At 54.1% G+C, this 230,686-nt stretch carries 194 protein-coding genes, 1 tRNA gene and 1 riboswitch (3 of these 196 only partly in view); of the genes, 88 read left to right on the top strand and 107 right to left on the bottom strand.

Annotated features, from left to right (window positions below; translation table 11 throughout):
- Positions 1 to 447, bottom strand: the 5' end (the start) of a protein-coding gene (locus AMM48_RS13140; RefSeq protein ID WP_102784400.1) for a hypothetical protein. The gene continues 1,596 nt to the left of window position 1, outside the view; the window shows 447 of its 2,043 coding nt (coding positions 1-447); it begins with the start codon at positions 445 to 447; the stop codon falls past the left edge of the window.
- Between the two features lie 26 nt (positions 448 to 473).
- On the opposite strand from AMM48_RS13140, the gene AMM48_RS22195 reads away from it, so the two are divergent.
- Positions 474 to 617 carry a hypothetical protein gene (locus AMM48_RS22195; RefSeq protein ID WP_158246470.1) on the top strand — a complete coding sequence of 48 codons (144 nt, stop codon included), beginning with the start codon at positions 474 to 476 and terminating at the stop codon, positions 615 to 617.
- A 26-nt stretch (positions 618 to 643) separates the two neighbouring features.
- Here AMM48_RS22195 and leuB read toward each other — a convergent pair whose 3' ends face one another.
- From leuB to ccoN, 20 genes are all read right to left on the bottom strand, one after another.
- On the bottom strand, positions 644 to 1,747 hold the full coding sequence (gene leuB, locus AMM48_RS13135; protein ID WP_022731658.1) for a 3-isopropylmalate dehydrogenase: 1,104 nt from the start codon (positions 1,745 to 1,747) through the stop codon (positions 644 to 646).
- 91 nt (positions 1,748 to 1,838) lie between these two features.
- The gene (gene leuD / locus AMM48_RS13130) at positions 1,839 to 2,450 is read right to left on the bottom strand and encodes a 3-isopropylmalate dehydratase small subunit (protein ID WP_101303118.1); all 612 of its coding nucleotides are present in this window, start codon (positions 2,448 to 2,450) and stop codon (positions 1,839 to 1,841) included.
- 4 nt (positions 2,451 to 2,454) lie between these two features.
- A complete protein-coding gene (locus tag AMM48_RS13125) occupies positions 2,455 to 2,643 on the bottom strand; it encodes a hypothetical protein (protein WP_101303116.1) in 189 nt (62 codons plus the stop codon).
- 12 nt (positions 2,644 to 2,655) lie between these two features.
- The gene (leuC, locus tag AMM48_RS13120) at positions 2,656 to 4,062 is read right to left on the bottom strand and encodes a 3-isopropylmalate dehydratase large subunit (protein ID WP_102784399.1); all 1,407 of its coding nucleotides are present in this window, start codon (positions 4,060 to 4,062) and stop codon (positions 2,656 to 2,658) included.
- 626 nt (positions 4,063 to 4,688) lie between these two features.
- Positions 4,689 to 5,099 (bottom strand): 50S ribosomal protein L19, encoded by a 411-nt coding sequence (rplS, locus tag AMM48_RS13115; protein WP_102784398.1) that lies wholly within the window; start codon positions 5,097 to 5,099, stop codon positions 4,689 to 4,691.
- A 3-nt stretch (positions 5,100 to 5,102) separates the two neighbouring features.
- Positions 5,103 to 5,819: a tRNA (guanosine(37)-N1)-methyltransferase TrmD gene (gene trmD / locus AMM48_RS13110; RefSeq protein ID WP_102784397.1), complete on the bottom strand. Its 717-nt coding sequence runs from the start codon at positions 5,817 to 5,819 to the stop codon at positions 5,103 to 5,105.
- A gap of 3 nt (positions 5,820 to 5,822) precedes the next feature.
- Entirely contained in the window at positions 5,823 to 6,497 is a 675-nt protein-coding gene (gene rimM, locus AMM48_RS13105) for a ribosome maturation factor RimM (protein WP_102784396.1), read from the bottom strand.
- 47 nt (positions 6,498 to 6,544) lie between these two features.
- Positions 6,545 to 6,955, bottom strand: coding sequence for a 30S ribosomal protein S16 (rpsP, locus tag AMM48_RS13100; protein WP_022731651.1), 411 nt, complete (start codon positions 6,953 to 6,955; stop codon positions 6,545 to 6,547).
- Positions 6,956 to 7,117: 162 nt separating this feature from the next.
- Positions 7,118 to 8,605, bottom strand: coding sequence for a signal recognition particle protein (gene ffh, locus AMM48_RS13095; RefSeq protein ID WP_101303110.1), 1,488 nt, complete (start codon positions 8,603 to 8,605; stop codon positions 7,118 to 7,120).
- A 232-nt stretch (positions 8,606 to 8,837) separates the two neighbouring features.
- Positions 8,838 to 9,707, bottom strand: coding sequence for a pantoate--beta-alanine ligase (panC, locus tag AMM48_RS13090; protein WP_102784395.1), 870 nt, complete (start codon positions 9,705 to 9,707; stop codon positions 8,838 to 8,840).
- Between the two features lie 60 nt (positions 9,708 to 9,767).
- Positions 9,768 to 10,613, bottom strand: coding sequence for a 3-methyl-2-oxobutanoate hydroxymethyltransferase (gene panB / locus AMM48_RS13085; protein ID WP_022731648.1), 846 nt, complete (start codon positions 10,611 to 10,613; stop codon positions 9,768 to 9,770).
- Between the two features lie 214 nt (positions 10,614 to 10,827).
- Positions 10,828 to 11,526 (bottom strand): cyclic nucleotide-binding domain-containing protein, encoded by a 699-nt coding sequence (locus tag AMM48_RS13080; protein ID WP_102784394.1) that lies wholly within the window; start codon positions 11,524 to 11,526, stop codon positions 10,828 to 10,830.
- A gap of 79 nt (positions 11,527 to 11,605) precedes the next feature.
- Positions 11,606 to 11,797 (bottom strand): cbb3-type cytochrome oxidase assembly protein CcoS, encoded by a 192-nt coding sequence (ccoS, locus tag AMM48_RS13075; protein WP_102784393.1) that lies wholly within the window; start codon positions 11,795 to 11,797, stop codon positions 11,606 to 11,608.
- Positions 11,794 to 14,223 carry a heavy metal translocating P-type ATPase metal-binding domain-containing protein gene (locus AMM48_RS13070; RefSeq protein ID WP_102784392.1) on the bottom strand — a complete coding sequence of 810 codons (2,430 nt, stop codon included), beginning with the start codon at positions 14,221 to 14,223 and terminating at the stop codon, positions 11,794 to 11,796. Before AMM48_RS13070 ends, ccoS begins: the two co-directional genes overlap by 4 nt.
- Complete coding sequence (locus AMM48_RS13065; RefSeq protein ID WP_022731644.1) at positions 14,220 to 14,738, bottom strand: FixH family protein; 519 nt, start codon at positions 14,736 to 14,738, stop codon at positions 14,220 to 14,222. Before AMM48_RS13065 ends, AMM48_RS13070 begins: the two co-directional genes overlap by 4 nt.
- Positions 14,739 to 14,774: 36 nt before the next feature.
- Positions 14,775 to 16,268, bottom strand: coding sequence for a cytochrome c oxidase accessory protein CcoG (gene ccoG, locus AMM48_RS13060; RefSeq protein WP_102784391.1), 1,494 nt, complete (start codon positions 16,266 to 16,268; stop codon positions 14,775 to 14,777).
- Positions 16,269 to 16,510: 242 nt separating this feature from the next.
- Positions 16,511 to 17,383, bottom strand: a complete 873-nt coding sequence (ccoP, locus tag AMM48_RS13055; protein ID WP_101303099.1) for a cytochrome-c oxidase, cbb3-type subunit III — start codon at positions 17,381 to 17,383, stop codon at positions 16,511 to 16,513.
- 15 nt (positions 17,384 to 17,398) lie between these two features.
- Positions 17,399 to 17,560 (bottom strand): cbb3-type cytochrome c oxidase subunit 3, encoded by a 162-nt coding sequence (locus tag AMM48_RS13050; protein ID WP_022731641.1) that lies wholly within the window; start codon positions 17,558 to 17,560, stop codon positions 17,399 to 17,401.
- Positions 17,561 to 17,574: 14 nt separating this feature from the next.
- Positions 17,575 to 18,306 (bottom strand): cytochrome-c oxidase, cbb3-type subunit II, encoded by a 732-nt coding sequence (ccoO, locus tag AMM48_RS13045; protein ID WP_022731640.1) that lies wholly within the window; start codon positions 18,304 to 18,306, stop codon positions 17,575 to 17,577.
- Between the two features lie 12 nt (positions 18,307 to 18,318).
- A complete protein-coding gene (ccoN, locus tag AMM48_RS13040; protein ID WP_022731639.1) occupies positions 18,319 to 19,776 on the bottom strand; it encodes a cytochrome-c oxidase, cbb3-type subunit I in 1,458 nt (485 codons plus the stop codon).
- 419 nt (positions 19,777 to 20,195) lie between these two features.
- Between ccoN and AMM48_RS13035 the strand changes: the two genes are divergently transcribed.
- The 3 genes from AMM48_RS13035 to AMM48_RS13025 all read left to right on the top strand — a co-directional run bounded on the left by AMM48_RS13035 (position 20,196) and on the right by AMM48_RS13025 (position 23,010).
- Positions 20,196 to 20,705, top strand: coding sequence for a hypothetical protein (locus AMM48_RS13035; RefSeq protein ID WP_244271225.1), 510 nt, complete (start codon positions 20,196 to 20,198; stop codon positions 20,703 to 20,705).
- 75 nt (positions 20,706 to 20,780) lie between these two features.
- Positions 20,781 to 21,626 carry a diaminopimelate epimerase gene (gene dapF, locus AMM48_RS13030; RefSeq protein WP_102784390.1) on the top strand — a complete coding sequence of 282 codons (846 nt, stop codon included), beginning with the start codon at positions 20,781 to 20,783 and terminating at the stop codon, positions 21,624 to 21,626.
- A 190-nt stretch (positions 21,627 to 21,816) separates the two neighbouring features.
- Positions 21,817 to 23,010, top strand: coding sequence for a phosphoglycerate kinase (locus tag AMM48_RS13025; RefSeq protein WP_102784389.1), 1,194 nt, complete (start codon positions 21,817 to 21,819; stop codon positions 23,008 to 23,010).
- 148 nt (positions 23,011 to 23,158) lie between these two features.
- On the opposite strand, the gene AMM48_RS13020 is transcribed toward AMM48_RS13025, so the two are convergent.
- The 11 genes from AMM48_RS13020 to gpmI form a co-directional block, all read right to left on the bottom strand.
- Complete coding sequence (locus AMM48_RS13020) at positions 23,159 to 23,404, bottom strand: hypothetical protein (protein WP_101303089.1); 246 nt, start codon at positions 23,402 to 23,404, stop codon at positions 23,159 to 23,161.
- A 210-nt stretch (positions 23,405 to 23,614) separates the two neighbouring features.
- On the bottom strand, positions 23,615 to 24,601 hold the full coding sequence (locus AMM48_RS13015; protein ID WP_102784388.1) for a squalene/phytoene synthase family protein: 987 nt from the start codon (positions 24,599 to 24,601) through the stop codon (positions 23,615 to 23,617).
- A gap of 110 nt (positions 24,602 to 24,711) precedes the next feature.
- Positions 24,712 to 25,386 (bottom strand): hypothetical protein, encoded by a 675-nt coding sequence (locus AMM48_RS13010; protein ID WP_102784387.1) that lies wholly within the window; start codon positions 25,384 to 25,386, stop codon positions 24,712 to 24,714.
- Positions 25,387 to 25,604: 218 nt separating this feature from the next.
- Positions 25,605 to 26,450 (bottom strand): alpha/beta hydrolase, encoded by an 846-nt coding sequence (locus tag AMM48_RS13005; RefSeq protein ID WP_101303084.1) that lies wholly within the window; start codon positions 26,448 to 26,450, stop codon positions 25,605 to 25,607.
- Positions 26,451 to 26,489: 39 nt separating this feature from the next.
- On the bottom strand, positions 26,490 to 27,296 hold the full coding sequence (locus AMM48_RS13000; protein ID WP_102784386.1) for a methyltransferase domain-containing protein: 807 nt from the start codon (positions 27,294 to 27,296) through the stop codon (positions 26,490 to 26,492).
- A 64-nt stretch (positions 27,297 to 27,360) separates the two neighbouring features.
- A complete protein-coding gene (locus AMM48_RS12995) occupies positions 27,361 to 27,552 on the bottom strand; it encodes a hypothetical protein (RefSeq protein ID WP_022731629.1) in 192 nt (63 codons plus the stop codon).
- A gap of 84 nt (positions 27,553 to 27,636) precedes the next feature.
- Positions 27,637 to 28,158, bottom strand: a complete 522-nt coding sequence (locus AMM48_RS12990) for an RNA pyrophosphohydrolase (protein ID WP_102784513.1) — start codon at positions 28,156 to 28,158, stop codon at positions 27,637 to 27,639.
- A gap of 88 nt (positions 28,159 to 28,246) precedes the next feature.
- On the bottom strand, positions 28,247 to 29,821 hold the full coding sequence (locus AMM48_RS12985) for a divergent polysaccharide deacetylase family protein (protein ID WP_244271224.1): 1,575 nt from the start codon (positions 29,819 to 29,821) through the stop codon (positions 28,247 to 28,249).
- Between the two features lie 34 nt (positions 29,822 to 29,855).
- Positions 29,856 to 31,115 (bottom strand): S41 family peptidase, encoded by a 1,260-nt coding sequence (locus AMM48_RS12980; RefSeq protein WP_244271233.1) that lies wholly within the window; start codon positions 31,113 to 31,115, stop codon positions 29,856 to 29,858.
- A 38-nt stretch (positions 31,116 to 31,153) separates the two neighbouring features.
- Positions 31,154 to 32,491 carry a peptidoglycan DD-metalloendopeptidase family protein gene (locus AMM48_RS12975; protein ID WP_244271223.1) on the bottom strand — a complete coding sequence of 446 codons (1,338 nt, stop codon included), beginning with the start codon at positions 32,489 to 32,491 and terminating at the stop codon, positions 31,154 to 31,156.
- Between the two features lie 13 nt (positions 32,492 to 32,504).
- Positions 32,505 to 34,097, bottom strand: a complete 1,593-nt coding sequence (gene gpmI, locus AMM48_RS12970) for a 2,3-bisphosphoglycerate-independent phosphoglycerate mutase (protein ID WP_102784512.1) — start codon at positions 34,095 to 34,097, stop codon at positions 32,505 to 32,507.
- 286 nt (positions 34,098 to 34,383) lie between these two features.
- A riboswitch (glycine riboswitch) is annotated at positions 34,384 to 34,478 on the top strand.
- Positions 34,479 to 34,681: 203 nt separating this feature from the next.
- Between gpmI and AMM48_RS12965 the strand changes: the two genes are divergently transcribed.
- On the top strand, positions 34,682 to 36,124 hold the full coding sequence (locus tag AMM48_RS12965) for an L-serine ammonia-lyase (protein ID WP_102784382.1): 1,443 nt from the start codon (positions 34,682 to 34,684) through the stop codon (positions 36,122 to 36,124).
- Positions 36,125 to 36,285: 161 nt separating this feature from the next.
- A complete protein-coding gene (locus AMM48_RS12960; RefSeq protein WP_101303353.1) occupies positions 36,286 to 36,819 on the top strand; it encodes a dihydrofolate reductase family protein in 534 nt (177 codons plus the stop codon).
- 141 nt (positions 36,820 to 36,960) lie between these two features.
- Here AMM48_RS12960 and rlmH read toward each other — a convergent pair whose 3' ends face one another.
- The 5 genes from rlmH to AMM48_RS12935 all read right to left on the bottom strand — a co-directional run bounded on the left by rlmH (position 36,961) and on the right by AMM48_RS12935 (position 40,193).
- Positions 36,961 to 37,419: a 23S rRNA (pseudouridine(1915)-N(3))-methyltransferase RlmH gene (rlmH, locus tag AMM48_RS12955; RefSeq protein WP_022731621.1), complete on the bottom strand. Its 459-nt coding sequence runs from the start codon at positions 37,417 to 37,419 to the stop codon at positions 36,961 to 36,963.
- Positions 37,420 to 37,557: 138 nt separating this feature from the next.
- Positions 37,558 to 37,947 carry a ribosome silencing factor gene (rsfS, locus tag AMM48_RS12950; RefSeq protein WP_022731620.1) on the bottom strand — a complete coding sequence of 130 codons (390 nt, stop codon included), beginning with the start codon at positions 37,945 to 37,947 and terminating at the stop codon, positions 37,558 to 37,560.
- A gap of 57 nt (positions 37,948 to 38,004) precedes the next feature.
- Positions 38,005 to 38,613 (bottom strand): nicotinate-nucleotide adenylyltransferase, encoded by a 609-nt coding sequence (locus AMM48_RS12945; RefSeq protein WP_102784381.1) that lies wholly within the window; start codon positions 38,611 to 38,613, stop codon positions 38,005 to 38,007.
- Positions 38,610 to 39,896, bottom strand: a complete 1,287-nt coding sequence (locus tag AMM48_RS12940; RefSeq protein WP_102784380.1) for a glutamate-5-semialdehyde dehydrogenase — start codon at positions 39,894 to 39,896, stop codon at positions 38,610 to 38,612. The genes AMM48_RS12945 and AMM48_RS12940 overlap by 4 nt, the downstream gene beginning before the upstream one ends.
- An 18-nt stretch (positions 39,897 to 39,914) precedes the next feature.
- Positions 39,915 to 40,193: a hypothetical protein gene (locus AMM48_RS12935; protein ID WP_102784379.1), complete on the bottom strand. Its 279-nt coding sequence runs from the start codon at positions 40,191 to 40,193 to the stop codon at positions 39,915 to 39,917.
- A 23-nt stretch (positions 40,194 to 40,216) separates the two neighbouring features.
- On the opposite strand from AMM48_RS12935, the gene AMM48_RS12930 reads away from it, so the two are divergent.
- Both AMM48_RS12930 and AMM48_RS12925 read left to right on the top strand, forming a co-directional pair.
- Entirely contained in the window at positions 40,217 to 42,079 is a 1,863-nt protein-coding gene (locus tag AMM48_RS12930) for an ABC transporter ATP-binding protein/permease (protein ID WP_102784378.1), read from the top strand.
- Between the two features lie 75 nt (positions 42,080 to 42,154).
- Entirely contained in the window at positions 42,155 to 43,264 is a 1,110-nt protein-coding gene (locus AMM48_RS12925; protein WP_146030409.1) for a YHYH protein, read from the top strand.
- A gap of 64 nt (positions 43,265 to 43,328) precedes the next feature.
- Here AMM48_RS12925 and AMM48_RS12920 read toward each other — a convergent pair whose 3' ends face one another.
- Positions 43,329 to 44,285, bottom strand: coding sequence for an AEC family transporter (locus tag AMM48_RS12920; RefSeq protein ID WP_102784376.1), 957 nt, complete (start codon positions 44,283 to 44,285; stop codon positions 43,329 to 43,331).
- A gap of 138 nt (positions 44,286 to 44,423) precedes the next feature.
- On the opposite strand from AMM48_RS12920, the gene AMM48_RS12915 reads away from it, so the two are divergent.
- Positions 44,424 to 45,077 (top strand): DUF4269 domain-containing protein, encoded by a 654-nt coding sequence (locus tag AMM48_RS12915; RefSeq protein WP_102784375.1) that lies wholly within the window; start codon positions 44,424 to 44,426, stop codon positions 45,075 to 45,077.
- A 1-nt stretch (position 45,078) separates the two neighbouring features.
- Here AMM48_RS12915 and AMM48_RS12910 read toward each other — a convergent pair whose 3' ends face one another.
- The 4 genes from AMM48_RS12910 to nadB form a co-directional block, all read right to left on the bottom strand.
- A complete protein-coding gene (locus AMM48_RS12910) occupies positions 45,079 to 46,143 on the bottom strand; it encodes a sensor domain-containing diguanylate cyclase (protein WP_102784374.1) in 1,065 nt (354 codons plus the stop codon).
- A gap of 147 nt (positions 46,144 to 46,290) precedes the next feature.
- A complete protein-coding gene (locus AMM48_RS12905) occupies positions 46,291 to 47,373 on the bottom strand; it encodes a sensor domain-containing diguanylate cyclase (RefSeq protein ID WP_102784373.1) in 1,083 nt (360 codons plus the stop codon).
- A gap of 235 nt (positions 47,374 to 47,608) precedes the next feature.
- Positions 47,609 to 48,067, bottom strand: a complete 459-nt coding sequence (locus AMM48_RS12900) for an MOSC domain-containing protein (protein WP_102784372.1) — start codon at positions 48,065 to 48,067, stop codon at positions 47,609 to 47,611.
- Positions 48,068 to 48,102: 35 nt separating this feature from the next.
- Positions 48,103 to 49,749 (bottom strand): L-aspartate oxidase, encoded by a 1,647-nt coding sequence (nadB, locus tag AMM48_RS12895; RefSeq protein ID WP_102784371.1) that lies wholly within the window; start codon positions 49,747 to 49,749, stop codon positions 48,103 to 48,105.
- A gap of 237 nt (positions 49,750 to 49,986) precedes the next feature.
- Here nadB and AMM48_RS12890 point away from each other — a divergent pair, with 237 nt between their 5' ends.
- Entirely contained in the window at positions 49,987 to 50,397 is a 411-nt protein-coding gene (locus AMM48_RS12890) for a GFA family protein (RefSeq protein ID WP_102784511.1), read from the top strand.
- Between the two features lie 40 nt (positions 50,398 to 50,437).
- On the opposite strand, the gene AMM48_RS12885 is transcribed toward AMM48_RS12890, so the two are convergent.
- The 8 genes from AMM48_RS12885 to AMM48_RS12850 all read right to left on the bottom strand — a co-directional run bounded on the left by AMM48_RS12885 (position 50,438) and on the right by AMM48_RS12850 (position 59,773).
- On the bottom strand, positions 50,438 to 51,409 hold the full coding sequence (locus tag AMM48_RS12885; protein ID WP_244271222.1) for an SAM-dependent methyltransferase: 972 nt from the start codon (positions 51,407 to 51,409) through the stop codon (positions 50,438 to 50,440).
- Between the two features lie 98 nt (positions 51,410 to 51,507).
- On the bottom strand, positions 51,508 to 52,809 hold the full coding sequence (locus tag AMM48_RS12880) for an esterase-like activity of phytase family protein (RefSeq protein WP_102784370.1): 1,302 nt from the start codon (positions 52,807 to 52,809) through the stop codon (positions 51,508 to 51,510).
- Between the two features lie 165 nt (positions 52,810 to 52,974).
- Positions 52,975 to 53,580, bottom strand: a complete 606-nt coding sequence (locus tag AMM48_RS12875) for a flavin reductase family protein (RefSeq protein WP_102784369.1) — start codon at positions 53,578 to 53,580, stop codon at positions 52,975 to 52,977.
- A gap of 86 nt (positions 53,581 to 53,666) precedes the next feature.
- Positions 53,667 to 54,956, bottom strand: coding sequence for an amidohydrolase family protein (locus AMM48_RS12870; protein WP_102784368.1), 1,290 nt, complete (start codon positions 54,954 to 54,956; stop codon positions 53,667 to 53,669).
- Positions 54,957 to 55,009: 53 nt separating this feature from the next.
- Positions 55,010 to 55,951, bottom strand: coding sequence for an ABC transporter permease (locus tag AMM48_RS12865; protein WP_022731603.1), 942 nt, complete (start codon positions 55,949 to 55,951; stop codon positions 55,010 to 55,012).
- An 11-nt stretch (positions 55,952 to 55,962) separates the two neighbouring features.
- On the bottom strand, positions 55,963 to 57,033 hold the full coding sequence (locus tag AMM48_RS12860) for an ABC transporter permease (protein WP_102784367.1): 1,071 nt from the start codon (positions 57,031 to 57,033) through the stop codon (positions 55,963 to 55,965).
- Complete coding sequence (locus AMM48_RS12855; RefSeq protein ID WP_102784366.1) at positions 57,030 to 58,640, bottom strand: ABC transporter ATP-binding protein; 1,611 nt, start codon at positions 58,638 to 58,640, stop codon at positions 57,030 to 57,032. The genes AMM48_RS12860 and AMM48_RS12855 overlap by 4 nt, the downstream gene beginning before the upstream one ends.
- 125 nt (positions 58,641 to 58,765) lie before the next feature.
- Positions 58,766 to 59,773, bottom strand: coding sequence for a BMP family protein (locus AMM48_RS12850; protein WP_102784365.1), 1,008 nt, complete (start codon positions 59,771 to 59,773; stop codon positions 58,766 to 58,768).
- A 477-nt stretch (positions 59,774 to 60,250) separates the two neighbouring features.
- On the opposite strand from AMM48_RS12850, the gene AMM48_RS12845 reads away from it, so the two are divergent.
- Together AMM48_RS12845 and AMM48_RS12840 are read left to right on the top strand one after the other, a co-directional pair.
- Positions 60,251 to 61,351 carry a site-specific DNA-methyltransferase gene (locus AMM48_RS12845; RefSeq protein ID WP_022731599.1) on the top strand — a complete coding sequence of 367 codons (1,101 nt, stop codon included), beginning with the start codon at positions 60,251 to 60,253 and terminating at the stop codon, positions 61,349 to 61,351.
- Between the two features lie 140 nt (positions 61,352 to 61,491).
- Positions 61,492 to 61,701: a hypothetical protein gene (locus AMM48_RS12840; RefSeq protein ID WP_244271221.1), complete on the top strand. Its 210-nt coding sequence runs from the start codon at positions 61,492 to 61,494 to the stop codon at positions 61,699 to 61,701.
- Between the two features lie 94 nt (positions 61,702 to 61,795).
- Here the strand turns inward: AMM48_RS12840 and mutY are convergent, their stop codons facing one another.
- Positions 61,796 to 62,869, bottom strand: coding sequence for an A/G-specific adenine glycosylase (gene mutY / locus AMM48_RS12835; RefSeq protein WP_102784363.1), 1,074 nt, complete (start codon positions 62,867 to 62,869; stop codon positions 61,796 to 61,798).
- A 69-nt stretch (positions 62,870 to 62,938) separates the two neighbouring features.
- Here mutY and AMM48_RS12830 point away from each other — a divergent pair, with 69 nt between their 5' ends.
- The 9 genes from AMM48_RS12830 (at position 62,939) to AMM48_RS12790 (ending at position 72,329) form a co-directional block, all read left to right on the top strand.
- A complete protein-coding gene (locus tag AMM48_RS12830) occupies positions 62,939 to 63,562 on the top strand; it encodes a DciA family protein (protein ID WP_102784362.1) in 624 nt (207 codons plus the stop codon).
- Between the two features lie 233 nt (positions 63,563 to 63,795).
- Entirely contained in the window at positions 63,796 to 64,392 is a 597-nt protein-coding gene (locus AMM48_RS12825) for a thioredoxin domain-containing protein (protein WP_102784361.1), read from the top strand.
- 76 nt (positions 64,393 to 64,468) lie between these two features.
- Positions 64,469 to 68,002 (top strand): chromosome segregation protein SMC, encoded by a 3,534-nt coding sequence (smc, locus tag AMM48_RS12820; protein WP_102784360.1) that lies wholly within the window; start codon positions 64,469 to 64,471, stop codon positions 68,000 to 68,002.
- A gap of 65 nt (positions 68,003 to 68,067) precedes the next feature.
- The gene (locus AMM48_RS12815) at positions 68,068 to 69,417 is read left to right on the top strand and encodes a class I SAM-dependent methyltransferase (RefSeq protein ID WP_102784359.1); all 1,350 of its coding nucleotides are present in this window, start codon (positions 68,068 to 68,070) and stop codon (positions 69,415 to 69,417) included.
- A 445-nt stretch (positions 69,418 to 69,862) separates the two neighbouring features.
- Positions 69,863 to 70,219 (top strand): AtpZ/AtpI family protein, encoded by a 357-nt coding sequence (locus AMM48_RS22395; RefSeq protein WP_028791436.1) that lies wholly within the window; start codon positions 69,863 to 69,865, stop codon positions 70,217 to 70,219.
- 34 nt (positions 70,220 to 70,253) lie between these two features.
- A complete protein-coding gene (locus AMM48_RS12805; RefSeq protein WP_022731591.1) occupies positions 70,254 to 70,976 on the top strand; it encodes a F0F1 ATP synthase subunit A in 723 nt (240 codons plus the stop codon).
- A gap of 60 nt (positions 70,977 to 71,036) precedes the next feature.
- Entirely contained in the window at positions 71,037 to 71,261 is a 225-nt protein-coding gene (locus AMM48_RS12800) for a F0F1 ATP synthase subunit C (RefSeq protein WP_022731590.1), read from the top strand.
- 74 nt (positions 71,262 to 71,335) lie between these two features.
- Entirely contained in the window at positions 71,336 to 71,821 is a 486-nt protein-coding gene (locus AMM48_RS12795) for an ATP synthase subunit B' (protein ID WP_022731589.1), read from the top strand.
- A 4-nt stretch (positions 71,822 to 71,825) separates the two neighbouring features.
- Complete coding sequence (locus tag AMM48_RS12790) at positions 71,826 to 72,329, top strand: F0F1 ATP synthase subunit B (RefSeq protein ID WP_022731588.1); 504 nt, start codon at positions 71,826 to 71,828, stop codon at positions 72,327 to 72,329.
- A gap of 94 nt (positions 72,330 to 72,423) precedes the next feature.
- Here the strand turns inward: AMM48_RS12790 and AMM48_RS12785 are convergent, their stop codons facing one another.
- Positions 72,424 to 73,389: a glutathione S-transferase family protein gene (locus AMM48_RS12785; RefSeq protein ID WP_102784358.1), complete on the bottom strand. Its 966-nt coding sequence runs from the start codon at positions 73,387 to 73,389 to the stop codon at positions 72,424 to 72,426.
- Between the two features lie 156 nt (positions 73,390 to 73,545).
- Here AMM48_RS12785 and AMM48_RS12780 point away from each other — a divergent pair, with 156 nt between their 5' ends.
- Complete coding sequence (locus tag AMM48_RS12780) at positions 73,546 to 74,508, top strand: LysR family transcriptional regulator (RefSeq protein WP_102784357.1); 963 nt, start codon at positions 73,546 to 73,548, stop codon at positions 74,506 to 74,508.
- A gap of 28 nt (positions 74,509 to 74,536) precedes the next feature.
- On the opposite strand, the gene AMM48_RS12775 is transcribed toward AMM48_RS12780, so the two are convergent.
- From AMM48_RS12775 to AMM48_RS12760, 4 genes are read right to left on the bottom strand one after another with little or no spacing between them, the layout of a single operon-like run.
- Positions 74,537 to 76,612 (bottom strand): hypothetical protein, encoded by a 2,076-nt coding sequence (locus AMM48_RS12775; protein WP_102784356.1) that lies wholly within the window; start codon positions 76,610 to 76,612, stop codon positions 74,537 to 74,539.
- Complete coding sequence (locus AMM48_RS12770) at positions 76,609 to 79,326, bottom strand: DUF4159 domain-containing protein (protein ID WP_102784355.1); 2,718 nt, start codon at positions 79,324 to 79,326, stop codon at positions 76,609 to 76,611. The genes AMM48_RS12775 and AMM48_RS12770 overlap by 4 nt, the downstream gene beginning before the upstream one ends.
- Positions 79,323 to 80,291, bottom strand: a complete 969-nt coding sequence (locus tag AMM48_RS12765; protein WP_102784354.1) for a DUF58 domain-containing protein — start codon at positions 80,289 to 80,291, stop codon at positions 79,323 to 79,325. Before AMM48_RS12765 ends, AMM48_RS12770 begins: the two co-directional genes overlap by 4 nt.
- Before the next feature lie 3 nt (positions 80,292 to 80,294).
- Positions 80,295 to 81,332 (bottom strand): AAA family ATPase, encoded by a 1,038-nt coding sequence (locus tag AMM48_RS12760; RefSeq protein WP_102784509.1) that lies wholly within the window; start codon positions 81,330 to 81,332, stop codon positions 80,295 to 80,297.
- Between the two features lie 115 nt (positions 81,333 to 81,447).
- On the opposite strand from AMM48_RS12760, the gene AMM48_RS12755 reads away from it, so the two are divergent.
- From AMM48_RS12755 to AMM48_RS12735, 5 genes are all read left to right on the top strand, one after another.
- Positions 81,448 to 82,026: a DUF1285 domain-containing protein gene (locus tag AMM48_RS12755; protein ID WP_102784353.1), complete on the top strand. Its 579-nt coding sequence runs from the start codon at positions 81,448 to 81,450 to the stop codon at positions 82,024 to 82,026.
- The gene (locus AMM48_RS12750; protein ID WP_102784352.1) at positions 82,026 to 82,670 is read left to right on the top strand and encodes a CoA pyrophosphatase; all 645 of its coding nucleotides are present in this window, start codon (positions 82,026 to 82,028) and stop codon (positions 82,668 to 82,670) included. The genes AMM48_RS12755 and AMM48_RS12750 overlap by 1 nt, the downstream gene beginning before the upstream one ends.
- Before the next feature lie 23 nt (positions 82,671 to 82,693).
- Positions 82,694 to 82,981 carry a hypothetical protein gene (locus tag AMM48_RS12745; RefSeq protein WP_102784351.1) on the top strand — a complete coding sequence of 96 codons (288 nt, stop codon included), beginning with the start codon at positions 82,694 to 82,696 and terminating at the stop codon, positions 82,979 to 82,981.
- Between the two features lie 62 nt (positions 82,982 to 83,043).
- Entirely contained in the window at positions 83,044 to 84,357 is a 1,314-nt protein-coding gene (locus AMM48_RS12740; protein ID WP_102784350.1) for a CCA tRNA nucleotidyltransferase, read from the top strand.
- The gene (locus tag AMM48_RS12735; RefSeq protein WP_102784349.1) at positions 84,357 to 85,007 is read left to right on the top strand and encodes a GDSL-type esterase/lipase family protein; all 651 of its coding nucleotides are present in this window, start codon (positions 84,357 to 84,359) and stop codon (positions 85,005 to 85,007) included. Before AMM48_RS12740 ends, AMM48_RS12735 begins: the two co-directional genes overlap by 1 nt.
- A 45-nt stretch (positions 85,008 to 85,052) precedes the next feature.
- Here AMM48_RS12735 and AMM48_RS12730 read toward each other — a convergent pair whose 3' ends face one another.
- The 4 genes from AMM48_RS12730 to AMM48_RS12715 all read right to left on the bottom strand — a co-directional run bounded on the left by AMM48_RS12730 (position 85,053) and on the right by AMM48_RS12715 (position 90,577).
- Positions 85,053 to 85,403 carry a hypothetical protein gene (locus AMM48_RS12730; protein ID WP_102784348.1) on the bottom strand — a complete coding sequence of 117 codons (351 nt, stop codon included), beginning with the start codon at positions 85,401 to 85,403 and terminating at the stop codon, positions 85,053 to 85,055.
- Between the two features lie 162 nt (positions 85,404 to 85,565).
- A complete protein-coding gene (locus AMM48_RS12725; protein ID WP_244271220.1) occupies positions 85,566 to 87,386 on the bottom strand; it encodes a GGDEF domain-containing protein in 1,821 nt (606 codons plus the stop codon).
- Between the two features lie 237 nt (positions 87,387 to 87,623).
- Positions 87,624 to 88,577, bottom strand: coding sequence for a site-specific tyrosine recombinase XerD (locus AMM48_RS12720; RefSeq protein ID WP_102784346.1), 954 nt, complete (start codon positions 88,575 to 88,577; stop codon positions 87,624 to 87,626).
- Between the two features lie 11 nt (positions 88,578 to 88,588).
- Complete coding sequence (locus tag AMM48_RS12715) at positions 88,589 to 90,577, bottom strand: antifreeze glycopeptide (RefSeq protein WP_102784345.1); 1,989 nt, start codon at positions 90,575 to 90,577, stop codon at positions 88,589 to 88,591.
- Positions 90,578 to 91,138: 561 nt separating this feature from the next.
- Between AMM48_RS12715 and AMM48_RS12710 the strand changes: the two genes are divergently transcribed.
- From AMM48_RS12710 to AMM48_RS12685, 6 genes are all read left to right on the top strand, one after another.
- The gene (locus tag AMM48_RS12710) at positions 91,139 to 91,750 is read left to right on the top strand and encodes a shikimate kinase (protein ID WP_102784344.1); all 612 of its coding nucleotides are present in this window, start codon (positions 91,139 to 91,141) and stop codon (positions 91,748 to 91,750) included.
- A gap of 4 nt (positions 91,751 to 91,754) precedes the next feature.
- Complete coding sequence (gene aroB / locus AMM48_RS12705) at positions 91,755 to 92,870, top strand: 3-dehydroquinate synthase (RefSeq protein ID WP_102784343.1); 1,116 nt, start codon at positions 91,755 to 91,757, stop codon at positions 92,868 to 92,870.
- Between the two features lie 150 nt (positions 92,871 to 93,020).
- Positions 93,021 to 94,295: an HlyC/CorC family transporter gene (locus AMM48_RS12700; protein WP_022731569.1), complete on the top strand. Its 1,275-nt coding sequence runs from the start codon at positions 93,021 to 93,023 to the stop codon at positions 94,293 to 94,295.
- A 220-nt stretch (positions 94,296 to 94,515) separates the two neighbouring features.
- On the top strand, positions 94,516 to 94,965 hold the full coding sequence (locus AMM48_RS12695; RefSeq protein WP_022731568.1) for a CBS domain-containing protein: 450 nt from the start codon (positions 94,516 to 94,518) through the stop codon (positions 94,963 to 94,965).
- A gap of 164 nt (positions 94,966 to 95,129) precedes the next feature.
- Positions 95,130 to 95,765: a DUF2889 domain-containing protein gene (locus tag AMM48_RS12690; RefSeq protein ID WP_102784342.1), complete on the top strand. Its 636-nt coding sequence runs from the start codon at positions 95,130 to 95,132 to the stop codon at positions 95,763 to 95,765.
- A 154-nt stretch (positions 95,766 to 95,919) separates the two neighbouring features.
- Positions 95,920 to 97,263: a hypothetical protein gene (locus AMM48_RS12685; protein ID WP_146030408.1), complete on the top strand. Its 1,344-nt coding sequence runs from the start codon at positions 95,920 to 95,922 to the stop codon at positions 97,261 to 97,263.
- 31 nt (positions 97,264 to 97,294) lie between these two features.
- On the opposite strand, the gene AMM48_RS12680 is transcribed toward AMM48_RS12685, so the two are convergent.
- From AMM48_RS12680 to AMM48_RS12670, 3 genes are all read right to left on the bottom strand, one after another.
- Positions 97,295 to 97,921, bottom strand: a complete 627-nt coding sequence (locus AMM48_RS12680) for a c-type cytochrome (RefSeq protein WP_102784340.1) — start codon at positions 97,919 to 97,921, stop codon at positions 97,295 to 97,297.
- Positions 97,921 to 99,174 (bottom strand): PQQ-dependent sugar dehydrogenase, encoded by a 1,254-nt coding sequence (locus AMM48_RS12675; protein ID WP_102784339.1) that lies wholly within the window; start codon positions 99,172 to 99,174, stop codon positions 97,921 to 97,923. Before AMM48_RS12675 ends, AMM48_RS12680 begins: the two co-directional genes overlap by 1 nt.
- A 142-nt stretch (positions 99,175 to 99,316) precedes the next feature.
- On the bottom strand, positions 99,317 to 99,613 hold the full coding sequence (locus AMM48_RS12670; RefSeq protein WP_102784338.1) for a BolA family protein: 297 nt from the start codon (positions 99,611 to 99,613) through the stop codon (positions 99,317 to 99,319).
- A gap of 160 nt (positions 99,614 to 99,773) precedes the next feature.
- Between AMM48_RS12670 and AMM48_RS12665 the strand changes: the two genes are divergently transcribed.
- From AMM48_RS12665 to gluQRS, 4 genes are all read left to right on the top strand, one after another.
- A complete protein-coding gene (locus tag AMM48_RS12665) occupies positions 99,774 to 100,424 on the top strand; it encodes a DnaJ domain-containing protein (protein WP_022731561.1) in 651 nt (216 codons plus the stop codon).
- A 193-nt stretch (positions 100,425 to 100,617) separates the two neighbouring features.
- Positions 100,618 to 101,625 (top strand): cobaltochelatase subunit CobS, encoded by a 1,008-nt coding sequence (gene cobS / locus AMM48_RS12660; RefSeq protein ID WP_102784337.1) that lies wholly within the window; start codon positions 100,618 to 100,620, stop codon positions 101,623 to 101,625.
- A gap of 11 nt (positions 101,626 to 101,636) precedes the next feature.
- Positions 101,637 to 103,613 carry a cobaltochelatase subunit CobT gene (gene cobT / locus AMM48_RS12655; RefSeq protein ID WP_347876285.1) on the top strand — a complete coding sequence of 659 codons (1,977 nt, stop codon included), beginning with the start codon at positions 101,637 to 101,639 and terminating at the stop codon, positions 103,611 to 103,613.
- Between the two features lie 26 nt (positions 103,614 to 103,639).
- Entirely contained in the window at positions 103,640 to 104,479 is an 840-nt protein-coding gene (gluQRS, locus tag AMM48_RS12650; protein ID WP_102784336.1) for a tRNA glutamyl-Q(34) synthetase GluQRS, read from the top strand.
- Between the two features lie 12 nt (positions 104,480 to 104,491).
- Here gluQRS and AMM48_RS12645 read toward each other — a convergent pair whose 3' ends face one another.
- Entirely contained in the window at positions 104,492 to 105,418 is a 927-nt protein-coding gene (locus AMM48_RS12645; protein WP_102784335.1) for a LysR family transcriptional regulator, read from the bottom strand.
- A gap of 103 nt (positions 105,419 to 105,521) precedes the next feature.
- Here AMM48_RS12645 and AMM48_RS12640 point away from each other — a divergent pair, with 103 nt between their 5' ends.
- Both AMM48_RS12640 and AMM48_RS12635 read left to right on the top strand, forming a co-directional pair.
- Positions 105,522 to 106,121 carry a short chain dehydrogenase gene (locus AMM48_RS12640; protein WP_102784334.1) on the top strand — a complete coding sequence of 200 codons (600 nt, stop codon included), beginning with the start codon at positions 105,522 to 105,524 and terminating at the stop codon, positions 106,119 to 106,121.
- Between the two features lie 222 nt (positions 106,122 to 106,343).
- The gene (locus AMM48_RS12635) at positions 106,344 to 108,410 is read left to right on the top strand and encodes a bifunctional diguanylate cyclase/phosphodiesterase (protein WP_102784333.1); all 2,067 of its coding nucleotides are present in this window, start codon (positions 106,344 to 106,346) and stop codon (positions 108,408 to 108,410) included.
- A 94-nt stretch (positions 108,411 to 108,504) separates the two neighbouring features.
- Here the strand turns inward: AMM48_RS12635 and AMM48_RS12630 are convergent, their stop codons facing one another.
- Positions 108,505 to 108,675 (bottom strand): hypothetical protein, encoded by a 171-nt coding sequence (locus AMM48_RS12630; protein ID WP_244271219.1) that lies wholly within the window; start codon positions 108,673 to 108,675, stop codon positions 108,505 to 108,507.
- A 457-nt stretch (positions 108,676 to 109,132) separates the two neighbouring features.
- Between AMM48_RS12630 and rpmB the strand changes: the two genes are divergently transcribed.
- Both rpmB and AMM48_RS12620 read left to right on the top strand, forming a co-directional pair.
- The gene (gene rpmB, locus AMM48_RS12625) at positions 109,133 to 109,426 is read left to right on the top strand and encodes a 50S ribosomal protein L28 (RefSeq protein ID WP_022731553.1); all 294 of its coding nucleotides are present in this window, start codon (positions 109,133 to 109,135) and stop codon (positions 109,424 to 109,426) included.
- Between the two features lie 376 nt (positions 109,427 to 109,802).
- Entirely contained in the window at positions 109,803 to 110,369 is a 567-nt protein-coding gene (locus AMM48_RS12620; protein WP_102784332.1) for an HNH endonuclease, read from the top strand.
- Between the two features lie 87 nt (positions 110,370 to 110,456).
- On the opposite strand, the gene AMM48_RS12615 is transcribed toward AMM48_RS12620, so the two are convergent.
- From AMM48_RS12615 to AMM48_RS12600, 4 genes are all read right to left on the bottom strand, one after another.
- The gene (locus tag AMM48_RS12615; protein ID WP_102784331.1) at positions 110,457 to 112,631 is read right to left on the bottom strand and encodes a TonB-dependent siderophore receptor; all 2,175 of its coding nucleotides are present in this window, start codon (positions 112,629 to 112,631) and stop codon (positions 110,457 to 110,459) included.
- 149 nt (positions 112,632 to 112,780) lie between these two features.
- Positions 112,781 to 113,650 (bottom strand): AraC family transcriptional regulator, encoded by an 870-nt coding sequence (locus AMM48_RS12610; protein WP_102784330.1) that lies wholly within the window; start codon positions 113,648 to 113,650, stop codon positions 112,781 to 112,783.
- Positions 113,651 to 113,922: 272 nt separating this feature from the next.
- Positions 113,923 to 114,426, bottom strand: coding sequence for a disulfide bond formation protein B (locus tag AMM48_RS12605; protein WP_102784329.1), 504 nt, complete (start codon positions 114,424 to 114,426; stop codon positions 113,923 to 113,925).
- Positions 114,427 to 114,474: 48 nt separating this feature from the next.
- Positions 114,475 to 115,062: a YqaA family protein gene (locus AMM48_RS12600; RefSeq protein ID WP_102784328.1), complete on the bottom strand. Its 588-nt coding sequence runs from the start codon at positions 115,060 to 115,062 to the stop codon at positions 114,475 to 114,477.
- Between the two features lie 237 nt (positions 115,063 to 115,299).
- On the opposite strand from AMM48_RS12600, the gene AMM48_RS12595 reads away from it, so the two are divergent.
- Positions 115,300 to 115,385: transfer RNA gene (locus AMM48_RS12595), tRNA-Leu, on the top strand.
- Positions 115,386 to 115,494: 109 nt separating this feature from the next.
- On the opposite strand, the gene tkt is transcribed toward AMM48_RS12595, so the two are convergent.
- Positions 115,495 to 117,501, bottom strand: coding sequence for a transketolase (gene tkt / locus AMM48_RS12590; protein ID WP_102784327.1), 2,007 nt, complete (start codon positions 117,499 to 117,501; stop codon positions 115,495 to 115,497).
- A 135-nt stretch (positions 117,502 to 117,636) separates the two neighbouring features.
- On the opposite strand from tkt, the gene AMM48_RS12585 reads away from it, so the two are divergent.
- The 4 genes from AMM48_RS12585 to fba all read left to right on the top strand — a co-directional run bounded on the left by AMM48_RS12585 (position 117,637) and on the right by fba (position 120,947).
- Entirely contained in the window at positions 117,637 to 118,422 is a 786-nt protein-coding gene (locus tag AMM48_RS12585; protein ID WP_102784326.1) for a triose-phosphate isomerase, read from the top strand.
- Positions 118,419 to 118,880, top strand: a complete 462-nt coding sequence (locus AMM48_RS12580) for an RpiB/LacA/LacB family sugar-phosphate isomerase (protein WP_022731545.1) — start codon at positions 118,419 to 118,421, stop codon at positions 118,878 to 118,880. The genes AMM48_RS12585 and AMM48_RS12580 overlap by 4 nt, the downstream gene beginning before the upstream one ends.
- Positions 118,881 to 118,943: 63 nt before the next feature.
- Positions 118,944 to 119,912: a class 1 fructose-bisphosphatase gene (locus AMM48_RS12575; RefSeq protein ID WP_102784325.1), complete on the top strand. Its 969-nt coding sequence runs from the start codon at positions 118,944 to 118,946 to the stop codon at positions 119,910 to 119,912.
- 3 nt (positions 119,913 to 119,915) lie between these two features.
- On the top strand, positions 119,916 to 120,947 hold the full coding sequence (gene fba / locus AMM48_RS12570) for a class II fructose-bisphosphate aldolase (protein WP_102784324.1): 1,032 nt from the start codon (positions 119,916 to 119,918) through the stop codon (positions 120,945 to 120,947).
- Positions 120,948 to 121,210: 263 nt separating this feature from the next.
- Here fba and AMM48_RS12565 read toward each other — a convergent pair whose 3' ends face one another.
- The 4 genes from AMM48_RS12565 to AMM48_RS12550 all read right to left on the bottom strand — a co-directional run bounded on the left by AMM48_RS12565 (position 121,211) and on the right by AMM48_RS12550 (position 125,492).
- Entirely contained in the window at positions 121,211 to 122,161 is a 951-nt protein-coding gene (locus AMM48_RS12565) for a D-ribose ABC transporter substrate-binding protein (protein WP_102784323.1), read from the bottom strand.
- A 90-nt stretch (positions 122,162 to 122,251) separates the two neighbouring features.
- Complete coding sequence (locus AMM48_RS12560; RefSeq protein ID WP_102784322.1) at positions 122,252 to 123,286, bottom strand: ABC transporter permease; 1,035 nt, start codon at positions 123,284 to 123,286, stop codon at positions 122,252 to 122,254.
- Positions 123,287 to 123,297: 11 nt separating this feature from the next.
- Positions 123,298 to 124,845, bottom strand: a complete 1,548-nt coding sequence (locus AMM48_RS12555; RefSeq protein ID WP_102784321.1) for a sugar ABC transporter ATP-binding protein — start codon at positions 124,843 to 124,845, stop codon at positions 123,298 to 123,300.
- A complete protein-coding gene (locus AMM48_RS12550; RefSeq protein WP_102784320.1) occupies positions 124,842 to 125,492 on the bottom strand; it encodes a DUF2291 family protein in 651 nt (216 codons plus the stop codon). The genes AMM48_RS12555 and AMM48_RS12550 overlap by 4 nt, the downstream gene beginning before the upstream one ends.
- 531 nt (positions 125,493 to 126,023) lie before the next feature.
- Between AMM48_RS12550 and AMM48_RS12545 the strand changes: the two genes are divergently transcribed.
- The 5 genes from AMM48_RS12545 (at position 126,024) to AMM48_RS12525 (ending at position 131,883) form a co-directional block, all read left to right on the top strand.
- Positions 126,024 to 127,625 (top strand): FGGY-family carbohydrate kinase, encoded by a 1,602-nt coding sequence (locus tag AMM48_RS12545; RefSeq protein ID WP_102784319.1) that lies wholly within the window; start codon positions 126,024 to 126,026, stop codon positions 127,623 to 127,625.
- 1 nt (position 127,626) lies between these two features.
- Positions 127,627 to 129,135 (top strand): glycerol-3-phosphate dehydrogenase, encoded by a 1,509-nt coding sequence (locus tag AMM48_RS12540; RefSeq protein WP_102784318.1) that lies wholly within the window; start codon positions 127,627 to 127,629, stop codon positions 129,133 to 129,135.
- Positions 129,135 to 130,067 (top strand): TIM barrel protein, encoded by a 933-nt coding sequence (locus tag AMM48_RS12535; protein WP_102784317.1) that lies wholly within the window; start codon positions 129,135 to 129,137, stop codon positions 130,065 to 130,067. The genes AMM48_RS12540 and AMM48_RS12535 overlap by 1 nt, the downstream gene beginning before the upstream one ends.
- A gap of 95 nt (positions 130,068 to 130,162) precedes the next feature.
- Positions 130,163 to 131,098 (top strand): sugar-binding transcriptional regulator, encoded by a 936-nt coding sequence (locus tag AMM48_RS12530; protein WP_102784316.1) that lies wholly within the window; start codon positions 130,163 to 130,165, stop codon positions 131,096 to 131,098.
- Between the two features lie 23 nt (positions 131,099 to 131,121).
- Positions 131,122 to 131,883, top strand: coding sequence for a DeoR/GlpR family DNA-binding transcription regulator (locus tag AMM48_RS12525; RefSeq protein WP_102784315.1), 762 nt, complete (start codon positions 131,122 to 131,124; stop codon positions 131,881 to 131,883).
- 808 nt (positions 131,884 to 132,691) lie between these two features.
- Here the strand turns inward: AMM48_RS12525 and AMM48_RS12520 are convergent.
- The gene (locus AMM48_RS12520) at positions 132,692 to 133,387 is read right to left on the bottom strand and encodes a GntR family transcriptional regulator (RefSeq protein WP_102784314.1); all 696 of its coding nucleotides are present in this window, start codon (positions 133,385 to 133,387) and stop codon (positions 132,692 to 132,694) included.
- Between the two features lie 177 nt (positions 133,388 to 133,564).
- Here AMM48_RS12520 and AMM48_RS12515 point away from each other — a divergent pair, with 177 nt between their 5' ends.
- From AMM48_RS12515 to AMM48_RS12445, 15 genes are all read left to right on the top strand, one after another.
- Entirely contained in the window at positions 133,565 to 134,602 is a 1,038-nt protein-coding gene (locus AMM48_RS12515; RefSeq protein ID WP_102784313.1) for a C-terminal binding protein, read from the top strand.
- Between the two features lie 86 nt (positions 134,603 to 134,688).
- The gene (locus AMM48_RS12510; RefSeq protein ID WP_102784312.1) at positions 134,689 to 135,705 is read left to right on the top strand and encodes a TRAP transporter substrate-binding protein; all 1,017 of its coding nucleotides are present in this window, start codon (positions 134,689 to 134,691) and stop codon (positions 135,703 to 135,705) included.
- A gap of 76 nt (positions 135,706 to 135,781) precedes the next feature.
- Positions 135,782 to 136,381 (top strand): TRAP transporter small permease subunit, encoded by a 600-nt coding sequence (locus tag AMM48_RS12505; RefSeq protein WP_102784311.1) that lies wholly within the window; start codon positions 135,782 to 135,784, stop codon positions 136,379 to 136,381.
- On the top strand, positions 136,374 to 137,702 hold the full coding sequence (locus AMM48_RS12500) for a TRAP transporter large permease subunit (protein ID WP_102784310.1): 1,329 nt from the start codon (positions 136,374 to 136,376) through the stop codon (positions 137,700 to 137,702). The genes AMM48_RS12505 and AMM48_RS12500 overlap by 8 nt, the downstream gene beginning before the upstream one ends.
- Positions 137,703 to 137,717: 15 nt before the next feature.
- Complete coding sequence (locus AMM48_RS12495) at positions 137,718 to 139,325, top strand: GMC family oxidoreductase N-terminal domain-containing protein (RefSeq protein WP_102784309.1); 1,608 nt, start codon at positions 137,718 to 137,720, stop codon at positions 139,323 to 139,325.
- 37 nt (positions 139,326 to 139,362) lie between these two features.
- The gene (locus AMM48_RS12490; protein ID WP_102784308.1) at positions 139,363 to 140,211 is read left to right on the top strand and encodes a fumarylacetoacetate hydrolase family protein; all 849 of its coding nucleotides are present in this window, start codon (positions 139,363 to 139,365) and stop codon (positions 140,209 to 140,211) included.
- Positions 140,212 to 140,831: 620 nt separating this feature from the next.
- On the top strand, positions 140,832 to 141,869 hold the full coding sequence (locus AMM48_RS12485) for a substrate-binding domain-containing protein (RefSeq protein ID WP_102784307.1): 1,038 nt from the start codon (positions 140,832 to 140,834) through the stop codon (positions 141,867 to 141,869).
- Between the two features lie 120 nt (positions 141,870 to 141,989).
- On the top strand, positions 141,990 to 143,546 hold the full coding sequence (locus tag AMM48_RS12480; RefSeq protein WP_102784306.1) for a sugar ABC transporter ATP-binding protein: 1,557 nt from the start codon (positions 141,990 to 141,992) through the stop codon (positions 143,544 to 143,546).
- A complete protein-coding gene (locus AMM48_RS12475; protein WP_102784305.1) occupies positions 143,543 to 144,592 on the top strand; it encodes an ABC transporter permease in 1,050 nt (349 codons plus the stop codon). The genes AMM48_RS12480 and AMM48_RS12475 overlap by 4 nt, the downstream gene beginning before the upstream one ends.
- 20 nt (positions 144,593 to 144,612) lie before the next feature.
- The gene (locus AMM48_RS12470; RefSeq protein WP_158246469.1) at positions 144,613 to 145,575 is read left to right on the top strand and encodes a sugar-binding transcriptional regulator; all 963 of its coding nucleotides are present in this window, start codon (positions 144,613 to 144,615) and stop codon (positions 145,573 to 145,575) included.
- The gene (locus AMM48_RS12465) at positions 145,575 to 146,570 is read left to right on the top strand and encodes an aldo/keto reductase (RefSeq protein WP_102784303.1); all 996 of its coding nucleotides are present in this window, start codon (positions 145,575 to 145,577) and stop codon (positions 146,568 to 146,570) included. The genes AMM48_RS12470 and AMM48_RS12465 overlap by 1 nt, the downstream gene beginning before the upstream one ends.
- An 11-nt stretch (positions 146,571 to 146,581) precedes the next feature.
- Positions 146,582 to 148,276 carry a glycerol-3-phosphate dehydrogenase/oxidase gene (locus tag AMM48_RS12460; protein ID WP_102784302.1) on the top strand — a complete coding sequence of 565 codons (1,695 nt, stop codon included), beginning with the start codon at positions 146,582 to 146,584 and terminating at the stop codon, positions 148,274 to 148,276.
- Positions 148,277 to 148,313: 37 nt separating this feature from the next.
- Positions 148,314 to 149,162 (top strand): aldolase, encoded by an 849-nt coding sequence (locus tag AMM48_RS12455; RefSeq protein ID WP_102784301.1) that lies wholly within the window; start codon positions 148,314 to 148,316, stop codon positions 149,160 to 149,162.
- Positions 149,163 to 149,167: 5 nt separating this feature from the next.
- Positions 149,168 to 150,694 carry an FGGY-family carbohydrate kinase gene (locus AMM48_RS12450; protein WP_102784300.1) on the top strand — a complete coding sequence of 509 codons (1,527 nt, stop codon included), beginning with the start codon at positions 149,168 to 149,170 and terminating at the stop codon, positions 150,692 to 150,694.
- Between the two features lie 122 nt (positions 150,695 to 150,816).
- Positions 150,817 to 152,427, top strand: coding sequence for a GMC family oxidoreductase N-terminal domain-containing protein (locus AMM48_RS12445; protein WP_102784299.1), 1,611 nt, complete (start codon positions 150,817 to 150,819; stop codon positions 152,425 to 152,427).
- 54 nt (positions 152,428 to 152,481) lie between these two features.
- Here AMM48_RS12445 and AMM48_RS12440 read toward each other — a convergent pair whose 3' ends face one another.
- Positions 152,482 to 153,504 carry a LacI family DNA-binding transcriptional regulator gene (locus AMM48_RS12440; protein WP_102784298.1) on the bottom strand — a complete coding sequence of 341 codons (1,023 nt, stop codon included), beginning with the start codon at positions 153,502 to 153,504 and terminating at the stop codon, positions 152,482 to 152,484.
- Between the two features lie 186 nt (positions 153,505 to 153,690).
- Here AMM48_RS12440 and AMM48_RS12435 point away from each other — a divergent pair, with 186 nt between their 5' ends.
- From AMM48_RS12435 to AMM48_RS12405, 7 genes are all read left to right on the top strand, one after another.
- A complete protein-coding gene (locus AMM48_RS12435) occupies positions 153,691 to 155,013 on the top strand; it encodes an ABC transporter substrate-binding protein (RefSeq protein ID WP_102784297.1) in 1,323 nt (440 codons plus the stop codon).
- Between the two features lie 128 nt (positions 155,014 to 155,141).
- Positions 155,142 to 156,089 carry a sugar ABC transporter permease gene (locus tag AMM48_RS12430; RefSeq protein ID WP_102784296.1) on the top strand — a complete coding sequence of 316 codons (948 nt, stop codon included), beginning with the start codon at positions 155,142 to 155,144 and terminating at the stop codon, positions 156,087 to 156,089.
- Entirely contained in the window at positions 156,086 to 157,024 is a 939-nt protein-coding gene (locus AMM48_RS12425; RefSeq protein ID WP_102784295.1) for a carbohydrate ABC transporter permease, read from the top strand. The genes AMM48_RS12430 and AMM48_RS12425 overlap by 4 nt, the downstream gene beginning before the upstream one ends.
- Positions 157,021 to 157,209: a hypothetical protein gene (locus tag AMM48_RS12420; protein ID WP_022734278.1), complete on the top strand. Its 189-nt coding sequence runs from the start codon at positions 157,021 to 157,023 to the stop codon at positions 157,207 to 157,209. Before AMM48_RS12425 ends, AMM48_RS12420 begins: the two co-directional genes overlap by 4 nt.
- 3 nt (positions 157,210 to 157,212) lie before the next feature.
- Positions 157,213 to 158,310, top strand: a complete 1,098-nt coding sequence (locus AMM48_RS12415; RefSeq protein ID WP_102784294.1) for an ABC transporter ATP-binding protein — start codon at positions 157,213 to 157,215, stop codon at positions 158,308 to 158,310.
- Complete coding sequence (locus AMM48_RS12410; protein WP_102784293.1) at positions 158,303 to 159,298, top strand: ABC transporter ATP-binding protein; 996 nt, start codon at positions 158,303 to 158,305, stop codon at positions 159,296 to 159,298. Before AMM48_RS12415 ends, AMM48_RS12410 begins: the two co-directional genes overlap by 8 nt.
- Before the next feature lie 11 nt (positions 159,299 to 159,309).
- The gene (locus AMM48_RS12405) at positions 159,310 to 160,932 is read left to right on the top strand and encodes a dihydroxyacetone kinase subunit DhaK (protein ID WP_101302912.1); all 1,623 of its coding nucleotides are present in this window, start codon (positions 159,310 to 159,312) and stop codon (positions 160,930 to 160,932) included.
- Between the two features lie 183 nt (positions 160,933 to 161,115).
- On the opposite strand, the gene AMM48_RS12400 is transcribed toward AMM48_RS12405, so the two are convergent.
- The 13 genes from AMM48_RS12400 to AMM48_RS12340 form a co-directional block, all read right to left on the bottom strand.
- Positions 161,116 to 162,270 (bottom strand): iron-containing alcohol dehydrogenase, encoded by a 1,155-nt coding sequence (locus AMM48_RS12400; RefSeq protein ID WP_102784292.1) that lies wholly within the window; start codon positions 162,268 to 162,270, stop codon positions 161,116 to 161,118.
- A 22-nt stretch (positions 162,271 to 162,292) separates the two neighbouring features.
- Positions 162,293 to 163,765: an NAD-dependent succinate-semialdehyde dehydrogenase gene (locus tag AMM48_RS12395; protein WP_102784291.1), complete on the bottom strand. Its 1,473-nt coding sequence runs from the start codon at positions 163,763 to 163,765 to the stop codon at positions 162,293 to 162,295.
- 15 nt (positions 163,766 to 163,780) lie between these two features.
- Entirely contained in the window at positions 163,781 to 164,935 is a 1,155-nt protein-coding gene (locus tag AMM48_RS12390; RefSeq protein WP_102784290.1) for an iron-containing alcohol dehydrogenase, read from the bottom strand.
- Between the two features lie 26 nt (positions 164,936 to 164,961).
- The gene (locus tag AMM48_RS12385; protein WP_102784289.1) at positions 164,962 to 165,624 is read right to left on the bottom strand and encodes an ATP-binding cassette domain-containing protein; all 663 of its coding nucleotides are present in this window, start codon (positions 165,622 to 165,624) and stop codon (positions 164,962 to 164,964) included.
- The gene (locus AMM48_RS12380; protein WP_022731517.1) at positions 165,621 to 166,397 is read right to left on the bottom strand and encodes an ABC transporter ATP-binding protein; all 777 of its coding nucleotides are present in this window, start codon (positions 166,395 to 166,397) and stop codon (positions 165,621 to 165,623) included. The genes AMM48_RS12385 and AMM48_RS12380 overlap by 4 nt, the downstream gene beginning before the upstream one ends.
- A complete protein-coding gene (locus AMM48_RS12375; protein WP_102784288.1) occupies positions 166,394 to 167,341 on the bottom strand; it encodes a branched-chain amino acid ABC transporter permease in 948 nt (315 codons plus the stop codon). Before AMM48_RS12375 ends, AMM48_RS12380 begins: the two co-directional genes overlap by 4 nt.
- Before the next feature lies 1 nt (position 167,342).
- Positions 167,343 to 168,242, bottom strand: a complete 900-nt coding sequence (locus AMM48_RS12370) for a branched-chain amino acid ABC transporter permease (protein ID WP_022731515.1) — start codon at positions 168,240 to 168,242, stop codon at positions 167,343 to 167,345.
- Between the two features lie 75 nt (positions 168,243 to 168,317).
- A complete protein-coding gene (locus AMM48_RS12365) occupies positions 168,318 to 169,631 on the bottom strand; it encodes an ABC transporter substrate-binding protein (RefSeq protein WP_102784287.1) in 1,314 nt (437 codons plus the stop codon).
- A 21-nt stretch (positions 169,632 to 169,652) separates the two neighbouring features.
- The gene (locus AMM48_RS12360) at positions 169,653 to 170,990 is read right to left on the bottom strand and encodes an ABC transporter substrate-binding protein (RefSeq protein ID WP_102784286.1); all 1,338 of its coding nucleotides are present in this window, start codon (positions 170,988 to 170,990) and stop codon (positions 169,653 to 169,655) included.
- Between the two features lie 242 nt (positions 170,991 to 171,232).
- Complete coding sequence (locus AMM48_RS12355) at positions 171,233 to 172,612, bottom strand: sigma-54 dependent transcriptional regulator (protein WP_102784285.1); 1,380 nt, start codon at positions 172,610 to 172,612, stop codon at positions 171,233 to 171,235.
- A complete protein-coding gene (locus AMM48_RS12350; protein WP_244271218.1) occupies positions 172,575 to 174,341 on the bottom strand; it encodes a HAMP domain-containing sensor histidine kinase in 1,767 nt (588 codons plus the stop codon). The genes AMM48_RS12355 and AMM48_RS12350 overlap by 38 nt, the downstream gene beginning before the upstream one ends.
- Before the next feature lie 188 nt (positions 174,342 to 174,529).
- A complete protein-coding gene (locus AMM48_RS12345; RefSeq protein WP_102784507.1) occupies positions 174,530 to 175,300 on the bottom strand; it encodes a GntR family transcriptional regulator in 771 nt (256 codons plus the stop codon).
- Between the two features lie 86 nt (positions 175,301 to 175,386).
- The gene (locus AMM48_RS12340) at positions 175,387 to 176,751 is read right to left on the bottom strand and encodes a formimidoylglutamate deiminase (protein WP_102784283.1); all 1,365 of its coding nucleotides are present in this window, start codon (positions 176,749 to 176,751) and stop codon (positions 175,387 to 175,389) included.
- Positions 176,752 to 176,901: 150 nt separating this feature from the next.
- Between AMM48_RS12340 and hutI the strand changes: the two genes are divergently transcribed.
- From hutI to AMM48_RS12300, 8 genes are all read left to right on the top strand, one after another.
- Positions 176,902 to 178,068, top strand: a complete 1,167-nt coding sequence (hutI, locus tag AMM48_RS12335) for an imidazolonepropionase (protein WP_244271217.1) — start codon at positions 176,902 to 176,904, stop codon at positions 178,066 to 178,068.
- A 123-nt stretch (positions 178,069 to 178,191) separates the two neighbouring features.
- Complete coding sequence (gene hutH, locus AMM48_RS12330) at positions 178,192 to 179,727, top strand: histidine ammonia-lyase (RefSeq protein ID WP_198413536.1); 1,536 nt, start codon at positions 178,192 to 178,194, stop codon at positions 179,725 to 179,727.
- A gap of 2 nt (positions 179,728 to 179,729) precedes the next feature.
- Positions 179,730 to 180,533, top strand: coding sequence for an N-formylglutamate deformylase (gene hutG, locus AMM48_RS12325; protein ID WP_102784281.1), 804 nt, complete (start codon positions 179,730 to 179,732; stop codon positions 180,531 to 180,533).
- On the top strand, positions 180,530 to 182,215 hold the full coding sequence (gene hutU / locus AMM48_RS12320) for a urocanate hydratase (protein ID WP_102784280.1): 1,686 nt from the start codon (positions 180,530 to 180,532) through the stop codon (positions 182,213 to 182,215). Before hutG ends, hutU begins: the two co-directional genes overlap by 4 nt.
- Before the next feature lie 71 nt (positions 182,216 to 182,286).
- Entirely contained in the window at positions 182,287 to 183,384 is a 1,098-nt protein-coding gene (locus AMM48_RS12315) for a TRAP transporter substrate-binding protein (protein ID WP_022731500.1), read from the top strand.
- A 62-nt stretch (positions 183,385 to 183,446) separates the two neighbouring features.
- On the top strand, positions 183,447 to 183,968 hold the full coding sequence (locus tag AMM48_RS12310; protein WP_102784279.1) for a TRAP transporter small permease subunit: 522 nt from the start codon (positions 183,447 to 183,449) through the stop codon (positions 183,966 to 183,968).
- A complete protein-coding gene (locus tag AMM48_RS12305; protein WP_102784278.1) occupies positions 183,968 to 185,515 on the top strand; it encodes a TRAP transporter large permease subunit in 1,548 nt (515 codons plus the stop codon). Before AMM48_RS12310 ends, AMM48_RS12305 begins: the two co-directional genes overlap by 1 nt.
- A 162-nt stretch (positions 185,516 to 185,677) precedes the next feature.
- Positions 185,678 to 186,427 carry an alpha/beta fold hydrolase gene (locus AMM48_RS12300; RefSeq protein WP_102784277.1) on the top strand — a complete coding sequence of 250 codons (750 nt, stop codon included), beginning with the start codon at positions 185,678 to 185,680 and terminating at the stop codon, positions 186,425 to 186,427.
- Positions 186,428 to 186,440: 13 nt separating this feature from the next.
- On the opposite strand, the gene AMM48_RS12295 is transcribed toward AMM48_RS12300, so the two are convergent.
- The 3 genes from AMM48_RS12295 to AMM48_RS12285 all read right to left on the bottom strand — a co-directional run bounded on the left by AMM48_RS12295 (position 186,441) and on the right by AMM48_RS12285 (position 190,929).
- Positions 186,441 to 188,081 carry a cyclic peptide export ABC transporter gene (locus tag AMM48_RS12295; protein ID WP_158246468.1) on the bottom strand — a complete coding sequence of 547 codons (1,641 nt, stop codon included), beginning with the start codon at positions 188,079 to 188,081 and terminating at the stop codon, positions 186,441 to 186,443.
- A 1-nt stretch (position 188,082) separates the two neighbouring features.
- Positions 188,083 to 189,732, bottom strand: coding sequence for a cyclic peptide export ABC transporter (locus AMM48_RS12290; RefSeq protein WP_102784275.1), 1,650 nt, complete (start codon positions 189,730 to 189,732; stop codon positions 188,083 to 188,085).
- Positions 189,733 to 189,843: 111 nt separating this feature from the next.
- Positions 189,844 to 190,929: a pyridoxal-phosphate dependent enzyme gene (locus AMM48_RS12285; protein WP_102784274.1), complete on the bottom strand. Its 1,086-nt coding sequence runs from the start codon at positions 190,927 to 190,929 to the stop codon at positions 189,844 to 189,846.
- Positions 190,930 to 191,210: 281 nt separating this feature from the next.
- Here AMM48_RS12285 and AMM48_RS12280 point away from each other — a divergent pair, with 281 nt between their 5' ends.
- Entirely contained in the window at positions 191,211 to 192,422 is a 1,212-nt protein-coding gene (locus AMM48_RS12280) for a TAXI family TRAP transporter solute-binding subunit (RefSeq protein WP_102784273.1), read from the top strand.
- A gap of 6 nt (positions 192,423 to 192,428) precedes the next feature.
- Here the strand turns inward: AMM48_RS12280 and AMM48_RS12275 are convergent, their stop codons facing one another.
- Genes AMM48_RS12275 through AMM48_RS12260 form a run of 4 tightly spaced genes read right to left on the bottom strand, consistent with a single transcriptional unit; the run spans position 192,429 to position 196,907 of the window.
- A complete protein-coding gene (locus AMM48_RS12275) occupies positions 192,429 to 193,094 on the bottom strand; it encodes a hypothetical protein (protein WP_102784272.1) in 666 nt (221 codons plus the stop codon).
- Positions 193,091 to 194,104 (bottom strand): ABC transporter substrate-binding protein, encoded by a 1,014-nt coding sequence (locus AMM48_RS12270; protein WP_102784271.1) that lies wholly within the window; start codon positions 194,102 to 194,104, stop codon positions 193,091 to 193,093. The genes AMM48_RS12275 and AMM48_RS12270 overlap by 4 nt, the downstream gene beginning before the upstream one ends.
- On the bottom strand, positions 194,101 to 196,125 hold the full coding sequence (locus tag AMM48_RS12265; RefSeq protein ID WP_102784270.1) for an MFS transporter: 2,025 nt from the start codon (positions 196,123 to 196,125) through the stop codon (positions 194,101 to 194,103). Before AMM48_RS12265 ends, AMM48_RS12270 begins: the two co-directional genes overlap by 4 nt.
- Positions 196,122 to 196,907, bottom strand: a complete 786-nt coding sequence (locus tag AMM48_RS12260) for a hypothetical protein (protein WP_102784269.1) — start codon at positions 196,905 to 196,907, stop codon at positions 196,122 to 196,124. The genes AMM48_RS12265 and AMM48_RS12260 overlap by 4 nt, the downstream gene beginning before the upstream one ends.
- Before the next feature lie 191 nt (positions 196,908 to 197,098).
- On the opposite strand from AMM48_RS12260, the gene AMM48_RS12255 reads away from it, so the two are divergent.
- From AMM48_RS12255 to AMM48_RS12235, 5 genes are all read left to right on the top strand, one after another.
- A complete protein-coding gene (locus tag AMM48_RS12255) occupies positions 197,099 to 197,605 on the top strand; it encodes a DUF697 domain-containing protein (RefSeq protein ID WP_102784268.1) in 507 nt (168 codons plus the stop codon).
- Between the two features lie 50 nt (positions 197,606 to 197,655).
- The gene (locus AMM48_RS12250) at positions 197,656 to 197,844 is read left to right on the top strand and encodes a hypothetical protein (protein ID WP_240626434.1); all 189 of its coding nucleotides are present in this window, start codon (positions 197,656 to 197,658) and stop codon (positions 197,842 to 197,844) included.
- A 47-nt stretch (positions 197,845 to 197,891) separates the two neighbouring features.
- Complete coding sequence (locus AMM48_RS12245; RefSeq protein ID WP_244271216.1) at positions 197,892 to 199,250, top strand: SPFH domain-containing protein; 1,359 nt, start codon at positions 197,892 to 197,894, stop codon at positions 199,248 to 199,250.
- A gap of 106 nt (positions 199,251 to 199,356) precedes the next feature.
- On the top strand, positions 199,357 to 199,920 hold the full coding sequence (locus tag AMM48_RS12240) for a DUF697 domain-containing protein (protein ID WP_158246467.1): 564 nt from the start codon (positions 199,357 to 199,359) through the stop codon (positions 199,918 to 199,920).
- Positions 199,921 to 200,047: 127 nt separating this feature from the next.
- A complete protein-coding gene (locus AMM48_RS12235; RefSeq protein ID WP_102784266.1) occupies positions 200,048 to 200,824 on the top strand; it encodes a hypothetical protein in 777 nt (258 codons plus the stop codon).
- A 75-nt stretch (positions 200,825 to 200,899) separates the two neighbouring features.
- Here AMM48_RS12235 and AMM48_RS12230 read toward each other — a convergent pair whose 3' ends face one another.
- The gene (locus tag AMM48_RS12230; RefSeq protein WP_102784265.1) at positions 200,900 to 204,403 is read right to left on the bottom strand and encodes an AMP-binding protein; all 3,504 of its coding nucleotides are present in this window, start codon (positions 204,401 to 204,403) and stop codon (positions 200,900 to 200,902) included.
- Positions 204,404 to 221,590, bottom strand: coding sequence for a hybrid non-ribosomal peptide synthetase/type I polyketide synthase (locus AMM48_RS12225; protein ID WP_102784264.1), 17,187 nt, complete (start codon positions 221,588 to 221,590; stop codon positions 204,404 to 204,406). It lies immediately after the preceding gene.
- A gap of 429 nt (positions 221,591 to 222,019) precedes the next feature.
- On the opposite strand from AMM48_RS12225, the gene AMM48_RS12220 reads away from it, so the two are divergent.
- Positions 222,020 to 222,964 (top strand): cyclase family protein, encoded by a 945-nt coding sequence (locus tag AMM48_RS12220; protein ID WP_102784263.1) that lies wholly within the window; start codon positions 222,020 to 222,022, stop codon positions 222,962 to 222,964.
- 73 nt (positions 222,965 to 223,037) lie between these two features.
- On the opposite strand, the gene yghX is transcribed toward AMM48_RS12220, so the two are convergent.
- The gene (yghX, locus tag AMM48_RS12215; protein ID WP_102784262.1) at positions 223,038 to 223,925 is read right to left on the bottom strand and encodes a YghX family hydrolase; all 888 of its coding nucleotides are present in this window, start codon (positions 223,923 to 223,925) and stop codon (positions 223,038 to 223,040) included.
- Positions 223,926 to 224,156: 231 nt separating this feature from the next.
- Complete coding sequence (locus AMM48_RS12210; RefSeq protein ID WP_102784261.1) at positions 224,157 to 225,110, bottom strand: D-2-hydroxyacid dehydrogenase family protein; 954 nt, start codon at positions 225,108 to 225,110, stop codon at positions 224,157 to 224,159.
- Positions 225,111 to 225,151: 41 nt separating this feature from the next.
- Positions 225,152 to 226,381: a beta-ketoacyl-ACP synthase gene (locus tag AMM48_RS12205; RefSeq protein ID WP_102784260.1), complete on the bottom strand. Its 1,230-nt coding sequence runs from the start codon at positions 226,379 to 226,381 to the stop codon at positions 225,152 to 225,154.
- Positions 226,378 to 227,103: a 3-oxoacyl-ACP reductase FabG gene (gene fabG / locus AMM48_RS12200; RefSeq protein ID WP_102784259.1), complete on the bottom strand. Its 726-nt coding sequence runs from the start codon at positions 227,101 to 227,103 to the stop codon at positions 226,378 to 226,380. Before fabG ends, AMM48_RS12205 begins: the two co-directional genes overlap by 4 nt.
- Positions 227,100 to 227,606, bottom strand: a complete 507-nt coding sequence (locus AMM48_RS12195; protein WP_102784258.1) for a 3-hydroxydecanoyl-ACP dehydratase — start codon at positions 227,604 to 227,606, stop codon at positions 227,100 to 227,102. Before AMM48_RS12195 ends, fabG begins: the two co-directional genes overlap by 4 nt.
- On the bottom strand, positions 227,603 to 228,826 hold the full coding sequence (locus AMM48_RS12190; protein ID WP_198413531.1) for a beta-ketoacyl-[acyl-carrier-protein] synthase family protein: 1,224 nt from the start codon (positions 228,824 to 228,826) through the stop codon (positions 227,603 to 227,605). Before AMM48_RS12190 ends, AMM48_RS12195 begins: the two co-directional genes overlap by 4 nt.
- Positions 228,826 to 229,425, bottom strand: a complete 600-nt coding sequence (locus AMM48_RS12185) for a DUF3261 domain-containing protein (protein WP_158246466.1) — start codon at positions 229,423 to 229,425, stop codon at positions 228,826 to 228,828. Before AMM48_RS12185 ends, AMM48_RS12190 begins: the two co-directional genes overlap by 1 nt.
- A gap of 8 nt (positions 229,426 to 229,433) precedes the next feature.
- A protein-coding gene (locus AMM48_RS12180) for an NAD(P)/FAD-dependent oxidoreductase (protein WP_102784256.1) crosses the window boundary here: on the bottom strand, positions 229,434 to 230,686 show its 3' portion. The gene runs 7 nt beyond the window's last position; 1,253 of the gene's 1,260 nt are visible here — the last part of the coding sequence; the start codon falls outside the window, past its right edge; its stop codon occupies positions 229,434 to 229,436.
- Position 230,686 carries a 1-nt sliver of a hypothetical protein gene (locus tag AMM48_RS12175; RefSeq protein ID WP_102784255.1) on the bottom strand. Its footprint extends 2,312 nt past the window's final position, so just 1 of its 2,313 coding nucleotides falls inside the window; its start codon lies off the right edge, out of view; the stop codon is cut by the window's right edge — 1 of its three bases falls inside, at position 230,686. The genes AMM48_RS12180 and AMM48_RS12175 overlap by 8 nt, the downstream gene beginning before the upstream one ends.

Here is a 230,686-nt window from a genome sequence, read left to right as displayed (position 1 = left end):
AATTCCGGGCAGTTCGGCAGCCTTGGCGGCGTAGTGAATGGCGCCATCCTTCTGGATAATGCGAAGATCAATTAAGGATGGTGCCGGGGAGGATAGACGCCCGTCTTTGTCTTCGATCTGTCCGTTGTCCACGGTGACCGATCCCGCCAGAGTATCGCCAAACGGATTGGCATTCAGCAGCGTCAGCCAATTGACCTGTTCGAACTTTACGGCATCTCCGGTGATGGTGGCGCCGTCGGCGGTGCGCAGCGACACATCGGTCGCCGACATGGTGCCGCCAAACAGCGAGAGTGCGAAGTTATCGAATTCGCCGTGCAGCTCTGATTTGGGATTGGTCAGATAGCTGCGGAACTGATTTTCAAAGAAAGAAGGGGCGGCAAAATGCGCAGCGGTGGCCGCGATTGCAACGACAGCAACGCCGCCAATAATGATTTTAGTTTTGCTCATGTGGCCCTGCCTGGGTGCGTTTGAAGATGCATTATTTGGATGATTGTATTTCAACACCTTCTGGCGTGCGCGATGCGGTGTCAACCCACCCTAAGGAACAGGAAAGCAAACAGGCCGGGCTACAAAGTAGCCCGGCCCGTGGGTATCATCGTGGCAATTTGATCGGTTGATCAGGCCATTTTGTCGAGTTCGTTGATCAGGCCATTTTGTCGAGCTCGTTGATCAGGGCTTCGCCCATCACTGTGGTCGAAACTTTGGCCATGCCAGGCTGCATGATGTCGGCGGTGCGCAGACCACCTTTCAGTACGTTCTGAACAGCGGTTTCGATCATGGTTGCGTCATCACCCATGTCAAACGAGTAACGCAGCATCATGGCAAACGACAGGATGGTTGCCAGCGGGTTGGCGATGTCCTGCCCGGCGATGTCCGGGGCGGAACCGTGTACCGGCTCGTAAAGGGCTTTGCGCGCGCCGGTGTCATCGGCCGCACCAAGGGACGCGGACGGCAGCATACCGAGCGACCCGGTCAGCATGGCAGCACAATCAGACAGGATATCACCAAACATGTTGGTGGTGACCATCACGTCAAACTGTTTTGGATTGCGGACCAGCTGCATGGCGGCGTTATCGACATACATGTGGCTGACCTCGACTTCCGGGAAGTCTTTGGCAACGCGTTCGACAACTTCACGCCACAGAACGGTTGATTCGAGAACGTTGGCCTTATCAACAGAACACATGCGCTTGTTGCGTTTCATCGCCATGTCAAAGGCAACGCGGGCAATGCGTTCGACTTCGGGTTCGGAATAGACCAGCGTGTTAAAGCCAAAGCGAACGCCATCGCGTTCTTCGATGCCGCGTGGCTGACCGAAATAGATGCCGCCGGTCAGTTCGCGCAGGATCATGATATCAAGACCCTTAACGATGTCTTCCTTAAGGGTTGATGCCCCGACAAGCGCATCAAACACAAGGGCGGGACGCAGGTTGGCAAACAGGCCCATTTCCTTGCGGATTTTCAAAAGCCCGCGTTCCGGTTTGATATCAAACGGAATATCATCCCATTTCGGACCACCAACAGCACCAAGCAGAACGGCGTCTGCGGCCATGGCTTTGGCAAGCGTTTCGTCGGTCAGCGGATTGTTATGCGCATCAATCGAAGCACCGCCGATCAGGCCTTCGGTGGTTTCGAAATTCACATCGCGCTTTTTCGCCATCCAGTCCATGACGCGCTGAACCTGACGCATGACTTCCGGGCCGATACCGTCGCCCGGCAGCATCAATACTTTTTTGGTGATGGTCATAAATGAATCCTTCCCAGAATATATCGGGGCCATTCACCCCGTAGAGATAAAAAAGGGGCGGCAAACATCGGGCTTGCCACCCCTTTTTGAATTACAGCGACAGCCAGGGCTGGCTTGCAGCACGCTTGGCTTCGAATGCGTTGATGGCGTCGCCCTTTTGCAAGGTCAATCCAATGTCATCAAGGCCATTGAGCAGGCAATGCTTGCGGAAGGCTTCGACTTCGAACTTGATGCAGCCGCCGTCCGGACCAGTGATTTCCTGTTTTTCAAGGTCAATGGTTACGGTGGCGTTGGAACCGCGTTCGGCATCGGACATCAGCTTGTCGACATCTTCGTGCGGCAGACGGATCGGAAGGATGCCGTTCTTAAAGCAGTTGTTATAGAAGATGTCGGCAAAGCTTGGCGCGATCACGCAGCGAATGCCAAAATCAAGCAGCGACCACGGGGCGTGTTCACGCGAAGAGCCACAGCCAAAGTTGTCACCCGATACCAGAATCTGTGCGTTGCGATAGGCTGGCTTATTCAGAACGAAATCAGGGATTTCATTGCCATTGTCATCGAAGCGCATTTCATCAAACAGGTTCTTGCCAAGGCCGGACCGTTTGATGGTTTTGAGAAACTGTTTGGGAATGATCATGTCGGTATCGACATTGATCATCGGCAGCGGAGCGGCGACGCCGGTCAGTGTGGTGAATTTATCCATTGTCTTATCCCTTGCTTCCGGTTTCCCACGCGAGACCAAGTGCCTCGATCAATTCTTCGGTTGCGTCAATTTCCTGTGCGACAAAATCGGGCAGGTTAATGCCCGTTAGTTGCGGCAACAGATGTTCGAGCACCGGGGCGCGTCCCAGTCGGGGGGCGCTTTCACGAAAATTGATGAGGGCCTGTTCTGCCATGGGAACCTGTTCTTAACCGAGTTTACGAATGTCAGTCAGATGACCGGTGATCGCAGCCGCTGCTGCCATCGCCGGGCTGACCAGATGGGTACGACCCCCACGGCCCTGACGGCCTTCGAAGTTACGGTTCGAGGTCGATGCGCAACGCTCACCCGGTTCCAGACGGTCCGGGTTCATTGCCAGACACATCGAACAACCCGGTTCACGCCAGTCAAAACCAGCCTCGATAAAGATTTCATGCAGGCCTTCGGCCTCGGCCTGTTCTTTGACCAGACCAGAACCCGGGACGATCATGGCGTTGACGGTTTCGCAAACCTTACGGCCCTTGGCGACAACGGCAACAGCACGCAGATCTTCGATACGACCATTGGTGCAAGAACCGATAAAGACACGGTCAATCTTGATGTCTTCGATCGGCGTTCCGGCGGTCAGACCCATGTATTCCAGCGAACGGGCAATGGCTTTTTGTTTGCCAGCATCTTTGCCGTCGGTTGGGAACGGTACTTTGCCGGTGACCGGAACGACGTCTTCCGGGCTGGTGCCCCAGGTGACCTGCGGGACGATATCGCCCGCATCAAGTTCGACAATCTTGTCGTAATGCGCACCTTCGTCAGACGGCAGGGTCTTCCAATATTCGACAGCCTGCTCAAAGGCCGCACCCTTTGGCGCCATCGGACGGCCTTTGATATATTCAAAGGTTTTTTCATCCGGTGCGATCAGGCCGGCGCGTGCGCCACCTTCGATCGACATGTTGCAAACCGTCATGCGGCCTTCGACCGACAGGGCGCGAATGGCTGAACCGGCATATTCGATGACATAACCGGTGCCGCCAGCGGTACCGATGCGACCGATGATGGCAAGGGTGATGTCCTTGGCAGTCACACCGGGATGCAGATCACCTTCGACCTTGACCAGCATGTTCTTTGCCGGTTTTTGAACCAGCGTCTGGGTGGCGAGAACATGTTCGACTTCGGACGTGCCGATGCCAAAGGCCAGTGCGCCGAATGCACCGTGGGTGGAGGTGTGCGAGTCACCGCAAACCATCGTCACACCAGGAAGGGTGAAGCCTTCTTCGGGGCCGACAATATGGACAATGCCCTGACGCAAGTCAGACATCGGGAAATAATGAATGCCCGTATCCGCAGCGTTTTTATCAAGGGTTTCAACCTGAATGCGGCTGTCTTCTTCCTTGATGCCTTCGGAGCGATCAGACGTCGGAACGTTGTGATCGGGCACGGCAAGGGTCAATTCAGGATGGCGCACTTTGCGACCGGTATTGCGAAGGCCTTCAAAGGCCTGCGGGCTGGTCACTTCATGGACAAGATGACGGTCAATATAAATCAGGCAGGTTCCATCATCCTGCGTGTCGACCACATGGCTTTCCCAAATCTTGTCAAAAAGGGTTTTAGGCGCACCCATCTCGACCTCCTCTTAAAATCGATCTCATATGCAGCGACGATCAGACTTTGGTGCGCAGATCGGACATTAAACCGGGGATTTCGACCGAATGACACCCGTGGGGTGCAATGCGGTTTGGCGCGCTTGGTCGCCTGTTCCTCCGGGCATCCGGGTTTATCCCGGCTTGCGAAATATTATTATCCAGAACCGCGCGGGTTTGATCGTTTTTGCCGCGGGAGTGCCTTTATACACCTCGGTCCTTAAATCGCAAGCCGCCGGGCGGGTGTTTTTCCGTGCGGCACACCCTTAAATAGAGTCACGGGAAAAACAGCATCCCATAGTAGCTAAATACCCTGAAATCCAAATAAACAAGAGATATCTGATATAATGAAAGCTGATGAATGTATCCTATGGTTTCTGCGGGCATTGGGGAATCGGGTGGAAATCATGCGATTCGGTATAATGCACGTATAGGATGTATTTTTCCGTGTTTGATCACTTGCGTGACCTGTCTGTGCCTCTTTGACTCTGAGGTCATCGCGTCAACACTTCATCAGGTCGGGTTTTCCCCATGAGTCGGACAAAATAAAACGGGCCCACCCGAAGGTGAGCCCGCTTATTCTTCCGACACATCGGAACGCCAAGAATTACTTCTTGTTTTTGGTGCGTTCTGCGGCGGTCAGTTTGCCTTTGTGGCCGGTGGTCTGCTCGGCGATACGTGCAGATTTACCGGTACGACCACGAAGGTAGTAAAGTTTTGCGCGACGAACGTCACCGCGGCGAACGACTTCGATTTTGTCGATGGCCGGGGAGTAGCTCTGGAATACGCGTTCAACACCTTCGCCCGATGCGATTTTACGCACGGTGAAGGAAGAGTTCAGGCCGCGGTTCTTACGCGCAATGCATACGCCTTCGAACATCTGGATACGCTCGCGGGTACCTTCAATGACTTTCAGGTGTACACGAATGGTATCACCTGCGTCGAATTCCGGGACTTCGCGCTTTGCAGCGATTTTGTCGAGCTGCTCGGTCTCGAGCTGCTGGATGATATTGGTCATGGTTTAACCCTCTTTGATGTGCCCGTTTGCAACATACGCGTCCCAAAGGTCGGGTCGCCGCTCACGGGTAATTTCTTCTGCCTGAGCATGCCGCCAGGCTTGTACCTTGGCATGATGACCGGAAAGCAAAATCTCCGGCACGTCACGCCCGTTCCAATTGGCCGGGCGCGTGTAATGCGGATATTCAAGCAACCCGGTTTCAAAGCTTTCCTCATCAACGGAGGCGGTCGTATTGACCGTTCCCTCGATCAGGCGAATGCACGATTCAATCAGGACCATGGCCGGCAGTTCGCCGCCCATGAGGATGTAATCACCGATGCTGACCTCTTCGGCCTGATGTGCATCTAAAACCCGTTGGTCGATACCTTCGTAACGACCGCAAAGCAGGATGGCACCTGGACCCATTGCCAATTCACGGCAACGTTTCTGGTTCAGCACTTTTCCCCGCGGGCTGAGGTAAATCAGCGGTAACTGCGGTGCAGATGCACGCAATTCCGACAGGGCGGCGTCGACAATATCCGGGCGCATGACCATACCGGCCCCGCCCCCAAAAGGATTGTCGTCTACAGTGCGGTGGCGGTCGGTCGCATGATCGCGGATGTCTTTGACATCAAGCGACCAGATCCCGTTTTCGAGCGCCCGGCCAGCCAAGGACTGACCCAGAACGCCCGGAAACATTTCCGGGAACAATGTTGCAACTTTTGCCTGCCACACAGACATCGATCAGGCCTCCTTCCCGCTGCCGGTCGCGTTTTCCGCGCCTACTGCATCAGCAGAGACGGCATCAGAATCGCGGTCGGCCTGAGAGTCTTTGCGAGATTTGTTCGGACGACGTGCGCGATTGCCCGGTCCTTCCTCATCTTGCAGTAGCCCCTCGGGCGGATTTACCACCAGCTTGCTTTCCGACAGAACCACCTCTGGCACAGCTTCCTTGGTAAACGGAAGAACGACCACCTTGCCCCGGACTTCTTCAAGCGCGACTTCGATAACGTCGCCCGCGCCAAAATCAGCCACACCCCGTACGGTGCCAAACAGCGAACCATCAATGTGGTAAGCGGTCAGACCAACAAGGTCAGCAAGATAAAATTCGTCTTCGTCTATCGTTTCAGGCAGTGCCGTCCGCGGTACATGTAGCTTGGTTCCCCGCAGCCGTTCGGCGGCGTCCCGGTCGTCCACACCTTCGATCTTTGCGATCAACTGGTCGCGGACATGTCCGACAGGGGACAGCTTGTATTTCAAGCGGCCCTTGGCATCGAACAACGGGCCGTAACCGACAAGGTTATCCGGGTCGACGGTATAGCTTTTGACGCGGACAGCACCACGCACCCCGTGTGGAGCGGTGATCATGCCAACGCAGACATAAGCGTCGTCGTTTTTGGATTTGCGGGTATCAGCCATTTCGGTTCACAAGTTTCCGGTATCTGATCAAAGCGTACGTTCAGCGATTACTCGCCAGCAGCTTCTTCAGCAGGTGCTGCTGCTTCGGCAGCGGCTTCCGCAGCAGCGGCAGCAGCAGCTTCAACTTTTTCAGCTTTTTCGCGAAGACGTTCCTGAGCTTTCGCTTTCGGAGCAGACTTCTGCGGCTGTTCGGTCGGTTTGAACGCTTCGGCCAGGCCAGCTTTGCCCAGGAAACGTGCAACGCGTTCGGTCGGCTGTGCGCCAACTGAAAGCCAATATTTGATGCGTTCTTCTTTGAAGGTTACGCGGGTGTCAGAATCCTTCGGGAGCATCGGGTCGTAAGTACCGACACGCTCGATGAAGCTGCCGTCACGCGGGGCACGAACGTCAGCAACTACGATACGGTAGTACGGACGCTTTTTGGCACCGCCACGGGAAAGACGAATCTTAACAGCCATTCGGATAAGTTCCTTTCAGCTTGGGTTTGTAGTCTTCTACATCATGGCCCCGAGGGGCCTATTCATTTAGTCTATGTGGGCCGGCTTTATGGGCCGGTTTGGTTCCTGAGCAGAATTCGGTACGAACACTTTCAGGAACACGTTCGAGTATCTGGGGTTTGGCTATTTCTTCTTGCCGAACCCCGGAAATCCAGGAGGCATGCCACCGCCGCCCCCTAATCCCGGGAAGCCGGGCGGTAAACCGCCGCCGCTACCGGTTAATCCTTTTGGCAAATTATTCAGGTCGGGCATGTCCCCGCCTTCAAGCATTGCCGGGTCCATTTTCGGCATGCCGCCAAACAGACCCTTTTTACCCATCTTGCCCATCTTTTTGATCATGGTGGACATGGTCTGGTATTGTTTCAGAAGCTTGTTCACATCCTGAACTGAAAGTCCGCAACCCGCGGCAATACGCTTTTTGCGCGATGCCTTGATCAGGGCCGGGTTTTCGCGTTCCTTGGGCGTCATCGACAGGATGATGGCTTCCTGATGTGTCAGAAGTTTCGGATCGAGCTTGGTCTGCGACATCTGTTTTTTCAGCGCGCCCATGCCCGGCAACATTCCCATGATGCCCGAAAGATCACCCATGTTCTGAAGCTGTTTGAGTTGGGACAGAAGATCGTTGAGGTCAAACTGACCTTTACGAAGCTTCTTGGCCATTTTCTCGGCGTCTTCGGCCTTGATGTTTTCAGCGGCTTTTTCAACAAGACTGACCACATCGCCCATGCCGAGAATGCGGTTGGCAATACGATCAGGATGGAAGGCTTCCATCTCGTCGATTTTTTCACCAACACCGAGCATCTTGATCGGGCAGCCAGTAATCTGACGCATCGAAAGTGCTGCACCACCACGTGCATCGCCGTCAACACGGGTCAGAACGATACCGGTGATGCCGACTTTTTCTGCAAATTCCTTGGCGACATTGACCGAGTCTTGACCGGTCATTGCATCGGTGACGAGCAGTGTCTCAACCGGGTTGACCGCATCACGGACCTGGGCGACTTCGCTCATCAGTTCCATGTCGATATGCAGACGACCAGCGGTATCAAGGATGACCGCGTCGTAGCCTTCTTTGCGGCCCATATCCATGGCGCGCTTGGCAATCGAGACTGGCTTTTCACCCATGACGATCGGCAGAATGCCAAGACCGTTATCGTCGGCCAGAACCTTCAGCTGCTGCTGGGCGGCCGGACGGTAAATATCGAGCGATGCCAGAAGGACTTTCTTGTTGCGCTTTTTGGTCAGGTGCAGCGCGATCTTGGCGGAACTGGTGGTTTTGCCCGAGCCCTGCAGACCGACCATCAAGATTGGAACGGGCGGGGTGGAGGCAAGATTGATTTCTTCGCCTTCGCCGAGCATGTTTTTAAGTTCGTCATGGACGATCTTAACAACCATCTGACCCGGTGTTACCGAGCGCAGAACATCCGCGCCAATCGCACGTTCGGTTGCATTGGAGATGAAGGTTTTAACGACCGGCAGCGCCACGTCAGCCTCAAGCAAGGCGACGCGTACTTCGCGCATGGCTTCCTTGACGTCGGATTCCTTGAGCGCGCCACGTTTACGCAGCTTATCAAGAACCCCGCCAAGGCGATCGCTTAGTCCTTCAAACATTCCAAATCCCGTCTGTGTTGCTGGTGTTTCCACCGTGTGCGCACAAAAAACTAAAACCCAGTGCTCGAAAACTCGAGGACTGGGGGAGTCACCTCTGGGGCGACCTTTGGTAGGCAGGGTTTATGGGATCGGCTGTCGGGAGTCAAGCGCTATTGGGCGCAAAAGCGCAGAACATCGCGCTTTTTGAGTCAATTACGCCCCAATCAGTGATTCTGCCAGCCCAACCGGGTGTTTAACCCGCAGTATGAGAAGGCTCAATCGCGTGATTGTCAATCAAACGGGCCTTGCCAAGACGGGCGGCAACGAAGACTCGCGCCGGTTTGGTGACGGTTTGCGTGACAAGGTCAAGTGTCTGCGCATCGCGGATTTCAAGATAGTCAATCGGATCAAAACCCGCCGACAGAATATCTTCGCGTCCCTTGGCCAAAAGCGGGCCAATGTCGGCGCCGGAGGCCGCCGCATCGGTGATAGAGGCAAGAACCCGGTTCAGTGTCGGGGCAATCGCGCGTTCATCGGGTGTCAGGTATCGGTTGCGCGATGACATGGCCAAGCCGTCTTTTTCGCGCAGGATTTTTGCACCTATGATCTCGACCGGGATGTTGAGGTCGGCGCTAAACCGGCGAATGACCATCAGTTGCTGATAGTCCTTCTGGCCGAAAATTGCGCAATCAGGCAAGGCTTGCAGCAAAAGCTTGGTGACGATCTGGGCAACCCCGTCAAAGTGGCCCGGACGTGCCGCACCACATAAAACGTTGGTCATGCCACCATCGACATGGACCTTGGTGGCAAAGCCGTCAGGGTACATTTCATCAACCGAGGGCGCAAAACACAAGGCGACCCCGGCTCCATCAAGCAATTTCTGATCGTCAGGAAGAGTGCGTGGATAGGCACCGAAATCCTCGTCCGGGGAAAACTGGGTTGGATTGACAAAGATGCTGACGATCACGCGGTCAGCGTGTTCAAGGGCCAGTTTCGTCAGGCTGATATGGCCGTCATGAAGCGCGCCCATGGTCGGGACCAAGGCAACACGAAGACCTTCGGCGCGCCAACTGGCGACAGTCGCGCGCAGATCAGCGACAGTGTGAACAGTCGTAAGGGACATCTTTATCGTCGAACCGAAAATTTCCAGAAATTGCGGCGGTCATATGAGCAGGTTTAACCCTTAAACCGCGCGCAAGTTACCTTTTTTCGCAATGCCAAAGCAATGTTCATCCGACGGGAATTTCCGGGTGCGGACTTCCTCGGCATATTTGCCAACCGCCTCGGACACGGAATCCCCAAGGTTGGCATAGCGTTTGACGAATTTCGGGGTGAAATCGGAAAACAGGCCAAGGATATCTTCGGTCACCAAAACCTGACCGTCACAGGCAACGGATGCCCCAATGCCGATGGTCGGGATATCGATGGTTTCGGTGATCTGGCGTGCGACGCCTTCGACCGTGCCTTCGACGACGACGCAAAAGGCACCGGCCTTGGCAACAGCCTTGGCGTCGGTGATCATTTTCTGGGCGGCATCGTCGCCGCGTCCCTGGCTTTTAAACCCGCCCATGGTGTTGACCTGTTGGGGCATCAGGCCGATATGGGCCATGACAGGAACGCCGCGCGCATTAAGAAACTCGATGGTTTCAGCCATTTCAGCCCCACCTTCAAGCTTCACCGCAGCACAGCCGGTTTCGGCCAGAATATGGGATGCGGTCTGGAACGCCTGTTCCTTGGAACCCTGATAGCTGCCAAAGGGCAGATCAACAACAACGCAGGCGTTTTGTGATCCGCGCATAACGGCTTTGCCATGGTTGACCATCATGTCGACGGTGACGGCAAGCGTACTTTCCATGCCATAAACAACCATGCCCAGTGAATCGCCAACCAAAAGCAGGTCGCAATGTTCATCAAGGCGTTGAGCCATCGGTGTTGTATAGGCCGTCAGGCAGACAATCGGTTCAAGGCCCTTGCGGGCACGGAGTTGTGGAACGGAAACCCGCCCCGTCTTTTTGCTGGTGGCACTCATGACGTTTCTCCCCCGGTCCTACCGGAATTTGCTGCCCGATCTATGTCAGGCGAGGGGTCATGTTTACAATATGATGACCATTTGCGGGAAATGTTTTTTCGCAATCGCGAAATAAGCAATTCGGCCAATAGCTTGCAATTAAGCGATGTTTGTTCGTGCTTTCCGAAGGTTATTGACCGATTTGGACAAATTGCGTTGCAAGCGCACAGTAAAATTACAGACCTTCGGCAAGATCTTCGAGCATCTCGCGACCGACGGCTTCAATATGGCGGTTGTCTTTTAGTGAAATCGTGGCTTCCTTGCGCAGCTGGGTCAGGGTGCGCGACACGGTTTCAATGGTCAGGCCAAGATAATCGGCAATGTCTGAACGGCTCATGGGGACGCTGATCATGTCGCTGTCTTCGCCGCGATGTTCCTGACGGCGTGCCAGCATCAACAGGAAGGATGCCACTTTTTCCTTGGCGGTTTTACGGCCGAGCAAAAGCATCTGGTCCTGTGCGGCCGCAAGTTCATCGACAGCCATTCCCAGCATGCGTTTTTCAAGTTGCGGGAAGTTATCAAACAGTTTTTCAAGCTTTTGACGCGGAAAACGGCACGCGGTTACCGGCTCAACCGCCTCAGCGGTGTATCGGTAATTTGTATTGAGAGCCAGACCCAGAAAATCACCGGCGAACAGAAAGCCGGTGATCTGACGGCGGCCATCGCCAAGAAGCTTGTACAGTTTTACCGAACCCGACGTGATGTTGAACACATAGTCGGCGTCTTCGGCTTCGTGGAAGATAGTGTTATGTCCGTCAAACTGAACATGGGTCAGAATTTGGCGCAAATGGTCGTGCTCAGCACCATGTAATGACGAGCAGAACGTCAGGTCCTTAATAGAACAGGCTTCGCAAAGTTGGGGGCGGACTGCCATCGCAAACTCCGTTGCTCGTAATGCATGACGTTCAGGCTATGACAATCTATGCGATTAGGCAGGTATGTTTCAAGCTATTCTAACTATCATCTTGTGTGAATTGATCACGGTTCTTTTTGGGTGGGGTTTCATCGTCATCATCAAAGAGGATGCGATTGGCGGCCCCTTCCATATCGTCGAACTGCCCGGATTTAAGCGCCCATAGAAACGCCCCCAAGCCAAGCAAGCCAAGAAACAGTGCAATCGGGATCAGCAGTAAAAGGTTGCTCATGTGATTGGGGCTCCGGCGTGTTGAGGGGCAGGCGAGGTTTGCGGGTAAGACGGATTGAGGGTTTGTTTGCCATTTGCGTGCAGGCGCAAGGCATTGGCAATCACCACCAACGAAGACGACGACATGGCAATTGCCGCAATCAACGGTGTGACCAATCCCGATACCGCAAGCGGGATGGTGATCAGGTTATAGGTAAAGGAGATGGCGAAATTTTGCCGGACAAGCCGGTCGGCCTTACGCGCGATATCATGGGCTTCGATCACTGCGCTAAGACGGTCGCCCTGAAAAACAATGTCGGCTGCATTCTGACTAATTTCGGCCGCACTGGCGGGAGACATTGATGCGTGGGCTGCCGCCAAGGCCGGGGCATCATTGATGCCGTCACCGACCATCAGATCAAACATACCCTCATCCCGTCGTTTTTGAATATGGGCGGCCTTGTCGGTTGGTGTCAGGCGGGCACGCCATTTGGTAATGCCAAGTCGTTCGGCAAATTGTCGCACCGTTTGTTCGCGGTCGCCGGAAAGAAGGCTGATGTCAAACCCGTCGTTGCGCAGATGTTCGATGACCTCGCTGGCATCAGCACGCGGGGTATCGCGAAAGACAAAGCGGATCGGGGATTGGCCCGGTTGCGTCATCCAGATTTCAGGCCCGTAAATGTCGCTGGGAAGATCGGCCTGTTCGGCGACATCGCAAAAGAACCGACTACCAAGGCGAATTTCACCGGCAAGTGTTTCAACCATCAGGCCCAGCCCCGGCTTTTCAACCACATTTTTCAGTGGTGAAACATCACCGACCGCGCGCACCAGCGCACGGGATAACGGGTGGTTGCTGTTGGCAGCAATTTGGGCGGCAAGGGCCAATGCATCCGGATCAGCCGGACCATATAGTTCGGGTTTGCCGGTGGTCAGTGTGCCGGTTTTATCGAAAATCACCCCGGTAATTTTTGTCAGCCGTTCCAGTGCGGTTGCTGATTTGACAAGAATGCCGGCACGGAGCAAACGGCCCGTGGCAATGACTTGGACCACGGGGACGGCCAAGGCCAGTGCGCAGGGGCAGGTGATGATCAAAACCGCAATGGCATTCATCAGCGCGTCATTCCACGGAACGCCGCCCACAAGCCACCAGCCAACAAAGGTGAGGAGCGACAATAGATGGACCACCGGGGCATAGGCCTTGGCCACCCGGTCGGCAATCGCGACGTATTTTGCCCGGCCCTGTTCGGCATTTTCCATCAGACGGACAATTTCAGACAGAAGCGTGCTATTGCCTGTTGCCGTTACACGGATGCGTAAAGGGGCGGATATATTGGTTGTTCCTGCGAAAACCGTTGCGCCAGGCTTGATTTGGGCAGGGATGCTTTCACCGGTAATCACACTGGTGTCGACATCTGACTGGCCGTCGGATACTTCGCCGTCAATGCCAATGCGTTCGCCTGCCGCGACCAGAACGGTCATGCCGGGTTTTGCTTTTTCGGGCGAAACAAGGCGTCTGGTGCCGTTATCTTCAATGATTGTGATTGAGCGCGCGCCAAGGGATAAAAGATGTTCGGCAGCGGATCTGGCCTGCCCGCGGGCACGGCCATCAAGGTAACGCCCGATCAACAAAAAGAACAAAAGTGTAATGGCCGAATCATAATAGGCGTGTGGTGCGCTTTGGATGGTTTGTGCCAAGCTCATGCCCAAGGCAAGGATCACGCCGAGACTGATTGGCACATCCATATTGACCTGACGATGGCGGAGGGCACCCAAGGCCGACCGATAAAACGGCATCCCGGCATAGATCGCAGCAGGCACGGCAATCAGGGCGGAAATCCAATGAAACAGATCACGGGTTGCCCCGCCCATGCCTTGAAAATATCCCGCCCAGACAGACACAGACAGCAACATGACGTTGCTGGCGGCAAAACCGGCAACTGCGAGACAGCGCAGCAGTTCTTTGTTGCGCGACTGGGTGGCCTGTTCAAGGGCGGCCGGGTCAAATGGAATAACCCGGTAGCCCATTTGAAGAACAGGACGCAGCAAGCCATCGACATCTTCAATCTTGCCCGTCCAAGACAGGCGCAACCGGCGTGTGGTCATATTGACCCGTGCCGCCACGACGGAAGCATTTCGTTGTAAAAGGGTTTCAATCAACCAGACGCAGGCGGCACAATGAATGCCATCCACCATCAGATGCAGGTGATGCGTGCCGTTGGCATCCGTGCTGGCAAGGTCGGTGAAATCGAAATGGCTGAAATCCTCTTCATCCGGGCGAAGGGCCCTGACTTTGGGATCAATCGCGCGACGTTTGTAATAGGACGACAGGCCCAGCTCACCCAAAAGCGCGTAGGCACCTTCACAGCCCGTGCAGCAAAAATCTGGTGCGGCAGGGGACATGGATGTGACGCGTTCGCCGCAATGGCGACAGGTGGCAGATTGGTTCATGGCTGTACGACGACATACTCGACCGTTTGGTAATCATCTCCCATGGCGTGTGCGATGGTACGCAATTGCCAGCGGCCATAAACCGGGAAATTGGCACTGGCGCGATATTCGCCCGGCGCGATTTCGACCATCGGTACGGTCTGATCAAGGTCGTCGCGGTCTGAACGGTTCAGCACGACAGACATTTTCGCCCCGGTAATCGGATTGGAGTCGCGATCACGAAACAGTACGGAAATGGTCGCGTTTTGGTTTATGACGCCTGCAACCGATAGCTTGCTGCGCCAGCCAAGTTCTTGTTGTCGGGCCGCACCGGACATGGCGGCATTGTAATTATTGCCCTCTTCAAAGGCGTGTTTGGTGACAAGCCCGTTCCAGCTGGTCATGGAAAAGGTAATAAGCGAGATATTGGCAATCAGCATGACAGCGAAACCGCCAACAAAGTACCACGGAATCCAGCGGTCCGATTTGCGCGGGCCGTTTGTGTTTGTCGATTGTGAGGTCATCTGTGTTGCCATGGGTTTATCTCCTGTGCCCAAGAACGCGGTGTGTCACTAATGCGCGGTCTTCGGGCCGGCAAATACTGTATCATAGGTTATGGAATTGGCATCTTTTCGGTCGGTGACTTTGAATTCAAACGGGGTTGCATCACCGTCCAGGCTGTCGGGGGCGGCGGAAATAAAGACGCGGAAACTACCCACCCGATCAGGTGCTACATCAAGATCAAAACTACCGTCCTGATTGGGTTCAAGTCCGATGACCTGCATTTGTGTCGGGGTGATGCCCGTGACCGTCAGTGCATAGGTTTTTGTCGCCTGTTCCTTGTTCAGGACCTTGATCGTGTAACCGTTGCGTACATCCCCGTCCGACAGACGGACAAACAGCGGGTTGCGATCGCGCAAGACATTCAGCTCAAGGACAGAACGGTTGAGCAAACCAAACATCATCACCGATGCGACAAGGGTCAGAATGACGGCATAGAAAATCGTGCGGGGGCGAACAATACGTGTATGGGTGGCTTTGCCCGTGGCGCGAAGCTGGGTGTTTTGGATCGAGTCAAACCGGACCAGATCGCGCGGGAAGCCGACCTTGTCCATCATCTCGTTACAGGCATCAATGCACAGGCCACAACCAATGCATTCCATCTGCAGACCATCGCGGATGTCAATCCCGGTCGGGCAGACATTGACACAGGCATGACAATCAATGCAGTGCCCGGTTTCGGGGACTTCGCCGCGCACAAGGTTTTTGCGCTTGATCGGGCCGCGTGTTTCGCCGCGCCAGTCTTCGTAGGTGACGATCAGGCTTTCATCATCAAGCATCGCAGACTGGAACCGTGGCCACGGGCACATATAGGTGCAGACCTGCTCGCGACCCCATCCGGCGAGAAGATAGGTTGAAAAAGTCAGTGATGCGATGGTGACATAAACCGCAAGAGACGCATTGCCGGTGAATACATCGACGATAACCGTTGGCGCATCGTTGAAATACAACACAAACGCGCCGCCGGTTGCCATGGCAATGCCGACCCAGGCCAAATGCGTGGCGCCGATCTTCCAGATTTTTTCCAATGTCCATTTTGATTTATCAAGACGCACACGCGCATTGCGGTCGCCTTGGATATGGCGTTCGACCAGCATGAAAAGATCGGTCCACACTGTTTGCGGGCAGCCATAGCCGCACCAGATGCGACCAAACAGTGACGTTGCCAAAAACAGTCCGATGGCGGCCAGGATCAAAAGCCCGGTTATGTAATAGACTTCCTGGGGCCAGATTTCGATAAAGAAGAAATAAGCGCGCCCCATATCCATATCGATCAAAACCACCTGATCGGGGGCGGTTGGCCCGCGATCCCAGCGTAGCCACGGTACAACCCAATAGATTGCCAAAAGGGCAATCAGGGCAAACCATTTGAGGTTTCGAAAATACCCGGAAACACGTTTGGGGTAGACCTTGTCGCGGGTTTTATAAAGCGGTTGGTCACGATCATCTTCACCATCGGCGGCGATCGTGTTGGGGTCGGGATGCTGCAAATCGGACATGGCCATGTTCGCTACCTGAATTTTACGCCGCACAACTTCGACAGCTCTCTGTGGTGGAACCACCAGCCGGGTTCTGCGGCGGCGCTGCCATAACATTTGATGTGTCTGACAGCTTTGTGGGGCAGGCTCGAATTATTCAAATCTTAGACTGAAAGTACAAAAAGCCCGCCGCTGTCACCATGATGCATGTCAATTGCTGACAGGATCATTTACGTGACGGGGCGACGGGCTTTCTATTTGCTTGGGCCTTACTGACCACCCCCAAGGGAGTGGACATAAACGGTCAGCATTTTGATGGTTTCTTCGTCCAGTCGGTCGCCCCAGGCAGGCATCACACCGCGCCTGGAATTTGTCACGGTGTCGGTCAATGTTGCCTGATCGCCGCCATATAGCCAGATGGCGTCGGTCAGATTTGGTGCGCCGAGTTCCTGAATGCCTTTGCCGTTGTCGCCATGACAGGCAGCACAGTTTTCTTCAAAAACAATCGCGCCACGCTGGGCAGCATCCCCGTCGGTTGCCCGATTGGAATAGCCCATGACAAACTGCACGACATCGCTGATGTCTTCGCGTTCAAGCAACCCATCACGACCAAAGGCAGGCATGTCGTTAAGGCGGGTATCTTCGTTTGCATCCCAGCGAATGCCGACATGAAGCGTTTCATTGATCGCATCAAGCGAACCACCCCAAAGCCATGCATCATCCTGAAGCGACGGGAAACCGGGATTACCCGATCCACCGGTGCCATGACAGGGCGCACAGTTATCAGCAAAGATCGCCTTGCCCCCGGCCATCGAGAAATTCAGAAGTTCCGGATCGTTGACAACTTCACTGACATCAAGTGCAGCCAGACGTTCCATGTAAGGGGCGCGTTCGGCAGCAACATTGGCCATGGTTTCGTGCAGTTGGGTGCGGTTGGTCGTGCCAAACGTCCCCTTGAGATAGTCGGTCGCGGTTGGCCATGATGGGTAAACAACCCAATAGCCAACAGACCAGATGATGGTGACCCAGAAAACGTAAACCCACCAGGATGGCAGGGGCGTATTCAGCTCCTTGATGCCATCCCATTCGTGGCCGGTTGTTTCACGCCCGGATACTTGGTCTTTTTCGACGTTTGTCGGCATTGCTCTGTTCTCCCCTTAATCCTGATCCCGCAAGGGAATCTGGGCATGCGCTTCCATGTCTTTGTTGCGTTTTTTGCTTGGCCACATGACCCAGGCAATAATCGCGCTAAACAGCAGCATCAGCCACAAACCCCAGAGAGGGCGGAAAAAGTCAGCAAGTTGCGTAAAGAATTCCATGACTTTCCCTCCTCCTAGCGCAGGTTCATTTGCGGGTTGTAAGTGGTAAAGTCGACCATCCGGCCCAACACTTGCAGATACGCAATCAGCGCATCCATCTCGGTCAGTTTTTGCGGATTGCCGTCAAAATCACCCGTCGCCGCCTTCGGATAGCGTGCAAGGAAATCGTCGTCATAGGCGGCGTCCTCGCTTGCTTGCAGGTAAAGGTCTGCCTTGGCGGCCTCGATCATCTCGTCGGTATAGGGAACCCCAACCATTTTGAGCGTTTCGAGGTGCGCCTTGGCGTCATCGAATTCCAAAGCACGGTTCGCAAGGAACGGGTAGCCCGGCATGATCGATTCAGGAACCACAGAACGCGGATCGGTCATATGGGCGACATGCCAGGCATTGGAATATTTCGCACCGACACGTGCCAGATCGGGACCGGTTCGTTTTGACCCCCACTGGAACGGATGGTCATACATCGATTCAGCCGCAAGGCTGTAATGGCCATAGCGTTCGACCTCGTCACGGAACGGACGGATCTGCTGGGAATGGCAATTGTAGCATCCTTCGCGGAGATAGATGTTGCGACCCGCCTGTTCGAGTGGCGAATAGGGTCGCACCCCTTCGACCTTTTCAATGGTCTGTTCCATCGTAAACAGCGGCACAATTTCGACAATGCCGCCAATGATGATGGTCAGGAAAATGCCAAGGATCAGAACGAAGACGTTCTTTTCAACAATATGGTGTTTTTTAAGAAGCATGTTTCGTCCCCCTTATTCGGCCGCAACGGTTGCGGGTGTGCCAATCGGTGCTTCGTTGCGCAGATCGCCACGGATCGTTTTGTAAACGTTCCAGACCATCAGGAACGAGCCGAGCAGGAACAGCAGCCCACCGGTTGCACGAATGATGTAATAGGGATGCATTGCCTCGACCGTTTCGATGAAGGAATACTGAAGGAAACCAAGTTCATCGTAGGCACGCCACATCAGACCCTGCATGATCCCCGATACCCACATCGAGGTGATGTAAAGAACGATGCCAATGGTGCCGAGCCAGAAGTGATGCGACACAAGACGCATGGAGTAAAGGCGTTCACGGTTCCAAAGGACCGGGATCAGATGGTAGATCGCCCCGAAGGATACGAATGCGACCCAGCCAAGTGCGCCGGAATGCACGTGACCAATGGTCCAGTCGGTATAATGCGAAAGACCGTTAACCGCCTTGATCGACATGACCGGACCTTCGAAGGTCGACATGCCATAGAAACCAACAGCTGCCACCATGAACCGCAAGACCGGATCAGTGCGCAGTTTGTCCCAAGCCCCAGACAGGGTCATCAACCCGTTGATCATCCCGCCCCAGGACGGCATCCACAGCATGATCGAGAAGGTCATGCCAAGGGTCTGCGCCCAGTCAGGAAGGGCGGTGTAATGCAAGTGATGCGGACCAGCCCAGATATAGAGGAAGATCAGCGCCCAGAAGTGAATGATCGACAGACGGTATGAATAGACCGGACGTTCGGCACGTTTGGGGATGAAGTAATACATCATGCCAAGGAAGCCAGCCGTCAGGAAGAAACCAACCGCGTTATGGCCGTACCACCACTGGGTCAGTGCATCCTGAACGCCAGAGAACATCGAATAGGATTTGGTGCCAAACAGCGAAACCGGGATTGCAAGGTTGTTGCCCAGATGGAGCATCGCAATCGTGACGATGAACGCCAGATAGAACCAGTTCGCGACATAAATATGCGGCTCGCGACGTTTGAGAAGCGTGCCGACAAACACAGCCAGATAGCACACCCAAACTATGGTCAGCCAAAGATCGACAAACCATTCTGGTTCAGCATATTCACGACCCTGAGTAACGCCCGTGACATAGCCGATTGCAGCCATGACGATAAAAAGCTGATATCCCCAGAATACAAATGCCGGAAGCGCCTTTCCGCCATAAAGCGAGGCGCGGCAGGTCCGCTGCACCACATAGAATGACGTCGCCAACAGCGCATTGCCGCCAAAGGCAAAAATCACCGCAGACGTGTGCAACGGGCGCAAACGCCCGAAGTTGAGATATTCTATATCGAAGTTAAGGGCCGGAAACGCCAATTGCCAGGCGAGAACATCGCCCACCAAAAAACCAATCACACCCCAAAATACGGTCGCCAGTGCGCCCCAGCGCACAACGTCCATATTGTAATTAACAGCAACAGATGATGGTGCTGTCTGTGCCATGCTCCCCTGGCTCATGCTCGACTCCCGTTCAAGGTATTCGGGGAACTGGTCAACCCTTGGCTGGCCGGTTCCAATCTGTCCCGGTGAACGGCATGCTGCTTACAAGCTGCCATTCCCCTGCACCAAAAGCCCCACCCATACGGTGTCGTCCCGGATGGGCGACATCGTCACAGGCGAGGTTTTCTTAAGTCTTGAGCGATTATGCGGGATTGTGATGGTCACGCCATTGATGTGCATCAATGAGTGCGCGTAAAACCTTCCTGCTACTCAATCATAAGAAAATATGGGCCTGCATATTTAAGGACTCTTCAGTGCTGAGAGTGTTTATGCGCGGTTGGCCGGGCAAAGGTGTTGATGCACATCAAGGTTGGGCCGAATTATTTGCGCCATGATCGGGAAAATTCCCAAGGATTAGGGCCATGGCAGCAACATATTACGCACGTCCCCTTACATCGCACACAGCCGACATGACGTATCCGCTGGTGCAGATGTTGCAGGCTGATCTGACGTTTGATCGGTGGTGTGAATTCGTCGCCGAATGTTGTTCACCCACGTCCGAGATCGTGCCCGGCGAGGGATGCGAAGACATTCTTTGGCTGCGGTCGCGCGGTATTATCGTGGTTGCTAACGAGCGTGGGTATATCCACGGGCTGTTTTCCTATCAGGTGCATGATGACATGGCCGATGGTCGTGTTCTTCATCTTGATAATGTGATGACGGTGGAAATTGTTTCGCGGCCCTATGTGCTTGATGCCATGCGCGAAGCCATGACCCGGCTGGCGGGAGAACATCAATGTGGGAATGTTTATGTCTCGCTTGGTGAAATGGACCAACGCCAACGCGATTATTTCAAGGCGGCCGGTTTCACACCGCGCAAAGTACGCTATTGCGCACCAGCGACACCTTTCAAGCCTGCAATCTCAGCCTGACCAACAGGTGGGGCGCTTATATGTCGTGATAAGCCGCATGTGGACGCAGGGTGAAATCATGATTATAAGGCAGGTATGAATGGTATTCCTTTTGTCAAAATGCATGGTCTTGGAAATGATTTCGTTGTCTTTGACGGACGACGTGATCCCGCTGTGCTTGATCTTGATCACGCAACCGCTGCCCGTATCGCGGATCGTAAAACCGGTGTCGGCTGTGATCAGTTGATTGTCATTGAGCCCGCCCGTGACGAGTTGGCCGATGCGTTCATGCGCATCCGTAACAATGATGGTGGCGAGGTCGAGGCCTGTGGCAATGCGGCGCGCTGTGTCGCCAATATTGTGATGGGTGAACTTGGCCGCAAAGACGTGATCATCGAAACCGTGGTTGGGTTGCTCGATGCCAATGGTTTGGCAGATGGGCAGATCACGGTTGATATGGGACAGGTCAAACTGGACTGGCGCGATATTCCGCTGGGCAGTGCGGTTGATAGCAACCATATTCCGCTGTCGCTGGGGCCGCTTTCGGACCCGGTTGGGGTAAATGTTGGTAATCCGCACGCTGTTTTCTTTGTCGATGATGCCGAGGCGGTTGATATTGAAAAGCTTGGTCCGGTTCTTGAGCATCATGAAATGTTCCCGGAACGGGCCAACATCGAAGTATGCAGCATCATTGGTGAAAACCAGTTGCGCATGCGGGTATGGGAACGTGGTGTCGGTGTGACACGCGCCTGCGGCACAGGTGCCTGTGCCGCCGGTGTTGCTGCGGCACGCCGTGGACTGACCGGGCGCAAAACCGAAATCATTCTGGATGGCGGCAATTTAACCATCGAATGGCTGCCCGATGATCATGTTTTGATGACCGGGCCGGTTGCGACCAGTTTTTCGGGCTTTGTACATGCGTCGCTTTTGGCCCATCACTGATCAGGTTTCGATAACCGGTCCACACGAATTGAGAAGGCCGGTTTTTTTTGACAGGTATTCTTACGGACCCCATCTGGCCTTGCGTCGGTTGTGCTGATCGGGCAAAACAGGGCGCATCAGGATTTGGTCCAATCCATGTCGGGACATCCCCCATCCCGTCTTTTGTAAAACTCAAAAGCAGGTTCAGATAATGGCTGACTTCAATACGCTTGACGGTGTCAATGTCGCTGGCAAGCGCGTTTTGCTGCGCGCTGATCTTAACGTCCCGATGAAAGACGGTGTTGTCGGGGATACGACCCGTATCGACCGAACCGTTCCCGGACTGATCGAATTGGCCGATGCCGGTGCGAAACTGGTTGTAATCACCCATTTTGGCCGTCCGAAAGGTGCACGTGTGCCGGAAATGTCACTTAAACCGGTCGCAGAGGCACTTGCCAAACAGCTTGGTCGTCCTGTGAAGTTTGCCGATGATTGCATTGGTGATACGGCAGCAGGTGTTGTGAACAGTCTTGAAAACGGTGAGATCGCCCTTTTGGAAAATCTGCGCTATCACGCAGAAGAAGAAAAAAACGATCCGGCATTTGCCGCCGAACTGGCCAAGCTTGGCGATATTTATGTCAATGATGCCTTTTCATGCGCGCACCGTGCACATGCTTCAACCGAGGGACTGGCACGCGCGTTGCCGTCTTATGCAGGTCGTTTGATGCAGGTCGAACTCGAAGCCTTGAGCGAGGCGCTTGAAGCACCGAAACATCCGGTGATGGCGATTGTTGGTGGTGCCAAGATTTCGACCAAACTTGATCTTTTGGGCAATCTGGTTGCCAAGGTTGATCAGCTTGTCATTGGCGGCGGCATGGCCAATACGTTCTTGGCCGCCAAGGGTGTCAATGTTGGTAAATCGCTGTGCGAGCATGATCTTCTTGAAACAGCACGCGAAATTTTCAAAAAGGCCGAAGCCGCCAATTGCGAGATTGTGTTGCCGGTCGATGGTCTGGTGGCCAAGGAATTTGCTGCCAATGCGCCGCATGATGTTTCCGACATCAATGATGTTGCGGATGACGGTATGATCCTTGATGCCGGTCCAAAAACGATCAAAGACCTTAATAAACGACTGGAATCGTGCGAAACACTGGTGTGGAACGGGCCTCTGGGTGCGTTTGAAATCACCCCGTTTGACACGGCAACCGTTTCGGTTGCACAGCATGCAGCCAAACTGACCAAGGAAGGCAAACTTCTTTCGGTTGCTGGCGGTGGTGATACGGTCGCTGCCCTGCGCCATGCCAATTCTGATCAGGCATTTTCCTATGTCTCGACCGCGGGTGGTGCTTTCCTTGAGTGGCTGGAAGGCAAGGTTCTTCCGGGTGTTGCGGCCCTGCGCGGTTAATCCTGTCGCACCACAGAACGTTAAAATGACAAACCCCGCCAAATTGGCGGGGTTTTCTTTTGTATCCCGAAATGTCGCAGCATTGCTCAATAGACGCAGAGTCGGGGCAAACAATTTGATGAGGAGCATTCCGGCTTGTTTGCCGTGGTCACTCAGCTTTTTCTTGATAGAAAATGAGGCCGATGCTCCGCAAAACTGGCGGGACCGATCGAATGATGTGGGCCAGCCCTAAAACAAGCACGCCATGTGATGTGCCAACATTTCCAGACATGACATCATCAAAAAGTGTGTCGCCGGTATCATTCAGGGCGGTGAACAGTAATATGAAGCCAACAGCAGCATCTACCCATTGGTTGCGGATCCAGGATTCCACCTTTTTTAGCAACGGAAACATCAATTAACCTCTTTTGCGAACGAGAGAGAGGCCGCAGGGAAGTCTTTTCGTGAGTTTTGGCTCTTTTAATCTGGTTTCCGACATTTGGGACGAGTTGGGCAAAGTCAAATTCGTTGCGGCCGTTATTTTGCTAAATTGTGGCGAAAAACATCATGGTTGAGGTTTGCTCGAAGGTCGAGCCTCTTTGTTCATTCGAGCCAAAAGCCGGTCTTATTGTTCGTTAACGTCCGGCAGGCTGCTTTGGGCTGTGATTTGCATGATCTCGTCGCGGTCCGACAGAAACGCAGCATATCCATTTTCCATCATCGCCCCACCCAGTTCGATATAAACCGTAAAAAGGCGCGATAGGGTGTCGGCTTCGTCAGCATCAAGAACGGACAGCAATTCGCCAGAGCGGGCCTGACCGGTTTCAAAATGTTCCCAAGCATGTTCCATCAGGATCGAGCCCAGAAGATTAAGATCGCTATACCGGCCCTGACCGATAGCGTTGCGAATTTCGCCAATTGTAATATCGGCTGCAATCAAAACTTCGGACGGGATGGTGACGAGGCGGTCGGGGCCTTTGATGTCTTCGGGAAGGTCGCGCAGGATATGGATGATGTAGCAGAAAATCGCCATGTCGCGCGCATGATACAGCGGTGCGTTCGTCAGCGGCGACGTATAGCCAATTGCCTCATCATACCGTGCCGACAGCAGATAAACGAAAATCGATGCCGGTGCGGCAGTCGCACCCTCGCAATAGGAAATGAAATCGTCCCATTCATCCATCGGGTCTTCGGCAATATCGCGGCGCAAGGCGTCGGCAAGTTCGATCCATGGATCGGTTGCAAGATCGCTGCGTCCCAGTGTTTGACGTAAGGCGTCATAGACATTTTCATCAAGAGGGCCGGTTTCGGGCAGGGGATTGGGCTTGTCAGCCTTGGATGCAACAATCTGTGCTTGCCAGTTATCAAGGGTCGCAAGGACGTTTTCACGGTCGAGTTGACGTTCGGTGTCTGGCAGTTCGAGAAAACCGTCGTCGACAATATCGTCAATCACCCGCATGGAGGCGTAACTTGCCAAAAAGAACCGCTGGCGTTCCGGGCTAAGCCGCATGGCAGCGCGATAAAGATTGGCATTCTTGGCCGAAGCAAGCGCATTGCAGGCGTCAAATGGTGCGCCAAGGATGACTTGTTCGGGCTGGTGCGGAGTGCTCATGCGCGTTTATATGTCCCTGTGTTTCCTGCCAAGAGTCATACAGGACAGCAAGGTGACGCAACAAGGTATTTGATGGTTGATCGGCCAAAAGATACAACGGCCAAGATGGATCAAAACTCGATCCGGTAGCGTGCGGTCAGGCCCAGCATGGCATCAATGCCATCAAGCATGCCTTGATGCGTTTGGGAAGGTGTCAGGCTGTGCGATACGCTGCCGTGCAGCCCGATCCAGATGTCTTCAAGCGGCATGAAGGATAAGGATGCAGCAAACCCGGCATCATCAAAACCGCTGCTGCCATCCGAGAGCATAATACGCGATGAGCGCGTTTGATGCTCATAGCTTCCGGCTTCATAAGCACCGAAATTATCCGACCTTGAACCGCTGAGATCGACAAAGGGTCCGACGGCAATGCCGACATCCGGGGTTGGGGCATAGCCAAGGCCAACTTGCGCACTCATACCGTTTCTGTCGGTGGTCTGCCCGTTAAGTTCAAGCCAGACCTGTCCGGCGTCATCAGTGTTGTTGGTGTCATCGGGGCTTATTTGGATGCCATATGTTGTGCGGCCGGAGATATAGCGCCCCAAACTGTTATGGCCAGCCGGGGGTAAAATGCCTGACATAAGATTGCCACCCGGCACAAGGTAGGATGATGACGACGAGGGTGCATCAGTCATGGTTGATGTCGCCGTTGATTGCGCATAGGCAGCATCCAGCGGGCCAAATCCGAATACGGTGGCCAGCGGTGCTGCAAGCAGCCAGTTGATCGACAAATGCGGATTCGTCATGCGGCTTGTTCCCAAGCAGTAAGAAACAGCACAACATTCGACGCGAGGCTCAGGACAAAGCCTGTACGCTGGCCAACTTGGGCAAGATCGGTGTCGGTCCCATACCAACGATGTATCTGTTCGCGGCGTTAATTATTTTGGCTCAACGTTTCGCGAACAGTCAGGCATCAGGCTATTTGGGCCGGGTTTTGTATGGTGCGGCATTCGTTTGGGAATGCCTATTGCGATTGGCCGGTCAAAAATGCCCTGATTGCGTTTATTTGTGCTCTGTCATTCAAATGGGGAGCGTGCCCGCAGTTCGCTACTGCGAAAATCGGCATTTGTGGTTTTTTTTGTTTCATCTTGTCGACGATGCGACGCGGTATCAGGTCGGATTGTTCACCGCTGATCAGCATAACGGGGCAGGGAAGCGCATCAAAAACGTCCCATGCATCAAAAGAATCAATATGTTCGGCAAAAACGCGCATGACTTCGGGATCGTAATGCATCATGAAATTACCATTGGGCAGACGCCGAACTGAACGCGATGCCAAAAACGACCAAGTTGCATCATCTTTGACCCCGAATGGGGCATAGATCATCCGAACGATCTTTTCGACCTCGTCGATTGTTTCAAATTCCGGTGCAGCACCAACGTAGGATTTAATACGGTCAACGGCACCTTGATCCAGTTCGGGGCCGATATCATTGAGAACCAGCTTTTCAATGCGCCCGGCGACTTCGGCGGTGGCATAAAGTCCAATCAACCCACCCATTGATGTGCCAATCCAGTCGCACGTATCGACATTGAAATGATCAAGCATCTCAAACGTCTGGGCGACATAAAACGGGACGGTATATTCCTGATCGGGGTTCTTTGCCCAGCTTGAAAAGCCCCGTCCGATCATGGTTGGGCACAGCACGTAATACTGATCGGTAAAATGCGGTGCGACATGATCGAAATCATCTGCCAGACGGGCAAGGCCGTGGCTCATGATCAGGGGGCGTTTGGACGGATCGCCCCAGCTTCGGACATGCATTTCATAGCCGCAAGCTTTGACGAAATGTTCGCGAAAGTCAGCCATGGGAATGTTCCTGTCATAAGTTGGGCGTTATGGTCGGCTTTATGCCGTGCGTTTGCGCGCAATCATGAAAAGCCGGTTGAATGGAAAAAGGGTGCGGCCATCGTCGCGCGGGGGATAAACCTGAGACAGCCGTGCCTTGTATTTTTCGGTAAATTTTGCGCGGGCTTCGTCATCGGGCAGGGCCGCCATAACCGGACGCAGTGTGGTTGAGCTGACCCAGTTGTGCACCGGGTCCTCGCCGGTCAGCACATGGCAATATTGGGTTTGCCAAAGATCAATGTCGTCACATTCCGGTGCCATCGCATCAAAATAGTCGCCGGGGCGCATGATGCGTGCGGCATGCATGGCCTTGGCCACTTCCTTGGGCCAATCAAGACCGGCTTCGCCGATCAATTGGTGGCTGGGAGCAAGGAAATTATTGGGGACCTGAATAGCCAGCAACCCACCGGGGCGCACGAAACTTAAAAGACGTGGAAACAGTTTTGAATGGTCAGGCACCCAATGAAGGGCGGCATTGGAAAACAGAAGGTCGACTTTCTCTTCTGGTTCCCAACTGGCGATATCACCCTTTTGCCAGTCGATGTTTTCGTCGCGCTTTTGCGCGGTGTCGATCATTTCATCAGATGAATCGACACCGACAATTTTAACGTCATCGGTCGCGGTGCCCGGATAAGCCGCCGCCAGCAATGCGGTGACATTGCCCGGGCCGCAGCCCAGATCAACGATGTGACGCGGTGAAAATCCGTCGGCCGCTTTGGGTAAGCGGGCAATCAGGTCGATGGCCGGTCGTTGGCGTTCATTGCCAAACAAACCGTAGCGGGCAGGATCCCAATGTGTATTGCTCATAGACTATCCCTAACGCGCATCGACCCGGATTGAAACCTGTTAGTTGCAAGGGTTTGTATGCTGATTACGCGTGGTCGGCTTCTTCAAGCTGATCATAATGGCCTTTGATCAGGTGGAACATGAACAAGACAGCGCCAATAAACAGGGCCAGGCCGACAAAATAAGAATAACCGTCATGCGAACCCGACGCATAAAACAGGCCGAAAATGCCGACCACGATGGTCAGAACACCAAAGATAACCCGATCCGTACCCATGTTGGAACTCCTCTAAACCACTGGTATTTTGTATGTCATGAAATTGGGTGAAAAACACGTCGCAATCAAGCCGCGATGGTGGGGTTATAGACCCTTCATTTCACGAATTCTTTGCGGTACATCACGAAATGACTCAGCAATTTGCAAATAAACCGGTCGTTTGAACGGTACAATCAGGTCGGGCAAAGTGACAAAGTCCGTCCAGCGCCACGCATCAAATTCAGGATTGGGCACATCAATCTTGATGTGTTTGTCTTTGCCGGTAAAGCGCATGGCGAACCATTTTTGTTTTTGGCCGCGATAGGCGCCCTTGAACGCCTTGCCGATCAAATGGTCCGGCAGATCGTAGGTCAACCAGTCAGGTGTTTCAGCAACGACTTCAGCCTTATCGGTGCCGATTTCTTCTTTAAGTTCGCGCATGGCGGCATCAAGGGCAGTTTCGCCGTCATCAATCCCGCCTTGGGGCAGTTGCCAAGCCCCTTCAAAACCAAGTCGGTTGCCCATCCAGACCAGACCGTCGGTATTAAAGAGGGCAATGCCGACACAGGGTCGATAGGGCAGGTCTTCGGCCTGAACCTTTGGGGTGTTGGGTATTGGGGTATCCATGTCGGTTGCCGGGGTGGTGGTTTTGGTCTTACGCGCCATGATGGCTCCTGACTACGGAAGTACCAGACAAGACTGGCACTTTTTCCAGCTAGTTTTCAATGGTGTTGGTTGGCTCGGCAGATCCGTCGCCATTTTCTTGCGCGGCGGCAGCTTCGTTTTCCAGTTGTTCGGCCTGACGCCTTGCGGCTTCTGCTTCGTCGGCGGACTGGGCGGTGACCTGACGGTTTGCAAGGGCACTTACAGGCGCGAGAACAACGCCTTGCCGACGCAATCTGAATGCCCAGTTTTTAAGCCGCTGAATGGTGACAGGATAGGATTGGGCAAAGCCGATGGCTGCACCATTGCGTTTGGCCAGTTCAACCAGTTCGTTTAACCGAGCATCAATTTCGCGACGGCTGGGAACGTCATCAATCACGATGTTACCAACGGCATTTGGCGAACTGGCATTTGCGGCCAGTTGCGCGCCATAGCTTGCGATGCCGCTGTTGGATCCTTCGACATACATCAGACCCGACCGGGTGATGATTTCAAGCACCGGACGGATGGCGCTATCCATGCTGCCAAACTTTGATCCCTGATGGCTGACAAGTCCGGCGTATCCCGGGAACCGGGCCAGCAACCATTCAAGCCGGACAAGGTTTTCGCCCTCGGACAGGGAGGTCAGAAGCGCACGCGGTCCCGGATCAGAAAGCGGAAAATCATTGGGTTCCATCGGGACTTGCAAGAAGACTTCATGGCCCATGGCGCGCGCATCCATTGCGACCTTGGCAATGTCGCGGGCATAGGGTGAAATCCCCAAAGAGATGTTCAGTGGCAGATCATTGATGGCAGCCTCTGTGCGGGCTGTATTCAAACCCACACCGGTGAGGATGATGGCGACATAAGGCTGATTCTCGACGGTTTCAAAGGGACGTTTATAGGCGTCAAACGGGGTTGTCCCATCATCCCCAATCCGTGGAATTCGCCCAAAGCTGCCTTCTTCGTCAAGGCCAGGTACGGGTGCGGGGCGCAAGGGATCAGGTTCAATCGGATCGTCAATTGTGCCTTCTTCTGCGATCAGGGCCGCGAGTTCTTCGGGGGTTGGCTGCGTACTGTCGCCTGCGGTGCCGTCTTGATTGGGGGCGCCGATCAGATCAGACACACCCTCGAGCTGATTGGCGATATCGTCTGAAGTTTGTCCGTTTTCAGGTGTGCCGTCCGGCGCATTTGCGTCTTGGGCGGCGCGATCACGATCCTGCACATCCTGAACGCCGCGCGAAATTTCTTCCTGAAGTTCACGCTCAGATCCGGGCACTGCAACGGTGGCCTTGGGGCCACCAAGATGGAACAGGCGCCATCCGGTTTCAGGATCAAGAACCGGGATCATGGCAACGGCTGTTGCCCCAAACGGGAAAATGAAAAGCGTGATGATCAGAAGTTTAGACAGCCAGCTGCGCCGCGATTTCGGGCGCTTCGGCATTTTCTTGACCTGAACTTCAATCGGCAATTCGCTGAACAGAAGGTCGTCTTCGTCAACGCCGTCGGATGCGGCGTTATCCGCATCCGACATGGCGTCGTTCATCCCATCGTCGAGGTCATCAGCCATATCATCGGCCATGTCCTCGTCGAAATCGCCGTTCTTTTTCTTACCGAACGGCAAAGAATTTAGGATTTTCCTGAACACGACTTGTCAGTCTCTCACGATGCCGTTCTGGTCCTTAACCTTGCGGGCGCGGACCAAACAGGGAAATGCCCCTAATCATATCCAGCGCACGCGACAGCTGATAATCATCAATCGAAAGCTGTTCGGCATCATCGCGCCGGGAATTTGCATCCTTTTCCGCATCTGACGTGCCTTCATCTTCATTACGCAATGCGCCACTGAGCGATGCTTCGGAGCGACGTACATCGCTTTCAAGGCTTTCGACGCGGGCTTGCGGGACGATGATGTCAGGTACGATGCCGACTTCCTGAATGGATTTTCCAGACGGGGTGTAGTAGCGCGCTGTCGTCAGACGAAGGGCGACGTTGCCTGGCATCGGTAGGATGGTTTGCACCGATCCCTTGCCAAAGCTGCGTGTACCCATGATCACGGCACGGCGATGATCCTGAAGCGCACCGGCAACAATTTCAGATGCCGAAGCAGACCCGTCATTAATCAGAACAACCATCGGCAGGCCCTCGGCCAGATCGCCAGTACGGGCGTTATAGCGTTCGGTGTTTTCCGTGTCGCGCGGACGGGTAGAGACGATTTCACCCTTATCAAGAAACGCATCGGAAACCGAAATTGCCTGATCAAGCAAACCGCCCGGATTGTTGCGCATGTCAATCACCAGACCTTTGATTTCCGGGCCGATCTGATCGCGCATGTCGCCAATGGCGCGCTGCAGTCCGCTAAAGGTTTGTTCGTTGAATTTGGTGATCCGGATATAGCCAATGTCTTCTTTGACTTCGGCGCGGACCGATTGGATTTTGATCACCGCCCGGGTCAGCGTGACATCGAACGGGGCCTGTTCACCCTTGCGGATGATGGTCAGAATGATGTCGGTATTGACCTTGCCACGCATCATTTCGACGGCATCGTTCAGTGTTTTGCCACGGATGGCGGTGCCATCAATATGGGTGATGAAATCGCCCGGCTGAAGACCGGCCTTCTCAGCAGGCGTGTCATAGATTGGCGAGATGACTTTGACAAAGCCTTCTTCCATCGTGACTTCGATGCCAAGTCCGCCGAACTCGCCGCGCGTGTCGACCTGCATTTCCTCGAAATTATCCATGTTCAGATAAGAGGAATGCGGATCAAGCGATGTCAGCATGCCGTTGATGGCAGCTTCTATAAGCTGCTTATCATCGACTTTTTCGACATATTTTGTTTTGACCTGTTCAAAAACATCGCCAAACAGGTTCAACAGGCGATAGGTCTCGGCCGAGGAGCTTGAAGACTGCGCCAAACTTGGCGACGCAAGGCCGAAAGTCATGCCGGTCGCGAGAGCGAGTACTGCCAATCGAGAGGTTTTCATCCACTTACCTTGCCGTTTTTCGAGGCCAGCCACGGAAGCGGATTAATCGCTTCTCCGTCCTGACGCATCTCCAGATACAGTTTTGGCGCAGTTTCACCCATAATACCAACAGGTTCGCCAGCCAACACATATTGTCCTACCACACTGTCGAGCCGATCAAAACCGGCGATAAGACTATGGTATCCTTCGCCGTGTTCGATAATCAAGAGGCGACCGTAACCGCGGAAAGGACCAGAAAAGACAACTTTACCGTCAAAAGGGGAGACAACCTGCGCATTTTCGCGTGTGCTGATCTCGATCCCCTTTGACCGGGCGACGGTTAAACCGTCGGGCCCACGTGATTTTTCACCAAACAGTGTGACGACTTTGCCACTGACGGGCATGCGCAAATGGCCACGCGCCAATGTGATGGAACTGCCAACCGCAAACTTTTCGTCATCCGCACTTTCCGCACTGGGGGCATTGCCCTTTTCGGCGGGTGGTTTGGGTGGTTCATTTTTCGCAATCGTCGAGGTGCCCAGCGTATCACTATCGGGTTCGGTGCGCTTGGCTAATTGTGGTTCGGGCTGTTGTTTGATCGGCTCGTCCGGGCGCATGCGCGGTATCGGCAGCCCTTCGGCGCGTGTGCGCAAGGTCGCCAACAGGTCACCAAGTGACTTTGCTTCGTCGGCAAGCTTGCTGACGGCTTTGGCGGCTTCGCGGGCTTCTGCCTCTGTTTCGGACCGCAAACGGCGTTTTTCATCAAGTAACGTGGCAAGGGATCCGCGTTCTTGTTGCAGGGCGGCAGTTGCCGTTGCCATTTCTTCGCGGCGGTCGCGGATGTCAGCGCGCAATGTCGAGATGTCATGCAGTTCGTTGCGCAAATCACGCGCATGCTGTTCAACACCGGGCAGGGCGGCCTTTAACAGAACCGCAGACCGCAAGGTATCTTGCGGTGATGTTGGCAGCGCAATCACGGCCTCGGGCGGGGTGGTTGAAAGCCGCTGAAGCGCCATCAGAATGCGGGCATATTGCCCGGCCTTGTCTTCGAGGCTGGTATTGGCGCGTTTTTCACGTGCCTCAAGCGTTTCGAGCTGATCTTCAAGGTCGGTCAGGGTCGTTTCAAGCCGTTGGGTACGGCGTGCAACCGAAATGGCCTCGGATTGCAGGGCTTGTTCTTCGGTCCACAACTCACGCGATTTACGCGACAGGAATTCTTCCTGTTTTTGCTGTTCGGAAAGCTGATTCTCAAGCTGATCGAGTTTACGATCAACCTTTTGCAGCGATTGGGCAAAAGAAGGCGCTGCCCCGCCTGCGACCAGAACTGCAAAAGCAGCCAGCGCAGGCAGGGACATCTTTGAAGCTGTGTTAGCTCGCAAGAAGCGCATCATGTCCTTTCAGCCCCTTAAGCAAGGGGGTGCCGGTCATCTCATCTGGCTGGGCAACACCAAGCAATTGCAGCAATGTCGGTGCGACATCGGCAAGACGCCCATTTTCAAGCGTTACCCCTTCTGGACCGTTAACAAGAATGGTCGGGACCAGATTAAGCGTATGGGCGGTGTGTGGTTCGCCGGTTTCCGGATTGACCATGACTTCGCAATTGCCGTGGTCGGCGGTCACAAACGCAACCCCGCCAACCGATTTGATCGCGTCAATTACTTGCCCAAGGCAGGTGTCGACCGCTTCGGCAGCTTTCATCGCAGCACTCAGAATGCCGCTATGGCCAACCATATCGGGATTGGCGAAATTCAGGATGATCGCGTCATAGGTTTCCGCCTTGATTGCGGCAACCAGTTTTTCGGTAACTTCCGGGGCAGACATTTCAGGTTGTAGGTCATAGGTTGCGACCTTGGGCGATGCCACCAGAATACGGTCTTCGCCCTCAAATACCTGTTCTTCGCCGCCGTTAAAGAAGAACGACACATGCGGATATTTTTCGGTTTCCGCAATGCGGAGCTGTTTGAGCCCTGCCTTGGAAACCACTTCGCCAAAGATATTTGGCAGAACCTGTGGTGGGTATATCGCATCCATATAGGCCGCATGGGCTGATGAATATTCGACCATACCCACGGCAACGGCGAAGTTGACCGGCGTGCCACGATCAAACCCGTCAAATTCCGGGGCACAGAGGGCGGCCAGAATTTCACGCGCGCGGTCCGCACGGAAATTGGTCATCAACAGACCATCGCCATCCTTGATTCCGTCAAAATCACCAATCACGGTTGGCAGAACAAACTCATCGGTGGTGTCGGCGTCATAGGCGGCCTTAATCGCAGCTTCGGCACTTTGCGCGGTGCGGCCATCTGCGTAATTTTTGCCCTGCACCATTGCAAAATAGGCCTGACTGACACGTTCCCAGCGATTGTCACGGTCCATCGCGTAATAGCGACCGGTCACTGTGGCAATTTCAACTTTGGCATCTCCAATAAGGGCGCGGAATTTCTCAAGGAATTTGGCGGCACTTTTAGGCGCGGTATCGCGCCCATCAAGGTACGCATGGATTTTGACTGGAATCCCAGCCCGCGCAATAATCTTTGCCAAGGCTGCCATATGGACTTGATGGGAATGAACCCCACCGTCCGACAGGAGACCGGCGATGTGGCAAACGCCTTTGCTGTCGGTCAGTGTGGCGATGATTTTTTTGACCGCATCGGTGTTGGCAATGGAACCGGTTTTGACAGCTTCGTCAATTTTGGGCAGTTCCTGCATGACAACACGACCAGCCCCAAGGTTCATGTGACCGACTTCCGAATTGCCCATCTGACCCTCGGGCAGGCCAACATCCAGACCACAGGCCTTTAAAAAACCGGTCGGATAGGTGGCATAAAGTTCATCCCAGACAGGCGTGTTGGCCAAGGCAACAGCGTTGTCCTTGGTTTCTTCACGATATCCCCAGCCGTCCAGAATGCACAGCACCACAGGACGCGGGCGCTTTACGGAATTCAACTCAGTCACGTTCATAAACCCCACAGATAAGAATACAAATACAGATAAAGGCTGAATTTCCTGTAAATATGGTGACTTACAGGACTGTTCGCCAGAAATCCTGTTGTGCGCACTGGGTGGGACAGCCGTCAATCACATCAGGAAAATGTTCGATACCGGTAATTTAGCATGAAACCCCCGTGATAGCAGCTACCCGACAGGTGAATTTTTTGCAGGTGCAAAGCTGCTTTTTGACAGGCGAGCAGTGCACGGATACTCTTGCCGACAACGGTGATCCTCAGAGGTGACATTTATGGCATCTCGTACCGTGACGGGAGAGTTCGACCATTGCCGTGGTCGGCGCCGAAGGAGCAATCGCCCCAAAAAACTCTCAGGCAGATGGACCGTCGCGGATTGAGGCTCTGGAGAGAGAAAAAGAAAGTCGCATCTAACATATCAGGGCGATGTTCGGATTCCACCGAAGGATGAAATCCGGTTGGCAGAAACATTGTTTTTGCAAACAGGGGTACAATCTCAGGTCAAGGGACAGAGGGGGCGAGACACCGGTTCGCAAACGGCGCGACTTTTCGCGCGTTCAAGAGCCGTGAAGGAGGCCCTTTATGACCAATGTTCCCGCCACCGATCCCTCTTCGGGATCGCAAGACAGATCATCACATGATGTAAACCTGTCTGTTGTCGATCTTTATACCATCGGGATCGGACCATCGAGTTCGCATACGGTTGGCCCGATGCGTGCGGGATACCGGTTTTGTCTTGAGCTTGAAGCGCGCAATCTTTTGGCCAATACAGGCAGTGTGATTGTCGATTTGTATGGCTCGCTTGCCCTGACCGGCAAGGGACATGCGACCGATACGGCGGTGATTATGGGGCTTTGCGGGCAACGGCCGCGCAGCATCGATCCCGACCAAATCCCCCCAACCATTGCCGCGATTGACGCCAATAAGCAGCTTTCACTGTATGGGCAGCATGCGGTGGCGTTTAACCGCGATACCAATCTGGTTTTTCATTTTACCGAAACTCTGCCGCAGCATCCCAACGGCATGCGCATTACCGCCTTTGACGGTGATGGGGTTAAAATCCACGCACAGGAATATTTTTCGGTCGGTGGTGGGTTTATTGTGTCTGGCGATGATCGTGGGGCGGAATATTCCGGCGATAACATTACCCTGCCATTCCCATTTTCATCAGCCGATGAGCTGATGGAGATCTGTAAGCGTGAAGGACAGTCGATTTCCGACATCATGATGGCCAACGAGCAAAGCTGGCGGGTGGCTGAGGAAACCATCGAATTTCTTGATCGGGTGCACGGCGCGATGATGGCCTGCATTGATCGGGGCTGCAAAACCGATGGTATCTTGCCTGGCGGACTAAAAGTCAAACGCCGGGCCAGCAAGCTTTATCATGAGTTAACCGACAAACCTGAAGCGGGCCTTCGAGATCCGCTGACCGTGATCGACTGGGTTAATCTTTATGCGCTCGCGGTGAACGAAGAAAATGCTGCGGGTGGGCGGGTTGTGACCGCACCGACCAACGGGGCGGCCGGGGTTATTCCAGCAGTGCTGCGCTATTACGAACGGTTCGGGGCCAATGCCAGCCAGATTAAAATTCGTGAGTTTCTTCTGACGGCAGCGGCGATTGGATCGATCTATAAAAAGCGTGCATCGATTTCGGCTGCCGAGGTTGGCTGTCAGGGGGAGGTCGGGGTTGCCTGTTCAATGGCTGCCGGGGCTTTGTGTGCGGTCATGGGCGGAACGCCAGAACAAGTTGAGAATGCCGCCGAAATTGGTATGGAGCATAATCTTGGTCTGACCTGCGATCCGATTGGCGGGCTTGTGCAGGTGCCCTGCATCGAACGCAATACCATGGGGGCGGTTAAGGCGATCAATGCAGCCCGGCTGGCGCTGCGTGGTGATGGGCAGCACACAGTGTCACTTGATAAGGTGATCGAAACCATGCGCCAAACGGGACTCGACATGCAAAGTAAGTACAAGGAAACCAGCCAGGGTGGTCTTGCGGTTAATGTGAACGTTGTTGAGTGCTAAAAGCTGTTCGGAAGAATAGGGTGTGAAATCAATGCCTTCGGATGTGATGTTCGGAGGCATTGATGTGTCTGGCCTCTTTATTGCCATCGTTGGTTGGCAATCTGTTATGGTTGATTGAGGGAAAAGGGGCAAAGACCCCACCAAAGGTTGGATATAAACACATGAGCAAAAAGCTGTTCCGCATTTACATTGCGGTCAGTCTGGATGGCTTTATCGCGCGTGCCAATGGTGCGGTCGACTGGCTGGATCAATATGATCCGGCGGAATTCGATTTTGATAGCTTTCTGGACACCGTCGGGACCTTGATTATTGGCCGGAAGACCTTTGATCAGGTCATGCAATTTGGCGACTGGCCGTATGAGGACTGTCGCACCATCGTTTTGACATCCCGTGAGTTGCCAAAAGACCGCCCGGCCAATACAGAGGCCTATGGTGGCAGCATCATCGAACTGGTTGATCAACTGCGGAGCAACCGGGCTGATGATGGTGACATCTGGATCGTTGGTGGGGGATCGGTGGTGACACAGTTCCTGTTTGGTGGTTTTGCCGACCAGCTTGATATCTTTACGGTTCCCGAAGTTCTCGGACAGGGGATTTCGTTGTTCGGGCAAGATGCGGGTGGGATTAAGCCGAAATTGCTGGCCACCGAGCGCTATAATTCAGGGGTTGTCCGTTCCCAATACGGATTGCATTAAAAAACGGAAAATCGCGCCGGAGCCAAACCGTTCTGGTGCGATTCCTGTTTTATGATCTTTGCTCAGGCGTGCCTGTTTCATCACCCGCCGCAGTTTTCTTTTCGCGAGTGTAATGAGCGAAGTTTAATCCGCCGGGGTGGGTTATTCGCGGTGGTAGGGATGGTTGGTCTGGATGGCGTGGGCGCGGAAAAGCTGTTCGGCAATAAGGGCTCGCACCAGCATATGAGGCCACGTGGCCTTACCCAGTGACCAAAGCGTATTGGCGCGCGATTTCAAGGCGGGCCCGTGCCCGTCTGCTCCGCCAATCACGAATGCGATATTGCCGGCATATTGGTCAATCCAGCCTTCAAGTTTTTGGGAAAACTCGATCGATCCGTATTCCTTGCCGCGTTCATCAAGGGCGACAACGAACGCGTTGTCAGGGATGACGCCCAGCAGAAGTTCTGCTTCGCGGTCTTTAAGCTGATTGGGGGGGAGTTTTTTCTTTTCTTCGACTTCGCGGACAACGAATGGCCAGCGAAGGCGCGCGGCATAATGGTCAAACAGGTCTTTTTCCGGGCCAGATTTCATGCGGCCCACAGCAGCAAGAGTAATTTGCATACGTTTGATCCAGACCTTTGACCGGGCCGTTATCTTGAGTGTCGTCTTGACAACATCGCGCAGTATGAAGCCGATACTGCGTGCAACCGCCTGATTGCACGCAGGCCAGCGACATGCCCAAACAAAGGGTGCTGACTGTTAGTACAGTCGCGCGGCCTGCTGTTTGAGTGCCGGATTTTCAACGCCCCACATCTCTTCGATGTTGTAGAACGCACGTACTTCCGAGCGGAACAGATGAACAATGACGTCGCCGGTATCAACCAGCACCCAGTCACCCTGTTCTTTGCCTTCGGCGGCAGCGCGGCCTTGTCCAGCGGCTTTGATGGCTTCGACAATATGTTCTGCCATGGAAGCGACACGACGTGACGATGAACCGGTTGCAATGATCATATGATCTGCAATCGACGTCTTGTCGGTCAGTTCGATGGTGACAATGTCTTCTGCCTTGTCTTCTGCGAGAGTACTCTGGATCAGCGAAAGCATTTCGCTCGGGTTCAGAGTTGTTTTTGCGGTACCTATGGTCGCCACCTTAATTTTCCGCGGGATGCCCCGGCATGTCGCCGACAGCAAAATTCACCGCGTTGCTTACACCTGCCATCTGCCTTCGGCGCGAATTGCGGTCGAAGATGCCGGATGGCGCTTGATTGGCAGGTATACCCAGGCCGGAACATTTAGATCGGCCAGCAAACCCGCCTTGTCCATCGGGATGCGCCAACGTTCCATACGGCGCGCAGCGGTCCCGGACAATGCCTTGTTAGAATACCCTTCACGGTCGATAACCGCAATGGGAGCATGCAAAATCAACCTGTCCCACCATTTCCATTTATGGAACTGGGCCAGATTGTCTGCTCCCATCAGCCAAACAAATCGTGTTTGGGTAAAGCGACGTTGCAAGGCTGCAAGAGTGTCCGCCGTATAGCGGGTTCCGAGCTCGGTTTCAATTGCAGAAACCACAATGCGGGGATGCTTTGCCATCATTAGTGCAGAATCAAAGCGATCCGCGAGGTCAGCCATGCCATCGCGCGACTTCAGCGGGTTCTGCGGTGACACAAGCCACCATACCGCATCAAGTTGCAGGCGTTTTAATGCCTCAAGCGAGATATGCAGGTGGCCTTCGTGGGCGGGATTAAACGACCCGCCTAGCAAACCGACCCGTGGTGGGGCCAAATGTGATCTTGGTGCAGCAGCAATCATGGGCGCGTTTGGCCTGTGCCGCGAACGATGTATTTATAACTTGTCAGCTGTTCGACTCCGACCGGTCCGCGCGCATGCAGCTTGCCCGTAGAAATGCCAATTTCCGCCCCCATACCAAATTCACCACCATCGGCGAACTGGGTTGATGCATTGACGATCACAATCCCCGAATCAACTCCGTTCATGAACGTCGTGGCGGCGGCTGCATTTTCGGCAATGATCGCATCAGTGTGGTGAGAGCCGTACGTATTGATATGATTAACTGCATCCGTAACGCCGTTGACGACTTTGATCGAAACAATTGCATCAAGATATTCGGTCACCCAATCCTCGTCCGTAGCCGGTTTGATATGGCCGTCAATTGATTGCGCGATGTCATCGCCGCGCAACTCGCACCCCTTAGCGACAAGGGCTTCGGCAATGCGCGGCAGAAGGCGACCGGCAACAGAGCTGTCGATCAGGATGGTTTCGGTTGAGCCACACACACCGACACGGCGCATCTTGGCATTGACGACAATGTCGACAGCCTTTTGCGGATTGGCGCTGGCATGGACATAGGTATGGCACAGCCCTTCGAGGTGCTTAAACAGCGGAATGCGGCTTTCATCGGTGATGCGCGCAATCAGGGATTTCCCCCCGCGCGGTACAATCACATCAATATAATCGGACAGTTTCAGCATCTCGCCCACAGCGGCACGATCTGTCGTCGGGATCATCTGGATGGCATTGTCGGGTAGGCCTGCTTTGGCAATGCCTTTAGCCATGCAGTCAAAAATTGCGCGTGACGAATGAAAACTTTCCGACCCACCGCGCAAGATCGCAGCATTGCCAGATTTGATGCACATCGCACTGGCATCTGCGGTGACGTTCGGGCGGCTTTCATAAATGATCCCGATGACGCCAAGCGGTACCGAAACGCGCGCAATATCAAGCCCGTTATGTTCGGGACTCCAACGTGCCAGTTCACGACCGACCGGGTCGGGCAGTTCTGCAACGGCCTCGATACCTGCTGCCATGCCTTCGATCCGGGCCGGATCAAGGGCCAAACGATCGAGAAGGGCGTCGGTTAGTCCCTTGACACGACCGGCTTCCATATCCTTGGCATTGGCGGCAAGGATCGCATCTGCATTCTCGCGCAGCTTGGCAGCCGCCGCTTTCAGGGCAGAGATTTTTGGTTCTGACGGGACCTGTGCAAGTTCCAGCGCTGCTTTGCGTGCATTGATGCCCATATCGCGCATCATTGCTGCGATATCCTGGTTTTTGATACTGGCAAGAGCCGTCATGGTCCTGTTTCCGTTCCTTTAAGCGTGTGCGTCTTCGATCCGCATGATGGATCGTTCTTTTTGTGATTTTATCAACAAATTGACAAAATAGACCGCAAACCGTTTATCCGCAATGATCTTGGGATCAAAATACTTATCCGTGATCGAGCCTGCGACGATTCTCTTTAGGACAGTGCGGTTTGCTCCGACGGGGTCAAGTCGACTTAAGCTTGCCAAACCGGGTGTGCCGTTCCATTTGTTGATGACAGAATGAAAAGGCACACCGTCAGAGCATACCGCAATGCCGCCGGTGACCATTTGGGGATAAGATTTTGAAAAATATGGGTTCCGGCCAGTCAACTGCGCGCGCAGAGCTTGGCGTTGTTAAGAACTTTTTGCCGTATTTGTGGCCACGCGGCGAGTTTGAGCTTCGCGCACGTGTCGTCATTGCCCTGTTGTTTCTTGTCGGGGCAAAAGTTGCCAATGTCTATATGCCGGTACTGTACAAATATGCCGTTGATGCGTTGGGCGGGGCAGGACAGAAAACTGGCCAGGCCGCGTCTAGTGGCACAGATACCACATCATTGATAGTTGTCCCCGTTGCCCTGATTGTCGGGTACGGGATGGTGCGCATTCTGGTGTCGGCCTTTGGCGAATTGCGTGATGCGGTTTTTGCCAAGGTGGCACAACGTGCCATTCGCACATCTGCCCTTGGTGTATTTGAACATCTTCACGGGCTTTCGTTGCGGTTCCATCTGGACCGTCAGATGGGCGGGTTGTCGCGGGCGATTGAACGCGGGGTCAAGGGGATTGAGTTCCTGTTGTCCTTCATGCTGTTCAATATTTTGCCTACCCTGCTTGAGATTTTCATGGTCTCGGCAATTCTGTGGGCGCTGTATGATTTCTGGTTTGCGCTGATCACGTTTGTCACCATCGTGATTTATATTGCCTTTACCCTGATCGTCACCGAATGGCGGATGAAGTTCCGCCGCGAAATGAACCAGCGTGATGACGAAGCCAACACCAAGGCCATCGACAGCCTGATCAATTACGAGACGGTCAAATATTTCAACAACGAACCCCACGAAGCAAAGCGCTATGATGCGGCCCTGCGTGGGTATGAAACGGCTGCTGTTTTGTCTCAGGTATCGTTGTCAAAACTCAACATCGGGCAGGGTGCGATCATTGCCGTTGGGTTGGTTCTGAATATGCTTTTGGCGGCCAAGGGCGTTCAGGACGGCAACATGACGGTTGGTGACTTTGTGCTGGTCAATACCTACCTGTTGCAGCTTTATATGCCGCTCAACTTCCTTGGGTTTGTCTATCGTCAGATCAAACAGTCTCTTACCGATATGGAACGGATGTTTTCGTTGCTCGACGTCGACAAGGAAGTTGAAGACAAGGCAGGATCGGCTGAGCTGGCATGCAGCGATGCGGCCATCCGGTTTGAGGATGTAAAGTTTTCCTATAACCCGGACCGCGAGATCCTAAAGGGTGTCAGTTTTGAGGTGCCAGCGGGCAAGACGGTTGCGGTTGTCGGGCCAAGTGGGGCAGGTAAATCGACGCTGACGCGGCTGATGTTCCGGTTCTATGACGTGTCGGCAGGACGGATCACCATCGACGGGCAGGATATCCGCGATGTGACGCAAAACTCGCTCCGTCGGGAAATCGGGATCGTGCCGCAGGACACCGTTCTGTTTAACGACACGATTGCCTATAATATCTCCTACGGGCGTCCGGGGGCTGCGCAGTCCGAAATCGAAGATGTCACCAAACTTGCCAGCATCGACGGCTTTATCGAAGGCCTGCCCGAAGGGTTCAAAACCAAAGTCGGCGAGCGTGGTCTTAAACTGTCGGGGGGTGAAAAACAGCGTGTGTCGATTGCGCGTATGTTGCTTAAACGCCCGAAAATCATGATTTTTGACGAAGCCACCTCCGCCCTTGATACCCGGACCGAAAAGGATATCCAGCAGGCGTTGCGCGACGTGTCACGCGGGCACACAACCTTGATCATTGCGCACCGTCTTTCAACCGTGATTGATGCTGATGAGATCATCGTTCTTCGCGATGGACAGGTGGCCGAGCGCGGTCGTCATCAGGACCTTTTGAGCCAAGAGGGGCTTTATGCCGAGATGTGGGCACAGCAACAGGAGCTCCGCGAGGCCGAGGAACTCCTTGCCCATGCCGGTGAAATTCCCGGGTAGGCGAAATTTGGACTGGACCCTTGTGACGTCATCCCCAAATAATGGGTGACGTCACATTCTTTGGGGGAAAGTCTGTTGTCTAAAATAACACGTCGTCAGCTTCACGCATTACAAGCACATCAAGACCATGATGGTCATCATCATGCGCATCGCCATGACGCACATTCCCATATCCATGAACCGATGGATGAGGGGCAATATGCCGGTGACAATCGTGATGACGTTGACCGCATGCGTCGGAATGTTCTGGTTGGGATGGGTATGTTGCCGTTGGGGGGGATGGTCTTAAATCCCATGCATCAGGCATGGGCGCTCAGCAACGAAGTCAACATTCGCGAAGACAGTCGGTATCGTTACATCACATCCAATGCGATCCCGGACCATTCCATGGGAAGTTTCCCCAATAGAAGCAACCCGAATTCAATCAAGGCTCAGTCGTTCGAATTTCGATTGCCGATTAATCCTGAACGCAGTGGCCGGTTCATGCCCAACCCGCGCAATTTATTTGGTGTCGCGGTAAATGGTGTGCCCTTTGATCCGTTTACGGCGGAGTTCTGGCAACGTGACCGCCAATCGGGTTGGCGCTACGAGGCGATTTCACCGACATTGGATTTGGGGCTTGATCAGAACAATGCCCATGTGCAGCCAAACGGCACGTATCATTATCACGGTGTACCCAAGGGATTGATCAAAAGCTGGTCACCAGATCAGCATTCCATTCGCATCGGTTTTGCCGCCGATGGTTTTCCGATTTATGCAATGTTTGGCTATGAAAACCCCAATGATCCGAATTCGCCGATCACACCATTGCGCAGTTCATGGCAGGTCAAAAGCGGTACCCGCCCAGGTGGTCCGGGTGGAAAATATGACGGCACGTATGGCGAGGATTTTGAATTTGTTCCGGGCCTTGGTGATTTGGATGAAGCCAACGGCCGCGAAACGATCACCCCGGAATATCCAAACGGCACATATGCCTATTTCGTAACTGAGTCTTTCCCGTTTATTCCACGCATGTTGGCCGGCATTTCAGATCCCAGTTTTGACAAGGGACCGGGCGGCATGCCGGCTGGTGGCAAAGCTGGGGGGCCAAATGGCGGTCCCCCGGGTGGTCCCGGCGGACGCCCCAAACCGGGTCGAGAGGGTTTCCCCGGCCAACGCCCCCCACTTGGCAAGCCGCCGCGCTAAGACGAGTTTGACCGATATCGCAATCAGAACGCCAAAGAGAAAAGGCGTTCTGATCCGCCGGTCTTCAGGGCAGTGGTCCGAAAGCCTGTGTCAGGTCAAGCAGCCACAATGCGGTGCTGATGGTAATGAAGGACAGTGAGGTTGCAACCATTAGAGATGCGGCACATAATCCTTCATGGCCATAGCGTTGCCCCAGTATTGGAAAAATGCTGAGCATCGGGGAGCAGGCAAAAGAAACGCAGGCGATTTGCATGATCGGATCAATATCAGGAAGCAGCCAAACCAGTGTGAAAACTGCCAGCGGATGCAAAATTAGTTTTCCGCTGACGATGCGGGCAAGATCGGCGCGCAGACCTTTAAGTTTAAGTCCCACCAGACCGCCGCCGATGACAAACAAGGCGACTGGCCCGGATGCCGACGCCAGCATATCGACGGCTGTAAAAATCGGGCGCGGAATGACCCATCCTGAAAGCGAAATACACAGACCAACGACAATGCCGATAATGATCGGGCTTTTGCCAAGATTAAGGAACGCCTTGCCCAAAACGCGCCCTTTGCTTTGATCCTCGTTCTGGCCACTGTCGCCCAGAACAAGTGCCATTGGCATCATCACAAGGGTTTCGATCATCACACATAGGGCCAAACCCACCTCGGCGGCTGGTCCCAATAGCTGCAAAGCAATGGGATACCCGACAAATCCGCTGTTGCAAAACGACATTCCCGTGCCCTGAAGTGTTGCGTTTGGTTGCTTTTTCTTCGCAATTTTAAGGGCGTAAAAATATCCGAATGCGAACACGATGAGCGATCCGCCGCCATAAGCCATCAGATAAATTGGTTCGATGATCTCGGAAATATCGCGTTGCGCCATGGCCCGGATTAAAAGGCATGGCAGGGCAAAGTTCATGACAAATGCCCCCATGCCCCGGACAATGGTCTGTGGAACGATGTTGCGATAAACGGCAAAATAGCCAACCGCGATAATCAGGAAAATCGGTGTGGTGATGGCAAGGATGTCAAGCATCTTACAGATGGATCCGATACGTGGGGTGGCAAGAAAACCGCGCGGAAAAGCGTATTGCAACCAAGGGATTGGAAGGAAGTGTTGCGTTAGGTATCACCTTTGCGTAACGCAGGGTCAAGAAACAGAACGGATTTGATCATGAACCAAACGGTGATGGATTGGCCTGATCCCTTATGTGCGGCGGCCTTTCACGGGTTGGAAAAACTGCAACAGGCATCTGAGGTTGGCGCAAACGCAGCTTTGGCGTTGCAGCACGCGGATATTCTTGGCCTTTTGGCGGAATTTGATCCGGTGATCGCGGGAACCTTGCCAATCGCGATCAACACGGAACAGTCCGATATAGATATCCTGTGCCATGCGGTCGATCTGTCGCGGTTCAATGACTGTGTCGACAGCACATTTTCGAGTTACCCACACTATCGTCGTCACCAGCGCGCGCCGACAAACAATGTCGGGGTGGCTAGTGTTGTACGATTTGAGTGCGCCGGGAGTGATTGTAACGGGTTTGAAGTTGAGATTTTTGCAACCGATTGCCCGAGTACAGCCCAATACGGATTTATCCATATGCTGGCAGAGGCCAGAATTCTTTCCCTGCTTGGACCCGATTTCGCAAAGCGTGTTCGGGCACTTAAGCGCCAGAATGTGAAAACCGAACCGGCGTTTGCGCAGTTGTTAAGGCTTTCGGGTGATCCCTATATTGGGGTGGCGGAACTTGCAAACATGTCGATGGCTGAAATGGCAGCGTTTGTTAACCGCAAGTGGCTGTCCGCGGCTGGCAGACAGGATGTCTAACCTATGTGGCGGGAATACTGAGCGCTTTATAGACAACGTTTTCAATACCTTGTGATTTTGCTGATCCAAGGGCTTCTTGGGCAACGCCAAGAATTTGATTTGCCGTGAAATGTTGCTTTGCCACCGGTGGTGCCCATGTTGCGCCAACACTGATGGTAATGCGGGTGGGGTTGCCGTCAGCATCATAGAACCGGCACTGTTCGCGGACGGTGTCACAGAGTTTGAAGCCAAGAAAGCTTGTCTGTTCTTCACGGACTGTTGGCATCAGACAGGCAAAATCGGAACCATCAATATGCCCGACGACATCGCGGTCACGCAGGCTTGATGTGATGGCCGCAGAAATAGCCTGAATGATATGCTCGGCTGTTTCATCGCCGTAGTTCTGTTCCAGCTTATCAAATTGATCAATTTCAAACCGGTATATTGCAAGCGGTGTGTTTTGCAGTCTGGCATTGATCAGCTCACGATGAAGAAATTCAACAATACCGGTTTTGTTCCAGATGCCGGTCAATGGATCAATCAGCATCCGGTGTTTGGCCGGTTCGAGATCATCAAGGACCTGTTGTGGACTGCGCGCACCATAGCGTATGGCGATGGTTGTTTCGGCCCAATGCCCCAAGTCTTCAAGAATTTGAATGTCTTCCGCAGAGAATGTGCGCGCGACGCTGTCCACAATACACAGGGCGCCGATTTTAAAGCCATCTGGATTGGTTAAAGGCACACCGGCATAGGCCCGAACATGCGGAACGCCAGTGACCAATGGATTATCGGTGAAACGCTGATCGCTTGTTGCATCTTCGACGACAAACGGGACATCGTCATTAATCACATGGCCGCAAAATGAAATGTCACGCGGGGTTTCGGTTGTCGGTTGATTGATGTTGGATTTGAAAAACTGTCGATCATTGTCGAGAAGTGAAATCGCAACGACTTCCGAGCCGAAGATACGCTGTGCAACACGTGTGATGCGGTCCAGTTCCGGGTCGGCTTTGCTGGTCAGAATACCCATGCTTTCAAGGGATTTCTGACGGGCATATTCGTTATCTGGCCGCTGTGCGGATTTCACTCTTCATCCCCCGATGCCCCAAAGCCCTTTTGACGGTCAAGTTTTAGGGATTTTGGAAACAGGATCAAGTCAGCATTTTTTGATTAAGACGTGGTTTGACCCAGACTTCAGATGCCTGCTGCAACCTGTCTAAACGTGGTCGGTTTATTATTCTTCGAGCGTTTCAAGGCTGCCATGTTCATCAAGCGGGATGTAACGCACCGTATCACGACCCCCTTCTTTTGCTTCGTACAGGGCATCGTCGGCCGTTTGTAATACCTGATCGGAACTGTATTTCGTCGTCGCGTGCGGCGATAACCATGTCGCACCGACACTTACCGTCACCGACACCAGCTCGCCGTCTTTGTTGGTGACTTTGCATTGCTCACGGAATGTTTCGCAAAGCTTGTAGCCAAGATACATCATCCGTTCCAGGCGCAACCCGGGCAGAATACAGACGAATTCTTCACCGCCAAACCGCCCGATGATGTCCTGGTCGCGCATGCTGGATGCCATGATTTCAGAGATCGACTGTATCACCTTGTCGCCGATCAAATGACCATAGGTGTCATTGACCCGTTTGAAATGATCAATATCAAGCATGAAGATGCCAACCGGCGCGCTTTTGATTTGTGCCGATGAAATCTCGCGCCCCAGCAGTTCTTCAAGCCCGCGCCGGTTCCATATACCTGTCAGCGTATCAATCAGAACGTCACGTTGTGCGGTATTGAGGTCTTCGAGAAGTTGTTTCTGGCTGCGTTCGCTATAGCGCAGCGCAATTACGGTTTCGACCCAATGGGCAAGGTCCTGAAGCGTTGCGATTTCGTCCTTTGTAAAATCGCGTTTTTTGCTATCAATGATGCAAAGCGTGCCAAGCTTGTATCCTTGCTGATTGGAAATCGGAACGCCAAGGTATGATCGGATTTCTGGGCCCCCTGTCACAAGTGGGTTGTCGTGAAACCGATCATCATCAAGCGCGTTGGAGACAACAAGTGGTGCATCATGCATCACCGCATGGCCACAAAATGAAATGTCGCGACCTGTTTCTGAAACAGAAAGATTTACGCGCGACTTAAAGAATTGCCGATCATTGTCGAGTAACGATATCGCAACGATATCGGATCCGAACAAACGTTCGGCCAGCCGCGTAATGCGATCAAGTTCCGGATCGCGCGGCGTTGAGAGCAATCCCATTGCTTCGAGTGATTTTTGACGATCAACTTCGTCAGAAGGAACGGGCGCTGGTTTCACAAATCGATCTCCTAGCTTTCTCAGCCGAGATTTAGAAAATACGGGACAGTCTCAACACGTTTCATCAGCAAGTCGGTTGTGCGTTAAAGCAACTCGAAACCAGCTTGCACCGCGAAGCGTTATGGGCTCATGGCGTAATGACCCATCCCAACCCAGGCAATTGATATCCCTTAATCAGGTTGGTTCGATTAGCCCGTATTTAAAGGTAGACCCTAAGTATAATCTACCGAAGGTGTCAATCGACCATCGATGTGATGTGCACGGTGTCGCCACATTGAATGGTGCCGTCTTTGATGACACGGCATGTCACACCGCCGCGCCAATCTGGACGAAGGGCTTCTTCAAGGCCTTTTGCGGCGTCTTCCATCCGGCGACACGGGTCGGTCTCCCCGGTGATTTCAAACACGACTGAGCCAATTGAAATTTTGGCTCCGATGTCACGCGGAAGGGGGATGCCGCTGACCAGAAGGTTTGCGCGCCGGGTCGTCCAGGGAAGATCTGTTCGATCAATAACCGCGCAGGCTGTTTGCCAGTCTTCGTTCGACAGGATGGTAACCTGACGTTTACGCAATTTTCCCCGATAATCGCCATCCACGCCCAATGCCGTCGAACATGTGATTTGTTCGAGCGTCTCCATCGGGGCGCGCGATTTCGCCTTACGCGCGATCCCGATAAGTTTGGCTTGTCCGGTCATGCTTCTTGTTCCTGTTTGATTATGCTACCAATGGATCAGGTTTTCCACTGACCGGAAATGACCCAGCGGCCGGCGAAGTTTTCCGGTACCAGAATTGTCTGGCGCGGTGATCCGCTTTCATCAAGTTCGGGATAATCGGTGGTGTAATGCAGGCCGCGGCTTTCGCGGCGCCACAGGGCCGACTGAATGATGAGTTTGGCAACAACCGACAGGTTGCGCAGTTCGAGCAAGTCATTGGTGACGCGGAAATTGCCATAATATTCGTCAATTTCCGACAGCAACAAATCAACCCTGTGCTGGGCGCGCTGAACCCGTTTGGTGGTGCGGACAATGCCGACAAAGTCCCACATCACGTTGCGCAACTGTTCCCAGTTATGGGCAACAATGACTTCTTCGTCTGAGTCGGTAATGCCGGTTTCGTCCCACTCGGGGATTGGTTTGAAATGATCTTCGACCGGCAGGGCCTCGATAATGTCTTTTGAGGCGGCTTCGCCAAACACCAGACATTCCAAAAGCGAATTGGATGCCAATCTGTTTGCACCGTGCAAACCAGTACCGGCACATTCCCCTATCGCGTAAAGCCCGGTAAGGTCGGTACGCCCGCGAAGGTCGGTCAAAACCCCGCCGCATGTGTAATGGGCTGCTGGCACAACCGGGATCGGTTGCTTGGTCATATCAATGCCATAGGTCAGGCAGGTTTCATGGATGGTCGGGAAGTGTTCGCGAATGAAATCAGGCCCCTTGTGGGTGATATCAAGGTAAACGCAATCGGCTCCCAGACGTTTCATTTCATGGTCAATGGCACGCGCGACAATGTCACGCGGGGCCAGTTCGCCGCGCTCATCAAAGCGGTCCATGAAACGCGTGCCATCGGGCAATAGCAGTTTGCCGCCTTCGCCCCGTACGGCTTCGGTAATCAGGAATGACTTGGCTTGTGGATGATAAAGGCATGTGGGGTGGAACTGGCTGAATTCCATATTCATCACCCGGCACCCGGCACGCCATGCCATGGCAATGCCATCGCCGGTCGAGCCATCCGGGTTGGAGGTGAATCGATAGACTTTGCTGGCACCACCAGTTGCCAGCACGACGGTGCGGGCATTAAATGATTTTACTTGCCCGGTTTCGAGATCAAGCGCGTACGCCCCGATACAACGTCGGCCTTCGCCGCCAAACTTTCGGTCGGTGACAAGATCAATTGCCAGAAAGTTTTCAAAAACCTTGATGTTGGGGTGATTGGCGGCCTGGCCTTGAAGCGTGGTTTGAACAGCCCGCCCGGTGGCATCAGCAGCATGGACAATGCGACGGTGGCTGTGCCCACCTTCACGCGTCAGATGAAACGGTTGATCATTCCCGCCTGCCGGATCGCGGGTCAATTGAATGCCAAGTTCATCAAGCCATGCAATGGCACGCGGTGCATTGGCCGCAACATATTCGACCGTTTCACGCTTGCACAGGTCAGCCCCGGCAATCAGCGTGTCGCGCACGTGGTTTTCGATACTGTCAGCGGCATCAAGCACTGCGGCAATGCCACCTTGCGCCCAATTGGTCGAACCATCGTCGATCTTTCCCTTGGAAAGAACCGCAACTTTTACGTGGGGGGCGAGCTTAAGGGCGGTCGACAGCCCAGCAGCACCGCTGCCAATAACGAGCACGTCATAATTGAAAGAGTTTTCGGACATGTTATCCCATCACATTTGGGCAGGACTGGATGGCGGGGAATGGCGCGGTGGCGTCTTCATCCTGCCCTTATCAGAAGCCGCAGAATAGGACTGCTTTTCGCCAATCTCAAACATATTTGTCTGAAATCCATGCCTGAAATTGATTTGCGGGTGTTTTGATCAACGTCAACACCTTGCGATATGCCGATCACCCGATAAATTAAATCGCATGGATCAATTGTGATTTGGGGCATTGTCATGATTAAGAAAGCCGACACGAACGTCGTTTTTGACGGTGGATGCCATTGTGGTGCGGTGCGTTACAGCGTGATGGCACCGCTTGAAGATGCGGTGATGTGTCATTGCCAACTATGCCGTAAATTACACGGCCATGTCAGTTCGTATGCCGGTTTTGATAAAAGTGCTTTGACGCTTGTACGTGATGCCGGATTGCGGTGGTATCGGATATCGCCAAAGACGGATCGGGGATTTTGCAAGGAATGTGGTTCAGGGATTTTCTGGCGCCCGGTTAAATCCGATCATATGGCATTGATGCCCGGCACCCTTGATGACAGTCAGGACCTTAAAACCGGTGGTCAGATTTTCTGTGCGGACAAAGGCGATTATTATCCGATTGATCCATCTATCAAGGAAATTGCGGCGTCCTGATTTGAACGCCGCAATTTGATATGATGATTGGGTTCAGGCCCTAGTCCTGATCGGTCACGCCGGGGACTTTCAGCCAGGTCAGTTCGTGTTTGTTGTTATAAAGGTGCACAACCTTTGATCCCGGGATATCTGCAAACTGGGTGATGGCGGAATAGTCGGTGTCACCTTGCAGTTTGATGGTGCAGATGAAGTTGGTTGCCATGGCGGCATCCATCCACTGGTTGACCAATTGATACAGGCGATCCGGGTAACAGATCACATCCGAGCACAGCCAGTCGATATAGCCAACTTCTTCCGGGTTAAGGCCAAAGGCGCTTTCTTGACGAAAATCAACACGCGGCAGTTTGGCGATATTGGCATCAAGGCGGGCTTTGTCGATGGAAATGACATCGGTGCCAAATTCATGCAAAACCCACGTCCAACCGCCGGGGCTTCCGCCCAGATCCATGGTGCGATCACCAGCCTGCGGTCCCACACCAAGGCGTGTAAAGGCTTCCCACAATTTCAAATAGGCCCGGTTGGGCGGTGTTACTTTGTCTTCTTCAAACTCGATCTCGCCGTTTTTCCAAGGGCTGGAACAATCAGCAGACGCGATGATGGTATCAGGATCAATCAGGGTCCATGAGCCAAGCGGTGCCGTTGGGGCCGGTTCGCCAAAGATCTGACGTTTGGCCGACACATGGGGCAAGTTTGCCTCAATCAGTTTGGCGCGGGAAAAATGGTCAAACTTGAACATCGCCCAGTTGCGCTGATTGAATTTCAGGATTTTGGCCGCACCCTTGATCGAGGGAATCGCAATCCGTACCGGGTTGCGCCAGACATTCTGGGCCCAGAACACACGCCGTTCGGGACCGGGTGCGAACATCAAACGGTCATGGCGTTCGGTGACATCGCCAAGTTCATTGAACAACTGTTCCTCAAACCCGACAGGGGCAAGGTAACCCGTTTCATCCATTGGCTCGATCACGGATTCTACGCCGTCCGGCGTATCGAATATCTGTTTTTCTGTCATCATGGGCCTGCTTTTACGCCCATTTCACGCAATAAAAAAGCGGGAAAGCCGCATGGCAGCTTTCCCGCAATGATGTACCGTAAAAGACAGGCTGAAAATCAGTATTTATCCGCCTGAACCAGACCGTCGATCAGGATAACCTGGGTCGGGTCGCCCTTGATGCCAAAATCGTTGTCATTGATCATCGCAAGTGCGCCATCACCCATGATTGCCAGACCTTCAAGCTTGTTGGGGGCCTGCGGATAATCGGCACTGTCAAACCGCAACGTCTTGGTAACAGCCGTCAGTTTGATGCTGCCAAGGTCGTTGAGTTGTTCAAGTGTCGGGCTGGTCGACATGTCGTCCCAGCGGCTTGCCAGAATGTTGGTTGCACCGTCGAGTTTGATTTCGTGAAGTTTGGTGGTTTTATCGGTGCGTTCAAGAACGAGAAGGCGATCATTGCCCAGTGCGAGCACTTCGGAGATGCGCGGCGCATTCTGTTTCTTCGACGGATCGTTGCGGAAGGTCTGCGGATCATCAAGCTGATAGATATATTCGCCGCTCAGCTTTTTAGATACGCGGTCATAGACGAACAGACGGGTGTTCTTGGCTACTTTGTACGCATCGGCATTCGGGTTGGCCAGAGGGTTTTGAACCATGAAATACAGCTTGGTTTCGTCTGGTGATACGGCCATCGATTCGATGCCGCGGTTGGTCTGGCGTTTCACAAGGATCGCCGGGAGACCACCGCTGACTTTATAAGCAGCACCTTCGAAGTCTTTTTCCGAGCCAGCCGGAACAAGGCGTTCGATGACCGTGCCGTCGGCGGCAACATGAAGAACCGACGGGCCGTTTTCTTCACCAATCCAGTATGTGCCGTCCGTCAGTCGAATGATGCCTTCGGCATCAATCGACGATACCGACTGTTCAAGCGCGTTACCGTTTGCATCAACCGGCTTTTCGGTTTTGGCAACGGTCAGCTTGTTGGTCAGGCCGGTCAGCGGAACACCGTTTTGATCCTTGATGGTGATGACATCCTTGATGTCAAAGGTACCATTGTCACCCAGGAAAATGGTGTAGATCGACGGCGAATAATCCGGGGTCGGATAGACACGGACCTTGTTGCCGTGGCAAACGGCGTCTTCTGAAACACCAAGAACGGTTTCAACATCACCGCAAACAAAGTTCGGGCCGCGGTCAGACACGGCATAGAACATGTTGGACGGATCGCTTGGGCGACGATACGCACCCGATCCCAGACCGACTGTCAGATCACGTGCCTTGCCGCCATCAACCATAACCGTCGACAGGTTGTTGATTGCGCTTTTGGTTTCGAAAATCTTGGCTTCGCCCGCCATTGCCGTTCCGGCAAGAAGCAGTGCTGCGATGCCGGCAACGCCAGCCGCAAATGTATGTTTCATAAAAGTGCCCCCAGAAAAATCATCAGAAACGTAAAAAAGCCCAGCTCAAGCCCGGTTGATGTTCGAGCGAACTGTGTTGCTTTTCACATTAGAGATTTTCTGTGACAGTTTGTTTGCGCTTGCGCGTCGCTTTCATGAAACAAACCGGCGATCAAGTAACAGTGGTTACTTCCAAAAATCTTCGCGTTTGACGGTAAAGGTTTCCGAGATGCTGGCGTATTCCTGATACCCCAGCCGGGCGAGCGGTTCGAACAGGGTAATATCAACCATGCCATCGCGAATGATCGCATCATCAATATGCAAACCAACCACGGTGCCAATCACCATCGCGCAGGGCTTTTCCGGGTTGGCACTGGGCAATTCGACGATCTGAAATACTTCGCATTCCATGTGGATCGGAACACCCTTGATCAGATGGGGTTTGACGCATGTTGCGGGCAGTTTTTCAAGCCCGGCATATTCAAACTCGTCTTCTCCCGGCGGTAATGGTGCCGAACAGAAATTGATCTCGCGCAGCATGGATTTTGGTGCGACGGCAGCGACAAATTCGCCGGTATCGCGTGCGTTGCGCAGGCTATCGACCGATCCCCCCGACGAAAACATCACCATTGGCGGATTGCCATGCACCGCATTGAAAAATGAATAGGGTGCAAGGTTTGGTCTCCCGGCTTTATCCACCGTTGAAATCCAGCCAATCGGTCGTGGTGCTACGCAGGCCTTAAAAGGATCGTGGGGAAGATTGTGGGCGGTTTTTCCAGGTTCGTAGAACATGAGACGTCCGTTCAGAGGGTAATGGTTTCTATTCGGTCGGCGGTTACGCCCCGATCAGCTTGATATGTCGATCACCGGGCTTTGGATCAAAGGGTCGGTGCATATTCATGTTCACGTACATGGTCCGGGCGGTCATTCAGATGCAGGCGGGTTTGTGCCATCGGGGTTTCGGCGATGATTTTACCGCGCCGGATGACAAATAGGCGATTGGCCCGAATGCGGATGGCTTCGATGGTGTCGCGGGCTTGCAGGACGACAAAATCGGCGTTGCTGCCAACTTCAATACCGTATCCTTCAATCCCCATGATCTTTGCCGGTTCGGTGGTCACGGCGTTAAAGCAGGCCCGGATATCGTCGCGTGATGTCATTTGTGCAACATGAAGCCCCATGGACGCGACTTCAAGCATATCCCCCGACCCCATCGAGTACCAAGGGTCCATAACGCAATCATGGCCAAAGGCAACGGTCAGACCAGCGTTGCGCAATTCCGGCACACGGGTCATGCCACGGCGTTTGGGATAGGTGTCATGACGGCCCTGAATGGTGATGTTGATCAGCGGGTTGGCTATTGCGGAAACCTCGGCCTCTGCCATCAGGGCGATCAGTTTGGATACATAGTAATTATCCATCGAATGCATGGAGGTCAGATGCGATCCGGCCACACGGCCCTGAAGACCAAGGCGCTGGGTTTCACAAGCCAGCATTTCAATATGGCGCGACATCGGGTCGTCTGTTTCATCGCAATGCATATCGACCCGCAAACCCCGGTCTGCGGCCATTTCGCAAAGCTCTGTGACGCTGGCGGCCCCATCGGCCATGGTGCGTTCGAAATGCGGAATGCCGCCCACCACATCAACACCCTTATCAAGCGCGCGGATGACGTTTTGCTTGGCCGTTGGACTTCGGAAATAGCCATCCTGCGGGAAGGCAACTAATTGCAGATCAAGATACGGGGCGATCTGCTTTTTGACGTCAAGCAACGCATCAACCGCCAACAACCGATCATCGCAGACATCAACATGGGTCCGGATCGCAAGCAGGCCCTTTGATACGGCAAGATCGCAGTATTTAAGAGCGCGTTCTATAACAGCTTCGGGGGTCAAAAGCGGTTTAAGTTCCCCCCAAAGTGCGATGCCTTCAAGAAGGGTGCCAGACTCATTCATGCGCGGCAGGCCAAGCGACAGCGTCGCATCCATGTGGAAATGGCTGTCGACAAAGGGCGGGCTGACGAGCATGCCGCCGCAATCAATCACCTCAAGCGCAGGGACATCAAGATTTTCACTGATCTCGGCGATTTTGCCATCGACAACTGCGATATCAACGCCCGTTGCACCATTGGCGATATTGGCATTTTTTAGGATCAGATCGGGCTGCATGGTGTCGTCCTTGGTTGGTGGTGGCGAAATCGGGTTTGAGGTCTGCTGTCAGATCAGCGCTGCCCCTTGAACCAGGGGACCAAAAGCGCCTTGGGGTAATCAGCTTTGCGTGCAACCACGATCAGCGCAATGATCGAGAGGATATAGGGCATCATCAAGAACACTTGCGATGGGAAAAACGCGCCGACTTCGGTTTGGAGGCGGACCTGAAACGCGTCAAATGCGCCAAACAGCAATGCGCCGATAAGCGCCTTACCCGGTCGCCAGCTGGCAAAGACGGTCAGCGCAATACAGACCCAGCCGCGACCATTGATCATACCAAAGAAAAATGCGTCAAAGGCCGACATGGTCAAAAAGGCGCCGCCCAGCGCCATCATGGCCGAGCCGACCACAACAGCACCAATGCGCAATCCGTAAACCGAAAGTCCCTGGGCTTCAACCGATGACGGGTTGTCACCAACGGCACGGATCGCGAGGCCAAGCGGGGTGCGATACAAAACCCAGCCGGTGACAAACACCAGCACAAGGGCCAGCATCGTCATCGCGGTTTGTGAAAATAAAGCCTGCCCGATAAACGGCAAGTCAGACAGTATCGGGATATCAAGCGGCTGAAACGGGATGATCCGCGGTGGCGATGACACATCGGGCAATGCGGTGCGATAGGTGAAATACGACAGACTGGTCGCAAGTAACGTCACCCCGATGCCCGATACATGCTGGCTCAGGCCAAGCGGTACGGTCAGGATCGCGTGGATCAGTCCGAAAAATCCCCCGGCAAGGGCGGCAACCAAAACCCCGCCCCATAGGCCAGCCCCCAGCCAAACGGCCATCCAGCCCGCCATGGCACCAGCGGTAAAAATGCCCTCGATCCCAAGGTTCAATACACCGGCCCGTTCGCAAACAAGTGCGCCCAAAACACCGAAAATCAGCGGAGTGGCGATGCGAATGGCGGCTTCCCAAAAACTTGCGGCCAAAAGGATATCAATGATTTCCATGTCTTTTCCCCTTAACCGGCTGTCTTTTTGCGGTCGAACCGGACTTTAAACCGGGTCAAAAATCCGCCGATCAAAACACACAGCAACGACATCGCAACAATCAGATCGGCCAAATAGCTTGAAACACCAATCGCCCGGCTCATGGAATCGGCCCCGACAAATACCGATGCAACGAAAAGTGCCGATATAATCACCCCCACGGGCGACAGGCGCGCCAACATGGCAACAACAATCCCGGCATAGCCATATCCCGGTGACAGGTCCGTTGCGAGATAACCACGCGTCCCGGCAACTTCGGAAACCCCAGCCAGCCCGGCCAAACCGCCGGAAAGGGCGGCGACGAGGATCATGGTTTTGGTCACTGAAATGCCTGAAAACTTTGCCGCAGCAGAGTTTTCACCGACTGCACGGATTTCAAATCCCCACACAGTTCGTTTAACGAAAACCGCCAAGCCACTTGCGGCAACCAGCGCAATGATCAGCCCCAAATGTACGCGCATGCGTTCCAGAAGCGGGGGCAAAATGGCACTGTCGATGATCGGCTCGGACTGTGGCCAGCCCATCGACATCGGGTCTTTCAAAGCCCCTTCCAGCATCATCTGAACAAATAGCAGAACAATGAAGTTCAAAAGAAGCGTGGTGACCACTTCATCAACGCCAAGCCGGGTTTTAAGCAAGGTTGGCCCGATCAGCATCAAGGCCCCGGCGAGCGCCCCGGCAATCATAATCACCGGGATCATGACCCAACTTGGCCCGTCAATCACACCGGTTCCAACGACAACGGCGGCCATGGCCCCCATGTAAAGTTGTCCTTCGGCACCTATGTTCCAAAGCTTGGCGCGAAACGCGATGGCAGCCGCAAGTCCGGTCAGGATCAAGGGTGTGGCACGGGTCAGCATTTCGGAAATCGAAAAGACCGAACCAAATGCGCCACTGATCATTAGGCCATAGGCCTCAATAATCGGCGCGCCTGCCAAGGCCAGTGGAATAGCCGCAAGCAGGATGGCAAAGACGGCAGCGAAAACCGGAACACCATAGACAAGGATCGGGCCGGGATTGGATCTGGGTTCGAACCGGATCATGGCGTTTCTCCCTGATGGATGGTGTTGCTGATCGGTGCTTGTTGGGCGTCGGCTTTGGTTTGTCCAGCCATCATCAGGCCAAGCTCGGATCGGTCAATGGCATCGGTTGGAATGGCTGATGAAAGATGTCCGGCGTGAATAACGGCAATCTGGTCTGAGATCGTCAAAAGTTCGTCCAAATCTTCGGAAATCAGAATGACGGCAGCCCCGTTTTGCCGTGCTTCAAGCAGGCGACGATGGACTTCGGACTGTGCGCCAACGTCGAGGCCGCGTGACGGCTGATTGGCCAAAATCAGTTTTGGTGATTTTTCCAAGACCCGGGCCAGAATAAGCTTCTGGATGTTGCCACCTGACAGCAATCTTGCCGATGCGTCCGGGCCGGGGCAACGTACATCGTAATCCTTGATTGCCTGTTCGGCGCGTTTGCGAATGGCGGCAAAATCAAGGAAGCCGAATTTTTGGTAATCCTTTGACCGGACATCTTCGATGGCGATGTTCTCGGCAACTGTCATCGATCCGACCATGCCATCGTGATGGCGGTCTTCGGGGATACGGGCAATGCCGTTCTGGGCAAATTGATGGGCATCGAATTTTGTAACGATTGCTTCAAAAATCTCGACAGTGCCGCTATCGGGTTTATCAAGACCAGCAAGCAATTGTGCCAGTGCGGCTTGCCCATTGCCCGATACGCCAGCAATGCCAAGAATTTCACCTTCGCAGGCGGTCAGGCTTACACCATGAAGTGATCGGCGGGCATCGCCACGATCAATCGTCACATCTGACAGCCGCAACACAGGCGCACCCGGTGCGCGTTCGGTGCGGCGGCTGACCGGGACCTCGCGACCGACCATCAGTTCGGCAATTGAGCGATGATCGGCATCGCTGGTTTGCATTTCACCGACTTTTTTACCGCCGCGCAAAACCGCAATGCGGTGTGACACGGCAAGGACTTCGGCCAGTTTATGGGCAATGATGATGACCGCAAGGCCGGTTGCGGCCAGTTGGCGCAAGATGACAAACAGGCTATCGGCTTCTTGCGGGGTCAGAACCGCGGTGGGTTCATCGAGAACCAGCAGGCGCGCGTCGCGATAGAGCGCCTTTAGGATTTCAACGCGCTGCTTTTCGCCGACGGTCAGTTTGTGCACTGGCTGATCAAGATCGACATTCAAGCCTGATCCCGACATCAGATCCGCCAGCTTGGCGCGCGCCGCCGTCCGGTCGCGCCGCAGTCTGAAAATCGGTTCGGTGCCAAGGACAATGTTATCGAGCCCCGACAGGTTTTCCGCCAAGGTGAAATGCTGATGAACCATGCCGATCCCGGCATCAAGGGCAGCTTGCGGTGCGCCGGGTTCAAGCTGTTCAAGATTGCCATCGCGATTGGTGACCGTGACGGTGCCTTCATCGGCGACATAATGGCCAAACAGGATGTTCATCAATGTGGTTTTGCCCGCACCATTTTCGCCAAGAAGGGCAACAATTTCGCCCTTATGGACCGTAAGGTCGATGGCATCATTGGCGATCAGCGGGCCAAATTTCTTGGTAATCCCTGCAAGCTGAAGCAGCAGTTCCGGGGACGTTTTATGTGATGAGTGCGCAGCAGATGACATCCGGGTAATCCGTTTGGTTTTTATGCGTCACGCTGTGGGGCGATAATGTGGTGCGTGGCCTGTTGGCCCAAAAAGAAAGGGCAGGTCGGCTTTTATACCGAACTGCCCTGCATTTTAAGGAAATCTTACATAGAAGATTTCGGTTCTTCGTCATTCACCGTGACGGTGAACTTGCCATCAAGAATTTCAGCTTTCTTGGCCTCGACGTCTGCAACCGTGCCATCGGGCAGAAGTGCCGAGTCAAGCACAACGCTGCCGCCGTCATATTCCATGTAGCTGAATTTGCCGTAATTTTCGGCTTTGAACTCACCGGCTTTGACCGCCTCAATCGCGTGGTCAACGGTGGCTTCCATGTGCCAAAGGGCCGAGCCCAGAATGGTCGACGGGTAATCCGCCGCGGTGTCGATCACGTTGCCAACGGCAAGGATATCGCGTTCCTTGGCGGCATCGGAAACGCCAAAGCGTTCGGCGTACATGATGTCGGCACCTTTATCGATCATGGCAAAGGATGCTTCTTTGGCCTTGGGCGGATCGTACCAGCTGTTGATGAAGGTCACCATGAATTCAACATCCGGATTGACCGATTTGGCACCTTCCATGAAGGCATTCATCAGGCGGTTTACTTCCGGGATGGCAAAACCACCGACCATGCCGATTTTGTTGGTTTTGGTGGCTGCACCGGCCGCCATGCCAACCAAATAGCTCGGCTCGTGGATGTAGTTGTCAAAGACCGAGAAGTTTTCGCCTTCCGGGCCGAAGCTTGATCCCATCAAAAAGGCGGTTTCAGGATACTGGGCGGCAACCTTGCGGGCCGCACGTTCAACACCGAAAACTTCCCCCAAAATCAGGTTGGAGCCATTTTCGGCATATTCGCGCATGACGCGCTCATAATCGGTATTGGCAACGTTTTCCGAAAATTCATAGGAAATGTCACCACGTTCCTGGGCTGCGTTCAGCGCCTTGTGGATACGTGAAACCCACTGCTGTTCGACTGGAACGGTATAGATCGCCGAAACCTTGATCGGATCGGCAGCCTGTGCCGGCGCGCCAAAGCCAAATGACACCACCGCTGCTGCGGCCACCATGGCCGAAAGCAGTGCACGGCGGGAAAGGCCGAATGTACCAGACTTCATTATGTCCCCCTGAAGGTTATTGCCGTTGTGCGAAGTTCAACTTTTATGGTCAGTTTGTGAGCAGATTGTATACGCGATCAGAAAAGAGGCAAGGCAAGTTCTGTCCAAACGGTCAGTTTTCGCCTGTTACGCTAAGTATTTGGGATGACATTCAGTTTTGAGGATGTGTCTGGCGTGCAGAAGGCTATGGCCTTACGTCTTTAAGATGATGGGCATTGTTCTGAATGAATGTTTTGCACGGCAATGAGGGGGGCTATTCTGCGGAGTCCGACCGGTCTGACCGGTGAAAGACGCCTCGGCGGCACACGATCCAAAATCTTCCGGTTTTTGAAGCAGACCGGTTAAGATTGTCTAAACAGTCAACGCACTTTCTAACACAATGCGAATCCTTGAAAAATTTCGGAGTCGGTTAACTCTTTCATTAACTATTTGGGTTGATGCTTTGGTCAAGTTTCAAGGGGGAACCTAGAAGGCATCATGACAAAAAAGACATCTTTACCACTTGATCAGGTTCTGGTTGGCGACTGCATCGAAATGATGAACAGCCTGCCGGAGAAATCCGTTGATCTGATCTTCGCCGACCCGCCCTACAATCTTCAGCTTGGCGGTGATCTTTTGCGTCCGAACAACTCCAAGGTTGATGCGGTCGATGATCACTGGGACCAGTTTGACAGTTTCCGTCACTATGACGAGTTTACCCGTGACTGGCTGACAGCAGCGCGCCGTGTGCTTAAAGACACCGGTGCGATTTGGGTGATCGGTTCGTACCACAACATTTATCGTGTTGGTAATACGCTTCAGGACATTGGGTACTGGATCCTCAATGACATTGTCTGGCGCAAAACCAACCCGATGCCGAATTTCCGCGGTAAGCGGTTCTGCAATGCGCATGAGACGCTTCTGTGGTGTTCCAAAAGCGAAGAGCAAAAGGCAATTACGTTCAATTACGAAGCGATGAAGCAGCTTAATGAAGGCCTGCAGATGCGCTCAGACTGGTTGATGCCGATTTGCTCTGGCTCGGAACGTCTCAAAGACGATAACGGTAAGAAAGTCCACCCGACCCAGAAACCCGAAGCGTTGTTGCAACGTGTTTTGTTGGCAACCACCCGTCAGGGCGATGTGGTGCTTGATCCGTTCTTTGGGACAGGGACGACGGGGGCTGCTGCACGCCGCCTTGGACGTCACTTCATCGGGCTGGAGCGCGAAGAAACCTATGCCGAGGCCGCCCGTGAACGGATTGCCAAGGTGCAGATGCTTGACGGTGACAGCCTTGAAGTTACCGAGTCGAAACGCTCTTTGCCGCGGATTCCGTTCGGGGCTGTGATCGAACGTGGCCTGCTGTCGCCGGGCGAGAAAATTTATGACAACCGTGGCAATGTTGCCGCGATGGTCCGTGCTGATGGCTCCATCAGTCATAAGGATAATGCGGGTTCCATCCATCAAATTGGTGCACGTGTTCAAGGCGCAGAAGCTTGTAATGGTTGGACTTATTGGCATTACAAATGTGATGGCCGATTGGTTTCAATCGACAATCTGCGCAGTCAGCTTCGCAAGGAAATGGGTCAGGTCCCCGCCTGATCCTGATCGGGAATTCCCGATTAAATCTATGATGCCTAAAAGCCGACGTGGTTTAAAAACACGTCGGCTTTTGCATTTTCAGGCGAAAGTTGTTATATCTTAGGTCTTGAACTTATCCGTAAGGATAGATGGAGGCGAGAATGCAGGCAGGACCAGTAGGTGGTGCAGGATACGCACCAAACCCAATCCAAATTCAGCAGGCGACAGCACCGATTGCTGAAACCGGCGGCAATGACTTGCAGTCCCCATCGTCACAACGTGTCGAGCAAACAGCAGAAGCAGAAACTTCGCAACAGGCTGCGCCAACGCCCACTGAGGGCCGAGGACAGGTTATCGATATCTACGCCTGACCGCGCCGAGCAAGTTTACAAAACAACAAAGGCCCGTGGGTAAAACCACGGGCCTTTGTTTTGGTTGCGTCAAAGACATATTCGATCGCGGGGTCTAACGATACGTCAGCGCATGTCGAACAATTTTTTTCATCACGGTCGGCAGGGCAAAATCGGCCAACCCGTCAATGGTTGTCCAACTGCCGTCCATCTGGTCAGCCTGATCAGCGGGCAGGGTCGTGGCCAGAACGCTGACGTTCAGGTGAAAATGGGTAAAGGTATGCCCGACAGTACCTTCAAGTTCTGACCATTTTGCCGTTATCGGCGCTTCGGACAGCATGACGTCGTCGGGGACCTCAATGGCGCGCCAGTCACTGCCCGGAACCTCATAAAGCCCCCCCAGCAATCCTTTTTCCGGGCGACGCCGGACCAGAATGCGACCGTCATCTTCGCGGCGTATCCAGAATGCATAGCCAACCCGCGTTGGTTTGGCAGCCTTTTTACGTTTTTTGGGAAGGTCGGGGGCGATGCCTGATTTGCGGCCTTCGCAATCGGCTTGCCATGGGCAGATGCCACAGGCCGGATTGCGCGGGGTGCAGATGGTCGCGCCCAAATCCATCAGCGCCTGAGCATAATCGCCCGGTCGGTCTGACGGGGTCAGGGCTGATGATTTTTCCTTAATTTCCGGCTTTACATCGGGGAGCGGGGTTTCAAGCGCGAACAACCGCGAAATCACCCGTTCGATATTGCCATCGACCGGACTCGCATGACGGTTAAAGGCAATGGCGGCAACCGCGCAGGCGGTATAGGGGCCAATACCGGGCAATTTGAGCAAGCCTTCCTCGGTATCGGGGAAGACGCCGTTATGGTCGTTTGCGACAACTTTGGCGCACTTATGCAGATTGCGCGCCCGGGCATAGTAGCCAAGCCCTTGCCAACCATGCAGAACATCATCAAGTTCAGCACGGGCAAGGTCGGTGACAGTCGGCCAGCGCTGCAAAAACGCATGAAAATACGGACCCACCGTTTGCACGGTGGTTTGTTGCAGCATAATTTCGCTGAGCCATACATGATATGGATTGGGCAAATCGCCCGGCTCTGATCGCCACGGCAGGGTGCGATGATGGCGATCATACCATTCAAGCATGCTGCGGTTGAGGCGATGTATTTCCTGATTGGTGAAATGCACGGCGTTCCCGTGTTATGTTGCGGGTTGAATGACGGGTAATTTTGATCTGACCCTACGAAAGAAGCGGGCGTGAGCAAGAAAAAAGATATCACCGATACGAATGCAGGGTCCCGAGCGGATCAGGTGTCGGGCGACGTGGCGGCAAAAAACGCCATCAAAAAGAGACAGAATATCACCCCGATGGGCAGTTCTGAACGGCGCAATGGCCTTCGCAATGTGGCGCCGCTTGTCGGCAACCTAACACGTCCCTTGGTGCGTAAGCGCGGTTTTTTCCAAACTGAAATTATCCTGCATTGGGCTGAAATCGTCGGACGTGATTTGGAAAAATTCACGATGCCGGTCAAATATATCCAGCCACGCGGCGAAAATGCCGGTGGCGGGACATTGGTCATCCGGGTCAGCGGCCCGGTCGCGATCGAGCTTCAACACCGCATGCCCCAGATCATTGATCGGGTGAATACCTATTTCGGGTATCGTGCTGTTGAACGGATCAAAATGATGCAAGGCGATATATCGCGCCCTGAGCGCACGGTTCATACGCCGACATCCGTTCCCGAAGGCAATATTGCCCGGGCCAGTGAAATCAACATCGCCAAAATCGAAGATCCGCATTTGCGCGAAGTCCTGACCCGGCTTGGGCGTCACATCGCCGGGGCAACCGGTGGTCTTCGGCCCAAGGATGGCAAAAAATAACCTTGCACAAACAGGACGATCCGTCCCAAACAGGCGATCTGTTTTGACACGCGATGGGCATTGGGCCCGTCGGAAGATATCGAATCATTTTATTGGAATGTACGATCACGGAGTTGCCGCATTTTCCCGGCAGCTTGGCGACTCGTTGGTGCGATAGCTGTTTTGGCGCGCGTGTTGACTCCCGCGCTGCAACAGGCTTGTAATCACAAAACTTTGTTTTAACGGAGGTTTCCTTGCTAAAGGCAGTTAAGTTTTTTGCTGGCGCGTTTTTGTTGGCGCTCGGCGTTGTTAACGCACAACCGTCACAGGCAGCAGAATGGAAAGAACATGTTCTGGGCGATGCCGATGCGCCAGTGACGATTATTGAATATGCTTCTTTGACCTGTCCGCACTGTGCTGCGTTCCACAATGAAGTCCTGCCTGAAATCAAGGAAAAGCTGATTGATACCGGCAAGGCGAAAATGATTTTCCGTGATTACCCGCTTGATGGTATCGCCCTTCGCGCGGCAGCCGTTGCGCAGTGTGCCGGTGATGACCGTTATTTCGGTGTTTTGAGCATGCTGTTTAAATCGCAGATGACCTGGGCCCGTTCGGAAGACCCGATTGAGGGTATCAAACAGGTTGTGCGGTTTGGCGGCATGAACGGCGATGCGGTGGATGCGTGTCTGGCCGACGAAGCCATGATTGACGCGATTGTTGCATCGCGCATGAGGGGTGAGCAGGAATACAGTGTTTCATCCACGCCAAGCTTTATCATTGATGGTGAAACCATTGCTGGTGCACGTGAAGCTGAATTCTTTATCGACAAAGTCGAAGACCTTATCGACTGATAAAATAAGATCTGCCGGGTGCCGTCTGGGACGGTGTCCGGCGACAGGGGCAAAAGGTGCGGACCGGGGGACATGATTGGTCCAGTTTAAATCGTTACGGCTGACGGGGTTCAAATCCTTCGTCGATTCAACAGATCTTCTGGTTGAAGACGGGCTGACAGGTGTTGTCGGCCCGAACGGCTGTGGCAAATCCAATCTTGTCGAAGCGCTGCGTTGGGTCATGGGGGAAACCTCGGCCAAGCAAATGCGTGGTTCGGACATGTCCGACGTTATTTTTGGCGGGACATCGTCGCGACCTGCGCGCAACGTGGCCGAAGTTAGCGTGACGCTTGATAACAGCGAACGCAAAGCCCCCGCCATGTTCAACGATTTCGAAATGCTCGAAGTCACACGGCGTATTGAACGCGGTGGCGGATCAAATTACCGGGTAAATGGCAAGGATGTGCGGGCGCGCGATGTGCAATTGCTGTTTGCCGATGCCGCGACCGGTGCGCGGTCCACAGCCATGGTGTCTCAGGGTAAAATCGGTGCGCTGATTGGTGCAAAACCAAGTCAGCGCCGCCTGATTTTGGAAGAAGCCGCCGGGATTACCGGCCTGCATTCGCGCCGTCACGAAGCCGAACTTCGACTGAAAAATGCCGAACAGAACCTTGAACGGCTTGAAGATGTCCTTGTGACCCTGGACGGGCAAATTGCATCCTTGCAAAAACAGGCCCGACAGGCCGAACGATATCGCAAACTCAGCATCGGCATCCGCCAGACCGAAGCACTGCTGTTTCATATCCGGTGGACGGACGCGCAGAAACGTCAGGAAGACGCCCGCGAAGTGCTGGTGGCCGGTGAAAGTGCCGTGCGTGACCTGACATCGTCAGTCACCGAAGCCACCACCGTTCAGGCCCATATTGCCGCAAGTCTGCCCGACCTTCGCAAAAAAGAAGCCGATGCGGCCGCCGCCCTGCAACGCCTTTTGATCGAGCGTGAAGGTCTGGATAAAGACAAGGCGCAGATCGAAACCCAGATGAGCCAGCTGCGTGGACGCATTCAGCAAATTGATGCCGATCTATCGCGCGAAGCCGAACTGGCAAGCGATGCACATGGCGCGCTTGAGAAGTTGAAAGCCGAGGGCGAAGAACTGCGTGATGCGCAGGGTGGTGAGGACGACGAGCTTGATATGGCCAAGGAAACGGCTGCTGAAAAGGCGCTGTTTGTCGAAGAGCTTGAAGCCGAGGCCGAAGCCCTGACCAGTAAGGTTGCCGACGAAGAAGCACGCCTGAAATCGGTTCAGCAACGTCTTGGTGAACTCAATGGACGGCGCAATCGCCTGACCGAGCGCCATGACGAAGCCGTTGCCAAACTTGATGATATTCGCATCGAAGCAGATTTTGACGAGGCCCTTGAAGAAGCAAGCATGCATCTTGAAGAGTGCGAAGAGCTGTGTGAGCAGCGCAAAATGGCAACCGAAGAAGCCGAAATGCGCTTGGCCGAATTGCGCGACCGAGAAGACAATCTGAAAACGGCTGAAAACGACGCCCGGGATGCTCTGCGTGATGCTGAAAGCAAAAAGTCGCGCCTTCAGGCGGAAATAGAAGCCCTTGAAAGCCTGCTTAAAGGCAACGCCGATCAGCAACACCGCGCCGTGATCGAAGATATTTCTGTGCAAAGCGGTCTTGAACTGGCAATGGCGGCTGCCCTTGGCGAAGACCTTGATGCGCCCGATGCCGATGATGCGCCGATGCATTGGTCGGTGATTGATCCGGCCACGGATGATCCTGCCTTGCCCGACGGTGTCGCTGCTCTTGCCAAGTTTGTCGAAGCACCGGCCCTTTTGAACCGCCGTCTATGGCAGATCGGGGTTGTTGATGACGAGGCAACCGGCAATTGGCTGGCTAAAAACCTGAAGGCAGGTCAGCGGCTTGTCTCGCGCGAAGGCGCGCTTTGGCGCTGGGATGGCTATCGTATTTTGGCGGGGGCAGAATTGCCGGCTGCTGTTCGATTGCGTCAGCGCAACCGCCTTGAAGAATTGCGTGGCGAACTTGAAGAAGCCGAGGCCATCGTCGAGACGGCAAGCGAGCGTTCAGAAATCGCCAATGAAAATGTTGAGCGCCTCGAAGAAGAAATCGAAACCGCCCGTACTGCCGAACAGGAAACCCATCGTGCGGTGCGTGAAGCCGAAGGCACTCTGTCGCGTGCCCGCGAAGAAATAGCCAACATCAAACGCGATGCCAGCGCGATTGAAGGCCGTCTGCAAAACGCAGAAGAAGCCGAAAAGCGTGCAAAACAAGACCTTGATGAAGTCATCACTGAATACAACGAGCTGTCAGCTCTGCCCGAAGAAAGCAGCGAAGGGCTGATGGAAATTAAGGCCGAACTGATCGAAAAACGCGCCAATCTGGCCGATGCGCGTGCCGATCAGATGGAAGCCAGAAGTCAGCTTGATCGCATGCTGCGTGATATGTCGGGCAGACGGAAGCGTCTTGAATTTGTTGAGAACGAAATTTCATCCTGGAATGAACGGGCGTCGGGTGCGGGGGAACGGGTTTCGGAACTGCGCGAACGTCAGGAAGAAGCCCGGATGGAGATCGAGGAGCTTGAACTCAAGCCCGAAGAGATCGAAGAACGCCGCGCGATCCTGTCTGACCGGATTGATCTTTCTGATCAAACCCGTAAGGAGGCGGCCGACGGATTACAACGTGCCGAAAATGCTCAGCGTGAAGCCGACGTCAACCTGAAAGAAGCCGAACAGAAACTGGCCGAAGCCCGCGAGGGGCGCGTGCGCTGTGAAGCCCTTCTGGAGCAGGCCGAACAGCATCGTCGCGATTTGATCGAACGCATTCGTGAACGAATCAATGCGACGCCAGACCAATTGGTTGAGTTGGGTGAAATTGACCTGACCAAGGAACTTCCCGGCGAGGGGGACATTGACGCGCGTCTGCAACGCCAATCGCGTGAACGTGAAAACCTTGGTGCGGTTAACCTCAGGGCTGAAGTTGAGCTTGCCGAGATGCAAGAGCAAAAAGATACCATGGTATCTGAACGCGATGACCTGACAGCGGCGATTGACAAATTACGCAATGGCATCAATCAGCTGAACCGCGAAGCACGTGCGCGGCTTAAAGTCGCCTTTGACGAAGTCGACAAACATTTCCAACAGTTGTTTGTTCGCCTGTTTGGCGGCGGTGGTGCGCATCTGATGTTGACCGATGCAGATGATCCGCTCGAAGCCGGGCTGGAAATTATGGCATCCCCACCGGGCAAGAAATTGCAGCACCTGTCGTTGCTATCAGGTGGGGAGCAGGCCTTGACCGCGGTGGCGCTTTTGTTCGCGGTCTTCCTAACCAATCCGGCACCGATTTGCGTGCTTGATGAGGTTGACGCGCCGCTTGATGACGCCAACGTTGACCGGTTCTGTAAGTTGCTTGAGGCGATTGGCCGTCATGCCAACACGCGCTTTTTGGTCATTACTCACCATCGCATGACCATGGCCCGCATGAACCGTCTGTTTGGTGTTACCATGGCCGAACGCGGCGTGTCATCGCTGGTTTCAGTCGACCTGCATCAGGCAGAAGTATATTCCAAGAAAGAACAAACCGAGCTTGATTTTACCAGTTAGGTTACTTTCCTAGCGCCGCTATGAATGTTACACCGTTGCAAAATTTTACAAAGGTGTGAGCATCCATGTCGCAAAAAGTCCGCGAACTTTATGAACAGTTTCCCTACCCGCTGCGTGACCCGCGGGAGGAAAAGGAACGTTTGTTGATGCCGCCAATGGATACGCTTTCACGGGTAAATCACTATGGCTTTGGCGGCCGGAAAGTGGTCAATGACAACTTCCGCGCGCTTGTCGCAGGGGGCGGCACTGGCGATGCCATGATCTGGCTTGCCGAGCAACTGCGCGACGCCGGGGGTACGGTGACCTATCTTGAGCCGTCGCTTGCCAGTACCAAGGTTGCCAGTGCGCGCGCCGAGGCACGCGGGCTTGAAAACGTTACCTATGTCAATGCGACGATATCCGACTTTGCCGCGTCAAAACCCGATGGATTTGATTACATCAATTGTGCGGGTGTGCTGCATCACCTTGAAGACCCCGAAGAAGGCCTGCGTGATTTGACCATGGTCCTGAAGCCCGAAGGGGTGATGGGGGTTATGGTATACGGCGAACATGGGCGTCTGGCGGTAACAGAATGGCGCAAAATGGTAGCACCACTTTTGCCCGAAAAGGATCTGGGTGCGCAATTGGCGATGACCAGAGCACTTTTGGCCGACCTTCCCGACGACAACATGTTGCTAAAAATGGGCGGCGGTCCGGGCTTTATCAAAGGGTTGCTTGAAAACGATCCGGAAATTGTCGATTTGCTGCTTCACCCTGTGGAGTGTGCCTATGACGTTCACGGGGTGTATGACTTTGCCGCCTCGGCCGGATTGAAGGTTGCGGCCTTTACCGGGTTCTTTGGTTTTGGCGGCACGGGCAAGGCGCATTACGCCATCGAAAACCTTGTGCGCGATCAACGTATCTTACGCGAATTGGCAACCAAGCCACTGCGCGATCAGCAGGCCTTCTGTGAACGGTTTAGCGGGGCGATGCCACTGCATGCGTTTTATCTGACCAAGGCCGAAGGTGGGGGTGCAGACGATGCACAAGGTGCCAGTGGTGTGTTACCCGATACAGATTTGGCGCCTTATTTCTTCGTCCGGCCGAACGAGACGTTCTTTGACGATCTGATCGCGCTTTCGGGGCAGCCGGTTTTGATCGAAGATGGCAGCGGGAATGCAATTGACCTGACCGGCGGGCCTGATTTGGCAAAGCTGCTTTCTGTGTTTGATGGGACCAGAACGGTTGAACAGCTTATTGCCGTTCTGCGCGATGAAATTCTTGATCGCCAACCCATCGACATGAACCAGATTGCCGCAAACACCCTTGGCGCTGTCTGGGCCTTGTTTAACAAGTTCGACTGGATGCTCGCCGCACTTCCTAATGGATGGCAACAGGCTGATCAGCAAAGAACACTTTCGGTGCGTAAGCTGTAAATTACTGGTCCATCGGACGCCCCGGCGCGGTGTGCGCTGACGGTGAATCGGCCTTGGTGAAATCGCACTGTCTGGTTTCAAATTGCCTTTAGCGGGTGAAATCTCGGTCACTTTGGTTGAAAACGCCCGAATAGATTGAAATTAAGATTAACTGTGATCTTGGGCACTCAATGTGCTTAAATGCGTAAGAAACAAGGAAAACCGCCGGTTGCAGCGGATGTCGCCCGTGATAGGGCAGTATAATCGTCTGCAACTATCGCCTAACGTCAAATGTGTTTTCCTTCACATTGTGCTGGTTTAATCTTTATTTTTCATATGTTTAGGTGGTTTATTGAGTGCCCTGTCGGGTGGGGTTTTACAGCTTGACAGCCCATGGGGTGCTAAGTATGTTGCCCGCGCATTTCCTTGCGACGTTTGCAAGGCTGCTAAAGCGGGGTTCACGACAATGAGCGATGACAAAGATCGCGCTTCATTAGAAGAGCTTGAAACGAAGCTTTCGGCAGTCGCGCACAAACGCGAAGAAAAGCACAGCCCGAACCGGGCGACTGGTAAACCATCCCAAGGGATGGCAATCGGCATGAGGATTTCGGCGGAAATGATCGCTGCGGTTCTTGTTGGTTTGCTGATTGGCTGGGCGCTGGATCGGGTGCTTGATACGACGCCTTGGCTTATTGTTCTGTTTGTCTTTCTCGGAGCAGGAGCTGGAGGTTTAAACGCTTATCGCGTTGCCAAAGGATACGACAGTGCTGTCGGACTGGGGCGTGCGATGAGGGAGCGCAGCAAGCAGGGCGACGAGGATTAACCTCGAAACCTTATAATATTGAGCGAGGATTACGGTGGCTGGACCGCTAGAGCAGTTTGAAATCAAACCATTGGCCGATCTTTCGGTTGGCGGTATTGACGTTTCCTTCACCAACTCCGCACTTTGGATGGTGATCGCAGCCGTTCTGGTAACGTGCTTCATGACGATGTCTATGCGTCGTGGTGCATTGGTTCCCGGACGCTGGCAGGGTGCTGCCGAGGTGATGTATGAGTTCGTCGCCAATATGCTCAAAGACAACGTTGGAAGTGCGGGACGTAAGTATTTCCCGTTCATTTTCACGCTTTTCATGTTTGTGATGTTCGGGAACCTGCTTGGCATGATCCCGCACAGCTTTACTTTTACGAGCCACATCGCGGTTAACTTCGCGCTGGCTCTGGTGATTTTCATTGGTGTGACGGTCATCGGCTTTATGCGTCATGGTACGCATTACTTCCGGATGTTCTTCCCGGAAGGCGCGCCGATTGCGACCGCGATCATTTTGATCCCGATTGAAATCATCTCCTATTTCTCTCGTCCGTTCAGCTTGGCGATCCGACTGTTTGCAAATATGACAGTTGGCCACATCATGCTGAAGGTTATCGGTGGGTTCGTCGGCCTGATTGGCATTCTTGGCGTGCTTCCGTTTGCTCTTCTGACGGGGATTACTGTTCTGGAGTTCGGCATTGCTGCGCTTCAGGCTTATGTGTTCACAATTCTCACCTGCATCTATCTCCATGATGCAATCCACATGCACTGATGTGTGTGGTTTGGTGTGATCTCTTCTGATTGCCTTTAAGAAATTCGAAAGGGTGAAGTTATGGAACTCGATGCTGCAAAGATGATCGGTGCTGGCCTGGCTGCTATTGGTATGATTGGTGCCGGTATCGGTGTCGGTAACATCTGGTCAAGCCTGATTGCCACTGTTGGCCGTAACCCGGCTGCCAAAGCTGATGTAGAACTTTATGGCTGGATCGGTTTTGCCGTTACCGAAGCTATTGCGCTTTTCGCACTTGTCGTTGCGCTGATCGTTCTCTTCGTATAATCGGCGCCTTTTGAGCGAATACTCGGCCCGGCGAGGAACGCCCTCGCCGGTGTCGTTGAATTCGGGAGTAGGCTATGCCGCAGTTTGATATTGCGACGTTCTCAGAACAGATTTTCTGGCTGTTTGTTATTTTCACCATCTTGTATTTCTTGATGTCGAAAATTGCGCTGCCAAAAGTCGGTGAAGTTCTTGAACGCCGTCAAAAGAACATCGAAGACAATCTTGGCAAGGCTCGGGCGTTGAAAGACGAAACCGATGCCGCTATCGCGAAGTACGAGGCTGCTTTGGCAGAAGCTCGTGATGCTGCGCAAGCAGACATTCGTGAAGCTTCGGAAAAGGCTGCTGCAGAGCAGGCTAAAAAAACCGAAGCACTGGTCAAGAAGCTGTCTAAAAAGACATCTGATGCCGAAAAGGCAATTGTGGATGCCAAAACGGATGCGATGAAAGGTGTTGCGGAAGCAGCCTCTGAAATCGCCCGCGAAGCAACCGACAAACTTATCGGCGTCAAGGTTCAGGCCAAAACTGCCGACAAGGCTGTTTCGGCTATTGTAGGAGAGTAAGATAATGGCAACCCATGAGGTTACTTTCCTTACCGATCCATACACATGGACCACGCTTTCGTTCGTTTTGGTCGTTGGGTTTGGCGGGTTCAAAGCCGTCAAAGGGATCTCTGCTGCACTTGATAAACGTGCAAAGAAGATTTCCGACGACATTGACGAAGCTCAGCGTCTTCGCGAAGAAGCTCAGGAGCTTCTGGCCAATTATCAGGCCAAACAACGCGAAGCCCTGAAGGAAGCTGACGAGATCCGCGCGCATGCCAAGGCTGAAGCCGACCGTATGCTGGAAAGCGCCCAGGCTGAGCTCAAAGCGGCACTTAAGCGCCGTGAACAGCAGGCTCTGGAACGTATCTCCAATCTCGAAAGCCAGGCGGTTGCCGAAGTTCGTGCGCATGTCGCCGAAATCGCAACCAAGGCGACCATGGCCCTTGTTTCTGACAAGGTTTCTGGTGCCAAGGCTGACGAACTGGTTGATAACGCGATCGCGGAAATCAAGGGTCGCCTGAACTAAGATTTTCCGTTTTACGGATTTAAAAACCCCGCAGCACTGCTGCGGGGTTTTTTGTTTGTCCCATGACAATCATCACATGACTGCTCGGGGCCTGTTATGAACCTTTGAACCTGTCGCGGTCATGGGGCGCATCGAAATCAAGAGCCGGGCCAATTGGCACCACACCGTGCGGGTTGATGGACGGATGGCTTTGATAATAGTGGTTTTTGATATGGTCAAAATGGACCGTTTCTTTGATCCCGGGATGTTGATAGAGCGCGCGGGTATAGTTCCAAAGGTTTGGATAATCGCGCAGCATCCGCAGATTGCATTTAAAATGCCCGTGATAGACCGGATCAAAACGCACCAGCGTGGTAAACAGCCGCCAATCGGCCTCTGTGAGGCGATCATCCGCAAGGTAGGGCTGGGTTGATAAACGGTCTTCAATCCAGTCCAGCGCATTAAAAAGCGTCTTGGCGGCGTCTTCATAGGCAGACTGCGTTGTGGCGAAGCCGGATTTGTAAACGCCGTTGTTGATCTCGTGATACACGCGTTCATTTACTTGGTCGATTTCGCCACGCAAACCTTCCGGGTAATAGTCGCCGGGTTTAGCCCCAAGATCATCAAACGCACTATTTAGCATGCGGATGATCTCCGACGATTCATTACTCACAATGCTGTTGGTTTTCTTGTCCCAAAGGACCGGCACGGTGACACGACCGGTATAGTCCGGTTTCGCATCGGTATAGACCTGATGCATGAAGTCGCGGTCGGCCAGATCGTCAGTCAAACCGTCTTTGCGCGAAAACTCCCAGCCATTTTCTGCCATATGCCAGTGAACCACAGACACAGAAATCATGTCCTCAAGGCCCTTAAGCGCGCGCATGATCAAGGCGCGGTGCGCCCACGGGCAGGCATAGGAAACATAAAGATGGTAACGGCCTGCTTCGGCGGGGAAACGGGCATCGGTATCTTTGGATAGCCAATTGCGAAACGCAGAATCCTGACGTTTGAATTTTCCGCCCGTGCTTTTGGTATCGTACCACTGATCTTGCCAGCGTCCTTCGACCAACAGTCCCATCTTGTTTCCTCCGGCGTCGTCGTTTTGGATTTAGGGGATCTGCTTTACGCGATCCTGTCCCTATTGTCGTCATTTCCGCGTTGAAGACAATTAGGTGATGTGACATTAATTTGTTTCCAAACAGGCAACAGTTTGGCGGCAGGCAGGAGCAAAGTAATGTTGATCGGAAATCTTGATGCGATGACTGTTTTCGCCCGTGTGGTTGAAGAACGCAGTTTTTCAGGAGCGGCGCGAAAGCTTGGCATGTCAAAATCCGCCGTCAGCAAACATGTCACCAAGCTTGAAGATAATCTTGGCATTCGGCTTTTGAACCGGACCACAAGACGGCTAAGCCTGACCGATGCCGGATCAACATTTTATCAGCATTGCGCGCGTGTGGTCGAAGAAATCGAAACCGCCGAGCATGCCCTGACCGATTTACGCGGTACTCCTCGCGGCACACTTAGAATATCGGCACCCCTGACGTTCGGGCAGATGTATTTGCCTGCACTTGTCACAGAGTTCATGGAACAGTATCCCGGTCTGCATGTCGACATTCATCTGGCCGATCATATGGTTGATCTCGTCGCCGAAGGTGTTGATATGGCGATCCGTATTACCAGACTGAAAGACTCAAGTCTGATCGCGCGCAAACTGGCAGATTTTTCCAGTCACATCGTCGCGGCACCATCGTATTTGCAAGAACATGGAGAACCGAAAACGCCACAAGACCTGACCCAGCATAAAACACTGTCCTACACCAACCTTCCCAGCCCGAACATTTGGGATTTCAACGGGCCGGACGGACAGGTCAGTGTACGTGTTGACCCGGTTTTATCGTGCAATAACGGTGAATTCACCTCAACCGCGGCAATTCGCGGACTTGGCATTGCGCGCGAGCCGGAATTCATTGTCGCTCAAGCCCTTTTGGATGGACGTTTGGTGTCGATCCTAAAGGACTTTAATGCCGATAGCGGGGGGGGCATTTACGCGGTTTACCCCGAACGTCGCCATTTGCCGACAAAGGTTCGGGTCTTTATCGATTTTCTGGTGGACAAGTTCCGGGGCGGATTATGTTCGTTCCATCAACAAACCTGCGCGGATGTGGCCCAAGGCAAAGGCCCCATTCGTTCGTCATAGTGACTCAAAGGTAAAATGGCGGTTCGATCTATTTGCTTTCCACCCGCCAGCCAACCAGACAAAACGCTCCGATCAACAGCGCAATCAACGGGATCGGCAATAGATTGGTGATGCCACCAACAATGGTGCGATAGCTGTCTGTTTCAAGAAAACCTGCCCAGTTCAATCCATGTCGGACCCGGTCGCTGGGGATATGACGGAAATCGGGAAGTCCGTTTTCAATACGCCCGATATATCCATCATTTTGCGCAACCAATCCGGCAAGGATTTCGGGGGTGGAATTTGTATTGCGTGATTCGGCGGTCAAAACGTCGCGATCAACATGCAAGGCCGTTTGGGTTCGGTCACTAAGGTCCCGTCCTCTTACCCGGATCAATCCGCGTTCAGCCATGGGAACTACGGCCTGCCATGTCTGGTCGGGTTGTTTTTCAAAGGCGGCATTTACCTGTTCACCGGTTTCGGGGTTGATCACACTTCCAATTTCGGGATTTGCCCCAATTTTTCGCCAATTCAGGATCAGGCTTTCGCCATCCGCACTGCGTACAGTCGTGATGGTGTTTTCATCGAGTGCCGGTTCTTTCATCAACCAATGCGATAACCGGCGCAGAAGTTCCGCCACCGGGCCACCGCCATCATGACCGCGCTGCCAAAGCCACATCTGATCGGAACTGAGCATCGCAACCCGGCCTTCTTCGACCCTTTGAAGGGTCAAAAGTGGCATATCATCTGCACCTGTCATCAATGTCATGACATCGGGATCGGATGTTCTGGTTTCGATTTGCCGGTACCAACGACCCCATTTGGGCGGGGTGCTTGGCGAGCCGGCAATTGCGGCTGTGACGGGATGTAACCGGCCGGCATCGTTCACGCGCGGCACAAACGGTTGTTCCATAATCCGGCCGGTCGCAACCGCGGGCATCAGGTCATTTAGCACTGTACTCGAAAGCCCGTCTGCCCCGATATATTCCGGCCCGGCGACCACCAGTGCCGCACCACCCCATTTTACGTAATCGACAACCTTTTCCAGATAATGAGCCGGCAGCACACCGCGCATTTGATAACGATCAAAAATGATCAAATCAAACTGGCGAAGGCGTACTTCAAACAGGTCACGAATGGGAAAAGGAATAAGAGCCAATTCATTGATCGGGGTGTCATCGCCCTTCTCGGGGGGGCGCAGGATGGTGAAATGCACAAGATCAACCCCCGGATCAGCCCGTAAAAGATTACGCCATGCACGTTCACCCGGATGGGGTTCCCCCGATAACAACAGTACCCGCAACCGGTCGCGAACCCCGGTGGTTTCAAGGATCAGGCGGTTGTTGGTTTGATCGGTTTCATCTTCGATCTCGTCCATGCGCAGTTCGGCCAGAACCGGTCCAGCATGAGGAACCGGGATGTTGATGCGGTGTTGTTCATTGGCAGGCAGGTAGATTTCTTTCTCGGTGCCATCTTCAAGCAACATGCGCACGGCAATCGGTGTGCCTTTGGCAAGGTCATGATCAATGGCCTCGACCATGAATTCCGCGTCCTTGCCAACAATGCCGTAATCGGCACTTTGACGAATTTGCAATCGTCTGTCGTGTTCGTCTTCATGTCCGGTGATCAACACATGCAGTGGAGCCCCGAGATCAAGTCGGGCGGGCACATCGTGCACCTGACCATCGGTGATCATCATGATCCCGCCAAGCCGTTCACGGGGAATGCCGCCAAGCAAGCGATCGACAACCGCAAACATGCGGGTATCAGATTGGCCTGTGACATCCTCAAACCGCAGTTCAATCGTATCATTACCGGCAAAACGGTCGCGAAGTTGCTTGATCGTTTCGTCGGTTTGCTCGGACCGGTCGCCAATTTCCTGGCTTGCACTGCGATCCACAAGGACCAGCACAATGTCGCTCAATTTTTCACGGTCCTGATCGGCAAACTGTGGTGCCAACAGTGCAAGCAGCACAAGCACCATCACCACCCCGCGCCAGATGGTGCCGCGCAGTCGAAACAGGGCAAAAACCACCACCGCAATCAGGCACAGCACAGCCAGAATCTGCAAAATACCGATATCAAGCAACGGCGATATCTGAAGATTCTGCCAGCCTTGGGTCATCGGCCAAGCCTTTCAAGGATGGCGGGTAAGTGTACCTGATCACCCTTGTAGCTGCCGGTAAGCGCATACATCACAAGATTAACACCAAACCGAAACGCCATTTCGCGCTGTCTTGGTGAAATATCCTCGGCGCGCATTTCTTCTCGGCCTTCGGGTAACATCCATGCTGACGCCCAGTCATTGCCCCCAAACAGCACCGATGCCACGCCGTCTAATCGCTGATCCGGACGGGCATCAAGCCAAATGGGGGCGGAAAACCGGCCATAGGCATGATCAAGCAAATAAAAACTGCGAAAGACGATGTGATCACTTGGGGCACGGTCAAGGATCGGGATTTCAAGACCGGCCAGAAGGCGCCGCAACCGGGCGGGTTCAACTTCGCGGTCGCGGCTGTCGATTAGGATCATGCCACCGTTTTCAAGGTACTTGTTCAACCGGTCACGTGCCCGTTCAGAAAACGGTTTCTGACCATCGACAAGCGGCCAATAGATCAAGGGATAAAAACTCAGTTCGTCTGTTTCCGGATTGACCCCGTCGACACTGCTAAGATCGGCCGCACTGCGTCGGCGCAGGATTTCGGTTAATCCTGCCATGCCGGCCTGACTAAGCCGGTCCACCGGTGCTACACCGGTTTCAAAATAGGCCAGTCTGGGCGACAAGGCCGCTTCCTGAAGGGTTGCGGCATTACCATCGGTCGTAGATGACAACAGCACTGTGATGGTCGACGTGCCAAGCATTGCAAGTGCGATGAGGGTGGATGTCGCCGCATTGCTTTGCCGGTTGCGGCGCAGACTGACGTGATGGACAGCCAGTAAGGTAAGCCCATCGATCACCAGTAGAAGCAACGCCCCAATCAGGCACAATGCCGCCAAATCAATCTGGTTATGATCCGTGATTTTGCGTTTATCAATCCCGGATGGCCACGTCACATCATTGGCAAGTGATCCCAGAAACGGACCAAGGTTCAGGGCAACTGCCTGACCGTTTTCGCCGTAAATGCCGGGCGGATGACGTGGTGTCGGTGTAGCGAGTGGCGCACGAAGGGGCAGGATCATCGCATCGGGTTGATGGGCCTGTCCAAACCCGTCAAGGACCGATTGCGGCGGTAAACTGGTTTGCAGTTCACCACTGTTGGGATTGCTCGGACTGGCAAGCGGCAGGATTCTTTGCCACAGCTCAACAAAAAGTCCCGACATCGGCAAGTTCGACCAATCGGCCCAAGGGGTGACGTGAAACAGCACAAGGCGCCCGGCATTTTGCGCGGAGCTGGTAATCAAGGGGGTGCCATCCGTCAGACGTGCCCAGGTTTTGCTCAAAATATCGGGGTCTGGTTCGGCCAGCAATTGCCGGGTAATGGTAATTTCCGGTGGAATGGTAATGCCAAAAAACGGGCTGGTTTCAGGGAAATCAAGCAATCGTTTTGGCTTTTCCCACGACATGGAACCGCCAAAGTCGCGATTGCCCAAACGCAAGGTGACGGGCAAAAACTCATTGCCGATTTCTGTCGAACTGTCGCCAGCAAACCGCACCAGCATGCCGCCGTCGTTGACCCACCTTTCAAGGTTTTTATGTTGGCTGCCCAATCCAGAAATCGGGCCGGTTGCCACCAGAACATCGACTTTCTGTTCTAGCAATTTTCCAAGCGGCTGATAGATGACGTCGGCATAGGGGGACAGCGCCCGATCAAGGAAGAAATACCGGTCCGATAAAACCGCCGGACTGTCCCCGGAACTGACAATCACACCCACGCGACGTTGTTGCCAACGCGCACCTGTTTGAAACACCGTCGCGGCACTTTCGCGTCCCTCAATGCCGACGGTTTGAATGGCATTGGCGATATCACTTGGCAAAAGGACGGTCAGTTCGGTTTGTTCAGTATCCGCAGCAATTTCGGCGTTGTGGCGCAACAGGACCGACCCACGCTCGCCGCGCGCAAGAAGATTGATCGTGCGGGCTGTGTCGCCGCGATTGTGGGAAAGTGTCGCGATCAAGCCAGTGCGTGACCGGATCAAGGATCGTACCGCTATTCGATCATTAATCGTCGGTTCGATCACCGTGATCGGGGCGATTTGAAGAAGCTCCTCGGCAAGTTCGGATTTGCCGGGGTTTGCCATCTGGTCGCTCAGCCAAAGTACACTGCCAATCGTTGTGTTCATTTCCTGTTGATTGGAAATCAGATCAGACAGGGCAAAATAATCAGCCGCCCAAGGACGCGGTTGTAACCGGCCAATAAGGTCTTGCGCCCCGCGCGGCGAAAGTGGGCCGACAATGTCGGGCAGTTTCCACGTGGTGGCACCGGCTGCCTCGGGGGCGGTACGCGCGATATAAACCGATTGCAGATCAAATCGTGCCTTATTGATGATCTGATCCAAGGCGGAGCGGTATTGCGACCACTCGGGGGCACTCGACCAGCCATTGTCGACAATGATCAAAATCGCGCCATTGTTCTGGGCAAATTCGTTTCTGTTCATCACCGGGCGGGCTGCTGCGACAATCAGCAAGGTCAGAATAAGACAGCGCAGAATGGTTTGCCAAATTGGCGCACGCTGAACATCCCGGCGCTGGCTTTTTAAGCCGCGCAGCAATCGGGCCGCGGGAAACGTGATTTGCTTTGGCGCGCGTGGGGCAGACCGGATTAACAGCCAGACAATCGGCAGGACCATAAGGCCTGCCAGCATCGCCGGATACAGGAATGTGATGGCCGAAAGGCTCATGACGTCTCCTGCGTTTTATGACCGTCCGGGATGGGGCGGTTCAGGTTGGGGCGTCCACGCCCGTTTGATCCGCTTTGGTTCTGACGTTCGCTAAGATGTTGATAAAGCGCCAGTAGGGTCGGGCTTGCACTTTCCGATGTGACGTGACGGTCGCACAGCCAGTCGTTCTGGCGCGCAGCATCACGGACATCTGCCCGCCATTTTTGTGCCCGGCTTTTGAAACCCTCGGCGATGTCTTCGAATTTCTCGCTTTTGAAAATCAGGGTGTCATTGGAATCAACGAAATTGACCCGCCCCTGAAACGGCGGCGAGATTTCGGCAGGGTCCAGAATATGAACCAGTGCCCCGTCATTCTGATATTGGCCCAAATGACGGACGGCATTTCGTGTCTGGGTGCCGTGATCGGCAAATTCCAGAAAATCGCCCAACACCAAAACAGAATGTTTGCGACCGGGGTGCATGTTCAGGCCTTGCTCGGCGATGCTTGGTGGAGAGGCCAACATGGCATGTGCCAGTTTTTCCAGATGTTCGGCGGATGTAACCCGGGTACGTTCGACATCAAACGTGCCAACGGTTTCACCATTTCGGATCAAAAGGTCGGCCAGGGCAATCGATATGATAAGTGTGCGTTCGGCCTTGCTTGGAATGTCGCGTGCAGATGACCAGTACATGGATGGCGATAACACGGGCCAGATCCAGTAATTGTGGCTAGCCTGCCATTCAGTTTGACGGATGAAGGTATGATCACTGCGTGCGGAACGGCGCCAGTCGATCTGATTGGTTGGATCGCCCGGAACATATGGGCGGAACTGCCAAAAATCACTGCCTGGCCCGACCTTGCGGTTGCCATGCAATCCCCCGCGCAGACTGATGGCTGTCCGGCGGGACTCATCAATCAGCTGGGGCAGTCGTGCTGCCAGCGCACGGGCAGCAGCAACATGATCATGCACGGCATTAAGCGCCAATTCTTAGCTCTCCTGAAGGTGGGCGAGGGCATCTGTGATCAGGCTTTTTGCAGTATATCCTTCGGCACGCGCACCATAGGTCAGGCCAAACCGGTGGCGTAGAATGGGAACAGCCAGTTCAGAGACATCTTCAATCGATGGCGCAAACCGGCCATGCAGCATCGCCCGTGCCCGGCAGGCTAGTGACAGTGATTGGGCGGCACGTGTTCCCGGACCCCATGCAACATTGTCGCGGATATCGACCATTGATGTACTTTCCGGGCGGCATTCGCGGCACAATGCAATGATGATATCAAGCACGCGGTCAGGCATCGGCAGGCGGCGGACAAAATCCTGTGCCTCGGCCAGATCATCGGCCTGAAGAACCTGTCTTGGCCGGGTGGGATAGCGCCCGGTGGTTTCTGTAACGATTTTGCGTTCTTCATCCGCATTGGGATAGGCCAGACGCACTTCAAGCAAAAACCGGTCAAGCTGTGCTTCTGGTAACGGATAGGTGCCTTCCTGTTCGAGCGGGTTTTGGGTTGCCAGAACATGGAACGGTTCAGGAAGCTTGTGGCTATAGCCCGCCACTGACACTTCGTGTTCCTGCATGGCTTGGAGCAGTGCTGATTGGGTGCGCGGACTGGCACGGTTTATTTCGTCGGCCAGAAGAAGCTGGCAGAACACTGGCCCCTTGATAAAGCGAAAGGCGCGCTTGCCGTCCGCGCCTTCTTCAAGGACTTCGGAGCCAAGGATATCGGCAGGCATCAGGTCAGGGGTGAACTGAATGCGCTTGTCCAAAAGGCCTAGTACTTTGCCCAGTGTATGGGCGAGTAAAGATTTCCCAAGCCCCGGCGCACCAACCATCAAGACGTGGCCGCCAGATAAAATACCGATAAGTGTTTGCTCTACTGCCTCATTCTGCCCAAATATAATGGATGACACCATTTTGCGGGCTTCGGCCAGTCGACCGACACATTCGTCCAAACGCGCGGCGTCGCGTTCAAGACTGCTATCTTGGGAAAACCCCATCTCTTCGGGGAAACGTGGCGCGTTTGTCATGGCGGGAGACTTTGCTTCCTCTGTTGCAGTGCAATCGCTGGCCAGATTAGGGAACGCAAAAGAATTCACATAATCACTACGGGAAAACATTCGGTTCCGGAGTTAACTGTACAGCATGAGCAATAACGAAAAAACCACCGATCTCGCCGAAAAACTTTGGTCGCGCCTGCGCGGGCAAAAGCCCGACACCGGACGGCATCCGCAGATTTGCGGTGATATCCCTATGTCTATAGGTCGGGATGGCACTTGGTTCTATCAAGGTGGGCCCATTGGCCGAATTGAGTTAGTGAAACTTTTTTCTTCTGTTCTGCAACGTGATGAAGAAGGCGGTCATTGGCTTGTGACCCCGGCTGAAATGGCGCGTATTGACGTTGAAGACGTTGCATTCATAGCCGTTGAGATGGAAAACAAGGGCACTGGCCATGATCAGACCCTTCGATTCCGCACCAATATTGATCAATGGGTCGAATTGGACGGGGATCATGCGTTGCGGGTTGAACATGATCCTGAAACCGATGAACCATCGCCTTATATCGCGCTTGAACGCGGGCTTGAGGCGCGCCTGAACCGGGCGGTATTTTATCAGCTTGTCGAATTGGCTGAGGAAATCATTGAACCTGAGACCGGGATGACGAGTATAGGTGTATACAGTAACGGACAGTTTTTTGAGATTGGCCGTATGGAGACCGTTTAATGACGCCAGCAGAAATCATTGCCGCACTGAATGCACCGCGCGGTGATGCCGTGCAGCGCCGTGGTGATCACGCTGTCGATTATCCCGGATCAAAATCGCGCGCGCGCGCCTTTGCTGACGGGGATTTGATTGCCCGTCCTGCGGCGGTTCTGGTTCCACTTGTCAAACGGACCAATGGATTACATGTCATTTTAACCCGTCGGACGGATCATTTAAGTGATCACGCCGGACAAATCAGCTTTCCCGGCGGCCGACAGGAAGAATTCGACGCGACCATCGAAGAAACGGCCTTGCGCGAAACCGAGGAGGAAATTGGTCTCAATCGGGGCCATATTGAACTGATTGGTCGCATTGATGATTATTATACCGTGACGGGCTATCAGGTGACCCCGGTGATCGGGCTTGTGACACCGCCGTTTGATCTGGTACCAGATGATCACGAGGTGGCCGAAGTATTTGAAGTCCCGTTGGAATTCATCCTCAATCCGGGCAACCAGAAACTGCAAACCGTGACCTTTGAAGGCACACGACGGCGATATTTTGCCATCCCGTACCGGGAATATTATATCTGGGGTGCGACCGCCGGGATGCTGGTTAATTTTAGCGAAGTCCTGCGGGCATCGCGCACCGAGATGCACACATAAATGACGTTCAGGGAAAAAGCGTAATGCTAAGACAAATCATTCAGATTGGCCTGCCCCTGATACTGCCGTTTGTCATCTATGGCATCTGGTTGAAATTCGCACGTGCCAAAGCCATCCGCGAAGGCCACGATATCGTGCCACCCTGGAGCAAAGGTCCGTGGCTGTTGCTGTTTGGTGCGGGTGTTGCGTTAACCGCAGCAATCCTTATTTACACGGCACTTGGGACTGGTGCGCCGCCTGATTCCATTTATCATGCGCCTTCATTGCGTGACGGTGTTGTCGAACCGGGCTACTTCGAACCCAAAAAATAACACCCCACGACCTTTGAACTTAGTCCTGCCCCTAGACAACTGACGGACATCAAGACTGTGCGATGACAGGAATGGAAGCAACAGGCAGATTGCGGCCCTATGGCATTATGGTCGCGGATGATACGGCACGCGTGTTTGACGCCATCGAACAGCACGGCGGGCGTGCCCGTTTTGTTGGCGGTGTCGTACGCGATGCGTTGCTCAGACGTGATCTGCATGATGTTGATATTGCCTGTGACCTTGGCCCGGATGAAACCACATCCGCACTTGAAAAGGTTGGTATCCGGGTAATCCCGACCGGGATCAAGCATGGTACAGTGACTGCAATCACCGATGCCGGTGCGTATGAGATTACCACGTTGCGGGTTGATGTCTTAAGCGATGGTCGTCATGCCGAAGTTGCCTTTACCGACAACTGGCTTGAAGACGCCAAACGGCGCGACTTTACATTCAACGCGATTTATTGCGATTTGGACGGCACTCTTTATGACCCGTTTGATGGTCAAACCGATCTGGGCGATGGGCGTGTCAGGTTCATTGGCACAGCGGAAAATCGCATCGCCGAAGATTTCCTGCGTATTTTGCGGTTTTTCCGGTTTCAGGCGTGGTTTGGCCGTCCTCCGATTGACCCGGTTGGCGCCGAAGCCTGCCGCAAGGGCGCGCGTGGATTGCTTGATATTTCGCCTGAACGCATCCGCGATGAAATGTTAAAGCTGCTGCTGGCCAAAAGCCCGGCGGGCACCGTTGGCGAGATGATCGGATTTGATATTTTACCCGTGATCTTGCCGCAACTGACCCAGACGGCGAACCTGCGCATCATGCAATGGCTTGATAGTACCGCATTGGCCGACCCGGCCATTCAACCCGATCCCCTTCGACGTTTGGCAGCACTGTTTAAGCCCACAGATGACAACGATGTTAGCGCTAACATCGCCGAAGAATTCGCTCGGTCCTTACGTTTGTCAAACACCGAAGTAGATCGGTTTAGTGCGATGATTTCTGATGCGGCGCTGATTGAATCCGACCTTGATGCCGATACCGTTCGACGTGATTTGTATCGGATTGGGGCGGATCGTTTTCGGGATGCTGTTCTTTTGGCATGGAGCATGCGGGCTTCTGTCCCGCCGCGGTGTACCCAAGACGAAAACAAAGGCTGGCAAAACCTTGTTGCAGCCGCCGCTGATTGGCAGCCAAGACACCTGCCAATCCAAGGTCGCGATATTCTGGCCGCCAAGCTTGCCCCGGCGGGCCCGAAAATCGGCATGCTGTTAAAGCAGGCCGAAGAATATTGGCTGGATCGTGGCTGTGAACCCAACAGCGCAGAACTGATCAAATACCTTGCCAGTCACCCGATGACGGACGAACAGGAAGCATAATGAGCAAAGCTACTACTGGACATCGCATTTGCTGTTTTGGTGACAGTCTGGTCAATGGTGTGCGTGATGGGGAAAAAGGCGGCTGGCCGATGCGATTGGGCCGCCGTTTGCTGGGCGAGGCAAAGCGCGAAACCACCATTTATAATCTTGGCATTCGCGCTGAAACGACCGAGGGCCTGAAAGCACGTTGGAAGTTTGAAGCCGAACTGCGCATGGTGGCAGAGTTTCCGTCGGTCTTGTTGTTCAGTTTTGGCGTCAATGATGCCAATCATGCCGAAGACCGGGGTGAGGAAACCACTATGCGGGTATCACCGGCCAAATCGGCGGGCAATGCTGCAGAGATTATCGGCGAAGCTGCCAAACTGGCACCGACACTGTGGATCGGGCCGCAGGCGGTGATTGATGGCGGCAAATCAAGTCAGGAAATCAACGAACGGCTTGAAGGGCTTAACCAGATTTATCTGGAAACCGCGCGTGGGTTTGATGTGCCCTATCTTGATCTGCTTGGCACGACACTGACCGATGAAACCTGGCAGCGTGCATTGCGCCGTGGCGATGGCTACCATCCCGATAAGACCGGCTATGACCGGCTGGCTGATTTAATCTGGGATTGGAATGACTGGCAAAAAGCGGTTGGTCTGATCGACTGATCTTTGCGGTATTCAGCAGGGCCGCCGTGTGGAGACGCCTGAAAATCAGGCGTAGATATCGATATACTGACCACGGCCATTTGATGGGCTTGCACCAGCATTCGCTGTGCCAGACGGACCATATCCGGTGGAGCCAAATTGTTCGATATCGTTTTCTAGAACGATGTCACGTGCGTTATTGCTTACAAACTGTTGCTTTTGATTGCGGTCCTGTTCAAAGGCGCGCACTGCGCGTTCAATTTCTTCGTCCGATGTAACGGCAGCCTGATTGTTCTTATCGACAATCTGGTCTTGCTGTTGTTGATCCTGCTGGGGTTGTTGACGCGGTGCGATTGGCCGCGCTGGACGAACCGGAATAACTTGTTGCAGGTCGGATGAAGAAGAAACGCTGACCATCGACGTGAAATGCTCGTTTAAAATGGTGTTATTTTGATGGGATATTAAACGCAGCGTAGATAAATAAAAGCATTATTTTGCTGTTTTCAAAGCCGTATGGCGTCTTCGATTTCGCGCGATATTCAAGGAAAACCGACCAAATATCGATAAACCCGAACTGCTTTAGGCGGGGATATGCGTAATTTCATCGCTCGTGCCGGGCATTTCATAACAGGCACTGGCGAACCGCGTGGGGCTGCTTTTTGCCGTCGCTTTCAGTTTGGCGGCCGCGATTGAAATATGATCAAGGGTAATGTCGCTGCGTTCCGGGGGAATGCGCACCATCGCCGCACTAACACTCATCAGGTCAAAGCGGGCTTCAATACCGTCACGTCCCTTACCGGTCAGATATCCAGCTTCGCGTGTTTCGGCGTCATAGAAGCTTTTGATCTGCTCATCGAACATGGACTGAACGCGTTTAACTGCGGCGACGGCTTCTTCGAAATCAATCGATTGAACATAGGCAAAGAAATCATCGCCGCCAATATGACCGACAAACCAGTCATTCTGGCTTAGCACCTTGCCAAGGATATCCTTGAACAACAGGATCGCCCGGTCCCCCTGACGGAACCCATAGCGGTCATTGAACGGTTTAAAATTGTCAAAATCAAAATAGACAGCAAAGCGGCGCTTGCGCGTGTTCGACAGTGCATTTGCCGCATAACGGTAAATCGCACTATTACCCGGAAGACGCGTTAGCGGGTTTTCATCACGTGCATTTAGCGTGTTGCGTTCATTCACCGCATGCAAAAGCGCACTTTGGTCAAGCACGCCAAGGTATCGGCCATTTTCGGTCAGGATGACGCCGTCAATTGCCTTGGTGTTAACAAACGTCTCAAGCAGTTCCGATAGGCTGGTTCGGATATCGGCAACCGGACAGCGGCGCAGAAACCGTTTGATATTGGTGCGATTGGCCGGATTTTGCAGCAACTCGCGCCCAAACGGGGTGTAGATGAAAGATTTGAATTCAGAATCACGCACCACGCCAAGCGGTTCGCCATTTTGATTAACCACTGGCACCAGTGAAATATCCGGGTTGTGCTGAAAATAGGTCAGGATATCAACCGGGTTAATGTCGCTTGGTAGGGCGGGTGTATCGAGAAGGTAAGACCGTACAACATCGTCGTCACGTTCGGTTTGTCGGCGGTTGTCGGCGGCAAGGTCGGCCGCAATCTTGATGGTGTCTGTTTGTTCAGGCAATTCTATTGATGGATGGGCCAGGAAAAAACCCTGTACAAGGTCACAGCCAAGTCGGCGACAGCAGAGGAATTCTTCGCGGGTTTCGACACCTTCGGCGACGACCTGTGCGGCAATCATATGGGCAAATGCGTTGATTTGCGTGACAAACAGTTCCTTGCGACGGTCGCGGTCGATGCCGTCGATAAAGAACCTGTCAATCTTGATGATATCAGGCTCGCATTCATAGATCGCACGCAACTGGGCAAAGCCACTGCCGTAATCGTCGATGGCAATTTTAAAGCCCTGACTGCGATAGCGGACCAAAATATCTTGAAGATACTGGGCGTTGCTGATGTCGTGACGTTCAGAAATTTCCAGAAAGATCGTGTCACGCTCAAGCCCGGCATCTGACAGCAATTTTGCCGTTTGCCCAGGTTGGTAATCTTCGGTCTTAATGACGCGGTTATCAAAATTATAAAACAGTTTCAGGCGCGTGGCACCGGGGAGGCGGGCAAACTTTTTAATCGCCTTTTCACGCAGCATCATATCAACGCTGTGCAGATTGCCGGTTTCCCAAGCCGTATCAAACAGGGCCTGAATGGATGCGAACCCAGCACTATCCCAGCGCCGTAGCAACGCTTCATAACCAAAAACATGCCCAGTGTGCGGGCTGACAATCGGCTGGAAGGCAAAGTCGACTTTGTCGACAACCTGTTGCCAGTTTCGAAGCACGGCAGGCTGGGCGGTGGGTCTGTTGGTTGTCACTGCGTTGTCTGCATTATGAGCCAATGCAGTTCCCCGATTTGCCAAAATGTTTTTCGTTCCCTAGTGAATAGGATAAAGACAGTTTTTGTTTGATTTGCTCTAGCTCAGGTTTGGCAACAACTTGATGACAGTACGGTTACTGATATATGACAACCGCAGAAAACGTGCATTTTTTCGTAAAATGACCGTCGTTTACCTATACGAACGGAGTAGACAAATCTTGCGGGGCTGCGTGCGTTACTCGGTTTTAGTCATATATGCCAGTGGATGATGTTCCTGCACCAGCCCGCGCAACCGTGACTCGAGAACATGAGTATAAATTTGCGTGGTTGAAATATCCGAGTGGCCGAGCATTTTTTGTAAACTGCGCAAATCCGCGCCGTTGGCCAAAAGGTGGCTGGCAAAGGAATGACGCAAAACGTGCGGGGATACCCGTGACGGTGCCACACCTGCATCAACCGCCAGATCCTTGATCATGTTCAGGAACATTTGCCGGGTCAGATGCCCGGTTTTTCCACGTGACGGGAAAAGGTATGAGGATTGCCCGGCGCGGTTTGTATGGCCGTCGGATTTGTCTGATGGAATAAAAGCATCGCGCACCGCAATGTAGTCACGCAGGGCATCACGGGCCGGATCGGATAAGGGCACCAGACGTTCCTTGTCGCCTTTGCCCCTGACAATCAGCATTTGGGGATCGCGTGCCGCCGCCGCATAGGGCAGTTCAACCAGTTCGGAAACCCGCATGCCTGTGGCATACATCAATTCAACCATCGCCAAAAGACGTTTGCCTTTAATCCCGGAATGATTGGATGCCGCCGTAATCAGGCGATCAATTTCATCGATCGTCAGGAACTTTGGCAAGGTCTGGCCTTGCCGGGGACTGTCGATATTGGCTGATGGGTCTTCGTTGCGATACCCGTCGGAATACAGGAACTTGTGAAATTGCCGAACGGCTGAAAGTCGCCGTGCCTGTGTGCGCGGCGCAAGCCCGGCTGCACCGAGTTCGGCCATATAGCGTCGCATATCACCATCACGCGCGGTCACAGGATCAGATTTTCCTGCCTTTAACGATCCAACATAATCGTCAAGATCGCGGCGATAGGCATCAAGCGTATGTGGACTTGCCCCGCGTTCCGCCGCCATCATTTCAAGAAAGGCCGAAATCAACGCGCTTGCAGGTGCCTTTGTCATTGCACGTGCCGTTACCGATCAGAGGCCAGAAGAAGCTCAACGGCCAAGTGCTGTGCATCTGCTTGAAGGCCAACCATGGTCAGGGCGGCAACCGTATCGGCAAGTGCCTTTGGATCGGCATTTGGCATGGTTGCAATCTGTTGTGCCTGAATGGCCATTGCGACGGTTTTTGCCTTTTGATTGCCGGTTGCGCCAACGCGCAGGTAATGATTGACCACACTGCTGATGGTCGTGCGTTCTTCGGCATAAGGTGCAATCAGCAAGCTGTTCCACGCCCCTTCGGGAACCTCGATGCCAAATCCGTCATACAGGTTGTAAACCAGTTCGGCATTACGTCTTGCCGCAGCCTGATCGGAACGGGCTGCTTGTATTTCCTGCCATTCGGTCATGCGGGACCGATGATCGGTTAAGGCCTGCAAATCGACCGTTCGCGATGGCTGTGTCTGTGCCGGTGTCACAGCACCACCCAGACCAAAACGTGGTTGATTGGTGGTCGCACCATTCATGACGTCCTGATTGACTTGAACGGCATCATCGTTTGGTTTTGGTGCGCCGGTGTCTTCGAGACCTGATATGGCGAGAACCGGGTAAAGCAGGCTCAAGCGTGACGAAATATCATTGCCGGGATTTGCCGAAGACTTGGCAACCTGATGCCAGCTTGCCGCACGTTCGATGCTGTTAACCGCGATGGATGTCTTAAGGGCCGTAATTGCGAACCAAGAGAAATCACCATTTATCGGGATTTCTTCCACCAATGGCGCGCAAAGCCGCGCGGCCTGAAGGAAATCGCCTTCGATCTGGGCGGTTTCAAAAAGGGCTGCGAGTATTTCTGCACGTACGGCAGGCACATCGCTTTTGGCGGCAGCCTGATAAAGTTTGGCGTACTGACGCGCCTGAACGCCTTCGGCGGCATCATCAAGCGCATCTTCAAGATCGGCCGGATCGAAATTAACCGCGCTATAAATATCGCCGAGCTGTTGTGCACTAATCAAGCCAAGATTTTCGGCCTTGCGGGCGGCTTCAAGGCGCACATCGGTCGGGGTTGCAACCGCGTTGGTGAGGCCAATGATGGACACGGCATTCCCGGTTTCAAGCTGACTTTCCGGGATGGATTGTTTGGCGATAGACAAAAGCGCGATATCAATCGGGCGCAAGTCAGTCAGTAGGTCGGCATTAACCGCCGTTCCACTTCGAATGGCCGCGACCAGGCCAAAGAATGTTGCGTCACTTTCGCCGTCCATTTCGCGGACAAGGTCGACCGAAAATGCTGCAGATGTCGGATCATTGGCATGAAGCGCGCACATGGCGGCTGCTTTGAGCCAGAACATTTCATCGTAACTGGCGCTGTAGCTTTCAATCGTAGCGCAGGCGTCATCGATGCGCCCTGCAATCAGAAGCGCGTTGACTTCGGCCTGTGCCAGCATGGCCCCACGCGATCCTTGCGGTGTGGCGCGAACCAGATCAATTGCACCGTCAAGCGCACCCATGTTGATCAGTTTGGCAACGCGTGCCTCAAGCAAACTGACCTTGGGCATGTCTTGCGGCAGGGCTGCCACCGACAGTAATAGCCGTTGTTGTAAATCACGTGCGGTATGTGTGGCCGGGGTGGCGGGAAGTTCCGAAACCAGCTTGGCAGCTGATTTACGGGTCGTGCCGTTCCACATATCAACACCAAGACCGCCCTGCGACGGATCAAGGGTGCCGACTGCTTCTGCATCAATAGCCTGAAGGGTGACGGACTGAACCGCATTTGGATCAGACGGGAAACTGTCAACAGACGTTGAACCCGACCCAAATCCACCGGGGTTTGAACCGGTTGTGCCATTGTTGGCTGGCGTGTCGTTCCCAGGCTGAGTTACCGCGTCTTGCTGTGCTTCCTGTTTTAAAAACAAGGGTACAGGTGCTGAGTTCTGGGCACTGGCGGTTCCCGGCGCAAGTCCGGTTCCCGTCATCATTGCCAGCAAACAGGTCTGCAGTAACAGGCGGGAACGCAATGTCATCTTAATTGAACCTCGAATTCGGGATGGTTTCTTCGATTTGGCTGGTTGGGGCCGGAATATCCCAGGTGACCAGGAAAACGGCGCCGCCGACGATTACAGCAAGGACCAGCAACAGAATAATACGCGATAAGATCTTCATTTTTATCCAGACTTCGATGCGTTTGTGCGAATGACGCGTCTACCAGTATGCTGACGAAGCAGAAAGATGCAAGATACGCAAACAGCGATATACCCAATCGGGCAAAATCCCGCTTGTGACTGTTCGGCTTTGCCTCATCCGTGCCGTGATACAGGTTTATGTTCAACGGGCTGGATGACATTCTATTTCGGCAACTTCAAGGCAGTATAGGTGTCGGTTCCTCACAGAGCGTTAACAGCAAAGTCGCAAAGAACAATTGTCTGATCCGCATTCATAATCGCGGTATATAACGTGCGAGAACAATTTTACGCGGTAAATTGTCGCAAAGAGCGTGCGGTTTGCTTGCGTTCGAGGCTAAGCTGGCCTAAAGAATTAGGTAAATTTTGTTGAAACCAGATGAACTACAGGACTGCAAACCGAACATGGAGAGCAACATTGCCGAGTCGGGTTTGCACGAAGATGTGATTGCCAAAATCCGCCGGGGCCTTAAGGGTTACCCTTTGGTTTTCATTGGCCTCATGGGTGCAGGAAAAAGCTGTATTGGCCGTATGGTCGCCAAGGAACTGAACCTGGATTTTGTCGATGCCGACCGCGAAATAGAAGAAGCCGCTGGCTGCTCGATTGCTGATATCTTCAAGCTGTATGGCGAAGAAGCATTTCGCGACGGCGAGGAACGTGTGATTGCCCGTCTGCTCGAAGGTGACCAGCTTGTGCTGGCCACTGGCGGCGGAGCCTTTGTTCGTGAGCGTACCCGACGCCTCATTCTTGAAAAATCTGTATCCGTGTGGCTGCGTGCCGATCTTGAACTGCTGTTGCAACGGACCAGCGGACGGACTCATCGTCCGTTGTTGAACCGGGGTAATCCGCGCAAGATTCTCGCAGATTTCATTGAGACTCGTTACCCGATTTATGCCGGGGCCGACATCATCTTTGATTGTGATGAATCGTCCAAAGAAGAAACCTGTGACGCAGTTCTTGAACTGATGGCCAAGTCCTTTGACGATGACGGCAATTTGATCAGAACAGGAAGCTAACACAGTGAGCAATCACGACACCCTTCGCGTTGAACTTGGCGCGCGCAGCTATGACATCCTTGTGGGCAGCAACCTTTTGGCCGATACCGCCAAATACATCGCCCCCTTCGTGCGTAAAGCCGGGGTTGTCGTCATCAGCGATGCGGTCGTTGCCGACAAACATCTGCCCACGGTTCTGGCGTCCCTTGATGGTGCAAACATCGCGCACCGCGAAGTTGTTGTGCCGTCGGGTGAAAAATCCAAAAGTTTTGCCACGTTCGCAGATGTCGTCGAACAGATACTGGCGATGGGAATTGAACGGTCGACCGTGATCATCGCATTGGGCGGTGGGGTTGTTGGCGATCTGGCCGGCTATGTGGCGGCGTCATTGCTGCGAGGGCTTGATTTCGTGCAAATCCCAACGACGCTTTTGTCACAAGTCGATAGTTCTGTCGGCGGGAAAACCGGTATTAATTCCAAATCGGGCAAGAACCTTGTCGGTGCGTTTCATCAGCCGCGCCTTGTTCTGGCCGATACCGCCGTTCTCGACACATTGTCGGCGCGTGAAATGCGCGCTGGCTATGCCGAGGTTGCCAAATACGGCCTGATTGATGATCCGGACTTCTTTGCGTGGCTTGAACAAAACGGGCAGGCGGTCATCGATACCGATGGCCCAGAACGCCGTCAGGCCGTGATTCAAAGCTGTGCGGCAAAGGCCCGCATTGTGTCCGAAGACGAACGCGAAGGCGGCAAACGCGCTTTGCTTAACCTTGGTCATACATTCGGTCATGCATTTGAAGCCGAAACGGGTTATGGGCAGAAACTTCTGCACGGCGAAGCGGTTGCCATGGGCATGGTGATTGCGCATGACGTGTGTGGTGCCATGGGCATGGCACCCGCAGGTGAAAAAGACCGCATTGTCGCGCATTTGAAATCGGTTGGTTTGCCGGTATGCGCATCGGAAGTTTCGGGCATGCACTGGGACATCGACAAGGTCATCAGTCATATGTCGCGTGACAAAAAGGTCCGCGACGGCGAGATCACCTTTGTCATGACACGTGGTATTGGCAAGGCGTTTACATCCAAGGCGATGGATGTGGACAAAATGCGCGCGGCCATTACCCGGTCATGCCGCGGCTGAGCGTCGTGCGATCCATATTAATCTGATTGTTTCTGTCTGGTCGTTTTAACGACCAGACTTGTGAAGTCGTTGACGTAGCGACAATTGACCTTACAAGTGATTTACGGACAAAGTTGTCCGGTTGCGATCACTCTTTGGAGACGGCCCTGAATGACAATCACGATTGTCGTGATTTTTTTCCTGCTGATGTTGTCGGCATTTTTCTCTGGCTCGGAAACCGCGCTTACGGCAGCGTCGCGTCCGGTCATGCATCACAAGGAACAGGATGGCGACCTCAGAGCCGCGACGGTTAACCGGCTGCGCCAGTATCAGGAACGTTTGCTTGGGGCGATTTTGCTGGGCAACAATATGGTCAATATTCTGGCCTCTGCCCTTGCGACCTCGGTGATGATCGAACTGTTTGGTGAAAACGGTGTTGTTTACGCCACCATCGCCATGACCGCACTTGTTCTGGTGTTTTCGGAAATTCTGCCAAAAACCTATGCGCTTCAGCATGCCGATACCATGGCGCTGCGTGTGGCCCGCCCGATGAGCATTCTGGTGGTTGTTTTTGCACCCATCACGCAAAGCATTCAGGTGATTGTTCAGGCAACCTTACGCCTGTTTGGCAGCGGCGAAGGCCCGGGCATGGACAGCGAGCGCGAATTGCGCGGTGCGATTGAACTGCACGCCGATGATGTTGTTGTCGGTGACCATCATGCTGAACGCACGATGTTACATGGCGTGCTTGATCTTGAAGACGTTGGCGTCTGGGAAATCATGGTGCATCGCCGTAAGGTGCAGATGATCGACATCACCCGTCCGATGGACGAAATCCTTGATACAGTTCTGGCCAGTCCGCACACCCGTATTCCGATTTATGAGGAAGACCCCGATAACATCGTTGGCGTTCTACATGCCCGCGAAGTGTTAAAGGCGGTCGTACGCGGGGCCAAACCGGCCACAGCAAAAGAAGTCCGTGAACTGAGTTCTGAGGCATGGTTCATCCCCGATTCAACGACCCTTGCCGATCAGCTTAAGGCGTTCAAGGAACGCCACGAGCATTTTGCAATTGTTGTTGATGAATACGGCGCGTTTGAAGGTGTGGTTTCACTCGAAGACATCCTTGAGGAAATCGTGGGTGATATCGCCGATGAAACCGATGTCGAAGTGATTGGTGTACAGCCGCAAACCGACGGATCGGTCATTGTGCGCGGTGATGTGACCATCCGGGACCTGAACCGTCGTTTCGCATGGCGTCTGCCCGACGAAGAGGCCGCAACGGTCGCAGGATTGTTACTGTATGAGACCCGACGCATTCCCGATGTTGGTCAGCAGTTCCGTTTCCACGGATTTGAATTCGAAGTTCTGCGCCGAATTCGCAATCAGGTCACCCGCATCCGCATGCGTGAAGTGACAGACCTTACCACCGACGACCGCGAATAGGCGGTCGTTCTCTGCCGGTGGTGTCGCCGTGCTTTGATTTCCCGTTTTGACGTAAACAGTTTTAAGTTTTTCGACTTATGGGTTAAAATCAGGTTTGAGCTCTTGACCCAAAAGATCGCAGGACCATTTTAAAATAAGGTCCACTGCGTTTCATCGCGCAGCACCAGATGATCTGATCGGGTTTGGACATGTGGCAACATCAATCTGCAGAGAGAGAAGCATGGATACGAAAATCGTACCAGGCGTGGTCAAGGAACAATCCATCGCGACCCTTAACCCAGCCGATTCCGTGATGGATGCCGTCAACATGATGTCGGAACGAAAAATCGGCGCGGTTGTCATTGTCGATAACGCGGCAAAGCTCGCCGGTATTTTCACCGAACGCGACCTTGTGAACCGTGTGGTCGCAAAGGGTGAAGATCCAGCCACCACACCACTTTCAAAAGTCATGACAGCAAATCCTGATACGCTGGGACCAAACGATACCGCAATGAATGCGCTGGCACTTATGAGTGCACGTCGTTATCGCCATCTGCCGGTTGTCGACGGGGATGTGGTGATTGGCATGGTTTCGATCCGCGATCTGTTTAACGTGGTTAAAGCCCAACTCGAAGAAGACGTTCGCGAACGTGAAAAGTTCATCTTCGGGTCGGATTACGGCGTGGCATAGGCGCCTTAACACGTTTATTTATCTTAATCTTTTATCTTCATTCTTTCGCGATGACGGGGGCATGGTTCCCGTCATCGCGTGGAATGATTGGGCAAGGCAGGACTTTGCCACTTGACATCACATGGGTGAAGGACTTTACGTTTACGTAAAGGAGAGATAGCCCCATGCCATTATCCAGCCCCGCCGCCCGCGAACATATTCACACCCGCACTGTGACCTGTCAGGGTTTTCGCCGCGCAGATGGTTTGTGGGATATCGAAGGTCATATCACCGACACCAAAACATACGGATTTGCCAACAACGACCGCGGCGAAATCCCGCCCGGTGTGCCGGTTCATGAAATGTGGCTGCGGGTGACAGTTGGCGATGATCTTGTGATCCGTGCGGTCGAAGCCGTCACTGATTATGCACCGTTCAATGCATGTGATGCGATTGCACCGGCATATGAAAATCTGGTTGGGCTGAAACTCGGGCCGGGGCTTAGAAAGCAGATCAGAGACCGGGTCGGCGGCATTCACGGTTGCACGCATCTGACCGAATTGATGGGCCCCGTGGCGACCACAGCCTTTCAGACAATCTTTCCGATCCTTTCGCGTGAGGCCGAAGAAAAACGTCTGGCGGAACTGGCGGCGGGTGAAGGTCCCGATCCCGCCAGTGCGCCAAAGAAACGAAAAATGCCGCTGATTAATACCTGTCATGGTTGGTGCAGTGATGGTGCTGCGGTCAAGCGCATTGCACCAGATTTCTATACCGGCGATGAACTCATCGACGAAGATGACGACAGCCTGCGGGAGCTTTGAAAACAAAGCCGGCATTGTCTTGCAAGTCCCTTACAGATTTCCAATATCTTTAAGGTTAGGGGCTACTAATTTATTGCGTTCTGCCCCCCTTAAGTATTCGTCCACTGCAATTGTCAGGCGACAGATGATGTGTTCCCGATGCAAAAAGGCAGCCATGCGACCTAAGGATATTGGTTTGCGCGATGTGTTCATACGCGGGCTGCTGACGGTGTTGCTTGGTTGTGGGGTCGGCGCTACTGGTGAAATCCCGGTCGCATCAGCACAAGAACTTGCCTTGCCCGTCGAAGAAGTCGGCCAGACTATCGGCGACGGGATGGATACGTTTTTGATCCTGCAAACCAATCTTCAACCGCCGTATCAGGAATTGCAGGACGGTATGCTAAGCGGTTATTCCATTGCCGTGCTTAATTGTGCCTTTGACCGGATTGGCATTGGATATGGGCTTGCGGTTGCCCCTCGCCTGCGAAACCGCGAAATGGTCCGAAGCGGCAGGGCCGATGGCTTTTTCCTTGCCCGCCTTAGCGCGTTCATGGACGAATATGCTGTGCCGTCCCATCCACTGGCACTGGAAAAGTGGGTTTGGATCTCCAAACGGGTCGAGGCCGATGAGCCCCGTTCTGGTCTGCGTAACAAACCGGGAGATATGTCTGCGGTTGGTGCAATCCTTGGATCGAATGAAGCCGAATGGCTTTTGGAAGAAGGCTACGCTGATATTAACCGTGCGCCATCATTCTCATCATTGGTTTCGCAAGTGATGGCAGGCCATGTGGAGTATGCGCTGGTTGATAAACAAAGTTTCGAAGCTGCCCGCACTGAGCTTGGTTTAGGGTCGGAAAATTTCGAACTGCGCTTTGAACGCTATGCACCGTTGGTCGTCTATTTTTCAAAAGTGTATCTGCAAAAATTCCCTAATATGTTGAATGATCTCAACGACAATCTGGAATTTTGTGAAACCGTTCCGATGAATCTGGAGCCATGGGAAAGGGCGGCGATTGAACGCGATCAATTGCCATCAATAGAAAAACTGGCGGGCGCATCGGAGCTGATCACAAAAATTCGCACCGAACTGGATGGCGCAACCTACGACACAGAAACCCGTAAACTGCTTGATGTTGAATGGATCGCCAAAGTCCGCAACGGTGACATTAGTCTTGCGGCGTCCAACATCTTGGAAAACGACCTGTCGCAATATTTGCGGAAATTCCAACAGGCATCGGGTGGTCACGTCGCGGAAGCCTTTGTTTTCAATCTTCGTGGCGAAGTGATCGGCATGAACCGGGTGACGTCGGACTTTGATCAGTCAGACGAGACGAAATTCCAAATGACCGACAACCTAAATCGCGGCCATGCCCAGATTGATGACATCCTTTTTGATGGCTCGACCCGTTCTTTCCTGTCGCAGATTACCGTTCCTGTAATTGATCCGGATACTGGCAACGTCATGGCGGCACTCACCGTTGGTTTGGATGTATCCGCCGCATTGCGCCCCGAAAGCTAAACTTCCCGGTCTACCCTGTTGGCGGTGTGATTTATTTCTCCGACGGATCAGTGATCTTGATGTTGATCTGGCTATACCAGTCCGATGCCTGCTGCATTTCGGCGTCTGTCAGATCTTTGGCAATCGGGGTCATGACATCATGTTTGCGCTTACCGGTCCGGAATGCCTTGATTTGGGTTTCGATGTAAATGTTGGTTTCCCCGGCCAAATTGGGGGCATCGGGCAAATCCGAAATACCGTTTACGCCATGACAACCAACACATAGCTCTGGTGCGTCGTCTTCTGTCTTGCCTGCAGGTAAGGTGGTCACAACGTCAAAATGATTGAACCATGTTGCGACATCCCTGATTTGGGCGGCGGATAATCCGCGCGCAACCACAGTCATCATTTCATGTTCGCGTTCGCCGCTTTTGAACGCGTGCAATTGCGCCATCAGATAGTCAACGGTTTCCCCGCCAATATGTGGTGCAATCGGAATGCGGGCCTTGCCATCCAGCCCGTGACAGGTTCGGCACATGCCCGCAACCTTGCGGCCATCTTTCAAGTCATCGGTTATTTGGTCGGCGGTGGCTTTAGAGGCCGGAACGTCGGAGTTTTGGGCGAACAGAACCCCGGCGGGCAAAAGCCCGCCGAGGAGTGCGATCATTAGAATACGCATCAATTGCCCTCATACCAGATGCGATACAGTGCACCGGCAAGATCATCTGAAACAATGATCGAACCATCGCGCAGTTGGGCGACATCTACCGGACGGCCGAGATATTCGTCATTCTCGTCAATCCAGCCTTCGGCAAAGGGTTCGATGCTGGCGTTTCCTTCGGCATCAATAAAGGTCACCATCACACGCGCACCAACCGGTGTCGTGCGGTTCCATGACCCGTGCTGGGCCGAGAATATGGCGTTCTTGTATTTGGCCGGAAACATCTTGCCCGTATAGAAGCTCATGCCAAGGTCGGCGGCATGGGCAACGGTTTCGACCGCGGGCATCACGACGTCATAGGGGACGTCCTGTCCGGCATATTCATTGGTACGGACATCGCCGCCGCCATACCATGGATGGCCAAAGTGCTGGCCAGCGGCAGTTTGATGGTTGATTTCGCCGGGCGGAATTTCATCGCCCATGCCATCGACCTGATTGTCGGTCCACCACAATTCGCCGGTTTCCGGATGGAAGTCATGACCGACGGAATTGCGTACCCCGTAAGTATACACTTCACGCTCGGTACCATCGGTATTGATGCGGATGATGCCGCCGATCCCGTGGTCGCGATACAGATCAAGTTTTTCAGGTGGGGACACGTTAAACGGCTGACCGAGCGAGATATAAAGTTTCCCGTCCGGACCAATTTTGCAAACGCGGGCGGTGTGATTGTAGCTTTCTTCTGCTGGCGGGATGAGATCGCCTTGCTTGATGACATTGAATGCTGCGACGTCCGGGCTTTCATAGAAAAATTCGGCTGCCGGGAAGGTCAGGACGCGGTTCTGCTCGGCGATATACAGCATGCCGTCAGGTGAGAAACATGGACCGTTCGGGATGGCAAAACGAAGGGATGGGGCAAAATCTTTCACCTCGTCGGCGACGCGGTCCTTGTTACGGTCGGTAACCGACCAGACCTTGTCTTTGCGTGTGCCAACAAAGACAACAACCCCTTGTGGGCCAACGGCAATATGGCGGGCGTCGGGAACAATGGCATAGAGACCAATCTTGAACCCGGGCGGCAATGTGATGCCATCAAGTGTCTTTTTGATCCCGGCGGCATAGTCGCCACCCTGTTCAATGACGGTGAATTCTGTCGTTCCGGTTGATTGGAAGTTTGAGAGCTTTTCGAGATTGTCCGGCGCAGGTGCTTGCGCATGTGCGGTACCGGATAAGACAAGGGCAATGGTCGCCCCGATAAGGCGCTTGTTCATTACATAGTCCTCCCGTTTAAACCAGATACCATTGACCGGTATCTGTGCCACGCCTGCAATGGTTGCAGGCGTGGCTTGTTCTTAAAGCAATGCGCTTAAACGGAAAGATCGTCTAGGTTGATTTCACAATGTGGAAATCGCCTTATGGATTTCTTTGTGCCGCTGCTGCTTCGTACTCGGCCGGGGTCATGGTTTTCAGGGCGAGTGCATGGACCCGGTCCTTGAGAAGCTGATCAAGGGCGCTATAAACAAGCCGCTGACGGCTGACGCGGTTTTCTCCATCAAATTTGTCAGAGACAACCAGAACTGAAAAATGGGACTCGCCACGCGGGTCTGCACCCGAATGACCGGCATGTTTCGACGAATCGTCGATGATTTCGAGTTTGGCCGGGGTAAATTCTTTGGTCAGGATGTCACGGATCTGATTGGCGACCTGCATGATAAGAGCCTCTATTTCCATTGGATGTTTGCAGATCACTGCAAAAAACGAAACGTAGGGTGACGTTCTGTCATGCGACGGCAGTTTTTCAAGCCTTTTATCGCATTTAATCGAACCGTATGATATTGCGAGCAGCGATATCCAGAACATATAGACGCACATGAACCGAGGACACCGCAACAAGCGCAGAACACTTTACCATGACGAACCGGTCTTGCCCGAATGCGATTGGCCAGACTGTGACGGTCATGGGGAATTTCGTGCGCCCAAAGATCGCAAGCTGAGTGAGTATTATCAGTTCTGCCTCGAGCATGTGCGCGAATACAACAAATCCTGGAACTACTATGCCGGCATGAAGGCCGAAGATATTGAAAGTGACATGCGCCGTGATACGCACTGGCAGCGCCCCACTTGGCAGTTCGGTCACATTCGCGGGTCCAAAAAGCCGTTCAATTTCAAATTCCGGGACGGGTTCGGCTTTTTCAATGAAGACGGCGATCAAACCCATCATGGTCCCGGGGCCGATGACCGGGCGCGCGCAGAGCAAAAACGCAAAAGCGAAGAAGCTCAGCGCCGTGCAGGTGCGCTTGGCATGCCGTCCGAACAACAACAGGCCATGGCGACGCTTGATCTTGGCTGGCCGTTCACCCGAGACGAGTTGAAAACCAAGTATAAGGCCCTGTCAAAGAAGTATCACCCGGACGCAAATGGCGGGGATAAAGTGGCAGAGGAGCGGTTTAAAATGATCAGTGCGGCTTATTCGTCCTTGATGAGCTATATCCGCGATCTTGAATCGCGTGTTTCACTTTGATCCTGAGTGGATTTTTGTTAAATCCGATTGTCGAACCGGCCCGTAGGATGGCTTATCTATTAATCCTTTTGCGGTAATAGAGATTTTTTGCGCATCTTCCCTTTGTGTGATGCGACTTAGCCGCTATTAATGAGCAAGTTTAATGAAACGACCGCGCCACCTAGCGCCGGTCCAAGATAATGCGCGAGTACTTATGAGCCAAGGTTACGAAGCGACAGGTGCAGCAGCCGAACATCCGCTGGACACGCCTGATACCACCATTTCCGTCCGTGATACGTTCGGGATTGATGCCGATATGGACGTCCCTGCCTTTAGTCAGGGCAGCGAACATGTGCCAGCGATTGATCCTACCTATCGGTTTGACCGCGATACCACATTGGCGATTTTGGCGGGCTTTGCCCACAATCGCCGTGTGATGATCCAAGGGTATCACGGCACGGGTAAATCGACCCATATCGAACAGGTGGCGGCACGCTTGAACTGGCCGTGTGTACGCGTGAACCTTGATAGCCATATCAGCCGTATTGACCTGATTGGTAAAGACGCGATTGTTCTGCGGGATGGCAAACAGGTTACCGAATTCCGCGAAGGTATTTTGCCGTGGGCGCTTAAACGCCCGGTCGCGATGGTATTTGATGAATATGATGCCGGTCGCCCGGATGTGATGTTTGTCATCCAGCGTGTTTTGGAAGTGGACGGTAAATTGACCCTGCTTGATCAGAACAAGGTCATTCATCCGCATTCGCACTTCCGCCTGTTCGCAACCTCGAACACGGTTGGCCTTGGCGATACCACTGGCCTTTACCACGGTACCCAGCAGATCAACCAGGCGCAGATGGACCGTTGGTCGGTTGTTGCGACCCTGAACTATCTGTCGGTCGAAGATGAAACCAACATCATCGCCGCCAAGGTGCCAGATTTTGATACGCCCGAAGGCCGTTCGAAAATCGAAGCCATGGTTGCGCTTGCCAACCTGACACGGCACGGGTTTGTTGCGGGTGATATTTCAACCGTGATGAGCCCGCGTACCGTGATCACCCTGGCGGAAAATACCAAGATCTTCGGTGATGTGTCTTATGCCTTCCGCGTAACGTTCCTGAACCGTTGCGATGAAGTCGAACGTCCGATCCTGGCTGAATACTATCAACGGTGCTTTGGCGAAGAACTGCCCGAAGAAGCCATTAATGTGATGGTTCGTTAAGCAGCGATCCCATGGCATTAAAGCAGATCGGCGAGTTGGTTCCCAAGGCGGGTGAGACAATGAAAAATGATGAGGCTCTTTCCGGGTTTTTGCGCGGCACGGCGGCGACGTTTCGCGCGCTTGCCGGGCGTAATGATCTGGAAGTAGGCTTTGTCAAAGGTGGTCGGCCCGGCGGATATGGTGAACACGTCCGCCTGCCAATGCCCAAACAAGCCTTGCCAAAGGGTGAGGTAGCTGATTTACGCGGTGTTGCAGATGGTTGGGCGCTTAAAATGCGCCATCATGACGCCGCTTTGCATGCCCGGCGTATGCCCGAAACCGCCGAAGCACAGGCTGTGTATGACGCACTTGAAACCGCGCGCTGCGAAGCGGTGGGATCGCGGTATTTTCCCGGTGTGCGTAAAAACTTGCACGAACATTTCGAACAGGATTGCCACGCCAAAGGCTATCACCGGCTGACCGCACGCGAAGATGCGCCGTTTGTCGATGCTATCGGCATGCTGGCCCGCGAAATCTTTACTGGCGAAAAAGCCCCTGAATCAGCACAGCCACTGATTGATCTGTGGCGGTCGCATATTGAAGACAAGGCCGGAACCGACCTTGGCGATCTGCGCGATGTTCTTGATGATCAGGATGCCTTTGCGCGCAGCATGCGCCGTTTGCTCGATCATTTGTCGCTTGAAGATGACCTTGGCGATGATTCCCCGCCTGATCAGGATAGCGAGGATGACGAGGAACAAGGTGGCGAAAACGATCCTGATCAGGAGGATCTGGAAAGTCAGGGCGGCCAGCAGGGGCAGAACGACGATTCTGAACCCGATGGCAGTGATGATCAGCAGGACGCTGGCACCGAAGACGCCGAAGCCGGTGAAGGCGATATCGACGATCAGCAGCTTGAAGCCATGTCGCAGGAAGAACAGCCTGCCGGACCGGGTGAACAACCCGAGTTTGATGGTCGCAATGAGCCGCTTGAACGTGGATATGAACCGTTCACGCGTGAGTTCGATGAAATCGTCACGGCTGATGAACTGTGCGAAGGGCTTGAGCTTTCCCGTCTACGGGCCATGCTTGATAAGCAACTGGCGAATTTGCAGAACGTGGTGTCGCGTCTGGCCAACCGGTTGCAGCGCCGCCTGATGGCGCAGCAAAACCGTGGCTGGGACTTCGACCTTGAAGAAGGCATTCTCGATGCTGCCAAACTGGCCCGGATTGTCTCGACTCCATCCACGTCCCTGTCGTTCAAACAGGAACAGGATACTGATTTCCGCGATACGGTTGTTACTCTTCTGATTGATAATTCCGGCTCGATGCGCGGTCGTCCGATTACGATTGCGGCCCTGTCTGCCGATATTCTTGCCCGAACACTTGAACGCTGCGGGGTGAAGGTCGAAATTCTGGGCTTCACCACCCGTCAGTGGAAAGGCGGGCAGTCGCGTGAACGCTGGGTCGAGCAGGACAAGCCGCCAAAGCCGGGGCGTCTCAATGATCTGCGTCATATCATCTATAAGGCGGCCGATACGCCGTGGCGTCGTGCGCGTAAAAACCTTGGTTTAATGCTGCGCGAAGGGTTGCTTAAGGAAAACATCGATGGCGAGGCGCTTCTGTGGGCGCATGAACGCCTGTTGGGCCGGTCTGAACAACGCCGGATCATGATGGTGATTTCCGACGGTGCGCCGGTCGATGATTCAACGCTTTCGGTCAATTCGGGAAATTACCTTGAACGACATTTACGTGAAGTGATTGACTGGATCGAAACCAAGTCACCGGTTGAACTGATGGCGATCGGGATTGGCCATGATGTCACACGTTATTACCAGCGTGCCGTGACCATCAACGATCCCGAGGAACTGGGTGGCGCGATGCTGCGCGAACTCTCAGATCTGTTCGATGAAAAAGGTGCGCGCCAGCCCAAACGTCCAATCCGCCACGTTCCGGCTGATACCGGGCAGGCGCGTGACCGTGCCGCAGGTGATCGCGACCGCTGGTAAATTTCTTGGGGGACGGTGCTGACGCTATGACAGCAATTACCCGATTTGCGCCAAGCCCAACTGGCTATTTGCACCTTGGTCATGCGGCATCAGCACTGTTTTCATTCAGGCAGTCGGGCCCTCATGGCCGGTTCCTGTTGCGGATTGAGGACATCGATCAAACCCGTTGCCGTGCGGAATATCTTGATGCGATTTATCAGGACCTCGCGTGGCTGGGGCTTGAATGGGAAAAACCCGTTCGTGTGCAATCAGATCATTTTTCGGATTATCAAAACGTTCTTGATCGCCTGACGGATATGGGGCTGCTCTATCCGTGTTTCTGCACGCGTAAAGACATTCAGGCGGAAGTCGCCCAGATTGGCAATGCACCGCATGGACCGGATGGAGCGCTCTATCCGGGGACCTGCCGTGCCTGTTCTGCCAACGAACGTCGTGACCGTATCGCCGCAGGTGAAAGTTATGCCCTGCGTTTGGATATGACGGCCGCAGTTGGCCGGGTCGGTCGGGAACTGTTCTGGTTTGACCGTGCGGCGGGGCGTCAGATTGCTACACCGGAAATTTTCGGCGATGTTGTCCTTGCCCGCAAAGAGACTCCGACCAGCTATCATTTGTCGGTGACCCATGATGACCATTTGCAGGGTATTAGCCTTGTTACCCGTGGTGAGGACCTGTTCTTTGCCAGCCACCTGCATCGGTTGCTACAAGAAGTTTTGGGCTATGACGTGCCGGAATATCACCATCATGGACTTCTGACCGGGCCGGACGGCAAGCGATTTGCCAAACGGGATAAATCCAAAACCTTGCGATCCATGCGTGAAGAAGGGCTTGAGCCGTCAGATGTTATCGCGATGACCGATCAGGTTTAAGCAAAACGGCTTTTAGACGCTGTTTGGTCCATTGGTTTCCAGAAGGTCAGGGCGGTCGGTAAACCAGTTTCGAATGAAATCAATCATCAGCCTGTTCTTGACCGGAAGGTTGCCCTGATAAGCATACACAAGGTAGATCGGTCGCAAGGGTGAACGATACCCCTCCAGGGCGGTTTCAAGCCGGCCGGCGTGGATTTCAGGCATCGCGACGTAGCGCGGAAGTCGGGCAACACCCAGCCCCTGCACGGTGGCATTTCGGATAAGCGGGTAGTGGTTTAACCGTAAGTTACCCTGTGCGGTGATCGACTGCGGACCGCTTTGTGAAAAGAACACCCATTTCCGGTCCTTATAATATTGAAAGTTGACCAGACAATTATGATCGGAAAGATCATCCGGTGTTTGCGGTTTGGTGTGGTGTTGCCAATATGCCGGACTGGCGCACACCAGTTCGGATAGTTGGCCCAGCGGGATGGCAACCTGATCGGGATCGTTGGTCAGTCCGGCGCGAATGGCGATATCAATATGCGATGACTGCAAGTCGCGGAACATGTTTTCCAGTTCCATTTCGATCTGGATGCGCGGATGGATCTTTTGAAACGCGACAATAATGTCTTGTAAGAACATCTCGCCAAACGATACCGGCACCGTGATGCGCACGCTGCCAACCGGTTCACCGCGCAGTGCTTCGACGGCTTCAAACGCGGCATCAGCACTTTGGGTGATGTTCTGACAATAGGCCAGAAAAGTCCCACCGATTTCGGTCAGTTCGAGTTTGCGGGTGGAGCGAAACAGCAATTGTGCACCCAGCACACCCTCAAGCCGTTTGACATGCTGACTGATCAGCCCTTTGGACACGCCGGTTGCACGGGCGGCATCGGTAAAGCTGCCCTGATCAATCACCGCGGCAAAGCTGCGCATTTCGCTAAGATAATCTTTCATTGTTTAATATATTAAACAACATGTTTGAAAATTGCCAGATTATCGGCGGAACTGTTTTGTGAAATCCTTCATTCATTGGAAATTCCACATATGGAGAATGAGAATGAAGGTACTATTGATTGGGGCATCGGGGATCATCGGCAAAGGCGTTGATGCCGAACTGTCCGCACGTCATGACATTATTCGTGCATCGCGCAACAGCGGCGATGTGACAGTTGACCTCAAAGACCCGGCATCGATTCGTGCGATGTTTGAAAAAGTCGGTGCGGTTGATGCGGTGGTGTCAACAACCGGCAAGGTCCATTTTGGGGATTTTGCCGACATGGACGAGGAAAAATACCGTATCGGGATTGATGACAAACTGTTCGGGCAGGTCAACCTTGTGCTGATTGGCCGGGATTACGTTGCCGACAATGCGTCTTTCACGCTGACCACCGGTATTTTGTCCCGGGACCCGATCCGCTATGGCAGTTCGGCATCAATGGTTAATGGTGCAATCGAGTCCTTTGTTAAAGCTGCGGCAACTGAAATGAAGCCGGGCCAGCGTATCAACGCGGTAAGCCCGGGTGTGATCCTTGAGGCTATGGAAGGCTACGCAGCCTATTTCCGCGGGCATGATCCGGTGCCTGCGGCGAGCGCGGCACTGGGGTATGCCAAGTCGGTCGAAGGTCTTCAGACGGGTCAGGTGTTTGAAATCTTCTGATTTTGATTGGGTTCAGACCCTAGTTACACCCGAACAGTCGCGCTACTACGGGGCTGTTCGGGGATTCTTCGTGAATGAAATCAAAACCTTGTGACTTTTGCTGGGAAGTCCTTATTTCCGCTCTTTTTACGGGTGCGTTGTTTGTATATTCGCTCTGGCTTGATTTAGTACCTATGTATAGGATCATAGATACGTACGATGAAGTAGAGGCGAAAAGTACTGATGGATCAAAAAGCCACCAGTTTGGTCAAAAGGTTCGCAAAGCGCTTTGTCGATCCGGATGTCGGTCACGAAGCAGATAAAGATCTGATCGGCAAGGTGCGCCGGGATCAGCTTGATCTTGCATATCGCAATAGCTGGGCGAACATTCTGGTCAACCTTGCCGCAGGGGCAGGGCTCTTGGTGATGTTCTGGGTGCAGGGCGAAGTTGTCCTTAACACCTTGCTTTGGTTCGCCGCCGTTCTGGCCGTGTGTGTTGTGCGTTTATGGTCGGGTTTCCGGTACTATAAGGTACGTCAGCAAACGCCTGAACTTGATGATCGGGATTATAAACACTGGTATCAAGAATATGTCGCCGGTGTGCTGGTTGCTGTTGTGCTGTGGGCGGTGATTGGGGGGCTGCAAATCCCCAATGTACGTAGCGAAAGTCAGTTTTTGACTCTGATTATTTTTTCCGGTCTTGCGGGGGGTGCCACCGGCATACTTGCGCCGATTTTCATTGTCGGACGCATATATCTGGTCATTTTGTTGCTCCCTCCAGCCATTCTTTTGCTCGCGATGTCGGGGCTCAATTACATTTTGGCCATTCTGGCGATCATATTCCTGTTCGTCATGCTGTTTACCCATCGTAACAACCATGTCGTTCTGTTTCGGTCCCTGATCCTCCATCACCGCAACGAGGGGCTGGTCGAAGATTTACGGCACAAGAACCGCATTACCGAAGACTGGAATGCCAAGCTTGAAGCCCGTGTGGCACAGCGTACGGAGGAACTCCGCAATCTGGTGGTCCACGATACGTTAACGGGGCTTTTGAATCGTGACGGAATTGTCGAATGGTTTGATGAGGTCTGTGGCCGGGGAGGGGATCTTGATTTTGCCGTTCTGTTTATTGACCTTGATCATTTCAAACAAATCAATGACGGGCTAAGCCACGCAATCGGCGATGAAGTGCTTCGCGTCGTTGGTGCGCGGTTGCGTCAGTTTGGTGGGCCACAACATGCTGTTGGCCGTTGGGGTGGGGATGAATTCCTGATGGTGCTGGCGGCCCCGATTGATGATCTTCACTCGCTGGTTATGGCAACCATCAAAAAGACCCGTGACTCGGTCAATCAACCGATCAACATTTCCGGTCATACCCTGCATGTTGGTTTTAGCACCGGTGTCGCCTTTGCCACCGGCCATAATCCGGGCATTTCCGAACTGATCCACTGGGCTGATCTGGCGGCTGCGGAGGTCAAACGCGAAGGCCGCGGCAACGTACATAACTATGACAGCACGCTTCTGGTCGAACAGGAACGGCGCTTGAACATCAATCAGGCGCTCCGTCGGGCTGTGCAGGGAAATGAGTTCTATCTTGCATATCAACCCGTAGTCAGGGCGAAGGACGGCGCCATCACCTCGTATGAGGTTCTGCTTCGTTGGAACAGTGCCGAGCTTGGAGCCATCACGCCGGATGAATTCATTCCAATCGCCGAAGAATCGGCTCAGATCGTCGGGATCGGTGAGTGGGTGTTGCGTGAAGCCTGTGCGACGCTCAACAGCTGGCAGGACATTTCACCGACAACCAAGGTTGCGGTCAATGTCTCCATACGCCAGATCGTTGTGCCAAACTTTGCCCGGATGGTCGAAGGTATCCTGCGTGAAACAGGACTCTCGGCAAACCGTCTGATTCTTGAGGTCACGGAATCCATTTTCGACCAACGCCAAATCATGCTGATTGCCGATGTTTTGTCGGTTCTTCATGACATGGGCATTGAAGTTCACATTGACGATTTTGGAACGGGGTATTCATCCTTGTCACGGTTGCATCAAATCCGGGTGGATGCGGTTAAGATCGATAAGTCGTTTGTCCTTAAAATGGATGAAAATGCCCGTGTTGTGATTGAAGGTGCGATTTTGATCGCGCATCGCTTTGGTCTTAACGTCATTGCCGAGGGTGTCGAAACCGATCAGCAGCGCGCAGAACTGGCAGGCATGGGGGTCGATGCCTATCAGGGATACTTCTTTGCTCGCCCGGCCAAGGGCCCTTGTTTAGATCCGCACTGGCAAGCTAAAAAGTCATCAGTCTAGGGTCCTGACCCTAAGACGTCTGTAGAACGCAAAACGGCCTGCCATAAATCATGGCAGGCCGTTTGTTTCTTGTCGTGCAACCAGGTGCGCGGGACTAGCGGCTGAAGTCAAACAGGACGACGAAGACAACGGGCACGAGTGCCAGTGCGACATAAATCCAGGCCGATGCGATCGGTATGCCGAAATGGGCCAGAACAAAGCCAACCAGATACAAGACCAGCCCGATAACCGCGACCAGCAGAATTCCCAAGAGGGGAAGGGACACATTGCTATCTGTTTTCATTTCGCACCTTGCTTTGAAAGATAATCTTCAATTCTGTGAGGATAAAGCTATCAGCACATGCACGTCGTTACTTTGATCCGTGTCAATTTCCAGTCGGGTCCCCGGGCGACCTGCGATGTCTGACTTTATATATATGCTCTCTGGCGGGAGAATCGGTATATGCGGGCGTTGAATTTGGTCGATTTCCCCTAAAAACATGGCTGTGATGTTGTCGCGCTGGTTTGAAAAGAGGCTGATTCCTTGCGGTTGAGTTGGGGAAAATACGGCCCATACCCAAAATTGGTGGCAAAACACACCAGATCGGCGTTTTTGTCGCGTAATTGCGTTGATGAAGGCTTGACGGCATTGGTCAGAGGCGGTAATAACCCGGCTCCAAGCGCGGGCCTGCGTGTTCAGGCCAAGCGTCCTTTTGCGAATTTATAGACCAGGAGATCAGGTCATGGCACGTCGCTGCCCGGTATCCGGCAAAGGCGTTTTGGTCGGCATGAATGTGAGCCACGCCCACAATCGTACCAAACGTCGTTTCCTCCCGAACCTGCAGCCGACTTCGCTGCTTAGCGAGTCGCTCGGTCGTTCGGTGCGTATGCGTCTGACCACCAATGCTGTCCGCACCATCGAAAAACGTGGTGGTCTGGATGCGTTTTTGCTCAGCACTGCAAATGCAAAGCTTCCGGCTGATTTGGTGAAAATCAAACGTCAGGTTGCCAAAGCTGTTGAAGCAAAAGCTGCCTAATCAGGCTTCTGCTTTACACATAGATTTTACGAGGGCTCGCTTCTGGCGGGCCCTTCGTTTTTTCTGAATATATCTGGCTTGGTTTTAAGCTGCATGAATTGCCGCACCATCATGGATGGGCGGCTTTTTTTGTGGCTGCGATATTCGCGCTGTCGCCCGGCTTTTCTTGGCTTGAGCCGGTGTGCGAACACGTAAACGCGACTCGGCGGAACACGGTCTTTGCGCTTTTGTAAAATTGGTTTATACTTTGCTCTATCAGTGGTTTATGTGGCCGCGTCGCGCCAGGTTGTGGAACGTCACGATATCTTCATCTTCCAAGATTCCCGAACCTGCTAAATAAAGGAAGCGACTCGGTAAACACGGTGGAGCGAATGGTATGCATTTATCGCCCAATGTGTGTCCTGCACTTGTTCTTAACGCCGATTTCCGGCCGTTGAGTTACTTCCCGCTGTCTCTATGGTCCTGGCAGGATACGCTCAAGGCGGTCTTTCTTGATCGCGTTAATGTTCTGTCGGAATATGATCGCGAAGTTCATTCGCCATCCTTCACAATGAAGCTTCCCAGCGTTATCTCGCTCAAGGAATACGTTCCGCTTAAAAGCAGTCCGGCCTTCACACGATTTAACGTGTTCTTACGTGATCAGTTTTCCTGTCAGTACTGTAATGATCGTCTGCCGACCAATGAGCTGACATTTGATCATGTCATTCCGCGGTCACGTGGGGGACGTACCAACTGGGAAAACATCGTCACGGCCTGTTCGACATGTAACCTGTTTAAAGGCAGTCGATCGGTGCGTGAGGCAGGCCTGCGACTGCGCAGGACGCCGGGACAGCCCACGATGCACGAACTCCAGCATACAGGACGCCGTTTCCCGCCAAACTATCTTCATGAAAGTTGGCGGGATTTTTTATACTGGGATACCGAACTGGAATACGATTTCTAAGCTGTGTGGTGTCGCGTGAAACAAAAAAGCCGACGGAATACGCTCCGTCGGCTTTTTAAATGGTCGTAGCTGTGATCTATGCTGCGATTACCAGTTCACAGTCAATTTCAGAAGAGCACTACGTCCTTCAGCATATCCACAAGCGGTTATCGAACTACAGCCTGCGACATATTCTTTGTCGAGAAGGTTGGAGACGTTCAAGCTGAGGTCCCATTGATCCTTAAGACCATAACCAATCCCGGCATCAAACACCGTGGCTGAGGGTACTTCGTTCTCGTTGCTCTCGTCAGCATAGGATGCTCCTTGATAACGAGCGCCACCAATCAGGCGAAGTCCCTCAAGGGTACCTTCGCTAAAGGTATAGTCGAGGCTCAGGCTTGCCATTTCTGTTGGAACAGTCACCGGCTGTTTGCCGATAAGGCTCCGATCTTCTTCTTCGGTGATTTCGAGGTCGTACGCAGTTGCACTTGCAGTCAGGCGGAGTTCTTTGGTCAGATTGGCTTTGGCCTCAAGCTCAATCCCCTGTGAATGTACTTCGCCCAGTTGGCGTTCATTCTGGAACGTACCTGTGATTACGTTTTGTCGTGTTAGATCGAATGCCGCAACGGTGAACAGGCCATCAAAGTTCTGCGGAACATACTTCAGTCCAGCCTCATATTGTTCGCCAGTTTCGGGGCGATACACACCATTGGCACTTGATCCCAGAACAGGGTTGAAGAAGGTTGCTGCGCTGACATATGGGGTCAGGCCCGAGTTGAAGGTATAAGCAATACCAGCCCGACCGCTCCACTCTCCCTCGGACTCACTGTAGTTGTTGTACGTCGAAATGGGGTCGTCAGCATCGGTAGAAATGTAGTCATAGCGCCCGTTCAGTGTTGTAATCCATCCATCGCCAAATCTTATCTGGTCTTGTGCATAAAACCCTATTTGGTTCATGACAATGTCCTGATCCAGATAGGCGCTACGTGCAATCTGTGAGGTGCCATGAACCGGATTGAGCGGATCAATATCGGTACCGGCGCCAGATGATTCTTTTCGGCTCATGTCGAACCGTTTCATATCGATGCCACCCAATAGGGTATGATCCAGATTGGCGGTGGAAAACTTCTGTTCGAGTTGGTTGTCCAGACCGATCGTGGTCATTTCGGTTCGGTGTTCAAAGCCCCAGCGATCAAGATCGTAGTTGCTACCGCTTGGGGCAGAGCCGCCAACGGCGTATCCGCTGGGATAGTAATAGATTTCGTGAATGTCGATGTGGCCTACACGTGCGTTCTGGCGGAAGGTGAGATCATCATTGATGTCGTGTTCAAGTTCGTAGCCCACCATGGCCTGACGACGCATATCTTTATCGAGGTTTGGTTCTGTAAAGTTGGTGTCAGGGTCAATTTTGCCGTAGGGCGCATCCACCACAGTGCCATTGTAGGGCAGGAAGCCAAGGCCACCATTATGCTGGCCATCGACAAAGGTGAAACTGCTGAGCAGGGTTAGGCTGGTATTGTCATTTGGGGTCCAGAGGAAAGTTGGCGCGATTGAGCCCTGAAATCCCTCATTCTCGTCAACTTGTTCTTCGCCATTGGTAAACTGACCTGTTACCCGATAGGCGGCGTCGTTGCTGAGCCGTTCGCTGATATCGACACCAGTGCCTAACTTTCCGGTGTCGGTTACCGATAGTTCAAGCTTATGTAAAGGCTCATCGGTCGGGCGCTTGCTGACATAATTAACCATCCCACCGGGGTTTGTTCCCCCATAGAGGACAGAAGCTGCACCACGCAAAACCTCAATACGCTCAAGGTTGTAATCCTCGATCATGAATGCGCCAAAGCCATAAGCGTAATTTTGCAACCCGTCTAGGTAGGTTCCTGTTTGTGTTGCATCGAAACCGCGAATGTAGATCCAGTTGGTGTCTGTATCAGAGCCATATGGCTGGCTGAAAACGCCCGCTGTGTAGCGTAGCGCCTCGTCAACCTTATCCACACCGCGGTTCTCCATTTCCTCACGGCCAATTACGGATACTGACTGCGGAATTTCTTCTATGGGTGTGTCGGTTTTTGAGCCGGTGCTTGACTGTTTGGCAACGTAACCTTCTACGGGCGCTTTGGCGCTGTAGCTTTCAGTTTCAATGACCAGAGCATCAAGGGTGACGTCCTGTTGTGAAGCTTCATCACTTGATTGCGCCCGCGCAAAATCGGGGGCAGCAAACACCAGTGCGACTGCTGTACCAAGCAAAAGGGTCGTCGACAGTTTCTGTCGTGTAAAACGCATTTGGTAATTCCCTGTGTCGGTTGTCTTTTACGACGACCAGCTTGGCGGGAACCTGCGGGCCATCTTCCATGATGGCTTTTCGATATCACGTCAGAGGGGTGTGAATATTGAACTGGATTTAGGTGTATTGAACGAATTTTGGTTTAATTTCAGGCGGTGGTTTCTTTGCGCCATGCACCGGGGGTGGTTCCGACGATCCGGCGGAAAACACGGGTGAGGTGGGCTTGGTCAGCAAAGCCGACGCTGGCGGCAACATTGGCAAGCGACGCGCTGCTCTGGCTTAGAAGGTCCATGGCGCGTTCGACCCGTGCCTTCATCTGCCATTGTTGCGGGGGCATGCCGGTTGAGGCGCGAAATGCCGAGCAAAAATAGGACTGGGAAAGTCCGGTCAGCTGGGCAAGTTCATCCAGACGGATGGTGCGACCGCAATTTTGTTCAATATAGGCAACCGATTTGCGCAAGTGATGCGGCGCAAGTTTGCCGCGTTTGCGCGGTAAGGTCTCGGCCTTGCGCGGTTCAAGCAAGGCAGCGGTCAGGGCGGTTACAAGCCCGTCGCCGTAAATCTGCGGCCCGGACATGCCGTTTTCAAGATCATCGGCAATCAAGCGGACCAATGCATTGATGCGCGGGTCGCAAAACCCGATGCGCGGGGTTTCCAGTGCGGTACGATCAACCGTTGTGCCAAGACTGGTTTCAATCGCGTCGACATCAAGATGGATATCAAGATGACGCAGCCGGCATTTGCCGAGAATTTCAGAAGAAACTTCCATGCCCGCTGGAATGTAAGACAGGCATCCCTGCCCATGCTGATCCTGACAAAGATCATCACCCGCAGCCTTGACCTGAACGCGGGCGTCGCCAACACAGTCAAGAAAGGCAACCAGACGCGGGGCTTGCGAAATGTATGTCCCGCCAGCTTCCTGTTCGCATTCGACATGCCATAGATCGGTGATGGCGGCATTCCAGCGACGGAAACGCAGATCATCACGAAGGGAAATACCTTCGATCTGACTGGTCATGTGTGGATGGAACGTGCTGTCGTGCAATTTAGCTCAGGTCCGTGTGGTGTAAAAAAATCTCGTGCGAAATCGCCAAGAATCGCTGACCGAATATAACCGGGAATATCCTGCAAACAATAACAATTCGCATTATCAATCGAGTATTTGTTCATTTTGCGAGGGGTTGTTCCCTTTTTAGGTGTGTCGTGTTGTGAAAGCACCCGCCTGAGGTGTCGGGCGGGTTTCGACTGTGCGTAAACCGCTATCACATCAAAGGTGTGATTTTGGGTGGCTTATTTCTTCATCCAGCGTGACGGTGCGATCAGGCAAAAGACCGTCAATGCCGCAGAAAAGAACAAATTGACCGTAGGCATGGTGATACCAAACAGTTTCCAGTCGATCTTGTCACAGCGGATAATCGGCTGCGCCATGAGTTGCGCCTTAAGGTCGGCAACTGAACTCGCCCCGCTTTCAACGCCGCCGCACATGGCCGGACCCTGCCACCAAAGTTCTTGTACGCCGACGTGATAAAACGCAATTGCGGTGCCGACTGCAAACGTAATGCCACACAGATAAACAACAAACCGCGCGGCAGCCGGAAAGTGCAGCAGCAATAACGCAATAACCGAAAGTCCCGCGACACCATAAAATGGTACGCGTTGATACAGGCATAAAACGCACGGCAGAAGCTTCTGGACATATTGCGCATAAAAGGCAAAGCCAAGGCTGCCAACCGATACCAGAAAAAGTGCGATCGGTGGAAAGGCTGAAATAGTGCGGGTGCGGTACTGTTTCATTATCAAGAGGTCCGTATTGCGTGGATGCTGTTTTGGGTGGGGAGGGCCTTAACCATGCGGCACAAGTTTGATCGCGGCAAAGCCACCAATAAGAACCACAACAAATATGGTGAAAAGGAGGCCCAATCGCCGTTCGATAAAATCGCGAATGGCCGGACCGAACTTCCAAATCAGGGCGGCAATGACAAAGAACCGCAATCCACGCGCAAAGATCGAGGCAACGGTAAAGACAACAGGATCAAGGGCCGTAACCCCCGACAGGATCGTGATGACTTTATAGGGGAACGGCGTCACACCGGCGATAAATACGGCCCAGGCACCCCATTCGTTATAATAATCGCGGAATTGATCAAACTTTGCGGCATAACCATAAAGCTGAAGAACGGGCTGGCCCACGGTTTCAAACAGGAAATACCCGATGCCATAACCAACCATCCCGCCAAGAACCGACCCCACAAGACAGATCAGCGCATAGCGCCATGCCTTGGTCGGGGCGGCAATAATCATCGGGATCAGCAGAATATCGGGTGGGATTGGAAAGACCGAACTTTCAATCGCAGCAATAAAAAACAATGCCAATCCCGCATGGCGGTGGGCGGCAAGGTTCATGGTCCAGTCATACAGGCTGCGAAGCACGGCGGGTGCGCCCTCTAATCTAAGCGTTGTTTTATGAGTTGATCGAAATTCGATATGTGCCGGGTTCGTACCCGCAAAAGACGCGCCGATCAAAGCGTATTTTGCCCTTAATCGCAACGCTGCAGTTCATTGTGGACCGGATCCTTGCATTTTTGCATAAACCCCCATTGACCCCACGAAAATTACAGCTATTATCCCGCCCGTCGATGGGGGGTGCAGCACGCACCCATATAGCCTGCCCCTGTGGCGGAATTGGTAGACGCGGCAGACTCAAAATCTGTTTCACTTAGTGAGTGGGAGTTCGATTCTCCCCGGGGGCACCATCACACTTTTCCTTGCTTTCAGCGATTTGATAATCGCGCCAAAAAAATCTCATTCCGCCTATACGGGGTTTAATGTGGGGCCGAGTTAGTGTCCCGGACCCGCAGGTCGTTATTTTGCGATTACTGTTTTCGCTCTTGCGACGATTGCCTCGGTGGTGATGCCGAACTCGGCGTAAAGGCGTTCAGCCGGGGCCGATGCACCGAAACCGGGCATGCCAATGACATCTGCTTCGCGATCGACATAGCGTGTCCAACCAAAGGCTGAGGCAGCTTCAACCGCGATGCGTGGTGCTGAGCCCAGTACTTCTTCGCGATAGGTTTCGGGCTGTGCGTCGAAAAGTTCCCAGCACGGCATTGAGACGACCGCCGATGCGTATCCTTCTGCTTGAAGAATCTCTGCGGCCTCAACCGCCAGTGAGACCTCCGTACCGGTGGCGAGAAGTGTTATGTCACGTTCCTTGCCAAACTCGCGGATAATATAGGCACCGCACCGGGTGAGGTTTTCAGATCCGGCTTGGCGCAGTTGCGGTACGTCCTGACGGGAGAGTGCCAGCAGAGATGGCGTGCCCTCTGACCTTACCGCAATGTCCCAGGCTTCGAGTGTTTCGATCGCATCCGCCGGACGGAAAACGTTGAGGTTGGGAATGGCGCGCAAAGATGCGAGATGTTCAACAGGTTGGTGTGTCGGTCCGTCCTCTCCAAGACCGATGGAATCGTGTGTCATGACATATGTCACGCCAAGTCCCATCAAGGAGGCAAGGCGGATGGCGTTGCGGGCATAATCAGAAAACACCAGAAAGGTACCACCATATGGCTTGAGCCCGCCATGCAATGCCAGTCCGTTCATCGCGGCGGCCATGCCAAATTCACGCACCCCATAACCAATATACCTTCCGGGATTTTCGGCCGTGAATTGGCCGTCAACAGCCGGGACGCGGGTCAGGTTTGAGCCGGTGAGGTCCGCACTGCCACCGATCATTGCGGGGATGGCTTCAGTAAGGTGTTCAAGGGCGATTTGTGAGGCTTTCCGGGTTGCAACCGTCTGTGGTTTTTCAAAAAGGCTGGCACGTGCCATTGCCACTGCACGTTCGTATGTTTCTGGAAGATGTCCTGCGACGCGGGCGGTAAAGCTTTCTGAATGCTCCGACGCGGCCAATTTGGCTTCCCAGGCTATCCGGGCATCGGTGCCGCGTGTGCCGATGGCATGCCAGTTGGCGGCAAGCTGGGTCGGGATTTCAAAGGGCGTGGAATCCCATCCCAAGTTTGCCTTGGCAAGTGCGCCTTCTTCTTCGCCAAGCGGGGCACCATGTGCCTTGGCGGTGCCTGCACGGTTGGGAGAGCCAAAACCGATTGTCGTTTTCATGGCAATGAGGGATGGGCGCTTGGTTTCGGCTTTGGCTGCTGTCATTGCTGCGTCCAAGGCTTTTGCATCATGTCCGTCACACGTGATGACGTGCCAGCCGCATGCTTTTAAGCGAGCCGGGATATCTTCTGAAAATGAGATTGATGTTGGGCCGTCGATGGTGATGTCATTGTCATCATAAAGCAGATTGAGCTTGCCAAGGCCAAGATGCCCCGCGAGTGAAATTGCTTCCTGACCGATGCCTTCCTGAAGGCACCCGTCGCCGAGCATCACCCAGGTACGGTGATCGACAAGATCTGGGAATTCTGCGGCGAGTGCACGTTCAGCCAGCGCCATGCCAACGGCGGTTGCAAGACCCTGTCCGAGGGGGCCGGTCGTGGTTTCAACCCCTTTTGCATGACCCCATTCGGGATGACCGGCTGTGATGGAGCCCCACTGACGGAAATTGCGTATCTGATCAAGAGTCATGTCGGCATAGCCCGTCAGATGCAGCAGCCCATAAAGCAGTATTGATGCATGGCCATTCGACAGGATGAACCGGTCACGATCCGGCCAGTCGGGTGCTGACGCATCAAATTTCAGGTGTTTGCGAAAGAGCATTGTCGCCGCATCCGCCATGCCCATCGGGGCGCCCGGATGCCCGGAATTGGCCGTGTTCACAGCATCAATGGCAAGGGCGCGCAGACAGTTGGCCAGTGCGAAGTTTTCAGGGTCTTTGGCGGCTGCGGCCGCGATTTGTGATTGATTGTTCATAAGGTCCTCCTCTGTCTGAAAGCTAGCAGCAGCGCCTCTTGTGAACAATTAAAAATAACAAAATAACAAAAATAATGTTGAATAATGTGAGATAAATGTTATTTCTTCCGAACCAAGACGGAGGAAATATTTGCCATGCCCAAGGTTTGGATCGGCACCAGCTGGAAAATGAACAAGACGTTGCCCGAAGCGCTGAGCTGGGCAAAGGGGCTGGCGTCAGCCGATCTTTCACCTTCTATTCAGACATTTGTTATTCCGCCTTTCACCGCGACCCGGCAAGTCAAGGACATGTTGGCGAAGACATCCGTGCTGGTGGGGGCACAGAACATGCATTGGGCCGTTCAGGGTGCCTGGACCGGTGAGATTTCCGCGCCAATGCTGGTTGAATGTGGCCTCGATCTTGTTGAATTGGGGCATTCCGAGCGTCGCGCGCATTTCAACGAAACGGATGAGACGGTGGGGCTGAAAACGGAAGCTGCGGTTCAGCACGGTCTGATTCCGCTGATTTGTATCGGTGAGACGCTTGAAGATCGCGAAAAGGGCCGGGCTTCCGAGGTTCTCGCCAAACAAGTGCGCGGTGCGCTTTCCAAGCTGACGGATTGCCAGAAAGCGGCTGAAATCTGGCTTGCTTACGAGCCGGTATGGGCCATCGGTGAGAACGGTATTCCTGCGACATCGGATTATGCCGATGCACGTCAGGCAGAAATTATCAAAGTTGCCGAAGACGTGCTGGGCCGCCGCGTGCCGTGTCTTTATGGCGGATCAGTCAATCCCGGGAATTGTGCCGAGCTGATCACGTGTCCGCATGTTGATGGCCTGTTTATCGGGCGCTCAGCGTGGGACGTGGACGGGTATCTGGACATTCTTAAGCGTTGTGACACTGCGCTGAACGCGCAGGTCAATATGGAGGAAACGATATGAAAATCGCAGTGGCTGGCGACAGTGCTGGCGAGGGACTGGCCAAGGCATTGGCTGAGTATCTAAGCAACAACCCGGATTACGATGTGACCGAAGCCTCGCGGACCGAAGCCGGGCCGGACGATTACTATGCCAATCTCTCGGACCGGGTGGCTTCGGCGGTAAAGGCGGGGGTCTATGATCGTGCCATTCTTTGCTGTGGTACTGGTATCGGGGTTTGCCTTGCTGCAAACAAGGTTCCAGGCATTCGCGCAGCGCAGGCGCATGACACCTATTCTGCGGGCAAGGCCGCAACATCGAACAATGCCCATATCATTACAATGGGTGCACGTGTTGTCGGTGTGGAACTTGCCAAGGATATCGCCGATGCGTTTCTGTCAGCGGTGTTTGATCCACAAGGAAAGTCGGCAACCAACGTTCAGGCCATCGACGCTGTTGATGCAAAATACCATACAGCGTAAGTCAACGGATCGCAGGTTCGGCACCAATGGTGTCTGACCCACCTTTGACGACGGATGTTGAACATGCTGATTTTGCCAAATGACCGTGCCGCCGATGCCGCAATGCTAAAAGCCTGTCTACCGACGGGCGAATTGGGCAGTTTGTTGGATGCAATCGCCAATGCTTTGCCGGCTATTGCCGCGCGCCTTGCCGCCGGGAAATTGCCCGGTGATCCTGCTGCACCATGTGGCCACAATGAAAGTGGCGATGCGCAAAAGGCGCTGGATGTCGGTGCACATGATCACATTATTGCTGCTTTGAGGGGGTGTGGTGTTCGTCACCTTTTGTCCGAAGAAGCCCAAGCAGTTGAAGTCCTTGATGCCAATGGCAATTACGATATTGCAATTGATCCGATAGATGGCTCTGGATCAATTGGTATTGGTGCGCCGCTTGGCATGTTGTTTGTCATTTACCCAACGGGACCTGCGAACTTTTGCCGTAAGGGTTCCGAAGCGGTTGCTGCCGGATATGCATCGTTTGGCCATTCTTTGGATTTTGGGTTTACCACCGGGCAGGGCGTTCATATCGCCACATATGATGGGCGTGATTTCAAAATGACTGCAGGTGATATTCAGCTAAAGAGCGAGGCGGGAACAATTGCCTATAACGCCTCGAACGAACGACATTGGTCGCCGGGCCTGCAGGCGTGGGCGTCCGATTTGCGCGCCGGTGCGGATGGTCCGCGTGGACGCAATTTTAATATGAGATGGCTGGCCGCAGCTGTCGGGGAATTGCACCGTATCCTGTTAAAGGGCGGGGCGTTTATGTATCCGGCAGATCGGCGTGACGGTTACCGTGAGGGACGATTGCGGCTCGCCTATGAAGCGGTTCCGATTGCATGCCTGATTGAGGCAGCCGGTGGTCGCGCCACCGATGGGACCAACCGTATTCTCGACCTGATGCCCGCAACACCGCATCAAAATGTACCGCTTGTGTTTGGCGCACGCGAAGAGGTCGACATCATCGCAAGATATCTCTCGGAGGAGAATTGACTTATGGCACGCATTACGCTTCGCCAATTGCTCGACCATGCCGCAGAACACGGTTATGCCGTACCGGCATTTAACATCTCGAACATGGAAATGGGGCTAGCAATCATGACAGCGGCGCGCGAAGCAAATGCGCCGGTGATCCTTGCGGCCTCACGCGGGGCGCGTGCCTATGCGGGCGATAAACTGCTGGCAAGGTTGATTGACGGGCTTGTCGAAACCTTTCCGGAAATTCCGGTTTGCATGCATCTTGATCACGGGAATAATCTCGCGACTTGCGCTACTGCGATCCAGCACGGTTTTACATCCGTGATGATGGATGGTTCGCTTGAAAGCGATGGCAAAACCCCGGCCGATTACGCATACAATCGTGACATCACCGCACGCGTTGTGGAAATGGCGCATGCCTGCGGTGTTTCGGTTGAGGGCGAGTTGGGAGTTCTCGGATCGCTTGAGACCGGTATGGGGGATCAGGAAGACGGTCATGGTGCCACCGAGAAGCTGTCAGGCGAGCAATTGTTGACCGACCCCGAAGAAGCCGAACGGTTCGTGCGCGAGACGGGTGTTGATGCCTTGGCCGTCGCGATGGGGACAAGTCACGGTGCCTATAAGTTCAGCCGTCAGCCCGATGGCGATATCTTGGCAATGACTGTCATTGAAGAAATCAACCGCCGCTTACCAAACACGCATCTGGTCATGCATGGCTCTTCATCGGTGCCTGACGACTTGCGTCAGGTGATTAACAATTTTGGGGGCGACATGCGACCCACTTGGGGTGTGCCGGTCGACGAGATCCAGCGCGGTATTCGTTCCGGGGTACGTAAGGTGAATATTGATACAGACAACCGCATGGCCATGACGGCGGGCGTGCGACGTGTTCTTTCGGAAAATCCGGGGGAGTTTGATCCACGGAAGTACCTTAAGGAAGGCACCGCCCTGATGACCGAGCTGTGCAAATCCCGGTTCGAAGCCTTTGGGACCGCCGGTCACGCCGACCGTATTAAACCGTTGTCGCTTGAGGCAATGGCCGTAAGCTGACGGGTGACATATACAAGAAGCGGTAAAGAGCTTCCTTCGCTGGTTCCTCATTAAAAGTCCCCGTCAGGTGTGGGGGCTTTTATTTTGCGCAGGATGTTCACCAAAAGATAGCGACCGCATTTCTCCGGTATTTGGTAATTTGTAACGATCACTACAAAAAGAAAACCCCGCTCAATTTGAACGGGGTTTTCTTCAGATAGGAAGGGAGCATGTGATGCATCCCTCCTCATTGTCTATGCTTGGACCTAAATCAGCTGGTTTGATTACCGATCAAGCTGGAACGGTCCAGAGAAGGAATAAACATCAAGAATGCTGGCATCGACCAGAATGCAATCAAAGAGCTGCTTTTCTTCGACAACCTTCAATTCCCCGGTGGTGATGAAGTGATCGGCCTGACGAACGGCTTCTTCTGCAAAGATCGCAACCGGTTGCAGGACGGTGTAGGTCAATTCACCTGCCTTGACGGCTTCAACAGCATCAGGTGAACCATCAAAGCCGCCGATGACTTTGCCTTCAAGTTTACCGGCTTCTTTCAGGGCGGCAATCGCACCAAGAGCCATTTCGTCATTGCCCGAGATCACGCCCGAGATATCCGGGTTGGCCTGAAGCATCGACTGCATTTTCGAATAGCCCTGGGTACGATCCCAGTTTGCCACTTCCTGTGCTTTTTTCTCAAGATCGGGGTATTGGGTCAGCACCGTTTCAAACCCGTTCGAGCGCGTCTGGGCATTGTTGTCCGACGGTGCGCCAAACAGTTCAACATAGGAACCACTATCGCCCATCGCATCGACCCAGGCCATGGCACCAAGGGCAGCACCTTGCGCGTTGTTTGATACCAACTGTGCTTTGGCAAGGCCTGTCTGATTGATTTCAGCATTCACGATGAATACGGGGATGCCAGCGGCAACCGCTTTTTTCACGGCACCGATCGAACCGTCGGCATTGGCCGGATCGAGAATGATCGCCTTGGCCTGATTGGTGATCGCGGTGTCAACAAGGTTGCTTTCGGTGTTGGTATCGCCCTTGTGTGCACCGACATTGGCATCATAGCCAAGCTCTTCTGCCGTGGCTTTGGCAACTTCCCCTTCAGTAAACCAATAGGGATTTGAAGGATCATTCACGATGATCGAAATCAGGCCGTCTGCCATCGCCGCAGTCGACATCAAAGGCAGGGCAGCAATCGTTGCGAAAAGTGTACGCTTTATAACGTTCATTTTGGGTGTCCTCCCGTTGGGTTTTGATATTACCGGACGTGTCCGGCGGTTATTCGGGCGCAAGACCACCCTGTCTCGCACCCGAATTCGTTATCGGCCTGAACGGCCGTATTGAAGGCTGTTAAGCAGCACGGCGAGCACGATCACCGCACCGGTAAAGACGGTTTGCCAGTAAGCAGAGACGCCGATAATGACGAGGCCGTCGCTCAGAAAGCCGATTACAAAGGCGCCGAGCATCGTACCGCGTACGTTGCCACGCCCCCCGGTAAGTGCCGCCCCGCCGATTACTACTGCTGCGATGGCCGTGAGTTCGTAAGTGGTGCCGGCGGTCGGACCTGCGGATGTCAGTTGTGAGGAAAGCACAAGTCCGGCAATGGCGGCACAAACACCCGAAAGCACATAGACCGAAACTTTTACGCCACGGGTAGGTACGCCCGACAGTTCGGCCGCCCGTTCGTTCCCGCCCGACGCATAGAGCCAACGACCAAACGCTGTCCGCATCAGGACAAGACCAATGATCAGGGCAACCACTGCCAGAACGATCACGCCGATGGGAACGCCCGCGATACGGTTGAAACCAAGCCAGTCAAAGCCGGTATTGCCCAATGCTTCGGTGCCGCCCAGATTGTTGTATGTGAGACCGTTGGTCATCAACAGCGCAACACCGCGTGCGACATAGAGCATCCCAAGCGTTGCGACGAAGGCCGGAACCTTGAAAAAGGCGATGAGCACCCCGTTGATCGCCCCGACAAAAGCGCCAAGTGCGATGGTCAGAATCACGACTGCCCAAACCGGCGGGTACAGGATGACGCCAGAGGTTGGAATTTCGACACCTTGCATAAGGTAGCCTGCAACCACTCCGGACAGACCAAGTGTCGAACCAACCGAAAGATCAATGCCGCCATTCAGGATCACGAGCAACATGCCGATGGCCAGAAGGCCAAAGATCGCCACATGAGATGACATGGTCAGGAAGTTGCTGACACTGAAATAGACAGGTGACAGGAACGAGAAGGTGATAACAATCGCCACCAACGCAAAGAATGCACGACCTTCCAGCAGGATCTTGCCGATATTGAGGTCTATGCCACCTGCCGCAGGCGTGGAAGTCGTGGTTTGTGCCATGTCTGGCCTCCCTAGTGGTGCACGGCTTCGCCAGAGGCGGCCATGATCTGTTCTTTGGTTACTGTATGGTCGAATTCGGCCGCAATCCGGCCTCTGTTCATGACGATGATCCGGTGCGCGATGCTCAGGCACTCTCCGACTTCCGAAGTCGAATAAAGAACCGCGAGCCCGCGTTTTTCAGCGGTGCTTGCCAGCAGTTTGAAAACCTCGGCCTTTGCGCCGATGTCGATCCCGCGTGAAGGTTCATCCAGCAGGATGACTTCCGGCTGGGTGGCGAGCATTTTTCCGATCACGACCTTTTGCTGGTTCCCACCCGAAAGCGCGCCAATCATGGTGGCACCGCTTTCGGTTTTGACCGTGACTTCGCGAATTGAGTCTTCGATCACCTTGCTTTCGGCCTTGCGGCTAGTGAACAGGCCACGGGTAAAGGCCGCAATTGATGAAAGTGAAAGGTTTTGTCCAACCGTCATTGTCTGGACGAGACCGTCGCGTTGACGATCTTCGGGTACAAGAACCAGACCGGCATTGATGCGCTCGGAAATGGAAAGGTTGGAAACATCCTGCGTATGCAGTTTTACGGTGCCGCTTTGCGCCTTCAGGCGTCCTGCTGCACATTCCATCATTTCTGTCCGTCCTGCTCCCATCAACCCATAGATGCAAACAATCTCTCCGGACCGGACGCTAAGGTTAATGTGATCAACCACCAGCCCGTTGCCCGACGCATCGGGTACGCACAGGTTTTCGATCGTAAGGGCCGGTGCGCCCATTTTGCTGTTGGGGGGGGCGCCAAGGTTGAAGTTTTCACCGACCATGTTGCGCACGATCCATTCGATGTCGATTTCCGCACGAGGGGCCCATGCCGTCATTTCGCCATCACGCAGGACAACAGCGTGGTCTGTGATCTCCAATGCCTCTTCAAGGTGATGGGAGATATAAACGATGCTGACCCCTTTGGCGGTCAGGTCGTTAATGACCTTGAAAAGGACTTCGACCTCGGACGCGGACAGGGCGGAGGTTGGTTCATCCATGATCAGGATGCGGCTCTTGGCCTGTAGGGCGCGGGCGATCTCGACGATTTGCTGTTGCCCTAAGCGCAATTCCTCGACCGGGGTGAGCGGATCAATATCTTCTTCCAGCTCTTCCATGAGGGAGCGTGTTATGCGTTCTTCCTCGGCGAAATTGACACCGGTTGCTGTGCGGATTTCGCGCCCCATGAAAATGTTGTCACGGACATTCAGGTTTCCGGCCAATGCAAGTTCCTGATGAATGATCGAGATGCCATGCGCCAGAGCATGATTGGCGCCGTGAAAACGCACGGGTTCATCATCAAGCAGGATCTCTCCGGATGTCGGTGCAATAATGCCCGACAGGATTTTCATCAATGTTGACTTGCCGGCACCGTTCTCGCCAAAAAGGGTCGTGACCTGTCCGCGGTGGATTTCGAAATTCACGCCCTTCAATGCCTGAATCGGGCCGTAAAATTTGGCGACATCGCGAGCCGACATCACAACTTCGTCGGCGGTGAATGTTTCTGGTGTGATGGTCTGAAGGGCTGTCATTGGACCTGCACCTCGACCGGGGTGATCAGCCACATTTTCGGATTGATCAGTTTGAAAACGCCGGTAATGGAAATTGTCTTTCCGGGAAGCGACTCTCTGTCCAGGTCTTGAAGAATTTCGGACTTCATGGCCCGATTGATGCCAGCACCGGCATCCTGATACTCAATCTGGTTTTTGAATTCGCCAAATGCGATATCGCCCGGCGCGTCACGAAGATCCGTACCATTGATTGCAGGACCCGTTTGAACCCGGATGCGGATATCTTCAAGTCCATCAACGGTGACGTCGTAAATGCCGCCTTTGCCTTCGCCAACCGTACCGGTCAGTTCCACTGGCAGCACCGGCATTGCGCCACCGGTGCCGTATTGTTCGGCTGCGGCCTTTTTATCCTTTGCCAGCGCATTTGCCAGTGTTTTTGCGCCAACAGCGCGGCTGATCACGTCATCGCGGATGCGCGGGAATTGTGCCGCGCCATACGTATCGGCAGAAAATCCGGCAACACGCATGTCCTGCTCGGATCCGATTGTGACAACCGTGGTATCAAGGGCGATGGCAGTCAGGACACCAAGGACGGTTGCTCCGATGAGCATGCCACGCCGACCAAGACGCGGTTTGAGGGATCTGGTGGATACATCGGTGGCACTCATTGTCTCTTTTCCTCCCGTCTAGCCACGCTGGGCCCTGTTAATCTCTTTGGGGAGGGGCTGGAAAGGGCGGTGGGAACTTCCCCGCCTTAACTCTGAACATTGTCGCGAATCTGAACTTTTTGCCGCCAGCAATGTGGCGCGAAACGCGTCGCTGATCAGAACCAGCTCGGCCTGTCTTGGTGCAGGCCATTTTCCTCCCGATGCACAAAACGAAGCATGATTTTGCACGTTTCGCCTGTCCCATCCCGAATCCCGTTTTTGGTTGAAACCGCCATTTTCTGCGATTGGCTGGCCCCGGTATCCGGTTTGTGTTTATTACCATAACTGAAAAAAATTACAAAAAAAGTAAAAAATTACACTCGACATCGACCAATGTCGGGTTATGCTGAAAAAACAGCTCGGGAAGATTCTTCTCTTGCAAAGGCCGCAGTGACCGAAAAGTCGGAGGCCAGATAAAGAAAAAACAGGGAGGACGTCGCATGGCACACACACGCTGCGTGACTTGCTATCTGCGCCAACAAAAGGTGCAGCATGGCTGAGCGCGACATCATTATTGGGATCGATGCGGGTACGTCCGTCATCAAGGCCGTCGCTTTTAGTCTTTCCGGACGTCAGCTCGGAGATGCTGCCGTTCCCAATCAGTATGCGAGCGGCCCAAGCGGTGCTGCGACGCAGGACATGAACCGGACATGGGAAGACTGCGCCAGCGCGTTGCGTTGCCTCGGTGATAAAATCAAGGACCTCGCCAGCCGCACCGCAGCCCTTGCTGTCACAGGTCAGGGCGATGGCACCTGGCTTGTCGGTAAAGATAATCGCCCGGTCAGTGACGCATGGCTGTGGCTGGATGCACGGGCGGCCGAAACCACGTGCGATCTTGCGGCCAAAGAGGTTAATTCAGAACGGTTCCACGTCACTGGCACCGCACTGAATACCTGTCAGCAGGGTGCGCAGATGGCGCATATGCATCGCCATTTCCCTGAGCTTCTTGATCGGGCCCAAGTCGCCATGCATTGCAAGGATTGGCTTTACCTTAATCTGACCGGGGTGCGGGCAACTGATCCTTCAGAAGCCAGTTTTACGTTCGGGGACTTCCGCACGCGTAGTTATTCCGATCTTGTGATCGACGCCCTTGAACTGCGCAGCCGAAGCCACCTGTTGCCCGATATTCTTGATGGCAGTCAGCAAACCCATCCACTTGGTGATGCGGCAGCGGCAAAGACCGGCCTTTTGGCCGGAACTCCCGTCAGTCTTGGCTATGTCGATATGGTCATGACCGCACTTGGTGCTGGTGTCTATACCGGGACGCCGGGGGCCGCATGTTCGACGATCGGATCGACCGGTGTGCATATGCGCGCAGTCAGGGATACGGATGTACGCCTTGAGGGCAATTCCGGCTATGTCATTTGCCTGCCTGCCGCACATATGGTCACACAGGTTCAAACAAATATGGCCGCTACACTTAATATCGATTGGGCGCTTCGCATGGCGGCCGACCTGATGAGCGAAACAGGACATTTCCACGATTATGCCGATCTGGTTGCCCGTATTGATGATTGGTTGGCGCGGTCCGAGCCCGGACAAATTCTGTATCATCCCTATGTGTCCGAGGCGGGCGAGCGCGGACCGATGGTCAACGCCAATGCACGTGCCGGATTTATCGGTCTTTCATCTGGACACAGTTTCCCCGATCTGATCCGGGCCGTGGTTGAAAGCCTTGGTATGGCGGCACGCGATTGTTATGGCGCAATGGATGAATTGCCCAGAGAACTGCGTCTGACCGGTGGAGCTGCGCAATCAAATTCATTGCGCGCCATCCTTTCCGCCGCAGTAGGAGCGCCCGTGCGGGTTTCGGACCGCAAAGAAGCTGGTGCGGCTGGATGCGCAATGATGGCAGCTGTTGCCATCGGTGCTTATTCCGACATGGAAAGTTGTGTTGCCGAATGGGTTTCCCCTCTTTTGGGCAAAGCCGAGGTGCCCGATCCAGAACTACAGGCAATTTATGCTGAACTCTATCCCGTTTATGTCGAAGCCCGCGAGGCACTTGAGCCGGTCTGGGGCCGGTTGGCGGTGCACCGTGATCGGCAAACCGCCCCAAAAATGAACGCGTCAAAAACCGCGCAAGGAGGATCGTGACATGGGCATCCGGGAACTCGATCTGTTTATCATTGGTGGCGGTATCAATGGCGCAGGCTTTGCGCGTGATGCCGCTGGTCGCGGTCTGAAGGTCGCCCTGTGCGAAAAGGACGATCTGGCCGAAGGGACCTCATCACGTTCAGGAAAACTGGTGCATGGGGGATTGCGCTATCTGGAATATTACGAATTCCGTCTGGTGCGGGAAGCCCTGATTGAGCGTGAAGTTCTGATGAACGCCGCCCCGCATATTATCTGGCCTTTGCGCTTTGTCTTGCCGCATTCGCCTCAGGACCGTCCTGCCTGGCTCGTGCGTTTGGGGTTGTTTCTCTATGACCATCTAGGGGGACGAAAAAAGCTGCCGGGGACACGCACACTTGACCTGCACAGGGATCCCGAGGGTGCGCCGTTACTTGATACGTATAAAAGAGGGTTCGAATACTCGGACTGCTGGGTAGATGACGCACGTCTGGTCGCGTTAAATGCGCTGGATGCCGCACAACGCGGTGCGATTGTAATGACGCGTACGCCAGCAGTAAGTGCGCGTCGCGAAAATGGCAAATGGCATGTCAGTACACAGAACAGGCTTACCGGAGAAACGCGCGAATTTGTTGCGAAATGTCTGGTGAATGCCGCTGGCCCGTGGGTAACCGATGTCCTGACCCGGGTTGCTGGTGCCAATTCGACACGCAATGTGCGACTTGTCAAAGGCAGTCACATCATCGTGCCAAAGTTCTGGGATGGGCCGCACAGCTATCTTGTTCAGAATGACGATAAGCGCGTGATCTTTATTAATGCCTATGAGGGTGACAAGGCGCTGATCGGGACAACAGATATTGCCTATGACGGCAAGGCAGAAGACGTTGCGATTGATGATTACGAGATTTCCTATCTGCTCGATTGCGTGAACCGTTACTTCAAGGAAAAACTCCGGCGTGAGGATATTCTCGAGACATTCTCGGGTGTTCGGCCCTTGTTTGATGACGGCAATGGCAACCCATCGGCGGTTACCCGGGATTATGTGTTTGACCTCGACGAGGGTGGAGAAGCACCGCTTCTGAACATTTTTGGGGGCAAGATTACAACATTCAGGGAACTTGCAGAACGCGGGATGCGCGAAATCCGTCACATCTTTCCGGATATGGGCGATGACTGGACAGAAGGTGCCGCACTTCCCGGCGGGGATATGCCTGACGCCGATTATTCTGCGTTCGGTGAGGTGTTGAAGTCTGAATTCCCGTGGATGCCACGACCGTTACGCGACTATTACGGGCGGCGTTATGGGACATTGACCCGTCGGATTGTGGGGAATGCGACAGGATTTGACGGGTTGGGACGTTTTTTCGGCGCGCATCTTTATGAGGCAGAGGTCAACTGGCTGGTAGAAAACGAATGGGCGATGACGGCCGAGGATATTATCTGGCGTCGCACCAAACACCGGCTCGATATGACCGAGGTCGAAATTTCAACATTCACTGAATGGTTCGACACAACATACGCGGTAGTTTCCTGATGACCCTGAGCCTTTCTCTTAACACCAATCCGCTGGTGAACCGTTTTGCGGATCCCGATGACCTGATTGATTGCGTGGCTCGTGATCTGCGCATTCGTGATCTTCAACTTACGCATGAATTCATCAATCCGTCTTGGCCTGCACCTGTGATTCGACGGCTTACGCGGCAAATGGGGGCCGCAATGAGGCGCACCGGTGTGTGCGTGACGTCGGGCATGACGGGCCCTTATGGGCGCTTGAACCACTTTGGTCATCCCGATGTTGACGTTCGACGCTATTATGTTGATTGGTTTAAGTCGTTTGCTGACATCATTGCGGATCTCGGTGGGACCTCTGTGGGGACGCAATTTGCCATCCTGACCTACCGCGAGCAGGATGACCCAGCTGCGCGTGAGGAAATGATCAAAATCGCCATTGATTGCTGGGCCGAAGTTGCCGAGCACGGAAAAGCCGCCGGTCTGGACTATATTTTCTGGGAACCGATGAGCATTGCACGCGAATTTGGGGAGACCATTGCCGAATGCATTTCGCTTCAAGACCGGCTGACGGCTGCGAACATGGCCGTTCCGATGTGGATGATGGCCGATATTGATCATGGCGACGTGACATCGGATGACCCGAATGATTTCGATCCTTATGCTTGGGCGCGTACCGTCCCAAAAATCTCGCCGATTATTCACATCAAACAAAGTTTGATGGACAAAGGAGGTCATCGCCCGTTCACCGCCGAGTTCAATGCCCGTGGCCGCATCCAGCCCGAACCATTGTTATCGGCTTTCGCGCAAGGCGGGGCCGTAAATAACGAGATTTGTCTTGAACTGTCCTTTAAGGAACGTGAACCCAATGACCGGGAAGTGATCCCTCAGATTGCGGAAAGCGTTGCCTTCTGGGCGCCACACATTGATACCGGTGCGTCGTCGCTGAAACTTTGACAACGTATTGTTCGGGTAGTGCTTCCATCGTTTCCACGCTGGTCTTATAAGGAAGAAACCTTTTTAGCTGAGGCCCTTCCGGGCTGAAAGATGTTATGAACGAAACTGACGAAACGCTCGCCATTCGGGCTGCCTGGATGCACTATGTTGGTGGCCTGACTCAGGCCAAGGTTGCAAAAAGGCTAGGCTTGCCATCGGTTAAGGCACACCGGCTTATCGCCAAAGCTGTCGCCGACGGGCATGTGAAAGTCTCGATTGAAGGGGACATCGTCGAGTGTGTCCAGCTTGAAACACGGCTGTTTGAAGCTTATGGCCTCAAGCTTTGCGAAGTGGCACCGGATATTGGCGAGGAAGGGCTACCCGTGCGTGCATTGGCGCTAGCCGGCGCGGCGTATCTTAAACGCCAGTTTGAGGCGGGTGAGCATACAATTATTGGATTGGGACACGGCCGCACATTGGCCGAAGTCACTCGTCAACTTCCCCGGACAGATGCGAAAGGCCTTAATTTTGTTTCTTTGCTTGGTGGATTGACCCGAAATTTCTCGGCCAACCCGCATGATGTTATGCACCGTCTTGCCGAAAAAACCGGCGCACGGGCTTATGTTATGCCTGTGCCCTTTTTTGCTAATACGGTTGAAGATCGCGAAGTACTGCTTTCACAGCGTGGAGTGGATGATGTATTCCGCATGGCGCAGGAGGCAACGCTCAAAGTTGTCGGAATCGGGACGGCGACTGCCGATGCACAGCTTGTGTCTTCAGGTATGATTGAACCTGCTGAAATAGAAGAAATCGCTGCTGCCGGTGCACGGGGTGAAATGCTTGGCGATTTCTTTGATGCCGATGGGGCTGTTGTTAAAACGACGCTCTCTGCGCGAACGCTGGCAGTGGGCTATGATCCTGAGCGTAAAGAGGATATTGTCGCGATTGCGGGCGGACCGGATAAGATTAATGCGATCCGGGCGGTGCTGCGATCGGGTAGGGTGGCTGGCCTTATCACCGACGAGAGAACCGCGCGCGCCCTGCTCGATTGACATACCGCGCAAAAGGACACCCCATGAAACGAGACGACCGCAGGCAGCAGATCCTTGATGCATTGGTGCGCGATGGTGCCGTGCAGCTTGATGAACTTGCCGAGACTTTCGGCGTGTCGAAAATGACCATTCATCGTGATTTCGATGATCTTGAAGGCGAAGGGTTGCTGCGCCGGACGCGTGGTGGTGCAACGATCGAGCCAGGGTCACAGTTTGAAAGTGACTTCCGTTTTCGCAACCTTCAAGGACACGATCTCAAGGAGCGTATGGCACGCGCCGCCCTTGAATGGGTGGAGCAGGGCATGACGGTTATGGTCAATGACGGCTCTACTGCTGCGGTTCTGGGAAGCCTGTTGCCTGAAAAACGTCCACTTACTGTGATTACAAACAATGATGCCGTCATGGAGCAGCTCAAATCCGAACCTGGGATCACGGTGCTTGCACTTGGTGGTCGTTATTCAGCGAAATACAATGCCTGGGTTGGTCGGGTAACTGAGGAAACCCTTGCTGCACTGCGTGCTGATATTGCTTTCATTTCAACACCTGCCGCAGGCGATGGGCACGTCTATCACATGGATGATGACATCACCCGCACCAAACGGCGGATGATGGATGCAGCGTCACGTTCGGTGTTGCTGATTAACCACTTGCGGTTCGATCACACTGCACTTCACGTTCTCGCTCCGTTTTCTGAGTTCTCGGCGGTGATCACTGATGCTCAGCCATCTGAGTCAGCACGTGCACAAATTGAATCCGTTGAAACGGAACTTGTGATTGCGGAATAATCTGGTGATGCTAAGAATCGTTGATGTTCGAAAATTACACCGCGACTCTGTTCCGGACGTATGGTTCTGAGTGCAAGTTTTTAGCGGATGGCACTTTGCTCTCGTTCGTTTGAAGTTTGTTGATTGTAGTAAGCTAAAGTCTGAGCCTATCAAGTGTGATGTGCGTGGAAGTTGAATGGACCCATCAAATGAAATTCAGCTTGTATGTTCGAACGTTGCGATTTTACTGTCTTGAATACGTTCTTTATAACCAATCTTTCATTCCGGAAATCTGTCGAAAACACTGACATCTCGACATGAAAATTGGAGATACACCCCGGAAATCCCGTTGATTTTATTGTATTTCATATAGCCTCAAAATCTGTTTCACTTAGTGAGTGGGAGTTCGATTCTCCCCGGGGGCACCATCACACTTTTCCTTGCTTTCAGCGATTTGATAATCGCGCCAAAGAGTCTCATTCCGTATTTGTGTTTTGGAATGTCTTCTCAGAGATGGCTTTAAGGTTTTGAATTCCCCGAATTTCTTAATGAAGTACGATGCCGATACTTTAGCAACTGTGTTTAGTCCCGGTACTTGATGTGACATCGACGGTTCGGTGCTTGCGCCGTGATGCTGCGATGCTGGTCTTTTCCGCATGTATGGCAGGGGCCGACAGCCATTGTCACTGGCTATCGCATAGGCCGCCTCACGGTTTTCTTTACCTTCGCGCGCGAAATCTCAAAGCCGTTTTTGCGCAAGCCGTTGGTAGCAACGCGCACCGTATGTGGCTGCTAGTATCCAAATATCCCGCGAACGCGACAAAAGTGATTACGAAAGCAATATTGCATACTCTTCATCAGAGCGTCTGCGGCTTTTGGTGCGCTGGTTGATGTTCGCAGAAGGCAGTGAAATCGACCGGTTGATCACCAGAATGTGCTCCTCCAGTAAGGCCTGTGCGTCATCAAACTGGCGTTTTGCCATCAAATCGCGCATCTGCGTGTGTTCGGCAAAGGAGCGCTGCCAGAAATCCCCTTCGCCCGATTGCAAATGGGCGCGCAGAGCTTCGAGTGCTGTGGCGGTCAGATCATAGGCTTTTTCCAGATAGCGGTTGCCAGCATGATGCAGGATCACACGGTGATATGCACTGTCCGCACGGCTGTAGAGCGTGAATTCCTGAACATCAATAGCGTGCTGCATTTGCACGATCGCCGCTGAAAGCCCTTGCACAAGACCGTCCGGATCACGCGCCAGCGCACTGCCGAGCGCCTCGCGCTCCAGCATCGCGCGAAAATGGCTCATTTCTTTGACGTCCTGTGGCGTGGGCGTAAAAACATACGTCCCGGCCTGCGGCACAATGCTGACCAACCCCATATCGCGCAGATCTGTGAACGCCGCGCGCACGGGTGCTTTGCTCATGCCCAGTGCGCGGGCAATCTGCTCCTCGGACAACCGCTCGCCAAATTCAAGCTTGCCCGATACGATCGCACCGCGAAGTCGTTCACAAGCCTCTTGAGTGAGCGACACAGCACTCTCCTTCGCATTTTCAGATCAGTTCCGTGAGGGCAACAATTGCCTTCAATCCCCTGATTTTGCTCAGCTATCAAACACCAAAGAATCACAGTTGACAAGTCATTAAAATTCTAGAATTCTAGAATGACGATTTGATGATACCTGATGCCGACGAACCCCGAAGAGGTCTTTATGTCACGCTTTCGCCTACTCACACCCGACGCCCAATATCCAGACGACGCGCAGATTGAGCGCCGCACGTCCGGCGACCAGGTCGACTGGGATATTTTCCGGGAACGTTCACCAGCCAACATTCCCGACGATGTGCTGGGCAAATGCGATGCGATGGTTGTGTGGCATGAAATGCCGGTCACCCGCGAAGTGATTGCAAAGCTTGACCGGTGCCAGATCATCGTGCGCGCCGGTGTCGGATTTGACCATATTGATCTGGATGCAGCAGCCGAAGCGGGCATTCCGGTGTGCAATACGCCGGACTATGGCACAAGCGAGGTTGCAGACCATGCCATTGCGCTGATGCTGACCATGCGGCGCGGTATCGGTTCGTATCACAGAAACCTGATGGACTCGCCGCGCGGCGGATTTGACCATGCCCGCGCCCCGCTACTGGCCCGGCTTCGTGGCAAAACATTCGGCGTTGTCGGCCTTGGCCGCATTGGCATTGCCACGGCCCTTCGGGCAAAGGCGTTCGGCATGCGCGTTCTGGCATATGACCCGCTGGTATCGAGAGGTACTGAAATTGCCGCTGGTGTGGATCGCTGTGACCGGCTGGAGGATCTTTTGGCGCAAAGTGACGTTGTCAGCCTGCATTGCCCGCTGACGACGGAAAGCCACAAGATGATCAACGCGGAACGACTGGCCGCGATGCAGCCCCATGCGATTCTGATCAACACCGCACGCGGCGCAATTATCGACATTGACGCACTGCTTGATGCCTTGCGAAACGGCACGATTGCCGGTGCGGGTATTGATGTGCTGCCGACAGAGCCGCCCGCACCGGAAGACGCCATCGCGCTGGCCTATGCCAATGGCAAGGATCCAATTGTCGGCGAGCGATTGTTTTTAACACCGCATGCGGCATGGTCGAGCCCGGAAAGTGTGGCCGATGCGCGCCGTCTTTCGGTTGAAACCGCGATGCAATATCTGCGCGATCATACGTTGCGCAATCTGGTGAACGCACCGGCACAAACCCGTTTGCGCCGTGCGAGCTGATCCGGGTGCGAGATAAAGTCTGACTTGCGAAATGGTCCAAAGGCATGGGATCGCTAAAACATGCTTTAATCAGGGAGGAAAACATTATGAAAAAAACATATCTCGGCGTCGCTTTTGCGGCACTTCTGATGAGTGGCACCACCGCCGCTGCACAGGAATTTGATCTTACATTCCAGTCGGTTGATCCGGCCGGAAACCCCAACTTTGCCATTCAGAAAGAATGGACCGAGCGCGTCAAAAAGATGTCGGGCGGGCGCATTGCGATCGAGCTTCTGCCGGTTGGTGCAGTTGTCAATTACAGCGAGACACAGGAAGCTGTCGGCGCTGGTATTCTGGACGGCCACATCACCGATGTGAGCTATTTTTCCGGCAAGGACCCGGCGTTTGGCCTTGTCGCCAACCCGATTGGCGCATGGGCGTCGCCTGATGAAATGTTCCGTTTCATCAATTATGGCGGCGGCTATGAGTTGATGAACGAACTTGAAGAGCCGTATGGCCTGCGTTTTGTCGGCGCGACGACAACCGGCCTTGAGGGCTTTGTGTCTGACCGCCCGCTTGACGGGGTTGCCGATCTTAAAGGCCTGAAAGTACGTGCGCCCGAAGGGCTCATTCAGGAAGTCTTTGCCGCTGCGGGTGCGGTTCCCGTGAACCTGCCTTATTCGGAGGTTTATACGTCGCTCGATAAGGGTGTGATTGATGCCGCCGATTCCACGGTATTTTCAACCAACCACCAGCAAGGCCTGCACAAGGTTGCCGTCCATCCCGTCTATCCGGGCTTCCATTCCATGCCGCTGGTCGAGGTTTCGATGAACCTTGAGAAATGGAATGCGATGCCTGAAGACTTGCAGGAAATCATGACAGTTTCCGTGCGTGACTTTGCGCAGGACGCGGTTGCCCAGTTGTCGATGAATGACCTGAAAGCTGTTGCGGAAGCCAAAGCCGATCCGTCGATCACGGTTCATAACTGGTCGGCCGAAGAACGTGCGAAATTCCGTACCATCGCAATGGATCAGTGGTCAAAGGTCGCTGCGCAGTCTGAAAATGCGCAGAAGGTCTATGACTTGCTGACCGAATATCTGGAATCGCAAGGTCTGTTGGACTGATGCCATGTTTCCGGGCGCGTTGATCGCGCCCGGATATTTTTCCGATCATCATTCTGCTTGAAACGATTGGCCAGCCATGTCCGCGCCCTCCGATCACAACCCTACCACACCCGACATGCCCCAAACCGATGAGCCCCATGGCGAGGCCCTGCCGCAGGCAGGCTGGCTTGGGCGCGCCATAACCGTCGCCGCACGTGCATTTGCGGTTTGTATTCTGGCGGCGATGGCGATCCTCGTGACGGAGGTTTTTCTGCGTTACGTGTTCAACCGGCCGACAATATGGGCGCATGAGACAACCATATTTTTAAGCGCCATCACCTTTATCTTTGGCGGGCTTTACTGTGTCGCACGCAACACGCATATCCGCGTTGTTCTGGTTTACGATGTTGTCCGGTCGCGTGTACGCCATGTGCTTGACGTGGTCATTTCCATCGCCTGTCTGGGGGCCAGCCTGTTTTTCGCATGGGCGTCCTGGCTGATGGTTCAAAAGGCGATGTTCCGCCCGGACGGAAGTCTGGCACTGGAAACCAGCGGAAGTGCCTGGAATTCGCCCGCACCCGCCGTTTTGAAAATATTCCTGCTGTGCGTGCTTGTTACCATGAGCCTTCAGTTTCTTATCCTGACATTCAATTACGCACGCGGCACCAAAGCGCCAAAAGGGCATGACAATGTTTGACCTTCTTGATCTTGGACTGAACCTCAAGGCACTGGGGATCGGTTGGGGAACATTGCTGATGTTCGCCCTTCTGGTGGTGCTGTTATTGACCGGAACGCCGCTTGCGATGGTGACGCTGTTTGTCGCGCTGATTTTTGCGGTGGGCTGGTTCGGACCGAGCTCGGTGCCGTTGATCACGAGCCGCGTCTATAGTTTCGTGTCATCCTTTGTGTTTGTCTCGGTGCCGATGTTCGTGTTGATGGCGGCCATCCTTGACCGGTCGGGCATTGCGCGTGACCTGTTTGACGCGATGAAACTCGTCGGTGGTCGCCTGCGCGGCGGGGTTGCCGTTCAGACAATTTTCGTTGCCGTGATCCTTGCGGCGATGAGCGGCATTATCGGCGGTGAAATCGTGTTGCTCGGCCTTGTCGCGCTGCCGCAGATGTTGCGCCTTGGTTACAACCGGCGTCTGGCAATCGGGGTTGTCTGTGCGGGTGGGTCGCTCGGCACGATGGTTCCGCCCTCCATCGTTCTGATCATTTACGGCCTGACGGCCAATATTTCGGTCGGTGATCTTTTCACCGCAGCCTTTGTGCCGGGCTTCATGCTGGCCGGGCTTTATATCGCCTATGTTCTTTTGCGGTCCTATCTTGATCCGAACGCCGCACCGCCCACACCGGTGGAGCGTGTTTCGTTCCGCGATAACCTGCCACTGTTGCGCGGCCTTGTTTTACCATTTCTGGTAGTATTTATGGTGCTTGGCTCTATTTACGGCGGCGTTGCGTCGGTCACGGAAGCATCCGCCATCGGGGTTGCTGGTGTGATTGTTTCAACCATTTTGCGCCGGGAATTTTCGTTCCGCATGCTGCTGGATGCAGCCCTGCATACCTTGGCGACGGTTGGCATGATCATGTGGATCGGCATCGGTGCCAGCGCGCTGGTCGGCGTTTACAACCTGATGGGTGGTATCAGCTTTATATCGCAGCTGATTACCGGCATTTCAGATCAGCCCATCGTGATTATCCTGTTCATGATGCTGATCCTTTTCATCCTCGGCATGTTTCTTGACTGGGTCGGCATCGCACTTTTGACCATGCCCATTTTCGTGCCGATCATTCTTGAGCTTGGCTATGATCCGGTCTGGTTCGGGGTGCTGTTTGCGATGAACATGCAGGTTTCTTTCCTGACACCGCCGTTCGGGCCCGCCGCGTTTTATCTGAAAAGCGTGACCCCGCCCGACATCACGCTTGGCGAGATATTCAAGTCGCTTGCGCCGTTCATTTGCCTTCAGGTTCTGGCCGTCGGCCTTTTGATCCTGTTCCCGGCAATCGCAATTTACTAATTTCCAGGTACCGACATGACACGCACTTTAGACGGCGAGTACGATTATATCATCATTGGTGCGGGCACGGCTGGATGCGTCTTGGCAAACCGGCTGAGCGAAAATCCGGCCCACCGTGTTCTGCTGATTGAGGCGGGTGGAAAGGACAATTATCCGTGGATCCACATTCCTGTCGGTTATCTTTACTGCATGGGCAATCCGCGCACCGACTGGATGATGAAAACCACCAAAGAGGACGGTTTGAACGGCCGCGCCCTTGCCTATCCGCGCGGCAAGGTTCTGGGCGGGTGCAGTTCGATCAACGGCATGATTTACATGCGCGGTCAGGCTGCTGATTATGACGGCTGGGCCCAGATGGGAAATACTGGCTGGGGCTGGGACGATGTACTTCCGTATTTTATCCGTTCACAAGACCGGCCGGGTGGGGATGGCAAAATCCACGGCGAAGGCGGTGAATGGAAAGTCGCCCGCCAACGCCTTAAATGGGATTTGCTCGATGATTTTCAGCGTGCCGCCGAAGAAATGGGCGTGCCACCGACCGATGATTTTAACGGCGGTGACAATGAGGGGGCCGGTTATTTCGAGGTCAACCAGAATGGCGGGCGTCGCTGGAGTGCGGCACGGGCGTTTCTTAAGCCTGCGCTTAAACGCCCGAACCTGCGTCTTTTGACCCATGCACATGTTCAAAAAATCACATTTGAGGATGGCCGCGCAAATGCCGTGACACTCACGCATAAAGGTTCTGTTTTTCAGGCGACGGCAAAATCGGAGATCATTCTGGCCGCCGGTGCCATCCATTCCCCGGCATTGCTTGAAGCATCGGGCATCGGTCAGGGTGAACGCCTTAAAAAGGCGGGCATTGATGTGCATCGCGATATGCCCGATGTCGGCGAAAATTTGCAGGATCATTTGCAACTTCGGATGATTTTCCGGGTTGAAAATGCCCGCACGCTCAATCAGGTGGCCAATTCATGGGCGGGCAAAATCGGCATGGGGGCGCGTTATTTGTGGAACCGTTCCGGCCCGTTATCCATGGCGCCCAGCCAGTTTGGCATTTTCACCAAAAGCAGTTCGGAAATGACAACGCCGGACCTTGAATATCATATTCAGCCGCTGTCTACCGACAAGCTGGGAGAACCGCTTCATCCCTATCCGGCGGTGACGGTATCGGTGTGCAATCTGCGCCCCGACAGCCGTGGTTCAACCCATATATCAAGCACCGAACCATCCGCGCACCCCGAGATTTCACCGCGTTACCTTAGTGCCCGTCGCGATGTGGAGGTTGCGGTTTGCGCGCTGCGTCAGGCACGGCACTTGATGACCATGCCAGCATTGAAAAAATATGCCCCGCACGAAAACCTTCCGGGGGCGGACATCACAGACGATGCCAGTCTGGCGCGTGCCGCCGGAGATATCGGCACAACCATTTTCCATCCCGTTGGCACCTGCCGCATGGGCGTTGATGACGCCGCGGTGGTTGACCCGCAATTGCGGGTGCGTGGTGTGGCGGGTCTGCGCGTTGTTGACGCGTCGATCATGCCGCGCATCGTATCGGGCAACACCGCGTCACCGGTGGTGATGATCGCGGAAAAAGCCGCCGACATGATTTTGCGCTCTGCCTGAGCGCGCATCTAAAAGACCATTTTGAAAGGACTGAAGTATGAAGTTTCTCCGCCACGGCCCCATCGGAAACGAAAAGCCCGGATGTATTGATTCTGACGGGAACATTCGCGATCTTTCGGCTGTGATTGCCGATTTCACCCCGGAAACCGTGACCTGCGACGCATTGGCGGCATTGGCGGAGCGTGATCTGTCTGATTTGCCGATCATTGATCCCGCCACGCGCATCGGCCCGTGCGTTGGTGCGACACGCAACTTTTATGCGGTGGGTTTGAACTATGCCCGCCATGCGCGCGAAACCAATAATCCCGAACCGAAAGAACCGGTCCTGTTTTCAAAATCAACATCGAGCATTTGCGGGCCAAATGATCCGATCATTTTGCCGCGCGGCTCTGTTAAAACAGACTGGGAAGTCGAACTCGGCATCATTATCGGCCGCCCGTGCAGCTATGTAGGCAAAGATGAAGCGCTGGATTACGTCGCCGGTTTTTGCACGATCAACGATGTCAGCGAGCGCGCTTATCAGATCGAGCGCGGCGGCCAATGGATCAAAGGAAAATCAGCCCCGAATTTCGGCCCGCTTGGCCCGTGGCTGGTCACACCTGATGAGACAGGCGATCCCCAAAATCTGGGTTTAAGCCTTTCGGTCAATGGCGAGACGGTGCAGAACAGCTCAACCGCCGACATGATTTTCTCCGTGGCTGAAATCATATCTTATATGTCTGGCTTCATGCGCCTTATGCCGGGCGATATTATTGCAACCGGAACACCGGAAGGTGTCGGTCTGGGCCTCACACCGCCGCGCTTTTTGAGTGCTGGTGATATTGTCGAACTGTCTGTTGAGGGGCTTGGCACACAGCGGCAGAGTGTTGTGGCAAATGACCAATGACAATTTGTTCTGATATCTGTCGTTAACATCATTCATGACGCCAACTCTGTCAGAAATTTTTAAAACGCCGGAGCTCTGACGTCAGAAAATGACAGGTTGAGCTGCCCTTGTGTGCTGCCCGTTTTGCGGAACATTCGGGGCTCAAAATCTGTTTCACCCAATGAGTGGGAGTTCGTTTCTCCCACGGGCAGCATCACTTTCAAAACCCAGCCTGAAAAGGTTGGGTTTTGTTGTTTCTGGGGTTTGTGTGGTTTTGATCGACGTGCGATCATCCCGAGGGCCAGACTGCAAACGGTGGAAAGCTTTTTCATGGTTTTGAAAAACACAGTGAAGGCATCAGTTCGGGTCGCGTCGCCAAAACATCATACCGAATTTAAAACCATCAACTTTGGCAAACAAGGCTTTGGGAAATTTTTCTCAGGCAGAGTTAACCATTGGTAATCAACGGTTACACGTCGAACCAATGGGTTGAAATATATTTCATGTTGACTCCCGAAATGGGATCAACCCAAATGGATGGTAGATATTTCGATCAATGAAATATCTACCATAAATAACATTTTGCGAACCATGCCGCGTTGTGAAGAGCCGGGACTTGGTTACGCATTAGGGAGGATAACATGAAAATCAAATCAATGCTGCTGGGAACAGCAGCGGCTGCCTTTCTGACTCTTACCGCGTCTTCGGCAATGGCCCAAGACGGCAATAAAAGCGCGTTCCAGTGCGAACCGGGCGAGCTTTACGTGATGAACGTCATGGTAAGTGGCGTTGAATACTGGTTCCCTGTTTATGAGATGTTCAAGCAGGCTGCCCAGCAAATGGGCTGTGAAACGGCATATACCGGCACCCCGGAATATGACGTGAACAAGCAAATCGCCACCTTTGAACAGGTTCTGGCCCGTCAGCCAGCTGGCATCATGGTGCATCCGATGAACTCTGACCCGTTCATCGCCCCGATTGACCGCGCGGTTGAGCAGGGTGTTGCGGTTGTGACCTTTGCTGCGGATTCCCCGAACTCGAAACGATCCGCCTACATCACCTCAAACAATGACCGCGAAGGTGCGGCTGCTGCCGACGCCATTGCCGATGCCATGGACGGAAAAGGCGAATATGCCGTTCTGGAAAATCCGGGGCAGGATAACCACGACCGTCGTGTGTCGGCCTTCATTGCCCGCATGGAAGAAAAACACCCCGACATGAAACTGGTGGCACGTGCGGCATCCAATCAGGACCCGACCAAGGCCTATAACGCGGTTCTGACCATGCATCAGGCCCATCCGAACCTTGGTGCGGTCTTTATGCCAGAAGCCAACAGTGCACTTGGTGCAGCACAGGCCGCCATTGAAACCAAGGCCGACATCAAGGTCATGACGGCTGACGTGAATGCCAAAATCCTTGATATGATCAAGGCGGGCGAAGTCTTTGGTTCGATCAACCCGAACCAGGGCATTCAGGGCTATATGGGCTTTATCTCCCTGTTCTTGGCCGCCCATCCTGATCTGATTGATCCGATGAACGATTACAAACGTTCGGGTACCAACCCGATGATGGTGCCCTATATCGATAATGGCTATGCGGTGGTCACGGCTGAAAATGCCGATGACTTCTATTGGGAAGCCTATCTCAAACGTCGCGGTACCAAAGGTATCGAAGAATAAGGACACGCACTCTGGTCGCTATGCCCATAGCGGCCAGAACACCCTTCCTTTTGGTTTTCCCACGTATTTCCTACCAAAAGGAAGGGGTGCCCTTCCTTCCATCTTAAGGCATTTCGTTCAATGCAGCCCATTCTTGAAGTCCACGATATCCATAAGTCATTCGGCCCGGTGCATGCCCTGCGCGGCGTTAATCTGTCACTGATGCCCGGCGAAGTGCATGCCCTGATGGGGGAAAACGGTGCCGGAAAATCGACGCTGATGAACATCCTAAGCGGTGTTTTCCCCCCCGATCAGGGACGGATCCATTTTAAGGGACGCGACATCGTCCTGCCCGACCCGGCAAAGGCACAGGCCCATGGCATTGGTCTGGTGCATCAGGAAATTGCACTATGTCCTGATATTTCGGTGGCCGAAAACATCCTGATGGCGGCGACAAATGCGCGCACATCGTTTTTGATGAATGATCGCGAAGTTCGCGCGCGGGCCCAAAAAGTTCTGGCCGACCTGATCCCGATCCCGGTTGATGAAAAGGTCGGAAACCTGCCGATTGCCAGCCAGCAAATCGTCGAAATTGCCAAGGCCCTGACACTTGATTGCGATGTCCTGATCTTTGACGAACCAACCGCCGCCCTGACCGATACAGAGGCCGAGGCGCTGTTTCGCATCATTGCCGATCTGAAATCGCGCAACATCGGCATCATCTATATCAGTCACCGCATGGCCGAGATTTTTGCAATTTCGGATCGCATCACCGTATTTCGGGATGGGGCGTTTGTTGACACGCTGATGACGGCGCAAACCAACCCCGATGAAATCGCAACCAAGATGGTCGGGCGTGAAATCCTTAATCAGTTTCCGGCAAAAAACCCGGACCTAACGGCGCAAACATCCTGTTTGCTGTCAGTGCGCAATCTGTCGGATGGCGGGGTTTTACGTGACGTCAGCTTTGATCTGCGCAAAGGCGAGGTCCTTGGCCTTGGTGGCTTGATCGGGGCGGGGCGCAGCGAAACCGCACACGCGATTTGCGGTCTTGGCCGTAAAACAAATGGCGACATTACCATGCACGGCAAACCGTTTGAGGTCGGCGACTATTCCGACAGCATTCGAAACGGTTTGGTCTATCTGTCCGAAGATCGCAAGGGATCGGGTGTTTTCCTTGATCTGTCGATTGCAGCAAACATCACCGCCCTTGATCTTCGCCACGTAAGTGCAAACGGCTTTGTCCGGCATAGGGCCGAAACCACGCGGGCCGAGGAACTGGGACGATTATTATCGCTGCGCTGTGAAAATGTCAGTCAGCCGGTCTCATCCCTCAGTGGCGGTAATCAGCAAAAAGTAGCAATTGCCAAAATGCTGTCGGTCCATCCCGAGATCATCATTTTCGATGAACCAACCCGCGGTGTCGATGTCGGGGCAAAAAGCGAAATCTATACAATTTTGCGCAATTTGGCCGCCGAAGGTGTTGGTGTTCTGGTGATTTCATCGGAAATGCCCGAACTGATCGGCCTGTGTGACCGCATTCTGGTCCTGCACGAAGGCAAGATCGCCGGCCAGGTCGAAAATGACCTGATGACCGAAGAAGAAATCATGAAACTGGCCTCGGGCATCGCATGTCAAAGCACATCACAAAACACAGGCCAAAGCATGAACGCGACCACAGAGGGGATGGCGTCATGACGTCGGCCAAGGCACTCAAAACCGAAACCAAATCTGAAACAAACAAACCGGAGGCAACCGCAGTGCAGAACGGTGTGCATAACCGGATGCTTGGCATTTTCAAGGCCCGCGAAGCCGGTCTTGTTGCCATCATCCTGATCATTTGCATCGCGATGAGCTTTGCTTCGCCCTACTTCCTGACCTGGCAGAATTTCCGCGCCATGCTGCTGTCCTTTTCGATCGAGGGCATCGTCGTTGTCGGCATGACCATTTTGTTGATTGTCGGGGGGATTGACCTGTCTGTCGGCTCGGTCGTCTGCTTGGCGATGGTGATTGGTGGCAAGCTGTTCTTGATGGGACTTGATCCATGGTCGGCCAGCCTGATTGCCGTGCTTGCCTGTGGTTTTCTCGGGTATCTGATGGGGCAGTGCGTGACCCGGATCGGCTTGCATTTCTTTATCGTATCGCTGGCGTTCATGGTGATTGCACGCGGCCTGTCACTTCTGATCACCAAGGGCACCCCGCAGTCGCTGTTTTCGCTGCCGCCAAGTTTTAAGTTCATCGGTCAGGGGGATATTGCGGGCATGCCGTTTGTCATCATCCTGTTCTTTGGAGTTGTGGTGTTCTTTGATTTGCTGTTGCGCCACTCAACACTGTTTCGAAAAGTCTATTACACCGGCAGCAATGAAAAGGCCGCCCTGTTTTCAGGCATTAAAACCAAACGCATCAAGATCATCTGCTCGACCCTATGCGGACTGTTGTCCGGGGTGGCCGGGGTTGTCTATATGGCGCGTTTTGGGGCCGCGACACCGCAATTTGGCATTGGTATGGAGTTAAGTGTCATTGCGGCGGCCGTGATTGGCGGCGCCAGTCTCAATGGCGGGGCCGGGACGATTTTCGGGGCGGTTCTGGGGGCGGCGTTGCTGTCGCTGGTGACAAGTTCGCTGATCCTTCTTGATGTGCCGGTGTACTGGCAGGACATCATTCGTGGCCTGATCCTTCTGGTGGCGGTGTCTGCGGATCATTTGCTTAACAAGCGCAAACGCAGCACATCGGCAAAATCATAATGGCGTCAGGAACAAATATCATGACCAACAGCACAGAATTTGAACGCCTGCGACGTCTGCATAAGGTCCTTGTGATGTTCTATGAACAGAACATTTCACAGGCAAAGATCGCCGAAATGACCGGCCTGTCACACACCACCGTAAACCGGTTGGTCAAGGAAGGTCAGGAACGTGGGCTGGTGGAAATTACGGTGAAATCGCCGTTTGGCAATATGACCGACCTTGGTGCGATCATTGCCGAACTGGGACGGATCGAAAATGCGATTGTCGTGCCCGAAGTCTCCACCGATCCACAGATTACCATCAAGTCGACCGCCGATGCCGCCGTCGCCGCGCTGTTTGAAACGCTTGAAGATGGCATGACGATTGCCATTTCCGGCGGGGTGGGTGTCAGCGCCATTGTCGAGGCGATGAAACCCAAACGCAGCTATGACGTCACCGTCGTTCCGGCCACCGGCGGGGTTCAGGGGAAATATTATACCGACGTCAATCACGTCTCGATGGCGATGGCCGAAAAGCTTGGCGGCCGCGCATTGCAGTTGCATGCCCCGATCATCGCCGGATCGCGTGAAGCACGTGACACATTGCTTGATGTGCGCTCAATCCGTGACGTGTTTGATACGGCCCGTACCGCCGATATCGCGGTGATGGGGATTGGGTCGGTGCGTGAAACCACATCGACCTATCTGTCGCTTGATGGCGATATTGACCGCGATGACGTTCTGGGGGCCGGGGCTTGTGGGGAATTGCTGGCCCATTTGATCAATGCCGATGGCAAACCCTGTGACTATCCGGCCAATGACCGGGTGGTGGCACTGTCACTTGATGAATTGCGTCAGATCCCGCACCGCTTTGCGATTGCCAGCGGGCAACACAAGGCAGAACCGATTGCCTCGATCCTGCGCGGTGACTTCCTGACGACTTTGGCAATAGACGAGCAAACCGCCTATGCGGTGACCGACATTCTAAAAGGAGATGCCTAATGGCACAGCTTATTCGTGAAATTGGAAAATCCGGTGTATCTGCGTCGGCCATCGGTCTTGGCACGTGGGCCATGGGGGGCTGGATGTGGGGTGGGCATGATGATGCCAATTCCATCAATGCCATTCAGGCATCGGTCGATGCCGGGATTACCATGATTGATACTGCTCCGGCATATGGTCTTGGCCGCGCCGAGGAACTGGTCGGCAAGGCCGTTGAGGGCCGCCGCGATCAGGTGGTGATCGCCACCAAATGCGGCATGGTCTGGGATACCGATAAGGGGAATTATTTTGTCGATGAGCATGACAAGAAAATTCATCGCTATCTTGGCGCGGAATCGGTTCGTGCAGAGCTGGAAACCAGCCTGGAACGCCTGCGCACCGACTATATTGATCTTTACATCACCCATTGGCAGGACCCGACCACGCCGATTTCCGAAACCATGGGCGTGCTCGAAGACCTCAAACGCGAAGGCAAAATCCGCGCAATCGGCATCAGCAACGTCAATGCCGACGAAATGACGCAATACCTCGCCAGCGGCCAGCTTGATTGCATTCAGGAATGCTACAACATGCTTGAACGCAAGCTCGAAGATCAGCTCGTGCCGATGTGCCTTGAAAACAATGTCGCAGTGCTCAGCTATTCCTCGATGGCGCTGGGGCTTTTGTCGGGCAAAATCGGCCCAGACCGCGTGTTCGAAGGCGACGACCTGCGTCGTGAAAATCCAAAGTTTTCTGTTGAAAACCGTCAGCGGGTTGCCGACTTCATGAAGGTCCTGCAACCCATTGCGGCGGCCCATAATGTCGAACCGGGGCAGGTCGTCATTGCCTGGACCATTGCCCAGCCCGGCATCACGTTTTCACTCTGCGGGGCCCGTAATCCGGCCCAGGCCATTGAAAACGCCCGTGCAGGTGAAATCGCACTTTCAACTGATGAACTGGCGGTCATTGACAGTGCAATTGCGGCCCATCTTGGTCCTGTTGCGCGTGCAGCCTGATTGATTGTGTGATGACGCATAGTTCACAAGTTACTGCCATACCCAAACGCGCCACGGTGGTGGTGATTGGGGGCGGGATCAACGGGATCAGTGTGTTCCGTGATCTTGCCCTTCAGGGGGTTGATGTTGTGCTGCTTGAACAGGGGGATTTTTGTTCTGGGGCCAGTGCCGCGCTGTCGCGGATGGTCCATGGTGGGTTGCGCTATCTTGAAAATGGTGAATTTCGTCTGGTGCGTCAGTCTTTGCAGGAACGCGATTTCCTGCTGCGCAATGCGCCGCACTATGTGTTTCCGTTACCAACACTGGTGCCGATTTTTGATCTTTTCCACGGATCTTTTGCGTCACTAAAACGCTTTATCGGCTTAGGAAAGGGACCATCACGCCGGTCGGCTGTCATGATCAAGATCGGTTTGATGCTTTATGACTGGCTGTCGCGCAAAAGCCGCTCTATGCCCGCACATAAATTTGTATCTGGTCGGAAATTGCGCGCGATGTCGCCGTCCATAACCCCCGATGCCCGGTTTGGGGCAATCTATTACGATGCGTGGGTAAAATATCCCGAACGGCTTGGTGTCGAGATGATCCTTGATACCGAGGCAGCCTGCCCGGATGCGCGTGCTTTTTCCTATGTCGGGGTCGAAAAGGTCGATGGGGCTGATATCCATTGGCGTGATCGCCTGACCGGCGAGGCCGGCAGCATTACCCCCGATCTGGTGGTCAATGCCACCGGGGCCTGGGTTGATTTCACCAATCAGGCATTGGCCGGTGATCAGGCCAACAATACCCCGCGTTTCGTGCGCGGGACCAAGGGGTCACATCTGATGATCCGTAACGCGCAATTGGCCAACGCCCTTGGCGATCAGATGGTCTATTACGAAAATGCAGATGGCCGGATTTGCATTGCCTTTAACTATCTTGGCGTGTCGCTGGTCGGATCAACCGATATCCTGATTGATGATCCCGAACTGGCCCGCTGCGAAGCCAGCGAAAAAGACTACATGCTAAGTGCGCTGCGCTTTGTCTTTCCTGATATTGATGTCGCCCGCGATGATATTGTTCATGTCTTTACCGGTGTGCGTCCCTTGCCCGTCAGTGATGCCGATGCCACCGGGCGGATCAGCCGTGATCATTCACATCGCGAACAGGAACCCGACGAAAAACGTAATTTTCCGGTCATCAGCCTGATCGGCGGAAAATGGACAACGTTCCGGGTGTTTGGCGAAGAAATCACCGATGTTGTCTTAAAACGTCTGGGGCGGAAACGTCGTTGCCGAACCACCGATCTTTGCATTGGTGGGGGGCGCGATTTCCCACCGGTCGGGAAGGATCAACAACGCTGGATGGATACTGTCCTTGGTGATCTGACGATGGATCGTCAGGTTTTTGAACGTCTTGTCGAACGTTATGGCAGCCGTGCCATTGACGTTGCACGGTTCTGTCAGGCCGAAAAGGATGCACCGTTAAACGCGGTGCCAACATACAGCCAGCGTGAAATCGAATTCCTGATCCGCAATGAAAATGTCCGCAGCCTGTCTGACATTGTATTGCGCCGCACCGCCATCGGGCTTGAAGGCGGCATTTCCCAAAATTTGATCGACGAAATCGGGGACCTGATGGCCACGGTTCTGGGGTGGTCCAACGCCGACCTTGATCGTCATAAGTCTTTGCTCACCGACGAAATGGGCAAGAAGCACAGCATTGTCTGAATGAAGTGCCGGGAACACCCCGGCCAGAGGAGGAAACATGTTTGTATCGAAAAAAGTCCGTCTTAATCGTTTGATGAAAAACGGCCGCTGTCTTGATGTCGCCATTGATCACGGTGTCTGTAACGAACCAAGTTTCATGGTTGGTCTGGAAGACGTCCAGTCGGTGGTCAATACCCTGGTCGATGCTGGGCCTGATGCCATTCAGATGAACTATGGCCAGTCGGACCTGTTACAGGAACTTCCCGGTGAAAACCGCCCGGCATTGGTCATGCGGGTTGATATGGGCAACCCCTATAACAAGGAACGCCATCGGTCGATGTGGGCGGTCATGCAAAATGAATCCGACCCGATCTTGCCTGCCTTGCGTATGGATGCAGCTTGCGTTGTCGTTAATCTTTTCATGCTGCCCGATGAGCCGGACCTGTTCCGTCAGTGCGTAAAAAACATCTCAAAACTGGGCAATGACTGCGAAAAATACGGTATGCCGCTTATGATCGAACCACTTGTCATGCAGCCCAACAGCGCACGTGGTGGTTATCTGGTGGATGGCGATACGCAAAAAGTCACGACACTGGTACGTCTGGCGCGTGAAATGGGCGCTGATATCATCAAGGCCGACCCGACCGACAATCCCGATGATTTCCATCATGTTGTTCAGGCCGCCCGCTGTCCGGTACTGGTGCGCGGCGGTGGCAAGGCCGACCTTCGAACTGTGTTTGATAATTCGGCGGCTTTGATGGCGCAGGGGGCACACGGTATGGTCTATGGCCGGAATATTTATCAACACGACAATCCCAAGGCCGTTGTCGCCGCCCTGATGGCGATGATCCACGATGGTGCGGATGGACAGGCCGCCTGGGACATCTACAGCGGGTTTGAAGGTTAAGGCTGATGGCACGTTATTTTCTTGGCATTGATGCGGGCAACACGGTTGTTAAGACCGTGCTGTTCGACGCGGCCGGGGCTGAAATTGCCCACGCCAGCCGCGAAGCTGTTTCGCATTGTCCCGCGCCGGGCTTTGTTGAGCGCGATATTGATCAATTGCGTAATGATTTGCTGACCGTTGTGGCCGAAGTCGTCAAAAAATCCGGCGTTGATGCGACTGACATTGCCGCCATTGGCAGTGCGGGCCACGGCAACGGCTTGTATCTTTTGGGTGATAATGCGACGGCCCTTCTTGGCATTCAGTCGCTTGATACACGGGCCAATGCGCTGGTTGATCAGCTCCAGTCCGAGGGGGTTGGGGATGTGTCCTATCCGATTTCCGGTCAACGTCCGTGGGTATCGCAAACACCGACATTGCTGGCATGGGTTAAACGCGAACGGCCCGAAATCTATCAGGCGACGCAAACGGTTCTGCTGTGCAAGGATCTGGTGACGCATGCGCTGACCGGTGAACTGGTGTCCGACATTTCCGATATGGGCGGGTGCGGCATGTTGCGCATGCCTGAAAATACCTATGACGATGCCTTGCTTGAGGCATTTGATATTGGCGATGCCCGTGAAAAATTGCCCCGTCTGGCCCATCCCAGCGAAATCGTTGGTCATGTCAGCAAGGCGGTCGCCGATCAAACCGGTCTTGGAGAAGGCACCCCCGTTGTTGCCGGTTTCTTTGACGTGATTGCCAGTGCGCTTGGTTCTGGCGTGGCGCGACCGGGGCAGGCATCGATGATTGTCGGCACTTGGAGCATCAATCAGCTCGTCGTCGAAAACATCGACTTTGAAAACGAGAACGAGATTTTCATGTCGTCGGGCTATGCCGATGGTCGTTTCATGTCGATTGAAAGTTCGGCAACTTCGGCGGTCAATCTTGAATGGGTGGTGCGCGAATTTCTGGAACATGATGGTGAAGTTGTCGCCGGGAAATCCCCGTTCGAACTGGCCAATGAATTGGTGACCAACAGCACGCTCTGCCTCGACGCACCATTCTATCATCCGTATCTGTATGGCGCACCAGGCAACGGGATGGCGCGGGCCGGGTTCTTTGGGGTTGGTGGTTGGCATGGCCGCGGCGATATGTTGCGCGCAATTTACGAAGGTGTGATTTTTGCCCATTTACGCCACATGGACAAGCTCCGTGCGACCGGTGTGACATTTGACACCATCATCCTGTCGGGCGGTGGGGCACGCAGCAACATCTGGCCACAAATCATCGCCGATATTCTGGAATTGCCGCTGACTGTGGCGAAATGTCAGGAAACCGGTGCCCTTGGTGCGGCGATGGCGGCATCTGTCGGTGTCGAAATGTATCATGACTACGAACAGGCGGCTGACAAGATGGTCCAAACTGATCGTCATTACACCCCGAACCCGGTTGCCAGCGAGGTCTATCGCAAACGGTTTGCCCTGTGGGGGGAACTTGAACAGGCGATGGTGCCATTCTGGTCACGGTTTGCCGCGGCAAGTTCCACCTCCTGATCCGTTTTCCCCCTGTCAGCGGTGTCGTTGACAGGGGTTCACACACATACGGGATCAAAAGCCGCCAACGGTTCGGGCGGGCTTAAGCCATCGTGCCGATTTTGCCATCGCTGAGGAAACAGATGTCGCTCGATCAATCATCCTTTGACTACATCATTATCGGGGCCGGGTCGGCGGGCTGCGTTCTGGCCAATCGGCTCAGTGCCGATCCGAAAAACCGTGTGTTGCTAATTGAGGCCGGTGGAAAGGACAGCTATCCGTGGATCCATATTCCTGTTGGCTATCTGTACTGTATTGGTAATCCCAAAACCGACTGGCTGTATAAAACGGTCGCGGAAAAGGGGCTTGGGGGGCGTGCAATTGCCTATCCGCGTGGCAAGGTTCTGGGGGGCTGCTCCTCGATCAATGGCATGATCTATATGCGCGGGCAGGCGGCTGATTATGATCGTTGGCAGGCCGATGGTGCGACCGGCTGGAGCTGGAATGATGTCTTGCCCTATTTTGTCAAATCCGAATGCTATCACACCCCGTCAAACGGGCATGGAACGCAGGGCGAATTGCGGGTGGAAAAACAACGTCTGCGCTGGGATGTACTTGATGCAGTGCGTGATGGTGCCGAAGAAATCGGCATTCACAAAACCGATGATTTCAATGATGGCGATAATGCCGGGTCAGGCTATTTTGATGTAACCCAGAAAAAAGGTGTCCGCTGGAGTGCCGCGCGCGCCTTTCTAAAACCGACCATGACGCGTTCCAACCTTCACGTTTTGACCAAGGCCATCGTGACCGGCCTTGATGTTGATGGTGGGGTTGTGCGCGGCGTTAACTATCAATGGTTTGGCAAAGTCGGCCATGTGACGGCGCACCGCGAAGTTATCTTGTCTGCCGGGGCGATTGGCTCGCCCCAGATCATGAAACTGTCGGGAATTGGTCCGGCGCAGGAACTGCGCGATCATGGGATCACGGTCAAACACGACATTCCCGGGGTCGGCGAAAACCTTCAGGACCATTTGCAAATCCGCACCGCCTTTCGCATTCAGGGGGCAAAGACCCTCAATGAAATGCAATCAACCCTGTTGGGTAAAGCCAAAATTGCCCTTGATTACGCATTACGCCGGCGTGGGCCGATGGCGATGGCACCCAGTCAGTTGGGCATTTTCACCCGTTCAGATGACAGTCACCTAACACCTAACATCGAATACCATGTGCAGCCATTGTCGCTGGATAAGTTCGGCGATCCCTTACACGACTTTCCGGCCATCACGGTATCGGTCTGTAACCTGCGGCCGACCAGCAAGGGGCGGGTAACGCTGGCATCAAATAACCCGATGCATTCGCCGCTCATTGCGCCCAATTACCTGAGCACCCCCGAAGACCGTCTGGTCTCCATCCAGTCCATTCGTCATGCCCGTAAATTAATGGCCACCAGACAGATGGCAAAATTCCATCCCAACGAATTTGCGCCTGGCCCGGATGTTACGTCTGACGAAGCTCTGGCAGAAGCCGCCGGTGCCGTCGCAACCACCATCTTTCATCCGGTCGGTACAGCAAAAATGGGCAGGCTCGACGACAAGATGACCGTTGTTGACGCACGTTTGCGCGTGCGCGGATTTGACAATTTGCGCATCGTCGACGCATCCGTCATGCCCACCATTGTCTCGGGCAATACCCACGCCCCCGTGGTCATGATCGCCGAAAAAGCCAGTGAAATGATCCTTGAGGACAGGCATTAGACGTACGTGATTAGTCCATATTGCCTTGTCATTTGATCCTTTTTGTGGAGACATTCACAGGTTTTCCGCGATGAGGATTTCTATTCGGATGCGTTCTTGGGACGCCAGTGTCTCGCGGTTTTCGCATTGTGCTCTGAGTGTTCTCACGGCACTGCGGATAATGTGTCCCGGGTCCTGATTGATCAAGGCATCAAGGGTCTTTGCTCGAAGTGCGTGTTCTGTTGACGGTGTGCGTTCATGGGCGATGGTGATGATTTTTTCTTCACCGCGGAGATTTTGTGCAAGGTCGATCGCAACGCGTGCTTCGGACCCCATGATATACAGCCCGACAATATCCTGATGGGCCGCAAAGGCGTTTGCCAAAACAAGTCGGGTTCTTTCTGCTGTCCCGTGTGTTTCAAGCGTCGGCAGGGCATCAAATTGCGGATATTCGCGGCTCATCACCTTATCAAAACCAAGGCGTCGCTCAAGGCTATCGCGTGATTGCATGGTTTCCGCAAGAACCAGAATTGAACCCGCGGTATGGCCAAGGAACCGCGCCATCAGGCGCCCGGCGGTTGCGCCTGCGGCAATGTTATCTATACCAACAAACGACTGACTGCCTTCTTCTTGCTGGTTGGATATGAAGGCCACGGTCTGTATGCCCCGTTCCCTCATGCGATAAAGCGCATCGCGAATCTGCGGGGTTTCCGGGGCCATAATGGCGATGCCATCATAATCATCTGCTGATAATCGCGACAGGGTTTTGGCTGCGCGATGCGGATCATGGTCATCAATACGGACAACTTTGGTCGCGATCATTTCCGCCCGGCTGGCCTGATCAAATTCCGATATGTGCTTGATAATCACATCCAGAAATTCATCGCCCGATCGGGGCAGGACAAAGCCGAAACGATATCCTTTTTGGCGGGCCAGGGTGGCGGCGACCTGATTTCTTTGAAAGCCAGTGCGTTCAATCGCCTCGTTGACGGCATCGACTGTTTTCTGTCGTACACCGGAACGTCCGTTGAGTACCCGATCTATCGTTGCAAGGCTGACGCCAGCCGCCTTGGCAAGGTCTTTGGTGGTCGGTCTCATTGGTTTTTCAGGCCTAAATCGCTTGGGTTTTCTTAGATTACTTTCAACTATTTGGCGCGTGACTGCAAGAAATTTGAGGTGCGTAACTCAGAAAATACTCTTTATGAGGTGCGTACCTCAAAAACTTGTGGTAGAAGTGCTTCTGTGGCTGGGAAGCCGCGACGTTCCAAAGGGAGGAAAAATAAAATGAAATCGAAACATTTGATGGCGGTAGTGGCCTCGGCAATCGTTGCTGGTTCGCTTCCGAATGCGGCAGCCGCAGAAGATTTAACGCTGTGCTGGGCAGCTTGGGACCCAGCGAATGCCTTGGTCGAACTTTCCAAAGACTTCGAAACCAAAAGCGGTCACAGCATGAGCTTTGAGTTCGTCCCGTGGACGTCCTTTGCTGATCGCATGCTCAATGAGCTAAACTCCGCCGGTCAGCTATGTGACCTTATGATTGGCGACAGCCAGTGGATTGGCGGCGGTGCCGAGAACGGTCACTATGTGAAGTTGAATGACTTTTTCGATGCCAATGGCATCGACATGGGCGATTTTATTCCGGCAACCGTCACCGGTTACGCCGAATGGCCAAAGAATACACCAAATTACTACGCGCTTCCGGCCTTTGGCGATGTGGTCGGTTGGACGTATCGTAAGGATTGGTTTGAGCGCCCGGAAATTCGCGAAGCTTTCAAGGCAAAGTATGGTCGTGAACTCGGCGAGCCGGCAACGCTTGAGGAACTAAAGGATATCGCGCAATTCTTCCAGGGACGCGACATTGATGGCACGACCGTCTACGGGGCTGCGATCTATACCGAGCGCGGGTCTGAAGGCATCACCATGGGGGTGACGAATGCGCTCTATAACTATGGTTTCCAGTATGAAAACCCTGACAAGCCCTATGATCTTGACGGTTTTGTGAATTCCAAAGGTGCCGCAGAAGGTCTGGAGTTTTACAAGGAGCTCTATGATACCGCGACGCCCCCAGGATCATCAAACTGGTACATGAGCGAAAACATTGATGCCTATAAATCCGGGCAGGTTGCGCTTCAGATGAATTTTGCCTTCATCTGGCCGGGCGTTGAAGCCGACCCGAACGTTGGCGGCGGTAAGTCGGGATACTTCCCGAACCCAGCCGGTCCCGCCGGGCAGTTTGCCCAGCTTGGCGGACAGGGAATTTCGGTTGTTACGTATTCTGAAAAGCAGGAAGCCGCACTGGAATATATCAAATGGTTCGCACAGCCTGAAATTCAGGCACGCTGGTGGGAACTTGGCGGGTATTCCGCACTGCGTGCGGTGGTCGAGGATCCGGGCTTTGCCGATAGCCAGCCCTACGCACAAACCTTCCTTGATAGCATGGCCATCGTGAAGGATTTTTGGGCTGAACCGGCCTATGCCGATCTGCTTTTGTCGATGCAAGAACGTATCCACAATTATGTGGTTGCGGGTCAGGGTACCGCACAGGAAGCACTTGACGGTCTGGTGGAAGATTGGACCGAGGTCTTTGAAGACGAAGGCAAGCTCTAAGCCTTTATCACTGTCAGAAATGACTGGCTCTGAACCGACCCCGTCCATGCTGTAATGGATGGTCGGGGTCAACCTTCCGACCGAGTGAAGACCGCGTGGCATCTGCTGCACGGCTAAGGGCGTCAATAATGAAGAATATTCCGATCGAAAAGATCGCCGCGGCTACGCCGGAAACCGTAGCCCAACGCATCCGTGGTCTGTCTGACCGAAGTATTGCGTGGATTTTCGTGGCACCAACGATCTTCCTGTTGCTGGCGATCAACATTTTCCCATTGATCTGGACCATCTGGCTGAGCTTTACAAACAGCCGGGTAAACCGTCCTAACCGGGATGTTGAGTGGGTTGGCTTGCGTAATTACGAACGCATTCTGTCAGACTCCGATATCTGGAACACGATGCAGGCAACAGCGCATTTCCTGATCTGGACCATCGTTTTGCAGGTTCTGATCGGGTTTTTCCTCGCTTTCCTGATTAACAAGAAATTCCGGGGGAATGATCTTTGGACGACGATTATCGTCTTCCCAATGATGTTGTCGCCCGCTGTTGTTGGCAATTTCTGGACCTTTCTCTATCAGCCGCAAATTGGCCTGTTTAATTACGTTATTGCCTTCTTTACCGGTATCGATCCGGCAAGCTTTTCGATGATTGGCGATGTGAACCTCGCACCCTGGGCGATTATCATTGCCGACACCTGGATGTGGACGTCGTTCGTAATGTTGATCTGTCTGGCCGGGCTGCGATCCATTCCAAACAGCATCTATGAGGCTGCAGAATGTGATCGTGCGTCCAAGTGGCGGCAGTTCTGGACGATCACCATTCCCATGGTTTTACCGTTCCTGATGTTGGCCGTTTTGTTCCGCGGGATTGAGAACTTCAAGATGTTTGATCTTGTCGTTCAACTGACCGGTGGGGGGCCGGGAAACACGACAACACTCACGTCAATAGACTTGAAACGTGAAGCGTTCGAGAAGTGGCGAACCGGATATTCGTCGGCCTATGCCGTCATCCTTTTTGTCACCGTCTTCGGCCTTGCATCAATCTACGTCAAAGCCCTGAACAAGGTAAAAGAAAGATGAGTTTTTCGATTACAGAACCAAAAAAGGGGACCAAGTGGTTCGCCGGGGTCCTTGTTGTTGGCTATGCGTTGATTACCATTGCACCGCTGCTCTGGATCATCGCAACCGGGTTCAAATCCCCGGCCGATTCCATTTCTTATCCGCCGAAAGTTATTTTTGATCCGTCGCTTGAAGGATACGTCAATCTTTTCACCGATCGTACCCGCGCAACGGACGACATGCTTGAAGCCAAGGGGGAGCCGCAAACCTGGTACGAGCAAATCGCACGTGATCAGGGGACCATCATCAGCGGCCCGTCACGCTATGGCGAGCGTTTCCTGAACTCGATCATCATCGGTTTTGGGTCGACCGCACTTTGTATGGTGCTGGGCACGGCAGCGGCATATGCATTTAGCCGTTTTCGCGTGCCGCTTAAGGATGATTTGCTGTTCTTCATCCTGTCGACCCGCATGATGCCGCCCATTGCGGTGGCCATCCCGATCTTTCTGATGTTTCGCAACCTTGGACTTAACGATACGCATCTGGGGATGATCCTGCTGTATACCGCAGTTAACCTGTCGCTGTCGGTCTGGTTGCTTAAGGGCTTCATCGATGAAATTCCGGTCGAGTACGAAGAAGCCGCTCTGATTGATGGCTACACGCGGTTTCAGGCCTTTTACAAAGTGGTCCTGCCGCAGGCGGCAACGGGTATCGCATCGACCGCGATCTTTTGTCTGATCTTTGCGTGGAACGAATATGCCTTCGCCGTCTTGCTGACATCGGGCACAGCACAAACCGCACCGCCGTTTATTCCAACGATCATCGGGGTCGGAGGCAAGGATTGGCCCGCTGTCGCGGCGGGTGCGACGATCTTCCTCGTGCCGGTTATGGTCTTTACCATCTTGCTACGTAAACATTTGCTGCGCGGGATCACATTTGGAGCAGTACGCAAATGAGTGATTTCATCAACGGATTGTTGCGGCTGCGCCGTGGCCCATGGGAGATGGTGGCATCAGCCCTTATTGCCTTGGGTGTCGTCATGCTGATGCAGCCCTTTGCCATCACGCTCTACACCTATTCGTTCATCACCACGCTGACAGGAACAGTCATGTTCATCGTCGTCAGCCACTTCCCGGAGTGACCCATGGCACAGATTAGAATTGAAAACGTGCGCAAGGAATTCGGGCCGTTTACCGCTGTTCAGTCGTCAAGTTTCACCATTGAAGATGGCGAGTTCTTTATGCTGTTGGGGCCGTCGGGTTGTGGCAAAACCACGACCCTTCGGATGATGGCCGGGCTTGACCTGCCGACCAGTGGACAGATCTATATTGACGGTGAGGAAGTTGGTCAGAAGCCAGCCAGTCAGCGCGATATTGCGTTTGTTTTTCAGATGTTTGCGCTTTATCCGCACATGAATGTCCGTGGCAACATCAGCTACCCGCTGAAAAGTCAGGGGATGAAATCATCTGCGGTGAAAAAGCAGGTCGAAGAGGTCGCTGAAATCCTTGGCATTACCGATATCCTTGATCGGCCTGTTGGCGGATTGTCGGGTGGTGATCGTCAGCGTGTTGCCCTTGGTCGCGCAATTGTACGGGATCCGAAGGCGTTCTTTATGGATGAACCGCTTGGCGCTCTTGATGCCGAATTTCGCGAACATATGTCCGAAGAACTGCGTGCCTTACATGACAGAATGGGGGCGACCACTGTTTACGTCACCCATGACCAACTCGAAGCCATGCAGATGGGCGACAAGATTGTTGTGATGAACCATGGTGTGGTCGAACAGTTTGGTGTTCCGCAAGATATCTATGATTGGCCTGCGACCAAGTTTGTTGCCCAATTCATCGGATCTCCTCCGATGAATTTCCTTGATTTTAACGGGATGATTGGCACAGGCGGAACTGAGGTGCGGCTAAACGATGTGGTCATGCCGGTCCCCAAAAGTATCGAAGGTGCCAATGGCAAGCTGACCTTTGGTATCCGTCCCGAGCATGTGACGCTTGATGACAGTGCCGCCTATCGTGGGCGGGTCATCGCGACGGAATATCTTGGCACGACCCAGATCGTTACCTTTGATACGGCCAATGGCCTTCTTAAGGCCAGAGTTGCAAGTCACGAAGTGATCAATACCGGACAGGCAATTGGACTTCGGTTTGATCCCCGTACGATCACGTTGTTTGATGCCACACACGGCGGCGCATTGCGTTCAGAGGCAAATGAAGGGGTGCTAAACCATGGCTGAGGTAACTTTGGCAGGTATTGTCAAAAACTTTGGGTCGGACGTCGCACTTGACGATGTCACGATGACGATCCCTGATGGTTCCTTCGTAGTGCTTTTGGGACCCACAGGGGCTGGTAAAACCACAACTTTGCGGATGGTTTCAGGTCTTGATAAGCCTGATCGTGGCCAGATTTGTATTGATGGGCGTGACATGGCCGGTTTAACCCCGGCCCAGCGAAACGTCGCGATGGTTTTTCAGCAATACTCGCTGTATCCACATATGACTGTGCGCCAGAATCTGGAATTTCCATTGAAATCTCCGATCCTGAAAACACCAAAAGATGTGATCGATCAAAAGGTTGGAGAAATCGCAGAGATCTTGCAGATTTCTCATAAACTCGACAACAAGGCGACCGAGCTTTCGGGCGGGGAAATGCAGCGCGTTTCCATCGGGCGCGCATTGGTGCGCAGACCGTCAGTCTATTTGATGGATGAGCCGCTAAGCTCGCTCGATGCCAAGTTGCGAGCAGACCTTCGGGTCGAGTTGAAATCCATTCAGGCGGACTCGGGAGCAACGCTTCTGTACGTCACGCATGATCAGATCGAGGCTATGACCATGGCAACCCATGTCGGGGTTTTGGACAAGGGACGTCTGGTTCAGTTTGGCTCGCCACGTGAAATTTATGAAGATCCGGTCAGCATCTATGCGGCCAGTCGTTTGGGGCTGCCGCGGATCAATGTGTTGCCGGCGGACGTTTTTGCGGGCGCACCTGCGGGGGCCAACCAAATTGGGCTGCGTCCCGAACAAATCATGCAGGGCGAGGGTGAGGATAGTTTCGTGCAAAGGGTTGAGCATTTGGGCGATCAGACGCGCCTGCATCTGAACTTCAAGTCGCATGACATCATCACTGTTACCGATGCACATACCGAGCTTAGAACGGGCGACATCGTAAAGATCCGCCCCAATAAACCATTCTACTTTGGCGCCGATGGCGCTCGGGTGGCCTGACGGAGAAGACCATGGCTCAATTCATAAACAACAAAGACGCAACCGTTACCGAGGCCATCGACGGCGTAATCAAAGCTTCTGGTGGCAAGCTGGCAAGGATTGACGGCTATCCGCACATTCGTGTCGTGGTTCGCAACGATTGGGATAAATCCAAAGTGGCGCTTGTTTCCGGCGGTGGATCGGGACACGAACCGGCACATGCCGGGTTTGTCGGGGCGGGGATGTTGACCGCAGCCGTGTGCGGCGATGTCTTTGCATCACCATCGGTTGACGCGGTTCTTGCCGGGATTCTGTCAGTGACCGGGCCGGCAGGATGCTTGCTGATTGTCAAAAACTATACGGGTGACCGGTTGAATTTCGGACTGGCCGCCGAACGTGCGCGTGCGTTTGGACTTAAGGTCAGCATTGTTATTGTCGATGATGACATTGCGCTGCCCGACCTGCCGCAGCCGCGCGGTCTTGCGGGTACGCTTTTTGTTCATAAAATCGCGGGGGCGATGGCCGAAAGCGGTGCATCGCTTGAGGATATCACGGCGACGGCCGAACGGGTGATTGACGGCACAAAGTCGATTGGCATGTCGCTTGACACCTGTACGGTGCCAGGATCACCAAAGGAAAACCGCATTGGTGCGGGTAAGGCCGAGTTGGGGCTTGGTATCCATGGTGAAGCAGGTGCGCAGCAGATCGATTATCACAACGCAGAACAGGCGATGGCGGCGGTGACGGCCAAGCTTGCCGCAGTGATGGAAAACAAACCGCATGTGGTGTTGCTCAACAATCTTGGTGGAACATCTGTGCTTGAGATGGCGATCCTGACAAACGATTTGATCAAATCATCTATCGCCAAGAACCTGAAGATGATTGTTGGACCTGCAGCGATGATGACATCCCTCGACATGCGCGGGTTCTCGGTCTCGGTCTATCCGCTGAGTGCGGAGGACCATGCATGGCTATCGGCCCCATGTGCGCCATCGGCTTGGCCGGGGTGTACACCAATCAAGCCGGTCAGCATCATCGAACTTCCTGATGGATTGACACCGATCCAGCCGATCCCGTCCGAGCATGCACAAACGGCGGCCTTTCTGACCAAATGCTGCCAAATCCTGATTGATGCCGAAGTTGACCTAAATGGGCTTGATGCCAAGTCAGGCGATGGTGATACAGGGTCTACACTGGCCGGGGCTGCGCGTGCTTTGATCGGCGCACTGGACCGTCTTCCGCTGGCCGACCACACCCAGCTTTTGCGTGCGATCGGGCAGGAACTTAGCCAGACGATGGGTGGGTCTTCCGGTGTTCTTCTCGCCATTTTCTTTACAGCGGCAGGCGACGCGGCATCCAGCGGCCGGGCCATGGTTGCTGCCCTTAAGGACGGACTTGAACGCATGCAGCAGATCGGCGGTGCGCAATTGGGGGATCGGACCATGGTCGATGCCTTGAAACCGGCTCTCGACGCGCTTGAGGCAAATGGCATGGCCGATGCTGCCAGTGCTGCGCGCAAAGGGGCAGTGCATACCTCAACCATCGTTAAGGCCAAGGCAGGACGTGCATCCTATATCAATGCGGAACAGCTCGAAGGGCATATCGATCCGGGTGCTGAAGCCGTCGCCCGGTTGTTCGAACAGCTGAGTAAATAATGCAATGAGAAGGTACGTATTTTCCCGGCGATGACTTGGTCAGGTTGAGCTTTTCGTTCATGGGCTTGCCTGTTTTGACATGCATCGGAAGCTTCAGAACAGTATGTTATTGCTTTGGCGAAAACAAAACCGGCGTCCTTCTCAGAACGCCGGTTTTGTTTGTTCTATATATGATCGCCTTGGTTAGTAAACCTCGCGGTAGATCGCCTCGATATCTTTGGTGGTCATGTCGCGTGGGTTGCTTTCGATCAGGCGGTATATCTTGGTAAAGACTTCTTCGGCCATTTCAGGCAGTGATTCTTCGGTTACACCAAGATCACGCAGCCGGGTTTCAAGACCGCTTGCCGGGACCATTTCTTCAATCTGGCGGACAAACGCCTCGGCGGCTTCATCATCGGATGCGAAATCGGTATCCGCGATCAGGCAAGGGGCGAGTTCCGCATAAAGCGTGCGTGCTGCTGGCAAGTTAAACCGCAGAATCTGCGCCATCACCAACGCATTGGCATGGCCATGCGGGATGTGGAACCGCGCGCCAAGCGGATAAGCCAACCCATGAATGGCGGCGATCGACGCATTGGCAAATGCCATTCCGGCAATCAGGGACCCTTGTAGCATGGCAGACCGCGCATCCTTATCGCCCGGATTTTCAATCACCTTCATCAGGTTCTTGCCCAGCAGCGACAGGGCGGTGACCGCCATGCCATCGGCAATCGGGTTTTTGCGCGTGCGGCTGGTATAACCTTCAATCGCATGCACCATCGCATCAAGCCCGGTGGCCGCTGTGACCTTTTGCGGCAAACCATAGGTCAGTTCCGCATCAAGCAATGCGATGTCGGGCATCAATTGCGGGGTATAGACAACCTGTTTTAGGTGATCCGGATCGGTAATTACCGACACCCATGTTACTTCCGATCCGGTCCCGGCTGTGGTCGGGATTTGGATCAGCGGCAGGCGATCACCCGTCGCTTTGTCGATGCCATAAATTTCTTCGATGGTTTGGTCGCTATTGGCCAAAAGTGCCACCAGCTTGGCACTGTCAAGCGAGCTTCCGCCGCCAAGACCAATAACCCCGTCCACTTTCCAGTCCTTTGCCCCGTCAATTGCCTGTTGGACGATATGCTGGGGTGGATCGGCGGCAACATCGGAAAAGACCTGCACGGCGATGCCAACCGATTCCAGTGATTTTTGCGCCTGATCGGCAAAACCAAGGGTGACAATGCCCGGATCGCAAATGATGGTGACACGGGTGGCACCAAGTTCCTTCATCAGCGAGCCGGCTTTGGCAATGCCACCGGCCTCGCAAACGATGCGCGGGACACTTCGAAACATGAAACTCATGGTGGGGCTCCTTGATCGCAGATCAGTTGGCTTTTCCGGCAAGACCGCCGAGGCACATGTATTTGATTTCAACAAAGTCATCGACGCCGTATTTCGACCCTTCGCGGCCAATACCGGATTCTTTGACGCCGCCAAACGGGGCGGATTCTGTTGAAATGATCCCTTCATTGATGCCGACAATGCCGTATTCCAACGCTTCGCCAACACGCCAGATCCGGCCAATGTCACGGGCATAGAAATAGGCCGCCAGACCGAACGGCGTATCGTTTGCCATGCGGATGGCCTCATCCTCGCTGCTGAACTTAAACAGCGGCGCGACCGGGCCGAAGATTTCCTCGGAAAACATGCGCATGTCATCGGTCACCCCGGTCAAGATCGTAGGGGTGAAAAAGTTGCTGTCAGGCTGATGGCGCGCACCACCAAGAATGGCTGTCGCCCCCTTGGAAATCGCATCGGCGACCAGTGTTTCGACCTTCTCAATCGCCTTGGTATTGATGAGGGGGCCTTGGGTTACACCGTCTTCCATGCCATTGCCAACACGTAGTTTCGCAACTGCATCGGCAAGTTTTTCGGCAAAGGCATCATAGACACCCTCTTGCACCAGAATGCGGTTGGCACAGACACAGGTTTGTCCGGCATTGCGGTATTTTGACGCAATCGCACCGGCAACGGCCTCGTCAAGATCGGCATCGTCAAACACGATGAACGGTGCATTGCCGCCCAGTTCCAGGCTGACTTTCTTTACCGTATCGGAACATTGGCGCATCAGAAGTTTGCCGACCTGTGTGGAGCCGGTGAACGACAATTTGCGTACGATTGGATTAGATGTGAGTTCATTGCCGATCTCCGCCCCATGCGATGCGGTAACGACATTGATCACCCCGTCGGGGAACCCGGCACGTTTCGCCAGTTCGGCCAATGCCAATGCCGTAAGCGGGGTATCTTCCGCCGGTTTGATCACAACCGTGCAGCCCGCTGCCAGTGCCGGGGCACATTTGCGTGTGATCATCGCCATCGGAAAGTTCCACGGCGTGATGGCGGCAACAACGCCAATTGGCTGTTTGATGGTGATGATGCGTTTGTCAGCCCCGTGCGACGGAATGACATCGCCGTAAATGCGTTTGCCTTCTTCGGCAAACCATTCAATGAAGGAGGCACCATAGGCAACTTCGCCTGCTGCCTCGGCAAGCGGTTTGCCCTGTTCGCGGGTCATCAAAAGGGCAAGGTCATCCTTGGCAGCTATGCACAGGTCAAACCATTTGCGCAAAACAGCTGCGCGGTCCTTGGCGGTGCGTGCACGCCATGCCGGAAGCGCATCATTAGCAGACTCAATCGCCTGACGGGTTTCAGACGTCCCCATATCGGGCACATTGGCAAGGTGCTCACCAGTGGCGGGATCAAGAACGGCAAAGGTGTTACCGCTGGTTGCATCTGTCCATGCACCGTTGATGTGGCCCTTGGTCTGCCAAAGGCCGGGATCATTTAACATAAGCATTTTGGGGCTCCGTCGTTAAAGCACGCTGGCGTAAATTGTGCGCGCCGCGTCAAAGGTCATCTCACGCGGATTGTTGATCAAAAGGCGTTCGACCTTCATCGCATCGGTGGCCAACATATCCAGATCACTTTCGCTCACGCCAACTTCGCGCAATGTTTTGGCAAAGGGCATGCGGTTGACCATGTCGGTCATGAACGCAATGAACCGATCACAGGCCGCGTTATCATCGGCAAACCGTTCGCCCGGCAAAACCGCACGGGCAAGTTCGCCATACTGGCGGCATGCAGCGTCACGGTTAAACTTCAGGACCTCGACCAGGACCAAGGCATTGCTATGTCCGTGCGGGACATGAAAATGCCCGCCCAGCGGATAGGCAAGTGCATGAACCGCTGCCACAGGCGCATTGGCAAAGGCCATTCCAGCCATCATTGATCCTTGCAGCATAGCTTCGCGCGCGGCCCGGCTTGGCTTTTTCGAAACTGCATCGTCAATCGTGCTGGTCATCAGTTGCAAACCACGAATGGCCAGACCATCAGACAAGGCATTTTTCTTGTGCTTGGTGGTATAGGCCTCAATGGCATGTACCATGGCATCAATGCCGGTCATGGCGGTGATGGATGCCGGAAGTCCCATCGTCAGTTTGGCATCAAGAAGGGCGATATCAGGATACAGAAGGTTCGATACAACCCCCTTCTTTTCCTGTGTTGGGGTGGTGACAATCGAAATCGGGGTGACTTCCGATCCGGTCCCCGCCGTGGTCGGAACCTGAATAAGCGGCAGGCGCGGCCCTTGGGCAAGACCGATACCGTAAATGTCAGAAAGCTTTTGATCCTGACCGCACAAAAGGGCCACCAATTTAGCGGTATCCATCGAGGACCCGCCGCCAAGCCCGATGATGATATCGGCCTTGAAATCAGCCGCCCCTTTGACCGCCTCAAGAATGGTGCTTTCGGGTGGATCGGCTTCAACCCGCGTCCAAAGCAGCGTTTCGATCCCGGCCTGCTTAAGCGCATCAAACGGGGCGTCAATCAGCCCGACCTTTTGCAGGCCCGGATCAGTAATCAGAACCGCGCGTTTTGCACCAAGCTCGTTGCACAAAGCACCAAGCTTAAGCGCACCATCAAATTCGCAAATGACACGCGGCGTTGTTTCAAACGTAAAGTCAGACATGGAAAACCTCGTCTTGTTTGGGGCGCTTATGCGGGCTGCATGTCGGCGGGGTGAACGGTGCCGCGTTCAATGCGATAGCTGCCCGTCACCAGATCGGAAGAATGGCTGTCATCTGATTCAGAAATCAGAACACAAAGGCCACTGCGGCCCAGATTGGCGATGACTTCCGATAGACGCCGCGACAAAACGGGTGCGACACCTTCGAACGGTTCATCAAGCAACAACAATTTGCGACCCGGCATCAACGCCCGGCCAAGCGACACCAGCTTTTGCTGCCCACCAGATAATTGCAAAGCCCGGCGTTGCCGGAACTGGGCAATTTCCGGCAGCAGGTCATAAACCCACTCAAGCCGTTCCGTTGCATCGGTAATGCCGTTTGTCCATGCGGGCATCAGGATGTTTTCCTCAACCGTAAGCGACGGGATCAAACGCCGGTCTTCGGGCATGTAACTGATGCCGTTTTTGGCCCGCGCGTGATCCGCCATTTTGCGAAGGTCCTTGCCGTCAAAGCTGACGTCGCCGCCGTCAACTTCAAGCAACCCCATAATGGCGCGCATCAATGTGGTTTTACCCGCACCGTTGTGACCAATAAGACCAAACATCTGTCCCGATGGCACCGACAACGAAACATCGCGCAAAATCGGAATATTGCCGATGGAAACATTCAGGTTTTTGATTTCCAGGGTCATGATGCGCCATTCCCTTTTTTATGAGTTGGACGATGACCGGTCACAAGGTCGCGGACCCGGTTATCGGCAAGGACTGCTGCGGGTTTGCCGTCGGCGATGATTTCGCCGCTGTAAAATGCCAGCACGCGCGAGACATAGCGTTCGACAACGTCCATATCGTGTTCAACAAACAAAACCGTTACACCATGTTGGCGCACCGCATTCATCACCGTATCCATCAGGCCGGTTTTTTCATCCATGCTGACGCCACTGGTCGGCTCATCAAGCAGCAACATCTGCGGATTACCAATCAGCGCCATGGCGATATCAACCAGTTTCCGTGCCCCTTGCGGAACGGCAGTGACCTTTGAATTTTGGTAATTCTCAATGCCGAATTCTGCGAGAATTTCCTCGGCCCGCGCGATGCGGGCGTCACTTCGAAGCGGACTTAGGAAACTGGGCCGCGGGCTTTCTGCTGCGGCAAGTGCGACAATCAGATTGTCAATCACCGACATATCGGGAAACAGTTGTGCCACCTGAAATGATCGGGCCATGCCCGCACGGGTAATGGCACGCGGTGAATGTCCAAGGATCGACTTGCCATTGAACAGGATTTCGCCACGTGTCGGTTTCAGGTAGCCGGTGACCATATTGATGAACGTGGTTTTACCCGCCCCGTTCGATCCGATAACACCGACAACTTCGCCCTTGGCGACCTGCACGTTCAAATCCTTGGCCGCGATCACGGCCCCGAACTCTTTGTTCAGGGAACGGGTTTCAAGAATGGTGGTCATGTGCGTTCTCCTGACTTTTCACGTGAGACCAGGCTCCAAAGACCTTTGGGCAGGAACACGATGACGCCAAGCAGGGTGAAACCAAGGATCATCTGCCAGGTGTTGGGGACAAATTCGATTGAGTATGTCCGAACGACCGAGAAAACGATGGCGGCAATAAAGGGTGCCGCGACATGACCAAGACCGCCCAGAAGGGCAATGAAAATGAACTCGCCCGATGTAGTCCAATAGGCCATTTCCGGATCAACGTGACCGGTGGCAAGGGCGGTTAAGCCACCACCAAGTGCCGAGACAGAGGCCGCAGCAACATAGTTGCCATACAAAAGCCAACGCGGTGACAGGCCAAGATATTCCACCCGGACTTCGTTTTCGCGCACCGCCTCGCAGATCACACCGATACCCGCCTTGGTATAACGGTGGATCAGAACGGCGATCAGCAAACCGGCAAGAATGGTCATGGTAAACACGGTTTGCTGGCTATCGGCACCGGTTTCCGGCGCCCAGCCAAATACAGTCCAGTTATGAACGTTAAAGCCATCCGTACTGCCAAGGCCCTGACTTTTGACCAGAATGCCAAACAGGATCATGGAAAATGCCAGTGACAGCATCGCAAAGAAAATATCGCGATAGCGCGTTAAAAGCAGACCAAGGATCATGGCGACAACAATGGCAACCGCCATACCCAGCGCAAGGGCGGCAATCGCATCATGAATGCCAAAGAACTGCCCGCCCATGCCAACGGTATAGCCACCGATGCAGTAAAAAAGGCCCTGCCCAAATGATACCAGGCCCGACCGCATCTGCATGACCACACCTTGCACAACAAGCGCCTTGGCAAGGGCAATGGTCAAAAGAAAGATCAGCCAGCCGGGGGATACAAAACCAAACAGGACACAGGCGCTTGCGACCAGCGCAAGCGAGATTTCAGTTTTATCAAATCGCATGTCAGATTTTCCTCGCCATGGTGCGGCCAAACAGGCCTTCGGGGCGGAACGCCAAAACCAGCGACATGACGCCGTAAATGACGAAAAGTTCGAACTCTGGCGCATAATGGACGGCCGCGGCACGGCTCAGCCCAACCAAAAGTGCGCCAACGGCTGCGCCGCCAATGCTGCCAAGGCCGCCGATGACGACCACGGCAAAGGCCAGCACGATGACTTCGATCCCGATGCCCGGCACAACCGAAATGGCAGGTGCGGTCAACGCACCGGCAAGTGCGCCAAGCGTGGTGCCCAGAACAAAGGTGATGGTAAACATCAGGCGAACATTAACACCCATGGCAACCGCGATTTCGCGGTCATGGATCACTGCACGCAGGACCTTGCCCTGATTGGTGCGTTCCAGCCACGCCCAAAGGCCAAGACCAAGAACGGCCGATACGCCGACCAGTGCCAGATCGTAATTTGACACCTTAAGCAACCCGAACGCCGTTCGCCCAAGTTCTGTATAGGGTTGATAGGCAAAATACGGGCTAACCCCCCAGACGATTTTCATCGTGTCTTCAAGGATCAGCAAAAGCGCATAGGTAATGATCACCATCAGGATTTCGTCGCGGCCATACATCAGGCGCAGCAATCCACGTTCGACAATCACACCAACAATCAGGCCGGCAACCAGTGCGGCACCAACCAGCAACAGATAGCTGATCCATGCCGGGCCAATGCCATTGTTGAAATACCAGCCAACCAATGACGCCGCAGAATAGGCGCCAATGGCGTAAAAACTGCCATGCGCCATATTCAGAATGCGCATCACGCCGTAAATAACGGTCAGGCCAGCGGCAACAAGAAACAGCCACGATGCATAGATCGAACCATCAATCAGGACGGCAAGAAGACTTGTCATCACAAATATCCAATGTGCAGGAAAAGGGGCGGACATCCCGCAATGGGGATGTCCGCAGTCACAGGGAGAATGCGCTTAGTTACACTGAGCGCCCGGGAAACCCTCGGCAATCCACTCAGCAGCAGAAACGCCTTCTGGCGGTGTGACACACTCGCCAGAGAACGAGACTTTATTCACGATGGATGCCTTGTCGCCTTCGTAATGGTATTCGCCGTAGGTGATGCCCTGCATGGCCTGATGACCATTGGCACGCGCCATTTCAACGGTTCCCGAAACTGACTCAAAGGTTGCGCCCTTGATGCCGGATGCAAGCTGTTCAGCGGTCGGGATTTCCTTGTCGGTAACACCGGAATTTTCAGCAGCAAACTTCAGGCCAAGGATCGCCTGCGCCATTTTGGTTGCCGGATAGACCGGATCAAGATCATAGGCTGCGGTGTACGCACCCTTGAACCAGGTGTTCAGCGCGTTGTCCGGTGCAAATGCACCAAACGGGCCACGTGCGCCAATGATCATGCCATTCGGTGCCTGATCCTTATAGGTGGCAAAGCTTGCTTCACCACAGGTCAGAAGGCCGGTCGCATCTTCAAGAAGGCCACGGGCATTTGCCTGCAAGACAAGTGCTTCCATGTCACCACCCCAGAAGGAGGAGTGAACGATTTCCGGGCGTTTAACCGACAGGGCAGAAATTTCAGCACCATACTGGCCCTGATAGATTTTCGGGAACTGTTCTTCGACGATTTCTGACTCAGGAAGAAGTTTCGCAGCCGCTGCGGTAAAGTCGGCCCAGCTGTCCTGACCCCAGGAATAGTTCTGCTGGATGCCCGAAAGACGGGTGACGTCCGGACGGGTCGCGACCAGATAACGCGCGGCACCGATGTTGTCGACCGATGCGTCAAGGCCGGTACGGAACATGTACTGGGCATCTGCATTGTCAGCAAACAGGCGCGGTGTGCCGCAATCATATGCGATGGTGAAGGTTTTAAGTTCTTCAGCAACCGGTGCGATGGCAAGGCAATCACCTGATGAAACATACCCGATAACCGCATCGACTTTCTGACGCTGTACAAGGTTACGGTATTCTTCAACCTGCTTGGTGGCACCACCGGCTTCGTCAATGATCACGGCTTCAATTTCGACGCCATTGATGCCCATTTTGTCGTAAGGGGCCGGTAGTTCGCCTTTGTTGAGTGCTTCAACAAGAACCTTGGCAGCATTGGCAGACGGAACACCAAACGGGCCCGCTGCGGCACCTGACAGGAATGTCACGATACCAACGCGGAATTTGCCGTTTTCGGCTGCGGATGCGCCCGTTGCCATACCGGCAGTCAGGGCGAGGGCTGCGACGCCCGAAACCAGATATTTGCTGAAAGTTGCTTTATTATTCTTCACGTTTTCCTCCCTAGGAAAGCTCTATGGTGTTGGCGGTGGTACTGCCTCCGACCCGCCCGCCACCGCGTCGCGGCGGCGTTTGACCATCTCTTTTGACGGCTTGAGGTCTTCGGCGTCGTAGATCGCCCAATTCCCCACCATCAGTTTTGATGGCGGAAAATCTTCGTTATGGACGACCGTGCCCACGGCTTGCGCCTGGACAATCTGGTGGGTATCTGGATCGATGTAGGATGCGAAACCGGGGGGATCTTCCGGAAGGGCCAGTTGCAACCCTTCAAGCGCTTTGATCAGCGCCGCGTCATCATTGGCACCACCGGCTTTTTCAATCGCGCGTGCAATCGCGATGATCCCGGTATAGGCGCCTTCGGCGGCATAGGTCGGAAAACGCCCGGTCATTTCATGGAACTGGGTGACAAACCGCTTGTTGCGTCCGGTATCGGGCCAGTTGTTATGATGGCGCGCCGACAGGATCAGCCCCGGATACGGTTGATCGCCAAGGGCGGTCATCACATCGTAATTCGCCCCGGTATCAAAATTGGCCAGCCGCGTGGTTTCAAAGAACCGCGTGGTGGCGGCCTGCTTGATAAAGGCAATGAAATCTCCGCCCCAAAGTGCGGTCACAACGATGTCGGGTTTGGCCGACTGAAGCGCGTTTATATAGATTGAATAATCCGGCTCATACAGCTTTGGCCAAAGTGACCCGACGGTTTCATACGCCACACCAAGATCGGAAAGGGCGAGTTGAAGGTCGGTCCATGACACATGACCGTAATCATAATCCGGGCCGATAAACGCCAGTTTGCGCCAACCGGTTTGTTTTTGCAGATCGCGCAGGTATCGCGCACCGGCGGCCATCGACGTCCAGCTGTCATTGGTCACACGGAAATAATATTTATGCCCGGCCTCGATGCTGAGCCGCGAAGACGCATGATCGGTGCCGACCATGATGATCTTTTCGCGCTGGGCAAGGTCGCTGACCGCATGCGCAACACCTGACGAGACAATGCCACAAAAGAACTGTGCCTTGTCATTGGCAATGAAATCCTGCGCCAGTCGTACCGCATAGGATGCCTTGGACCGTGGATCATCGGCAATGACGCGCAGTTTTGGTGCGGGTAACCCGGCTTTGGCTTCTTGGGCAAGGTCATCAAGGGCAATCTTGATCCCGGCGATGCTGTCACGACCATAGGTCGCGGATCGTCCGGTCATTGGGTACAAACAGCCGACAACCGCGTCCGCTTCTGCGGATGTGGCGCCAAGCTCAAAACGTTCTGCCTGTGCGGGTGTCCCCGTCAACAAGACCAACGTTGCGACAATTATGGTGATGCACCCGGAAACCGGGTGTTTGAGCATCTCCATGACGTATCCTCCCTACGAATGGTTGTTCCATTCGTGTTTGTACCTTTGTTGGGCTATTGCGCAAAGGCTGTGCCAGTTTGGAGGAATGCGCCGCGAAGCCTTTCAGGGCGCGGTTTTGAACGTTTCTGGGTGTTTGGGTGGCTGGGTTTGATCGCGTGCTTGAGCGGCTTTCGCTCCAAAAGGAAAACCCTTATGAGCGGTTATCGCTCATAAGGGTTCAATTCGGTCAGTGGCAAAAAGGATTATTGCAGGCCAAGTCGCTGTAAACGGCGTTTTAAGGCATGGCGCGAAATGCCAAGAATTTCTGCGGCCCGGCCTTTGTGCCCGTCCGCCTGTTCAAGGGCGTCCTGTACAATGTGGCGTTCGGTGACATCAAGGCGGTCCTGTAATTGCGGATGGGCGGTATTTGATAAGCGGTTTGCGCCATCGGAATAATGCGGATCATCGGTTTGATGAAACTCACCGGGCAGCACATCTGCACTGATGGTTTTGCCCGGGTACAGGATCGTCAGACGCTCAATCAGGTTTTTAAGCTCACGCACATTGCCGCGCCACGGGTGGGTGCGCAACATACCTTGCGTTTCGCTGTCAAACTCGATCGGGCGGCATCCTTCGGCCTGTGCCTGTCGATCTGCGAAATGGCTGACAAGGCTCAGGATATCTTCGCCGCGTGCACGAAGGGCGGGAATATCAATGGTAATGACGTTCAATCGATAAAACAGGTCTTCGCGAAACTGACCAAGCCGGACCTGTTCGGCAAGATCGCGGTTGGTTGCGGCAATCACCCGCACGTCCGCCGATGCAGACCGTTCTGCCCCGACCGGGCGATAATCGCCGTTTTCAAGGAAATGCAAAAACTTGGCCTGAAGGGCGAGGGGCAATTCGCCAATTTCATCGAGAAACAACGTGCCACTGTCGGCCAATCGCACCAGCCCCGTGCGTTTTTGATGTGCACCGGTATAGGACCCTTTTTCCGCCCCGAACAATTCCGATTCAATCAGTTGTTCGGGTAATGCGGCACAATTGACCTCGACAAAGGCGCGGTCTTGGCGCGGGCTTTGGCTATGGATGGCGCGTGCGACCAATGCCTTGCCCGTGCCGGATTCACCAAGGAGTAAAATACGACTGGCGCTGCTTTGTGCGACCCGATCAATGGTGGTGCGAAGGGCGCTCATGGCGGCACAATCACCGATTAACCCGTTGGCGGGGACCGCATCACGACGTCGGTGATAATCAAGTTCCAGCGCGACCTGACTTTGATCAAGCGTGGTTTTGATGGTGTGGATCAACTCATCCAGCTCAAACGGTTTGCTAAGATAATCCGCAGCCCCGTTTTTAACCGCCTGAACGGCGGCGCGCGTATCGCCATGGGCCGAAATCATAATGACCGGGATGCTGATATCCAATTTCTGGATGCTGGCAAGCACCTCCATGCCATCCGCACCCGGAAGACGCAGATCAAGCAGGACGATATCAAATTGCTGTTTGCGCACCGCCAAAAAGGCGTCTTCGCCGGAATGTACTCCGGTGACGTCCATGCCTTCTGTACGAAGCGCAAAGCTTAATGACCGGACGAAAGACTCCTCATCGTCGACGATCAGTATTCTGATCTGCCTGGACATTTTTTGTTATTTCCTCCTGACCAATCCCCGGGCCACTGGCCGGGAACGTCAATATTATCGTCGTGCCCTCTTGCGGGGCGCTTTCGATGTTGATCGTACCGTGATTGGCATCAACCAATTGCTGGCTGATTGTCAGTCCCAATCCGGTACCTTTGCTTTTCATGGTAAAAAACGGCTGGGTGACGTCAAGTAAATGCTCACGCGCGATGCCGCACCCATCATCGGTAACCCGAATTTCAACCGTGTCGCCGTGATCCTCGGCCCGCAAACTCACCGTTCCCCCCGCATTACAGGCCTGCACAGCATTAATGCCAAGGTTGAGCAAGATTTGTAAGATTTGCTCAGGATCGACATAAACGTTAAGCCGCGAATCCCCGCTGGTAAAGAACCGGACGTGTGCCTCATCGGCAACCGGTTCAAGCAGGATCGACGTTTGCCGGAATAACTCGCGGATCGCAGTGGCCTGTGGTGCGGCTTCGCCCGGACGGCCATAGGATAACAAATCATTGACCACACGGGATAACCGGTCGATTTGACTGCCCATATCATCCAAAAGCGTGATGCGTTCTTCATCTTGTTCGCGCCGGCTCAGCGCCTGAACCGTAGTTTTCATCGTGGCCAGCGGATTGCGAACCTCATGCGCAACCCCGGTGGCAAACTGCCCGAGAACCGCAAGCTTTTCGGCCCGCACCGTGCGGTCAATCAAGTCCTTTAACTGCCAGGCCATGGTATTGAACGCCTTGGCAACTGTACTGATTTCATCGCGCCGTCGGCCTTCGGGCAGGCGGTAATAAAGGTCGCCCGATGCGATGCTATTGGCTCCCTGCACCAATGTATCCACCCGGCGGCGCAGGCTGCGCGACAGGGCGAAGAAAATCGCCAAAATCACCGCAATAATCAGAATGGCGGTGGCATAAAGCCACAGTCGGGTTTCATCAATTGGCTGTAAAATGGTGCCCGGATGAACACTCATGACGATGTTCCAGCCCGGAAGGATGCTGGGCCCCTCGACCAGTTCGCCGGTGACCTCGGCCGGGCGCCCTGTCGGGTCAAGTACTACGCCACCCGGCGTGCGCAGTAGTGGCTCAATCACCCCGGAAACCCCGGCACTTGCCAGCAATTCGGTCAAGGATGACAAACGCATATGAAGGGCCACCGATACGTTTTGACCAAGTCCGGAATCGCGGATTTGCTGACGCATCAACAGCCAGCCGGAATTACCATTTTCGGGCAATTTCGGACCAATAAACTCGACACCCTCAAGGGTAACCCGCGGAAGGCCGCTGATGTCCCAATCGGTTTTCGACCAATAGGGTGGACCGGATGCGGCCTGCCCGGCGACAAGACGATCAAGATTGTCCTGCCGGTCAAAAAACAGCACGCCATACAAGTCGGGGGAGTCTGCCTCAACCCGCAACAGGGTCAGCGCCTCGTCCGCTTGCGGGGTGTTTGGCGCGTCAATAAACGCTGGTAGGGCCGGGTGGTTGGAAAGCGTGACCAACTGATAAATGCGTGCATCGAGAAATGCCGAAAGCTTATTCGATGTCGCAGCAACCTGCGCACTTAACCGTTCCCCGGTCAGCCGGTCAATCAGTTCATTGGAAAAGCGTTGATACAAAAAGCTCAACGCAATCAGCGCGCACACAACAACCCCCACCGATAACAACGTATATCGGGCGACAAGGCTCAGACGTTGATTGCGCGACCAATGAAAGGCGGACACGGGCATTCCCTGCGAACAGAATGATGGTTGCTTTTATTGCTTTGCAATCTGTTTTGGCGGATTCCGGGCAAAGCGGCAAGATAAAGCTCTCAAACCATCGTTTGCCCAAACGTCATTTCATATCGAAATGAGAGGTCGTGACGTCATTTTTGATCCGCTTTAAAAGCGTAGTATTAACGGATTGTGCTGTATTCCTAAATCGCCGAATGCATCCGGTATCCCGGTGCGAAGAGCAGGCGTGCGGATGTAATTCCGTGATCGCCATTCCATGTCGTGCGTTCCATCAGGAATAAGGGAGCGTCTTTGTGGGTGCGCAGGACTTTGGCTTCGGTTTCCGATGCCAGCACGGCGGAAAATGAAATGTCGCCCTTGGTATAGGGCGCATGCAGCACCAGCCATTCATTGGCACTGATTTTTGACAGGTCCGCTTCGGCGATTGCTGGTGTCGCCGCAACCGAAACCCAGCGTTCTTCGAACATATAGGGTTTGCCGTCAGCCAGATGAAGCGACGTGATATGGAGCATATCACTGTCGGGTGTCACGGCCAGATTGGTGCAGATTTCCGGCGGTGGGGTACGGCGTTTGCTATACAGCAGGCCATAGGCATATTTCTGCCCCCGGCCTTCGATCTCAAGCCTTATGACCGGAATATCAAGTTTGGCCCGGCGCACCGGATGGCTGGCAACGCGCGTTCCGGCCTTGCGGCGGCGATCGAGAAATCCTTCAGTTGCCAGCTCGCGCAGCGCACGGTTCACAGTGGCGCGCGCGCAGCCGAGTTGTTCGGCTAGTTCGACTTCTTTGGGGATCAAATCCCCCGGTTTCCATTGGCGGGTATGAATACGGCGCAAAACCTCGTCATGAACGCTTTGCCAGTTGGTCTGAGCTGCCAGTGTTACGCGACGTGGGGTGCTGGCAGGCGTTTTCGCATTCTCGGCTGTCTTGTTGTCCGAGGTTACAGTTGGCATTCCGGTCGCGGCCTCCACAGTTTCCCCGGTCGATGGTTGGGGGGCTGTGTCATGCGCTGTTTGCTGCGTTATTTGGGTCTTGGTGCTCACACCGATGCCTTGAGTTGTTCCATGACCTTGCGATATTCATCCGTGATGACGTCATGGGCAATGTGGTGGCCATCGGTCACAACATGGCGACCCGCCGACCAGACATCACGCACCATGCGATCATCTCCGGCAAAGATATATGTATCGAGGATCGTATCGCCTGTTCGGCCGATCAGGTCAACTGCCGAGCCATCAAGGGCCATCAAATCGGCCAATGCGCCAACCTCTATCCGGCCCGCATCACGACCAGCAGCCTGTGCGCCGCCTTTGGCAACGGCGTCAAACAATCGGCGGCCAGTGGACTGATCCGGGGTGGCAAGGGCGGCGCGTGAATTGTCGCGCAGGCGCTGGCTGTAATCAAGGGTGCGGAGTTCTTCGGAAAGCGAAATTCGGATGTTGGAATCCGATCCGATTCCAATGTTCCCCCCGGCGTCAAGATAGCGCACTCCGTCAAAAATACCATCGCCAAGGCTGCTTTCGGTGATCGGGCAAAGCCCCGCAACCGCCCCGGTTTTGGCCAGTCTCAGCGTTTCGTGTTCGACCATCTGGGTGCAATGGATCAGGCACCAGTTTTCATCAACATCGGCATTTTCCAGTAACCATTCGACTGGACGCTTGCCCCAGAATGCGCTGAGCTCATCGACCTCGGCGATCTGTTCGGCCAGATGCATGTGGATCGGACCGTCTTTGGAAAGCTTTGTCGTGGCGATTAAATCTTCGCGACCCACTGCGCGCAGCGAATGCGGGGCGACACCCATACGGGTATCAGATGGTAGGGATTTCAACGCCTTGGCTGATTCCTCATACAATTTGGCAAAGCGTTCCGGGTCATTGCCAAACCGGATTTGACCATCGCCGAGCGCGCGTTTGTCACAGCCGCCATATTGATAATGGACCGGCAAAAGGGTCAGGCCGATGCCGGTGATATCGGCGGCGGCAGCAATGCGTTCGGCCATTTCGGCAATGTTGTCATAGGGCGCGCCACCGGGTTGGTGGTGCAGGTAATGGAACTCGGTATTGTTGGCGTAACCGGCTTCGAGCATTTCCATTTGGACAAAAGATGCAATGGATTCAACGTGATCCGGTGTGAGTTGATCGAGAAACCGAAACATCAATTGCCGCCATGTCCAGAAGGTATCACGCGGATCGGGACCGCGTTTTTCGGTCAATCCGGCCATGGAGCGTTGGAATGCGTGGCTGTGCAGGTTGGCGATGGCAGGCAAAAGCGTGCCAATATGGGTTCCAGTCGCGGGGGAATCGGCCTGAAGGCTTGATATTCTGCCGGTTTGATCGATTTCAACCCGGACGTTGTCTTCCCAGCCCGCTGTCGTAAGTGCCTGTTTTGCCCAAAGAACCGTCATTGCCTATACCCGTCTTGACAGAGTTATTATGTACGTACATATTATCGTTAATAACAAACTTATCAAGGGGTGATGCTTCGCATGTTGCTGGGAAATGCAAAAATCGCAACCATCGATAAAACGTCCGACGGGGACCGATTTTCTTATTGTATGAGGAATAACGGAGCCGTCGCGATCAAGGACGACATGATCGTCTGGGTCGGTGACGCCGATGCCATCCCGGCCGAGTATAAAGACCCCGCAAAATTCCCCTATCATGACCTTGAAGGTCGCCTGATCACCCCCGCGCTGATCGATTGCCACACCCACGTCGTGCATGGTGGCAATCGGGCGGTCGAATTTGAGATGCGCCTTGAAGGTGCGGGCTACGAAGAAATTGCCCGCGCGGGCGGCGGCATTGTATCGACCGTGACCGCGACCCGTGAGGCGGATGTCGATGAGCTGCTGGCAAGTGCTTTGCCACGGGTTGATGCGCTTCTGGCCGAAGGTGTTTGCGTGATTGAAGTCAAGTCCGGGTATGGGTTGGACCGCGAGACCGAACTGAACATGCTGCGCGCGGCGCGCGAAATCGAGAAACATCGCGCGGTGCGGATCAAAACAACCTTCCTTGGTGCCCATGCTACCCCGGCAGAATTCAGGGGCGAACCGGACCGTTATATTGATGAGGTTTGTATCCCGACCCTGCGTGCCGCCCATGCCGAAGGGCTGGTCGATGCGGTTGACGGGTTCTGCGAAGGGATTGCGTTTAATACCGATCAAATTGCACGGGTGTTTGATGTCGCGCGCGCGCTTGGCATTCCGGTCAAGCTACATGCCGAACAGCTTTCCAATATTGGTGGCACCAAGCTGGCAGCCAGTTACGGCGCGCTTTCTATCGATCATGTCGAATATGCCAATGAGGATGACGCCAAGGCGATGGCGGCATCCGGATCGGTTGCGGTTCTGTTGCCCGGTGCGTTTTACACCCTGCATGAAACCCAGTTGCCACCGATTGAGGCGTTTCGCAAACATGGGGTGTCAATGGCGGTTGCCACTGATTGCAATCCGGGCACGTCGCCATTGATGTCGATTTTGCTGACCATGAACATGTCCTGCACGTTTTTCCGTCTGACGCCCGAAGAAGCATTGGTTGGGGCGACGGCTCATGCTGCGCGTGCGCTTGGATTGAATGATACCGGGCAGGTCAAGGCGGGCATGCGGGCCGATCTGGCGATCTGGGATGTGACGCATCCGGCCGAGCTTTCATATCGCATCGGATTTAACCCGCTGTTTGATCGTATTTTCGGCGGTGTTTCTGTAAAAAAGTCAGTTAGCTAACTCATTAAGGCAGACGCAAGACCAACCCAATCCTAATCCAATGCCCAAGCCCCACAACGCTGTATTCTAAAGGGATGCATAATGACCGCGACCCATAACCAGACCCAAGGCAACACTACGCCCCTGACGCTCGTTCCTGCATCGGCAAAACTGGCGGATCTTGAAGCCATCTGGCGCGATCAGCGCGCGGTTAAACTTGATCCATCGGCCAAGGCCGGGGTGGAGGCCGCCCACGCCATGGTTCGGGCCGCGGCGGATGGCGAAGATGCGGTGTATGGGGTCAATACTGGTTTTGGCAAACTGGCATCAGTCAAGATTGCATCGAAAGATACCGAAACCCTGCAACGCAACCTGATCCTAAGCCACTGCTGCGGGGTCGGCGAAGCGCTTGATGTGCCGACCACACGGTTGATGATGGCGTTAAAGCTGCTGTCACTTGGGCGCGGGGCATCGGGGGTGCGCTGGGATATAATCGATCTTATTGAGGGGATGCTTGAAAAGGGCGTTGTGCCGGTGATCCCGTCGCAAGGATCGGTTGGGGCATCGGGCGATCTGGCCCCACTGGCCCATATGGCAGCGGTCATGATCGGGGCGGGTGAAGCGGTATATGAAGGCGCGACCATGCCCGGTGCGGATGCCCTTGCCAAAGCTGGTTTGACCCCGGTGGTGTTGGGTCCGAAAGAAGGCTTGGCGCTGATTAACGGTACGCAGTTCTCAACCGCCTGCGCGCTGGTTGGACTGTTTTCGGCGTGGCGAAATGCGGCAAGCTCGATCGTTACCGCATCACTTTCGACCGATGCGATCATGGGATCAACCGCCCCACTGGTTGACGAAATCCATACATTGCGCGGCCATCCCGGCCAGATCAATGTTGCGCGCGCCATGCGTGATTTAATGGATGGATCGGAAATCCGTGAAAGCCATCGCGAAGGCGACACCCGTGTTCAGGACCCCTATTGCATCCGCTGTCAGCCACAGGTGACCGGGGCGGCGATGGATTTGCTGCGCTTTGCCGGGCAGACATTGGAAATTGAAGCCAATGCGGTGACCGATAATCCGCTGGTCCTTAAAGAAGATGGCCGCATTGTTTCGGGCGGGAATTTCCATGCTGAGCCGGTGGCCTTTGCCGCCGATCAAATCGCGCTTGCCGTGGCGGAAATCGGGGCGATTGCGCAGCGCCGGGTAGCACTTATGGTTGATCCAACATTGTCGCATGATTTGCCGCCATTCTTAACGCCGGAACCGGGTTTGAATTCTGGTCTGATGATTGCAGAAGTGACCACGGCGGCATTGATGAGTGAAAACAAACATCTGGCAAACCCGTGTTCAACCGACAGCACGCCAACCAGTGCCAATCAGGAAGACCATGTGTCGATGGCGGCCCACGGGGCACGCCGGTTGGCGCGGATGAATGCCAACCTGTCTTATATTCTGGGCGTCGAGCTGATCTGTGCCGCGCAGGGTGTTGAGTTCAGAGCCCCGCTTAAAACCAGTACCGGCTTGCAAAATGTGCTGGGCACGGTGCGCAAGGATATCGCGACCGTCAAACAGGATCGTTATATGGCGCCCGATTTGGCCAAGGCGGGTGAGCTTGTAACCAACGGAACGCTTGTAAATACCGCCGGTCTTTCGGGCTTTGTCGTTGGTGGGGGTATTTAAGCATGGCTGATCCGGTTGAAATCAAACGCGGCGATAGCCCGATTGTTTTGGGGCTGCCCCATACCGGGACGTATGTGCCCGATGAGATTGCCGCCAAACTCAATGATCGCGGACGCGAACTGGCCGATACCGATTGGCATATCCATACCCTGTATGACGGGGTGTTGGATGGGGCGACGACTGTGCGCGCGACGTTCCATCGGTATGTGATTGATGCCAACCGTGATCCGGCGGGTGAAAGCCTGTATCCCGGTCAAAACACCACAACCTTGGTGCCACTGACCGACTTTGATGGTCAAAACATTTGGGGTGTGGCGCCAACCCAAGACGATATCGCAGATCGTGCCAAGCAGTTCCACGCGCCTTATCACGCGGCCCTTTGGGCGGAGCTTGAGCGTGTGCGCGCCAAGCATGGGATTGCGATCCTGTATGATTGCCATTCGATCCGGTCAAACATTCCGTTTTTGTTTGAGGGTACGCTTCCTGATTTCAATATTGGTACCAATCTGGGCACGACCTGTGACCATACGATTGAAACACTGACCCAGGATATTTGTGCGCAGGCCGAAGGATACTCGTCCATTTTGAATGGTCGTTTCAAAGGCGGTTGGACCACGCGCCATTATGGTCGCCCCGAGATCAATCAGCACGCCATCCAGATGGAACTCGCCCAATCAACCTATCTTGAGGCCGAGGCAGCCCCTTGGACCTATGACGAGACGCGGGCTGCAAAACTGCGCACGCATCTTTCTGAAATTTTGACAACTTTGGCCGCATTGGCCCCTGCACTACGAGGCAAGTCATGACCAATCAGACCAACAACCCGCGTCACAATCAGCGTGATATCTATCCGGCAACCGGAAGCGAAATCACGGCGAAAAGCTGGCTGACCGAAGCGCCGATGCGCATGTTGATGAATAACCTTCATCCTGATGTTGCCGAAAATCCGCATGAATTGGTGGTTTACGGCGGGATTGGCCGGGCGGCCCGGACGTGGAAGGATTTTGATCAGATCGTTGCCAGCCTCAAAGAACTGGAAGACGACCAGACCCTTTTGGTGCAGTCGGGCAAGCCGGTTGGGGTGTTCCAGACCCATAAGGATGCGCCGCGCGTTTTGATCGCCAATTCCAACCTTGTGCCCCACTGGGCCAATTGGGACCATTTCAACGAACTCGATAAAAAGGGTCTGGCGATGTATGGCCAGATGACAGCGGGTTCGTGGATTTATATCGGGTCGCAGGGCATTGTGCAGGGCACCTATGAAACCTTTGTCGAGGCCGGGCGTCAGCATTATGACGGCAGCCTTAAGGGCAAATGGATACTGACCGGTGGTCTGGGCGGCATGGGCGGCGCACAGCCGTTGGCGGCTGTGATGGCCGGGGCGTGCTGTTTGGCAGTGGAATGCGATGAGACGCGGGCTGATTTCCGCCTTCGGACCCGCTATGTCGATGCCAAGACCCATTCGCTTGATGAAGCGTTAGAAATGATTGATCGCTGGACCAAGGCGGGAGAGGCCAAATCAGTCGCCCTGATTGGCAATGCGGCCGATGTATTCCCGGAACTGGTCAAGCGCGGCGTGCGTCCGGATATTGTGACGGATCAGACATCGGCCCATGATCCGGTGCATGGTTATTTGCCGCAAAACTGGACGGTTGCGCAGTGGCGCGAAAAGCAGGAATCTGATCCGAAAGCAGTCGAAAAAGCCGCCCGCGCATCAATGCGCGTTCAGGTCGAGGCGATGGTGGCATTCCATGATGCCGGTATCCCGACGGTCGATTACGGCAACAACATCCGTCAGGTCGCGCTTGAAGAAGGTCTGGAAAACGCATTTGCGTTTCCCGGCTTTGTTCCGGCCTATATCCGACCGCTGTTTTGCAAGGGGATTGGTCCGTTCCGCTGGGCGGCCCTTTCGGGTGATCCGGAAGACATTTACAAGACCGATCAGAAGGTCAAAGAACTGATCCCCGATGATGAGCATCTGCATAACTGGCTGGACATGGCGCGGGATCGGATTTCCTTCCAGGGTCTGCCCGCGCGTATTTGCTGGGTCGGGCTGGGGCAGCGCCATCGTTTGGGGCTGGCGTTTAACGAGATGGTCAAGAATGGTGAGTTGAAAGCCCCGGTGGTGATCGGTCGTGACCATCTTGACAGTGGTTCGGTCGCAAGCCCGAACCGCGAAACCGAAGCCATGCAAGATGGCTCGGACGCGGTCAGTGACTGGCCGTTGCTTAATGCGCTGCTTAATACCGCATCGGGGGCCACATGGGTTTCGTTGCATCATGGCGGCGGTGTCGGAATGGGCTTTTCGCAGCATTCGGGCATGGTGATTTGTTGTGACGGCACAGAAGATGCCGCACGTAGGGTCGAACGCGTTCTTTGGAATGATCCGGCAACCGGTGTGATGCGTCATGCCGATGCGGGATATGACATTGCACTCGATTGTGCACGTGAACACGGGCTTAATCTGCCCGGGATTCTCGGCAAATAAATTCGATACGTTAAACGACAGGTGCGGGGTTTCCCCGCCCCTGATCAGGGTTCAATCAAGGAGGCTTAACAATGAAAAGACGTGATTTTCTGACCGCCGGTGTTGCCGGTGTTGGTGCTGCGGCCGCGGCCGCAACTTTTGCAACGCCAGCGATTGCACAGGATAAACGCCAGTGGAACATGGTTACCGCATGGCCGAAAAATCTTCCTGGGCCGGGCGTTGCGGCACAGAAACTGGCTGATCGTATCACCACCCTTTCGGGCGGGCGGATTGAAGTCAAACTGCATGCTGCGGGCGAACTTGTTCCGGGCAATGGTGTGTTTGATGCGGTGGCCGAAGGCACAGCAGAAATTTATCACGCAGTTCCGGCCTATTGGGGGTCAAAATCCAAAGGTATCCTTCTGTTCGGGTCGCAGCCATTTGGCCTGCGTGCCGACGAGCAGGCCGGTTGGCTGGCGCACGGTGGCGGTCAGGACCTGTATGATGAAATGTATGGTCAGTTCGGGTTGAAGCCGTTCCTGTGCGGTAACTCTGGCCCGCAGTGGGCCGGTTGGTTCCGCAATGAAATCAATTCGGTTGATGACCTTAAGGGCCTTAAATTCCGCACCACGGGCCTTGCGTCCGAGATGTGCTCAAAACTTGGCATGGCGGTTCAGGCCATGGGCGGGCGCGACATGTTCCAGGCGTTGCAGTCAGGCGCGCTTGATGCCGGTGAGTTCATTGGCCCTTGGTCCGACAGTGCGCTTGGTTTCTATCAGGTTGCCAAAAACTACTACTGGCCGGGTGTTGGCGAGCCGTCTTCAGCCGAGGAATGTGCGGTTAATGCCAAGGCGTTTGCCGATCTGCCCGATGATCTTAAAGCCGTGGTCAAATTTGCCTGTGACAGTCTTTATAATGAAGTCTGGACCGAGTATGAGACCAAACACGCGATGGCATTGCAGAAACTGGTGGCCGAGCAGGACGTCAAAGTCCGTATGTTGCCAGAAGAAGTGATCACCGCCATGGGTGAAGCCGCGGCCGAAGTGATTGGCGAATTGCGCGAAAGCGACGATGCGTTGACACGCAAAGTAACCGAAAGCTTTGTGTCTTATCGTGACCTGATTGGCGGTTATATGACCTATGCCGATAATGGTCAGATGAATGCACGCGCCAAGGTGCTTGGCTTCTGATAAAGATGCTAACCGGCGCAAGGGGTTGCCCTTGCGCCGGTTTTTGCTTTCGGGGGGATTTGATGCAACGCCTTGCTGATCGGCTTGATCTTGTGAACCACTGGACCGGGATGACGGTGCGCTGGTTTGCGCTGTTGATGGTTCTTTTGCAGTTTTCCGTGGTTTTGCTGCGCTATGTTTTCGGGTTCAGCTTTATTGCGCTGAATGAAAGCGTTTTGTACCTGCATTCCGGGCTTTTCATGCTTGGTGCGGGTTATACGCTTTTGGTGGATCGGCATGTGCGGGTCGATATTTTCTATGCCGCCGCCAAGGACACCACCAAGGCGCGCATAGATACGTTTGGCTATGTGTTTCTGGCAATCCCGTCGATGGCGGCCTTACTGTATTGGACATGGCCATCGGTGGTTAATTCTGTATCCATGATGGAAGGGGCGATTTCGGTTGGGGGGATTCCTGCCGTGTGGCTTTTGAAATCACTGATCCCGGCATTTTGTATTCTTTTGATTATTCAGTCTGTGGCCTGTTTGCTCAGGCAAATCATTATTTTGCGCGGCGGTGCTGAAGACAGGGGTGCGCAAAGCTAATGGAATATCTTGATTTATTGATGTTTGTCGCCCTGATGGGCTGCATCCTTCTGGGTTTCCCGGTGTCATTTTCGATTGCCGGTGTTGCGGTGGCGTTTGGCTATCTCGGCTGGGTCACCGATACGATGAACATCGGTCTGATGGGGGCGTTCGGACAGCGGGTCTTTGGCACGCTGACCAATGACGTTTTGATCGCCATTCCGTTGTTCGTCCTGATGGGGGTTGTTCTTGAACGGTCGCGCATTGCCGAGGATTTGCTTCATACCATGGGGCGGTTGTTTGGCCAGTTGCGCGGCGGGCTTGGCATTTCGGTGGTGTTGGTCGGCGCGCTTTTGGCGGCATCGACCGGGATTGTTGGCGCGACGGTGATTGCCATGGGCATGATCGCGCTGCCAACCATGTTGCGCACGGGATATAACCCGAAACTGGCATCCGGGCTTGTTTGTACGGCCGGGACATTGGGGCAGATTATTCCGCCCTCGACATTGTTGATTATCCTGTCAGATGTGATGTCATCGGCCTATCAGCAAGCGCAGTATGAGCAGGGCAAGTTCACGATTGAAACCATTTCAGTCGGGCAGATTTTTGCTGGCGCCTTGATCCCGGGCCTGACACTAGTGGCGATTTACATCATCTATATTTTGCTGCGCGGATATTTTCGCCCGCAGGACATGCCGCCGGTTCAAAGTGACGATGGCCGACCCAGTATGGGGGAGGTTTTCGGCGCGGTGTTGCCGCCGGTGTTGCTGATTATCGCCGTACTTGGCGCGATCCTTGGCGGGATTGCCACCCCGACCGAGGCCGCATCGGTGGGCGCGATTGGCGCAATCCTGATGGCGGGTGTGCGTCAGGGGGCTAATCGTAATCTGGTGCTGCTGGGCACGGCGGCGTTGCTGATTTTGGCGATCATGGCCGGTGTGGCACCGGTGAGATTGCAGCGCAGTGATCTGACCGGGTTTGATTATGTGCTGGGTGCGGGCTACGTCGTGCTGTCGATTGCCGGGATTGTGGCGATTGCGGCCTGTTTGAAACAGGCATGGAAGGCGGATGTTTTGAAATCCGCGCTGACATCGACCATGACGGTATCGTCGATGATTTTTGCCACCATCCTGACGGCCAGCATGTTCTCGCTGGTGTTTATCGGGTTGGGCGGTGAAGACCATGTGGCGGAAATCCTTGAATCCATGCCCGGCGGCCCGACGGGGGCGCTGTTCTTCTGCATGGCGGTGATTTTCGTTCTGGGCTTCTTCCTTGATTTCGTTGAAATCACGGTGATCTTGCTGCCGCTTATTGCGCCCGGCTTGATCATGATGGGGCATGATCCGGTGTGGCTGGCGATCCTGATTGCGATCAATCTTCAGACATCGTTCTTAACCCCGCCGTTCGGGTTCTCGTTATTTTACCTGCGCAGTGCGGCCCCACCGGAAATCACCACGGGCCAGATTTACAAAGGTGTGGTGCCGTTCATCGCGCTTCAGGTGTTTGGCATTTTCGTGATCTGGCTTTGGCCGTCGCTGGCGGTCTGGTTGCCGAGTGTGGTGTTCTGATCTGATCAGGTTGCAAAGAGATATGTTTCAAGGCGCCCTCGATAATTTCGGGGGCGCTTTGTTTTGGGTGATGTCAGGCGTGAAAATCGTGCGCGTTGGAGTTACGGCTAAAACGATGATAACAAGGGGTTTGTCATTTTCTGGTTGGCGCATGGGGTCTTGATGGACAGCAGTAAGTGGTTCGTGACTTTACCGGGGCAGGTGCCCGCACGGCGGCGGCTATTTTGCTTTCCGTTTGCCGGCGGCGGGGCGTCTTTCTATCGGTCATGGCGCAGCCAGATACCTGATGATACCGAGATTGTGCTGGTGTGCCTTCCGGGGCGCGAGCAGCGGTTTGGCGAACCATTGATTGATACAATCGATGGCATGGTTGCGGCCATCCATGCGGCCATCGGCCCGTTGACCGATAAGCCGTATGCATTTTTTGGCTATTCGATGGGGGCGATCATTTCGCACCATCTGGCGTGTAAGATGGTTGCGGAGGCTAGAGAAGGGGAGTGCGGGCCAGAGCATTTGTTTTTGGCGGCACGGCGTAGCCCCGATATCGCGATGAAACGCGCACCCTTATATGGATTGCCGTCCGACCAATTCTGGCAAGAGATCGCCAAATATGGCGGGACACCGAATGAAATTCTTGAAAATCAGGAATATCGGGACTTGTTTGAAGCGCCACTTCGCGCCGATTTCAAGCTTTCGGAAACCGCATATTCCGGTGATCTGGCCAAGCTATCCTGTCCGATTACCGTGTTTGGCGGGGATATGGATACAAGCCCGGTGCCAGACGACCTTGATGGTTGGCAGAAGGCAACCACGGGCAGGTTTGCCAAGCATGTTTATGCTGGCGGGCATTTCTTTATCACCGACCATCAGGATGCAGTGACCGGGGCGGTTGCGGACGCGTTTGGCGGTTGATCGACGTTCTGGCCTAGGTGCTGGTGTCGTCAAATTGGCCGTCGCGCACATGATAGATGCGATCCGCAAGGTGGAACCATCTGTCATCATGGGTGACGCAGATCAGGATTTTGCCCTGTGCGCGCAGGTCGGGCAGGATTTTTTCATAAAAGACCGAACGGAAATGCGGGTCCTGATCCGCGGCCCATTCATCAAGTACGAGGACGGGTTTTTCTTCGAGAAGGGCGGTGATCAGGGCCAAGCGTTTGCGTTGGCCCTGCGACAAGGATGTTGTTGAAAAGGCGTTGTTTTCAAGCGTTACCTTATCGGCAATTTCCATCTGATTGAGCAGGGCGTTGACCTTATCTTCGTCAATCGGGTCAATACCATAAAGCGCGTCAAAAAGGTGGTATCCGGCAAGGACCGAGGCAAATTGATCGCGGTAGTTCTGGAGCTGATCAATGTTTAGGGGCGTGCCATTGACCGTGATTTCCCCGCTGTCAAAGGCGCGAAGACCGGTCAAAAGCGCGATCATGGTTGATTTTCCCGCCCCGTTGCCCCCGGTGATAAAGGTAATTTCACCCCGTTTGAAGCTGGCGTTCAGCGGGCCAACGGAAAATCCGCCAGTTGGGCCGGGATAGGTAAAGCGTACATCGTTCAGCGCAATTTCAGTGATGTCGGTAAGCGGTGCGCTGGCGTCTTTGCTGTCGGTGGCATTGGCTTCGTGCTGGTGCTGTTTTATGAGCGCATCACCGATTTCTTCTTGCAGGCTGGTGATTTTGGCAAGGGCGGCTTCGCTGTCGTTAAAAGCAGGCAACGTCATGATGGTCGAGCCGATGGGGCCAAACAAAAACAGGGTGGCGGTTGTGGTTTGCACCGCGACGTCATGATAGTCGGATGTGAACATCGGCACGATGAAAACCATGGCCGCCATCATGATATAAAACGCAAGTTGCACGGCGGCGGTTTCACGGGTCCATTGTTGTTTGATGGTGGCCTTGGTATCGCGGGTACGTTCCGACCGGGTTTTGAGCCGCGACAGCAGGGTTTCACGGCGAAGACTGTTCATCTTCACTTCCTTAAAACCATCAAGCAGATCGGTCAGCCCGCCAAACAGTTTGCCTTCGTCCTCGGCGGCTTCGCGGACAGCGGCATTAATGCGTTTGATGCGATAGAGGTGAATGCCGACAGCCAAGGCAGCAAGCACGGCGATCATGGCAAAGGCAAACAGCGACAACCACGCAAGATACAGGCTGACAAACACGATCAGAACCAGTTGCTGTATGCCGTTCATCAGCATCGGCAGGGTGTTTGAGATGGTCTGCATTTCCTGGGTCATGGCGGCCTGTATCGGGCCCTGACCAACGGTTTCAAGCGTTTCGGGTGAGGATGTGCGGACTTCGTCAAACAGGGATAAGCGGAATTGATGCAGAATGCGTTCGACCTCGCCTGCGACAAGCGTGTCTGCTGTGTGCTGCGACCAGATAAAGCCGATCAATGATAGCGCCATCAAGGCCAGAAGGCGTGCGCTGATGGTGCCCTCTTCGGCCTGAGACGAGGCCATATTGACGATGACCAGAACCATGGTGGTTGAGACGGCCGCCATGACCAAGAGGGCGACAACAGTGCGCATATTGATGTTCGCGCGCGTGCGCAGGACATTGAACAGCATCATGTCAGATCCTCCCGCGCGGGTCATTGAGATCAAGCTCGGTCAGCTTGCCGGTATCAAGGTGCAATCGACGGTCAGCAACATCAAAATAATGATCGTCATGGGTGACGGCGATGATGGTCGTGCCGCGTTGTTTAAGTTCAGGCAGAATTTCGCGGTAGAACTTTTTGCGGAAATACGGGTCCTGATCGGCGGCCCATTCATCAAGAACGATGATCGGTCGATCTTCAAGAATGGCCGTAATCAGGGCCAAGCGTTTGCGTTGTCCAGCCGATAGCGCGATGGTGATAAACCGTCCGTCGCGAATGCCGGTCACGTGGGCAAGCTCAAACCGTTCGATCCAGTATTGCGCATCCTCGGTGGTAATATCGGCTGTGCCGAACAGTTCTTCAAACAGATGAGAGTCTGAAAAAACGGTCGCGATCAGATTGCGATAGGCCGACATGCTTTGCGGGCCAAGCTGGGTATTGTTGATGCTGACCTTGCCAGAAACAGGACGATACAGACCGGTCAGAAGCTTGATCAAGGTCGATTTGCCGGCCCCATTGCCGCCGGTGATAAACAAAAGCTCACCGCGTTTGACGGATAAATCAATCGGTCCCAATTCAAACCCGTGGCGCGGATCACGGTTGGGATAGGTGAAGATAACATTTTCAAAACTGACGTGATCGAAAGGATCGCTGAGCGGCATGCCGTCTTCGGCAATCGGTTCGCGAATGTCTTCGAGGTCTTGTGACAGTTGCATCATGCGAACGGCCGATCTTTCGGCCATGCCAAGAACCGACATTGACTGCACAATGATGCTGATCGGGCCGATCATGAACAGAACGGCAGTACTGATTTTGGCAACGTCGGCATCGAAACTGTCGGAATATACCGGCACGATAAAGACGATGATGGCCAGCAGGATATAGAAAGCCGAAATGCCCATGATCATCTGACGCGAAATCATGGTTTGGGCTTTTTTGCCGATCTCGGCCTTGTTGTCAGACGCATTGTCAAAGGCGACCTTGAAGGCGTCGCTGCGTTTGGACCACATCCGGACTTCCTTGATGCCCGCAAACAAATCGGACACCCGGTCAAACAGGATGGTTTCAACCTGATGAAGTTTGCCAAACCACATCGAAAGCGTTTTGCCCATCCGCAGATAGATCAGAATGCCGACCCCGACCACGACGACAATGATGAAAAACGCCAGCATCGACAGCCAGAACACATACGCCATGACAGCAATCAGCAGCAGCAGGCTTCTAAAAGCCATGCCGATCATGTGGGAGTTTTGCGAGATGTTCTGTGTGCTTTGGGTGATGCTGTCAAAAAGGCGGGACTGGCCGAAAATCTCAATCTGGGCAAAGTCGGCAACGGCGATTTGCGACAACAGCTTTTTGCGGACCCGGTCGATACCGTTTTCGATTTGCCGGGCAATGGTGCTGATCAAAAATACTTCGGCAAGGAAGTAAACAACGGCCAGCACGATAAAGGTCGCGGCAAGTGCCCAATTCACCTCGTCAATGCCGTTATCTGCGATTTCTTCGGCGGCCGTGTTGACGATACCAAGAAGTGCTGCGCTGCCGACACCCGAAAGTGCACCTGCAACGCCAAGCCGGATGACAAGGTTGTTATCGCCCCAAGATAACAATTCCAGCAACTTCATTTAGTTAACGGCCCCCAAAACAAACCTAGCGTTGATGGATCAACTGTAGCATGGCCTGATGAACTGTCCAGCGGCCCAAATATGTTTCGTGAAATATCCATCAAATACGCATCAAACATTTGGCTGAAGATACTGGTCGGGAATGGCACCTTCGCTGTTGATCACAAGCACGCGACTTTGGCTGGTGAGGGCGAAGCGATCCCGCAGTTCGGGGTTTTGCGCGACATGCCACAACCCGGCAATACCCGATATCCCGGTGTCCCATGTATCAAGCGGCGGATCGTTGCGAACACCGAGTGTCATTTGGTCCTGCACGCGTTTGGCAATGGCATCGTTAATCACGATATTTCCAATGCAGACGTCTTGAAGAATTTCAAATGCCGACAGGCTGGGACAACCACACGACAGTCCGACCATACGGGTCAGAAGTTTTCCCGGCACACGGGTCAATGTGCCGCGTTCGATGCTTGTTTTAACGCAGGCAGCGGTTTCAGGTTCGACAGAACAAACCACCGGCTTTTGCCCGGTTTCATGCCACATGCCAATCGCACATCCCGCCGCCATGCCGCCGACCCCACATTGTAGAAAGATGCTGTCGAGGATTTCATTCTGGGCACGAAGTTGACGGGCGCATTCGACACCCAGCACGGCGTAACCCGCCATGATATCGCGCGTCACATCCAGATCGCCACTATAATCGGTGTCGGTGATCAATAGAACATTCGATGCCGTTGCCGCGTCGCTGGCGGCAAGGACTGCATCATCATAGGTGCCATCGACATAAACCAGTTCCGCGCCATTATCGCGGATGCGCCGCATACGGGCCGGGTCAACGTCGCTTCCGACATAGATTTTTGCCGGGCAATTGAATTTCGTCGCCGCCCACGCAGTTGCAAGGCCGTGGTTGCCATCGGTGGCGGCGATGGCGGTATAGTCGCGGCACTGAGGGCTTCCGGGTTCAATGCCGCGTTTAAGGAGTTGACGTTTCAGCCCATAGGGCGCGCCAAGGGCCTTAACTCCGCCAAGGCCAAACCGTTTGCTTTCATCCTTGATCCAGACCTTGCCAATGCCAAGCTCATCGGCCAAGCCCGGGCATGACAGCAACGGGCTTTGGCAGTAGTCAGGCCAAGACGAGATCAGATCAAAGGCCTGATAAACCTCGTCGCGTCCGGGGGCAAAGGCGTTTAAACCGGTCACTGCATGATCCTGAGTGGCAAGGGTGGTGTCTGAATATACATACTAATGGTTATGATAAGGGCTCTTTGGATCGTCAAATACAATTTGCTTAAGAATACAGGTTAAATGTCTGAGAAACTTTGCAATGCGCAAGATTGAATCTCGACGGTGCGCGATAAAATCCAGTACAGTAAAGCCTGTTGCGCAAACTGGTTGTGGTAGAATTGACCTTGTGGTTTTCATCGGACGGCCTGACTAAACCAATAAGATGGACGATTGTATCGCTGTATCTCGTTTGCGGGATGTCAGTTGCTGGTTTCGCGCAAGACGCGACAACGGCGGATTCCGCGCAGGCCAGTGCCCCCAAAGCTGAGGCTTTTGATGTCGACCAGTATGATGCGGATGATATCAAGATCAGCGACAGTAACCCGGATATGGTTGATGGGTGGCTTTATAAACCCGATGCTATTCCCCTGTCGCAATATCGGCGCAAGTCGCAGGACCCTGACAGTCTGATCGCATTGTCGAATGCCACAGAAATTATGGGCGATGGCAAAAGCGAACGTTCCTATTACGCTGCGATCTATAGCGGCAGTACGAATGGCGTGTATTTTCAGGTGGCAGCGAAAATCTGCGACATGATGCGTCGCAGCTACAAACGTCATCGAGTTCATTGCGTCCCGCTTCGATCCCAGGGGGTTGGCAGCAATATCCAATTGATGAAAGAAGGTCGGGTCCAGCTGGCGATTGTGCAATCAAACAACAACTGGGAAGCTCAGGCCGGGGTTAACCCGATCTCTGGCGCGCGGTCTGTCATGTCATTGCATGACGAGATGGGGCTTTTGATTGTGCGTCAGGATTCCGAGATTGAAAGCATTGCGGATTTACGCGGAAAGCGGATTAATATTGGTCCGGAAGGGTCGGCATCACGTGAGTTGTGGCTGGAATTGCTCGGTCAATACGGCATCACGCTTGACGATATGGAAACGGTCTACAGCGTTGCGCAGGACTACAACCGGCTTGGTATTTGCGAAGATTATATTGATGCGTTTGGTCTGTGGATCGGGCATCCGGCATCCATCATTGAAGACAGCCTTGCCTGTGATGCCAAAGTGATTGGCATGGGCGGACCATTGACCCAGAAACTGGTTTTGGCAAACCATTATTTCTTTGATCAGGTCCTTCCGGCGAGGACGTATGACCGGCAGGAACAGGCAATTAACTCATATGGTTTCAAGGCGTCACTGATGGCCTATGAAGTGGCTGATCCGTATGTGGTGTACTGGGTGACCCGCATCATCCACGAGAATATCGAACAGCTGAAAACCGAGTTTCCAACCTTTCGCAGTGTTATGGCCGATGACATGTATGAGAAGGGCAATTTCCTGCCGTTCCATAAAGGGGCGGCATGCTATTGGGAAACTGATCTGCATGCCTGCGACTGGCAGCAGTTCTATAATGAGCCAGATAGCGTTTCAAACGCGGCAAACACGCCTTACACCTATATGCAGTGAAACCACCTACGTGCAGTCAAGCGGCAACCAGCCGATGTCCGGGGCGCTTTGCGAGGTGGCCTTACGAAAAGTCACGCCGACATAGCGCGCCTTTAGTATGCGATGACAGTTTTCAAAATCTGTTGCCGGGCACCATTGGGTGATTTCATTGGTTTGGTGGGGCATTGGGTTTTTGCCGAGGTCAGCGCGCATCAAAAACCGATGACCACCATATTTTTCCTTCAGACCACGAATGATCATTCCGGCAGACAGAATGTTGATCAGGCTTGCGACATTGCCGGGTGCGACGGTGGTCAGTGCAATTTCACGTCCAGCAGTGCGTGCCGCGTTTAGACGATGACACGTCAATTTATATTGCCAGTTCTGCCCACGACAATCGCGTCTGACCGCAACGCCGTCGATATGCGCCACCGATTTTAGTTGGTCGGGCGGTAAGCCGTGATCGGCTCCGAAATTAAGATCACCGGGGCGTGGTAACCCCAAGACGCCATAGGCAAGCAGGGTATCTTGATCAAGGATGCCAAATATCTGGCCGCAGTCAGACAGATGCTGCTTAAAAAAGATGTCTGTTTCACCGGCGACCAGTGTCGGATCGGCATCGGCGAGCACATCGTGATGCAACGCAATGACGGCGGATAGATGGGTTTCATTCAGACGGGCAATTAGAGTCATTTGATAATTTCAGCGTAATCAAGCAACGAAAGTGGTGGATAGAGTGCCAGCCTGCGCGCCGATGACAGCCGGATCAGATAAGAAAACCGGTCAAGTGTTTCAATGGGAATATCAGCCGGTGAGACGCCATTGATCAGGATGTCTTCGACCTTGCTTGCCGCCAACCGTCCGACAAGTTCATAGCGGCTGACCAGACCCAGCATTGCCTGCCCGTCGCGGACTTCAAGTTCCGTGGCACTAAAGGCGGCCAGACCGTTGTCAAAGCCAGCATCGGTCAGGGCATCGCGGTACGTGCCAATAAAGTTGTCCGGCCCGATATAGAGGATATCCGCACCGCGTTTGGCAAGATCGGCAACGGCGGGCGCGATGTCAGTTGATGACGGATCACCATTTTGGCCAAGCGGGGCGGCAAGGACGTCAAATCCCATTTCGGTCCCAAGTGCGGTCAGTTCTTCGACGTTGGAAACCGAGTTGTCTTCACCGCTATTATAGACAACCCCCAACTTGGTCATTGGGCGATACGCGCGGATGGCCTGAATTTGTGCAGGCAGCGGGGCAATGTGGGTGGCCCCGGTGATGTTGGGGCGCGATTGTCCGAGCGGCGCGGCAATGCCGGTTTTCCAAGGAGACGACACCATGACAAACACCACGGGAAGATCGGTGATGTTTTCATCGGGATCGACCTGGTTATATTTGCCAACAACGTTGGATGTGATCCCGGTACCCCAGGTATAAACAAGATCAGGCGGGTTTTTGCGTAAGGTCGCGATGATGCCCGGGATGCGGGAAAGATCGCGTTCAACATCATAAATCTGAAGATCGACAGGAATGCCGCGATCGGCAAAAAAGCCTCGAAAACCATCTTCGACCCGTGTTTCGCCACGCCAAAGGATCATTGCGATTTTCAATGGATCGGTGTTGTTGGTTTGCGCCAAAACACTGGTCGTGGAAAACGTGACGGCCAGCATAAGCACGGTGAGAATACGCAAAAAATGGATCAGATGGGTCATGGTGCGTCCCCCTGCACGGAGGGTTTGGTTTTTTGATCTGCGGGCACGTGACCGATCATGATCTCAAAGAAAATCACCGCAACTGCGGCAATCGCCCCGAAACACAAGACTGCCGCATCGGTGCCAACCCACAAGGTTAATCCGGCAGCCAGCAACGGCCCCAAGGCGCCGCCAAGCCGTTCTGCCAGTCGCAGAACGGCAAGCACCGGGCCCGATCCATGATCGCGGGTGAAATCGGCACTGATTTTCAGACTGGCAGAAAGTTGGGCCGGGATCGAGGTCGCCTGTGCAAGACCAAGCATGGCAACTGCGACGGCAAAGGTTGCATATTGTGGCATGAAGCCTGCCAGCAACAGGCCGGTTGCGGTTAATCCGCCGCCAATGCCCACAGCCCTAATTTCATTTTGTTTGCTATCGGTCCAACGCGCGACCCCCCAACCTGTCAGAAGGGCAACAAGACCATAGAGCATGATCACACGCCCGGTTTCGGCGGTGGTGGCACCAGATTGCAACAAGATCAAAGGGGTCAGGTAATACAGAAACCCGCTGAGGATGAGTTTGGCCGGGACGGCGGCAAACAGGACCAAGACTTGTAGTCGTCGATTGCCCAGCATGGCCTTGAAGGCTTTGCGTGTCGGGACAGGGGGGGATGTTTTGCCGCGAACGGTGTTGTCCATCAGGAAGAAGGCCAATGCAACCGCCAGACAAGCCATTGCGGCCCCGGCGACAAAGGTGATGGCGTCACCAAAGTGACCGGCAAAAATACCGCCAACCGCCGGGCCGCAAATATCGGCAAGCATAATGCCGCTGACCATCATGGCCGTTCCCTGTGTGCGGTTGCTGTCATTGGTCGCATCAAGGACATAGGACTGACAGGCGACAAAGGTTGTAGCGTACCCGATGCCCGATAATGCGCGCCACAGGATCAGGTCCCAAAGACCGGTGGCAAAGGCCGTTCCGCATAGGCCAATGGTGGCAAGAAGGGCCCCGGCCAGATACATGCGCAACGATCCGATCCGTTCCTGAAACAGGCTGCAGAGTGGCATGGCAATGGCAACCATCAGAAGATGTGTTGCCATGACGATCCCCGCACCAAGCTGCCCATCAATGGTCGGCGCGGTAACCTGACTAAAGAACGCGGGCATGATTGGACGTGCGAGTTCTTCGGCCAGAACAAACATGAAGGCCAGCAAGCGCACGCCGATCAGTTTTACTTCGCGTTCCCGGTGCGGTCGGGTGCCGACCTTTTGCGCCGTGCGGCTGATCACGGTGTTGATGTGTTCCATGAAACTGCCGATTTCATCGCGTGTCGACTGACCATGCAGGATTGTGAATTTACGTTCACGGACATTGGTCAAAACCCGTCGGGCAACCCGGGCGGGCAGGGCCACATTGACGGTCAGAACCAGTAAGACAAGTTCAAACGATAGTGCTAGCGTGATGATGAAAATGATCGCGATATCAAACAGATTGTCGGTAACAGGGCGCATCAGGGCGGCGCGGTCATGGCCAATGACAATTGCCAGATCATTTTCGAGATGATCGATGTGGGCCTCATGGCCAAGCGTGACACGGGTGATGATGCTGGGGTGTGTGTCGGTGCCGGCATCATTGTCACTGGCAAGTGCCTGTTTGATCGCATCACGCGCCATGCCGCCGACATGCAGCAGGTCCTGCCCGTGCACGATTGCAGCAAAGCTTAGATCCGGGTCGCCAGATTGCAGTTGATGCACGACGTCTTCGAACCCGACAATCGCATCGAGCGGGATGCCAAGTTCCAAGGCATGTTCGATTTTTTCGGCCAGTGTTCTGGCTTCGATTTCGGCCTTTTCACGGATTTCCGATTGCAGGTCCGCACGCGCAAGATCAGCCGCGCGCCATGAGATCCCGATCAGCGCGACACACAGTGCCAATGTGCTAAACAGCAGTAAAATCCAGATCGTGCCCTTTGGCACGATGCGGCGATGGGATGTTTTCGCCGCACCGGGCAGAGGAGATTTTGGTTGGGTGTTCTGGGTCATGTGGATTTCTCCACCGATGTATCGCGATCTGTCTGGGGATCATCATTTGGCAACTGGTCGCGGATTTCACGATACAGCGCGATCAGGTCCATCTCGCTTTCGGTAAGAACATCCTTGTCATGGGCGGTGCTGGTGCCTGCCTGACCGGCGAGTGCGCGTTCGATATCTTCGTGGAGTTCGGAAAATACCCGGTGGCGGCGGCGCATTAAAACCACCAGAAGACCCAGAACAGGAATGATGGCGAGCATCCCGATGGCGGCCGATTTCCACATTTCGGTAAAGGCGCCATCGAGTTTACGGAAATATTCGCCGCTGTCGGCGGTAATTACCAGCATACCGGCACATTGGCCCAGACTATCGCGCAGGGGTGTCACGGCGATGACGCCCTGATCGGTAAAGCGAGTCCATGATGTTTTGTCCTGTGCGTCCGGCGGTACTTCCGTGGTACCGGCACCTTGGGCGGTCTTGGTGGCCGTATCGGGAGCTGTCTGGGTGATGATCGTTCCCTGACAGTTTTGTACAGCGATGTGGGTGACTTCGCGCGACATGCCAAGGCGGCGATCCAGAATCGCCCCAAGGTTTTCCATATTTTCCAGACGCAGCCCCAGATCAATCCCGGCCAGGAGGTCCTGACTGGTTTCGTTGCTGACGACGTTGATCCGCTGTGTGACCAAGGTTCTTAGAGTTTGATCAAAGCGCAGGTAGTTCAGCACGGTTGTCATGCCAAGTGCAGCTGCCAGCACGAGAAAAAGTGCAACACCGATCTTTGTTGCCAGGCTCACTGCAATGCTCCTGCGAAGGCGCGGAAAGGGCAATCCAACATTTTGGTCCTTTTTGGCAGGCGTTTTATTCTTAAAAGGCTATCGTCGGTTGCCTAAGTGCTGCGGTCAAGTGCGTATAAGCCCCTGAATCGGTTTGCAGTGTGAAAATTTAGCGTTTATGCTTTAGGTACTTAACAAAACCGGGGGGTGATATGGGCAATGCACGGTTAGAACAGTTGAAACGCAACAAGCAGAAGCGGCTTGCTGGCGGCATTGTTCGGCGTAATATGCTTTGGGCTGCGGGCACCGGCCTTATTCCCATTCCCGTTCTGGATTCGACCGCGGTGGTTGCCGTGCAGCTTAAAATGCTGGCGGAACTGAGCAGTCTTTATAATGTCGATTTTCGCAAGAGCAGTGGTCAGGCTGTCATCGCGACGATGATGACCAGTATTACCGGTGGTGTTTTAGGAAAATCGTTTTTGGCGACGGGTATTTTTTCCGGGCTGTCCAAGGCCTTGCCAGTGCTTGGCGCGTCCTTGAGCATTCTGACCATGCCGGGTTTCAATGCGGCATTTACCTATGCGCTGGGCCGTGTTTTTGTGATGCATTATGCGGCAGGCGGGACCTTGAAGGATTTCGATCCGAAACAGGCAGAGCCGTACTTTAAAGAAAAATTCAAAGAAGGCTTCACGGTCGTTAAAGACGCGAAAGCGGCATGATCGATCCAGCAGGGTAAACTCGGGCGTCGGAATCCAAAGTTATGCAATTAATGATTATCATACTTTATTTACTTGCCGCGATCGTTTGCGGTCTTTTGGGGCGTAAGACCTCGTTCGGGTTTCTGGGGCATTTCATCCTGGCGGTTGTGATTACGCCGATTGGGGACTTTTTGGTGCAGCTTGTCGCCCGTCCATCGCGCGAAGTTCGTGAAAAAATCAAAGATATCGAAGACTACTGACGTGCAATCGACTTTTCAGAAAAAAGCATACGAGAACGAGATAACGAATGGTTGATGGCACCACAATGTCCGCAAGCGGTCCCGATAGAGGGGAGGACGACGACGGGCGTCCACGCGGGATTGCCGGGCGGATCGTTTATGGGTTGCAAAGCGTTGTAAAGCGCTATCAGACCAGTTTTCTGATCACGATCTTTTTCGTCCTGATTGGGATGATCGCGCTGGCGCCGCAGATCTTTATCACCATTCCGTCAGGGCATGTCGGGGTCATGTGGTATCGATTCTTTGGCGGGACAGTTGTCGAACGGAGCTACGGCGAAGGCGTTCAGCTGATCTTCCCATGGGATAAAATGTTTATTTACGATGCACGTTTGCAAAATCAGGCGCGCGTCTATGACACCATTTCATCCAACGGTTTGTCGATGGAAGTCGACATTGCGGTGCGTTATCGCATTAACCGTGAAGCGGCCGGGATGCTGCATAAGCTTGTGGGGCCGGATTACCCGGAAGTTCTTGTTTATCCGGAAATCGGATCGCATGCGCGTGAGTTGATTTCACGTTACACCCCTGAACAGCTTTATACCGAAACGCGTGCGTTCATTCAGGCGGAGATCCTTGAACGGATGGTCAATCAGCTTGGCTCATCCCTGGTTAATCAGAGTTTTCAGGGAAGGCTTGTGACGGTTGAAGATGTTTTGATCAGGTCGGTCAAGCTTCCGCAGCGTGTTGCCGATGCGATTGAACGCAAGGCTGAACAGTATCAGGCGATGCTGGAATATGATTTCCGTCTGGCACGCGAAGAAAAAGAAAAGCAGCGTAAGAAGATCGAGGCCGAAGGTATCCGTGAATTTCAGGATATTGTCGCCAAAACGATTACCGAGGAATATCTGCGTCTGCGCGGGATTGAAGCGACCATGTCGCTGGCGACGTCGCGCAACAGCAAGACGATTATTATCGGTGGCCGAGATGGGCTTCCGGTGATTTTGAATACAGCCGATGCGCCGAGGGCGTCGCGGGAGTCTGAGGAATCCGGTGCCGAATTGACCGGGGATCGGCAGGAAACATTGCCATCGGCGAATGACTTTAACGCACGCGGTACTGAAATCTCACCGCAGAATGCCATTTCACCGGGGCTTCGTGACCCTGATGGCAAGGGGCCGTCATCAAGCCAGGCCAAACCAAAAAATCCGAATGCCCCGGGCGGTCAGCCGACACCTGCGATGAAGCCAGACGTACCGAAAGCCGGTTCGGCAACACCAGATGTTGAAGAAGCAACCGCACCGGGCACTATGCAAAAGGTGATGGAGTCCATCGCCCCGGTTTACGATCCAAGTGGATCACGTGCCGAGGCACCGGCCGGGCGTGAGCCCGCAGCCGTGCCGGAAATGAAATCGGACTTAAAACAGTAACAACTTCTGTTTATTGCGATAAACCGTAAGTTGGGTTAAGCTGCGGATAAATTAGGTATCCGTTTTGTAACCTTGCCAGCCAACAGATAATTGCAAAGAGGCCATGATGAGCGAAGCAGATAAAGTCGACGAGACTGAAGAAGTTGCCGTAGAAGAAGAAGCTGAGCTCCGCGCTGTCGTGCGTGGGTGCATTCATCGCCATGCTGCCTATGCGGCGGTTGGCGGGCTTGTTCCAATTCCTTTCCTTGAGATGGCAGCAAGCAGCACCATCCAGCTTCGCATGGTTGCGAAACTGTGTGATGCGTATGGTGTGCCGTTCTCGGAAAATGCGATCAAAAGTTCGATCGCAACACTGGTGGCAACGGTATTGCCGGTGACGGGGGTCGGCTATGCGACGGCACGCCTGATCCGTCGTGTTCCGGTTGTCGGGACGATCTTTGGTGTTGTGGCGATGCCGACCTTTGCCGCGGCCTGCACCTATGCGCTGGGGCGTGTCTTTGCATGGCACTTTGCCAAGGGCGGGACGGTTGCCGACTTTGACGCGGATGAAGCATCTGAAAAATTCAAGGACGAGTTTGCCGAAGGCAAGCGCAAAGCGTCGGAATTTGTTAAGGGCGGCAGTAAGACGACAGCGAAACCTGCTGGTAATGCGTCGACAGCCAAAGCGTAATCGGGTTTTCGAACCAGATTGCCGATATCTTTTCAGGAATGCCCAAAGCATGCTTTGGGCATTCCTTTTGTTTGTGGGGCAGGGTACTTTGCCCCATCTACCCGCCCCGCTATGATGAGGCCGCGACGTGACTGCGTCTGATGCCGTGAAACTGCAATCGTTTGACCTGCTGCGCCCCACACAGTCGGGCAGCTTTGACGCGGATAAAATCCTGCGTGCGACGCTGGCGGTGATTGATCTTGACGTGCTGACGCCAGCAGATCGCGCCGGGTTGATCTCGTCATCTTTTCACATGCGCGAAACAGATCGGCACGAAACTTTTAAACATGCCCGCCGCCGCGATAGCTTTGTGGCAGGTCGGTTGGCGGCCAAGCTGGCGTTACGCCAACACTGTCCGGATGTGGATCCATCCGGTGTTTCGGTGGAAAACGGCGTATTTGATCAACCAATAATGATCAGTGAAAATGGGAAATGTGATATCGCGCAACTGGGCGTATCAATTTCACATTCGCAAAGCTATGGCGCCGCACTGATTTTTCATCGTGCCCATCCGATGGGGATTGATGTTGATGTGCCGTCACAAGAGGATGTTGGGCCCGTACTTGCGGGGCTTGAACCGAAAACCCGTGCGCAGTGTGACAGGCTAGCCTTATCCGATTTTCGGGCGGCCAGTTTGCTTTGGGTGGCGCGGGAAAGTCTGGCAAAGACATTGACGACCGCGATGATGAGCCCGCTTGCGCTTTATACCCCATCAGAGATTACGCAGAAGGACGCCTGTTTCATCCTGCGATATGAAAATTTTGGGCAGTATCAAACCCATGTCTGGCCAGGGGCAAAAGCCTGGCTTGCCCTGACCATGCCCGCCCGGACCGAGTTTGAAGGTGCTGGTCCAAGCTGGTGGTAAGTTCCAGGTAACACAGGTACTTTGAACAAGGGTGCTACGCCTTGATCAATTCTGGTTTGGGTGTGATTGCACTCTTCAGATGGTCCGTTCGATTTGTGCGTGCATGGCTTGCGCGACATGGCTGATGTCGGGGCCCGTAATCATGGTGCCATGTGTTCCCGGCACCATGGACAGCTTCAGGTTTTCGGCGGTAAATTTGCGCCAGCCATTAAAGTCATCCCCCTCGATAAACGGGGCACCGCGGACAATGGTTTCCGGACGGATCAGCAGGATATCGATATCGTCGATTTTCGGCGGAATGTAATGCACGGCCGCAAGGGCGTTGTTTTGGAAAACAGCGAGCAGGCGGCGCATGGTATCGCGGTCGGCTTCCTGGGGCAGAAGATCGGATTTTTTGCCGTGTTCAAGCAGATAATCGATACGTTCTTCGGGTGTTAGTGGCCGCAGGTCTTCGGCCTGAACAATGCCAAGTTCGCCAAAGATATCAGCAAGATATTCAGCTTCGTCCTTACGCAGCATTTCGCGCACGGAATCGGGAACGGCGATGGCATCAAGCAGGCTGATGCTGCGCACATCAACGCCGGCTTGCGCCAAGCGGTATCCGGCCTCAAAGGCCAGCAATCCGCCAAAGCTCCAACCCGTGACGCGTATCGGTCCGGTTGGAACGGCTTCACGTATGGCCGGAAGGTAGGATGCGACCATTTCCTCGACGGTGGCGTTCAGGCCCTGTCCTTCGTCAAGGCCACGTGATTCAACCATATAGACCGGTTGTTGCGGGCCAAGGGCGCGGGCGAGTTCCTGATAACACAGGATGTTGCCGCCAACCGGATGGAAGCAAACCATTGGAATGTCTTTGCCTTCGGGGTTGACCGAGACAATCGGGTTTTTGGCCTTGTCATCGCGCCGACGGGCTTCAATACGGGCGGCAAGTTTCCCAACAGTTGCGCCGCTAAACAAATCGCTGAGTGGGATTTTGACATCAACCGATTGAGTGAGTTTGGACAGGAATTGAACTGCAAGAACACTGTGGCCGCCAAGCTCGAAGAAATCGGCATTGGCATCATCGACCGAACAATCAAGCACATCGCCCATCAGCGCGGCGACGGTGCGTTCGAGATCGGACTGCAACGGTGCTTTTGGCTTGTCAGTCACGGCTGATTGGGTGCTCGACGGGGCCGGGAGTTTTGATTTATCGACCTTGCCGTTTGAGGTCAGCGGGATTTGATCAAGACAGATGATGTAGCCCGGAACCATATAGGGTGGTAGCGACTGTTCGAGTTGTATGCGGCAAGAGGCAATGTCAAAACCGGCATCGGTGGTGAGATAGGCGACAATATTTTCGGCCCCCTGACCCGATGCCTTGTGCAGGATCACCGTAGCGTGGCGCACCAGCGGGTGTTTGGTGATGGTGTTTTCAATTTCGGCCAGTTCAACCCGGTTGCCACGCACTTTGACTTGACCGTCTTCGCGCCCGACAAATACGATTTCGCCATCATTGCGCCGACGGCCGATATCACCACTGCGATACCAGCGCGTTCCATCGGGGCGGGTGATGAAGCTTTGATTGGTTTGAGCATCGTCATTGAGATACCCCCGCGCAACGCCAGCCCCGCCAATCAGGATTTCACCCGGAACGCCGTCAGGAAGGGGACGGTTCTTATCATCGCAGATGTTGATCGTGACACCATTGATCGGTGATCCAATCGGTGGTGGCAGGATTTGGCGGAAGTTGTTGGACGTCATGACATATTGGGCGGCTGAAACGCAGCACTCGGTTGGGCCATATGCATTGACCAGCTTAATGTCGCCATGACCGGGTAAGGCAAAAAACCGTTCGACCAAATCCGATGCAACCGGTTCACCACCAAGCACCACCATCTGTGCGGGGCAGGATTGAGCGGTTTGCTGCCAATGGTTGACCAGCAGGAAAAACAAACTTGGCGTGGCATCAAGCTGATCAATTTTGTGATCCGTAATAAAGCTATGCAGGGCTTCGGGATCGGTTCGGGTTTCGAGGCTGGGAATGTGCAGGCTGTGACCGTGCAAAAGGGCAGCAAAAATCTGAACGACCGATCCGTCAAAGGCAAAGGGTGCAACACAAGTCAGGTTCAGGCAGGTATCGGAATTATCTGCACCGATCAATTTGAGCTGCGTCTCAAGAACCGACTGGGCAAGATTGACCACCGATCCATGTTCGATCATGACCCCTTTGGGAACGCCGGTCGTGCCGCTGGTGAACAGAACGTAGGCAAGGTCCGAGGTGTTGGTGGAAATTGCCGGTGCGTCATCCGATATGGCCGTAAGACTGGAAAGGTCATGGCGCATGCGAGTGCCCGACGACGATGTAACGTCGTTATCTGGCGACAGCACAAGATCAAAGGTGTAGGGGGCCGGATCAAAGCCGGGGGCATCGATGGCGGATCGGGTCACCTTGAACCCGCCATGTTCAAAAGCCCAGTCGGTCAGGAAGGCCTCAGGGACAAACAGGTCTTCGAGGAAATCAAGGCGGGTGTCATATCCCATACCGACATTATCAGACGCAAATTGCGCGAGATCGCGAAGATAGGCATCGCGAAGGTCCGCATCCCAGATGTTGCCAAGATATATCGCGCCACCGGGGGCCAGAAGTTTGGCCGCCTTGGCCAGAACCTGACGCAGATAGCCAAAGCCTGGGAAGTTTTCAATGACACTGTTAAGGATGATCAGGTCAAAGGAGCCTTCCTCAAACACGTCTATGTCATGGGCGGCAAGCTGACGGCCCATCACATGTGTCATGCCCGAATGAATTGCCAGAGCTTCGGTGCGTTCGACATTGCGACGAGACAGGTCGGTTGCGACATAGTGCCCGACAACCGGGGCAATATGTTTCATCGTGAAACCAGATGCGCAGCCGATTTCAAGGACATTGGCATCGCTTGAAACAAGGCTGGACACCTTGGTCCGCGCATTGTTGCCAAACGCATCCATGGCCGATGGGGCAATCGGCTGACCGGTAAAGGCACTTTTCCAGCCACCCGCAAGCACGTTATCAGCCGTATCCCCGGCAAGGTGATCCCAAAGTTCGGTCGACATCAGGGAGCCGGGCATTTCGGAGATGCTGTCAATCGCATCATGATCAAGACACATGACATGTTTGACGCAATCACACCGCCACTGCATCTGATGAAGATCGCCAACATGTTTGGCATCAGCCAAAATAAGCGGGGTTACGGCATTGCGCGCAATGGCAATGCGCCGGATTAACGGAACATTGGGATCAAGGGGCACAAAGGCGTGGCCGGATTTCAAAACACCAAGAATGGCAGCAATATAATGGCGGTTGCGCCCGGTCATCACACCAATCATTGCCGCGTCGGGCAATTGTAGCCCGACGATGAAATTGGCAATCTGATTGCTTTTGCGATCAAGCAGATCGAAGGAGACGCTGTCCGCCTCGTCCTCAATCGCAATGCGGTTGGGATACTCAGACGCAATGGTCGCAAACTGTGCAACGATACTGCCAAGGGATGCCGTGGACGCAGTTTCGCCGTTGGGATTGGACGTTTCCAAACTGTCGAAGTCAAAGTCGGCGATTTTCATTTATGCATCCCTTTGGGCGTTTTTGTTCGTGTGGTTTTGTGCCGCTGCTGCGGCAAATTTTGTCAGGAAGCCAAGCCATTTCTGCATTGTTTCCGCCCCGAAAAGATCGGTGTCGTATTCCAGTGTAAAACGGGCCTGATCGCTGTCCTCGGTCAGGAACAGGATAACGTCATGCTTTGCCGTCGTGTTATCGACAAAGGCATCCATGTTGTCAGGCAGGAGACTGTCATGATCGGTATTTGCGATTGGCAGCCCGCCGCTGGTTTCATCCGTATTGGTCAGTGCGCCAAACCGCTGATATTCGAAAACGACATTCACAAGCGGCTGGCGGTTGGCGTTGCGTTTGGGTGCTACGGCGCGCACAAGTTCGTCAAACGGATAGTCCTGACGATCAAGGGCGGCGGTAACATCGCGATGGATTTCGTCAATCAATGTATCGAGTTCGGTATCGGCATCAAGTTTGACCCGGATCGGCAGAACATTGACGAAGAAACCAATCAGGCCCTCCGTTTCGGTTTTCTCGCGACCGGCAACACCCATGCCGATGACCATGTCGTCCTGTCGGGTAAGACGATACAGCATGGCGGAAAACAGCGCCATACCAACAGATGATAATGTTGCTTTGTGAGCGCGTGCCAGCGCGTGCAATCCGCGCAGGACATCATCGTCAATCATCATATGGGCATGTGCCCCGCGATAGGATTGCACAGCGGGTGCCTGATAATCTGTGGGCAGCATGATTTGGTCCGGCGCGTTTTTAAGCTTCTCACGCCAGTAGTTCGCGGCATCGGTCCAGTCTTGTTGCGACTGCCAATGGGCAAAGTCTTTATAGGTGATGGGCAAGGCCGCCAGGTCGGGCGATGTTTGAGTAAGTGCGGCCTGATACAGAACGCCCAGTTCATGGGTTAAAATACGTGATGACCAGCCATCGCCGACAATGTGGTGGGTTGCGATCAACAGCAAACATTCGTCATCAGTAATCTTGATCATGTGGGCGCGGATCAGTGGCGGGTGGTCCAGTTTGACCGGCTTTGCGGCTTCTTCGCGGGTTAGGCGCAGAGCTTCACGTGCCGGATCAGCAAGGGCCGACACATCACTGTTGATGATGTCGGGGGTCGATGTCGGGTGAACGCGCTGTTTGATAACACCGTCATGTTCTTCGAATGCGGTGCGCAGCGGTTCATGGCGATCAACAAGATTTCGAAGCGCGGTTTCCAAGATTGGACGCTGTAATGACCCGCTACAGCGCAGCACAAACAACATGCCATATGCGCCGGTATCGCCGGCCATCTGTGACAGAAGATAAAGGCGTTTCTGCGCGTGGCTGGCCGGATAAAGATCCAGTTCGGGCGCGGATGGTATTGTCGTATTTTGTGTCGTTGTGTCGGTTGTCAGCGTTTGGTCGATCAGTATTGCCAACCCGGCGATGGTTGGAGTGGCAAAGAAATCAGCCATGCTGATACGTGTGCCGGTTTTGTCGGCAAGACGGTTCACAATGCGGATCGCCAGCAAACTATGTCCACCAAGAGTAACGAAGCTGGTGGCAGGATCACTGATCGGCTTTTTGAAAACCTCGGTAAAGACGTCCGCAACGACAATTTCTGTACCAGACGGTTCCGCCGACTGGGAGCTAGAAACCTCGGTCGATGCTTTCGGTTTGGCCGCATCATGATGCCAGTGTTTCAGCGCTTCAATTGGGGTGCCAGATAGAAGGTCAATGCCGCCAATGGTCTGCGTTCCCGATTGTATCAGGCGTTCAAGGGTGGCGGCAAAGACCTGACCAAGGGCGTCGATCGATGCGCGATCAAACATGTCGGCGTAATAGTCAAAGGCGATCGTCATTTTACCCGGCAGGTCGCGTATGAAGATACCGAGATCATTTTTACAATGATGGCGGTCGACGATCACCGGTTGCGGCGCCTGATCGTTCAGGCCAGCCGCATGTGTGGTTGCTTCGTAGTTCATGTAGGAAAGTGATACTTCCGAAAGCAATGTGCGATCCGGTGACGCAGGTGGCGTGAGATCATCAAGCAATTGATCAAGGAAGTAAGCGCGGTGGCGCATGGCGCTGACATGATGTTCTTGCATGCGTGCCAGAAGGTTTGAGACGGTTTCATCGTCATCGAGGTGCATGCGCAAGGGCAGAAGCGAAACCATCATCCCGGCGAGATCGCGGAAACCGCCGGCATCGCGGGCACTGACCGGCACACTAATGACAAGATCATCGGTCTTTGCCATCCGGCCCAGCACGGTAAACCACGTTGCCATGACAAGTGTGAACATGGTGACACGGTTACGGGCAGCGAACTTGCGCGCGTTGCCAAGCAGTTCTGCGTCAACAGCGAATGATGTAATCTCACCATTGAAGGTGTGATAGGCGGGTCGCGGACGGTTTGATGGCAAGTCAAGCTTTGGCAGGTGATCAGCGTAAAGTGATTGCCAATAGTTCCGGGCCGCCGCCAGACGTTGGCGGCTGTCGTCGGTCTGGCTCCACCATGCATAGTCTTTTAACTGATATTTAAGTGGCGGCAATTCGGTGCCGGTATAAAGTCCAAAGAGTTCCCCAAGCAGACGTTCGGTGGTGAAACCATCGGCCAGCACATGGTGAATATCAAAGAACAATAATGTTTTCCCAAATTGATCTTGCAGCAACGCCCAGCGGACAGGGAATTCAGTATCAAGATCGAACGGTGCGACCAGTGCAGTGCTGGCATCTTCAAGTGATCCGGCGACGGAGCGCACGGTCAAATCCGGGAGAGCTTGATCCACGGGCAAAATTTCCATCTGCCAGCTTTCCGTGGTGCTGTCGGAAATAATCCGGGTCCGCAGAAGATCATAGCGCTCGGTCAGTTTTCTGATCGCAGTAGCAAGCTTATCAATATCGAACTGCGGACTAAGGATATAGGCATGGGGCAGGTTGAAGGCGGTTCCCATATTGCCTTTTTGGGCGGCATTTAGAACCGAGATTTGTTCGGCTGCAAGCGGATAGCGGTCAAGCGTTGGCGCGCGGCGCGGATCATCGGTCGGACCGGCAGGGGCTATTTTCGGCTCAGGTGTGAAGTGGGATGAGGCCTCGTTTAATCCTATGGCTGGTTTGGACGTCAGGTGCAATTTTTGGGCGAGCTTCTCGACGCTGGAATGTTCAAACAGGTCGGTCAGCGTGAGATTGTGCCCAAGTTCATTGGTCATGCGATCAATGATTTGCATGCCGGTAATGGAATCACCGCCGAGTGCATAGAAATCGTCATCCGGTTCAACAGCGTCATATCCAAGCGTTTCTGCCCAGATTTTACAGATGGTTGTTTTCGGATCGCTGACATCGATAGAGGTGTGGGTAAGTGCCGTTGTCGTCGGCGCGATTGAGGTGGGTTGGAAATCGGCCAGTTCGACAATGGATGCGATGTTTGGTGCGGAAAACAGGTCCGAGATGGTCAGGGAAACGCCAAGATCATTGTTCACCCGGTCTACGATTTGCATGCCGGTGATGGAGTCACCGCCAAGGGCAAAGAAATCGTCATCGTGGCTGATATGTTCATAGCCCAAGGTTTCAGCCCAGATTGACGCGATAATTTCGCTGGCCGTTTGGGCATTGGGGGCATCTACCTTCGTTTGGGTCTTGGATGCTGCTGCAATGTCATTACTGTTGGCCACAGAGGACGGCGCCTTGCGCAGGACCGCGGGATCCAGGACGGTCAACTGTGCGGTGGCATGCGAAATTGCCGAACGCCACAAGGGGATGGCGTCTTTGGGCGAAATCCATGAACCGTCTTCAAGCCGGACCTTATGGCGTGCGGCCATGCCTTGTTCGCTGAGCGCACACCAGTCGATTGTCAGCGCCGGGCGTGTGTTTGCCGCACGATAATGGGCAAGCCCATCGAGGAATGCATTTGCCGCACAATAGGCAGTTTGACCAGGGGCGCCACTGATGGCGGTCAGGCTGCCAAACATGACGAAGGCCTCGAGGGGATCATCGCGGGTTAGTTGATCAAGATTGCGCGCCCCGATTATCTTTGCCGCAAGGACGGCATCAAAATCCGCCATATCGCGCCGTGCAAGGAAGCCGCCATCAGCAATACCCGCAGCATGGACGATGGCCGTGATCGGTCCCATCCGGTTTCGGATGTTGTCAAGGGTCGTGCTGAGTAATGCGCGATCTGTGATATCGCAGGGGAGCACCGATAGCGTGATGCCCCGATCACGCAGGACCGCGATCTCGGACTTGGTGGTGTCATCAAGCATGGTTTCGCCGCGCCGGCCGAGCAAGGCCAACTGCACCTTTCCGTTCGCAGCGAATTCTTTGGCCAGTGCCATGGCAAAGCCGCCTGTACCGCCGGTGACAACGCAAACACCGTGATCTGGCCACGTGCCTACCGGGCTTTGTTGGTCGATTACCGGTGCGGCAAGGTCACGCACATGGCGCGCGCCATTGCGATAGACGGCGACTGGATCCTGTGCGGCACTGTTGGATAGTTCTGCTCCAAGATGTTCGAGGGCCTCATGGGCGGGCAGATCGACAAAGCTGATATCAAGCTGCGGTTCTTCCTTGGCAATCGCAAGGATGAGCCCCGCCACCGCCGATTGATCCGGGTTTGGCGTGATCGGATCGGAGGCAATGGTAAAGGCGCCGCTGCCAACAACAACCAACCGTAAGCGACCCTGCATGTTGTGCAGAATGGTGCGCAGGGTATCGGCGGTTCGGCGTGCGCTGTTTTCATCTGCGGACAGGGCCAATACAGCATGTGATCGCGTTGCCAGATCATCCTTGGACAAGGCGTTGGGGTGGATGTGTTTGCATCCATCGGGGAGAGGCCAGAAGTCAGTGTTGCTGATGAACAGGCTGCCCGATGGAATGGGGGCAGCGGGCAAGGGAGATTGTTGCCAAACAGTGGCAAGAAGTTCGGGGCGACCCTGCGTTTGGGCCTGCCCGGTTTTGACGAAGTTCACACCGGTGGCTAACAAAACAAGCTGACTGGTTTTGGCGTCATACAGGGCAATTTCAAAGATACCATCAGCGCGTTCTTCGCTGCAGGCATAAACGTCACCGGTTGGAATGCCGTGCAGGGTTATCTGATCAATGCCGACCGGTACATATCCGGTTCCCAGTTTCATCAAGGGCATGCTGCACGCAACATCACCAAGAGCAGGATGCAAAAGCCAGTCGTTGATATCGTGCAGATAGGCGGGCTTAAGTTGCAGGTGCTTCAGTGCGACTGTTTCGGTGCTGTCGAACTGTAGCGACAGGTTGCAATCCCAACGGTCACTGACGTTGATCGCGCCAAACTGATTGGAAAATGTTGAATTGGGCACCTTGTTAATGGCGCGAAGACGGATGTCCTCAAGCGATGATGTGGGTGGCGTTGTTATGGCACGGGTCGAATGCCAAGTGGCGGTGGCAAAGACGCGCCAAGTACCATTTTTAAGGCGTCCAGCGAGCTCAACCTTACCGTCATCGTCAAACGACAGGGTCACTTTGCCGTCTGGTAAGCTGTTTTCAACCAGTGCCGAGTGCCAGACAAGGTTGGACAGACAGACTGGTTGATGTGGCGTGGAGGAAAGGCTGGCCGCGGCCTTTGCCATCAGGGCCGGAACAGCCATACCGACCAGTGTCGGATGGCCATTGAGTTTGTGTTCGTGCAAAGGCCAGAAAGCAGGGTCATTTATGGCGATGCTAAACACACGCGCGGTTGGTGTTTCGACCGGCCCCTGCAGGATGCCTTCTGATGTGGTTTGGGGGCGTGTTTCGAAAACAGGTTTGCATGTTTTACGGACAAACGGGGCCGGGGGCAGCGAAACGCGCCGCGCCTTGGCATCGGCAGGCCATAGTAAGTTTCCACCGCTAAGGTAGCGATCAATTTGGGTTTGTGCCGTCGCCGGGTTGTTAAGTACGACCTCGCAATTGTCGTCTGTTGGGGTTTTGACACTGCTTGGTGCTTCAATCCCGGTGGCCAGTCCAAGCAAATGATCAAGAAGCTCTGTACGGGTTTGTGCGATAAAGGCAAAGCGATGTTTTAGCGCATCACGCCCGGATGCGAGTATCAGGGCAATGTCACAAAGGGCCAATGACGGATCGTTGCTGATACGGTGATGAAGGTTTGCGGCATATTGGCGCAGGGCATCAACGCTACCCGCCGACAGGGCAAAGACAAACACCGTATCGGGTTTGAATTCTGATTGCGGACGGTTCGTCCGCTCTGGTGCGGTTTCGATCACTATATGGGCGTTAATGCCACTGAGCCCGAACGAACTGATGCCAGCCCGGCGCGCAGTACCCTGATCGGGAAGTTTCACGCGTTTTTGCGCGACCTGAACCGGGGCACGGTCAAAATTGATCTTGGGATTTGGGGTTTCAAAATAGGGTTGTGGTGGGGCTTGATCATGGCGCAGCGCCATAATGGCGCGGGCCAGACCAAGTGCGCCTGCGGTGCCATCAAGATGACCATAATTGCCCTTGCCTGATCCGATAAAGGCGAGAGCTTTTTGGCCTGATATTCCCGCAAAGGCGCGTGTCAGGCCATCAATCTCAATCGGGTCACCAAGGGATGTGCCGGTTCCGTGGGCTTCGAAATACGACACACTGGCAAGATCAATGTCGGCGGAACGTGCCGCGTCCTTGATAACTTCGGCCTGCATCACCGGGTTGGGGGCGGCCGCACCGCTTGAGGTGCCATCCTGATTGACCGCACTGCCGCGAATAACCGCGTGAATAGGGTCGCCGTCCTTCAGTGCGTTGCTAAGCGGCTTGAGCACAAAGATAACGCTGCCTTCGCCCATGCCAGTACCGTCGGCCTCAGCATCAAAGGCACGGGTGCGGGCGGTGGAAGAGTCAATGGTAAAGCCGTTATCGGCATCCGGCGGACAGGGCAGGAGTTTGGCCCCACCGGCAATGGCCACCGTGCAACTGCCATTGCGCAGGTTCTGACAAGCGTGATGGACAGCAACCAGTGAAGACGAACAGGCGGTATCAATGACATTGGCCGGACCGTGCCAATCCTTTAAGAACGACAGGCGCGTGACAATGTTTGACGGCACGTTCAATGCAAAGGCCTGTTCGGCCTTGGCGGGCGGGATGCGATCCATGGCCATACGCCAAACTGGATTGGTGCCGCCCCCGGAAAATACACCGACCTTTTGGCCCTTAAGCGCATTGCCGCCATAGCCGGCATCTTCCATCGCCATCAAGGCGGTTTCGATAAACAGGCGTTGATCGGGATCAAGCAGCCCGGCATCTATTGGGGCAAGACGGAAGCGTTGCGCATCAAATTCAAACAGGGTGTCGAGATAGGCGACTTCGCGGAAGCGTGCCGGGACGGGTTTGCCGATTGCGGTATAGAGTTCGCGTGAATCTGCTTCGCGGGCGGCGGGCAATGGACGGACAAGATCAAGCCCAGCGGCGACATCGGTCCAGAATTTTTCTGGCGTGTCTGCACCGGCAACCTGAAGCGCCATGCCAATTACTGCAATCGGTTCATCATTGGCAAGAATGGCACTTTCGGATTTGGTCAATCCGCTGTCGGTCGTGATGTTTGCATCACGGGTAAGCAGATCGGCCTGACCGGCAATCGACGGATTGGCAAACAGATCGACAATCGCGATTTTGCCGGGCCAGCGGGCCTCAATTTTTTCAAACAGACGAAGTAGCAACAGCGAGTTACCACCAACGTCAAAGAACCCGTCGTTACGGTCCGGGGTCACGTCGGGCAGAACTTCTGCCCACAACTGCGTAATGTCGGCTTCGATGGTGCGGGTTGCAGCCTGGGTCTTTTGGGCGGGCTGCGCAGCAGATTTTGCAGGTGCGGTGCTTTTGGCCAAATTGGCGCGAATCGGTTTGCCGGCAAGAGCCTTACGGTCAACCTTTCCACTGCTGGTCAGAGGCAGATGATCAATCGCAAAGAACCGCGCGGGGATCATATATTCGGGTAGGTTCTTGCGCAGGTGTTCGCGCAATTTTGCAACGTCAAGATCCGGCGTGCCCAGGACAAACGCATGCAGTTCATCAAGGCCCGCGACCTTGACCGCCTTGATCGGTGCGCGTTCTATATTCGGGTGGCTTTCAAGGGCGGCTTCGACTTCGCCGCACTCGATCCGGTATCCGCGAATTTTGACCTGATGATCAATGCGGCCCAGATATTCGACGGTGCCATCACGGCGCCAGCGCCCCAGATCGCCGGTGCGATACAGGCGGCTTCCCGGTGATGCCGGATCGCTCGGGAATTTTTCTGCACTCAGTTCAGGGCGGTTACGGTATCGAAGTGCGATTTGCGGACCGCCCAGAATGATTTCACCGGCAACCCCGATGGGGAGTGGTTTGAAATCGCCCGACAGAATATGCACCGTGGTATTGGCAATCGGCTTGCCAATCGGAACGACACTGCCTGTTTGATGGGGCGAACATGCCTGCCAGGTGACATCAACCGTGGCCTCTGTCGGGCCATAAAGGTTGTGAAGTTCGGTGCCGAATTTATCGAATAGCAAAGCGTTGAACCGTTGCACAACAGCCGCATCAAGGGCCTCGCCACTGGCGAAAACACGCCTGAGCGTTGCCAGCTTTTCGATATCAACCATACCGCTTTCGATAGCGAACAGGAACGTTGCCAGCATCGACGGCACGAAGTGCATTGTTGTTACACGGTTTTCGCAAATGGCATCGGCAATTTGCCGGGGGTCGCGTTCAGCACCGGGGGCGGGTAAGACAACTTGCGCGCCAGTCCATGACCACCAGAAAAGTTCCCAGACCGATACATCAAAGGTGATCGGTGTTTTTTGCAAGATCACATCATCGGGACCCAGCGGGAAGGCATCCTGCATCCAAAGGATACGGTTCAGCACGCCGCGATGGGCGATCTCGACCCCCTTGGGGCGGCCGGTCGAGCCGGATGTAAATAAGACATAGGCCAGATCATCCGGGCCGCTTGTCAGGGCGGGAACATCGGCATCCTCATGACCATCAAGAACAATGGTCTTGGCCGGGTCAAACAGATCGGTCAGATCGGGCGTTGTGATTACGAACCCGTCGCCAAGATCATCAAGCATGTCTTTGCGGCGTTGTTCGGGATGATCGGGGTCAAGCGGGCTATAGGCCGCACCGGCCAGAAGAATACCGTGAATGGCGGCCAGCATGTTAACCGAACGGCGCACCGCAACGCCGACGACATCGCCGGGTTTGATTGATTTACCACGCAGTATTTCGGCGATCCCGGCTGCACGTCGGGCAAACTGTTGGTAACTGAGCGCGTCAGTGTCGTCGCGAACGGCGATGGTATCGGGCGTTGCTGCGACCTGATCAAGGAACGGTTCGGAAATGCTGCGATCTATCGGCAGGTGTTTTTGGGTGGCATTGAACTGGTCAATTTGGGCACGTTCAGCATCAGGCAGGATCGACAGAGCTGATAGCGGCGCATTTACCATTCCAGACAGAGCAGCATGGCACAGCGTTTCCAGCCGTTTGACAAAGGCGACGATCGTTGCCCGATCAAACAGGGCGGTATCAAACTCGATATGGCCGGAAAGCTTTGCATTTTTGCGGAAAAAATAGAAACCCAGATCAAATTTGGCAAAGGGGAATTCGGTTTCGCGCAACGAGATTTCCATGTCGCCAAAGGTGCGGATTTCGGGCATGTCGTCCTGCCAGGCAACCAGCATGTCAAACAGCGGATTGCGCGACAAATCACGCGGCGCATTGACGGCATTGACGACGTCCTCAAACGGTACAGCCTGATCGGACAGGGCCTGCATGATGGTTTTTGTGGTGGTCGTTAGATGGGCGTCAAACAGTGCATCCGGATCGACCTTCTGGCGAAGAACGACCGTATTGACGAAGAAGCCAATGACATTGTCCAGCGACGCATTATCCCGCCCGGCGACCAGCATACCCATCGGGATATCGGTCTGCCCGCAGTGACGATAAAGCAGAACCTGTGTGAGGGCGGTCAGGATGCTAAACGCAGTTGTGCCAAAGCGCTCGGCGGCTTGGTCAATCAGTTGCGATGTCGTGTTGCTAAATGTGACGGCCTGAAAATCACCGGCAAAGCGCCGTTCGGCCGGACGTGGATAATCTGTTGGCAGGTTTAAGGGTTCTGCCAGCGGAAGAAGGCGATCTTTGCAGCGCGTCAGGGCCGCTTTGCCGGCGTCCTTTGCGAGATAGGCGCGTTGCCAGCTTACGAAATCTTCATAGTGATGGGTGATCGGGGGCAGTGACGGCGTGCCGCCATTCAGTTCAGCTTGGTAAAACGCGGACAATTCGCCCAGCAATATCGGCATCGACCAGCCATCACATATGGCGTGATGCAGCGATATCATCAACAGGTGATGATCCGGGCCCTGCGTGATCAGATCAGCACGTGCCAGTGGCTGATCCTCAAGATCAAATGGGCGGGCGGTTTCGGCTGCGACAAAGTTGTTGGCCGTTGCTTCATCCATATGATGATGGCGCAACACCCACGATCCAGACGGTGCAAGAACCTGAACAACGCCGTCCGGGTGGTCTGGGTCGGATGTAAAGCGTAAACGCAAAGCATGCTGGCGGTCTTCAAGGTGGTGGAGTGCACGCTGTAACGCGGATACATCGACTTTGCCGGTCAACTCAAACGTGATCGGCACCGAATAAACGGCCAGTTCGGGCTGCATGCGTTGCAAGACCCACAAGCGCGCCTGTCCACTGGAAAGGGCAAAGCGGTCTGCTTTTGTCCGGGGCAGGATTTCCTGTGCGGGCGCATGCTTTCCATCCCCGACCAGTGTGGCGATATTTGCGACCGTGCGTGCGGTAAAGATGTCTTGAATTTTCGGGCGCTGGCCTGTTTGGGTTTCGATCATGCCAGCAAGACGCATGGCAAGAAGACTATGACCACCAAGGGCAAAGAAATCAGACGATGGCGTGATTTCCTTGCCGGGGAACAGTGTTTCAAAATGGCCCGCGATCAGGTCTTCGGACGCAGTACTTTGCGTTTTTTCGACAGCACGAACATGATCGGCTTGGGCAATGGCCGCTTGCAGATTTTTACGGTCGACCTTGCCATTTGCGTTCACGGGAAGATGCGGGAAAACCACGAAACGTTCGGGGACCATATAGTCGGGGAAATCGCGGGCAAGGGTGGCTGCCCACGCGTCCCTGTCATCATGATCCGCGGCAATCGCGGCACCGAGAAACGCGTCTGCACCGGTACCAATCGGTAAGACACAAACGTTGCGAATGCCCGCAAGGCTTGAGAGTTTCTGTTCGATGGCTGTCAGTTCAATGCGGTGGCCGCGGATTTTGACCTGCCCATCCCGGCGCCCGCCAAATTCGATGGTGCCATCCTGGCGCCAACGTACCCGGTCCCCGGTTTTGTAAAGGCGCTCTTCGTCAATGCCATCAATCTTTACAAATGATTTTTCGGTGCGTTCGGGGGCACCGGTATAGCCAAGTGCAAGCCCGTCGCCAGCGGCATAAAGTTCACCCCAGACATCGACCGGGGCCAGTTGGCCGTCGCCATCGATAACATAGATGCGGGTATTGCCAATCGGTTTTCCAATCGGAATGTGACCTGTTCTAAGATCATTTTCAGTAATCAAATGTGTACAGGTAAATGTCGTGTTCTCGGTTGGGCCATAGCCGTTGATAAGCATGACGTCAGGACAGGCCGCGCGGACCTTGCGCAAATGGGCAGGGCTCAGGGCTTCGCCGCCGCTCATCAAACGTTTGAGTGATTTGAACGATTCTGGTGTTTCGTCGGCAATGAGGTTGAACAGGCTGGCTGTCATCCACATTGTCGTGACACCGGCATCGGCAAGCGTGGTGCTCAGTGTCGAGAGGTTAAACAGGGCCTCATTATCAAGGACATGTAAGCGCCCGCCGTTCAAAAGCGGTGCCCAGATTTCAAGTGTGGCGGCGTCAAAGCCAAGAGAAGCTGCCTGCGCTATGACGTCATGTTCATCAAATGGCAAAGCGGGATTGTTCACGACCAAGCGCGCGACGGCCCGGTTGGGCACAAGCACGCCTTTGGGGTTGCCGGTCGATCCGGACGTGAACATGACATAGGCAAGATCATCACCTGACCGTTTCGCAGGGCATTTGAATTTGGCGGTGGCCCCATTGGCCTGTACCGTTGGCAGGGGCGCAACATTAAAACGTGCAGCAAGTTCGGTCAGACGATCCTGCTCGTGGGGACTACAAAGAAGCGTATTTGCGCCGCATTCTTCCATCAAATCGGCAATTGCATTTATCGGTAGAGATTTGTCGATTGGCAGGTAGGCATTGCCATGCCAGACCAAACCTAGAATGGCGATAATCGCATCCAAGTTTCGGTCTGTCGCAAGAGCGACGGTTTGGCCGGGACTAACACCAAGCTCATCGAGTTTGGTTGCGATATCAGAAAGAAGCATACCAAGGTCGCGATAGCTGATCTTGGTTTTACCATCGCTAATTGCAATGCGATTGGCACAGGCGGGATCTTGAATGCGCAAGGCAAGTAATTCACCAAGTCCTGTGTCGCGCGGGTATTGGGAATGTGTTGCGTTAAGGTCTTCGATTAAAAACTGCCGTTCGTCACTTGGCAGAATATCAATCTGACCCAGTGGTTTATCCGGTTCTATGGCCAAGCTGCCAAGGAAGGAAAGTAAACGTTCGGCAAAGCGTTCGGCCCATTGGGGGCCATAAATCGATGTTTTATATTCAATTGCGATAAATGTTCCGGCACCGCATTTGAGCAGTGTTACCATCAGCGGGAATTTTCCCGCACCGAAATCAATATCGTTGATGTCGTCAATATCTTCGTTGATTTCGATCGTGCTGACCGCATCAAACGGCAGATCGACCGGCGCTTTTGCCGTCTGTGACAGATCTTTGATCAAACGCGATAACGGATAATCCTGCACATCGAGCATCGACAGTATTTCACGGGCGACAGTACCGACCAAGACGTTAAAGCCTGCCTGGAGGTCGACCTTAATCGCAATTGGCAACACGTTGGCAAAGCAACCGATGATCTGTTGGTTCTCCGGACCATGTCGCCCGGAAAACGGTTGCCCGAGAACCGCGACGCCATGTTCCTTGTGGCGTGCAATCACAGCCAGAATGAGTGCGTTCCAGATGGCAGTCGGCGTGGCGGTTTTAATGTGGCGCGATAGCGTCGTAAAGGCGTCAACCTGCTGGCTGCTCAGCTTCTTAAACAGGCGCGTGGAACGACCAGGATGTGTCGCATCTGACCCGCTGGGCACTGGGGCTTCCAGCAGCAACTCACTGCGTTCTTTCCAGAAGTGTTTTCCGGTTTGCCCCCGGTTACCGGCCAAATCTTCATGCCCGCGCCTTGCAATGGATTGTGCCGTTTCGGGACGGGGTTTCTCGATACCGTTTAGAGCGTCGAGAAACGCAAGTTCGAGGGTGGGGGCGGATTGTCCGTCAAAGCACATGTGATCAATGGCAAGTGCGAGGATCGGCGGATGGGAGCTATTTTGCGCAACATAGCCAACTCGGGCCAGTGGTCCGTTTTGCAAATCAAACAGGCCAATTCGGATGTCTTCAACGCGATCAAGTTCTCTGACCGAGACCGGCATAGTGGCGTGAACGCGATGCTGCAGCTGACCTTGGTGCTCGTTAAATGTGGAACGCAGGACGTCATGGCGCTCTATGACCTGTTCAATGGCGCGTTTGGCGTCTTTAAAGTCGGTGTTTTGAGGCAAGCGGAAGCTGACAATAATGTGATGGCTGTTGTCTGCTGGCTGATCGCGACGGGCCAGCCATTGCCCTTCGACTGCAGGATGGGCCGGAAACGCAGAGACGATGGGGCCGGGTTTTAGATATTCCTCGTCATTTGAGGATTGAGCCGGTTGCTGATGCGTTTCTGCGGAGCCTGTTGTTCCAGAGCTAAACGCAAGCTGTGCGCCATGTGCCCAGATGGTTGCCAGGCCATGGGTGAGTGCATCCTGTCCCCGAAGCGTTTTCTCTAATGTGCTTTCGGGCGGGGAGGCAGGTTGCAGGGCAATGCAGTGTTCGGCCTTGACCCCGTTCACCGCTGCCAGACGGGTTGCCGTCTGGCCCGGACCGCATTCAATGAACAGACCTATGGGGGCGGATGACAACAAGCTATGAATATTGTCGCCAAACCGGACACCATGACGCAAATGGCGCACCCAATAATCCGGGTTTGTCGCGTCTTCATCGGTCAGCCATTTTCCGGTCAAGTTCGACTGGAGCGGGGTTCGCGGTGGGTGCAGGGTGATGGCGGCAACTTCGTCACGGAATGACGCAAGGATGGGGTCCATCAGATCAGAATGGAAGGCGCGTGAGACCACCAGACGCTTGCCAGATTTACCCGTCGCTTTCAGATGACTTTCAAGGCGATTAATAGACGCGATATTACCTGCAACCACATGCTGGCGCGGTCCGTTTTTCGCAGCCAAAGACAGTTCTGAGCCAAATTTGGTAAGAAGATCGGTAACGTCGCCTTCGGGCATGGAAAGGGCGTACATCGCACCGGGGGCGGTTTGGCGCATGAGTTTGCCGCGCATCACAACAAGGCGCAGGGCATCTTCAAAGGACATGACGCCTGCGATGCAAGCCGCAACATATTCCCCGATACTATGTCCAGCCAAACCTGATGGTGTGACGCCATACCGCATCAACCAGGTCGCAAGTGCATACTCAAAGATAAACAAAGCCGGTTGGGCATAGTCGGTGTTGGTAAGTTGTTCTGTTTCGGCAGGCGTGGGGGCGGTCGATAAAAGCAAATCACGCAGGTCAATCGGGCCAGAAAAGCTGATAACTTCTTTACAGGCGCGATTGATCAGTTTGGCGGACTCCGGGTCCGCATCAAACAGAGCACGGGCCATCCCCGGACGTTGCGATCCTTGGCCGGGAAATAGCAAGAAGGTTTCGATTGGATCGCCCGAAAGGCTAGCGTCGATGCGCATTGGCGAATGGTTAGACGTGAGTGCGTCAATGGCTGATGCCGTATCGTGCGCGAGGATCACGGCACGTTCTCGATAAGCTGTGGCTGCTGCCAGTTCCGTCGCCAGAAGGGTGAGCTGGTTAGCTGAGCCATCATAGCTTAGTTGCGCGGAAGCATGTGCGGTAATTTCGTCGAGTTCGCTACGGGTCGGGGCGCTGAACTGCAATATGTGAATGCCATTTTGCCAGATAACCGGGATTTCTTTTGGCAAATATGGATCGGGGGCACTTGTTTCTTCTGACAAGGGGGCGTCGGTGATTGCGTTTTCATGCACCGTCTTGAAATTGGGGCAAGTTTCGCAGATACAGTCAGCGAGGGCATTGATTGATGCACACTCGGCAATCTCAAGCAGGGACATATCAATCCCGAAGAGTTCCGAAAGCTCGTACTGCACGCGGGGCAGTAGCAGTGAATGAGAACCCGCTTCGATCAGATTTTCATTCGGGCCAATATGGTCATTTTCAAGCAACACGGCCCAGATACGGGCGATGTGAGCGACGATCTGTTGTCTATCCTGTGTGATCGGCTCAGGAGTGCTTTGGTGCGTCCCGACAACGGTGTTTGTGTCTGGTGCGCCGTCGAGACCTTGACCGTTGTTAGCCAAGGTCACCTTAACATTGGGAAAGGTGCCGCAGATATAACGTGTCAGGCCGTTGATGGTCGGGTGTTCAAAAATCTCAAGCAGGGAAAGATCATGACCAACAAGTCGCGATAGGGCATATTGCGCGCGGGGCAGCAGCAGCGAATGCGCGCCAGCTTCAATCAGGTTGTCATCTGGCCCAATATCGTCATTCTGGATCAACCCGGTCCAGATGCGGGTGATGTCTGTTGCAAGTTGCTTTTCATCTTCTGATGCGAGAACCGGGACTTCATGCGCACTGGCGGACAGTTTTTCGCTATTTGGCCTGTTCTTGTTCAGACCGAGGCTTTCTTGGTCAATCGTCACAAGATTGCCAAGGGCCGCGATATCCTGATCGGGATTGGCCAAAACTGCTTTAAGAAGCTGTTCAAATTGATCTGCAATTTGTCTGACGGCAGGTTCATCAATGCGATTGGCATCAAATTGCCAGATCAGTTCTGCTCTTGATTGCGTGGGGGATATTGCTTCGCTGAAGAATGCCAGACTTAGGTCATTGGCCGGGCCAACCTGAATGTTGATGCGTCGGGTTAAAAGGCCGGAAAATACAATCGGTGTTGCAGAATCAAGACTGTTGAAATTAGCACCTGACGCCGAAAGGCTTTTTGCGCCAATACTGGCCATCCGTAAACGCAGCGGGGTTATGCGGGCATGGCGCACGTCTCGGCGGGATGTGGCAAAGATGTTTTTTCCCAGTTCCGATATACTTTTGTGTTTGCTTAAATTTGTATCGTAGGGGGCGACGCATGTGAATGTGCCGGGTGTGTTTCGCTCAGCCTTACCAAGCCGATTGAGCATCGGCATATTCCAGACCGGATGATTTTGATGTGTAATCCGTCCGAGCAGGATGGCAAAAAGGCTCGTTGTCATCGCGGTTGCTGACATGCCACATGCGCGTGATACGCTTTGTAATGACTTTAGCGTCGCGTCATCAAGAGTGTCGGTAAATTGAGCACTTTTTTGTGCTTCTCCAACCGGGTGGGCCGAGAAAGTGGATGGCGGTCTGTCGGGGGTCAGGCGTTCGCGCCAATAGACCAGATCATTCTGATATGCAGGCCCATCAGAATAGGCAGCGTCGGCTTTAACAAACGCGCGGTAGGAATGGAATGGGCATTCGGGAATATCGGTTTTTGCGCTTAGCGCGTTATAGATCGATGCTGTCCGTTCGGCGATCAAGTGACCCGCGTATCCATCACACACAAGATGGTGATAAACACGGACCCACCAGAAAAGGTCTTCGCTTAGCTGCAGGACCTGATGACGACAGTTCTCGCCAACCTCAAATGCAAGAGGGCGGGTTTGAAGGGCTTTGGCTTTGACGAAGGCGGCTGCCTTTGGATCGTCCTCAGAGTGCAGATCAATGACACCAAAGTCTGTTGGTCGGCATTCATCAACAAAGAACTGAGTGACCTCGCCTTGATGACTTGAAAAATGCAGGCGCAGGGCATCATTTTCCCCGTCACACTGGACAATGGCCCGGTGCAAAAGGTCTATATCGAGTTTTCCACCGAACTCAATAACATTACAGATATTATATTGTACGGGATCACGGCCTTTGGCCAGATCCAGCCAAATAGCTGCTTGTGGCGATGTAAGAGGATAATGGTCCTTATCCTTCCCAGCCATCATATTTGCTTGTTCTTTTTGCAACGTCTGGCCCTTCAAACGTTGGTGCTGAAATCAAAATGCTCGCTCAAGAAACGTGTCTTTGGGTGTTTTTTTGCGTTGAACTTTTTGATTTCCCCCGAAACCTTGAGGTTGGAATATGACGTTGTTTAAGCATGGTTTTCAAGTGGTACATGAAAAAAAACTGTTAAAGTTTAATGGTGTTATGCAATTTTTGGTTGGGCGGTAATTTCGCCGAAAGGAAGGGACCTTCTGCGCGTCGTGTTTATGTTTGTTGTGAGTGATTTCGCATCTGAGCGATAACCGATCATTCTAAATTAAAGGTTGATCGAATTTCGCTCTTTATAAAGCAATTTTTCCCGGTTTCCCAAGTTGTTTTCTTGGCATGTTAATTGCCCATCCTTGAGTCCTTATCAACTTAGGGGGGAAACAATGCGTAAATCAAAAATCCTGATCGCAGCGTCGGTTATTCTGGGCATGGCCTGTGCCCATGTTGTTCATGCCGAAGATCGGTTTGCCTCAAAATTTGGTCCGAATGACCAGATCGGGGCGGCTAATAATCTGAGTGCAGAAACAACCTTGGCGGCGATCAAGCTGATCTCAACGGGAAAGGTCTATTCACTGGGGATGGAAATATCACGCGAAACACCGGCCTTTGCGCCGCGTGGTGTTGCGGTAACAGTATTCTCGCCCAGTCAAAGCGGGAATAAAACCATCGGCAGCAATTCCGGAACATATAACGATGATATGTTCACTGGCTGGCTGGGCGTCGGGACCCAGATTGATGGCCTTGGTCATCTTGGCGATCATCACACTTACTATAACAACAACCATGCCGAGGACTTTGTCATGGCCACCGGCCTGACCAAGCTTGGCATTGAAAATGTGCCACCGATTGCGACGCGGGGGGTGTTGCTTGATATCGCAGCGATCAAGGGAACAGATCGTCTTGACGGCGGGTATGTGATTACCCTTGATGATTTGATGAAAGCGCAAAAAGCGGCTGGAACGGAAATCCGCAAAGGCGATGTGGTCCTGATCCATACCGGGTGGCTTGATCTGGTGGGCAAGGATGATGGGCTTTATGGCCGTACTGAACCGGGGCTTGGACTTGCCGCCGCGGCCTGGCTGGCTGATCAGGGTGTTGTCGCCGTTGGGGCCGATACATGGGGGCTTGAAGCTGTTCCGCATGAAGACCCAGACGCGTTTTTCCCGGTTCACGTCAAACTTCTGGCCGAAAACGGGGTTTATATCCTTGAAAACATTGTCACTCGCGACCTTGCTGCGGATCGTGCGCATGAATTCCTGTTTGTACTGGGGCAGGCCAAGCTTAAAGGTGCGGTACAGATGATCATTAATCCGGTGGCTGTCCGTTGAACTGACAATCGGCTTTGATGTTAAACATAGAAACCGGCGGTCCATCAGGATCGCCGATTTCTGTTAGCTTGCGTTAAGTCAGGTACTTGTTGAACCAGTCGATGGTGCGTTGCCATGCCAGTTCGGCCGCGTCTTTGTCGTAGCGCGGGGTGGTATCGTTGTGGAACCCGTGATTGGCACCGGGATAAATGTGGGCTTCATAGACCTTATCATTGGCTTTGAGCGCCGCTTCATAGTCGGGCCAACCGGCATTGATGCGTTCATCAAGCTCGCCGTATTGCAGCAATATTGGGGCCTGAATGCGTGGCACGTCTGCGGCGTCTGCCTGACGGCCATAAAACGGTACAGCAGCCCCCAGTTCCGGGTAGGCCACCGCCGCCGCGTTGGCAACACCCCCACCATAACAAAAGCCGGTGATGCCGATCTTGTCGGTTGTGGCATCATGAGCGGTGAGGAATTCAATGGCGGCGAAAAAATCATTCATCAGCTTCGTCGGGTTCACCTTGCGTTGCAGTTCACGGCCCTTGTCATCATTGCCGGGATATCCGCCAACCGATGTCAGGCCATCGGGGGCAAGGGCGATAAAACCCGCCTTGGCAACGCGGCGCGCGACGTCTTCGATATAAGGGTTCAAACCGCGGTTTTCATGCACCACGACAACGCCGGGAAGCTTGCCGGTCGCGTTGGCGGGCTTGACCATATACCCGCGCACATCCCCGTGGCCGTTGGGCGATGGATATGTGATGTATTCGGGGATGATATCGGGATCGGTAAATTCAACCTGATTGGCAAGCGCGTAATCCGGGCTCATGGCACTTAGAACCGCCGCAGCGGTAATGCCACCCACTGTGTAACGCCCTGCCCGGTCAAGGAACTCGCGCCGGGAAATGATCCCGTGGGCGTAGAAATCATAAAGCTCCAGAAGCTTTGGCGAAAAATCCTTGGCAGTCAAACGTTTCATCGTGTGCTCCTTCGTCGGTGTGACTAAGTGGTGCAGAGATGGTGACGACGATTGAATTCAGGCATTTAATAAGGTGGTGTAGGCCGGGGGCAGGGGTTTGAGGATGTGATTTGAACGCTGTTTAGACGGTGCGGGAAGTTCACAGGGATGGCAAGTCACATTGGCGAGATCACTGTTATGAATGTGAGCCCGGTTACATCTGTTCATAATCGACGATTAAAAGACGGGATGTCAGGGAGTAATCACGCGAACCGGCTTTCCAGCAAGCCATGCCATAATGGCATCGACCGTTTCACCGTAAAATACATCCCACGTATGGCGCGTGACATAGCCAAGATGCGGGGTCAGCAAAAGACCATCGCAGCGGCGCAGTGGGTGGGATGCGGGCAACGGTTCGATGTCATAGACATCCAGACCGGCCCCGGCAATCTCGCCGTTGTTAACCGCTTCTATCAGGGCCGCGTCATCAATAATCGGGCCGCGTGATGTGTTGATCAGATAGGCGGTTTTTTTCATGCATTTGAATTCATCGGTGCTCATCATGCCAGCGGTTCGGTCGGACAGGCGTTGATGAATGGTGACGAAATCGGCATCGGCCAAAAGGGCTTCTTTTTCTGGCATGTATTCGACGCCAAGTTCCGCACAGCGTTCCCTGGTTAAATTTTGGCTCCAGGCCGTGACGCGCATGTCAAAGGCCTTGGCGATGGTTGCAACCTTGGAGCCCAGCCGACCAAGCCCGATAATGCCAAGGGTCGATCCGGCAAGATCCTGGCCAAGCCCGACCTGCCAGCCGCCGGTGCGCATGGACGTGTTTTCCGGCACAACTCCGCGCGCTAGACCCAGCATCAGTGCGAATGTCAGCTCCGGTGTTGCGGTGGAGGGGGAATTGGTGCCGCAGACTGTGATGCCATGATCATTGGCATAGGCCACATCAATCGCGTCGTTGCGTTTGCCAGTGGTGACAATCAGTTTGAGGTTGGGAAGGTCTGTCAGCACGGATGCGGGCAAGGGTGTTCTTTCACGCATCACACAAAGAACATCAAACGGTTTTAGGCGTTCGCACAATGCCCTGGGATCGGTAAGCGTGTCATGAAATACGGTGATGTTGCCATGCGATTTGACCCCGGACCAGTCGGCAGAGGACAGGGCAAGGTTTTGATAGTCATCAAGGATGGCAATGCGCATTGTCAGGCGTTTCCCCTGAGGTAAAGGCTGGTAGTTGATGCTTATGGCAATGTGAAAATCAGTGATGTATTGATGCCGCCAAAGGCGAAATTGTTGCTCATCATGTATTGGGTCGACATGCTGCGCGCGGTGTCCTTGATATAATCAAGTTCCGCGCAGTCCGGGTCGGGGTTCTTAAGGTTTGCGGTCGGAACAAACTTTCCGTCGCGCATCATTTCCAGTCCCAGCCATGCCTCGATCGCACCACAGGCACCGAGCGTATGACCAAAATGGCCTTTAAGCGTATGGATTGGAATGGCGCGGTCAAACACCGCACGGGTAGCTTTGCTTTCGGCCAGATCGCCGTGGTCGGTGGCGGTGCCATGGCCATTGACGATATCGATGTCAGATGGGCTCAGGCCCGCATCCTCAAGCGATTTACGCAGTGCAATTTCCATTTTGTCGGCTTGGGGCTGGGTGATATGTGCGCCATCGGAATTGGACGCAAACCCGACGATTTCACCATAAATGGTCGCCCCGCGGGCCTTGGCATGTTCGTATTCTTCCAGGATCAACGTCCCGGCCCCTTCGCCAATCACCAGCCCGTCCCGATTGGCATCATAGGGGCGCGGGGTGATTTCGGGGTGGTCGTTATTGTCGCTGGTGGCAAACAGGGTATCGAACACGGCGACCATGGTCGGACAGAGTTCTTCGGCACCGCCCGCGATCATCAAATTCTGCATGCCGTATTTGATGGCTTCATAGGCATAGCCGATCCCCATGCTGCCGGATGTGCAGGCGGTTGATGTTGGAATGATCCGCCCGCAAATGCCGTATAAAACCCCGATATTGACCGCCGAGGTGTGGCTCATCATCTGAATATAGCTGGTCGCAGTGATGGCGTTGCTATCGCCGGTTTCCATCAGTTTGGTAAAGCCCATAACCGGTGGGGTGCTCCCGAATGAGGAGCCATAGGCAATACCAAGACGTCCGCCCTGTAAGGTTTGTTTATCCTCACGAAGTCCCGCCATTTCAAGTGCCTTGTCGGTGGCCGCAACCGACATCTGGGCAACGCGGCCCATGCTGCGCAATTGTTTGCGGGTGAGCTTGCCCTTAAGCGTAAAATTCTCGACCGGACCGGCAAGGCGGGTGCGCAGGTCATAGCGCCCATCCCAGTCATCCATGCGGCGAATGCCGGTTTCGCCCGCATACATCCGTGCTGAAATGGTGGGCCAATCATCGCCCAAGGCTGTAATTCCGGCCATGCCGGTGACAACAACGCGCCGGGTCATAGCATCCCCCCGTTTACACTGATGACCTGACGGGTGATATAGGCAGCATCGTCCCCACAGAGAAACGCAATGGTCGCGGCGACTTCATCGGCGGTGCCATAGCGGCGCATCGGGATCATTTTTTTGACCTCATCGGCGGGCAATTCATCGGTCATCTGGGTTTCAATCACCCCCGGGGCGACGGCGTTGACCGTGATTTTGCGTTTGGCCAGTTCAAGCGCCAGCGATTTGACCGCGCCAATGATCCCGGCCTTGGACGCGGCATAATTGACCTGCCCGCGGTTGCCCGCCAGGCCGGCGATGGAGGTCAGTGCGACAATACGACCGCCCTTGCGCCGTTGGATCATCGGCATGATGAGGGGCTTTATGACGTTATAAAACCCGTCCAGATTGGTATGCAGCACAGCATCCCAATCGTCATCTTCAAGGGCGGGAAAGGCGGCGTCACGGGTCAACCCGGCATTCAGCACCACACCAAACGGCGCGCCATGTTCGGCAATGTCGGCTTCAAGTGCGGTGCGGGTGGCATCGCGATCCGCAATATCAAAGCTGATCAGGCGTGCGGCGCGGCCCATCGCGGTGACGTCCTTAAGGACTCTTTGCGCGCCATCGCGGTCGGAATGATAATGAACGATGACATCATATCCATCGCGCGCAAGGCGTTTGGCGGTGGCGGCCCCGATGCCCTTGCTGGCACCTGTTACCAGAATGGTTTCTGTCATGACGTTGTCGTTTCTTGGTTATGGGGCGTGTGGGATGAGGCAGGCGTGGTGACTGTGTCACCGGGTTGATAGACATTGATCTGGGCAGCGACAATGACGTCATTTCCGTCGCGAATTTCGCCTTTGAAGACGCCCATTTCGCCATCTTCAAAAACATTTTCGACATATATATTCAATCGGGTGCCCGGTTCAAACCAATCGCGGGTCATGGTCATTTTGCGCGTGCCAAGCAAATAGCCGATGTGTGGGAGCGCCGCAGGGTCGGCAGATTTAGCGCGCCAGCCACTATATGCGGCGACGGCCTGTGCGATATATTCAATCCCGACATAGGTGGGGACACCGTGGCCTTTTTCAAAGAACATGCTCGTTTGTTGAATTGTGACTTCGGCCTGAAGGTGATCCGGCCCGGTATCGCAGACCCGCTCAATCAGCAGCATCGGGGCGCTGTGCGGGACAAGCTGATCAATGGCGGGTATGGTTGTGGTCTGTGTTGCGTTGGTCATGATGTCATCCCTGCGGGGATAAAACCGCGTCCGAGAATGACCGATACGTTACTGCCGCCAAAGGCGAAGGAATTGCTCATCATGGCAAGTCTATCGTTCGGGGCAACCCGCTGCCCCGTTTGTGCAACGAGGTTCATCGGGGTAACGTCCGGGTCAATAGCACCATCCCAGTGATGGCGGGGCAATGGTGCGCCGTCTGCGGCGTGTTGTAGTGAAAGCCATAGGATGGCGGCCTCAATCGCACCCGCCGCACCTAATGTGTGGCCGGTCATCGGTTTGGTCGAGCTGACGGCAACCGTTGTGCCAAATATCTGCGCAATCGCGGTGCTTTCCATGCTGTCATTAAGTGGCGTCGCGGTGCCGTGCATGTTGATATAGCTGATATCGTCGGGCGTTAGCCCCGCAATTTTGAGTGCGGATTTCATGGCGGAAATCGCCCCGATCCCGTCGGGGTGCGGGGCATTTGGATGATGGGCATCGGATGTTTCGCCAACCCCCATCAGGGCAATGTCGCCTGCGTCCCGGCGCAGCGTGAACAGCGCGCAACCTTCGCCGATATTAATGCCGTCACGGTTTTTGCTGAGCGGATTACAGACGCCCTCGGAGATGGAATTAAGCGCGTCAAATCCGCGCACGGTCAGACGGCACAGACTATCGACCCCGCCAACAATCACGGCGTCACACATGCCCGCATCCATCAATCGTTGGGCGGATGCGAAGGCCTTGCCGCTTGATGAGCAGGCGGTCGAAATCACATAGGCCGGACCCGACAGGCCCAGCGCATCGCGCAAAAAGTCGGCAGGCGATCCGATTTCCTGATGCTCATAGCGAAAACCGAGGGCCCATGTGCCGGTTTCGAGCATGTCCTGATACCCGGTGGTGCCTTCTTCGATACCCGAGGTGCTGGTGCCCAGAATGATGCCGATGCGGTCCGTGCCAAAGGTCGTAATCAGATCGTCAATTTCAGAGGTAATCTGGGCCATGGCAGTCCATAGCAGGCGGTTATTGCGGGTGTCATATTGCGTAAGATGATCGGGCAAGGCGACAAGCGGTCCGGTTACGGTGCCGAGCATGGTGGTGCGATCAATCAGAAAATCGTCATGGGCAATCATGTCCGCCCGGCGGTCGCCAAACAGGGTGCGCGATGTTTGCTCTATCCCCTGTCCAAGGGCGGAGACAATACCAAGGGCCGACAAAAAGGTCGAAGTCACCGACATCATCAGGACTCCAGTCTTTGCGATCTGATGGTCAGGGTATAGCCCAGTTTCATATTGCGCAGGGTTGCCACACCCTGCCACGGATCGCGGATCGGTTTTTCAATCGCTACGAACACCAATCCATCACCGGTGGTGCGGATGGTGCGCTGACCCATGGTTTCTTCGACGGTCATGGATTGATCCACCGCGTCACTGACAACATCGTCTGGCCAATAGGTCATGACGATATCGCCAAGCAACCGTTCAGGGTCAAGGGCATCTGGCACCCAGTCGGCCTTGACGATGTTGAGCCCATCAAGGGTCCAGTCAATGGTCATGGCCCGGCGGCCAAGATCATCAAGCACGGCAATCCTGACCTGACCGGGCTGGGCCGAAATCCGGGCAAGGAAAGTGGCCGTGCCCGGCTCACCGTTTTTGGGGCGCCATTGTGCGGTGACCTGTTGAGTAGCCTCAAGGCCTTGGGCAGTGTCCCACGGGTTTTCCGGCAACTCTATGGTAACCCCCGGTGCCAGTGCAATCGTGTACGCAGGATTGGACGCAAACGGGTTGGGGACCGACAAGTCGGCAAAATCCGTAACACAGGCGTTCAGAGACAGGGTCATGAATAGGATCAGGATGGATCGCATAAGTCGTGCAACATCTCCAGGTAACGGTCAGTTTTGCTTACCAGCGGATTGTCGAGGTTCCAAGCGTATCCTGCAAGGATCGAAACAACCATACGTTTGAGTTTTGTATCATCATCGGGTTGATTGAAAATAATCGTTTGTAGACGTCCGTCATACCATGCATCGACATATGAACGGAACGTTTCTACACCCCGGTTAAGCGGAATGGCGTAATCCGCATCCCAATCGACGGCCTGACCATTGTGACGCGCAATAAGCGCCTTTGCCGCCAGTTCGGCGGAATGCATGGCAATGGTCACACCCGATGAAAAAACCGGGTCAAGGAAACCAGCAGAATTGCCCAGAAGAACATAACCGTCGCCAAAAAGGGTGTCCGATTGCGCGCTGTATCCGGCAATGGCATTCAGCGGACGGGTCGGTTCGGCCTTGGCCAGAAGGGGGCCAAGGCCGGTATCGCCGATTAACCGATCAAAGATGGCCTGATCATCAAGACCATCAAATTCCGGATCCTGATCGGGGTAAATCACCCCAACAGAGGACGTGCCGTCGGAAAACGGAATCAACCAATACCAAATTTCCGGGCGGACGGGGTGGACCGTGATCAGGATTTTTTCCCGGTCATAATCGGGGTCGGATATATGATCGCGCAGATGGGTAAACAGGGCGCGCCGTTCGGTCGATTGGCTTGATTTTATAATGCCCAGCATCCGGGGCAGGACCCGGCCATAACCACTGGCGTCGAGAACAAACGTCGATCTTATCCGACCGGTTTGACCCGAATCATTTTCATAGTCGAGGGTACAGTTACCATCGCGCAATACCGCATCGGTGACCTTATGCCCAAAACGGATATCGACCCCGGCATCGATGGTGGTTTGGGCCAGAATGTGATCAAACCGGCTGCGTTGAACCTGAAAGGTAGTGCCCCATCCGGTGTCTTCGAAGTTTTCGCGAAAATCAATGGACTGATAAAGTGATCCGCGTTCAAAAACGGCCCCATTTTTGTGTTGGAAACCGGCTTTTTCAACCGCATCAAGCAAACCAGCCCGCTCAAGCACATTCATGCAGTGAGGCAGAAGGCTTTCGCCGATGACAAAGCGCGGGAAGGTTTGCGCTTCAAGAACAATCACGCTTAATCCCGCATCACATAGACATTTGGCCGCAACCGTTCCGGCCGGTCCGGCACCGATGATGGCGATGTCACAATCGGTCATGAGGTGGCTTTCAGAATGATTGT

Source organism: Thalassospira sp. GB04J01, assembly GCF_000751115.1.
In the GTDB taxonomy this organism is placed as follows: Bacteria; Pseudomonadota; Alphaproteobacteria; order Rhodospirillales; family Thalassospiraceae; genus Thalassospira; species Thalassospira lucentensis.
This window is presented reverse-complemented; position numbering and strand designations above follow the sequence as displayed.

Bases quoted from the DNA above. Each gene is read 5' to 3' on its own strand.
- AMM48_RS12560 (WP_102784322.1), bottom strand. From the start codon at position 123,286: ATGGCACAAACCACGACTTCCACGCCTGCGGCAGGTGGCATAGACCTC.
- AMM48_RS12760 (WP_102784509.1), bottom strand. From the start codon at position 81,332: ATGACAAACGCGCCACGTTTCCCCGAAGAGATGGGGTTTTCCCAAGAT.
- AMM48_RS12640 (WP_102784334.1), top strand. From the start codon at position 105,522: ATGAAGGTACTATTGATTGGGGCATCGGGGATCATCGGCAAAGGCGTT.
- AMM48_RS12485 (WP_102784307.1), top strand. From the start codon at position 140,832: ATGAAAATCAAATCAATGCTGCTGGGAACAGCAGCGGCTGCCTTTCTG.
- AMM48_RS12755 (WP_102784353.1), top strand. From the start codon at position 81,448: ATGAGCAATAACGAAAAAACCACCGATCTCGCCGAAAAACTTTGGTCG.
- AMM48_RS13005 (WP_101303084.1), bottom strand. From the start codon at position 26,450: ATGGCTGACTTTCGCGAACATTTCGTCAAAGCTTGCGGCTATGAAATG.
- AMM48_RS13080 (WP_102784394.1), bottom strand. From the start codon at position 11,526: ATGGCAGTCCGCCCCCAACTTTGCGAAGCCTGTTCTATTAAGGACCTG.
- gpmI (WP_102784512.1), bottom strand. From the start codon at position 34,097: ATGAACGTGACTGAGTTGAATTCCGTAAAGCGCCCGCGTCCTGTGGTG.
- AMM48_RS12470 (WP_158246469.1), top strand. From the start codon at position 144,613: ATGACCAACAGCACAGAATTTGAACGCCTGCGACGTCTGCATAAGGTC.
- AMM48_RS12395 (WP_102784291.1), bottom strand. From the start codon at position 163,765: ATGCTTATGTTAAATGATCCCGGCCTTTGGCAGACCAAGGGCCACATC.
- AMM48_RS12380 (WP_022731517.1), bottom strand. From the start codon at position 166,397: ATGACCACCATTCTTGAAACCCGTTCCCTGAACAAAGAGTTCGGGGCC.
- AMM48_RS12645 (WP_102784335.1), bottom strand. From the start codon at position 105,418: ATGAAAGATTATCTTAGCGAAATGCGCAGCTTTGCCGCGGTGATTGAT.
- AMM48_RS13050 (WP_022731641.1), bottom strand. From the start codon at position 17,560: ATGGAATTCTTTACGCAACTTGCTGACTTTTTCCGCCCTCTCTGGGGT.
- AMM48_RS12550 (WP_102784320.1), bottom strand. From the start codon at position 125,492: ATGAGTGCCACCGATGTATCCACCAGATCCCTCAAACCGCGTCTTGGT.
- AMM48_RS12670 (WP_102784338.1), bottom strand. From the start codon at position 99,613: ATGCAGGTCGCCAATCAGATCCGTGACATCCTGACCAAAGAATTTACC.
- AMM48_RS12305 (WP_102784278.1), top strand. From the start codon at position 183,968: ATGGAATATCTTGATTTATTGATGTTTGTCGCCCTGATGGGCTGCATC.
- AMM48_RS12620 (WP_102784332.1), top strand. From the start codon at position 109,803: ATGCATTTATCGCCCAATGTGTGTCCTGCACTTGTTCTTAACGCCGAT.
- AMM48_RS12210 (WP_102784261.1), bottom strand. From the start codon at position 225,110: ATGCGCATTGCCATCCTTGATGACTATCAAAACCTTGCCCTGTCCTCT.
- dapF (WP_102784390.1), top strand. From the start codon at position 20,781: ATGAATGGTATTCCTTTTGTCAAAATGCATGGTCTTGGAAATGATTTC.
- AMM48_RS12490 (WP_102784308.1), top strand. From the start codon at position 139,363: ATGAAGTTTCTCCGCCACGGCCCCATCGGAAACGAAAAGCCCGGATGT.
- AMM48_RS12185 (WP_158246466.1), bottom strand. From the start codon at position 229,425: ATGACCCTGTCTCTGAACGCCTGTGTTACGGATTTTGCCGACTTGTCG.
- AMM48_RS12295 (WP_158246468.1), bottom strand. From the start codon at position 188,081: ATGATGCTGTTCAATGTCCTGCGCACGCGCGCGAACATCAATATGCGC.
- AMM48_RS12690 (WP_102784342.1), top strand. From the start codon at position 95,130: ATGCCATTATCCAGCCCCGCCGCCCGCGAACATATTCACACCCGCACT.
- AMM48_RS12790 (WP_022731588.1), top strand. From the start codon at position 71,826: ATGGCAACCCATGAGGTTACTTTCCTTACCGATCCATACACATGGACC.
- gluQRS (WP_102784336.1), top strand. From the start codon at position 103,640: ATGACAGCAATTACCCGATTTGCGCCAAGCCCAACTGGCTATTTGCAC.
- AMM48_RS12710 (WP_102784344.1), top strand. From the start codon at position 91,139: ATGGAGAGCAACATTGCCGAGTCGGGTTTGCACGAAGATGTGATTGCC.
- AMM48_RS13010 (WP_102784387.1), bottom strand. From the start codon at position 25,386: ATGACGAATCCGCATTTGTCGATCAACTGGCTGCTTGCAGCACCGCTG.
- AMM48_RS12425 (WP_102784295.1), top strand. From the start codon at position 156,086: ATGAGTTTTTCGATTACAGAACCAAAAAAGGGGACCAAGTGGTTCGCC.
- AMM48_RS12355 (WP_102784285.1), bottom strand. From the start codon at position 172,612: ATGTCCAGGCAGATCAGAATACTGATCGTCGACGATGAGGAGTCTTTC.
- AMM48_RS12290 (WP_102784275.1), bottom strand. From the start codon at position 189,732: ATGAAGTTGCTGGAATTGTTATCTTGGGGCGATAACAACCTTGTCATC.
- rlmH (WP_022731621.1), bottom strand. From the start codon at position 37,419: ATGCAAATTACTCTTGCTGCTGTGGGCCGCATGAAATCTGGCCCGGAA.
- AMM48_RS13035 (WP_244271225.1), top strand. From the start codon at position 20,196: ATGGCAGCAACATATTACGCACGTCCCCTTACATCGCACACAGCCGAC.
- panC (WP_102784395.1), bottom strand. From the start codon at position 9,707: ATGTCCCTTACGACTGTTCACACTGTCGCTGATCTGCGCGCGACTGTC.
- AMM48_RS12455 (WP_102784301.1), top strand. From the start codon at position 148,314: ATGTTTGTATCGAAAAAAGTCCGTCTTAATCGTTTGATGAAAAACGGC.
- AMM48_RS12345 (WP_102784507.1), bottom strand. From the start codon at position 175,300: ATGCCAACTGTAACCTCGGACAACAAGACAGCCGAGAATGCGAAAACG.
- AMM48_RS12300 (WP_102784277.1), top strand. From the start codon at position 185,678: ATGGACAGCAGTAAGTGGTTCGTGACTTTACCGGGGCAGGTGCCCGCA.
- AMM48_RS22395 (WP_028791436.1), top strand. From the start codon at position 69,863: ATGAGCGATGACAAAGATCGCGCTTCATTAGAAGAGCTTGAAACGAAG.
- AMM48_RS12730 (WP_102784348.1), bottom strand. From the start codon at position 85,403: ATGGTCAGCGTTTCTTCTTCATCCGACCTGCAACAAGTTATTCCGGTT.
- AMM48_RS12525 (WP_102784315.1), top strand. From the start codon at position 131,122: ATGAAACGAGACGACCGCAGGCAGCAGATCCTTGATGCATTGGTGCGC.
- AMM48_RS12465 (WP_102784303.1), top strand. From the start codon at position 145,575: ATGGCACAGCTTATTCGTGAAATTGGAAAATCCGGTGTATCTGCGTCG.
- leuC (WP_102784399.1), bottom strand. From the start codon at position 4,062: ATGGGTGCGCCTAAAACCCTTTTTGACAAGATTTGGGAAAGCCATGTG.
- AMM48_RS12495 (WP_102784309.1), top strand. From the start codon at position 137,718: ATGACACGCACTTTAGACGGCGAGTACGATTATATCATCATTGGTGCG.
- AMM48_RS12935 (WP_102784379.1), bottom strand. From the start codon at position 40,193: ATGGTCACCGGCGGCATTGCGGTATGCTCTGACGGTGTGCCTTTTCAT.
- AMM48_RS12700 (WP_022731569.1), top strand. From the start codon at position 93,021: ATGACAATCACGATTGTCGTGATTTTTTTCCTGCTGATGTTGTCGGCA.
- AMM48_RS12840 (WP_244271221.1), top strand. From the start codon at position 61,492: ATGCAGGCAGGACCAGTAGGTGGTGCAGGATACGCACCAAACCCAATC.
- AMM48_RS12715 (WP_102784345.1), bottom strand. From the start codon at position 90,577: ATGACATTGCGTTCCCGCCTGTTACTGCAGACCTGTTTGCTGGCAATG.
- AMM48_RS12855 (WP_102784366.1), bottom strand. From the start codon at position 58,640: ATGTCATCTGCTGCGCACTCATCACATAAAACGTCCCCGGAACTGCTG.
- AMM48_RS13020 (WP_101303089.1), bottom strand. From the start codon at position 23,404: ATGTTTCCGTTGCTAAAAAAGGTGGAATCCTGGATCCGCAACCAATGG.
- AMM48_RS12390 (WP_102784290.1), bottom strand. From the start codon at position 164,935: ATGTCTGACTTTACGTTTGAAACAACGCCGCGTGTCATTTGCGAATTT.
- AMM48_RS12885 (WP_244271222.1), bottom strand. From the start codon at position 51,409: ATGACAGAAAAACAGATATTCGATACGCCGGACGGCGTAGAATCCGTG.
- AMM48_RS12680 (WP_102784340.1), bottom strand. From the start codon at position 97,921: ATGCGTATTCTAATGATCGCACTCCTCGGCGGGCTTTTGCCCGCCGGG.
- AMM48_RS12580 (WP_022731545.1), top strand. From the start codon at position 118,419: ATGAAAATCGCAGTGGCTGGCGACAGTGCTGGCGAGGGACTGGCCAAG.
- AMM48_RS12800 (WP_022731590.1), top strand. From the start codon at position 71,037: ATGGAACTCGATGCTGCAAAGATGATCGGTGCTGGCCTGGCTGCTATT.
- AMM48_RS12845 (WP_022731599.1), top strand. From the start codon at position 60,251: ATGACAAAAAAGACATCTTTACCACTTGATCAGGTTCTGGTTGGCGAC.
- AMM48_RS12270 (WP_102784271.1), bottom strand. From the start codon at position 194,104: ATGACCCATCTGATCCATTTTTTGCGTATTCTCACCGTGCTTATGCTG.
- AMM48_RS12240 (WP_158246467.1), top strand. From the start codon at position 199,357: ATGAGCGAAGCAGATAAAGTCGACGAGACTGAAGAAGTTGCCGTAGAA.
- AMM48_RS12740 (WP_102784350.1), top strand. From the start codon at position 83,044: ATGACAGGAATGGAAGCAACAGGCAGATTGCGGCCCTATGGCATTATG.
- tkt (WP_102784327.1), bottom strand. From the start codon at position 117,501: ATGAACAATCAATCACAAATCGCGGCCGCAGCCGCCAAAGACCCTGAA.
- yghX (WP_102784262.1), bottom strand. From the start codon at position 223,925: ATGAAACGTTTGACTGCCAAGGATTTTTCGCCAAAGCTTCTGGAGCTT.
- AMM48_RS12675 (WP_102784339.1), bottom strand. From the start codon at position 99,174: ATGAACAAGCGCCTTATCGGGGCGACCATTGCCCTTGTCTTATCCGGT.
- cobT (WP_347876285.1), top strand. From the start codon at position 101,637: ATGGCATTAAAGCAGATCGGCGAGTTGGTTCCCAAGGCGGGTGAGACA.
- AMM48_RS12585 (WP_102784326.1), top strand. From the start codon at position 117,637: ATGCCCAAGGTTTGGATCGGCACCAGCTGGAAAATGAACAAGACGTTG.
- AMM48_RS12865 (WP_022731603.1), bottom strand. From the start codon at position 55,951: ATGGAAATCATTGATATCCTTTTGGCCGCAAGTTTTTGGGAAGCCGCC.
- cobS (WP_102784337.1), top strand. From the start codon at position 100,618: ATGAGCCAAGGTTACGAAGCGACAGGTGCAGCAGCCGAACATCCGCTG.
- AMM48_RS12945 (WP_102784381.1), bottom strand. From the start codon at position 38,613: ATGATTGCTGCTGCACCAAGATCACATTTGGCCCCACCACGGGTCGGT.
- AMM48_RS13065 (WP_022731644.1), bottom strand. From the start codon at position 14,738: ATGGCAACACAGATGACCTCACAATCGACAAACACAAACGGCCCGCGC.
- AMM48_RS12695 (WP_022731568.1), top strand. From the start codon at position 94,516: ATGGATACGAAAATCGTACCAGGCGTGGTCAAGGAACAATCCATCGCG.
- AMM48_RS12815 (WP_102784359.1), top strand. From the start codon at position 68,068: ATGTCGCAAAAAGTCCGCGAACTTTATGAACAGTTTCCCTACCCGCTG.
- AMM48_RS12545 (WP_102784319.1), top strand. From the start codon at position 126,024: ATGGCTGAGCGCGACATCATTATTGGGATCGATGCGGGTACGTCCGTC.
- AMM48_RS12275 (WP_102784272.1), bottom strand. From the start codon at position 193,094: ATGACTCTAATTGCCCGTCTGAATGAAACCCATCTATCCGCCGTCATT.
- fabG (WP_102784259.1), bottom strand. From the start codon at position 227,103: ATGACAGAAACCATTCTGGTAACAGGTGCCAGCAAGGGCATCGGGGCC.
- AMM48_RS12265 (WP_102784270.1), bottom strand. From the start codon at position 196,125: ATGACCCAGAACACCCAACCAAAATCTCCTCTGCCCGGTGCGGCGAAA.
- AMM48_RS12435 (WP_102784297.1), top strand. From the start codon at position 153,691: ATGAAATCGAAACATTTGATGGCGGTAGTGGCCTCGGCAATCGTTGCT.
- AMM48_RS12780 (WP_102784357.1), top strand. From the start codon at position 73,546: ATGTTGATCGGAAATCTTGATGCGATGACTGTTTTCGCCCGTGTGGTT.
- AMM48_RS12195 (WP_102784258.1), bottom strand. From the start codon at position 227,606: ATGACCAACGCAACACAGACCACAACCATACCCGCCATTGATCAGCTT.
- AMM48_RS12575 (WP_102784325.1), top strand. From the start codon at position 118,944: ATGCTGATTTTGCCAAATGACCGTGCCGCCGATGCCGCAATGCTAAAA.
- panB (WP_022731648.1), bottom strand. From the start codon at position 10,613: ATGAGTGCCACCAGCAAAAAGACGGGGCGGGTTTCCGTTCCACAACTC.
- AMM48_RS12190 (WP_198413531.1), bottom strand. From the start codon at position 228,826: ATGATGTCGGTGACTTCGACCTTTTTGTCGGCCCTTGGTATTGTCTCC.
- AMM48_RS12530 (WP_102784316.1), top strand. From the start codon at position 130,163: ATGAACGAAACTGACGAAACGCTCGCCATTCGGGCTGCCTGGATGCAC.
- AMM48_RS12445 (WP_102784299.1), top strand. From the start codon at position 150,817: ATGTCGCTCGATCAATCATCCTTTGACTACATCATTATCGGGGCCGGG.
- AMM48_RS12340 (WP_102784283.1), bottom strand. From the start codon at position 176,751: ATGACGGTTCTTTGGGCAAAACAGGCACTTACGACAGCGGGCTGGGAA.
- AMM48_RS12610 (WP_102784330.1), bottom strand. From the start codon at position 113,650: ATGACCAGTCAGATCGAAGGTATTTCCCTTCGTGATGATCTGCGTTTC.
- AMM48_RS12540 (WP_102784318.1), top strand. From the start codon at position 127,627: ATGGGCATCCGGGAACTCGATCTGTTTATCATTGGTGGCGGTATCAAT.
- AMM48_RS12980 (WP_244271233.1), bottom strand. From the start codon at position 31,115: ATGACTTTCGGCCTTGCGTCGCCAAGTTTGGCGCAGTCTTCAAGCTCC.
- rplS (WP_102784398.1), bottom strand. From the start codon at position 5,099: ATGACCAATATCATCCAGCAGCTCGAGACCGAGCAGCTCGACAAAATC.
- AMM48_RS13015 (WP_102784388.1), bottom strand. From the start codon at position 24,601: ATGAGCACTCCGCACCAGCCCGAACAAGTCATCCTTGGCGCACCATTT.
- AMM48_RS12360 (WP_102784286.1), bottom strand. From the start codon at position 170,990: ATGGAGATGCTCAAACACCCGGTTTCCGGGTGCATCACCATAATTGTC.
- AMM48_RS12665 (WP_022731561.1), top strand. From the start codon at position 99,774: ATGAACCGAGGACACCGCAACAAGCGCAGAACACTTTACCATGACGAA.
- hutU (WP_102784280.1), top strand. From the start codon at position 180,530: ATGACCAATCAGACCAACAACCCGCGTCACAATCAGCGTGATATCTAT.
- AMM48_RS12635 (WP_102784333.1), top strand. From the start codon at position 106,344: ATGGATCAAAAAGCCACCAGTTTGGTCAAAAGGTTCGCAAAGCGCTTT.
- nadB (WP_102784371.1), bottom strand. From the start codon at position 49,749: ATGTCCGAAAACTCTTTCAATTATGACGTGCTCGTTATTGGCAGCGGT.
- AMM48_RS12480 (WP_102784306.1), top strand. From the start codon at position 141,990: ATGCAGCCCATTCTTGAAGTCCACGATATCCATAAGTCATTCGGCCCG.
- AMM48_RS12775 (WP_102784356.1), bottom strand. From the start codon at position 76,612: ATGACCCAAGGCTGGCAGAATCTTCAGATATCGCCGTTGCTTGATATC.
- AMM48_RS12605 (WP_102784329.1), bottom strand. From the start codon at position 114,426: ATGAAACAGTACCGCACCCGCACTATTTCAGCCTTTCCACCGATCGCA.
- ccoP (WP_101303099.1), bottom strand. From the start codon at position 17,383: ATGCCGACAAACGTCGAAAAAGACCAAGTATCCGGGCGTGAAACAACC.
- AMM48_RS12280 (WP_102784273.1), top strand. From the start codon at position 191,211: ATGTCAGTTGCTGGTTTCGCGCAAGACGCGACAACGGCGGATTCCGCG.
- ccoO (WP_022731640.1), bottom strand. From the start codon at position 18,306: ATGCTTCTTAAAAAACACCATATTGTTGAAAAGAACGTCTTCGTTCTG.
- AMM48_RS12565 (WP_102784323.1), bottom strand. From the start codon at position 122,161: ATGAACGTTATAAAGCGTACACTTTTCGCAACGATTGCTGCCCTGCCT.
- AMM48_RS12930 (WP_102784378.1), top strand. From the start codon at position 40,217: ATGGGTTCCGGCCAGTCAACTGCGCGCGCAGAGCTTGGCGTTGTTAAG.
- AMM48_RS12450 (WP_102784300.1), top strand. From the start codon at position 149,168: ATGGCACGTTATTTTCTTGGCATTGATGCGGGCAACACGGTTGTTAAG.
- AMM48_RS12880 (WP_102784370.1), bottom strand. From the start codon at position 52,809: ATGAAACATACATTTGCGGCTGGCGTTGCCGGCATCGCAGCACTGCTT.
- AMM48_RS12915 (WP_102784375.1), top strand. From the start codon at position 44,424: ATGAACCAAACGGTGATGGATTGGCCTGATCCCTTATGTGCGGCGGCC.
- AMM48_RS12975 (WP_244271223.1), bottom strand. From the start codon at position 32,491: ATGTCCCTGCCTGCGCTGGCTGCTTTTGCAGTTCTGGTCGCAGGCGGG.
- AMM48_RS12225 (WP_102784264.1), bottom strand. From the start codon at position 221,590: ATGATGGCTGGGAAGGATAAGGACCATTATCCTCTTACATCGCCACAA.
- AMM48_RS12350 (WP_244271218.1), bottom strand. From the start codon at position 174,341: ATGCCCGTGTCCGCCTTTCATTGGTCGCGCAATCAACGTCTGAGCCTT.
- AMM48_RS12875 (WP_102784369.1), bottom strand. From the start codon at position 53,580: ATGTTCTACGAACCTGGAAAAACCGCCCACAATCTTCCCCACGATCCT.
- AMM48_RS12440 (WP_102784298.1), bottom strand. From the start codon at position 153,504: ATGAGACCGACCACCAAAGACCTTGCCAAGGCGGCTGGCGTCAGCCTT.
- fba (WP_102784324.1), top strand. From the start codon at position 119,916: ATGGCACGCATTACGCTTCGCCAATTGCTCGACCATGCCGCAGAACAC.
- AMM48_RS12375 (WP_102784288.1), bottom strand. From the start codon at position 167,341: ATGCGATTTGATAAAACTGAAATCTCGCTTGCGCTGGTCGCAAGCGCC.
- AMM48_RS12555 (WP_102784321.1), bottom strand. From the start codon at position 124,845: ATGACAGCCCTTCAGACCATCACACCAGAAACATTCACCGCCGACGAA.
- AMM48_RS12735 (WP_102784349.1), top strand. From the start codon at position 84,357: ATGAGCAAAGCTACTACTGGACATCGCATTTGCTGTTTTGGTGACAGT.
- AMM48_RS12995 (WP_022731629.1), bottom strand. From the start codon at position 27,552: ATGGGTACGGATCGGGTTATCTTTGGTGTTCTGACCATCGTGGTCGGC.
- AMM48_RS13025 (WP_102784389.1), top strand. From the start codon at position 21,817: ATGGCTGACTTCAATACGCTTGACGGTGTCAATGTCGCTGGCAAGCGC.
- trmD (WP_102784397.1), bottom strand. From the start codon at position 5,819: ATGTCTGTGTGGCAGGCAAAAGTTGCAACATTGTTCCCGGAAATGTTT.
- AMM48_RS12500 (WP_102784310.1), top strand. From the start codon at position 136,374: ATGTTTGACCTTCTTGATCTTGGACTGAACCTCAAGGCACTGGGGATC.
- AMM48_RS12785 (WP_102784358.1), bottom strand. From the start codon at position 73,389: ATGGGACTGTTGGTCGAAGGACGCTGGCAAGATCAGTGGTACGATACC.
- AMM48_RS22195 (WP_158246470.1), top strand. From the start codon at position 474: ATGCATTATTTGGATGATTGTATTTCAACACCTTCTGGCGTGCGCGAT.
- ffh (WP_101303110.1), bottom strand. From the start codon at position 8,605: ATGTTTGAAGGACTAAGCGATCGCCTTGGCGGGGTTCTTGATAAGCTG.
- AMM48_RS12960 (WP_101303353.1), top strand. From the start codon at position 36,286: ATGAGCAAAAAGCTGTTCCGCATTTACATTGCGGTCAGTCTGGATGGC.
- leuB (WP_022731658.1), bottom strand. From the start codon at position 1,747: ATGACCATCACCAAAAAAGTATTGATGCTGCCGGGCGACGGTATCGGC.
- AMM48_RS12475 (WP_102784305.1), top strand. From the start codon at position 143,543: ATGACGTCGGCCAAGGCACTCAAAACCGAAACCAAATCTGAAACAAAC.
- AMM48_RS12745 (WP_102784351.1), top strand. From the start codon at position 82,694: ATGCTAAGACAAATCATTCAGATTGGCCTGCCCCTGATACTGCCGTTT.
- AMM48_RS12400 (WP_102784292.1), bottom strand. From the start codon at position 162,270: ATGAGTTTCATGTTTCGAAGTGTCCCGCGCATCGTTTGCGAGGCCGGT.
- ccoN (WP_022731639.1), bottom strand. From the start codon at position 19,776: ATGGCACAGACAGCACCATCATCTGTTGCTGTTAATTACAATATGGAC.
- AMM48_RS12535 (WP_102784317.1), top strand. From the start codon at position 129,135: ATGACCCTGAGCCTTTCTCTTAACACCAATCCGCTGGTGAACCGTTTT.
- AMM48_RS12515 (WP_102784313.1), top strand. From the start codon at position 133,565: ATGTCACGCTTTCGCCTACTCACACCCGACGCCCAATATCCAGACGAC.
- hutI (WP_244271217.1), top strand. From the start codon at position 176,902: ATGAGGAATAACGGAGCCGTCGCGATCAAGGACGACATGATCGTCTGG.
- ccoG (WP_102784391.1), bottom strand. From the start codon at position 16,268: ATGGCCATGTCCGATTTGCAGCATCCCGACCCCAACACGATCGCCGCC.
- AMM48_RS12720 (WP_102784346.1), bottom strand. From the start codon at position 88,577: ATGACAAAGGCACCTGCAAGCGCGTTGATTTCGGCCTTTCTTGAAATG.
- AMM48_RS12420 (WP_022734278.1), top strand. From the start codon at position 157,021: ATGAGTGATTTCATCAACGGATTGTTGCGGCTGCGCCGTGGCCCATGG.
- rpmB (WP_022731553.1), top strand. From the start codon at position 109,133: ATGGCACGTCGCTGCCCGGTATCCGGCAAAGGCGTTTTGGTCGGCATG.
- AMM48_RS12940 (WP_102784380.1), bottom strand. From the start codon at position 39,896: ATGACGGCTCTTGCCAGTATCAAAAACCAGGATATCGCAGCAATGATG.
- AMM48_RS12505 (WP_102784311.1), top strand. From the start codon at position 135,782: ATGTCCGCGCCCTCCGATCACAACCCTACCACACCCGACATGCCCCAA.
- AMM48_RS12510 (WP_102784312.1), top strand. From the start codon at position 134,689: ATGAAAAAAACATATCTCGGCGTCGCTTTTGCGGCACTTCTGATGAGT.
- AMM48_RS12860 (WP_102784367.1), bottom strand. From the start codon at position 57,033: ATGATCCGGTTCGAACCCAGATCCAATCCCGGCCCGATCCTTGTCTAT.
- AMM48_RS12230 (WP_102784265.1), bottom strand. From the start codon at position 204,403: ATGAAAATCGCCGACTTTGACTTCGACAGTTTGGAAACGTCCAATCCC.
- AMM48_RS12990 (WP_102784513.1), bottom strand. From the start codon at position 28,158: ATGGATACCCCAATACCCAACACCCCAAAGGTTCAGGCCGAAGACCTG.
- leuD (WP_101303118.1), bottom strand. From the start codon at position 2,450: ATGGATAAATTCACCACACTGACCGGCGTCGCCGCTCCGCTGCCGATG.
- AMM48_RS12405 (WP_101302912.1), top strand. From the start codon at position 159,310: ATGGCTCAATTCATAAACAACAAAGACGCAACCGTTACCGAGGCCATC.
- rpsP (WP_022731651.1), bottom strand. From the start codon at position 6,955: ATGGCTGTTAAGATTCGTCTTTCCCGTGGCGGTGCCAAAAAGCGTCCG.
- AMM48_RS12385 (WP_102784289.1), bottom strand. From the start codon at position 165,624: ATGACCCTGGAAATCAAAAACCTGAATGTTTCCATCGGCAATATTCCG.
- AMM48_RS12315 (WP_022731500.1), top strand. From the start codon at position 182,287: ATGAAAAGACGTGATTTTCTGACCGCCGGTGTTGCCGGTGTTGGTGCT.
- hutG (WP_102784281.1), top strand. From the start codon at position 179,730: ATGGCTGATCCGGTTGAAATCAAACGCGGCGATAGCCCGATTGTTTTG.
- AMM48_RS12415 (WP_102784294.1), top strand. From the start codon at position 157,213: ATGGCACAGATTAGAATTGAAAACGTGCGCAAGGAATTCGGGCCGTTT.
- AMM48_RS12615 (WP_102784331.1), bottom strand. From the start codon at position 112,631: ATGCGTTTTACACGACAGAAACTGTCGACGACCCTTTTGCTTGGTACA.
- AMM48_RS12310 (WP_102784279.1), top strand. From the start codon at position 183,447: ATGCAACGCCTTGCTGATCGGCTTGATCTTGTGAACCACTGGACCGGG.
- AMM48_RS12685 (WP_146030408.1), top strand. From the start codon at position 95,920: ATGCGACCTAAGGATATTGGTTTGCGCGATGTGTTCATACGCGGGCTG.
- AMM48_RS12220 (WP_102784263.1), top strand. From the start codon at position 222,020: ATGCGTAAATCAAAAATCCTGATCGCAGCGTCGGTTATTCTGGGCATG.
- AMM48_RS12890 (WP_102784511.1), top strand. From the start codon at position 49,987: ATGATTAAGAAAGCCGACACGAACGTCGTTTTTGACGGTGGATGCCAT.
- ccoS (WP_102784393.1), bottom strand. From the start codon at position 11,797: ATGAGCAACCTTTTACTGCTGATCCCGATTGCACTGTTTCTTGGCTTG.
- AMM48_RS12750 (WP_102784352.1), top strand. From the start codon at position 82,026: ATGACGCCAGCAGAAATCATTGCCGCACTGAATGCACCGCGCGGTGAT.
- AMM48_RS12370 (WP_022731515.1), bottom strand. From the start codon at position 168,242: ATGACAAGTCTTCTTGCCGTCCTGATTGATGGTTCGATCTATGCATCG.
- AMM48_RS12900 (WP_102784372.1), bottom strand. From the start codon at position 48,067: ATGACCGGACAAGCCAAACTTATCGGGATCGCGCGTAAGGCGAAATCG.
- rimM (WP_102784396.1), bottom strand. From the start codon at position 6,497: ATGGCTGATACCCGCAAATCCAAAAACGACGACGCTTATGTCTGCGTT.
- AMM48_RS12205 (WP_102784260.1), bottom strand. From the start codon at position 226,381: ATGACCCGGCGCGTTGTTGTCACCGGCATGGCCGGAATTACAGCCTTG.
- AMM48_RS12770 (WP_102784355.1), bottom strand. From the start codon at position 79,326: ATGAGCCTTTCGGCCATCACATTCCTGTATCCGGCGATGCTGGCAGGC.
- AMM48_RS12460 (WP_102784302.1), top strand. From the start codon at position 146,582: ATGACGCATAGTTCACAAGTTACTGCCATACCCAAACGCGCCACGGTG.
- AMM48_RS12255 (WP_102784268.1), top strand. From the start codon at position 197,099: ATGGGCAATGCACGGTTAGAACAGTTGAAACGCAACAAGCAGAAGCGG.
- AMM48_RS12850 (WP_102784365.1), bottom strand. From the start codon at position 59,773: ATGAAGTCTGGTACATTCGGCCTTTCCCGCCGTGCACTGCTTTCGGCC.
- AMM48_RS12795 (WP_022731589.1), top strand. From the start codon at position 71,336: ATGCCGCAGTTTGATATTGCGACGTTCTCAGAACAGATTTTCTGGCTG.
- AMM48_RS12410 (WP_102784293.1), top strand. From the start codon at position 158,303: ATGGCTGAGGTAACTTTGGCAGGTATTGTCAAAAACTTTGGGTCGGAC.
- AMM48_RS12920 (WP_102784376.1), bottom strand. From the start codon at position 44,285: ATGCTTGACATCCTTGCCATCACCACACCGATTTTCCTGATTATCGCG.
- AMM48_RS12245 (WP_244271216.1), top strand. From the start codon at position 197,892: ATGGTTGATGGCACCACAATGTCCGCAAGCGGTCCCGATAGAGGGGAG.
- AMM48_RS12250 (WP_240626434.1), top strand. From the start codon at position 197,656: ATGATTATCATACTTTATTTACTTGCCGCGATCGTTTGCGGTCTTTTG.
- AMM48_RS12965 (WP_102784382.1), top strand. From the start codon at position 34,682: ATGACCAATGTTCCCGCCACCGATCCCTCTTCGGGATCGCAAGACAGA.
- AMM48_RS13070 (WP_102784392.1), bottom strand. From the start codon at position 14,223: ATGAACCAATCTGCCACCTGTCGCCATTGCGGCGAACGCGTCACATCC.
- AMM48_RS12430 (WP_102784296.1), top strand. From the start codon at position 155,142: ATGAAGAATATTCCGATCGAAAAGATCGCCGCGGCTACGCCGGAAACC.
- AMM48_RS13000 (WP_102784386.1), bottom strand. From the start codon at position 27,296: ATGAGCAATACACATTGGGATCCTGCCCGCTACGGTTTGTTTGGCAAT.
- AMM48_RS13125 (WP_101303116.1), bottom strand. From the start codon at position 2,643: ATGGCAGAACAGGCCCTCATCAATTTTCGTGAAAGCGCCCCCCGACTG.
- AMM48_RS12870 (WP_102784368.1), bottom strand. From the start codon at position 54,956: ATGCAGCCCGATCTGATCCTAAAAAATGCCAATATCGCCAATGGTGCA.